This window comes from Desulfosarcina sp. BuS5, assembly GCF_028752835.1.
Classification (GTDB): Bacteria; Desulfobacterota; Desulfobacteria; order Desulfobacterales; family BuS5; genus BuS5.
Genome location: NZ_CP087952.1, coordinates 2,970,172 through 3,200,857, shown reverse-complemented (window position 1 = coordinate 3,200,857; position 230,686 = coordinate 2,970,172). Strand labels below are relative to the sequence as shown.

202 protein-coding genes and 1 tRNA gene (2 of these 203 running past the window's edge) are annotated in these 230,686 nt (G+C 40.6%); 158 read left to right on the top strand and 45 right to left on the bottom strand.

The features are described from left to right. From BuS5_RS15545 to BuS5_RS15525, 5 genes are all read left to right on the top strand, one after another. On the top strand, positions 1 to 1,212 hold the 3' portion of the coding sequence (locus BuS5_RS15545) for an acyl-CoA mutase large subunit family protein (RefSeq protein WP_027353312.1). The gene continues 444 nt to the left of window position 1, outside the view; 1,212 of the gene's 1,656 nt are visible here — the last part of the coding sequence; its start codon lies off the left edge, out of view; its stop codon occupies positions 1,210 to 1,212. A gap of 73 nt (positions 1,213 to 1,285) precedes the next feature. Continuing rightward, entirely contained in the window at positions 1,286 to 1,711 is a 426-nt protein-coding gene (locus BuS5_RS15540) for a cobalamin B12-binding domain-containing protein (RefSeq protein ID WP_027353313.1), read from the top strand. 629 nt (positions 1,712 to 2,340) lie between these two features. Then, positions 2,341 to 5,613 carry a fused isobutyryl-CoA mutase/GTPase IcmF gene (gene icmF, locus BuS5_RS15535; protein WP_027353314.1) on the top strand — a complete coding sequence of 1,091 codons (3,273 nt, stop codon included), beginning with the start codon at positions 2,341 to 2,343 and terminating at the stop codon, positions 5,611 to 5,613. A gap of 315 nt (positions 5,614 to 5,928) precedes the next feature. Beyond that, complete coding sequence (locus tag BuS5_RS15530) at positions 5,929 to 7,104, top strand: acetyl-CoA C-acetyltransferase (protein ID WP_027353315.1); 1,176 nt, start codon at positions 5,929 to 5,931, stop codon at positions 7,102 to 7,104. Positions 7,105 to 7,131: 27 nt separating this feature from the next. After that, positions 7,132 to 7,983, top strand: a complete 852-nt coding sequence (locus BuS5_RS15525) for a 3-hydroxybutyryl-CoA dehydrogenase (protein WP_027353316.1) — start codon at positions 7,132 to 7,134, stop codon at positions 7,981 to 7,983. Positions 7,984 to 8,074: 91 nt separating this feature from the next. On the opposite strand, the gene BuS5_RS15520 is transcribed toward BuS5_RS15525, so the two are convergent. From BuS5_RS15520 to BuS5_RS15510, 3 genes are all read right to left on the bottom strand, one after another. Beyond that, positions 8,075 to 9,226: an acyl-CoA dehydrogenase family protein gene (locus BuS5_RS15520; RefSeq protein WP_027353317.1), complete on the bottom strand. Its 1,152-nt coding sequence runs from the start codon at positions 9,224 to 9,226 to the stop codon at positions 8,075 to 8,077. A 194-nt stretch (positions 9,227 to 9,420) separates the two neighbouring features. After that, positions 9,421 to 10,539 (bottom strand): hypothetical protein, encoded by a 1,119-nt coding sequence (locus tag BuS5_RS15515; RefSeq protein ID WP_027353318.1) that lies wholly within the window; start codon positions 10,537 to 10,539, stop codon positions 9,421 to 9,423. After that, a complete protein-coding gene (locus tag BuS5_RS15510) occupies positions 10,536 to 12,179 on the bottom strand; it encodes a CTP synthase (protein ID WP_027353319.1) in 1,644 nt (547 codons plus the stop codon). Before BuS5_RS15510 ends, BuS5_RS15515 begins: the two co-directional genes overlap by 4 nt. A 531-nt stretch (positions 12,180 to 12,710) precedes the next feature. Between BuS5_RS15510 and BuS5_RS15505 the strand changes: the two genes are divergently transcribed. The 4 genes from BuS5_RS15505 (at position 12,711) to BuS5_RS15490 (ending at position 19,361) form a co-directional block, all read left to right on the top strand. Beyond that, complete coding sequence (locus BuS5_RS15505; RefSeq protein WP_027353320.1) at positions 12,711 to 13,472, top strand: TetR/AcrR family transcriptional regulator; 762 nt, start codon at positions 12,711 to 12,713, stop codon at positions 13,470 to 13,472. 239 nt (positions 13,473 to 13,711) lie between these two features. Then, positions 13,712 to 14,092, top strand: coding sequence for a CGGC domain-containing protein (locus tag BuS5_RS15500; RefSeq protein WP_027353321.1), 381 nt, complete (start codon positions 13,712 to 13,714; stop codon positions 14,090 to 14,092). A gap of 167 nt (positions 14,093 to 14,259) precedes the next feature. Continuing rightward, positions 14,260 to 16,002: an autotransporter assembly complex protein TamA gene (locus BuS5_RS15495; protein WP_035264663.1), complete on the top strand. Its 1,743-nt coding sequence runs from the start codon at positions 14,260 to 14,262 to the stop codon at positions 16,000 to 16,002. Continuing rightward, positions 15,999 to 19,361, top strand: coding sequence for a translocation/assembly module TamB domain-containing protein (locus tag BuS5_RS15490; RefSeq protein WP_027353323.1), 3,363 nt, complete (start codon positions 15,999 to 16,001; stop codon positions 19,359 to 19,361). Before BuS5_RS15495 ends, BuS5_RS15490 begins: the two co-directional genes overlap by 4 nt. A gap of 68 nt (positions 19,362 to 19,429) precedes the next feature. Here BuS5_RS15490 and BuS5_RS15485 read toward each other — a convergent pair whose 3' ends face one another. From BuS5_RS15485 to BuS5_RS15470, 4 genes are read right to left on the bottom strand one after another with little or no spacing between them, the layout of a single operon-like run. After that, complete coding sequence (locus BuS5_RS15485; protein ID WP_027353324.1) at positions 19,430 to 20,392, bottom strand: DUF4340 domain-containing protein; 963 nt, start codon at positions 20,390 to 20,392, stop codon at positions 19,430 to 19,432. 14 nt (positions 20,393 to 20,406) lie between these two features. Further along, on the bottom strand, positions 20,407 to 22,590 hold the full coding sequence (locus tag BuS5_RS15480) for a Gldg family protein (protein ID WP_035264666.1): 2,184 nt from the start codon (positions 22,588 to 22,590) through the stop codon (positions 20,407 to 20,409). 20 nt (positions 22,591 to 22,610) lie between these two features. Beyond that, the gene (locus tag BuS5_RS15475; RefSeq protein ID WP_027353326.1) at positions 22,611 to 23,315 is read right to left on the bottom strand and encodes an ABC transporter permease subunit; all 705 of its coding nucleotides are present in this window, start codon (positions 23,313 to 23,315) and stop codon (positions 22,611 to 22,613) included. A 1-nt stretch (position 23,316) separates the two neighbouring features. After that, positions 23,317 to 24,255: an ABC transporter ATP-binding protein gene (locus BuS5_RS15470; protein ID WP_027353327.1), complete on the bottom strand. Its 939-nt coding sequence runs from the start codon at positions 24,253 to 24,255 to the stop codon at positions 23,317 to 23,319. Positions 24,256 to 24,441: 186 nt separating this feature from the next. Here BuS5_RS15470 and BuS5_RS15465 point away from each other — a divergent pair, with 186 nt between their 5' ends. The 4 genes from BuS5_RS15465 to yedF all read left to right on the top strand — a co-directional run bounded on the left by BuS5_RS15465 (position 24,442) and on the right by yedF (position 27,929). Next, on the top strand, positions 24,442 to 25,143 hold the full coding sequence (locus BuS5_RS15465) for a Bax inhibitor-1/YccA family protein (protein ID WP_027353328.1): 702 nt from the start codon (positions 24,442 to 24,444) through the stop codon (positions 25,141 to 25,143). Positions 25,144 to 25,150: 7 nt separating this feature from the next. Further along, positions 25,151 to 26,065, top strand: a complete 915-nt coding sequence (locus tag BuS5_RS15460) for a selenium metabolism-associated LysR family transcriptional regulator (protein ID WP_035264669.1) — start codon at positions 25,151 to 25,153, stop codon at positions 26,063 to 26,065. A gap of 126 nt (positions 26,066 to 26,191) precedes the next feature. Beyond that, positions 26,192 to 27,244: a selenide, water dikinase SelD gene (selD, locus tag BuS5_RS15455; RefSeq protein ID WP_084445714.1), complete on the top strand. Its 1,053-nt coding sequence runs from the start codon at positions 26,192 to 26,194 to the stop codon at positions 27,242 to 27,244. Positions 27,245 to 27,323: 79 nt separating this feature from the next. Continuing rightward, positions 27,324 to 27,929, top strand: coding sequence for a sulfurtransferase-like selenium metabolism protein YedF (gene yedF, locus BuS5_RS15450; RefSeq protein WP_027353331.1), 606 nt, complete (start codon positions 27,324 to 27,326; stop codon positions 27,927 to 27,929). 21 nt (positions 27,930 to 27,950) lie between these two features. Here the strand turns inward: yedF and BuS5_RS15445 are convergent, their stop codons facing one another. Continuing rightward, positions 27,951 to 29,456 carry an aldo/keto reductase gene (locus BuS5_RS15445; protein WP_027353332.1) on the bottom strand — a complete coding sequence of 502 codons (1,506 nt, stop codon included), beginning with the start codon at positions 29,454 to 29,456 and terminating at the stop codon, positions 27,951 to 27,953. A 131-nt stretch (positions 29,457 to 29,587) separates the two neighbouring features. Between BuS5_RS15445 and BuS5_RS20580 the strand changes: the two genes are divergently transcribed. After that, positions 29,588 to 29,809, top strand: a complete 222-nt coding sequence (locus BuS5_RS20580; protein WP_084445711.1) for a sulfite exporter TauE/SafE family protein — start codon at positions 29,588 to 29,590, stop codon at positions 29,807 to 29,809. A gap of 275 nt (positions 29,810 to 30,084) precedes the next feature. On the opposite strand, the gene BuS5_RS15440 is transcribed toward BuS5_RS20580, so the two are convergent. From BuS5_RS15440 to thrS, 7 genes are all read right to left on the bottom strand, one after another. After that, positions 30,085 to 30,696 carry a hypothetical protein gene (locus BuS5_RS15440; RefSeq protein ID WP_274427797.1) on the bottom strand — a complete coding sequence of 204 codons (612 nt, stop codon included), beginning with the start codon at positions 30,694 to 30,696 and terminating at the stop codon, positions 30,085 to 30,087. Positions 30,697 to 31,140: 444 nt separating this feature from the next. After that, on the bottom strand, positions 31,141 to 31,500 hold the full coding sequence (locus BuS5_RS15435) for a type II toxin-antitoxin system VapC family toxin (protein WP_027354420.1): 360 nt from the start codon (positions 31,498 to 31,500) through the stop codon (positions 31,141 to 31,143). Beyond that, positions 31,484 to 31,726, bottom strand: a complete 243-nt coding sequence (locus BuS5_RS15430; RefSeq protein WP_035265768.1) for an AbrB/MazE/SpoVT family DNA-binding domain-containing protein — start codon at positions 31,724 to 31,726, stop codon at positions 31,484 to 31,486. Before BuS5_RS15430 ends, BuS5_RS15435 begins: the two co-directional genes overlap by 17 nt. A 239-nt stretch (positions 31,727 to 31,965) precedes the next feature. Then, positions 31,966 to 38,955: a type I polyketide synthase gene (locus tag BuS5_RS15425; protein ID WP_027354419.1), complete on the bottom strand. Its 6,990-nt coding sequence runs from the start codon at positions 38,953 to 38,955 to the stop codon at positions 31,966 to 31,968. 80 nt (positions 38,956 to 39,035) lie between these two features. Further along, positions 39,036 to 39,245, bottom strand: a complete 210-nt coding sequence (locus BuS5_RS15420; protein ID WP_051374930.1) for an HTH domain-containing protein — start codon at positions 39,243 to 39,245, stop codon at positions 39,036 to 39,038. After that, on the bottom strand, positions 39,208 to 40,380 hold the full coding sequence (locus BuS5_RS15415; RefSeq protein WP_051374928.1) for an ATP-binding protein: 1,173 nt from the start codon (positions 40,378 to 40,380) through the stop codon (positions 39,208 to 39,210). Before BuS5_RS15415 ends, BuS5_RS15420 begins: the two co-directional genes overlap by 38 nt. Before the next feature lie 206 nt (positions 40,381 to 40,586). Next, positions 40,587 to 42,494 carry a threonine--tRNA ligase gene (thrS, locus tag BuS5_RS15410; RefSeq protein ID WP_027354417.1) on the bottom strand — a complete coding sequence of 636 codons (1,908 nt, stop codon included), beginning with the start codon at positions 42,492 to 42,494 and terminating at the stop codon, positions 40,587 to 40,589. A 235-nt stretch (positions 42,495 to 42,729) separates the two neighbouring features. Here thrS and BuS5_RS15405 point away from each other — a divergent pair. After that, a protein-coding gene (locus tag BuS5_RS15405) for an IS3 family transposase (RefSeq protein ID WP_274427796.1) occupies positions 42,730 to 43,855 on the top strand; the annotation gives its coding sequence in 2 pieces (ribosomal slippage) (positions 42,730 to 43,002 and positions 43,004 to 43,855; 1,125 coding nt in all). Positions 43,856 to 44,332: 477 nt separating this feature from the next. Further along, positions 44,333 to 45,745, top strand: a complete 1,413-nt coding sequence (locus BuS5_RS15400) for a CDP-archaeol synthase (protein ID WP_051374925.1) — start codon at positions 44,333 to 44,335, stop codon at positions 45,743 to 45,745. Here BuS5_RS15400 and gdhA read toward each other — a convergent pair. Next, positions 45,730 to 47,079: an NADP-specific glutamate dehydrogenase gene (gene gdhA, locus BuS5_RS15395; protein WP_027354414.1), complete on the bottom strand. Its 1,350-nt coding sequence runs from the start codon at positions 47,077 to 47,079 to the stop codon at positions 45,730 to 45,732. The genes BuS5_RS15400 and gdhA overlap by 16 nt on opposite strands. A gap of 204 nt (positions 47,080 to 47,283) precedes the next feature. Continuing rightward, positions 47,284 to 50,316, bottom strand: a complete 3,033-nt coding sequence (locus BuS5_RS15390; protein ID WP_027354413.1) for a PEP/pyruvate-binding domain-containing protein — start codon at positions 50,314 to 50,316, stop codon at positions 47,284 to 47,286. A 144-nt stretch (positions 50,317 to 50,460) separates the two neighbouring features. On the opposite strand from BuS5_RS15390, the gene BuS5_RS15385 reads away from it, so the two are divergent. From BuS5_RS15385 to BuS5_RS15285, 21 genes are all read left to right on the top strand, one after another. Next, positions 50,461 to 51,069: a cytidylate kinase-like family protein gene (locus tag BuS5_RS15385; protein WP_027354412.1), complete on the top strand. Its 609-nt coding sequence runs from the start codon at positions 50,461 to 50,463 to the stop codon at positions 51,067 to 51,069. 48 nt (positions 51,070 to 51,117) lie between these two features. Beyond that, positions 51,118 to 51,753 (top strand): AmmeMemoRadiSam system protein B, encoded by a 636-nt coding sequence (gene amrB / locus BuS5_RS15380; RefSeq protein WP_051374923.1) that lies wholly within the window; start codon positions 51,118 to 51,120, stop codon positions 51,751 to 51,753. Continuing rightward, on the top strand, positions 51,692 to 52,804 hold the full coding sequence (gene amrA / locus BuS5_RS15375) for an AmmeMemoRadiSam system protein A (RefSeq protein WP_051374922.1): 1,113 nt from the start codon (positions 51,692 to 51,694) through the stop codon (positions 52,802 to 52,804). Before amrB ends, amrA begins: the two co-directional genes overlap by 62 nt. A gap of 234 nt (positions 52,805 to 53,038) precedes the next feature. Continuing rightward, the gene (locus BuS5_RS15370) at positions 53,039 to 53,917 is read left to right on the top strand and encodes a DUF4338 domain-containing protein (protein ID WP_274427795.1); all 879 of its coding nucleotides are present in this window, start codon (positions 53,039 to 53,041) and stop codon (positions 53,915 to 53,917) included. Continuing rightward, positions 53,907 to 55,358, top strand: a complete 1,452-nt coding sequence (tnpC, locus tag BuS5_RS15365) for an IS66 family transposase (RefSeq protein WP_274427794.1) — start codon at positions 53,907 to 53,909, stop codon at positions 55,356 to 55,358. Before BuS5_RS15370 ends, tnpC begins: the two co-directional genes overlap by 11 nt. 393 nt (positions 55,359 to 55,751) lie before the next feature. Further along, positions 55,752 to 56,516, top strand: a complete 765-nt coding sequence (locus BuS5_RS15360) for a hypothetical protein (protein WP_274427792.1) — start codon at positions 55,752 to 55,754, stop codon at positions 56,514 to 56,516. A gap of 533 nt (positions 56,517 to 57,049) precedes the next feature. Then, positions 57,050 to 58,525 (top strand): lysine--tRNA ligase, encoded by a 1,476-nt coding sequence (lysS, locus tag BuS5_RS15355; RefSeq protein ID WP_027354545.1) that lies wholly within the window; start codon positions 57,050 to 57,052, stop codon positions 58,523 to 58,525. A gap of 139 nt (positions 58,526 to 58,664) precedes the next feature. Further along, positions 58,665 to 59,915 carry a lipoprotein-releasing ABC transporter permease subunit gene (locus tag BuS5_RS15350; protein WP_027354546.1) on the top strand — a complete coding sequence of 417 codons (1,251 nt, stop codon included), beginning with the start codon at positions 58,665 to 58,667 and terminating at the stop codon, positions 59,913 to 59,915. Further along, on the top strand, positions 59,908 to 60,630 hold the full coding sequence (locus tag BuS5_RS15345) for an ABC transporter ATP-binding protein (protein ID WP_051375014.1): 723 nt from the start codon (positions 59,908 to 59,910) through the stop codon (positions 60,628 to 60,630). The genes BuS5_RS15350 and BuS5_RS15345 overlap by 8 nt, the downstream gene beginning before the upstream one ends. A gap of 15 nt (positions 60,631 to 60,645) precedes the next feature. After that, positions 60,646 to 63,297, top strand: a complete 2,652-nt coding sequence (gene bamA / locus BuS5_RS15340) for an outer membrane protein assembly factor BamA (RefSeq protein ID WP_035265914.1) — start codon at positions 60,646 to 60,648, stop codon at positions 63,295 to 63,297. Between the two features lie 22 nt (positions 63,298 to 63,319). After that, on the top strand, positions 63,320 to 63,865 hold the full coding sequence (locus tag BuS5_RS15335; RefSeq protein WP_035265915.1) for an OmpH family outer membrane protein: 546 nt from the start codon (positions 63,320 to 63,322) through the stop codon (positions 63,863 to 63,865). Beyond that, positions 63,866 to 64,906, top strand: a complete 1,041-nt coding sequence (lpxD, locus tag BuS5_RS15330) for a UDP-3-O-(3-hydroxymyristoyl)glucosamine N-acyltransferase (RefSeq protein WP_027354550.1) — start codon at positions 63,866 to 63,868, stop codon at positions 64,904 to 64,906. A gap of 14 nt (positions 64,907 to 64,920) precedes the next feature. Continuing rightward, positions 64,921 to 65,367 (top strand): 3-hydroxyacyl-ACP dehydratase FabZ, encoded by a 447-nt coding sequence (gene fabZ / locus BuS5_RS15325; RefSeq protein ID WP_027354551.1) that lies wholly within the window; start codon positions 64,921 to 64,923, stop codon positions 65,365 to 65,367. Beyond that, positions 65,364 to 66,134 carry an acyl-ACP--UDP-N-acetylglucosamine O-acyltransferase gene (gene lpxA, locus BuS5_RS15320; RefSeq protein ID WP_027354552.1) on the top strand — a complete coding sequence of 257 codons (771 nt, stop codon included), beginning with the start codon at positions 65,364 to 65,366 and terminating at the stop codon, positions 66,132 to 66,134. The genes fabZ and lpxA overlap by 4 nt, the downstream gene beginning before the upstream one ends. Further along, entirely contained in the window at positions 66,134 to 66,940 is an 807-nt protein-coding gene (locus BuS5_RS15315; RefSeq protein ID WP_027354553.1) for an LpxI family protein, read from the top strand. Before lpxA ends, BuS5_RS15315 begins: the two co-directional genes overlap by 1 nt. Then, on the top strand, positions 66,937 to 67,896 hold the full coding sequence (locus BuS5_RS15310) for a Gfo/Idh/MocA family protein (RefSeq protein ID WP_027354554.1): 960 nt from the start codon (positions 66,937 to 66,939) through the stop codon (positions 67,894 to 67,896). Before BuS5_RS15315 ends, BuS5_RS15310 begins: the two co-directional genes overlap by 4 nt. Positions 67,897 to 67,933: 37 nt before the next feature. Next, on the top strand, positions 67,934 to 69,034 hold the full coding sequence (lpxB, locus tag BuS5_RS15305; protein WP_198012289.1) for a lipid-A-disaccharide synthase: 1,101 nt from the start codon (positions 67,934 to 67,936) through the stop codon (positions 69,032 to 69,034). A gap of 131 nt (positions 69,035 to 69,165) precedes the next feature. Next, the gene (locus BuS5_RS15300; protein ID WP_051375016.1) at positions 69,166 to 69,846 is read left to right on the top strand and encodes a lysophospholipid acyltransferase family protein; all 681 of its coding nucleotides are present in this window, start codon (positions 69,166 to 69,168) and stop codon (positions 69,844 to 69,846) included. A gap of 11 nt (positions 69,847 to 69,857) precedes the next feature. Further along, positions 69,858 to 71,615 (top strand): ABC transporter ATP-binding protein, encoded by a 1,758-nt coding sequence (locus BuS5_RS15295; protein WP_027354556.1) that lies wholly within the window; start codon positions 69,858 to 69,860, stop codon positions 71,613 to 71,615. A gap of 42 nt (positions 71,616 to 71,657) precedes the next feature. After that, the gene (locus BuS5_RS15290; RefSeq protein WP_027354557.1) at positions 71,658 to 72,179 is read left to right on the top strand and encodes a hydantoinase B/oxoprolinase family protein; all 522 of its coding nucleotides are present in this window, start codon (positions 71,658 to 71,660) and stop codon (positions 72,177 to 72,179) included. Between the two features lie 42 nt (positions 72,180 to 72,221). After that, entirely contained in the window at positions 72,222 to 73,586 is a 1,365-nt protein-coding gene (locus BuS5_RS15285) for a CCA tRNA nucleotidyltransferase (RefSeq protein WP_027354558.1), read from the top strand. 375 nt (positions 73,587 to 73,961) lie between these two features. On the opposite strand, the gene BuS5_RS15280 is transcribed toward BuS5_RS15285, so the two are convergent. After that, entirely contained in the window at positions 73,962 to 74,909 is a 948-nt protein-coding gene (locus BuS5_RS15280; RefSeq protein WP_274427791.1) for an IS1 family transposase, read from the bottom strand. 355 nt (positions 74,910 to 75,264) lie between these two features. Here BuS5_RS15280 and rfbC point away from each other — a divergent pair, with 355 nt between their 5' ends. From rfbC to BuS5_RS15110, 35 genes are all read left to right on the top strand, one after another. Then, positions 75,265 to 75,678, top strand: coding sequence for a dTDP-4-dehydrorhamnose 3,5-epimerase (rfbC, locus tag BuS5_RS15275; protein ID WP_157487431.1), 414 nt, complete (start codon positions 75,265 to 75,267; stop codon positions 75,676 to 75,678). Continuing rightward, positions 75,678 to 76,169 (top strand): class I SAM-dependent methyltransferase, encoded by a 492-nt coding sequence (locus BuS5_RS15270; protein ID WP_198012284.1) that lies wholly within the window; start codon positions 75,678 to 75,680, stop codon positions 76,167 to 76,169. The genes rfbC and BuS5_RS15270 overlap by 1 nt, the downstream gene beginning before the upstream one ends. Before the next feature lie 26 nt (positions 76,170 to 76,195). Next, the gene (locus BuS5_RS15265) at positions 76,196 to 76,903 is read left to right on the top strand and encodes a methyltransferase C-terminal domain-containing protein (RefSeq protein WP_232223088.1); all 708 of its coding nucleotides are present in this window, start codon (positions 76,196 to 76,198) and stop codon (positions 76,901 to 76,903) included. Positions 76,904 to 76,940: 37 nt separating this feature from the next. Continuing rightward, positions 76,941 to 77,396 carry a hypothetical protein gene (locus BuS5_RS15260; RefSeq protein ID WP_027354497.1) on the top strand — a complete coding sequence of 152 codons (456 nt, stop codon included), beginning with the start codon at positions 76,941 to 76,943 and terminating at the stop codon, positions 77,394 to 77,396. Further along, a complete protein-coding gene (locus BuS5_RS15255; protein ID WP_027354498.1) occupies positions 77,389 to 77,964 on the top strand; it encodes a hypothetical protein in 576 nt (191 codons plus the stop codon). Before BuS5_RS15260 ends, BuS5_RS15255 begins: the two co-directional genes overlap by 8 nt. Then, positions 77,897 to 79,039, top strand: a complete 1,143-nt coding sequence (locus tag BuS5_RS15250; protein ID WP_198012285.1) for a DegT/DnrJ/EryC1/StrS family aminotransferase — start codon at positions 77,897 to 77,899, stop codon at positions 79,037 to 79,039. The genes BuS5_RS15255 and BuS5_RS15250 overlap by 68 nt, the downstream gene beginning before the upstream one ends. Positions 79,040 to 79,566: 527 nt before the next feature. Next, complete coding sequence (locus tag BuS5_RS20575) at positions 79,567 to 79,707, top strand: MerR family transcriptional regulator (RefSeq protein ID WP_084446145.1); 141 nt, start codon at positions 79,567 to 79,569, stop codon at positions 79,705 to 79,707. Between the two features lie 21 nt (positions 79,708 to 79,728). Beyond that, positions 79,729 to 80,856: a DegT/DnrJ/EryC1/StrS family aminotransferase gene (locus BuS5_RS15245; RefSeq protein ID WP_027354500.1), complete on the top strand. Its 1,128-nt coding sequence runs from the start codon at positions 79,729 to 79,731 to the stop codon at positions 80,854 to 80,856. 38 nt (positions 80,857 to 80,894) lie between these two features. Then, positions 80,895 to 82,058: an ATP-grasp domain-containing protein gene (locus tag BuS5_RS15240; RefSeq protein WP_084446147.1), complete on the top strand. Its 1,164-nt coding sequence runs from the start codon at positions 80,895 to 80,897 to the stop codon at positions 82,056 to 82,058. 116 nt (positions 82,059 to 82,174) lie between these two features. Then, positions 82,175 to 83,359, top strand: a complete 1,185-nt coding sequence (locus BuS5_RS15235; protein WP_051374993.1) for a Gfo/Idh/MocA family protein — start codon at positions 82,175 to 82,177, stop codon at positions 83,357 to 83,359. A gap of 29 nt (positions 83,360 to 83,388) precedes the next feature. Next, positions 83,389 to 85,770, top strand: coding sequence for a glycosyltransferase (locus BuS5_RS15230; protein ID WP_198012286.1), 2,382 nt, complete (start codon positions 83,389 to 83,391; stop codon positions 85,768 to 85,770). A gap of 80 nt (positions 85,771 to 85,850) precedes the next feature. Then, positions 85,851 to 87,671, top strand: coding sequence for a B12-binding domain-containing radical SAM protein (locus tag BuS5_RS15225; RefSeq protein ID WP_027354503.1), 1,821 nt, complete (start codon positions 85,851 to 85,853; stop codon positions 87,669 to 87,671). Positions 87,672 to 87,714: 43 nt separating this feature from the next. Next, positions 87,715 to 92,562 carry a polysaccharide pyruvyl transferase family protein gene (locus BuS5_RS15220; RefSeq protein ID WP_051374995.1) on the top strand — a complete coding sequence of 1,616 codons (4,848 nt, stop codon included), beginning with the start codon at positions 87,715 to 87,717 and terminating at the stop codon, positions 92,560 to 92,562. Between the two features lie 146 nt (positions 92,563 to 92,708). Then, positions 92,709 to 94,490, top strand: coding sequence for an AAA family ATPase (locus tag BuS5_RS15215; RefSeq protein ID WP_274427790.1), 1,782 nt, complete (start codon positions 92,709 to 92,711; stop codon positions 94,488 to 94,490). Between the two features lie 99 nt (positions 94,491 to 94,589). Next, the gene (locus tag BuS5_RS15210) at positions 94,590 to 96,371 is read left to right on the top strand and encodes an AAA family ATPase (RefSeq protein ID WP_274427789.1); all 1,782 of its coding nucleotides are present in this window, start codon (positions 94,590 to 94,592) and stop codon (positions 96,369 to 96,371) included. A gap of 206 nt (positions 96,372 to 96,577) precedes the next feature. Beyond that, the gene (locus tag BuS5_RS15205; RefSeq protein WP_051375281.1) at positions 96,578 to 101,647 is read left to right on the top strand and encodes a glycosyltransferase; all 5,070 of its coding nucleotides are present in this window, start codon (positions 96,578 to 96,580) and stop codon (positions 101,645 to 101,647) included. 163 nt (positions 101,648 to 101,810) lie between these two features. Next, a complete protein-coding gene (locus tag BuS5_RS15200) occupies positions 101,811 to 103,064 on the top strand; it encodes an ATP-binding protein (RefSeq protein ID WP_198012354.1) in 1,254 nt (417 codons plus the stop codon). Between the two features lie 451 nt (positions 103,065 to 103,515). Next, positions 103,516 to 104,022 carry an AAA family ATPase gene (locus BuS5_RS15195; RefSeq protein ID WP_274427788.1) on the top strand — a complete coding sequence of 169 codons (507 nt, stop codon included), beginning with the start codon at positions 103,516 to 103,518 and terminating at the stop codon, positions 104,020 to 104,022. A 126-nt stretch (positions 104,023 to 104,148) separates the two neighbouring features. Beyond that, the gene (locus BuS5_RS15190) at positions 104,149 to 104,346 is read left to right on the top strand and encodes a hypothetical protein (RefSeq protein ID WP_274427654.1); all 198 of its coding nucleotides are present in this window, start codon (positions 104,149 to 104,151) and stop codon (positions 104,344 to 104,346) included. 767 nt (positions 104,347 to 105,113) lie between these two features. Further along, positions 105,114 to 105,788, top strand: a complete 675-nt coding sequence (locus tag BuS5_RS15185) for a hypothetical protein (protein ID WP_027355140.1) — start codon at positions 105,114 to 105,116, stop codon at positions 105,786 to 105,788. Positions 105,789 to 105,908: 120 nt separating this feature from the next. Beyond that, positions 105,909 to 106,523 carry a hypothetical protein gene (locus tag BuS5_RS15180; protein WP_027355141.1) on the top strand — a complete coding sequence of 205 codons (615 nt, stop codon included), beginning with the start codon at positions 105,909 to 105,911 and terminating at the stop codon, positions 106,521 to 106,523. 391 nt (positions 106,524 to 106,914) lie between these two features. After that, a complete protein-coding gene (locus BuS5_RS15175; RefSeq protein ID WP_274427786.1) occupies positions 106,915 to 107,100 on the top strand; it encodes a tetratricopeptide repeat protein in 186 nt (61 codons plus the stop codon). A 146-nt stretch (positions 107,101 to 107,246) separates the two neighbouring features. Beyond that, positions 107,247 to 109,028, top strand: a complete 1,782-nt coding sequence (locus tag BuS5_RS15170; protein WP_274427785.1) for an AAA family ATPase — start codon at positions 107,247 to 107,249, stop codon at positions 109,026 to 109,028. Positions 109,029 to 109,127: 99 nt separating this feature from the next. Further along, positions 109,128 to 110,909 (top strand): AAA family ATPase, encoded by a 1,782-nt coding sequence (locus tag BuS5_RS15165; protein WP_274427783.1) that lies wholly within the window; start codon positions 109,128 to 109,130, stop codon positions 110,907 to 110,909. A 99-nt stretch (positions 110,910 to 111,008) separates the two neighbouring features. Further along, the gene (locus BuS5_RS15160; protein ID WP_274427782.1) at positions 111,009 to 112,790 is read left to right on the top strand and encodes an AAA family ATPase; all 1,782 of its coding nucleotides are present in this window, start codon (positions 111,009 to 111,011) and stop codon (positions 112,788 to 112,790) included. Positions 112,791 to 112,889: 99 nt separating this feature from the next. After that, complete coding sequence (locus tag BuS5_RS15155) at positions 112,890 to 114,671, top strand: AAA family ATPase (RefSeq protein WP_274427781.1); 1,782 nt, start codon at positions 112,890 to 112,892, stop codon at positions 114,669 to 114,671. A 99-nt stretch (positions 114,672 to 114,770) separates the two neighbouring features. Beyond that, positions 114,771 to 116,552, top strand: a complete 1,782-nt coding sequence (locus BuS5_RS15150; protein ID WP_274427780.1) for an AAA family ATPase — start codon at positions 114,771 to 114,773, stop codon at positions 116,550 to 116,552. 99 nt (positions 116,553 to 116,651) lie between these two features. After that, positions 116,652 to 118,433 carry an AAA family ATPase gene (locus BuS5_RS15145; protein WP_274427779.1) on the top strand — a complete coding sequence of 594 codons (1,782 nt, stop codon included), beginning with the start codon at positions 116,652 to 116,654 and terminating at the stop codon, positions 118,431 to 118,433. Between the two features lie 99 nt (positions 118,434 to 118,532). Next, on the top strand, positions 118,533 to 120,314 hold the full coding sequence (locus BuS5_RS15140) for an AAA family ATPase (protein ID WP_274427778.1): 1,782 nt from the start codon (positions 118,533 to 118,535) through the stop codon (positions 120,312 to 120,314). Positions 120,315 to 120,413: 99 nt separating this feature from the next. Next, a complete protein-coding gene (locus tag BuS5_RS15135) occupies positions 120,414 to 122,195 on the top strand; it encodes an AAA family ATPase (protein ID WP_274427777.1) in 1,782 nt (593 codons plus the stop codon). 99 nt (positions 122,196 to 122,294) lie between these two features. Next, positions 122,295 to 124,076, top strand: a complete 1,782-nt coding sequence (locus BuS5_RS15130; protein WP_274427776.1) for an AAA family ATPase — start codon at positions 122,295 to 122,297, stop codon at positions 124,074 to 124,076. Continuing rightward, positions 124,048 to 124,230 carry a MerR family transcriptional regulator gene (locus tag BuS5_RS15125; RefSeq protein ID WP_027355194.1) on the top strand — a complete coding sequence of 61 codons (183 nt, stop codon included), beginning with the start codon at positions 124,048 to 124,050 and terminating at the stop codon, positions 124,228 to 124,230. Before BuS5_RS15130 ends, BuS5_RS15125 begins: the two co-directional genes overlap by 29 nt. Positions 124,231 to 124,480: 250 nt before the next feature. Then, a complete protein-coding gene (locus BuS5_RS15120) occupies positions 124,481 to 124,717 on the top strand; it encodes a hypothetical protein (RefSeq protein WP_027355195.1) in 237 nt (78 codons plus the stop codon). 683 nt (positions 124,718 to 125,400) lie between these two features. Further along, entirely contained in the window at positions 125,401 to 126,957 is a 1,557-nt protein-coding gene (locus tag BuS5_RS15115) for an ATP-binding protein (RefSeq protein ID WP_274427775.1), read from the top strand. 131 nt (positions 126,958 to 127,088) lie between these two features. After that, entirely contained in the window at positions 127,089 to 129,542 is a 2,454-nt protein-coding gene (locus BuS5_RS15110) for a tetratricopeptide repeat protein (RefSeq protein ID WP_051374572.1), read from the top strand. 12 nt (positions 129,543 to 129,554) lie between these two features. Here the strand turns inward: BuS5_RS15110 and flaF are convergent, their stop codons facing one another. From flaF to BuS5_RS15090, 4 genes are all read right to left on the bottom strand, one after another. After that, complete coding sequence (flaF, locus tag BuS5_RS15105; RefSeq protein WP_051374571.1) at positions 129,555 to 130,007, bottom strand: flagellar biosynthesis regulator FlaF; 453 nt, start codon at positions 130,005 to 130,007, stop codon at positions 129,555 to 129,557. Continuing rightward, on the bottom strand, positions 129,979 to 130,389 hold the full coding sequence (locus BuS5_RS15100) for a flagellar biosynthesis repressor FlbT (RefSeq protein ID WP_027352964.1): 411 nt from the start codon (positions 130,387 to 130,389) through the stop codon (positions 129,979 to 129,981). Before BuS5_RS15100 ends, flaF begins: the two co-directional genes overlap by 29 nt. A 6-nt stretch (positions 130,390 to 130,395) precedes the next feature. After that, positions 130,396 to 131,157 (bottom strand): hypothetical protein, encoded by a 762-nt coding sequence (locus BuS5_RS15095; protein ID WP_027352963.1) that lies wholly within the window; start codon positions 131,155 to 131,157, stop codon positions 130,396 to 130,398. Between the two features lie 419 nt (positions 131,158 to 131,576). After that, complete coding sequence (locus tag BuS5_RS15090; protein WP_035264299.1) at positions 131,577 to 132,413, bottom strand: flagellin; 837 nt, start codon at positions 132,411 to 132,413, stop codon at positions 131,577 to 131,579. A 398-nt stretch (positions 132,414 to 132,811) separates the two neighbouring features. Here BuS5_RS15090 and BuS5_RS15085 point away from each other — a divergent pair, with 398 nt between their 5' ends. From BuS5_RS15085 to BuS5_RS14905, 37 genes are all read left to right on the top strand, one after another. Then, positions 132,812 to 134,002: a tetratricopeptide repeat protein gene (locus BuS5_RS15085; protein ID WP_027352961.1), complete on the top strand. Its 1,191-nt coding sequence runs from the start codon at positions 132,812 to 132,814 to the stop codon at positions 134,000 to 134,002. A gap of 83 nt (positions 134,003 to 134,085) precedes the next feature. Then, entirely contained in the window at positions 134,086 to 134,457 is a 372-nt protein-coding gene (locus BuS5_RS15080; protein ID WP_051374570.1) for a response regulator, read from the top strand. A 120-nt stretch (positions 134,458 to 134,577) separates the two neighbouring features. After that, a complete protein-coding gene (locus BuS5_RS15075; RefSeq protein WP_035264297.1) occupies positions 134,578 to 134,928 on the top strand; it encodes a hypothetical protein in 351 nt (116 codons plus the stop codon). After that, entirely contained in the window at positions 134,906 to 135,766 is an 861-nt protein-coding gene (locus tag BuS5_RS15070) for an HDOD domain-containing protein (RefSeq protein ID WP_051374569.1), read from the top strand. Before BuS5_RS15075 ends, BuS5_RS15070 begins: the two co-directional genes overlap by 23 nt. A 31-nt stretch (positions 135,767 to 135,797) precedes the next feature. Next, positions 135,798 to 137,105, top strand: a complete 1,308-nt coding sequence (locus BuS5_RS15065; RefSeq protein ID WP_027352959.1) for a GAF domain-containing sensor histidine kinase — start codon at positions 135,798 to 135,800, stop codon at positions 137,103 to 137,105. 346 nt (positions 137,106 to 137,451) lie between these two features. Beyond that, entirely contained in the window at positions 137,452 to 137,931 is a 480-nt protein-coding gene (locus BuS5_RS15060; protein ID WP_051374568.1) for a chemotaxis protein CheX, read from the top strand. A 24-nt stretch (positions 137,932 to 137,955) separates the two neighbouring features. Then, positions 137,956 to 138,699, top strand: coding sequence for a response regulator (locus tag BuS5_RS15055; protein ID WP_051374567.1), 744 nt, complete (start codon positions 137,956 to 137,958; stop codon positions 138,697 to 138,699). A gap of 788 nt (positions 138,700 to 139,487) precedes the next feature. Then, positions 139,488 to 140,591, top strand: coding sequence for a sigma-54 interaction domain-containing protein (locus BuS5_RS15050; protein WP_051374566.1), 1,104 nt, complete (start codon positions 139,488 to 139,490; stop codon positions 140,589 to 140,591). Between the two features lie 411 nt (positions 140,592 to 141,002). Continuing rightward, a complete protein-coding gene (gene flgB / locus BuS5_RS15045) occupies positions 141,003 to 141,458 on the top strand; it encodes a flagellar basal body rod protein FlgB (protein WP_274427774.1) in 456 nt (151 codons plus the stop codon). 5 nt (positions 141,459 to 141,463) lie between these two features. After that, complete coding sequence (flgC, locus tag BuS5_RS15040; protein ID WP_027352957.1) at positions 141,464 to 141,901, top strand: flagellar basal body rod protein FlgC; 438 nt, start codon at positions 141,464 to 141,466, stop codon at positions 141,899 to 141,901. A 2-nt stretch (positions 141,902 to 141,903) separates the two neighbouring features. Continuing rightward, positions 141,904 to 142,212 (top strand): flagellar hook-basal body complex protein FliE, encoded by a 309-nt coding sequence (fliE, locus tag BuS5_RS15035; protein ID WP_027352956.1) that lies wholly within the window; start codon positions 141,904 to 141,906, stop codon positions 142,210 to 142,212. 9 nt (positions 142,213 to 142,221) lie between these two features. Then, a complete protein-coding gene (gene fliF / locus BuS5_RS15030) occupies positions 142,222 to 143,868 on the top strand; it encodes a flagellar basal-body MS-ring/collar protein FliF (protein WP_051374565.1) in 1,647 nt (548 codons plus the stop codon). A 6-nt stretch (positions 143,869 to 143,874) separates the two neighbouring features. Next, the gene (gene fliG, locus BuS5_RS15025) at positions 143,875 to 144,849 is read left to right on the top strand and encodes a flagellar motor switch protein FliG (protein WP_027352955.1); all 975 of its coding nucleotides are present in this window, start codon (positions 143,875 to 143,877) and stop codon (positions 144,847 to 144,849) included. Next, positions 144,833 to 145,573 (top strand): FliH/SctL family protein, encoded by a 741-nt coding sequence (locus BuS5_RS15020; protein ID WP_027352954.1) that lies wholly within the window; start codon positions 144,833 to 144,835, stop codon positions 145,571 to 145,573. Before fliG ends, BuS5_RS15020 begins: the two co-directional genes overlap by 17 nt. Positions 145,574 to 145,578: 5 nt before the next feature. Then, positions 145,579 to 146,913 carry a flagellar protein export ATPase FliI gene (gene fliI / locus BuS5_RS15015; protein WP_027352953.1) on the top strand — a complete coding sequence of 445 codons (1,335 nt, stop codon included), beginning with the start codon at positions 145,579 to 145,581 and terminating at the stop codon, positions 146,911 to 146,913. Between the two features lie 20 nt (positions 146,914 to 146,933). Then, positions 146,934 to 147,422, top strand: a complete 489-nt coding sequence (gene fliJ / locus BuS5_RS15010; RefSeq protein ID WP_035264292.1) for a flagellar export protein FliJ — start codon at positions 146,934 to 146,936, stop codon at positions 147,420 to 147,422. Beyond that, positions 147,412 to 148,959 carry a flagellar hook-length control protein FliK gene (locus tag BuS5_RS15005; protein WP_027352952.1) on the top strand — a complete coding sequence of 516 codons (1,548 nt, stop codon included), beginning with the start codon at positions 147,412 to 147,414 and terminating at the stop codon, positions 148,957 to 148,959. The genes fliJ and BuS5_RS15005 overlap by 11 nt, the downstream gene beginning before the upstream one ends. A 19-nt stretch (positions 148,960 to 148,978) precedes the next feature. Continuing rightward, entirely contained in the window at positions 148,979 to 149,638 is a 660-nt protein-coding gene (locus tag BuS5_RS15000) for a flagellar hook assembly protein FlgD (RefSeq protein WP_051374564.1), read from the top strand. A gap of 273 nt (positions 149,639 to 149,911) precedes the next feature. Beyond that, positions 149,912 to 151,123, top strand: coding sequence for a flagellar hook protein FlgE (locus BuS5_RS14995; RefSeq protein WP_027352951.1), 1,212 nt, complete (start codon positions 149,912 to 149,914; stop codon positions 151,121 to 151,123). Positions 151,124 to 151,310: 187 nt separating this feature from the next. Then, positions 151,311 to 151,772: a flagellar basal body-associated FliL family protein gene (locus BuS5_RS14990; RefSeq protein ID WP_051374563.1), complete on the top strand. Its 462-nt coding sequence runs from the start codon at positions 151,311 to 151,313 to the stop codon at positions 151,770 to 151,772. A gap of 1 nt (position 151,773) precedes the next feature. Then, positions 151,774 to 152,769: a flagellar motor switch protein FliM gene (fliM, locus tag BuS5_RS14985; RefSeq protein ID WP_084445591.1), complete on the top strand. Its 996-nt coding sequence runs from the start codon at positions 151,774 to 151,776 to the stop codon at positions 152,767 to 152,769. Further along, positions 152,762 to 153,157 carry a flagellar motor switch protein FliN gene (gene fliN / locus BuS5_RS14980; protein WP_084445589.1) on the top strand — a complete coding sequence of 132 codons (396 nt, stop codon included), beginning with the start codon at positions 152,762 to 152,764 and terminating at the stop codon, positions 153,155 to 153,157. The genes fliM and fliN overlap by 8 nt, the downstream gene beginning before the upstream one ends. Beyond that, on the top strand, positions 153,154 to 153,534 hold the full coding sequence (locus BuS5_RS14975) for a flagellar biosynthetic protein FliO (protein WP_027352948.1): 381 nt from the start codon (positions 153,154 to 153,156) through the stop codon (positions 153,532 to 153,534). The genes fliN and BuS5_RS14975 overlap by 4 nt, the downstream gene beginning before the upstream one ends. Further along, positions 153,531 to 154,310, top strand: coding sequence for a flagellar type III secretion system pore protein FliP (fliP, locus tag BuS5_RS14970; RefSeq protein WP_027352947.1), 780 nt, complete (start codon positions 153,531 to 153,533; stop codon positions 154,308 to 154,310). Before BuS5_RS14975 ends, fliP begins: the two co-directional genes overlap by 4 nt. Positions 154,311 to 154,317: 7 nt before the next feature. Next, positions 154,318 to 154,587, top strand: a complete 270-nt coding sequence (locus BuS5_RS14965) for a flagellar biosynthetic protein FliQ (RefSeq protein WP_027352946.1) — start codon at positions 154,318 to 154,320, stop codon at positions 154,585 to 154,587. A gap of 106 nt (positions 154,588 to 154,693) precedes the next feature. Continuing rightward, entirely contained in the window at positions 154,694 to 155,470 is a 777-nt protein-coding gene (gene fliR / locus BuS5_RS14960) for a flagellar biosynthetic protein FliR (protein WP_027352945.1), read from the top strand. Positions 155,471 to 155,622: 152 nt separating this feature from the next. Continuing rightward, on the top strand, positions 155,623 to 156,693 hold the full coding sequence (flhB, locus tag BuS5_RS14955) for a flagellar biosynthesis protein FlhB (protein WP_027352944.1): 1,071 nt from the start codon (positions 155,623 to 155,625) through the stop codon (positions 156,691 to 156,693). 355 nt (positions 156,694 to 157,048) lie between these two features. Then, the gene (gene flhA, locus BuS5_RS14950; protein ID WP_232223003.1) at positions 157,049 to 159,097 is read left to right on the top strand and encodes a flagellar biosynthesis protein FlhA; all 2,049 of its coding nucleotides are present in this window, start codon (positions 157,049 to 157,051) and stop codon (positions 159,095 to 159,097) included. Positions 159,098 to 159,115: 18 nt separating this feature from the next. Further along, positions 159,116 to 160,582 carry a flagellar biosynthesis protein FlhF gene (gene flhF / locus BuS5_RS14945; RefSeq protein ID WP_027352942.1) on the top strand — a complete coding sequence of 489 codons (1,467 nt, stop codon included), beginning with the start codon at positions 159,116 to 159,118 and terminating at the stop codon, positions 160,580 to 160,582. A gap of 14 nt (positions 160,583 to 160,596) precedes the next feature. After that, complete coding sequence (locus BuS5_RS14940; RefSeq protein WP_051374560.1) at positions 160,597 to 161,505, top strand: MinD/ParA family protein; 909 nt, start codon at positions 160,597 to 160,599, stop codon at positions 161,503 to 161,505. A gap of 10 nt (positions 161,506 to 161,515) precedes the next feature. Then, complete coding sequence (locus BuS5_RS14935) at positions 161,516 to 162,277, top strand: FliA/WhiG family RNA polymerase sigma factor (protein ID WP_027352941.1); 762 nt, start codon at positions 161,516 to 161,518, stop codon at positions 162,275 to 162,277. A gap of 190 nt (positions 162,278 to 162,467) precedes the next feature. Then, a complete protein-coding gene (locus BuS5_RS14930) occupies positions 162,468 to 162,737 on the top strand; it encodes a hypothetical protein (protein WP_027352940.1) in 270 nt (89 codons plus the stop codon). 18 nt (positions 162,738 to 162,755) lie between these two features. Continuing rightward, positions 162,756 to 163,535 carry a DUF2802 domain-containing protein gene (locus BuS5_RS14925; protein ID WP_027352939.1) on the top strand — a complete coding sequence of 260 codons (780 nt, stop codon included), beginning with the start codon at positions 162,756 to 162,758 and terminating at the stop codon, positions 163,533 to 163,535. Positions 163,536 to 163,755: 220 nt separating this feature from the next. After that, positions 163,756 to 164,022 carry a BrnT family toxin gene (locus tag BuS5_RS14920; RefSeq protein ID WP_027352938.1) on the top strand — a complete coding sequence of 89 codons (267 nt, stop codon included), beginning with the start codon at positions 163,756 to 163,758 and terminating at the stop codon, positions 164,020 to 164,022. Then, complete coding sequence (locus BuS5_RS14915) at positions 164,006 to 164,260, top strand: BrnA antitoxin family protein (RefSeq protein WP_027352937.1); 255 nt, start codon at positions 164,006 to 164,008, stop codon at positions 164,258 to 164,260. The genes BuS5_RS14920 and BuS5_RS14915 overlap by 17 nt, the downstream gene beginning before the upstream one ends. Positions 164,261 to 164,608: 348 nt before the next feature. Next, positions 164,609 to 164,905 (top strand): DUF4258 domain-containing protein, encoded by a 297-nt coding sequence (locus BuS5_RS14910; protein ID WP_232223002.1) that lies wholly within the window; start codon positions 164,609 to 164,611, stop codon positions 164,903 to 164,905. Continuing rightward, the gene (locus tag BuS5_RS14905) at positions 164,905 to 165,120 is read left to right on the top strand and encodes a hypothetical protein (RefSeq protein WP_027352935.1); all 216 of its coding nucleotides are present in this window, start codon (positions 164,905 to 164,907) and stop codon (positions 165,118 to 165,120) included. Before BuS5_RS14910 ends, BuS5_RS14905 begins: the two co-directional genes overlap by 1 nt. Positions 165,121 to 165,353: 233 nt before the next feature. Here the strand turns inward: BuS5_RS14905 and BuS5_RS14900 are convergent, their stop codons facing one another. Together BuS5_RS14900 and BuS5_RS20570 are read right to left on the bottom strand one after the other, a co-directional pair. Further along, entirely contained in the window at positions 165,354 to 165,671 is a 318-nt protein-coding gene (locus tag BuS5_RS14900; protein WP_035264288.1) for a BrnA antitoxin family protein, read from the bottom strand. Continuing rightward, positions 165,658 to 165,834: a BrnT family toxin gene (locus BuS5_RS20570; RefSeq protein ID WP_443112712.1), complete on the bottom strand. Its 177-nt coding sequence runs from the start codon at positions 165,832 to 165,834 to the stop codon at positions 165,658 to 165,660. Before BuS5_RS20570 ends, BuS5_RS14900 begins: the two co-directional genes overlap by 14 nt. Positions 165,835 to 166,219: 385 nt before the next feature. Here BuS5_RS20570 and flgF point away from each other — a divergent pair, with 385 nt between their 5' ends. From flgF to BuS5_RS14795, 21 genes are all read left to right on the top strand, one after another. Then, the gene (gene flgF, locus BuS5_RS14895; RefSeq protein ID WP_027352933.1) at positions 166,220 to 166,975 is read left to right on the top strand and encodes a flagellar basal-body rod protein FlgF; all 756 of its coding nucleotides are present in this window, start codon (positions 166,220 to 166,222) and stop codon (positions 166,973 to 166,975) included. 11 nt (positions 166,976 to 166,986) lie between these two features. After that, positions 166,987 to 167,775: a flagellar basal-body rod protein FlgG gene (flgG, locus tag BuS5_RS14890; RefSeq protein WP_027352932.1), complete on the top strand. Its 789-nt coding sequence runs from the start codon at positions 166,987 to 166,989 to the stop codon at positions 167,773 to 167,775. A gap of 103 nt (positions 167,776 to 167,878) precedes the next feature. Then, the gene (gene flgA / locus BuS5_RS14885; RefSeq protein WP_198012172.1) at positions 167,879 to 168,841 is read left to right on the top strand and encodes a flagellar basal body P-ring formation chaperone FlgA; all 963 of its coding nucleotides are present in this window, start codon (positions 167,879 to 167,881) and stop codon (positions 168,839 to 168,841) included. 2 nt (positions 168,842 to 168,843) lie between these two features. Next, positions 168,844 to 169,572 (top strand): flagellar basal body L-ring protein FlgH, encoded by a 729-nt coding sequence (locus tag BuS5_RS14880; RefSeq protein WP_051374559.1) that lies wholly within the window; start codon positions 168,844 to 168,846, stop codon positions 169,570 to 169,572. A 201-nt stretch (positions 169,573 to 169,773) separates the two neighbouring features. After that, complete coding sequence (locus tag BuS5_RS14875; RefSeq protein ID WP_027352929.1) at positions 169,774 to 170,883, top strand: flagellar basal body P-ring protein FlgI; 1,110 nt, start codon at positions 169,774 to 169,776, stop codon at positions 170,881 to 170,883. Next, positions 170,883 to 171,230: a rod-binding protein gene (locus BuS5_RS14870; RefSeq protein WP_051374558.1), complete on the top strand. Its 348-nt coding sequence runs from the start codon at positions 170,883 to 170,885 to the stop codon at positions 171,228 to 171,230. The genes BuS5_RS14875 and BuS5_RS14870 overlap by 1 nt, the downstream gene beginning before the upstream one ends. Positions 171,231 to 171,326: 96 nt before the next feature. After that, positions 171,327 to 171,635: a flagellar biosynthesis anti-sigma factor FlgM gene (gene flgM / locus BuS5_RS14865; RefSeq protein WP_051374557.1), complete on the top strand. Its 309-nt coding sequence runs from the start codon at positions 171,327 to 171,329 to the stop codon at positions 171,633 to 171,635. A gap of 30 nt (positions 171,636 to 171,665) precedes the next feature. Continuing rightward, on the top strand, positions 171,666 to 172,166 hold the full coding sequence (locus BuS5_RS14860) for a flagellar protein FlgN (RefSeq protein ID WP_027352928.1): 501 nt from the start codon (positions 171,666 to 171,668) through the stop codon (positions 172,164 to 172,166). Positions 172,167 to 172,376: 210 nt separating this feature from the next. Next, a complete protein-coding gene (locus tag BuS5_RS14855; RefSeq protein WP_051374556.1) occupies positions 172,377 to 175,004 on the top strand; it encodes a chemotaxis protein CheA in 2,628 nt (875 codons plus the stop codon). A gap of 10 nt (positions 175,005 to 175,014) precedes the next feature. Further along, positions 175,015 to 175,833 (top strand): CheR family methyltransferase, encoded by an 819-nt coding sequence (locus BuS5_RS14850; protein WP_027352927.1) that lies wholly within the window; start codon positions 175,015 to 175,017, stop codon positions 175,831 to 175,833. Between the two features lie 19 nt (positions 175,834 to 175,852). After that, entirely contained in the window at positions 175,853 to 176,353 is a 501-nt protein-coding gene (locus BuS5_RS14845) for a chemotaxis protein CheD (RefSeq protein ID WP_084445583.1), read from the top strand. After that, positions 176,350 to 177,201, top strand: coding sequence for an HDOD domain-containing protein (locus tag BuS5_RS14840; RefSeq protein WP_027352925.1), 852 nt, complete (start codon positions 176,350 to 176,352; stop codon positions 177,199 to 177,201). Before BuS5_RS14845 ends, BuS5_RS14840 begins: the two co-directional genes overlap by 4 nt. Positions 177,202 to 177,230: 29 nt before the next feature. Further along, entirely contained in the window at positions 177,231 to 177,629 is a 399-nt protein-coding gene (locus BuS5_RS14835) for a response regulator (RefSeq protein ID WP_027352924.1), read from the top strand. Beyond that, the gene (locus BuS5_RS14830) at positions 177,613 to 178,083 is read left to right on the top strand and encodes a chemotaxis protein CheX (protein ID WP_027352923.1); all 471 of its coding nucleotides are present in this window, start codon (positions 177,613 to 177,615) and stop codon (positions 178,081 to 178,083) included. The genes BuS5_RS14835 and BuS5_RS14830 overlap by 17 nt, the downstream gene beginning before the upstream one ends. Positions 178,084 to 178,118: 35 nt before the next feature. Beyond that, a complete protein-coding gene (locus BuS5_RS14825; RefSeq protein WP_027352922.1) occupies positions 178,119 to 179,153 on the top strand; it encodes a protein-glutamate methylesterase/protein-glutamine glutaminase in 1,035 nt (344 codons plus the stop codon). Between the two features lie 11 nt (positions 179,154 to 179,164). Continuing rightward, positions 179,165 to 180,547 carry a flagellar hook-associated protein FlgK gene (flgK, locus tag BuS5_RS14820; RefSeq protein WP_027352921.1) on the top strand — a complete coding sequence of 461 codons (1,383 nt, stop codon included), beginning with the start codon at positions 179,165 to 179,167 and terminating at the stop codon, positions 180,545 to 180,547. Positions 180,548 to 180,628: 81 nt separating this feature from the next. Beyond that, positions 180,629 to 181,516: a flagellar hook-associated protein FlgL gene (flgL, locus tag BuS5_RS14815; protein WP_027352920.1), complete on the top strand. Its 888-nt coding sequence runs from the start codon at positions 180,629 to 180,631 to the stop codon at positions 181,514 to 181,516. 76 nt (positions 181,517 to 181,592) lie between these two features. Further along, complete coding sequence (locus tag BuS5_RS14810; RefSeq protein ID WP_027352919.1) at positions 181,593 to 182,075, top strand: hypothetical protein; 483 nt, start codon at positions 181,593 to 181,595, stop codon at positions 182,073 to 182,075. 17 nt (positions 182,076 to 182,092) lie between these two features. Next, on the top strand, positions 182,093 to 182,434 hold the full coding sequence (locus BuS5_RS14805) for a hypothetical protein (protein WP_157487305.1): 342 nt from the start codon (positions 182,093 to 182,095) through the stop codon (positions 182,432 to 182,434). A gap of 378 nt (positions 182,435 to 182,812) precedes the next feature. Next, positions 182,813 to 183,325: a chemotaxis protein CheW gene (locus BuS5_RS14800; RefSeq protein ID WP_027352917.1), complete on the top strand. Its 513-nt coding sequence runs from the start codon at positions 182,813 to 182,815 to the stop codon at positions 183,323 to 183,325. Between the two features lie 35 nt (positions 183,326 to 183,360). After that, positions 183,361 to 185,343, top strand: a complete 1,983-nt coding sequence (locus tag BuS5_RS14795) for a methyl-accepting chemotaxis protein (protein ID WP_051374555.1) — start codon at positions 183,361 to 183,363, stop codon at positions 185,341 to 185,343. 197 nt (positions 185,344 to 185,540) lie between these two features. Here BuS5_RS14795 and BuS5_RS14790 read toward each other — a convergent pair whose 3' ends face one another. The 5 genes from BuS5_RS14790 to BuS5_RS14770 all read right to left on the bottom strand — a co-directional run bounded on the left by BuS5_RS14790 (position 185,541) and on the right by BuS5_RS14770 (position 188,998). Next, positions 185,541 to 185,729 (bottom strand): type II toxin-antitoxin system HicA family toxin, encoded by a 189-nt coding sequence (locus tag BuS5_RS14790; RefSeq protein WP_027352916.1) that lies wholly within the window; start codon positions 185,727 to 185,729, stop codon positions 185,541 to 185,543. Next, positions 185,710 to 185,946 carry a type II toxin-antitoxin system HicB family antitoxin gene (locus BuS5_RS14785; RefSeq protein WP_157487304.1) on the bottom strand — a complete coding sequence of 79 codons (237 nt, stop codon included), beginning with the start codon at positions 185,944 to 185,946 and terminating at the stop codon, positions 185,710 to 185,712. Before BuS5_RS14785 ends, BuS5_RS14790 begins: the two co-directional genes overlap by 20 nt. Before the next feature lie 289 nt (positions 185,947 to 186,235). After that, the gene (locus BuS5_RS14780) at positions 186,236 to 186,994 is read right to left on the bottom strand and encodes an OmpA family protein (RefSeq protein WP_051374554.1); all 759 of its coding nucleotides are present in this window, start codon (positions 186,992 to 186,994) and stop codon (positions 186,236 to 186,238) included. Beyond that, a complete protein-coding gene (locus BuS5_RS14775) occupies positions 186,984 to 187,769 on the bottom strand; it encodes a MotA/TolQ/ExbB proton channel family protein (RefSeq protein ID WP_027352914.1) in 786 nt (261 codons plus the stop codon). Before BuS5_RS14775 ends, BuS5_RS14780 begins: the two co-directional genes overlap by 11 nt. Positions 187,770 to 187,822: 53 nt before the next feature. Continuing rightward, entirely contained in the window at positions 187,823 to 188,998 is a 1,176-nt protein-coding gene (locus tag BuS5_RS14770) for a response regulator (protein ID WP_027352913.1), read from the bottom strand. 311 nt (positions 188,999 to 189,309) lie between these two features. Here BuS5_RS14770 and BuS5_RS14765 point away from each other — a divergent pair, with 311 nt between their 5' ends. Together BuS5_RS14765 and BuS5_RS14760 are read left to right on the top strand one after the other, a co-directional pair. Beyond that, the gene (locus BuS5_RS14765) at positions 189,310 to 190,536 is read left to right on the top strand and encodes an ATP-binding protein (protein WP_027352912.1); all 1,227 of its coding nucleotides are present in this window, start codon (positions 189,310 to 189,312) and stop codon (positions 190,534 to 190,536) included. A gap of 76 nt (positions 190,537 to 190,612) precedes the next feature. Continuing rightward, positions 190,613 to 191,989, top strand: coding sequence for a sigma-54-dependent transcriptional regulator (locus BuS5_RS14760; RefSeq protein WP_027352911.1), 1,377 nt, complete (start codon positions 190,613 to 190,615; stop codon positions 191,987 to 191,989). Between the two features lie 30 nt (positions 191,990 to 192,019). Here the strand turns inward: BuS5_RS14760 and BuS5_RS14755 are convergent, their stop codons facing one another. Both BuS5_RS14755 and BuS5_RS14750 read right to left on the bottom strand, forming a co-directional pair. Beyond that, on the bottom strand, positions 192,020 to 192,436 hold the full coding sequence (locus tag BuS5_RS14755) for a Zn-ribbon domain-containing OB-fold protein (RefSeq protein ID WP_051374553.1): 417 nt from the start codon (positions 192,434 to 192,436) through the stop codon (positions 192,020 to 192,022). A 3-nt stretch (positions 192,437 to 192,439) separates the two neighbouring features. Next, entirely contained in the window at positions 192,440 to 193,702 is a 1,263-nt protein-coding gene (locus tag BuS5_RS14750) for a thiolase C-terminal domain-containing protein (RefSeq protein WP_027352910.1), read from the bottom strand. 269 nt (positions 193,703 to 193,971) lie between these two features. On the opposite strand from BuS5_RS14750, the gene BuS5_RS14745 reads away from it, so the two are divergent. Then, positions 193,972 to 194,892, top strand: a complete 921-nt coding sequence (locus BuS5_RS14745; protein ID WP_157487303.1) for a diguanylate cyclase — start codon at positions 193,972 to 193,974, stop codon at positions 194,890 to 194,892. A 58-nt stretch (positions 194,893 to 194,950) separates the two neighbouring features. After that, positions 194,951 to 196,987, top strand: coding sequence for an ATP-binding response regulator (locus BuS5_RS14740; RefSeq protein ID WP_051374552.1), 2,037 nt, complete (start codon positions 194,951 to 194,953; stop codon positions 196,985 to 196,987). 84 nt (positions 196,988 to 197,071) lie between these two features. On the opposite strand, the gene BuS5_RS14735 is transcribed toward BuS5_RS14740, so the two are convergent. From BuS5_RS14735 to BuS5_RS14715, 5 genes are read right to left on the bottom strand one after another with little or no spacing between them, the layout of a single operon-like run. After that, the gene (locus BuS5_RS14735; RefSeq protein ID WP_027352908.1) at positions 197,072 to 197,611 is read right to left on the bottom strand and encodes an epoxyqueuosine reductase QueH; all 540 of its coding nucleotides are present in this window, start codon (positions 197,609 to 197,611) and stop codon (positions 197,072 to 197,074) included. Beyond that, positions 197,608 to 198,291: a YggS family pyridoxal phosphate-dependent enzyme gene (locus BuS5_RS14730; RefSeq protein ID WP_035264282.1), complete on the bottom strand. Its 684-nt coding sequence runs from the start codon at positions 198,289 to 198,291 to the stop codon at positions 197,608 to 197,610. Before BuS5_RS14730 ends, BuS5_RS14735 begins: the two co-directional genes overlap by 4 nt. A gap of 35 nt (positions 198,292 to 198,326) precedes the next feature. Next, positions 198,327 to 198,545, bottom strand: coding sequence for a type II toxin-antitoxin system HicA family toxin (locus BuS5_RS14725; protein ID WP_027352906.1), 219 nt, complete (start codon positions 198,543 to 198,545; stop codon positions 198,327 to 198,329). Then, entirely contained in the window at positions 198,538 to 198,759 is a 222-nt protein-coding gene (locus BuS5_RS14720; RefSeq protein WP_027352905.1) for a type II toxin-antitoxin system HicB family antitoxin, read from the bottom strand. Before BuS5_RS14720 ends, BuS5_RS14725 begins: the two co-directional genes overlap by 8 nt. Before the next feature lie 2 nt (positions 198,760 to 198,761). Then, a complete protein-coding gene (locus tag BuS5_RS14715) occupies positions 198,762 to 199,418 on the bottom strand; it encodes a Maf family protein (protein ID WP_274427771.1) in 657 nt (218 codons plus the stop codon). A gap of 105 nt (positions 199,419 to 199,523) precedes the next feature. Here BuS5_RS14715 and BuS5_RS14710 point away from each other — a divergent pair, with 105 nt between their 5' ends. The 3 genes from BuS5_RS14710 (at position 199,524) to BuS5_RS14700 (ending at position 200,856) form a co-directional block, all read left to right on the top strand. Next, a complete protein-coding gene (locus BuS5_RS14710; RefSeq protein ID WP_027352904.1) occupies positions 199,524 to 199,757 on the top strand; it encodes a type II toxin-antitoxin system Phd/YefM family antitoxin in 234 nt (77 codons plus the stop codon). 113 nt (positions 199,758 to 199,870) lie between these two features. Further along, positions 199,871 to 200,197: a type II toxin-antitoxin system VapC family toxin gene (locus BuS5_RS14705; protein ID WP_232223001.1), complete on the top strand. Its 327-nt coding sequence runs from the start codon at positions 199,871 to 199,873 to the stop codon at positions 200,195 to 200,197. After that, positions 200,194 to 200,856: a hypothetical protein gene (locus BuS5_RS14700; RefSeq protein ID WP_027352903.1), complete on the top strand. Its 663-nt coding sequence runs from the start codon at positions 200,194 to 200,196 to the stop codon at positions 200,854 to 200,856. The genes BuS5_RS14705 and BuS5_RS14700 overlap by 4 nt, the downstream gene beginning before the upstream one ends. A gap of 148 nt (positions 200,857 to 201,004) precedes the next feature. On the opposite strand, the gene BuS5_RS14695 is transcribed toward BuS5_RS14700, so the two are convergent. From BuS5_RS14695 to BuS5_RS14655, 9 genes are all read right to left on the bottom strand, one after another. Continuing rightward, positions 201,005 to 201,364, bottom strand: a complete 360-nt coding sequence (locus BuS5_RS14695) for a hypothetical protein (RefSeq protein WP_027352902.1) — start codon at positions 201,362 to 201,364, stop codon at positions 201,005 to 201,007. Positions 201,365 to 201,553: 189 nt separating this feature from the next. Further along, positions 201,554 to 203,215, bottom strand: coding sequence for an N-acetylmuramoyl-L-alanine amidase (locus BuS5_RS14690; protein WP_051374551.1), 1,662 nt, complete (start codon positions 203,213 to 203,215; stop codon positions 201,554 to 201,556). Between the two features lie 60 nt (positions 203,216 to 203,275). Then, entirely contained in the window at positions 203,276 to 205,921 is a 2,646-nt protein-coding gene (gene mutS, locus BuS5_RS14685; RefSeq protein ID WP_027352901.1) for a DNA mismatch repair protein MutS, read from the bottom strand. After that, a complete protein-coding gene (locus tag BuS5_RS14680) occupies positions 205,918 to 206,640 on the bottom strand; it encodes a UPF0280 family protein (RefSeq protein WP_027352900.1) in 723 nt (240 codons plus the stop codon). Before BuS5_RS14680 ends, mutS begins: the two co-directional genes overlap by 4 nt. Before the next feature lie 290 nt (positions 206,641 to 206,930). Further along, complete coding sequence (locus BuS5_RS14675; protein ID WP_027352899.1) at positions 206,931 to 208,055, bottom strand: deoxyguanosinetriphosphate triphosphohydrolase family protein; 1,125 nt, start codon at positions 208,053 to 208,055, stop codon at positions 206,931 to 206,933. A 57-nt stretch (positions 208,056 to 208,112) separates the two neighbouring features. After that, positions 208,113 to 208,901 (bottom strand): ATP-grasp domain-containing protein, encoded by a 789-nt coding sequence (locus BuS5_RS14670; protein ID WP_027352898.1) that lies wholly within the window; start codon positions 208,899 to 208,901, stop codon positions 208,113 to 208,115. 36 nt (positions 208,902 to 208,937) lie between these two features. Then, positions 208,938 to 209,444 carry a hypothetical protein gene (locus tag BuS5_RS14665; RefSeq protein ID WP_027352897.1) on the bottom strand — a complete coding sequence of 169 codons (507 nt, stop codon included), beginning with the start codon at positions 209,442 to 209,444 and terminating at the stop codon, positions 208,938 to 208,940. A 274-nt stretch (positions 209,445 to 209,718) separates the two neighbouring features. Beyond that, positions 209,719 to 211,434, bottom strand: a complete 1,716-nt coding sequence (locus BuS5_RS14660; protein WP_027352896.1) for a tetratricopeptide repeat protein — start codon at positions 211,432 to 211,434, stop codon at positions 209,719 to 209,721. Between the two features lie 38 nt (positions 211,435 to 211,472). After that, entirely contained in the window at positions 211,473 to 212,447 is a 975-nt protein-coding gene (locus BuS5_RS14655; RefSeq protein WP_027352895.1) for a sigma-70 family RNA polymerase sigma factor, read from the bottom strand. Between the two features lie 281 nt (positions 212,448 to 212,728). On the opposite strand from BuS5_RS14655, the gene BuS5_RS14650 reads away from it, so the two are divergent. The 21 genes from BuS5_RS14650 to BuS5_RS14560 form a co-directional block, all read left to right on the top strand. Continuing rightward, positions 212,729 to 212,805 (top strand) — tRNA-Arg (locus tag BuS5_RS14650). A gap of 919 nt (positions 212,806 to 213,724) precedes the next feature. Continuing rightward, positions 213,725 to 213,907: a DUF4209 domain-containing protein gene (locus BuS5_RS20565; RefSeq protein ID WP_369707395.1), complete on the top strand. Its 183-nt coding sequence runs from the start codon at positions 213,725 to 213,727 to the stop codon at positions 213,905 to 213,907. 149 nt (positions 213,908 to 214,056) lie between these two features. Next, complete coding sequence (locus tag BuS5_RS14645; protein ID WP_035264276.1) at positions 214,057 to 214,350, top strand: type II toxin-antitoxin system RelE/ParE family toxin; 294 nt, start codon at positions 214,057 to 214,059, stop codon at positions 214,348 to 214,350. Continuing rightward, complete coding sequence (locus tag BuS5_RS14640; RefSeq protein WP_027352894.1) at positions 214,316 to 214,678, top strand: HigA family addiction module antitoxin; 363 nt, start codon at positions 214,316 to 214,318, stop codon at positions 214,676 to 214,678. Before BuS5_RS14645 ends, BuS5_RS14640 begins: the two co-directional genes overlap by 35 nt. Before the next feature lie 225 nt (positions 214,679 to 214,903). Continuing rightward, entirely contained in the window at positions 214,904 to 215,458 is a 555-nt protein-coding gene (locus BuS5_RS14635; RefSeq protein ID WP_027352893.1) for a hypothetical protein, read from the top strand. A 90-nt stretch (positions 215,459 to 215,548) separates the two neighbouring features. Beyond that, complete coding sequence (locus BuS5_RS14630) at positions 215,549 to 216,652, top strand: hypothetical protein (protein WP_027352892.1); 1,104 nt, start codon at positions 215,549 to 215,551, stop codon at positions 216,650 to 216,652. Positions 216,653 to 217,416: 764 nt separating this feature from the next. Further along, positions 217,417 to 217,797: a hypothetical protein gene (locus BuS5_RS14625; protein WP_274427770.1), complete on the top strand. Its 381-nt coding sequence runs from the start codon at positions 217,417 to 217,419 to the stop codon at positions 217,795 to 217,797. A 67-nt stretch (positions 217,798 to 217,864) separates the two neighbouring features. Beyond that, positions 217,865 to 219,019 carry an IS4 family transposase gene (locus BuS5_RS14620; RefSeq protein ID WP_036019371.1) on the top strand — a complete coding sequence of 385 codons (1,155 nt, stop codon included), beginning with the start codon at positions 217,865 to 217,867 and terminating at the stop codon, positions 219,017 to 219,019. Further along, the gene (gene ltrA / locus BuS5_RS14615) at positions 219,004 to 220,107 is read left to right on the top strand and encodes a group II intron reverse transcriptase/maturase (protein WP_338000290.1); all 1,104 of its coding nucleotides are present in this window, start codon (positions 219,004 to 219,006) and stop codon (positions 220,105 to 220,107) included. Before BuS5_RS14620 ends, ltrA begins: the two co-directional genes overlap by 16 nt. 316 nt (positions 220,108 to 220,423) lie before the next feature. After that, positions 220,424 to 220,702, top strand: a complete 279-nt coding sequence (locus tag BuS5_RS14610) for a type II toxin-antitoxin system RelE/ParE family toxin (protein WP_027355110.1) — start codon at positions 220,424 to 220,426, stop codon at positions 220,700 to 220,702. Positions 220,703 to 220,714: 12 nt separating this feature from the next. After that, positions 220,715 to 221,023 carry a HigA family addiction module antitoxin gene (locus BuS5_RS14605; protein ID WP_027355111.1) on the top strand — a complete coding sequence of 103 codons (309 nt, stop codon included), beginning with the start codon at positions 220,715 to 220,717 and terminating at the stop codon, positions 221,021 to 221,023. A gap of 71 nt (positions 221,024 to 221,094) precedes the next feature. Then, positions 221,095 to 221,331 carry a DUF6602 domain-containing protein gene (locus tag BuS5_RS20560; protein WP_027355112.1) on the top strand — a complete coding sequence of 79 codons (237 nt, stop codon included), beginning with the start codon at positions 221,095 to 221,097 and terminating at the stop codon, positions 221,329 to 221,331. A gap of 780 nt (positions 221,332 to 222,111) precedes the next feature. Then, on the top strand, positions 222,112 to 222,441 hold the full coding sequence (locus BuS5_RS14600) for a hypothetical protein (protein WP_027355114.1): 330 nt from the start codon (positions 222,112 to 222,114) through the stop codon (positions 222,439 to 222,441). A 1,300-nt stretch (positions 222,442 to 223,741) separates the two neighbouring features. Further along, positions 223,742 to 224,821 (top strand): hypothetical protein, encoded by a 1,080-nt coding sequence (locus BuS5_RS14595; protein WP_274427769.1) that lies wholly within the window; start codon positions 223,742 to 223,744, stop codon positions 224,819 to 224,821. Then, on the top strand, positions 224,811 to 225,347 hold the full coding sequence (locus tag BuS5_RS14590; protein ID WP_274427768.1) for a hypothetical protein: 537 nt from the start codon (positions 224,811 to 224,813) through the stop codon (positions 225,345 to 225,347). Before BuS5_RS14595 ends, BuS5_RS14590 begins: the two co-directional genes overlap by 11 nt. 29 nt (positions 225,348 to 225,376) lie before the next feature. Further along, complete coding sequence (locus tag BuS5_RS14585; RefSeq protein ID WP_274427767.1) at positions 225,377 to 225,817, top strand: hypothetical protein; 441 nt, start codon at positions 225,377 to 225,379, stop codon at positions 225,815 to 225,817. A 323-nt stretch (positions 225,818 to 226,140) separates the two neighbouring features. After that, positions 226,141 to 226,563 (top strand): hypothetical protein, encoded by a 423-nt coding sequence (locus BuS5_RS14580; protein WP_274427766.1) that lies wholly within the window; start codon positions 226,141 to 226,143, stop codon positions 226,561 to 226,563. 765 nt (positions 226,564 to 227,328) lie between these two features. Beyond that, positions 227,329 to 228,300, top strand: a complete 972-nt coding sequence (locus tag BuS5_RS14575) for a reverse transcriptase domain-containing protein (protein ID WP_274427765.1) — start codon at positions 227,329 to 227,331, stop codon at positions 228,298 to 228,300. Between the two features lie 91 nt (positions 228,301 to 228,391). Next, entirely contained in the window at positions 228,392 to 228,700 is a 309-nt protein-coding gene (locus tag BuS5_RS14570) for a group II intron maturase-specific domain-containing protein (protein ID WP_274427764.1), read from the top strand. Between the two features lie 297 nt (positions 228,701 to 228,997). Further along, a complete protein-coding gene (locus BuS5_RS14565; protein WP_027355121.1) occupies positions 228,998 to 230,470 on the top strand; it encodes a Fic family protein in 1,473 nt (490 codons plus the stop codon). Between the two features lie 28 nt (positions 230,471 to 230,498). Then, positions 230,499 to 230,686 carry the 5' end (the start) of a hypothetical protein gene (locus BuS5_RS14560; RefSeq protein ID WP_027355120.1) on the top strand. The gene runs 223 nt beyond the window's last position, so 188 of the gene's 411 nt are visible here — the first part of the coding sequence; the start codon lies at positions 230,499 to 230,501; its stop codon lies beyond the right edge, outside the window.

The following is a 230,686-nucleotide window of genomic DNA, read 5'->3' as shown; positions in this document are numbered from 1 at the left end:
ATTCCTTTAGATAAAATTACGACTTCGTTCACAGTCAATCCGACCTCTGCCGTTATTCTGGCCATGTACGTTGCCCTGGCTCAAAAAAGAAACATCAGTCTTGATAAAATAGGGGGAACCCTGCAAAATGATATTTTAAAAGAATATCTTGCAAGAGGGACCTATATCTATCCTCCGACTCCTTCCATGAGACTTATCGGTGATATTATTGAATATTGCCGTACTGAAGTCCCCAAAATGAACACTATCAGCATATGTGGTTATCATATGCGTGAAGCCGGATGCAGCATGGTTCAGGAAGTGGCCTACTGTTTATCGGATGCAATTGCTTATGTGGAAGAGGTCTTAAAAAGAGGTATTGATGTTGATGAATTTGCTCCGCGCCTGAGCTTTCTGATGTGCAGCGGCATGAGAATGTTTGAAGAAGTTGCCAAATTTCGGGCCATGAGAAAGCTTTGGGCCAAAATAATGAAAAACAGGTTTAATGCCAAAAACCCCAAATCAATGAAACTGCGGATGTTTACAGGGTGTTCGGCTTCTTCTTTTACAGATAAAGAACCATTGAATAATATAGCCAGGGGAGCTATTATGAGTCTTGTGGCGTCTCTTTCCGGATGTCAGGCAATTCATTGTACTGCTTATGATGAAGCTTATGCCATTCCGACCGAGCAGTCCCAGCGAATTGCCCTCAGAACCCAGCAGATCATCGGTTATGAAACAGATATTGCTGCTGTGGCTGATCCCATGGGAGGTTCTTATTTTCTTGAAGCCATGACAGATAAAATTGAAAAAGAAGTCGAAAAAGAGATGGCCAAGATCGAAGAATACGGTGGTATGGTAAAAGGTATCAGCGACGGATCCATTCCAAGAGATATAGCGCGCCAGTCCTACGAAGAAGCCAAAAAGATTGAATCAGGTGAAAGTGTACTGGTTGGTGTGAATAAATTTGTCTCTGACGAAGACGAAGCCGATATAGACATTACACTGGCGGATACGACTATTAGAGATCGTCAAGTAGTACGTTTAGAAGAGACAAAAAAGAACAGGAACAATAAGCAGGTGGAAATGCTGTTAGATGAAATCAAGCGTGTTGCCGAAACATCAGGCAATCTTATGGGGCCTATACTTTTGGCTGTGCACGAATATGCCACATTGGGAGAAATTTGCGGGGCTTTAAGAGACGTGTTCGGTGAATATCAGGAAATTTTTTAATTGAAGTAATTTTTTGAATGTTAAATTATCGCAAATTTTTAATTATAACCAATGAGCAGGAGGAGTAAAAAAATTGCAGAATAATATTGCACCTTTAAGAGTTTTATTAGGAAAACCGGGTTTGGACGGACATGATAAAGGTATTAAAATCGTTGCTTCTTTGTTGCGCGATTCTGGTGTCGAAATTATTTATACAGGTCTGAGAAGAAGCATTGACCAAATTGTCAAAGCGGCTGTTCAGGAAGATGTGGACATAATAGCTTTGAGTGTATTATCCGGTGTTCATCTTGAGTTGAGTAGAAAATTGATGGATAAACTTAAAATGGAGGGCATTGGTGATATCCCTGTTACCATAGGGGGCGTTATCCCGCGCCAGGATATCCCGAAATTACTGGAACTCGGGATAACCAAGGTTTTCCCTGTTGGTTCTTCCCTGGAAAGTATTGCTACTTTTTTTACTGAAAGGCCTTGGCTGAAAGAAGTAAAAAAAGCTTCATAAGCAACAGGCACAAAACAGATATAGATTGTCAGATAATAACCTGATTTTAAAATTTGGTACAAGATATAGTAGGGGTTCAAAATCTTGAACCCCTACTCCGACGACCGATAACGCAGTGAAATTATTTATGTGACAATCTATAGCTACACTCTGCCCGATGTTTAGGTTAACACCTAAGGCCTCGCTGAAAAATAAATTCACATAATTTGCACTTAGATTTAACCTAAAAATGCGATGTAAAAATGTAAAATTATTTTTAAGTGAGACTTAAACCTGAGCCCTTGCATGCCCGTTTATAAAAAAACGACCAAATCAACAATTAATATCCTGGGAATTCGGGAAAAATTGAATGCCGATAGCTTCATGAATATGAAAAATATTGGTGACACCATGCAAATGTCTTTTAATTTTTATAAAAAGAATGTATAGGATATATCAATATCATCAATTTAAAAAAAATATAGATATATAGATTGTCAGATAATAACCTGATTTTAAAATTTGGTACAAGATATAGTAGGGGTTCAAAATCTTGAACCCCTCCGACGACCGATAACGCAGTGAAATTATTTATGTGGCAATCTATATAACTCTTTATAAGTCATCTTTATAAGTCAAAGGAGCAACCAATGGAAGTGGAAGTTTACAAGCCTAAGAATAATATCAGAATTGTTACTGCTACGTCATTATTTGACGGCCATGATGCGTCAATCAATATTATGCGGAGGATTCTCCAGAACACCGGCGCGGAGGTTATTCATCTTGGACATAACCGTTCCGTTGAAGAGTTTGTTGATGCAGCCATTGAAGAAGATGTGCAGGGCATGGCTCTTTCCAGTTATCAGGGCGGCCATATGGAATTTTTTAAATATATGGTGGATATGTTAAAAAAAAAAGGCGCTTCCCATATCAAGATTTTTGGCGGGGGGGGGGGTGTAATAGTCCCTGATGAAATCAAGGAACTGGAAGAATATGGTGTTACCAAAATATATTCCCCGGAAGACGGCGCTAAAATGGGACTCCAGGGAATTATTAACCATATGGTTAAAGCCATGGATTATTCTACTGTTGAAGATGATAATATTGATATTTCGAATTTATCAACAGAAAATAAACCGCTGATTGCAAAACTTATAACTGCTGTCGTCCAGGCCAAGGCCTGTGGTAACGGACAGTTAGATAAGCTTAAAGTAGCGCTTTCAAAACATCCAGGTGGTCACAAAACGGCTGTAATCGGTATTACCGGCACAGGCGGTGCTGGAAAATCATCCCTGACCGATGAACTTGTGCAGCGAATCCTGCATGATTTTAAAAACATAAAGATTGCCATCATAAGCTCAGATCCGTCAAGACGCAAAACCGGGGGAGCTCTTTTGGGCGACCGTATTCGCATGAATGCCATTGAAACGCCCAGTGTTTATATGCGCAGTCTTGCCACAAGAGGCTCACGTTCAGAAGTTGCCGGAGCTTTGCCGGAAGCCATTGAAGTTGCTAAATCCGCTGGCTTTGATCTCGTTATAGCTGAAACGGCTGGAATAGGACAGGGCGATTCAAGTATTTCGGAAATGGTGGATCTTTCCATTTATGTGATGACGAGCGAATTCGGCGCTCCATCGCAACTGGAAAAAATAGACATGCTTGATTATGCCGACCTGGTTGTAGTGAACAAATTTGAAAAACGGGGTAGTGAAGATGCGTTGAGGGATGTAAGAAAACAGGTTCAGCGTAATCTGGAAGCATGGGATAAACAACTTGAAGATATGCCGGTTTTCGGAACAATCGCATCCAAGTTCAATGACGACGGCGTAACAGCCATGTATTATGCCGTTCTCGAATTTTTTGAGAAAAAAACAGGCATTAAACTGCGCTCAAAACTTCCCCGACCCGACAAAAAAATATCCTCGTCCAAAACAATCATTATTCCGTCTGAGCGATCGAGATATCTCACTGAAATTTCTGATACTGTCAGGAATTATCATAAGCAAACGGAAAAACAGTCAGATGCGGTTCGCAAGGCTTGGCACCTGCGCGAAACCATAAATGTTTTGGAAGATAGCGGCAAGGACGATGATGCTGCAAATCTGTTATCCCGGCTCAAGGAGGAGCTATCTGAGGCAAAAAAACATCTGGACAAAGAGACTGAGGAACTTCTGGATGAATGGGAAACAATTAAGGCTGCTTACAGCAAGGATGAACTGGTTTATACTGTCCGTGATCGCGAGATAAGGATTCCACTTTACACTGAATCACTTTCACACCTTAAGATTCCAAAAATCGTTCTGCCGGATTTTAAAGATCCGGGTGAAATATACAGGTGGATGAGAAGAGAGAATCTGCCCGGCTACTTTCCTTATACAGCCGGTGTCTTCCCGATGAAACGTGTCGGAGAGGATCCGACCCGCATGTTTGCCGGCGAAGGCGATCCCTTTAAAACCAATGCCAGATTCAGGCTGTTATCCGCCAATTATGAAGCCAAACGACTCTCCACTGCTTTTGATTCCGTTACCCTGTATGGTTACAATCCTGACCGCCGGCTGGATATTTACGGTAAAATAGGCAACTCCGGTGTCAGTGTTTGTACCCTGGATGATGTCAAAGTGCTTTATAGCGGATTTGATCTCTGCGCACCAAACACCTCTGTATCCATGACAATCAACGGACCTGCGCCTATAATGCTGGCCATGTTCATGAACACCGCCATTGATCTGGAGGTGGACAAGTATAAAAATGAGAAGGGGATGGATCCCTCCCAGGAGGAATATGAGAATATCCGCGCCATGGCCTTGTCGAATGTACGCGGAACTGTCCAGGCTGATATCCTCAAAGAGGATCAGGGCCAGAACACCTGCATATTTTCGATAGAATTTGCCTTAAAGATGATGGGCGATATCCAGCAATTTTTTATTGACAACAATGTCAGAAATTTTTATTCGGTTTCTATTTCCGGTTATCATATCGCCGAAGCAGGGGCAAATCCTATTTCACAGGTCGCCTTTACATTGTCCAATGGCTTTACATATCTTGAGTATTATCTGTCACGCGGCATGCCGGTTGACACTTTTGCGCCGAGTTTGTCATATTTCTTCTCAAACGGCATGGACCCGGAATATACTGTAATCGGTCGGGTTGCCCGGCGGATCTGGTCGATCGCTTTACGTGAAAAATATGGAGCATCAGCCCTTTCCCAGAAGCTGAAGTATCATGTTCAGACATCCGGCAGATCCCTGCACAGCCAGGATATACAGTTTAATGATATTCGGACTACTCTCCAGGCTCTGTGCGCGATTTACGATAACTGTAACAGCCTGCACACCAATTCCTATGATGAGGCGATCACGACTCCCAGTCGCGAATCTGTGCGGCGTGCGCTGGCTATCCAGCTTATAATTAACCGTGAATGGGGGCTTGCCAAAAACGAGAATATGAACCAGGGCAGTTTCGTAGTAGAGGAATTGACAGCTCTGGTGGAAGAGGCGATTCTCTCCGAATTTGACAGGATTACAGAACGCGGGGGTGTTCTGGGTGCCATGGAAACCGGCTACCAGCGCAGCAAAATCCAGGAAGAATCGATGTATTATGAAGGATTAAAGCATACCGGAGAGTTTCCGATTGTAGGGGTGAATATGTTCCAGGATACTGAAACCAACCTGGAAGAAGGCGCAGCAGAGCTTGAACTTGCAAGAGCCACAGATGATGAAAAGGAGTCCCAGTTGAAGCGTCTTGCAGATTTTCACAAACTGCATGAAAAAGAGGCACCCGAGGCCTTGTTAAGTTTACAGAGGGTTGCCCTGGAAGACGGTAATATTTTTGCAGAGCTTATGGATACTGTCCGTGTATGCTCCCTTGGTCAGATAACTGAAGCTTTGTATGGAGTGGGCGGACAATATCGAAGGAATATGTAGGTGTTTAAAGACCGAAAAAAACAATTTATAACCTTCCGAGGTATAATTTAAAAAAAGTTTAGATATATGGCATCCTTCATTTGTCGTTGACACTTTTGAAACAACAATGGCACACAGATAGGTTTATTTGTTAAAAAAAGTGTAAAATACTTTTGAAGTGATATGAAGGATGCCGGATATATGATAAAATACTGGGAGGCTTGGAAGCTTTATAGTCTCCCAGCCTTCCAGCCTCCCATCTTTTCAGCATCTAATCCTGCAAGTTAATAAGATTGATTTGTTATCACTCAAAATATTATGAAGGAGAAATTGTAAATGAAAGAAGCAGTCATTGTAAGTGCAGTGCGGACTCCCCTGGGGAGTTTTGGCGGCTCATTAAGCAAAATCGGCGCCACAGATCTTGGCGCTATAGTTATTAAGGAAGCAGTAAAGAGGGCCGGAATCAAAAAAGAAGACGTTGATGAAGTACTGATGGGGCAGGTACTCCCCTGCGGTTACGGCCAAAATCCTGCCAAACAGGCTGCAGTAAAGGCCGGTATGCCATGGAAAGTCGAGTGTATTACGGTTAACAAGGTTTGCGGATCTTCTTTAAAAACCGTTATGCTGGCAGCCCAGGCGATTCAGGTAGGCGATGCCGATATCCTTGTTGCCGGAGGCATGGAATCTATGAGTATGGCACCATATTATCTGGATAAAGCTAGAACAGGGTACCGTATGGGTCATGGCGCTATTAAGGATCATATGATCAATGACGGTTTGTGGGATATTGTCAATGATTTTCATATGGGTATATCGAATGAACTCTGCTCTGAAAAATATAATATCAGCAGAGAGGATCAGGACAAATTTGCTGTGGAATCTTACCGCCGCGCGCTAACTGCCATAAAGTCCGGCAGATTCAAGGATGAAATTATACCGGTTGAAATACCACAGCGCAAGGGCGATCCTGTTATTTTTGAGGATGATGAATGCCCGCAAGAGACTTCTTTGGAATTGCTGTCCAAAATGAAGGGCGCTTTTAAAAAAGGCGGAGTAGGCACGGCCGGCAATGCCTCCATAATAAGTGACGGAGCGGCTGCAGTTGTAGTTATGTCAAGAGAAAAGGCAGAAGAGCTTGGATGCGAAATCCTTGCGACAATAGGCGCACAGGCGTCATTTGCTTTGGATATGAAATATGTTCTTGTTGCACCTATCTGGGCAATTCCCAAGTGCCTTAAAAAAGAAGGGATTTCCATTGATGATGTAGATCTTTTTGAGGTAAACGAGGCATTTAGCGGATCAAGTGCGGCAATAGCACAGGAACTAAAACTTGACGGAAGCAAGGTTAATGTCAACGGCGGCGTTGTAGCGCTTGGTCATCCTATCGGTGCCAGCGGGTGCCGCGTTTTAGTTACATTGCTTCATGAAATGATAAAACAGGATAAAAAAACAGGACTGGCCTCACTCTGCCTCGGAGGGGGAGAGGCTGTGTCCATGATCGTTAAAAGATAACTTTTAATCACTTAAGGAGATATTGATATGGATATTAAGACTTACGGCGTAATCGGCGCAGGTCAGATGGGTAATGGCATCGCTCAGGTCGCATCAATGAGCGGCCTTAATGTTATTATGAATGACATTAATACTGAATTTGTAGAGCGCGGCATGGCAAATATTACCAAGATACTTGGTAAAAATGTGGACAAGGGCAAAATAACGGCGGATGAGAAGGATGCCGTACTTGGCCGGATCAAGACCAGTGTGGCCCTCAAGGATATGGAGGAGGCGGATTTTGTTGTTGAGGCTGCCACTGAAAATGAGCCGATCAAAATGCAGATTTTCAAAGATCTGGATGAGATATGTAAACCGGACACGATACTGTCGACCAACACTTCTTCAATTCCCATCGGACGTATTGCAGCCCAGACAAAAAGACCGGAAAAGGTCATTGGAATGCATTTCATGAATCCCGTGCCGGTTATGAAGCTTGTTGAAATCATAAAGGGGATTGCCACATCAGAGGAAACATTTAAAACCACATGGGACCTAAGCCTGAAATTCGGCAAGACTCCGGCTGAGGCCAATGATTATCCTGGTTTTATTGCTAACCGGATTCTGCTTCCGATGATTAATGAGGCTGTTTTCTGCCTGTATCATAGCGTGGGAACTCCTGAAGCTATTGATACAGTTATGAAATTAGGCATGAATCATCCCATGGGGCCGCTTGCCCTGGCTGATCTTATAGGTCTGGATACATGCCTTGCAATAATGGAAACACTTTACAATGGATTTAAAGATTCCAAGTATCGTCCTTGCCCCCTCCTTAGAAAATACGTTGAGGCCGGATGGCTTGGCAGAAAAACCGGGCGAGGATTTTATAATTATAGATAGTTTTAAAGGTGGTAGAGACGCAAAATCTTGCGTCTCTACTCCAACGACCGATAACGCAGTGAAATTATTTATGTGACAATCTATATATATATTATGAAATGATTTTGCCCAATATCTCGTTTGCAATAACGATTCTTTGTATCTGATTGGTTCCTTCGTAAATTGTTGTGATCCTGGCATCTCTGTAATAACGCTCTACCGGATAATCCGTCAGGTATCCATATCCGCCGTGAATCTGGATAGCCTCGCCGCATACCTCCTGTGCAATATCAGTAGCATAACATTTTGCCATGGACGCCTCAAGGGCACAGCTTTCACCCCTGTCTTTTTTAGATGCTGCGTTCAATATCAACAAACGGGCCGCTTCGACTTTCATCTTCATATCTGCGATCATGAATCTTATTGCCTGATTTTCAGCAATAAGCCGGCCAAACTGTTTTCTCTGTTTTGCGTATTTTATAGTCTCACCCAAAGCAGCCATTGCTATTCCGCACCCTATGGATCCGACTCCGATTCGGCCGTCTTCAAGGCTTGACATGGCAACCATAAATCCTTCGCCCTCTTTGCCAAGCATTCTTGATGCAGGAACCCGGCAGTTTTCTAATATGATATCAGTAGTGTCGGAACCGCGTTGGCCCATCTTGTCTTCAACCCTGCCCACTATAAATCCGGGCAGACTCTGGTCCAGTAAAAATGCCGTCATTCCTTTGCTGCCGGCAGCGGGATCTGTTTTTGTTATGGTTACATAGACCCCTGCATTTTTTCCTGTGGTAATAAACCGTTTAATGCCATTGATTATATAATCATCTCCATTTCTTTCCGCCGTAGTCCCCATTGACTGCGGATCAGAACCGGCTTCTGGTTCAGTCAGGCAAAAAGCACCGATAAATTCTCCGCGAGCCATAGGTTCAAGCCATTTTTTTTTCTGTTCTTCTGTTCCGAATTTCTGGATGCTTCCACAGCCAATTGAATCATGTACCGACATAATAACAGCACAAGAAGCATCTGCAGCGGCAATTTCCATCAGGGCCAAGGCATACGATACAGTACCTGCATCATCACCGCCATACTCTTCTTTAACAAGCATTCCCAAATAACCGAGTTCGCCCATTTTTTTTAATGCTTCAGCAGGGTAGCTATGTGTTTTGTCGTTTTCCGCAGCCTGTTCAACCAGTTCCTTTTGTGCAAATTCCCTTGTCATTTTTTGTACCATCAATTCTTCTTTGGTAAGTTCAAATGCCATCAATTATTCCTTTCTTGTATATATTTTTGTAACCGTTCACGGTTTACAGTTATCAGTTCACGGAAGGATATTCCAAAGTTTATGTTTCGCAAACTTTTAACACAAAAATGGGCAAACCTCTTCCCCTGTGGCAGACAGGTAACAGATTGAAATGATTTAAGTGGGAATTTACATAAAGCTTCCCGGCCTATCCTTCAACCTGACTCAACTACAATTTCTTTAACTTCTTCTTTTGTCACACACCTGTCGGCCTCGGCGCTTTTATCCTTAATCCTGGCAACAATCTCTTGCAGGTATTTTTTTTCATATCCGATCTTATGCAGCTTAAGATAATTCTCGACAAGATGTTTCCCGCATAGAACGTTAAGATAAAATTCCTGATCTGCAGCCAGGCCGAATTGCCCAATACCATGGGTTCCGGCAACATGGGTCATAGAGGAATTTCCGAAAAAAGGAGTGTTGTCGTTCAGTAGTTTAATCCCCGTCTTTTGGTAACATACTGAATCGACAAACTCATAATATTCCCTGAAGATATCCTCTTTTTCTGTTTCAAGATTTAAATCAAAACCCTGATCCTTTAAATTTTTACCGGTGATAAAAATATCGCCGATCCCGTTTCTTTCACCTATTCCGAGGGCCGAAACTTCTATGATTGAAGCTCCTGCCAGAATACCCATAATCGTATTGGCAGTGGCCATACCAAGATCATTATGACAATGTATCCCGATTTGAGTATTTTTCCCTGCCAGACTACTTATAATTTTTACCCGTTTGCAGACCTGATTAGGCGACATTAAACCTGATGTATCCGGAAGGGAAAGAATATTAATTTTTAAATTGTTGATTAAAAAAACAGCGCATTTTTTTAAGAGTTCCATATCTGTCTTGCCTATATCGAGAAGACTTACTTCGATACTTGGCTTTTCGACTTTCGATCGTATAAATAGAACAGTATCTTTCAATGAATTAAAAATGCTTTCGACACTTTGTCTCGAAAGCATTTCAGCAGTAAAAGAAGTATGCAGGTTAAACTCTTCGAGGCCAGTTTCCACCATCCGGCTTGCATCCTTAACAAGCGCCCGGCACAACCCGGAAATACGGATATTGTAATTCCGCCTGGAAGCCTCATGGTATATTTTTTTTATATGCCTGATTTCGGATTCATGTGCAGGAGGATAGCCGGCCTGGGATATATCTACTCCCAGGGCCTGCTGAAACTCCATAATTTTCAAACGCTCAGCATAGGAAAACATGAGCCCACGATACTGCATGCCTTCTCGAATTGTCTGGTCAAAAACTATTATTTTTCTCATTGATTATTTGATTCGACCAGTACAACCTTGATAAAATCAGTAAAAAGTGGGTGCGGTGCCATGGGGCGGGATTTGAATTCCGGGTGAAACTGGCATCCCAAAAACCAGGGGTGCTCTTTGACTTCTATAATCTCAACCAATTCTTTATCAGGGGAAGTTCCGCTTACAACAAGCCCTTTTTCTTCAAGCCTCTCCATATAAATGTTGTTGAATTCATACCTGTGACGGTGACGCTCCGAGATATCGATTTTATTATATACCAAGTGTGCCAAAGTTCCTTCTTTTATGCAGCAAGGATAAGCGCCCAACCGCATAGAGCCGCCTTTGTCGGAATTCATATCCCTTTTCTGTATGGTTTTGGTCCTGTCATCATACCATTCACTCATCAGATAAATGACAGGATCAGTTGTATTTTTATCGAATTCCGTGCTATGGGCATACTCCAGGCCTGCAACATTGCGTGAAAATTCTATCACGGCTATATGCATGCCAAGGCATATTCCGAAAAATGGCACTAATTGTTCCCGGGCGTATTTTGCGGCGCAAATTTTCCCTTTAATACCGCGAGGCCCGAATCCCCCGGGAACCAGGATTCCGTCTGCTGTTCCAAGAATCTCCCTGCAATTATCGTCGGTTATATTCTCGGAATCGATAAATTCAAGATTAACTTTGCAGTCATTTGAAATTCCTCCGTGATACAGGGCTTCGTTCAGGCTCTTGTATGATTCCGTCAGATCCGTATATTTTCCGACTATCGCAATGGTGACAAAGTGTTCGGGCTCCTTGAGCTTTCTTACAATATTTTCCCATACCTGAAGCTTTGGGGCCCTGGTCCATATATTTAGGAGCTCGACAATTTTATCATCAAGGCCCTCTTGATGAAAGAACAGCGGCACTTCATATATGCAATCAACATCCTTGGCGGTAACAACGGCATCAGTGCTCACATTACAGAAAAGAGCTATTTTATCCTTAATACTTTCTGAAAGAAATCTGTCCGTGCGGCATAAAAGAATATCAGGCTGTATGCCTATGCTTCTCAGTTCTTTGACGCTGTGCTGGGTAGGCTTGGTTTTAACCTCTCCGGCAGTTGCAATATATGGAACCAGGGTGAGATGTATATAGATAACATTCTCTTTTCTTGCATCCACCTTAAATTGCCTGATAGCCTCAAGAAACGGCAAGCTTTCTATATCACCGATGGTACCCCCGATTTCAACGATGACTACGTCCATACCCCCGGCAACCAGTCTGATGCTGTTTTTGATCTCGTCCGTTATGTGGGGAATGACCTGAACCGTCCCTCCCAGATAAGCGCCTTTTCTTTCTTTATTTATAACCGAGTAGTAAATTTTACCGGTGGTAAAATTGTTGTTTCTCCCCAACTTGGCGGTAGTAAAGCGCTCATAATGGCCAAGGTCCAGATCTGTTTCAGCTCCGTCGTCTGTTACAAAAACCTCGCCGTGCTGGAAAGGATTCATGGTGCCGGGATCAACATTTATGTAAGGATCCAGCTTTTGAATAGTTACAGTAAGTCCGCGGCTCTCAAGGAGAGCTCCTATGGCGGCTGACGCCAGTCCCTTACCGAGTGAAGAAACAACACCGCCGGTAACAAATATAAATTTAGTATTATTATTCATAAAACGACCTTATTAATTATATTTTCCAAACAGGAGTGAAATAGATATCTGTTTCCAGATAAATAATTTCACTGCGTTATCAGTAAATCTATAATTAATATGAACATTTTATCCTTCTGGCAAGGTTTTATTCTGCAAAACAAAAACCCCCAAACCTGGAAGTCCGGTTTGGGTAAATATAAAGATATGAAGCTGAAAATAGATAGCACATTTAAAGGTATAAATTTCCCAATCAAGTTACCAATGATTCACCATAACTAACTGCCCGTTTAATCATTGTCAAGATTTTTTAAAAATTAAGCGAACAGAATCAATCAAAAAATTATTTTTTTTGTTGACTATAAAGCATATATATGATCATTTGTAATCAACTTTTGTAATCTTTCAAAAGCCTCCTCTTCCCCAAAAGACAATAAAACATCCATATAAACAAATAAGCAAAAATCGTATCTCCCTTCAATTCCTTTGGGAACGCTTAAATTTAATTAAAACCCAAGCAGGGAGACAATTCAACCGCTTAAAGGTAGTAATTTGAATAATAATAATAATTTCAGGGTGCTGGATAAGAGTTTGCGGATAAAAAGAATTATTAATACCGCCACTGAACTCTTTCACAAAAATGGATACAGGTCCACCACCCTTGAACATGTAGCCAAAGAGATAGGGATAACCAAAGCTGCATTATATCATTATGTTTCCAGCAAAGAGAACCTGCTTTCAATAATTTATATTAAGGCACTTGAGAGCATTTTCAAAAATACAAATAAAATCGCTGAGATGAATCTTCCTCCGGATGAAAAGATGCGTCTTATTATAAGTAACCACGTTAAAAATATCAGCATAAAGTCACTCTCTATTCTTTCTGTTTTTTTTGCTGAGGAGAATCAGCTTTCACCGGCGGATTTTAAAGGGATTAAGGCTGAAAAAAAAAAATATAACCAAATTTTAGAAAAAATTATTGGGGAAGGTATCGACCAGGGAGTCTTCAGGGATACTGACACCAAGCTGCAAACATATGGAATACTTGGGATGTGTAACTGGATATATAAATGGTATAATCCGGAGTATACTCCTTACAAACCCGACCAAATAGCCGACCATATAATAAATCTCCTTGAAAGAGGTTATCTTGCATCCGAAACCACAGCAGGCCGAGCCCTAGAGAAAAACAAAATGGAGAAGATCATGGATAAGGACGGAGGCGGCAAAAAAAGAGCCTTCAAGGAATTAAAAGCGCAGTGCCGGTTTTTGATTGATCTCATAGACAATATGGATAGCGACAGCAATCTATAGCCAGGCTTTGGGGCCAGGCTGGACAAAACGTAAGAGCGGCAGCTAAAGAGATGAACGTTTTACCAAACAATTTAATTGATAAAATCCTTGATAAAGTGATAAAGGAAGGTTGGTGGGATGGTGTAATAGCTTTTTCAGATGTGAAGACAATCTCCACCTTTTTACGAGAGTAAAATTGTTTGTGTGGCAGTCCATGTTATTAAATAATCAAAATTCTGCAATAAATAAGGAGGTTATAAATGACAAATGTAGCCATTATCCGTTGTGAAAAAAATATGGAAAGATGTCCTTTGACAAGCTGTTTTCGATGCCTGAATGAAAAAAAGGAGGGCTTCGCAAATTACGAAGATTGTACCCTGACTGGTGTTTTTACATGTAAATGCCCGGGTGATGTAGCAGTCGATTTATCAAAAATTCTCAAGGCCAAGGGCGCTGAGGCAGTTCACTTCTGCACATGTACTTTTGCTAAAAAGACCGATGCAGGCTGGTCTGACAAAGATGGCGGGTTTTGCGAAAACATTGATAAAATCCTTGAAAATATCCACAAAGAAACAGGTATTCCATGTATTAAAGGCACTGCTCACCTTCCCAAAGATTATAAAATCAAGACTATACAATAAAGAGATGGGAATAAATCGAGCACCGCTCTGAAAACTTGTTATAACATAAAGCACCGATATCCTGCATAGCAGGAGATCGGTGTTTTACTCTGCCGGGAAGTTGAATTACCATTTTAGTACCCACCAATACTTTCTGCCACTATGCCTCCATTATTTTAATTGGCAAAGTGACAAAAACGTTTATTAATTATGCTCTTGCACTTACAATTACCCTCCTTAATATTCAACCTGCACATGCGGCGATTAATATAAACGTCTCCGTTAAAGGCGTCGAAGGTGATATCAAAAATAACGTTTTTGCTTTTTTGAGTATAGAACAACAAAAGAAGCATCCGGATATGACGGAGAGCCTGATGAAAAAGCTTCATAAAAAAGCCCCCTATGAAATCAGGCAGGCACTTCAGCCCTTTGGATATTATCGGCCTTATATTCAGGCAGAAATTCTCCTTAAAGAATCAACCTGGAATCTTTTCTACAGAATAACCCCGGGTGATCCTGTTATCATCGACAATGTTGAAGTCTCGATCACAGGAGAAGGCCGGAATCATAAGAGTTTCAAGAGATTTATAGAACATATCCCGGTTAATAAAGGAGATATATTAAACCATGAGCAATATGAAAAGGCCAAGCGTCTCCTTCAAGATACAGCAATAAGTTTTGGATTTTTTAAAGCTCAAATGCTTAAAAGTAAAATAGAGGTGCATGCAAAAAAAGGGATCTCAAATATAATCCTTAACTTTAACACGGGACCGCAATTTCGTTTCGGCAATGTGACTTTTTTTCAGAACGTTTTCAGTCATGAATTCCTTGCTCGTTTCATACATTTCAAAAAAGGTGAGCCCTATGTAGTATCCAGCATACTTGACCTTAAGAACGCCTTGAATAACAGCGACTATTTCGAGTCCGTAGAGATCACACCCCATATTGATCAGGCTGAAGATCTTGAAGTGCCCATAGATGTTAAACTTGTTCCACACAAACGAAATAAATACACGTTTGGTCTGGGTTTTGGAACAGACACCGGATTCAGAGGAAGCGTGGGGTGGGAAATAAACAGAATAAATAAAGCAGGACAACGGTTTGGCATTACATTAAAGAAATCGGAGATCAAATCAGGTGTCACCGGGGAGTATACTGTTCCTCTCAAAGACCCGCGCACTGACAGTCTGGTCTTTGCGTCCGGGCTCTTAAGGGAAGATACGAAGACAAGCTTTAGTGAGAAAATCTTTAGCAGCATGCGGTTCAATCACGTTATAAAGGACTGGAGGGAGTCGGTATACATTAACTATGAAAGGGAAGACTTTGATGTTGCCGATGATGAAGGACTGACCACCCTCCTTATATCGGGAATCAGACGGACAAAAATATGGGCGGACAATCCTGTTAACACAAAACGTGGACTCAGGTTATGTCTTGACATCCGCGGTGCCCATGATTCGATTATATCGGATTCATCCTTTCTGCAATTGCGGTCACAACTGAAATGTATACGTAGTTTGTGGACCGGCGGCAGAATTATCATGCGCGGCGAAGGAGCAACTTCTATAGTAAGTGACGTCTCGGAGCTGCCCCCATCTATCAGGTTTTTTGCAGGAGGAGATCATAGTATACGTGGTTATGCTTATAACTCACTCGGCCCGGAGGATGGAAACGGCGATATTACGGGCGGCAAGCATCTTCTTGTCGGGAGCATTGAATATGAGCAGAAAATACGGGGAAACTGGAGCGCTGCTTTATTCTATGATGCAGGGAATGCAATGAATTCGATTTCGGACACCATGGAGTCGGGAGCAGGGTTTGGTTTACGGTGGAAGTCGCCTTTGGGACCAGTGAGGATTAACCTGGCTTTCCCGGTGTCCGAACCGGATAAAGGCTGGCGTATTCATTTAGTTGTGGGGCCTGATTTATGAAACGGGTTTTCTTAATAACAGGTACATTAATTATTATTCTATTTATCACAGGAATTCTCTACCTCATACATTCCGAAGCAGGATTGCAATGGCTGATAACCAAAGCTATACATTCCGTTGACGGATTATCCATAACGTCTGCACAGGGCAGGCTTTCCGGGCCTATGAAAATAAGGGGCATAATTTATAAATCGGGTAAGTCGTCATTCGGCATAGATGAGATTGCGCTGGATTGGAAAGCTTCCAGGTTCATGCTTTTAGAGGCCCATTTCTCCAACCTGAAAGTAGAAGGAGTCACTATTATTACTGCCGGACAAACCGGACCGGCTGCACCAGCCGCATGTTTGCCGGAGGTCAGTATCCCGCTGAAAATTGTACTTGAGAAAGCGGTTATTAACAATATCTCCATTATGCAAAGCGGTAATCGGAATCCTGTTAATATTCAAACAGTTTCACTAAAAGGGCGTATGGGCCCCAAGGCCATAAGAATTAATCAACTGGATATAGAAATGCCCGAACTTACTCTTGCCGCAAAAGGATGGCTATCTCCCACCGGGGATTACCCGATGAGCATCTCCACATCATGGAAAATACGTGCCCCGGGATATGAAGAGATATCAGGGCACGGAGAAATTGCCGGCACGTTTAAAATGCTCAAGATAAAACAGGAAACAACATATCCATTTTCATCTGATATAAAGGTGAACATCAGTAACATAATAAAAAAACCCAGTTGGGAGGGAAACCTTGCTGTCCGGGAATTCAATACGTTAATCCTCAACAAGAGATGGCCTGACCTGACTCTTTCCGGCGATATCAGCGGGCATGGATTCGGCACGAATGCAAACATTTCATCTCTTTCCCTTCGTATACTTGACGGCATAGTTACAGGCAAGGGCTCTATGGGCTGGGAACCTGATATAAGCTGGGCATTTAATATAAACTCTGAAAGCCTTAATCCGGGAATTCAGTGGCCGGAATGGCAAGGAGCAATGGATGTAACCCTTCATTCCTCAGGGCAATATAAAAAGGGGGCACTCACAGTCAAACCGTCTGAAGTGACTGTAGAAGGGGATTTAAGAAACAGGCAGTTAAAAGCGCAAGCGCGATTTTCTGCGAAGAACTCACAACTGGAGTTGGCCGGCCTGGAAGTCAGCTCAGGTAAATCACATTTGTCCGCCTCAGGTAAAGTGGCCGATACATTGTCACTAAAATGGAAAGCGCAAATAGGTGATGCAGGAGACCTGATGCCTACATTAAAGGGAGTAATCGAAGGCAGCGGTTCCGTCACGGGCAGCAGATTTTATCCTTTAATCAAAGGCACTATCAACGGAAAAGCAGTCTCCTATAATAACTACAGTGCTGAAAGCATTAAGACCGTATTTGATATCGACACGAAAGATGAAAGAGAATCATTCATAGATATAAGTGCGGCCAAGCTCCTGATTGAACGACAAAAGTTCAAAACTGTTTCTCTTAAAAGCAACGGTCTGGTTTCGGCTCATTCCATTTCAATGGATGCGCTAATGGATAATCAAAGCATGGCCATCTCGATTACAGGAGGATACAGGGATGAAGTATGGGACGGACGATTTAACAGTGCCGTAATTAATGCCGGTAAATTCGGCAAGTGGTCTCTCAGGGAACCTGCTTCTTTATCCGTATCCATGGATAAGGCTTATTTTGAATTTCTATGCATGGTTAGCAATGAAACTGATATCTGTTTCCAAACTTCATGGGACAGGACTGAAGGTTTTAAGGGGAAGTTCTCTTTAACTGATCTGCCCCTTTCAACTGTAAAAACAATTCTTCCTTCACCCGTTGACGCTGAGGGTAATATCAGTGGAGGCGGCGAAATAGCAAAGACTCCGGCAGGAATAATCTCAGGAAATATTTCGCTGATTATGCCTTCAGGGAAATTACATTATGAGGCGGATGATGAGCCCGTTGATATTGCGCTTGAAAAATCGCGAATAGATATTATCATGGATGGGAAAGCTTTGGACGCAAATGCCGAAATAATATTCCCTGACAGGGGACATATAAAAGGCGGACTAAATCTTCCCCGGTTCATGCCGGGCACAACGGATACGGCTAATCAGCAAATCATCGGCCATGTTACAGCAGAGCTTAATAATCTTGACTTAATTCCTGTATTTATAAAACAAGTAAATAAAACTTCAGGACTTGTAGCGGCACGGGTCAATATTGATGGAACATTTGCAGAGACAGCCATAACAGGTGACATGACATTGCATGAAGGGACGGCCGATATTCCTGACCTGGGCTTGAAACTAAGGGATATCAATGTAAACCTGAAGGGTGATGAAAGAGGAACATATACAATCGAAGGACGGCTATCATCCGGCAGCGCTCAAGCAGCCCTGCATGGAACAATAGGACTGCATAAAGAAAAAGCCCCTTCAGTTGTTTTACGGATTCAGGGTAAAAATTTCGAGGCTGTTAAAATACCCGGCACATGGCTAATCGTATCACCTGATATTGATTTGCGGATCAAAGACAAAACGATTAACTTTGCAGGCTGTCTGAAAATTCCAAAGGCCAGACTGGAACCTCAGGATATGTCGGAAGCCGTTTTACCTTCAAAAGACGTAATAGTCCTGGATATGCCTGTGAGTGAAAAAAAGGCGGAGTGGTCCGTAAAAGGCAAACTCAGACTATCACTCGGTGATAATGTTAAATTCAGGGGTTACGGACTCAAATGCCGCATAACCGGAGGTATTAATCTGACGGAGCAGCCCGGCAAGGTTACGCAGGGTCATGGTGAGTTGCAGATAATTGATGGGGAATACAAGGCCTACGGGCAGGACCTTACAATTGAAAAAGGCCGGCTTATCTTTGCAGGGCTTATAGATAATCCCGGGCTTGACATAAGGGCCTTCAGAAAGATAAAGGATGTGACCGCCGGTCTAATTGTTCAGGGGACCCTCAAGACACCCACACTTGACGCCTACTCTGTACCCCCAATGGATGAATCCAACGCGCTCTCTTATGTTCTCTTCGGACGGCCCATGAAGCAGCTTTCGGACTCTGAGGGAAACGAGCTTTACGGAGCCGCGCTTTCCGCAGGTCTGAGCGCCGGAGGATTCATTGCACAAAAAATCGGAGCCGCTTTCGGTGTAGAGGATATTGAAATCGAAAAGGGCGAAACACCGGAACAGGCCACGCTATTTATTGGAAAATATCTGTCGCCTGGATTGTATCTAAATTACGGCATCGGCCTGTTCGAACCTGTCAGCACCATCCGCCTCCGTTATAAGCTGAAGAAAAAACTGCATGTACAGACGGAATACGGGCTGGAAAGCGGCGGCGATATACTGTATATAATTGAGAAGTAAAGAAGAATTATATCTCCTTGACTTTCCTTTGAAATTTTCTCACTGCAATCAAAAATATCACCCCAGGACTATTTTTTTTCAACTATTTCCTCAGGATCTATCATAATATTTTCAGCCTGGTACTTCGTGAGAAAGAAGGGATATTCCGTTGCGGAGGATATGCAGGGATATTCCGTTGCATCTTCACCATGCATGGGAAAAATTAAAAGTTTGTTCTCTTTTGTTCCTTTTAATATTATAGTAAAAATTGGATCTTTAAAATCATCCTTAGTTTTATTCTCTATATATTGTTTACATTTTAAACCGGACAGCTTGCCAAGAAGCTCATCTATCTTTGATTTTATGCATATTTTACCATCATCAGTCTGCCAGACTTTAGTGGTTGATTTATGCTCAACCTCCTCTTTTTGCTCGTTATTTTTTTGCTCTTTATTCTGAACATCTTTTAAGGCTAATGCAATATTTGCATTGCCTTTATCGATATTAATTGCGCTGATTTCATTTTTTTCAAATGATAATACCAGCGTATCTCTTAATTTATCTTTTGTCAGATCAAAGCTGCTTCTAAAATCCCCTTCTGCATGATAAACCGGACCATCTTTTTCAAGCTTGATAAAGGTGTGTCGGTAAGATGAGGCGGTTTTCCCGATTTCGCACAGGCGTTTTAACTTATCTTTATTCCATGCCTTAATAGTGATCTTTTTTTCATCATTCAAATCATACAGATTATAATTTTTTAACTGGGAAACAAGGGCTGTCACTTTGATATTCTTGAGACTGTCGAGCATCCTGTTAATTTTATCCTTATCGGCCGGATAACCTTCCGGGTCAATATACCAGTTACCCGATTTTTTTTTCAAAATAATATCGGAGTTTATCGCGGCTATTTCAAGTTTGGTTATCTCCGTTTTTTCTATATCCGAAATCTCCGGCAATTTGTAATTTGTCTTATCTTTTTTATGCATAAAGACATATAAAGAGAGAACTATTATTAACGCTATGAGGATTATATTTGTTTTGTATCTTTTCATTGCGAGCCCTTTGGTTATTTATTAAATATAATACTAATCTGTTTCTTCCTGGCAACCCTTCTCAACAGGATAATGATTCCGAACAAAACTACAAGCAATGGCAGACCTGCTATATTAATGGTCTTGACAAATGTTTTGACACCCTGCCCAATGTCATTCTTCAGAGGATTCAAGCGTTGCTCTTTGCTTCTAAGAAGAGAAATATCAACATGGTTATTAAGATAATCTATAACATTCATGATGAATATGCCTTCACGGCCCTTACCCGCTTCATCAAGCAGGGTATTTTTTAAAATTTCAGAAGATCCGATAATGAAAATTTTACCCGCCCTACCCTTTTCAAGGAATTCACCTTGGCGTGTAATTTCGGCCTGATCTTTCCCTTGATCTTTTTTGGACTTATATTTTTCAGCATCTTTTTTATCCATCACCCTGACGGGTACCGGTTTTCCGGCAAAATAACTGGGAAAACGCCCTTTGATCAAGTATGCCAGGGGGAAACTCTGCATATCGCCGGGCGGTGGAGGGGATGGGAGAAGCATGGGGTTCAAGCTTATCCGTTCGCTCATTTCCCAGGAGTTTTCGGATGATGATATCAGTTTTACAGCATTGAGGCCGTTTTTGTTTATTTTTTCCAGATCAATTTCTACCGGAGCGACTTTTAAAGTGATCAATTCATTTATATTCCTCATAAAATCAAGATCGTTGTTTATAAATTTGTTTTCTATAACAGGCGCAAAATAAATCGGTTTTTCACCACCGCCGAATTGAGCCGGAACTTTCTGTTTGAAACATGTTTTATCGAGTACATAGGATTTTCCCAGGCCGACTCCATAGTGGTCAAGTAGCTTTTCAAGACCGGTATCCAATTCAACAAATTGCGGATTGGCGCCGAATCTCATATTGTTCTGCCCTTCAGGCATAACCTCTTTGAAGGGATCCAGAAATAGAGCCAGATTTTTTCCTTTCATCAAAAATTGATCGATCTGAAACAATTCGTAATCTGTAAACTTTTTTTTGGGGTGGGCTATGATAAGACAGTTTATATTTTCAGGAATATTTTCATAATTCAAATTTACATCCCGGATTGAATAATTTTGTGATAATAAATTCCTAAAATTGGAAAGCTCGGATTTTACCTGCGTTCCCATGGGGCCTGACGGAGTCTCTCCGTAAATTTGCAAAGTGTCATGATCGGTCAGGTAGCCGATATCTTCATTAATACCAATCATGGTGCTAACATTCTCGTCAATGCTTTCTTCAATACTCTTCAGGTCAACTATCTGATAACGTATACCTATCATAGGTATCTGTAAAACTTGGAGAAGAGGGAGCTGAGCCGCTTTACCATTATATTCCATGACAAGACCGATGGCTCCTGTTCCGGCCTTAATGCCTGCTTTCGCAATGTCAGGCCATTGAAGTTTTAAGATTTGATAGTGCTTGACGGCATCTTCAAGCCGGGTATCGCCCATTGGGTCGAGTTTAATGAACTCAAGCTTGTCATAATTCTTTTTATTAAGTTTTTTAACCATGCCCTCGACCTGCGCATTCAATCCCGGCAGATCAGAAATCCCCATATGAGGAGCAACCTCATATAAAGAAGATGACAGAAACAGCTTTATCTTTATTTTTTCAGGCAGTAACGACAGGGCACTTATTTTATTATTCATTTTTTGAATTGTTGTTGTAAGCTTGTACTCAAGTCCGTTTGTTGATGTAATTGTCTGAATTTTTTCAATAAGATCACCATGAATTATCACAAGACCCATATATGCCTTTTTGAATTTCAATTCATCCTTTTCCACAATCTGAATCTGCACCGGGGTTATCCCGTAGTTTAACGCCATTTTCCGGTTTCCTTGAGTTTCAGAATCCAGTCCATCATCCTCAGGGCTGACATCATAAAACTGGTAGTTGAAGTTTTGATTGGCATCTATTGAATATTCTTCGAGCATATCATGCAGATACCGTTCTACATTATTATACGGGGCAGGAAGATTTTTTGTGAAAAACACCTTAATAGTCAGTGGCTCCGAGAGTGTTGAGCCGACTCTTTGGCTTATGTCGGAAAGGGAATATATCCCGTTCCGGGTCAAATCTATTCTGAAAAAAAGAGTCATGCCTGCAATATTAATAAGGAGTATGACAATCAGATATATTACAAGGTTAATATATTTTCCGGGAGTTCTATTCATGCTAATTCACCATTTCTCCGTTATTTTTTATTTTGTAGCGCTATATGTGAACAGTAAAGCCCGATAAAAGCGACACTTAAGAAATAGATAATATCCCTTGAATCCAAAATCCCTTTGGAGATATTCTTAAAATGGAAATCCGCCCCGATATTTTCGAGAAAGCAGAGGATATATTTTGGAAAAAAAAACAGCATCTTGTCAATTATCGTCAATGCAAAACAGATTGCCACACCAATAATGAAGGCTATGATCTGATTTCGTGTCAATGATGAAGCAAATAGCCCTATAGCGGAAAATGCCGCGCCAAGCAAAATGGCTCCGATATAGCCCCCTGCAACAGGCCCCCAGTCGAGGCTGCCAAGGAAAGATATCGACACCGGATATAAAATAGTAGGAAGAAGCATGGCAGCAACAAAACCAACACTTGCAAAAAATTTTCCTAATATTATATCTCCGGATGTAACCGGAAGAGTAAGCAAAACTTCATATGATCCCACACTCATCTCTTCGGCAAAAAGTCTCATTGTTATTGCAGGAATTACAAAAGAAAAAATGATTGGAAGGAGTGTAAAAAAATTTCTTAGATTGGCCTGATCGTAAATGAAAAAAGTCGTAAAAAAGAACCAGCCAGTCACCAGAAGGAAGATGGAAATCACAATATATGCTATGGGCGACACAAAATAATCTTTAAATTCTTTGATAAATATATGCCTGATTTGACTCATATCACTGCTCCATGGTTAATTCGCGGAAAATTTTTTCAAGAGTTTTTGTATCCTGATGCAATTCTAGCAGAACCCAGTCGGTCGCTTTAATTTTTTTATAAATATTTTCCATCAGATCTGAAGATGAGCGGCAGTATAGTTTTATCCGTACAATATCATAATTACCGTTATCATCAGGTTTAATCCGTACAATATTGTTATCGGCGCTGAACAAATCCTTCACGGACTCAAAATCCGGACCTTTAAGAGCTATGCTTACGGAAGATTCGCTTTGCCCAGACCCTTTTAAACTTTGGGCGCTGCCGTCAGCAACTATTTTTCCCTGATTTATTATAACAATCCTGTCTGAGGTAGCTTCGGCTTCGCTGAGTATATGGGTTGAAAAAATAATGGTTTTCTCTTTGCCTATCTGTTTGATAATTTTACGAATTTCAACAATCTGGTTAGGATCCAGCCCTGAAGTGGGTTCGTCTAGAACAAGTATTTCGGGGTTGCTCATCATCGCATGGGCAAGCCCTGTCCGCTGTTTATATCCCTTGGATAGCTCTCCGATTGATTTGTGCATTACCTCATTAAGACCGCACAAATCCGAAAGTTCGCGAATTCTGGTCAGTTTTTTGTTACTCTCGATCCCTCTTATATCCGCCACGAAGTTCAAATAATCAAATACCAGCATATTATAATAAAGGGGCGCAGATTCCGGCAGGTATCCTATAAGGCCTTTAATTTGCAGCAGGTTTTCATCTATATTATATCCATTGATCCTTATGCTGCCGGATGTCGGCTTTAAAAAACCGGTAAGAATCCGCAGGGTTGTTGTTTTACCGGCGCCATTCGGCCCCAGCAATCCAAGTACCTCACCCTTGTTGATATCCAGATCTATCCGGTCCACAGCGCGCAACTCATTATAATATTTAGTCAATTTTTTAATATGGATCATGTTCGCTTACCTTTCATTTGTGAACATTTAATTTACAGCCATAATAACTATATTTTTTTTCTTTTCAAGAAAAAAAGGAAATATAGATTTTCACGTAAAAATAATTATGCGAAAATCTATATGTTATCCCCTTGCGCCAGGTTTTTTTTGTGTTATATTTAAAAGATATAAAATAAGGAGGTAAAAATGCATACAATACCGACACAAAGAACAGAAACAGCAGTAAGAGTTAACGAGTTTATCAGGAGTGTTTACAACTGGATGGCCATCGGGCTCGGCATAACCGGATTTATAGCTTATTATGTTGCCTACAGCCCTTCAATTACAAGGCTGATCTTTGGCAATCCGATAATTTTTTACGGGATGATAATAGGTGAACTCGGGCTTGTTTTTTTTCTAAGCGCCAGGGTGAGCAAAATTCAAGCATCCACCGCTACAGCCCTGTTCGTATTCTATTCAGCCTTAAACGGAGCCACTCTCTCGTTTGTTTTCATGATCTATACAAGTTCGTCAATTACATCCACATTTTTTATTTGTGCAGCAACATTTGTCACCTGCAGTATTTACGGCATGGTTACCAAACGTGACCTCACATCTCTCGGCGGATTCATGGCCATGGGCCTGATCGGCATTATAATAGCTTCGGTTGTCAATCTATTTTTGAGAAGCTCCGGCATGAGCATAATAATAAGCTATATCGGCGTTATTGTTTTTGTCGGCCTGACTGCTTATGACACTCAAAAATTAAAGGAGATGTCTGTTTCACAGCCTGCAGGACTTGATGCCGGGGTTGTCAGGAAAGGCGCTATTATGGGCGCTCTTACACTCTATCTTGATTTCATCAACCTGTTCCTTATGCTGCTCAGAATCCTGGGAAACAGGGATTAACATAAATATGCATTGTATAGATTTTGATTTAAGGCAACTTGAGATTTTCTGCAAGGTGGTTGAGCTTGAAAGTTTTACCAAGGCGGCCAATGCTGTTGCCCTGGCACAAGCTTCGGTCAGCGAACGGATTGCCGTGCTTGAAAATTCTGTGGGAACCAGGCTGCTTGACCGGCTGGGCAGGAAAGTGGTTCCCACACCAGCCGGCAAGCTTCTTTTCAAGCATGCGGCCGCCATGCTGGAAATGAAACAGATGGTCTGCATGGAGATGGATGCTTTTCTCGGTATCAGGAAAGGTGAAGTTAACATTGGAGCAAGCACCATACCGGGTGAATATATCCTTCCCGGCATTATGGTTGAGTTTTCAGAAAAATATCCGTTAATTTCCATCAAATTAGCTATTTCAGACACCAAAGAGATTGAAAACCGTATTGTCGGCGGTGATCTTGAAATAGGTATTGTCGGCTCCAGGAATTCAGGCAGTAATTTGACATATAATAAGCTCTGGGACGATAAACTGGTTTTAGCTGTTTCTGCCAAACACCGCTGGTCCGGCAAAAACAGTATTACCATACAGGAACTTGCTGAAGAGCCGTTCATATTAAGAGAAGAGGGCTCGGGAACATTGAAAATCATAAAAGATTATTTCAATTCGGCATCGGTTGATATGGATTCCTTAAAAACAGTTGCCCGTTTCGGATCTTCCACAGCCGTTAAAGAAGGAATAAAATCCGGTCTGGGAATATCTGTTCTCTCTTTAAGAGCGATAAAAACAGAACTCGATGCAGATATTATTAAAACATTAAAAATCGAAAAGCTTTCAATGACCCGTAATTTTTACCTTATTCGTGATAAAAGAAGAAACCTGTCACCTGTATCCCAGGCCCTCCTTGATTTTTTTCTTTTAAAAGCCACAGCCAGATAAACACCCACCACACCCTAAGATTTTTCATCAGTATCACCAATAGCAAACCATTAATATATCGAAAAATCCTGTTTGACAAATCAGTCTATCAACTCTATCAAGATAGATAACCAGGGGAACTTAATGATGAACAAAGAATTTAAAAATCTTCGTCTCACTGAAACTGTTTCAGGTTCCGGCTGAGCATCAAAACTTGCTCCGGGGGACCTGGACAAAGCATTATGCGGATTGCAATTTCCAACTGATCCGAACCTTATTGTAGGACTGAAAAGCGCTGATGATGCCGGTGTTTACAGAATCACAAAAGATCTTGCCATAATCCAGACTCTCGACTTTTTTACACCCGTGGTAGATGATCCGTACATGTTCGGCCAGATAGCCGCGGCAAATGCATTAAGTGATATATATGCCATGGGTGGTGTGCCGAAAACAGCCATGAATATAGTCTGTTTCCCTTCAAAACAGATGGACATGTCCGTACTGCGCAGGATTCTTGAAGGTGGCCTGGTCAAGATGAAAGAGGCGGAGATGGTTCTTGTGGGGGGGCACAGCGTAGATGATAATGAATTAAAATACGGGCTCTCTGTAACCGGTTTTGTCCATCCTGACCGTATCCTTGTAAAGAAAAACCTGATGCCGGGTGATCGCCTGATTCTTACCAAGCCGCTGGGCACCGGCATTATTAATACCGCGATCAAGGGCGGAATTGCTTCCGTTGAAACTACAGAATCAGTCACAGCCCTGATGGCGGAGCTGAACAGGACCGCTGCGGAAGTTATAGTTAATTATCCGGTGCATGCCTGCACCGACATTACAGGTTTCGGACTAATAGGCCATCTTGCTGAAATGGTAAGTGAATCAGGATACGGGATTGAAATTATTTCTGATAAACTTCCAATAATTCCGGAGGCTATGGAATTTGCGGCCATGGGACTTGTGCCCGCGGGAACATACAGAAACCGGGAGTTCAGGGAGCCGATGACGGATATCGCACCCTCTGTGGATCGTGCCCTTCAGGATATTCTGTTTGATCCGCAGACATCAGGAGGTCTGCTTATATGCGTAGAATCACGCCAGGCGGACAGCCTGTTGTTTGAGCTTAAGGAAAAGGGGATGAGCACAGCCGCCATAATAGGTTCTGTTTCACAAAATTTAGGTTGCATAATAATAGTAAATTAAAGCTGTTAATTGATTTTGATTAAACTTGTTCCACAGCAAAACCAATAGATTTCGAGACTCTGAAAAAGGTAATGATTTTATGATAAAAGAGATAGATGCAAGGGGGTTAGCCTGTCCTGCGCCGGTTTTACAGACAAAAAAAACCGTGGAAGAAGAAGACACGGAAATAATAAAGGTGATTGTGGACAACGAGGCTGCCAGGCAGAATGTCACACGCTTCCTGGAATCAAGACATTTTGAGGTTTCCACAAAGCAGGCTGACGAAGCTTTTTATCTTACCGGCAAAATAGACAGAAATATGCCTGATTCCGCATTTTCCGAGATAAAGGAACAGGAAAAGCCGGGCACAAAAAAAATTATGGTAATGGTGTCCGGCAATCGCATGGGGCATGGAGATGATGACCTCGGCACAAAACTTATGATTTCTTTTTTAAAAACATTGAAAGAGATGGGCCCTGAATTATGGCGGCTTGTTTTTTTGAATGCCGGCGTTAAACTGACAATTTCAGATGCAGAAACCCTGTCTGTTCTCAAGGATCTGGAAAAAGATGGAATTTACATACTTGTATGCGGAACATGCCTTACCCATTTTAATATTTTGGATAAAAAAGAGGTTGGAGAAACTACAAACATGCTCGATATTGTAACGGCTATGCAGCTTGCCGATAAGGTGATTAATATGTAAAAAGCTAAAAAAAATTTTTTTCTATTTCTCCCATTGCCGGATCAATTCTTCTTGAGAAATAGATGACAGAATACTGACCGCATCATGAATGGGCGGTTCCTTAAGGGTCTCTAGGGCATCATCGACATAATCTCTCTTTCGCATGCCCAAAAGAATAGAGTCGACTCCCGGTATAGATCTCAGTATCCGCAGGGCTTTACTGGAAAGCGAGGCGGATGATTTCAAGTCCGGGTCAAGTTCATCCAACCTTTGGCAAAACGTTGCCGCAAAGGCATGTTTCGAGGTTTTAAAATGGGTTGCAGCGATTTCAAGCAATTTAAATAAGGATTGAGAAAACTCTACTACCCACTCCTGCCACTCGGCATCAGCCGGCATGATATTTTCAAGGTAATTTACACCATCATATATTTGAGGCATGATCCGGTACTCTTTTTCATAGTCCCATTGCTCCCAGCTTTGAATCTTAATTAAAGCTGAGGAAAGATATTGGGGAATTGAAAAAAGTCTGTCGATGTGAGTTAAATCACTGCCCTCCGGCCATTTGATTTTAAAATCAGTCTTGAATCGACTTCCCAGCTCCATGCTTTTTTTTTCTAACCTGGAAAAATTTTCCATTATTGTCTGGTGATGAATATCATCAAAATCGGCCAGGCGAATCATTCTATTGCCGACTATAGCATTTAAAGGACGGTTTATCAGGGTCGCTATATTTTTTTCCAACGCAACGTCAAGCAGAGTTTTAGTGCCACAAGCCTGATTCTTTTCCAGGCAAGCCCCTGGTTCAAAGAGATTAAGCGGAAACTGGATGACTTTAAAATTATGGTTGGATGTGATGGTTTCGGCAATTTCAAGCACCCTTTCAAGAGAGGTAAACTCAAAATCGTCAGCCGGATTGATGAAGGTATTTGAAGAAATTCCATAAGCTTTAATCTTGCCGGTTTTAACTTTTTCTTCCAGCCGGCAAAAGGCCTGCCCAATGCGGCGTTCATACTCCTTGCGTGCCGTTCCCAGGTCCATAAGGCGTCTATTTTTGATATAGGTTAAAAAATATTCAGGATTGTGCAGCAAATAAACATCCAGATTGTCCGTTTGCAGATTGTTCAAGGTGCGCTGCAACTGATTTTCAAGGAAATCCGGATTAATGCAATGCCAGCATCCTTCCATATATTTAACCATCTCCGGGAAGGGCTGCCCCCGGGTTTCATGCTCCCGGGCCAGGGTCAGGTTTTCACCCTGGACATATCCTCCTTTGGATATAAGTAAAAAATCTTCTCGATTAATTTCACCCTCCTGGATCATCTGCTTCAAGATGTTCCCGATGAGCCGTTCGCTCCCACCGCCTGTATAATTACTGGAAGTGTCGATCAGATTAAAACCGTTTACCAGGGCATATTCAAGGGCCTCCCCATGCTCTTTAGACTTCTCATAAATCCGATAGCCGCCAAAACCGATTTGACTCACATTAAAATCAATCTTCCCAAATGTATCTGATTTTCCAAATGTATTTAAAGACCGGTCGACTGTCATCGTAGCTCCTCTATTTTTTTAGTGGACATCAAAATTGCCCTTCCGCTGATAATATCTTCTTCCCTGTTTGCACCGGTAGGCGCATACGTCACAGCCAGGATTAACATTCAGCTGTTTACGGCCATCCCGGCCTGAGTTATATTTATGGCATCATTCAGGATGCTCTTTTCCGGAAAAGTGGAATCCGAAGTGACAACCATCAGTACTTCGCGAAAAACCATCGGGGCGGCGTCATCGGTTTTATCCTAGGCCTTTTGGGAATCGACGGCGGGGTTTTTATCGTGCCCCTTCTAATATATATCTTGAGGGTGCCAACCAAAATAGCCGCTGCTACTTCTATTTTTATTCAGTAGTGTCCGGTTAAGTTTTTGCATATAGCATTTGCTCTTTGATAATCAGATTATCAGACCATACGTTTTTTTTGTCAGTACGCAATTCGTTCTGGATGGTATTTCTAAGCTGACGAATCCTCTTTATTGATACAGGTTCATTAAACTGTTCATGGCATTATTAGGCGCATAAGGTTGTTTTGTAAACTTATTTACGGGCCCACCTAATTGTTCAAAATTTGCTGTAATATCAGTTACATCTTTTGATTTTTCATCATTTTTTGGCACCGGTAGAAGAGTTAAACCACAGTCAAACTCAGTTGACAAACTATCTGTAAGGCTTCCGGGGTTGGTAAAATTTTTCGGCGCTGCCGAGTTAAAGACAACAACTTATTTTCAACTTCCTGTTGTTCCTTTACTGTGACGTCCATTGCCATCCGAACGGATTCTCTATTCACAGATCCGCAAAAAGCCGGTAAACGAAGTGCAATTCGGTTTGCATCTTTTACTTCTCCTGTACCATGTGTTTTACCAAGTCCAAACAGGGATTCAATATTATCAGAACAAATAGGCATTCCAGTATTGCCCATGCCCAATGATTCAGCGACTATTAATTGTTTTTCCATCCAGGTAATAAAACCGATACGTACTTGAGAGCTTTGAGGGATATTTTTTAAAAGTTCTTTGCACTCTTTGTAGGTTTTCATATTCAAGCCTTGAGCTTTAAGAATTTCCTGGCTTTTTAAAAGAGGAGATGCATCACGAAGAAATCGCTTGATAAACTGTTTATATTCAGGAAGTTTACCAAGATAATTCCTAAGTTTTGAAACTACAGGGTCCTTTGAAACTCGCCCCCGTGGTGAGTGCTTAAGAACCATTTCAGCCCATTTCACCATTAGATGAATATTCATGAATCGAGCTTTTGTCGAAACCTTTGGGGGTGCAAAAAATGCAAGTACTGTTTGCTTAAATTTTTTTGAGGCTTGTCCGCAAGCAGAGATAAAACAGTCATACGAAGGATGTTTTGTATATTCTTTTGTAACCGTTCACGGTTATAGGTTCACAGTTAACGGTTGAAAAATACAGCAGGTTTCGGTGGATTCGCTTCGCTTAATCCACCCTACAAACTTACGTTGCTTTTGAACCGTAGGGTGGATTAAGGAGCGTAAGCGACGAATCCACCAAAGTAGCTGTCCCGCCTTACGTTGATGGCCTGAGATTCAATTTATAAACAGGAAATTATGCCGCTTGTAACCGTGAACGGTTACATTATTGCGTTGGATCAATGATTTTAAGGCCTTTAAAATAAACTCGGTAAAAACCACGGTCTCTTGTGATAAGCTGATTAGCACATTTTATCGCATGACCACCGATGATAAAATCGCTGATAATATGAATTCTGCCTGGTAATATTTTTCCGCAATGAGGGCATTTTTGATTTTTTTTCTATTTTCAAGATATTTTTTCCAGGCAAGGCTTGCCTCATAAAGAGCCTTATCAGGAGAATTTACAAATTTAATATCTGTTTCATCTAAAAATGTCCTGAGTTCTTCCAAAGAAAGGAACTGGGAGGAGAGTTCGGCAAACACCATTTCGGAAATAACAAGACTGCCCTGTTCAGACAATATTTCAAGTGTTTCTAAAGAAGGTGTCGCATAATCTGCATTTGGAATAAGGATATCCAGCAGTACATTAGTATCAACTGCTGATATCATCAGACTTTCCTCTCAGTTCCTCAATAATTTTATCGGGGTTTGCTCCCTGAAGATTTGAAAGATCTCCAAAATATTTGCGAAAAGATTTTTTTTTATGTTTTTTTTTACATAGAAAAACTTGATTACCGGAAATTTGGAAATCAACTTCATCTCCAGAGGAAATACTCAAGACATCACGTACAAACTTTGGGATTAAAATTTGTCCTTCAGATGAAATGATTGGCATTAGTTTTCTCCATTATATTTTATAGCCTTATAGTTTATAATAAATTACAATTTAACATATAAAACACAGTTTTTCAGTATCATATTCAAATTCCGGGGTAGAATTTTATGGTATCAATAAATATTATTATAACTTACTGTTTTTATTAATGCTCATAATTTAATTTTTAAGATTAAACAGCGTTTACCCCGAAATTTGAATAGGATACGTTTTTCAAATAATCTATGATGATAACCCTGTTATATTACAAGTTTTATACCCAACCCATCAACCTTATATATATAAAGCCCGTCAATTTTAAGAAATCCGTCTGCATGGATGGCTGGAGGCTCCTCATCTATTCCTGTTATAACAGCTTCTACTTCTATGCAGCGGTTTTCGGGAAGAATCTGGCCCCTGTAGGTCCAAGTCTGTTTGGCGGATGTGATTAGTTCGAATCGATGGGTATCGGCCAAATGATTCCAGCGTTGCAGGGCCATGAATTTCAGAAGCTGCAAAAATGATTCTATGCCAAGAGATCCGGGTATAACCGGGTCATGTAAAAAGTGGGCTTTAAAATACCATTCATCCGGGTCAACCTGTTTTGAAGAGCGGATAAATCCCAAACCATTAGGTCCGCCGTCAGGAATATAAAGGTCTATTTCGTCTATCATCTTTAAGGCCTTGGCAGGCATGGCCAGTGGCGATGAAGAATCAATTCGGTAATTATCACAAGCATCAGGCGTAAAGGGTTCCAGATCAGCAAGAACAAGGTCTTTAATAATGCCGGGCTGGGCAGGGTTATGATTATCAAAAATCTTGTTGCCAGCATCCGGAAGCCCGGTCTGCATTGCAAGCGCTTTTTCGGTAAAAAAGCCGAAGGTTGTATCACCTTCATATACAATTTCTCCGCCCTGAAACACCTGAAAATCAAACTGTTCGATGATCATGTCGCCGGCTTCTGAAACCTGGCGCAGTTTGGTTCTGACCATAAGCGTTCCTGAATGGCAGTAAAGATTTCTGTGGAGAACCGCATTGCCGTCCAGGTTCCGGAACTTAAGGTCATGCTTGCTTTTCAGGGCTGATCCCATATAGGCCGCCAGCCATCCACAGGGCTGGAGCGCGATTTCAAGCAGGAAACTGAAAGGGAGTACTGTTGACCGGTCGGCTTTGAAATACCAGGCTGTGTCAGAAATATCATATTCGGCTTCAATCCAGCCGCCCGCTTTAAGCTGCCACTGCTCCGCCTCTATCCTGGTGATACGGTCAATGAGCAGGAAGGGGGGACCCGGAAGCCGTGCAATAAATCTTTGATTGTCAAAAGGACGATATTTTTCACCAAAGGCCTCGGAAGGGTTGCCGCTTGCAAAAGCTATCAGCCTTTTTTTAGAAAAGAGTTCGGTTTTCAGCTTTAACGGCGGTAATTTTTTTTCAATTGACCAGAATTTTTCCAGATCTTGTTCAGTTATGCCGGACATTCGCAGCGACATATCCTTAAACATCACAATCATCTGACCGTCGGCATACATGTACGCGTCTGCTGTCACATAGGGTTCGGGGTTATAACCGGCCTCCTTGATTTCGACCTCATAGATCACATGCTTTGTTTGTGGGGTAACAGGGCCTCTGCATTTTAAAATACTCTCTATGCCGACCACCGGTTCGTAACATGCATCGGTTTTATCGTGTATCCAGCCCATCCGCTGGACAAAAATTCTTAAGGTGTGGGCGCAGCATTCATACATCAGTGTGCCGGGCATAACCATGTCATCCACAAAATGGCAGGTGAGAAACCAGTCATCCGGATGGATATCTGCTTCAGCCCGGATCAACCCGAGGCCGAAGCGGCCGCCGTTGGGATCGAGGGCCGGAACCCGGTTGATGAGGCTCATCCTTCCCCCGGGAAGTCTCAATGATGATGGTATCTCTTTGTTTTCAAAAAGCTTCCCAAAACAGCCGGATGGATTACCCTGGCGCAGTTCTTCAACCGCGGCATCGTCATAGGCTTCCGTTGCAGCAGGCGCCAGGGTTTTCCATAGCTGCGGCTTTGATTTTGCCTGACCCGGCGTGGGTTCCGGATCTTCATTTGTAAGGATTATACCGCCGGAATTCTTCACCTCTTCTTCCGTAAAAAAACCTGCGCAGCCATTTGTCATTGTGATAAGGAGTCGGCCATTTGTCGTACCTTTGAAATTAAAGAAAAACATATAGGTTGCGCCCTGGCGGATAAATTTTTCGATTTCAATTTCATATCTCAACAAATCGCCGGCCAGGGGCAATCCGCTGTGAAATTTTACGGTTGCATCCAGGAGCCTGTATGTTCTGGTTCCTTTTATCTCAAGATCGATACCAAGGTAAGAGCAGAGAAAAAGGTCGGCTTGGCCGGCTTCAACAGAGATACATACCGGCGCCCGGCCGCCATCAAGATACCAGGCTCCGGGGAGGACATCATGTTCCGTGATAATGCGACCCGATCCCATTGACCCTTTTTCTCCTTGAATGGAAATTATGCGGTCAACCAGCATCAGGGGTTCATCCGGCAGTCGCACCCTGGCTTTGCAGGTGTCAACTACCGCAAATTCAGGACCAAGAACTGCGGCAACCGAGCCGGTTGCAAACTCCAGGCACATTTCTCTTGAAAATGCAATCTCCCGCTCAGGAGGCTCAACTACTAAGGATGGAAGCTCTCCTGCGGCGATCATTTTTTCAAGCAGCCGGTTTTGAAAGGTAAGGGTTTCGGCATATGCTTTGGTATTAAAATCGGCAAACTCAAGAAAGGTTTGATGCGCACCGGCGGTGGCATAGACAGTTTTGAGCATTGAATCCGCCAGGCCTGCAAAGGGTGACAAGCTTTTGACGTGCTTTTCAACAGGTTCAGCCTTTGCGATGATTTTTTGAGGTCTGGTTTTAGTCTCCGGCAGATGCGGTTGAGGGGCTTTTTTTCCGATCAGCAGTTTGATCTCCCTGCCTGATTTTTCGGCTTTGACTAAAACCGGCGGGTACGAAGATTCGCCGTAAAGCAGATCAGGATTAAAGGCCACCCTTTCAGCCACCAAAGCGCCGAGCAATTTGATGATTGTGCGATGATCGGCTTCATATCTTGAGCAGGCCGAGACAGCAAGGTGCGGTCTGTCTCCCAGTATGGAAGAGATCATGCCGGTGCAGGAAGCATGGGGTCCCATTTCAAGAAAGATCCTGACTCCGTCCTGGTAGGCCTGGTTAATGGTTTTATTAAAATCAAAACCGTGCAAAGCCTGGTTCAGGATTGAGTCGGCCGCGCTCTCTGTAGTAAGTTTGTTTACCCGGCCGGAAGCGCAACTGTAAAATTTTATCTTGTTATTTGTATTAACAGAAAAAAGATGCAAAGCCCGATAAGCTTCGGCCACAGGTTCGGCTGCGTCGCAATGCACGGTTACAATACCTTTTAACGCCACAGAGTCGCATTTCAGCCGTTTGATCGCTGCTTCAACATATTTTTTTATGCCGCCGATCACGCACTGGTTCGGAGTATTTATAATCAGGAGCCTGGTTTCAGGCAAATCGGCAATAACCTCCCGAACCGGCCCGGCCGGTTTGTTAACAACGGCAACATGCCAGTCAAGATCACCCTTGCCGGGAATATCCCAGGCCTGACGGGCAGCATGGCATGGCCCGGCCAATTCGGTGGTAAATAGCCGGGTCTGCCGCATCCTTTTGAGCATTTCACCCCGGTCTGGCCAGGCATCCAGCGCAAAAAACCCGGCAGATTCGCCCAGGCTGTAGCCGATAGCAGCATCCGGCTTGACTCCAAAACTTCTGACCAGATTTGAAACAACCCCGCCGTGCACAACCTGTCCGAAGATCATATTAAGTGCATTCGATTCTATCTCCTGCAAGGCCTTTTCTTTCCAGTCCCCCGTACATTCCCCAGGCCAGGATGCCCGCCATGGTACAAAGCGCTCCGGTATGAGTTGGGTTTTAAGATGCCCGGTTTTTTGATCCATGCCGCGCAGAATCTCCGGCCATCTTGTTCCCAACTCCCGGCCCATTCCGAGATAATGATTCCCGGAACCCGGAAAAACAAAAGCTGTTTCTGCGTCCGGCCCGAGCGGTTCAGGCGCATAAGCCACCCCGCCCCGGATGCCGATTCTGGTTAAAGTCTCTGTGAGAACTGTTTTTTCAGCATCATTAATATATAATTCAAGCTCACGAATATCTTTTGCGGATATGGCCAGGCCCAGTTTTTTATGAGGATTATGTCCGCATTGCAGATACCATTGACCGGCAACTCTGCCGGCAGGAATTGTTGTAAAGGATGGCTCTTTTACAAAATTTTTCAATACTGCCAAGCCGTTGAGGAGCTCTTCCGGGCTATCCCCTTCAATCATAAAAAGACCATAATCTTCAAAACCAAGGGGTCTTTTCCGCTCTCTGTTAATCTTGATGGGGCTCTTGATATCGCTTTGGCTTAAATAATCCGGATCGGTATTATTTTCATAAGCTTCCAGGATTAGATGCGCAACATTTCCGTCATTGGTCAAGGCTCCCACGCAGGCGCGGCGCGGGCCCTCAGCCCGGTTGCGGAGCCAGTACTGCGGCTGAATGGGCATATGCCAGGCGCCATTGGCAAGGCTTGGGCAGGCCGGGGTTTTAAAATTTCTTAAGGGTGGAATTATCTCCTGAAACAGGCAGAGGCTTGCCTTGACAACAGATGCCATACCGGAGGCAGCCCCGGTATGACCGATATTCGGTTTAAGCGAACCAAGGGCGCATTGCTGTAAATCAGATCCTGTAAAAAAATTTTCAGCAGCCTCCGCTTCTATTCTATCCTCATCCGGGTCGCCGCTGCCATGGGCTTCAAAAAAAGAAATTGACGAAGGGTTAAGATCTGCATCCTTAAAAGCCCTGCGCATGGACGCCAGGTATGCGGTTTGGGAAAGAGAAGACAAATTTATGCCGCCGCCTGATGCTGCTCCGGAGCCTTTGATTACCGCGTATATCCGGTCTCCGTCGGCCATGGCCTGATCCAGCCTTTTCATAATAATAGCTGCAGCGCCTTCTCCCGGCAGCGTCCCGTCGGCCTTTTTATCAAAAGGATATATTTCTTTGGATTCGGATAATTTTCTGCTTTTCGAAAAAGTAATTATGCTCCGCACATCACCGCAAAGATCAACCGCTCCGGCCAGCGCAAGATCGATTTCATGATTTTGTAGAGCCTGCATCCCGATCCGGATGGCCTTCAGGCCGGAAGTCTCTTCCCCGGAGACTGAAAAACTCGGCCCTCCAAAACGGAATTCACGGGCTATGCGGCTGGCAACCACGCTGCCCAGGGAGCCCAGTGTCCTTGTGGCGGTTAAAGGCGGCCCGGCTTCATGCTTCAGTTCTGCAAGCCAGGCCTCTTCATCATCAAAATTCAGATCCCTCTTTTTTTTCCACTCAGAGATTGCATTGGCCAGGTTCCAGCGCACCGTAAAATCGGTAGTCTCAAAATCAAACCCTATTCCAATGATCGCTCCGGCGCGCGGATTTTCATTCTTGATGCTGATTCCCGCGTTTTTGATTGCTCCGTCCGCCACCTTCAGCATCAGGAGCTGCTGAATCAGTATATCAGGAATTTCCCTGGGAGGGATGCGGAATTCACCGATCAGAAGCGAGAGCTCTTCAGCAAAAGCGCCGTATGGCATCTTGCGGCCCAGATGTTTTTCAGCTATTTTTTCAGAACCATGCCGGCGGTTGGGGGGGCTTTTTTGAATGACGGAATCTCCACAAAAAATGGTCTCCTGAAATTCCCGCAGGGATGTTAAAGAGCCGAAGGAGACGTCCATGCCGATGATGGCTATTTCAGGTTCCGGATCATTTTTAACCTGATGAACGTTACTTTGGTGCACTTTAATCGAACTTGCAGCCGGGGATGGATGATCGGAGCGCCATTCCTCAAACAGGATGTGCCCGTTTATGCCTCCAAAGCCGAATGCGCTTACCGCGGCCCGGCGGGGAATATCCCCGGCTCTCCGGCGCCACTCTTGCGGTTCGGTCGGCACTTTAAAGGGACTATTGTTTAGCGGGCTTTGGGGCGCAGCATGTTTAAAATTACAGGAAGGCGGAATAATTCCATTTTTTAAAGCCAGGAGGGTTTTGATCATTCCGGCAGCGCCTGCGCCGGTTAAGAGGTGGCCGATATTCGATTTTACCGAACCGATGGCGCATGATGCTCCCTTAGACCAGCCGGATGCGCCCCACATCTCTCTCAGGCTCAGCAACTCCGTATTATCACCCACCGGCGTGCCTGCGCCATGGCATTCAATCAGGTCAACATCATAGGGTGTCCATCCCGCAGACTTATAAGCTGCTGTCATGGCCCTGACCTGGCCTTCTATATCAGGCGCAAGCAGATTTCCCCGGATATCGTTTGAAAGTCCTGTGCCACGAATAATACCGTAAATTTTGTCATTATCCGCCAGAGCGTCTTCAAGTCTTTTCAATACCAGCATCCCTACACCTTCACCAACCACCAGTCCGTCTGCAAACTCGTCAAAAGGAGCGCAAATTCCTGAAGGTGAGAGCGCCTTAAGCTGGCTGAATCCAATCTGGGTATAAAGGGATTCCGGGCGTGAGACTCCGCCTGCTATCATCATGTCCGCCCTGTGCATGTTCAGTTTGTCGCAGGCAAGTTTAACGGCATAAATGGATGAAGCACAGGCCGCATCAAGTGTCATGGTTCCGCCGCCCAGGCCGAAGGCCTCGGCCAGAATTGCTCCCGGCAGGGAGGTTACGTCGGCATTGACAGCCTCATGGGCGGAAATGGAATCCAGACTGTTTGTTGCAATATCGCCAAAAAGTTTATCTTCAAAGGATTTGCCGAGAATTTTTCTGGTGATTAATGATGTTGCATCCGTAGGGAGGGCAATGGCGGCCAGGATTACCCCGGTACGGTCGCGTTTGAACGTTTCCATGCCTGATAAAAGTTCCCGCCCGGCCTGCAGCACAAGATGGTAAAGCGGATCCAGATTTTTTAATAATTCCGGCTCAAGGTCGATGCTTGTCGGGTCGAATCGGAAATCGGTTATCAGGCATGCTTTTTTTGAAATTGCTTTGTCAGGAGTATATTCAGGATTGAAGATGGAATTCGGTTCAACAATCCATCTCCCGGCCGGTATTTCACAGCCTGCATAGACCCTGTCAACGATATTGTTCCAGAATATTTGCGGATTATCAGCGCCCGGGAATATTCCGGAAATCTTCACCACTGCAACAGGATTTTGATATTGCATTATAAGTTCAGCTTCACTTTACGCTCTCTGGGGTTTTTTATATGACAATTAGTATCAATTCATATGTGAAGATCTATAGTCTATCCATCCACAACTTCCCAACACCCACCCTTAGGCGGGCCGATGCGCTTTAACCGCCCGTTTTTTTGCAATTTGGCGATTTGTTTTTCAATCGCGCGAGTCGTTATTTCAAGAACATTTGCCAGTTCAGGAATGGTTATCTGAAAATTCTCGCGCATAAGTTTTATTATCTTATCCGTAGTTTTCACCGAACTTTTTTTCAAGGACATGAAAAACCCCGCTGGTATCCCGCTTAAAGACAATGGTAAAAAAGCTGTCAAACTCAAATTTCGGATCTGGGCAGCCAGCGTCCTTCAGTAGTCGCCAGATTTTATGGATACCGGTACCCATGTTTTCAACCAGATCCACTCGTTGCAGAAGGGATGCAATAATCTGATTTCTACGAACGGCTTTTTTCCCGAACTCTTTTTCGGTTAATCCTTTCGGCAAACCACCGGGGTTTGATATTTCGATGCGGTCATCAAAAATTTCCACGGTCGTGTGGCTACCGGTTTTCAGATAATCCCGGTGAGAGACCGCATTGACCAGCGCTTCCCGAATCGCATCAAGTGGGATCTCATAAATCTCTTTTCTTCTTGGACTTCCGGTCATCTCATACCTGACCCGCAGCTCCTGCCGGATAAAATGCATGGATAGAGTGATATTGGTGATTAGGTCTTCCTGGTAGTCCTTGCGGTTGACCACCTGAAAGCGATCTGATCCCTCAAAGGTACCGCAGGTAATAGTGGCTTGCTCGCAAAGCAGTTCGATGGACTTGGCGAAAAACAGAACACCCGCGTTTTTCATTTTTAATTTTTTGTCGAGGCGGTCGGCTACGCCCAGATTTTCAAGAATAGGTTCATCATCCAGCTCTTTACTGATGTGGGCAAGTCTTAAAAAGGCATTCAATCGCTCAGCATTGTAATGTTTTTGAAAATTAAATCGGGGATGATATTGTTCTTCAAAGCGAAGAACTCCTTCAGCCTGTAAGAACTCAACGAGTTGGTCTCGGCCCGTTTTTTGGGAATTTGCGCCCATGCGGATAAAAAAACCGTCACTGCACTGATACGGCTTATCTTTACCCTCAGGCACTGAAATTATGACAACATTTTGAAAGGAAGAAATATAGACGGTAATGGAAGGTTGACAATTAAACGCAATATCCTGAATCTGAGAACGAAGTGTATTTGAATTTGTGATGCCTTTTGCATTACCCTGATTATCCACGCCAAGGAAAATTCTGCCGCCTGAGGCATTAGCAAAGGCCGTCAATTCACGGGATAGGGGTTTGTTTACCCGTTCTTTAAATTCAACAAGATAGCTTTCACCCTCTTGGATAATATATTTCAGTTCTTTGGCGTTCATTAGTTCATACTCATCTGCTTCAAATCAAGAAGCCCATGGGATATTTCCTCTTCTAATTGTGTCAACTCCGTCAGCTTTTTTAGCTTGGACAAAGGCTTTTCCCGAGCCCAAAACACACTTTGAGGAAGAATAATATCTGCCGTACCGCCATTTCTGAGTGTGTTAAACATACGTTCTGTAAAGAGCAGCACTATTTTGGTGGTGCATTATAAATCAAGTTCCAGCTTACGCTTTCTGATATTATCAAGGATTTTGTCGAGAAATTCATCCTGGGGCATCCCCTGTCTTACTTTCCCATCCAGGGTTCGCACGGAAAGACCGCCGGTTTCTTTTTCCCGGTTGCCGATAGTGATTATAAGAGGAATTTTATCAAGCTGGGCATCCCGGACTTTTTTATTGAGACTTTCGGTTCTGGCATCGACTTCAGTTCGCAGCCCTTTTGCATCGAAGAAATTTTTGAGACTCTCTGCGTAGGGTGATAGATCATCATTGATGGGAAGCAGCGTAATCTGCACAGGAGCCATCCATAAAGGAAATTTGCCCGCAAAATGCTCCACCAGGATTCCGAAAAATCGTTCTATGGAGCCGTAAATCACCCTGTGAATCATGATCGGCCGGTGCTTTTCATTGTCAGCGCCGATATATGTCAGGTCAAATCGCTCCGGAAGGGACATGTCTAGCTGGATCGTGCCGCATTGCCAGGTTCGGCCCAGGGCATCTTTAATGTGGATATCGATTTTAGGCCCGTAAAAAGCCCCGTCACCTTCATTGATCTTGTATTCCAGGCCATACTTGTTCAGGGCTGATGCAAGGCCCTCTGTAGCCATCTCCCACTGGTCATCTGTCCCGATCGATTTTTCCGGGCGTGTTGAAAGTTCAAGATGAAAGCCAAGGCCAAAGGTGCTGTAAATTTTTTCCACCAGTTTCAGCACTCCCAGAATCTCACCCTCTATCTGATCAGGCGTCATGAAAATATGGGCATCATCCTGATGAAAAGCCCGCACCCGGAAAAGGCCGGAAAGAACACCGCTCAGTTCGTGCCTGTGTACCAGGCCGATCTCGCCGGCCCGGATTGGAAAATCTTTATATGAACGGGTGGCGGTCTTGTAGAGGAGCATGCCGCCGGGACAATTCATAGGTTTGATAGCGTATTCGGTCTCATCGACTATGGTGGTGTACATATTTTCGCGATAATTTTCCCAGTGCCCGCTCTTGACCCACAAACTTTTATCAAGCATGATCGGGGTTTTGGTTTCCACATAACCGGCGGCCTTATGCTCTGCGCGCCAGTAATCAAGGAGAATATTCCAGACTTCCATTCCTTTGGGGTGAAAAAAAGGCATGCCCGGAGCAGCTTCATGAAAACTGAAAAGATCCATGGTCAGGCCGAGTTTCCTGTGATTCCTTTTTTTGGCCTCGGCTATGAAATTGAGATGAGCTTTTAATTCCTTTTTATCAAAAAAAGCAGTGCCGTATATGCGCTGGAGCTGGGGTCTGGTTTGATCTGCGCGCCAGTACGCACCGGAAACCTTCATAAGTTTGAAAGCCTTGATAAAGCCGGTATGGGGAATGTGGGGTCCCCGGCATAAATCGGTAAAATCGCCTTGGGTATAAAGAGATATGGTTCCATCCTCAAGATCGTTAATCATCTCGAGTTTGTATTCCTCATCCCGGTAAAACCCAAGCGCCTCAGCTTTGGATACATTTTTGCGGACAAAGGGGATTTTGGCCTTGATAATTTTTTTCATCTCAGCCTCGATGGCGGGAAAGTCTTCTTCTGAAACCGGCTCCATATCTATATCATAATAAAAGCCGTTTTCCACAACCGGCCCGATGGTCAGACCGGCGTTTTTGTATATTCTCTGAACAGCCTCGGCCATAACGTGCGCCGTGCTGTGGCGCAGGATTTCCAGGGCTTTGGCGTCTTTTTTGGTAATAAATTCTATTTTCGAATCCTTATCAATACCTCTGCTCAAATCTAACAGCTCCGAATCAATCTCCATTGCAACGCAGTTGCGGGCAAATCCTTCGGAAATACTCCGGGCCACATCGAGCCCTGAGGGATTTTTTTCAAACTCTTTTACTGCTCCATCGGGGAATGTAATTTTTATCATTATAATATGCTCGTTATATGTTTCAAACGTTTCCAATCCGCGCGACAATATTTTTATTGATTTTTTACGCGCAATATATCTTTTTATGAAGGTACTATAGCATAAATTGGAAAACTATCCAAAGATATTTGAAATTTTATCAGGAATTCAGGGGACTATAATACTCCCCAAAAACTGGACAGTTGTTTAAGGTGTAAAATGAGTATATCCTGATCAACAAAAAGGAGGCTCATTAATGGGTAAAATTCGAAAAAATTACAGCGCATCATTCAAAGCTAAAGTAGCTCTTGAAGCGATCAAAATGGACAAAACGATTTCCCAACTATCCAGTGAATATGGAGTTCATTCAAATCAAATAAATCAATGGCGAAAGCGTCTATTAGAAGAATTGCCCGATATATTTTCAAAAAAGCGTCAAAAAAAAGAAAAAGACGCTGAAGAATTCCAGGCGGAGCTTTACCAGCAAATAGGCCAATTAAAGGTCGAGTTGGATTGGCTAAAAAAAAAATCTAAACTGCTCAATTGATATAAAGCGTCAATGCATCGACCCGAATCATTCTTTGGTACCTATAGTGCGCCAGTGTGATCTAGTGCGCCAGTGTGATCTTTTGGGGATAAACAGATCGACTTATTACTATCAATCCTGCAAAAATGAGAGCTATAATCTGGCTCTAATGCGATTAATAGACGAAGAATATACCAGATATCCGTTCTACGGTGTTGAGAAAATGACAGCAATATTAAAGCGACAAGGGCATACTGTCAATCCCAAACGCATAAGACGTTTGATGCGGCTTATGGGACTTGAAGCGATATATCCAAAACCGAATCTGAGCAAGGCATTAAAAGAGCATAAAATTTATCCATATCTGCTACGAGGCGTTTCCATTAATCAAGTTGACCAGGTATGGTCAACGGACATTACCTATATCCGTTTGAATTCAGGTTTTATCTATCTTGTAGCAGTGATAGACTGGTTCAGTCGGTATGTCCTGAGCTACGAATTTTCAACCACACTGGACAAGGGATTTTGTATAAAAGCCTTACAGGGTGCCTTAAAAGTTGCAAAACCCAAGATCTTTAACACGGATCAAGGCAGTCAGTTTACCAGCGATGCTTTTACCTGCGTTTTAAAAAAAGCCTGGGTAAAGATCAGCATGGACGGCCGGGGCCGTGCTCTGGATAACATCTTCGTAGAGCGCCTATGGCGTACCGTGAAATATGAACGTGTTTATATCCACAACTATGAAACCGTCAGGGAGGCTATCCAAGACATTGGAGAATATTTTGGCTTTTACAATACTGAACGACTCCATCAATCTTTGGATTACCAAGACCCCTGCAGAGATATATTTTGGTAAATTCGCTATTCAACGTGTGGAATAAGTTATAAACATATTAATATTGAATTTTAGGCATCCTTCAAATTTAGTTTACACTGATTTTCTATAAAAAATTAAATTTTACCGCGGAGAACGCAAAAAGCGCGGAGGGAACTGCTTGGTTTTGAATGTAATATCTCAGCGTTCTTTGCGAACTCTGCGGTAAAATATTGATTCCGGCATTAAAAAAAGTGTTAACTACTTTTGGGTATAAATGAAGGATACCGAATTTTAACAGTATGTTAATAAGATGTAGAAAAGTTATAAACATTTTATCAACAAGTTATAAACATTTTAGAGCGATGCTATTATTTATTAAATTAATCAGTTAAGTCATTTATGAACATTTTTACGACAAACAGGCACATATTTTATTTTTTTGTTTACTTGGGATACGCTAACAGAATAAAAGTGCTTAGTTCTCTTTATTATTGAATTCCTGTGGATTTATTTATTATGCCAGCTTTTAAAATATTGATTCTGCTTTTGCTGATAAACGGAGCTCCCCCTGTTATTGCCTTCTTTTTCCCCGGAATTGCCGGGCGGCCTGTGGATTGCGGGTTCAGGTTCTTGGACGGCTATCCTTTTTTGGGAAAACATAAAACCGTGGCAGGGTTTCTGGCCGGAATACTGGCCGGCTGCATATTCGGTTTTGTTATGGGCTTTCCGCTTATAATCGGTTTCCTGGTCGGGCTGCTCTCCATGACCGGGGACAGTTTTACGAGTTTTATAAAAAGGCGTTTGAATATTGACTCGGGAATTGATACTTTTCTGCTTGATCAATTTTTTGAGGGGCTTTTTCCTATCTTGCTTTTCCATCGGTTCTATTATTTTTCATGGAATAAAACCCTGGTTCTCCTGTTTTTATTTATTATTACGGCCTGGATCGGTTCCAAATTTTTTATGAAAATATTTCCGTCCAATAAAATCAAACCTGATAAAACCAAACTTGACTGCACAGTCCGTTCCAGGGCACGTTTTCGCGAATGGCGCGCATGCCACACAGCTTTGTCGCCTTTTGCGCGCATGCTGAATTTTGAAAGTGTAATATATTACCGCTGGTTTATGAAGGGCCTTTTTAAATGTGCGGGTATATATGAGCAGGGGAAAAAAAATGCTGTTCAGGTGCGCCTAAAATCCATGGAGTTACCATTTCCTGAACTGCCTGAGTCATTCGATAAATATCGGATCCTTTTTATAAGCGATTTGCATCTGGACGGTCTTGAAGGTCTATCTGAACGGTTGATAGAAAAAGTGTCGGAAATAAAAGCGGATGTATGTCTCCTGGGGGGTGACTACCGGATGGAGATGTACGGTCCTTTTGATGATGTAAACTGTAAAATCTGCGAGTTGATAAAACATATTGACGCTCCGGACGGAGTATTCGGGGTGCTGGGCAATCATGACTGTCTTGAAATAGCTCCTGAACTCGAGGATTCAGGAATTTGTATGCTGATTAATGATTCGATTGCATTGAAACGGGGCGGAGACGCGTTAAGCCTTATCGGGGTGGATGACCCGCATTACTATAAATGCCACGATCTGGAAAAGGCTTTCAGGGAAGTGCCTGCCGGGGCATTCACTGTTCTGGTGGCACATTCGCCGGAAATTATAAAAGATACCCATGGAAAAAAGATTGATCTGTGCCTGTGCGGGCATACCCACGGGGGGCAGATACGCTTGCCGTATATCGGCGCTCTTTTCACCCATTGCAATCTACCGCGAAGGTTTGCGTCCGGTTTGTGGAAGCATGAATCAATTACAGGTTATACATCAAACGGCGCCGGCGCTTCAGGAGTGCCGGTAAGGTTTAACTGCCCGCCGGAGGTCGTTCTGGTAACCTTGATGAGAAGCTATACCAGCCCCTGATCAAGCATGGCTTCAGCCACTTTTATAAATCCCGCCATATTTGCGCCGTTCATATAATTGCCGGGTGTTCCGTACTGTTCGGCGGTATCAAGGCAAGTCTTGTGAATGCTTTTCATGATAATTTTCAGTCGATCTTCAACCTCCCGGGCGGGCCAGCCGATGCGCATGCTGTTCTGGGCCATTTCAAGGCCGGAAACCGCCACCCCTCCGGCATTGGAGGCCTTGCCGGGAGCATAAAGGATTTTGTTGTCGAGCAGGATATTTATTCCTTCGGGCGTGGTCGGCATATTCGCTCCTTCACACACCAGGGTTACGCCGTTTTTAACAAGATTGCCCGCGGCCGGGCCGTCAAGTTCATTTTCGGTGGCACAGGGAAAAGCGCAGTCAGCTTTATGGTTCCAAAGGGGGTTATGGTCTTTTTCATAATCAGCAGGCGTGTAAACAGCTCCGGGAAATTTATCCGCATATTCCTTTATCCGGCCTCGTTTTAAATTTTTAAGCCTTTTAACAAAAGCGAGTTTTTTTTCATCAATTCCGCTTTCATCAAAAATATATCCGGATGAATCGGAAAGTATTAGTACTTTTCCTCCCAGGGTGATGATCTTCTCCACAGTAAACTGGGCCACATTCCCGGACCCTGAAACAAGGCAGGTTTTTCCTTCTATGGTAGTATTTTTTGTGGTCAGCATTTCCGCGGCAAAGTAAACGCATCCGTATCCTGTGGCTTCAGGACGGATCAGGCTTCCGCCCCAGTTTATGCTTTTGCCTGTAAGAATACCGGTAAATTCATTACTAAGCTTTTTGTACATTCCGAACAGGAATCCGATTTCCCTGGCACCCACACCGATATCCCCGGCCGGTATGTCCGTATTATGCCCTATGTGGCGAAACAGCTCACTCATAAAACTCTGACAAAACCGCATAACTTCGGCATCCGACTTGCCTTTTGGATCAAAGTCGGAGCCGCCCTTCCCACCTCCCATCGGCAGAGTGGTTAAGGCATTTTTAAAAATCTGTTCAAAAGCGAGAAACTTCAGAATCGACAGGCTTACCGAAGGATGGAACCGCAGCCCTCCTTTGTAGGGGCCGATGGCGCTGTTCATCTCCACCCTGAAGCCCCGGTTTACATGAATTTCGCCCCTGTCATCCATCCACGGCACCCGAAACATAACCACACGTTCCGGCTCGGTGATTCTTTCAAGTATCCGGGCATGCCGGTATTCAGGGTTCATCTCCATCACCGGCTGCACAGATTCCATCACTTCTGTAACAGCTTGATGAAATTCTCTCTCATGCGCATCCCTGGCTTTGATGATTTCTATGATGTTGTCCATTATTCCTCCATTTGGTTTATATACTACCTAAGTTGAGCGATTAGCTGTTAGCAATTAGCTGTTAGCCTTGAAAAATTAAGGTATTACATCATTAAGAAATAACACCCAATGGGTAAAAAATTGTAATCGCAAAATATCTTGTAATCATTAAGCTAACAGCTAAGGGCTCAATTCAGGTACGGATTTTAATTTTTCATAGCGCTATCACAGAATGAGACCGTCAGATAAAACAACAGCGCGTGATCCATTGCCGTCTATCTTGATTAAAAGAGGTGTTTTAAGACGCGCATGTCTTAAAAAACCGGTTTCCTTTTCAACCGGCAGCCCATTCAGCCAGTCAAGGCCCAAAAAACTGGTTTTATCCTGTAATACGGTTAGATAGCCGATCCCGAGAGATGTTATGTTATGAAAAAAATGAGTTCCCTGGGACGGATCCGCCTGCAGCTTTTCGGTTGATGTTTCGATGATTACTCCGACTCCTGAGATATCATGCCAGGTTACGGGTATCCCGAGCCATTTGTCCGCCGAACCCCATCTCCCGGGGCCTATGAGGAGATAGGGTCTGTTCAGCCGCATCAGGCTTTTGTTCATACTGCTGATCTCTGCCGATATATCACGAGTACGGGAGGGGTCGAAGCTGTCCTGCTTTACAAAAAGAATATCGTAGATATCATTAAATGTGCCGTTACCCAGCGCACTGTCGGACAAACATACAGCTTCCGATATTTCAGCGCCGGTTATTTCGACCTTTTCACTCTGACTACTAAGACTCATGGGTCTTATTTGAAGTAGGTCGAATTCAGGCTTTGCCTTCCGGTCGTTTTCAGGCGGGATGTTAACTGCAAATTCTATCTCAACCGGGCAGCCCATACCTTTTTGGCCGATTTTTAAAATTTCCGTAAGAATCTCCGACAGGGGGAACGCGTTGTATTTGAGCATTCCCGCAAATGTCAATAATCTTTGCCCCGAAGCTTGAATTGTATCCCTGATCTTGTGATCGTCCGGTAAATATGTGCTGGCAATCATTTTTAAAGGGGTTTGTTGAATAAAATCATCCTGAATATCGTTTATATCGAGTTGTAAAAGCGTGGAAGTATCGCCGGATTCGGTTCCTGATATATTTAATTTACCGAAGTCATGGGGAAAACCATCCATCCTCAGGGCAAAGAAGCGGCGCTGGGAATTTTGCAATATGTCGTCCACTGTTGAAAATTGAGGCAAAAAACGAGGATATTTAGGGCAAAAACGGAGCGCTGCGCCGCCTTCTACAACAGTTTTGCCAAGCCCGAAAGCAATATGCACGATACCCTCTTCAGGCTTCATATAAGATACGGTATAATAGTTATAGGACTGCGCCAGCCCTGAAACAGCAGGATAGAAATAGTCCCCGTACCTTGACCCGGTTACCTGCTGAATGATTACGGCCATCTTTTCCTCTTCGGTTCTATACATACCCCTCCCGGCGGCGGCCCTTGGAGTTGCCAGGTATGTTGAGGCATAAACCAGCTTGATTGCCTTTACAAGTTGATCAACCCTGACAAGGAGGTCAGGGTTGTTGTTGGGGATCATGTATGTTTTATAGATTCCAGCACAGGGCATATACTGCGCATCCTCCAAAAGGCTGGAAGACCTTACGGCCAGGGGATATTTTGCCCGGGATAAAAAAATTTTGAGATCAGAGCGAAGGTTTTTCGGAAAATTCGATTGCATGAACCGTTCCACAATGTCGGCATCTTCACCGGGAGCATCAGACGGCCGATTGTCGGGCAAAATACGGGAACCGTTTTGCTCCATAAAGGAATCAAAACCTGCTGTTGTAATAACCAGGGTTTTAGGAATGCCGATCTTGACATCCGGAAATTTTTCTGCCGGCCCGGTCTCTTTATTCAGAAGATTCGACATAAAAGCCAGCCCCCTGGCCTTGCCGCCCAGGGATCCCTTGCCTATCCTGGTAAAATCCACATCAGCATCAAAGCCATCCCCCGCAAAATCGGTTACCACACCTTTTTGACGTCTTATGCGCCTTTCCCTGCAACAGTCGACAAGGTACTTTTTTATTTCCTGGGCGCTCGAAAAAGCATCGACATTGATATATCGTAACCTTGAAGCAAGCTCTATTTCAGAACGGGCCATCAGCCATGTTGAAAAATGATTTCGCCTGGCATGATAATCGATAGATTCATCAGGAATATCAGGTATAATTTTTTCCATCTCCCTGAGGCTTGATGCCCTGGCAACCTCTTTTCCGTCAGGCATCCTGAAGATAAAATCACCAAAAGCAAGGTAATTAATAAAAAACGACCTGATATCAATATGCAGTGATTGGGAATGTTTGTTAATGAAAATAGCCGGAATCTCCATAGCTCTTTGCCTGTTGGACTCTTCCGAACTGAAAACCAGAACCGGCATTCCCGGAGAATCCTTCCTGATCATGTCCAGAAGAATGAAACCGGCCTGGTCATCAAGTATCCCGTTGCGCTGAAAACGGACATCCGACAGCACGCTCAGCAGGTATGGCTTGAACTTATGGTAAAGCTCCACAGCTTCTTCAAAATTTTCCGCAACCAGTATCCTGGGTCTGGCCCTCATCATGAGATTACGATGGGCATCATTGATGGATCCTTCCATTACGTCCTGGGTCTGCATAACCAACTCCCGGTAAAGCCGCGGAAGTATGGATGAACAGTATATGGGGGAGTCCTCCACATAAATAATGACTCTTATCCTTGCTTTCTGTGTATCATTAACAACATTCAACTGATCTTCAATGCTCTTTATGATTGATAAAAGAAGATCGGCATTCCCATACCATACAAACATCTTGTCTATATATTTATGATCAGGGTATAATTGATTGGTAAGCAGATTGCCCGCATTATGTTCAAGAAGATAGACGAAAAGATCCGGGAATTGCTGTTTGATCATTTTACCCAGGATAAAAGGATCCATATCATTGATGCGGGGCATGATAATTACAAGATGAAATTTCTTCCTGGAAAGAATATCCATAGCTTCTGCGGCGGTAGAGACCCAGGTGAGTTTTGGCGGCCTGCTGAGGTTCAAGCCGCGATATTCATGAATAATCCTTTCGGCTATACGGCCATCCTCTTCCATAATAAATGCGTCATAGGGGCTGGAAACAAGAAGGATTTCCCTGATCCGTTTTGACATCAGATCATGAAACACATTAAACGAAAGGTCCGAATCATCAAATAGATCTTTATGTAATTTGGACATGCTTACCTCATCGATGCTGAAAGTACTTATATGATAATAAAAAGTGTAGCAAAAAAGGTAATTATTGACAAATAATTAAACAAAATATAATTCCAAGATAGAGAGAATGGATTTTATAAACAGCGCTTTAAGGGGGGGGATGACATGGCGGTTATAACAATATCCAGACAGGGTGGTGCAGGCGGCGTAAGCGTGGGCAATCCTTTAGCCAAAAAACTTGGATATGCTCTAATTGACGAAGAGATTATTAATATGGTGGCGAAGGATGCCAGGGTTACATCCCATTGGGTCAGGTCTATCGAAAAAGATGCCGGAGGTCTTATACACAGAATGATCGATGGACTGATTTCAGGAAAATATATCGATCGTCTAACTGGTGATAAGAAAGGTTATATTGATGAAAAAGTATACATAGAAACCCTTTACAAAGTTATGCCTCGTATTGCAGAAGAGGATAATTGTATTATCCTGGGCAGGGGAGGACAATATATCTTAAAGAATTTTGAAAATGTCTATCATGTGCTGCTTGCCGCCGACAAACAGGATCGAATAAATTTTATGGTGGAGCATCATGATTTTTTGCCTACTAATGCAAAAAATATAGTGGAGCAATTTGATATAAGAAGGAACAGGCTTTACCGCAAAATGGGAGAGGTGGACTATGACAAGCCGGAACTTTATCATTTAGTTATTAATACTAGCAAGCTGAGTCTGGAAAGAGCGGCCGATATTATAGCCGATTTAGTAAAATAATAGGCATCGTAATTCCGGATTTCTCATAAATAATAGGAGGAACCTATTATGAGATGCCTGGTCAAAAATTTAATATTTGCGGTGCTTCTCACATTAATGCCGGTGTTTTATATATATGCCGGTGATAAGTTGACCGTGAGCTCCGCTACGCTACGCACACGGTCAACTTATCGCCGGCTGTCGAGTTCCTCGAACGTCCTTGACAGGTTCCGCTCACGCTCCACCTATCAAGGGCGTTCGAGCCGACTGCGATTCTCGACACTGAATGAAAAAAAACCGCCTTTTTCATTCAGTGCCTGCGATTCTCGCGGCTCAACAGCCGGCGATGCACAGGCCGGCGGTATCCGAAAGCCAGCCTATGCAGGAAGTTTTTATCCGGCCGATCAGGCTGAATTAAGTCGATTATTAGAGCGGCTTACTCAAGAGGCGAAAAAAAACCATATCCGTCTTCCCGCAGGCAAACCTTTTAAGGCTCTCATCCTCCCCCATGCAGGTTATATATACTCAGGATTAACCGCCGCCCATGCTTCGCAGGCCCTTTCCGGCAAAAACTTTACAAAGATCATTCTGCTGGGGCCGGATCACAGAATCGGCTTTTCAAATTGCGCAGTTGGAGATGCCGATGCATATAAAAACCCCTCTTGGCCTGATAAAACTGCATGCAGACGCGAAAAGACTTCTTAAACAACCGGAACTATTCAGGACGATTATAGCTTCGGACAGAGCTGAGCATTCTATTGAGGTTATCCTTCCGTTTTTGCAATTTTATCTGAAAAATTTTACAATCATACCGATTGTAACAGGTCCCTGTGATATCGATAAATTAACGCAGGCTGTTGAAAAGCTCCTTGATGAAAAGACCCTGGTTATTGCCAGTTCGGATTTTTCCCATTATCTCCCATATGAGGAGGCTGTTAAAAGGGATAAGGATACTATCGATAAGATATTAGCGCTTGATTATGAAAAACTGTTAAAAAAAGATAATTCCGCGTGCGGCAAAATACCGGTTACGGTCCTGATAAAAATGGCGCTGCATCATAACTGGCAGCCTGTTTTGCTGCATTATTCAAACAGCGGCGACACTGCCGGCGGCCGCTCCAGAGTAGTCGGATATGCCGCTATAGCCTTTTATGGAGAATCTCTTATGAAAAACATATCCAGTGAATTAAATGAAAAACATGGCCGGATCCTGTTAGATCTTGCCAGGCAGACCATAATGAAAAAACTCGGTATCAAGGTCGACAAAAACAGAGCCGATCAGCTTGCTGCAGCTTTAAGGGATAGTCAATTCAAAATACACAGGGGAACTTTTGTCACACTGAATATTGACGGCGGATTGAGAGGATGTATAGGCAATATTTCCGATTCGGATTCCGTGAAAGACGGAGTACGTAAAAATGCAGTCAACGCTGCATTCCACGATCCGCGTTTTCCTGCCCTGCTGAAAGACGAGCTGAAAAAAATTGAAATTGAAATAAGCATCCTTTCAGAACCAAAGCCTGTAGAATACAAAAACGGCGCTGATCTGATAAAAAAACTTAAAGTAAATGTGGATGGTGTAATTCTCCGCAAAGGGCCGGCCGGCGCAACTTTTCTGCCCCAGGTCTGGAAACAGCTGCCAAAACCGGAGGAGTTTCTGGCCCACCTGTGCATGAAGGCCGGTCTTCCTGCCGATGCCTGGAAAAATAGCGGTCTGGAGGTTCTTGTTTACCAGGTCCAGTACTTTGAAGAATGATCGAGCCGTAATATTTCTGGTAATAGCCACCGGCATTTCATCTGTGCCCTGTGTGCAATGAATTTCAGACAGCGATTAATCCGAACACCAATCTGGCCAGGTGTTTTCGGTGTAAAAAAAATTTGTAACCGTTCACGGGCAATAATCGTTTTGAGTTTAAAATTTAATATCTAACCGCAAATTTTTTTAAGAAAAATTTTGCGTTCCAGTGCCTGATGGTTTATAGTGTCAGGAATGGAATCAGTCATAACATATCGGAGGCGATCAGTCACCAGGCAAAATATAGCGACCGTCAGGCGGATTATTGAATCACATCCTGACAAAAGCAGACGCTTCATTTCTCAAGAAGTCTGCAGGGAATGGAACTGGAGACAGTCTAATGGTGTTCTTAAAGATATGATCTGCCGAAGCCTGCTGCTTCTTTTGGAATCAAAGGGTTTTATTAAACTGCCTGCCCGAAAATGTACCCCTCCCAACCCTCTTGCAAAGCGAAAAAAAACATCCTGGGTAATAGTCGATAAAACTCCTGTTCATTGTTCTGTCGAAGACCTGTTTCCTATAAAACTTGACCAGGTTCGCAGAACTTCTTTTGAGAAGATATTCAATGGTCTTGTAAGTGAGTACCATTATCTTGGTTATACTCAACCAGTTGGGGAGCATCTCAAATATATTGCATTTTCTCATAATCGCCCTATTGCGTGTTTGGCATGGGGGTCAGCGCCATGGTATATTGGAGCACGAGATCGTTTCATTGGCTGGAGCAAAAAGATTAGAGAGAACAATCTTCATCTAATCGCCAACAATCTCCGTTTTTTGATCCTGCCATGGGTTCAAGTCCCTTGTTTGGCATCATATTTATTGGCATTGAACCGTCATCGCTTGTTACAAGATTGGAAAACTTTATATCATCATCCGGTTTATCTGCTTGAAACCTTTGTTGACACAGAGCGCTACCGCGGTACCTGTTATAAAGCGGATAATTGGATCTGTGTGGGGCAGACAACCGGTCAGGGCAAGCTCAGCAAATCAAAGCAACCACTACTTTCCAAAAAGGCTGTTTATGTTTATCCCTTGACTAAAAACTTTCGCAGGGAGTTATGTCATGACGCATGATGAAGCATTGGCTTTGTATAATGCCGGGCTGAAAGTTACGGTCAAAATCCTGTGTGATTTAAGCAATACTATTGAATTTCAGGAAGAGCAGATAAAGGCTTTGGAGGTCAAGGTTGCCAAGCTTTCAAAAAACTCATCTAATTCCAGCAAACGCCCTTCTTCTGATGAGATCACAAAGCCAAAAAATCAAAAAGAAGGAAATCGTAAGATCGGAGGCCAACCCGGACATGAGAGGCATCTTCGTACTCCCTTCACCGAGGATGAGATAAACAAAACTCATCCATACATACTAACTGTTTGCCCTGTATGCGATGGGGAAGTTCATATAATTGATGCGCCTCCTCGTATTATCCAACAAATGGAACTGCCGGAGCTGCCGATAATCAAAGAAGAACATCGTTCGTATCCGGTATGGTGCGAGAAATGTCAGCAAATTCATTACATGCCTTTTCCTGCTAATATAGTCAAGGAAGGGCTCTTCAAAGAGCGCTTGACAGCCTTGGTTGCCTATATGAAAAATGTCTGTCATGCATCGTTTTCCACAATCAGAAAATTTATCCGAGACGTCCTTGGAGAAAATGTTTCCCGTGGATATCTGCGAAAAGTAATTGAAAAAGTAAGTCAGTCCCTGGAAGCGCCATACAGTGAATTGCTCAATCGTTTACCTTTCGAGGAAGCAGTAAATGTCGATGAAACCGGCCATAAGGAAAACAAAGACAAGTTTTGGACATGGGTTTTCAAGGCTGAAATGTATGTGCTGTTCAAAATCGACAAGTCCCGTGGATCAAAAATTTTAATTGATGTTTTGGGTAAAGAGTTCAACGGAGTACTGGGTTGTGATTATTTTTCGGCGTATCGCAAGTATATGAAGGATTTTAACGTTACTATACAGTTTTGTATCGCCCACTTGATTCGGGACATCCGGTTTTTAACAACTTTGCCAGATAAAGAAACAAAAGCATATGGCGAAAAACTTCTGGATGAAGTCCGAAATATGTTCAAGGTTATTCATGATCGTGACAATATAATCCCGGAAGACTTCACCAATGCTCTTGAAAAGGCTAAGGCAAGAATTATTACAGCAGCCTTGGAGGATGTTCCGAGTCGACTGAATAAAGACGGTAAAGAAGAAAAACGGGAAGCCAAAAATATGGCCAACCGATTCCGCAAGCATGGTAAAGAATATTTTGAATTTATCACAACTCCCGAAATAGGCCCTACCAACAATGTGGCAGAACAGGCAATCCGATTTATCGTAATAGATCGTTACGTAACTCACGGTACACGCAGTATCAAAGGACGAAAAAGTTGCGAACGGTTATGGACTGTAATTGCAACATGCGCATTACAAGGCCGATCAGCATTCAATTTTATATTGGAAGCAGTTAAGGCGTACTTCAAGAATGATCCCGCCCCATCCCTTATACCTGATACCTCATAGTGAATTTACGATAGGAATCCCTCGGAATCAGTCTATTAAAAAACCTGGAGTTGATTTGACATTCCGCCACTGCGTGATCGACTGGCCACTGATTTCGAATATTCCGTGTATATTTCGCAGAGGACAATCATAGGTGATGCGCTTATTCTTACACTGATCATGAAATGAGAACGAGATTTCCTAAGTAGTGATCAAATGCAAGAATTTCTTTTTTTGTCTCTTTATAATCCAACATCCTCATCAAAGATGAATCGGTAGGCGTAGTAGTATATCCCTAAAATTTTTTCATCCTTGAAGACAGCGATACTATATACCGTTTATTCATAGGCCCAACCATTTCCTGCCATTCCAATATTTAAAGGGGGCATTTATACCCGTGAACGGTTACGATTCATGAATATTCATCGAATGGTGAAATGGGCTGAAATGGTTCTTAAGCACTCACCACGGGGGCGAGTTTCAAAGGGCTCTGTAGTTTCAAAACTTAGGAATTATCTTGGTAAACTTCCTGAATATAAACAGTTTATCAAGCGATTTCTTCGTGATGCATCTCCTCTTTTAAAAAGCCGGGAAATTCTTAAAGCTCAAGGCTTGAATATGAAAACCTACAAAGAGTGCAAAGAACTTTTAAAAAATATCCCTCAAAGCTCTCAAGTACGTATCGGTTTTATTACCTGGATGGAAAAACAATTAATAGTCGCTGAATCATTGGGCATGGGCAATACTGGAATGCCTATTTGTTCTGATAATATTGAATCCCTGTTTGGACTTGGTAAAACACATGGTACAGGAGAAGTAAAAGATGCAAACCGAATTGCACTTCGTTTACCGGCTTTTTGCGGATCTGTGAATAGAGAATCCGTTCGGATGGCAATGGGCGTTACAGTAAAGGAACAACAGGAAGTTGAAAATAAGTTGTTGTCTTTAACTCGGCAGCGCCGAAAAATTTTACCAACCCCCGGAAGCCTTACAGATAGTTTGTCAACTGAGTTTGACTGTGGTTTAACTCTTCTACCGGTGCCAAAAAATGATGAAAAATCAAAAGATGTAACTGATATTACAGCAAATTTTGAACAATTAGGTGGGCCCGTAAATAAGTTTACAAAACAACCTTATGCGCCCAATAATGCCGAATATAATAACCGTGCCGCAGCTTAATAAGCATTTGTTTAACCACATTCAAATATAAATAATGGGTATTATCAACATGTTAATGCTTTGTTTATAAATGGAGCAAATTGACATACATAACTTATATTCTGAAGGGGGGGGGCCAAATCCTGAGCAAGCTAATTATGGGGATTTAGACACCCCAGTTTTGACTCTATAGAAATTATGTTGAAGCTTTTGGCGCAGGAGACCGACACGTTTAGGGCAATTGCGTTAAAAATTTAGACCCTTAAAAATCAAATAGTTACGCAATACAGATGGCTGCTTATCAGTGCTTGTTTTTGAAGTTGTATTTGTAACCTATTGATTTATTTAAAATCACAAATCATGCCAAATTTTGATGTAATAGCCCTGCGCCCCGACAACTTACCCTTGACACATATCTGCGAATAAGTTAGCAAAAGAGTTTGCCATTTATTCTGATTTGACAATATTTTGTAGCCGTTCCCGATTGACGGTTAACGGTTGATTAAAATACAAAACCAAACAAATAATATATTTTTGCAGATAAACTAATAAATATGAATAAAACCAATACGATTATAGAGCAGCGCAAGGAAAAACTGCTGGAAATTCAAAAAAAGGGTATCGACCTTTTTCCAAATGATTTTAATGTGGTACATGACATAATCGACATCAGGAAGCATATAGATGCAAACCCCGACTCAATCGATGATTCGGGACCTGTTTTTGTTACGGCAGGTCGCATGATGGCGATCAACAGCTTCGGCAAATCGGCCTTTATAAGGTTTCGGGACCGCACAGGTCAGATGCAGGCTTACGTCAGAAAAGACAAGGTTGGAGCAGAGACTTACGATCTTTTCAAAAAACTCGATATCGGTGATTTTATTGGTTTAGAAGGATGGGTCTTTAAAACAAAAACAGGCGAGTGGACCATTCTGGCTACGGCATTAAAACTGCTCAGTAAAGCCCTGAGGCCTTTGCCTGAAAAATTTCACGGTCTGAAAGATCCTGAAAAACGTTACCGCCAACGCTACATTGATCTGCTAATGAATGCCGATGTACGGGATATTTTTGTAAAAAGATCACGTATAATCGAATCTGTTCGTTCATATCTTCTGAAACGAGATTTCCTTGAAGTTGAAACGCCCATGATGCAGCCCCTTCCAGGAGGAGCCGAAGCCGAACCTTTTGTGACGCATCATAATGCTTTGGGAATAGATCTTTTTCTACGCATCGCTCCGGAGTTGTACCTGAAACGCTTGGTGGTGGCGGGATTTGAACGCGTTTTTGAAATAAACAGAAATTTTAGAAATGAAGGGGTCTCGACCAGGCATAATCCTGAATTTACAATGCTTGAATTCTACCAGGCTTATTCCACCTATGAAGACTTGATGGATTTAACTGAAGAGATGTTCTCAAATATTGCTTTGTATGTAACCGGAGCAACAAAAATCGAATACCAGGGCAATATTATTGATTTCAGTGGAAAGTGGCGCAGAATAACTCTGTTCAAGGCACTGGAAGAAATTGGTGGTATCGATCCGGATATTTTAAAAAACAGGGAGCGATTAACCGAATATGCGCATTCTAAGGGCATAACTATTTCAAAAGCGGGAAGTATAGGCAAGATTATAACAAAACTCTTTGACGTTCTGGTGGAACCTCAATTGATTCAGCCGACATTTATTACCGGTTATCCTGTTGAAATATCACCCCTTGCAAGAAAAAATGATAAAAACCGGGATATTACAGATCGCTTTGAGCTGTTTATCGCCGGATATGAAATTGCCAACGGCTTTTCGGAGCTTAATGATCCCGAAGATCAGAAGAATCGTTTTATGCAGCAGGTTGCAGAAAGGGAAGCCGGTGACCAGGAAGCTCACCATATGGATTCTGACTATATTGAAGCCCTGGAATACGGCATGCCCCCGACAGCCGGTGAAGGGATTGGGATTGACAGGCTGACCATGCTTCTCACGGATTCACCTTCAATTCGTGAAGTAATTCTTTTTCCGCACATGAAGCCGCTATAGGCTTTAAGATAAAGATTTTGGGTGCGTTATCGGTCGTCGGAGTATTATCATACGCCTTTCTCCCTCTGGCCTTCCCAAAATCATTATCTTAAAACCTATAGCAAGAAAATAACGATAATCGGTTAATAACACATAACTTATGCCCTTTGAATTTTTTATTTGCAGCCGTTATCTCAGAACCAAGCATAAACAGGCTTTCATTTCTCTCATTACCATACTTTCCATGGTCGGTATTACAATCGGAGTAATGGCGCTTGTTATAGTGATTGCCGTTATGACAGGCGCGGAATCAGATTTCAGGTCCAGGATCCTGGGAGTCGAATCACACGTTTTATTAATGCGCCATGGCCGTCCCTTTACAGATTTCAGGAAAATACTCTCTGAGTTAAAAAATATTGACGGTGTAGAAACAGCTTCACCCTATGTATATACTCAGATTATGCTGCGATCCTCATCCGGAGTATCAGGAGCAGTCGTAAGAGGGATAGATCCGGAATCGAAAAGCAGGGAGATAAAAAATTTTAGCAAACCAGCCTTGCGAAAATGTTTAACAACAGGTTCCATGGAAGATAAAGCCGGTTTCAAGCCCGGTATAATATTAGGCAAAGATCTTGCCAGAATCCTTGGGGTTATGGAGGGTAATGCTGTTTACCTTATATCACCCAAAGGTATGCTTTCACCGATAGGACACATACCGCTGATGAAGCTGTTTCGGGTCAACGGCCTTTTCAACTCCGGCATGTATGAATATGATTCCTCCCTGGCCTATATTCACCTCAGTGAAGCTCAGAAGATTATGCGCATGGGTGATGCTGTTTCAGGAATCGGTATCCGGGTCAAAGATATCTATGACGCTGGAAATATGGCCAAAAAAATTGTTCAAAATCTTAACAGCAAATATCCTGATGACTCATTCTGGGCGAGGGATTGGATGCAGATGAACCATAACCTTTTTTCGGCTCTGAAACTCGAAAAAAAAGCCATGTTTATCATTTTGTCGTTAATCGTTCTTGTTGCGGCTTTTAACATTTCAAGCACCCTGATTATGATGGTTATGGGCAAGAGAAAGGATATTGCGATTTTAAAAGCAATGGGCGCAACAGATAAAAGCATTAAAAAAATTTTTGTGCTGCATGGAATGATCATAGGCGCAATCGGGACCATGTCGGGAATTATACTGGGAACTGCCGGTTGTCTGGCGCTTAAACATTATAAATTCATCGAACTTCCGGGCGATGTATATTATTTTACAACCCTTCCTGTTCAGCTTGCCCCTTTCGATGTCCTTATGATAGCAGCAGCTTCCCTGGTAATCTCTTTTTTATCGACACTCTATCCGGCAAAACAGGCGTCAAAACAGAATCCTGTTGAGGCTATCCGTTATGGATAGCAGCTGTAACCGACACCGGAAAAAAGATGATGCTTTAATAAGCGCGCGCAATCTGTGCAAAAGTTACAACAACAGCGGATCATCTATAACTATTTTAAAAGATGTCGATTTTAACATTAGCAAGGGAGAAACAATCGCTGTAGTCGGTTCATCGGGAATAGGAAAATCGACTTTCCTGCATATAATAGGCACTCTTGATCGTCCGGACAGTGGCGCGCTTCTGTTTCAAGGAAACGATGTTTTACTCTTTAATGATACGAATCTTGCTGAATTCAGAAACAGATCCATAGGATTCGTCTTTCAGTTTCATCATCTTTTATCTGAATTCACGGCTATTGAAAATGTAATGATGCCGGCCATTATCAATGGGCTGGATAAAAAAACAGCCAACCGGTTAGCAGAAGATGTCCTATTACGGGTTGGACTTAAAGACAGGCTCTTTCACACTTCAGGTAAACTTTCAGGCGGTGAGCAGCAGAGAGTTGCGCTGGCAAGGGCTCTTGTCCTCAAACCTGAAATTCTTTTGGCTGATGAGCCGACCGGTAATCTTGACAGGCAAAACAGTCAACTGATTTACTCGATGCTGATGGAACTGAACCGGGAACTGGAAATGGCGCTGGTTATTGTGACCCATAATTCCGAGCTCGCCTCATTCATGTCCAAGGTTGTTACTATTATAGATGGACAGCTTTCGGATAGCCACATGAGACTTTAATATATAGAAATTTTTATGATAAAGCAGCTTGCTTTAATAGTCATCGTAATTATCTGCTTTTCTGCCGCCACCTCATATTCCGTGGAATCGGTTCGTGTTGCTGTTCTTCCTTTTGAAATTGAAGCCGGTGAAGAACTTTTATATTTAACCAGTGAAATTTCTAAAGTAATAAGTGCCCATCTTAAACAGGATGGCGCTATTATGATAGAACCGGATGTTAAGCCCGGAGCCATAGATTATTCCCCTGGAGATGATTTTGATCTCATAGATGAAATAAGAAAAGCAGGCATAAAATACGGAGCCGATTTTGTGGTCTGGGGAAGTTTTACAGGCTCGGATCAAAAGTTCTCCCTATCCGCAAAAATGATGGATTTATACGGTGAAACGCCTTTAAGCAGTTTTTCCGCAGGGGGAGAAGGCATAGAAAACCTGCCCGTAACAGTCGAAAAGCTTGCCGGCGATATCAGCCTGAAACTGTTTAAAAAAGAAAAAGTCGCCCAGGTACTCGTAAAAGGCAACGAGCGCATAGAAACAGATGCCGTAAAAAGAGTAATTGCCACTAAACCCGGTGATATATATCTTACCAAAAGTCTGACAAAAGACCTGAGGACTATTTATGCGATGGGATATTTTGAAGATATTCGCATAGAATCCGAAGAAAGTGCTGATGGAAAAATTATAATATTCAATTTAAAAGAAAAACCGACTGTTAAAAAAATTACTATTACCGGCAACCTGGTTTTTAAAGATGAGAAGATAAAGGAAAATTTGAGCCTGAAAATCGGTTCTATCCTGAACATTTTTCAAATCCGTAGCGACATAGCCAGAGTTGAGGTGCTTTACAAGGAAAAGCATTATTACAACGTTAAAATAACATATAAAATTCATCCTTTGAAACAAAACCAGGCCGAGCTGGAATTAATAGTAGACGAGGGCAAAAAAGTATTAATCAGAAAAATTACATTCCAGGGAAATGACATATATAAAGCAAAGCAATTAAAAAAAATAATCAAAACCAAAAAAAAAGGATTTTTTTCATTCTTAACAGGTTCAGGTAACATTGACGAGAATCAGCTGGAACAGGACGTTGCCAGGCTTCAGAGTTTTTATCATAACAATGGATATATCCAGGCCAGGGTCGGAGAGCCTCTTGTAACATTTGAAGAGGATGGTATTTATATCATATTCAAAATCAATGAAGGCTTGCGGTTTAAAGTTGGGAAAGTTGATATGGATGGAGATCTCATACTGCCAAAAGAGAAACTCATCGCGGTTTTAAAAATTACTCAAGAGACATATTATAACCGCAGTGTGATACGCGATGATATATTGGCATTAACAGATATCTATAACGACGCAGGTTATGCTTATGCAGAAATATCACCCCGAATTAGCAAAAATATGGATGAATTGATCGTCAATATCACATTTATTGTAGAAAAGGGGCAACTCGTCTATTTTGAAAGGATCAATATTACCGGCAATAATAAAACCAGGGACAAGGTAATACGCCGTGAACTGCCGGTCGTTGAGCGAGGTCTTTACAGTGGAAATCGGCTGAAACGTGGTATCCGCAACCTGAAAAGGCTGGAGTATTTTGAAGAAGTTAAAGTAAATACGGAAAAAGGAAGCGACAACGACCTGATGATCCTTGACATCAATGTCTCGGAAAAGCCGACTGGTTCCTTTACTTTTGGCGGAGGCTTCAGTACCGTAGAAAATGTTTTTGCAACCGGCTCCATTACCCAAAGAAATTTTTTAGGCAAGGGCCAGCGTCTGTCTATGGAAGCGCAGTTTGGTTCAAGGACCACCGCCTTTATCTTAAATTTTACCGAGCCGTGGCTTTTTGATATACCCTTGTCGGCCGGTATAGATCTATATAATTGGGAAAAAAACTATGATACATACGATACAGATACCCAAGGCGGCGGATTCACAATAAGTTATCCCATCTTCGATTTTACCCGGGCTTCATTTGGTTATTCTTTCAGTCTTGTAGATATCCAGGATTTAGAATATGATGCCTCGGATTCCCTGTGGGACCTTCAAGGGAAAAATACTACCAGCAGCGTAAGCATAGGCATTAAATACGATTCAAGGGACAGTACCTTTAACCCCCAGGAAGGAGCCGAGAATGGTGTCAAGATACAGTACGCTGGGCTGGGAGGAAATATCGGATTTACAAAAGTCAGCCTTGAAACAGGGTGGTATATACCGGGATTCTGGAAAGTTATATACTTTTTACATGGTAAATCCGGTTTTGTATGGAGAAATACCGGGGGAGATTTGCCGGACTATGAGCGTTTTTATCTAGGCGGAATCAATTCCCTGCGAGGTTTTGACTGGGAGGACTTAAGCCCCAAAACAACGAATTCTTTTGGTCAAGAGTCGGAAATAGGTGGTACTAAATTTGTGCAGTTCAATTTTGAGCTTCGCTTCCCTTTATTCGGCAATGCCGGAATTATCGGGCTGCTCTTTTTTGACACAGGCGATTTATATGATAACGGCGAACCTATCCGGCTGGGCAGTTTACGTAAAAGCGCCGGTTTCGGTTTCAGATGGAACTCTCCCATGGGCCCGATACGTATAGAATACGGAAAAGTAATCCACCCCAAAGAGGGTGAAAGCAGCGGAGGCTTTGAATTCTCGATGGGTTCAGCCTTCTAAATTAATTAACGGAGGATTTACTATGCAAAACAGGATAATAATTTTCGTAAGTTTTCTTTTCTTCTTTCTTGCCGTTTCTTCTGAAGCTGCCGATGTGGCCAAGATTGGTGTAGTCGATTTTCAAAAAATTATCCAAAACTCAAGCGCCGGCAAAGCAGCTCAAGCCAAGATCAATGAGAAGGGCAAAAAAATGGAGAAAACCCTTAAAACAAAAGGCGCTGAAATCGAGGAAATGAAAAAAAAATTCGATCGTGAAAGCCTTGTAATGAGTAAGGAGGTGCGCGATGAAAAAGAACGGGAATTCAGAATAAAAGTAAATGACTTCAAATCGCTTGAAAAAAAATACAAAACAGAACTTAATGAAACCAACAGCAAGCTTGTTTTGAAGATTCAGAAAGATATTGTTAAGCTTGCAAAGGATATAGGAAAAAAAGAAGGGTACCTTCTTATAGTTGAAAAAAATACTGCCGGTGTTTTATATTCACCTGATTCAATTGAAATAACAGATAAAATAATAAAAATATACAACGATCAAACCGCCAAAGAAAACATTAAAAAAAGTAAATAAATGAAAATATCTATCAAAGATATAGCCGGATTAATAGGCGGCGAAATCCAGGGTGATCCTTCAAAAATTATTTGTGGAGCAGCCCCCTTTGAAAACGCACAAACTAACGAAATAACATTTGCCGGTAATCCTAAGCTTTTAAAAAAGATTGACCAGACCCGTGCGGGGGCTGTCATTGTCCCCAAAAAATTTCAGGCATCGGAAAAAGAACTTGTTTTGGTAGATAATCCCAATGTTGCATTTACCAAAATACTATCGCTTTTTTATCCTCCTTCCAATCCCGGTTATTTTACCAAAAACAACAAAGGGATCAGTGCGGATGCACGGATAGGAGAAAATTTGAAATGCGGCCTTGACACATTGATAGGCCCTTTTGCCGTTATAGGAAAAAACGTTACTTTAGGAGACAGGGTCATCCTGCACCCAGGCGTAGTTATAGGTGATGATGTTACCATCGGCGATGATGTCAAAATTTATCCGAATGTAACTATTTATGATCGCTGCAGAATTGGCAGCAGGATCATAATCCATGCCGGCTCTATAATAGGGAGTGATGGATTCGGTTTTGCCCCTGACGGCGTAAAGTATCATAAAATTACCCATACCGGCATTGCCAGAATAGAAGATGACGTGGAAATAGGCGCCGGCAACACTATCGACCGCGGTACTTTTGGAGAAACGCTAATAAAACAGGGGGTTAAAACCGATAATATGGTTCATATCGCCCATAATGTCGTTATCGGTGAAAATTCTGTTATAGTTGCCCAGGTTGGAATATCAGGGAGCACAACCATAGGTAAAAACGCCATTCTGGCCGGACAGGCCGGTCTGGCCGGACATCTGAAAATTGGAGATAATGTAACCATCGGTCCCAAGGCCGGAATAGCAAAACCGGTGCCTGATGGTTCTATTGTATCGGGAGCGCCTGAAATGCCTCACAGGCTGTGGTTAAAGGTTCACAATATACTACCAAAATTGCCGGAACTGAAAAAGAAGCTGATTGATATTGAAAAGAGACTCAAAAAGATTGAGAAAAACTGACGGTGGAGAAAAAAATGGATGAAACATATGATATTCTGGAAATTATGAATTCACTCCCGCATAGGTATCCCTTTCTGCTCGTTGACAGAATCCTTGAACTCGAAAAAGGAAAGACAATCAAGGCATTAAAAAATGTGACCATAAATGAACCTTTTTTCCAGGGTCATTTTCCCGTGGAGCCTATCATGCCGGGCGTGCTGATATTAGAAGCCATGGCCCAGGCAGGGGGAGTACTCGGTCTCAAATCCACCTCAAAAGAAAAAGGTCAAATGCTTATGTATTTCATGGGGGTCGACAAGGTAAAATTCAGGAAACCGGTTCTCCCCGGGGATCAGTTGATATTAGATGTGGAAATTCTGCGTCAAAGAAAAACGACCTTCAGGATGAAAGGATTTGCAAGCGTAAACAATAAAATAGCGGCGGAAGCCGAGCTTTTAGCCACTTTGGGATACAAAAAATGATACATGCAACAGCAATTATCGACTCAAAAACGAAAATCGGTTTAAACGTAACAATAGGTCCATATTCCATTATAAAAGAAAATGTTATCATCGGTGCGGGAACCATTATAGGTCCCCACGTTGTTATAGATTCATACACGGAAATAGGTTCTGACTGCCGTATCTTTCAGTATGCGTCTATAGGAGCAGAGCCCCAGGCCCTGAAATTTGAAGGAGAAGAGACCTGGGTAAAGATCGGCCGCGGAACAGTTGTGCGCGAATTTGTAACTATAAACCGCGGCACAGGCTTTGGCGGCGGCATTACTGAAGTAGGAGAAGAAAATTTTATTATGGCATATGCCCATGTGGCGCATGACTGCAAAACCGGCAGAAATGTTGTTATGGCCAATGTAGCCACCCTGGCAGGCCATATAACCATAGGCGATTATGTCACAATCGGAGGTCTGGCTGCAATACACCAGTTTGTAAAAATAGGTGATTATGCCTATATCAGCGGCACGTCTGCGATAACCAAGGATATACCTCCATATGTAATAGTAGGCGGCGACAGGGCAAAGCTGTATGGCTTCAATAAAATCGGGCTGAAACGTCATGGGTTTTCTGAAGAGACATTGGGAATAATGAAAAAGGCATACCAAATGACATTCCGCCAGGGTTTTCCTTTAAAAGAAGCCATTGAGAAGGTTCTGGTTGAAGTGGAACAAATTCCTGAAGTTGTCAGGTTCATCGATTTCATCAAATCATCCGAGCGTGGTATTACCAGGTAATGAAAATAGGAATTATTGCGGGGAGCGGTCAGTTTCCAATCATCTTTTCAAAAGCTGCCAAGGCAAAAGGATATTCCGTTTATGCTGCAGCTTATCTAAAAGAGGCTGATCCGGTCCTGGAAGAGCTTGTGGACGGAATTGAGTGGCTCCACCTGGGACAGATTAAACGGCTTATAAAATTTTTTAAAAAAAACAGCGTCCGGGAAGCCGTTATTATCGGCGCTATCAGAAAAACCAGGATTTTTACAGACGTACGGCCCGACACAAAAGCTATTTCAATTATTGCCCGCATGAAACATACCCATGATGACGGAATTTTGAGCGCTTTTGCGGAAGCAATTGAAAAAGAAGGCATAAAGATTCGTCCCTCCACATTTCTTATCCCTGAACTATTAGCGGAGGCCGGTATCTGGACAAGGCGGAAACCATCCAAAACCGAAAAAAAAGATATTGAAATAGGATGGAAGATAGCAAAAGAGATCGGCAGGTTCGACATAGGGCAATGCGTTGTTGTGGCCGCCGGTTCCATTATGGCAGTGGAGGCTGTTGACGGAACTGATGCCACAATAAAAAGAGGCGGTGAATTAGGAAAGGGAGATGCTGTAGTAGTAAAGGTTTGCAAGCCTTATCAGGACACCAGGTTCGATGTCCCGGCCATTGGCGCCCAAACAATAGAAACCATGCATGCCGCCGGAGCAAAAACCCTTGTAATAGAGGCCGGCAAGGCGATTGTGTTTGACAAGCAAGAGATGGTTGATTTTGCCAACCAGTACAAGATTTCAATAATCGCCATGGAGAAAAAATGAAAAAACTGCGAATAGGTGTTGTCGGGGTGGGGTATCTCGGCAAGTTTCATACAGAAAAATATGCAAACATGGAAAACGTCGACCTTGTTGGTGTGGTTGATATTGACAAATCCAGAGCCGATAATATAGCGGCCGAATTTAATACCCTCTCATTTTTGAACCATAAAGATCTTGTGAATAAAATTGATGCCGCCAGCATTGTGGCTTCAACACCGGAGCACTATAAGGTTGCAAAGGATTTCCTTGAAAACGGCATTGATGTGATGATTGAAAAACCTATCACAACATCTATTGCGGATGCGGACAGACTTATTGATTTAGCTGAAGAAAAAGGACTTATTATACAGGTCGGTCATCTGGAACGTTTTAATCCGGCAGTAGTTGCCTTGCGCAACATTATAAAAAAACCGATGTTTATTGAATCACATCGCCTCAGTTTTTACAAGGAACGGGGTATAGATGTCAGCGTTGTGCTGGACCTCATGATTCATGATATAGATTTAATATCCAACTTTGTCAGATCGGAAATAAAGTCGATTCATGCATCCGGTGTGCCTGTTATTTCAGAGCATGTGGATATTGCGAACGCACGCCTGGAATTTAAAAATGGATGTGTTGCCAATATTACGGCCAGCAGAATTTCAATAAAAAATGAGCGAAAAATAAGGCTTTTTCAAAAAGATGCGTATATTTCGGTTGATTTTTCAAATTATAAAATTACCATTATCAGGAAAACCGGCTCTAATAAAAAAGGACTGATACCAGGTATGGAAGTTGAAAATATATCATTCCAGCAGGGGGATGCCTTGAATGATGAACTGATTTCCTTTGTTAAATCCGTCCAAAATCGAACCTCCCCGGAAGTAACCGGTGAAATGGGCCGTGATGCTTTAAAAATAGCGATATCCACTATGCAGCAGATAAAAAATGCAAATAGCAAGCTCTTAAATCTATAAATTTATGGCTCCCACATCCAACCAGAAAAAAAATATTATGATAATAGCCGGTGAGGCTTCGGGGGATCATCACGGAGCAAGGCTTGTTAACGCCATGGAAATGGAAAAGAATAATCTTGTTTTCTGTGGCATCGGCGGCAAATCCATGAAAAAAGCCGGCGTAAAAATCCTGGTGGATGCCGCAGAACTTTCGGTGGTGGGAATAACAGAGGTTTTTGCTAAATTCCCCACTATTTTTAAAGCTCTTGCTGTTGCAAAACGCCTCCTGAAAAGTTTAAATCCTGATCTTCTGATATTGATAGATTATCCTGATTTTAATCTGCGTGTTGCAGTGGCTGCAAAAAAAATGCGCATCCCCGTGCTTTATTATATCAGCCCGCAGATCTGGGCATGGAGACAGGGACGTGTAAAAAAAATCGGAAAGATAATAGACCATATGGCAGTTATCCTGCCGTTTGAGGAAATTTTTTACACGGAACATGACATACCTGTTACATTTGTAGGCCACCCACTGCTCGATTCATCAAAAACTTTTTGTAAAGTTGAAAAATCGGGGCAGCAAATAATTGGACTTCTTCCAGGATCACGGAACAGTGAGATTACAAAGCTTTTACCGGTCATGCTTGAATCTGCTGTTCTGCTGCAGGAAAACTTTGGTGATATCAAGTTTATTCTTTCAGTTGCCCCAACAGTCAATAAACAGTATGTTGAGGAAGCAACCGAAAAATTCAGCAGTATCATCAACCTGGAACTCAACGCCGGCCCTGTTGTAAAGGTGCTTGAACAAAGCCGCCTTGTTATAACAGCATCCGGAACCGTTACCCTGGAGACTGCTATTGCAGGCATTCCTATGATAATAGTATATAAAGTATCACCTGTAAGTTTCATGCTTGGCAAATTGATGATAAAGGTTGATAATATCGGCTTGGTAAACCTTATTGCCGGAAAAACCCTGGTTCCCGAACTGATACAGAATGAAGCATCTCCTCAAAATATTACCGCAACAGCCTGCCGCATGCTTAATGATCCAATCTTGATGGAAGATATCCGTAACGAACTACTTAAAATAAAAAATATACTCGGAGGTCCTGGAGCTTCCCTGGAAGTGGCTAAAATAGCTCTTAATATGCTTTCGTGAACACCAGGTTTCTTTAACCGCAGAGGACGCAGAGAAACTGCGTGAAGTTTAATGTAATATCTCAGCGTTCTCCGCGGTTAAATTCAGTCTGTAGGGTGGATTAAGCGAAGCGAATCCACCGAAACTAAAAAATGAAAACTGCCATTAAAAACTATATATCAGAAATAAAATGGAAGCTGACGGGTATTCTTGGTAGAATACTTATTGATCTACTTTGTGCAACTACAACAATTAAGTCGGATGGTTTAAAAAAAGTTGCACCGATCCTAGGTTCCGGTAAATTGATTTTTGCTTTCTGGCATTCAAGGATTCTTCTCATAAGTTATCTCTTGAAAGGATGGAATGGAGCAATCCTTGTCAGCAGATCAAAAGACGGTGAAATTATAGCGAGAATACTGCAAAACCAGGGGCATGAAACTATTCGCGGTTCTACTTCCAAGGGAGGCTTGCGAGCCCTTGCAAAACAGATTAAACTCCTGAAAGAACATACAAGACCGGGAGGGGTTATACCGGACGGCCCCAGGGGACCACGGCAAAAGGTTCAGCCTGGTGTCATCATGCTTGCCAAAAAGACAGGATACCCTATTGTTCCAATTAGTTATAGCGCCAAAAAAATCAAGATTTTCTCCAGTTGGGACAGGTTTATAGTGCCGTACCCGTTTACCAGATGCACAATAATATTCGGTGATCCTATCTATATCCCTGGAGATATAAACAAAAACAGCTATGGATTATTTATCAATAAACTTGAAAAAGAACTCTGTCGTATAACAGATGAAGCCGACGGGTCATTTAACCATTTAATAACATGAAATAATTTTTAATGAAGCAAATAGACAAAACCATAATAAAAGCCCGTAACAAACATTTGTATAAACTCGTTAAGGGGAGCTGGGTAAAGCTGCTTATCGCGATGATATGCATGCTGATCCAGGCCGGGGCCACTTCTTCTATACCATTTTTAATAAAACCGGTGGTTGACGATATCTTTATAAACAAAGACACAGCCATGCTCAAGCTGATCCCCCTGGCTGTTATCCTGGTTTACTTTATCTTGGGGTCTGCCATGTACGGCCAGCAATACTTTATGAATTATGTAGGGCAGGATATAATCAGGCGCCTGAGGAATTCTATTTACAGCAAAATTTCCGAACTGCCAATCTCCTTTTTTCATAAAGAAACAACCGGAGTGCTGATGTCACGCATAACAAATGATGTCAATATCATCAGGGCTATGGTTTCGACTGCTGTTACAGGAGCATTGAGAGATGTCTTTACTATTATAGGATTGACATCTGTTATTTTTTACAGGGACTGGGAAATGGCTACATTTGCCATCATAATAATTCCCGTAGCCTTTTTTCCGATTGTAAAAATAGGAAAAATGGTGCGGAAAATAAGCACAGGTACCCAGGAGGCCGTTGGCGAACTTAATTCTTTTTTGCACGAGACATTCACGGGAAATATCATAGTAAAAGCATTCGGCATGGAAAACTATGAAAACAGCCGTTTTAGGGAGATGACAAAAGGTCTGTTTAAACTTGAGTTAAAATCCGTCAAAGCTAAAGAGCTGGCATCCCCTGTCATGGAATTTTTAGGAGGCCTAGGGGTTGCCTGCGTTATCTGGTATGGCGGTTCACAGGTTATTGCAGGTGATTCGACGCCCGGCACTTTTTTTTCATTTATGGGCGCTGTGCTTATGCTGTACGGTCCAGTTAAAAAATTAAGTAAACTCAACAATGTTTTGCAGGCTGGTCTTGCCGGAGCAGACCGGGTTTTTGAAATCATTGAAAAAAAGACGGATATTAAGGAGATCAAAAATCCTGTCATCATCAAGCCGGGATCGCATGATGTATCATTCATAGATGTTTCTTTTAAATATGGCGATGTAACGGCTCTGGAAAATATCAATCTGACTGCCCGTGCAGGAGAAGTCATCGCCCTTGTGGGTATGAGCGGAGGAGGCAAAACATCCCTGGTAAACCTTATACCAAGGTTTTACGACGTATGGAAAGGGGCGTTGCTTATTGACGGAACCGATGTCAGAAACGCGTCGATTGCTTCTCTCCGTGAACAGATCGCCATAGTAACCCAGTCCCCGATTCTTTTTAACGATACTATCAGGAACAACATTGCTTACGGCAATCATGATGCTTCGGGAGAAGATATAGAAAAAGCGGCCAGAGCGGCTTATGCATACGATTTTATACAGCATCTGCCAAAAAAATTTGATACCTCCATCGGTGAATTGGGAAGCCGTCTTTCAGGGGGAGAAAGACAAAGAATATGTATTGCCCGCGCCCTGCTAAAAGATGCGCCCATCCTTATCCTGGACGAGGCCACCTCCTCCCTTGACACCGAATCCGAAATGCTTGTCCAAAAAGCTTTGGAAAATCTTATGAAAGGCCGCACAACCTTTGTTATTGCCCACAGACTCTCCACCATAAGTTATGCGGACAGGATAGTTGTAATTGTAAACGGCCGGATCATGGAGGAAGGCACACATAAAGAGCTGATTGCAAAACAGGGGGAATACTACAAACTATATAATATGCAGTTTAATAATGGCTCTAACCCTTGAAAACCAATCCCATACTTTTAAAAGATGAGATGATAATATTGAATGATCCCTTTCATGGGGGGGACTCATCTTCCTGATATAACTATGATTGCCCCGGTATTTTTTGAGGATGAGCCTCTCTTTAGACCCTTTACATATTATGAAACCATTGGCGGAGGCATGGGCGCCGGTAAAAATTATTGCGGTGAATCTGCTGTCCATTCCCATATGACCAATACGCTGAATACCCCTGTTGAGGCTCTTGAATATAGTTATCCTCTTCTTGTAACTGAGTATTCCATTAGAAAAAATTCCGGGGGAAGAGGACTTTTTAACGGGGGAGACGGAATAATAAGGGAACTTAAGTTGCTTTCGGATGCTGAAGTGACCGTTATATCTGAAAGAAGAATAAGGCCTCCTTATGGTTTAAGTGGCGGCGGTCCTGGAAAAAAAGGAAAAAATATTATTATTAAAGACGGTCAATTTGAAAACCGGCCGGGTAAATTTTATGAAAACCTGAAAGAGAATGATATAATCAGGATTGAAACCCCTGGAGGTGGAGGATATGGAAAGTGCGCGGCTTGAGTAGTGAGAAATGCAGCTTGAAAACAAAGGTCGCGCGTTAAGATGATCAGGCTGAATCGGAATATTTTTCCTGCTGTGGAAGGAATTTATGTTGTAGGAGGAGCCATAAGGGACGAACTTTTAGGGCGTAAGCCTGCGGATTATGATATTGCCTGTGCGGTGGATACGGAAAAAACAGCGCTGCAGATAGCTGCAAATACCAACGGCGTCCTGGTTAAAATTGGAAAGCCGGGGCAGTTTATATTCAGAGTTGTATCAGGTAAAAATATATTTGATCTTGCGGATCTTAACGGCCAAACCATTGAAGAAGACCTGGAACAGCGTGATTTCACCATCAATGCCATGGCATATTCCATATCAGGCGGCGACATTATAGATTGTACCGGCGGGCTTAAGGATCTTGAGAAAAAAAATATACGAATGGTATCAAAAGAAGCTTTTAAAAAAGATCCCTTACGGCTGCTCAGGGCATTCAGAATAGGCGCGGCCTTTAATTTTAAAATCGAGCCGGCAACCTTAAAGGAAATCGAGAATAATGCAGGCCTTATAGTAAATTCCGCAGGGGAACGGGTCAGGGTTGAATTACTCAAATTAATGGATGCTTTGAAATCATATCAGTATATTTCAGAAATGGCGGATACTGGACTTTTGCTTGTAATTTTTCCCGAACTTGGCCGGTTACGCGGATGCGAACAGAACAGATACCATATTTATGATGTTTTTGAGCATACCATGAGTTCGTTTTATCATCTCGAAATGCTCATAAATGCTGCAGATAGCCTGAATATTACAAGATCTGCACGTAACGCCCTGTTTGCTGATAAAAAAAAAATTGCTCTATTAAAACTGGCTATCCTGCTGCATGATACAGGAAAACCTGCATCCCGGACAATAGACAAGAAGGGAGATTATCATTTTTACGGTCATGCCGCTGCAGGCGCCGACATGTCGAAAAAAATCTGCGACAGATTGAAGATGTCGTCCCGCGAAAAGTGTTTTATAGATTTTATTATCCGTAATCATTTAAGGCCCCTGTCTTTATTCACCTTGCACCTGGAAACGAAACTCACCCGCAAAGCCGTAACACGGTTTTTTAGAAAATGCCGCGATTATTCACCTTATATTTTGTTGCATTCGATCGCCGACTCCCAGGCAAAAGGAGACAAAAGTGACGATGCCTTTAAAAATTTTATTACAGATTTGATGGATGATTATTTTGCCGTGTTTAAAATTTTGAAAAGAAAACCGCCCCTTATAACAGGCCATGACCTTATTAACGAGTTCGGAATAAAGCCGTCTCCTTTATTCCGTAAAGTTCTAAATTATGTGGAAGATGCAAGATTATCAAAAGAGATATCCGACAAAGCCTCTGCTTTAAGACTTGCGGAGGAATTTATAGACCGATAACGCACCCAAAATTTTTATATTCAGACCTCGGTATTTGAGTTCGACAATGTTTTTATAAATTTTACCACTAACTTATTGAATTAATTTAAACAAAACGATGGCATAAAAATTGCCGTGTCCAATTTTTATACAGCTTTACACTATAGCTTTAATTATAAATATATTCAGATTATTAGATGTCATAGCGTCTAATTAATATTGATAAAAGTACGAGGTCTGTATATTAAAGTCTATGGGTGAGATCGGGCAGGTAGTCCCTACAAAACAATGCAGGTTCGAAAAATCAGCTACTTACAAGGTATTGGGACTGTAATGAGATATCTCCAGTTTAGTGGAGAATTCGTAAGTCCCATCTGCATTGCCGGTGTATTATGGTTATACTTTTTTTATAAATTTCTCGTTTTCATTGTTAATTCGTATTCGTAAGCTCTTATGAAATTGTATGTAATTATAGTTGAATAAGTTAATCCACATTACATTACTAAAATTCAGCTTGTTCTTGCAATATCCCAGGGTTTTTCTCTGAAGATAGAAGATATGTTGCCTTAGGGTAAGGTTCAGTCTCTCAATAAATGAGGTGTTTTGGCTTTTTCCGGGGAAATCTTTTACAGTACCTTTTACAAAATATTTTTTAACTGTTACAAGCCGACGCTTTATTCGGCGCTTAACAATTTGCAGGTAAGCATAAGGAATTTCAGACATAATGTTTTCGAGTGCATTTTTGTAAGCCGCTAATTTATCTGTAGCGACCTTTAATATATTATCTTTTCCCCATTTGCCCAACTTTTTAATGCCCTTTACTAAACGGTTTGCAGTGTAAGTTGTTCTTGAACCCAACTCGAAACCGATCCAGAATTTTGTTGTTGATTCAAGAGCGATAAAAACCCATAATTGTTGACTTTTATTTTTAAGGTAAGACCATAGTTCATCCATCTGGAGAAATACAATGGTAAGTCCGATAGTAAAACAAAGAAATAGGTGAAATTGCTGGCCTTTTTGTCCAATAGCTTTTTGCCGTTGTTCAATTGTCCTTCGATCTTTTTGAAGTACATCGGCAATTGCATCAGTGCCAAGGCCGTAAGAGTTTAGCTTTGCCGTTTGCTCATATTCTTTAAAACTGCCATGCTTTCCAAAAAGATCGGAATATCCTGTTTCTGAGAATCTATGTTTGCCACCATTGCAGTAAAACATTTGTCTTGGCTCAAAATCGGATTTTGTTATGTAAACTCCATCCTTGGTGATTTTGTTCTCGGTTGATTGATAACATTTGCAGCTTTTCCTGGGACAAAAAAGTGTTAGGGCTGTATTTGCTGTATTTTGCATGGTTGCGATCCTTTGAATAGAGTTTTAACCGTGCTCTACAAAATATATTGCTTTTAAAGGGTGTTGCAAAGTAAAAAAACTTTGATAATAAAATCAATTAGTTAACCTAGAAAAACCCCATTTTTCCATTATGGCGTAACTATTTGTTTTAACTACCGATAATAGCAATCTTTGCAACATCCTTTTTTAGTCTATAGCAATCTTAATTTTTAGTAAAAATCTTTTTTATTCATGTTTTCAGAGACACTTTTTAATCACCTACATTGTTTTGTAGGGACTACCCCGTGGATTATTCGCCCGTGTATTTTGCCAGAACGAACTTGAGAGCATTCTGAATGGCGAAAGCATTGTTTAAATCAATCACTCTCTAACGCATCAAAAAGGTGCTATTCGGGGGATGCACTTCCAGCGGCCTCCCATGGCTGAGATCAAGATGGTCAGATGTATTTGTGGGTCAGTCTTTGATGTGATTATTGATCTAAGGAAAGGCTCACCTTCTTTTTTAAAATGGCATGGAGAAATATTGTCTTCTGAAAACATGAAAATGATGTATATTCCCGAAGGTTTTGCGCATAGGTTCCAAACCCTCCAGCCCAATAGTGAATTACTGTATCTCCACACGGAATTTTACAGCCCGGAGCATGAAGATGGTGTTTGCTATAATGATCCCAAAATCGGAATAAAATGGCCTTTGGAAGTTACAGAAATATCCGATAAGGATAAAAGCTATCCTTTTCTGACTCAAGATTTTGGAGGAATTCAACTCTAATGAAATGCCGATTTTGCCACCATGAATTGATCCATGTATTTATTAATCTGATCAATGCTCCAGCATCCAACTCTTTTTTGACCAAAGATCAATTGAACGAACCTGAAGTCTTTTATCCGATAGAACTCTATGTCTGTGACAAATGTTTTCTGGTGCAGACGGGCGAATACAAAAAATCCGGCGAAATATTTAACCGGGAGTATGCCTATTTTTCCTCTTTTTCCACGTCCTGGCTTGAACATGCAAAAAAATATGTAGATATGATTACAGGCAGGCTGGAGTTAAGCACGGCATCTCATGTGATGGAAATCGCCTCAAATGACGGATACTTGTTGCAATATTTTTTGGAAAAACAGATCCCTTGTCTTGGGATTGAACCGAGTGCCAACACTGCTCAGGCGGCCAGAGAAAAAGGAATTGAGACATTAGAGGAATTTTTTAGTGCTGACCTTGCGGAAAGACTCGTGCAAGAAGAAAAAAAGCTGATTTAATTATTGGAAACAATGTTCTGGCCCATGTGCCGGATATAAACGATTTTGTTGCCGGCCTCAAGATCGCTTTGAAAAATGATGGTGTTATAACCATGGAGTTTCCTCATTTGATGCGTCTTATCGAAGAGAATCAGTTTGACACCATATATCACGAGCACTTTTCATACCTTTCATTTCATACAGTATGCAGAATTTTTGCAAGGCACGGCCTGGCCATCTTTGACGTGGAGGAGCTTCCAACCCATGGTGGTTCATTGAGGATCTATGCCAGACATGATAATGACAATTCAAAACCTGTAACGCCAAATGTTGTTGAACTGTTGGAAAAAGAGGCGGCAAGAGAGATGCTTACCTTAGATTATTATCTTAATTTTCAGCAAAAGGTGGATAAGGTTAAGTATGCGCTTGTTTCATTTCTTATGGAGCAGAAAAAAGCGGGGAAGAAGGTTGCTGCTTACGGAGCGGCGGCCAAAGGGAATACTCTTTTAAATTACTGCGGTGTTAAAAAAGATTTGATTGAATTTGTAGTTGATGCTCTTCCTCATAAACAGAGCATGTTTTTGCCAGGGAGCCATATTCCCGTGGTAAAGGAAGATGAAATTAAAAAACTCAAGCCGGATTATGTGCTTATACTGCCGTGGAATATTAAAGATGAGATAATGGAGCAATTAAGTTATATCAGAGACTGGTGCGGGCGATTTGTTGTGGCTGTCCCGAATTTAAAAATGGTGTAATGCAGTTCAGGCAGAAAATAATAATAAGGGGGATGCTGTGAATAACCTTGAAGAATTTTTCACACAAAAGAGGTTGAAGCATGAGGATCAGATCAAGAAAGTTGACTGGGAGGCAAGAAGAAAAAAATGGATTGCTGCCTTGAACCAACTCTATGAAATGATAGAAACATATCTTCAACCTTCCGTTAAGAACGGTCTGGTCAAGATTGTTTATGAAGATAAGATAATTATCGAGGAAAATATAGGCACATATACTGTAAGGAAAATGAAGCTCTGGGCAGGAACTGAGCAGGTGGTTTTTGATCCAAAGGGAACAATTCTAATTGGTTCCTTTGGAAGGGTCGATATGACAGGCGATGAAGGTGCTATTATGATTGTGCTCATTGAATGGGATTCGTGGAAATTGGCTGTCAGAACTCCCAGAATGAAACATTGGCCTCTTACAGAAGATTCTTTTTCCGATGCTCTGAAACAGGTTATGCGAAATGAATAAAATAGCTTTTTCAGGCGAGAATGTAAGTATTTCTTATATATGGGAATGGTATCAGACAAGTGAGAAAGCAATGCGCAGGGAGAAAAAACGCATAATAGATGCTTTTTTTGCTGATAGCGACGTTGAGGATTTTTTTGTTGGTATGACCAGGGAAGATGTTGACAGTTACTTTGAAGAACATAAGAGAGAATTGGATTTTCTGGTATGCTTTGATATTATTTCTGCTTCAGAGGCATGTCTGCGATTGGATTATCTGAGCCGTGTATATGAGAAGCTTAAAGATCCTGTGAGTCGAAAATTCCGGGTGCTGTACAAGCAGTCAGGCTCAAGAATTCGTTTGAGTGAAGATATATTGGATGCTTGGTTAGAAGAATACCCTTCTTGCAAATCTGTGATAGGCCAATTCAGAGGATCGCTTCATTTGAGGGACTGGCTGGCACATGGAAGATATTGGGTGCCGAAAAAGATAGGGCGGAAATATACGCCTGTGGATGTGTTTGATGTCGCAGACCGGTTGTTTGAGAATTTGCCTGCTGAATTTGAGTGGTTTGCAAAAGAAAATGGATAAAATTTACTACACTAAACCCAGCATAACCGAGCTTGAAATCCGCTATGCTGCTGATGCCGCAGTAAACGGCTGGGGTGAGAAGTGCTATGATTATATCTATCGGTTTGAAAATCTATTTAAAAAACACCTGGACGTAAAATATGCAATTGCTACGTCGAGTTGTACAGGCGCATTGCACATGGGTTTGGCTGCGCTTGGCATTGATGCTGGAGATGAGGTAATACTGGCAGATACTAATTGGATCGCTTCTGCTGCGCCGATTACCTACCTCGGAGCCAAGCCTGTCTTTGTGGATGTATTGCCTGACACCTGGTGTATTGATCCCCAAAAAGCAGAGGTGGCCATTACACCCAAAACCAAAGCAATTATTGCCGTGCATCTCTATGGAAATCTTTGCGAGATGGATGCGTTACTTGATATCGGCCATCGCCATAGCATACCGATCATCGAAGACGCGGCAGAGGCAATTGGGTCCATCTATCATGGCAAACGTGCCGGCAGTATGGGCGTTTTCGGCACCTTCTCCTTTCACGGTACCAAAACTCTCACTACCGGTGAAGGAGGCATGTTCGTCACCAATGATGATGCTATCTACGAAAAAGTCCTTACCTTCAGCAACCATGGCCGGAGCAGGAGTCAGACAAAGCAGTTTTGGCCGGACATGATCGGCTTCAAATACAAGATGTCCAACATCCAGGCAGCCATCGGTTGTGGGCAAATGGAGAGGATTGATGACCTCATTGCTGGCAAGCGGCGAATTTTTGCTTACTACGCCGAACACTTTCGTAATCTACCGTTGAAGATGAATCCTGAACCGGTGGGTATGACAAACGGCTATTGGATGCCCACCATTGTTGTCGATGAGGGGATGCCTTTCAATCGCGAAAATTTGCTCACTGCTTTTAAGGCGGATAATATTGATGGCCGCGTATTTTTCTGGCCGTTGAGCATGCTGTCTATGTTTGAGGCGAAACCAGAGAATTTTGTGGGCTATGGGCTGTATGAACGAGCTATTAATTTGCCCACTTATCATGACCTGTGCGGGATGTTTTGGGACAGCAAGGTAATGTGCTGATTATTTTATTGAAAAGTGTTGTTTTTCCGCATTGCCTGGCGCCCGTTACAGCAATAATCTCAGGAAGCTTAAGGCATGCCCTGATATCGGTTTCAATCTCCCTGGCTACATATTGAGATCCTTTTTTCATTGCAAAATTCCCCTGCTTAAATCATGTTAGTTAACATAATAGCAGGGTTATTTCGCTTAAATATGCAATAGAAGTCAATAAAATATCTCCAAATATCTCGTCTCATATCGGCCACCCGACGATTTTTGCGTCAAAATTTTGACATTTTATTTCTGCCTTTGAATATTGCTATACCCTCAAAAAAGGCATCCCGGTGAAATTGACTCTGTATTTCACTGGGCCGGCAAAATGTACAAAAAACGCATTCAGAACTGAGTGGATAAGGCTAACTATTTAGAATTGCATGATCTTCTCTGCGTTCTTTACGGGCTTTGTGATAAAAACCGATCTTAATCCACAGATTACGAATAACGTAGTTACACAGTTATTTTTTATGGCACACAAGTTGCATTGTTAGATAACGATTCAGCAGGTCAGCACAAAGCTTAATATCCTTAAACCCACCTTGCGTTTCTGGGAGAAAGAATTCAATGGTATTCTTGTGCCTCTGAGAACCAACGGGGGCTGGGTTTCTACCGTGACCGAGCGGGTAGATTGAACATCGTATGAAAGATAATTTATGATTAAACCTTTTGAAAAACCCATTTATGTGACAAGGCCATTTTTGCCTCCGCTGGAGGATTATTGCGAAGGTCTCAAGGAGATATGGGAAAATCAATGGCTCACCAACAACGGGCCTGTAGTCAGGCGGTTTTCAAAGCAGCTTTCCGGTTACTTTGAAACAGATAATTTATGCCTTTTTAACAACGGTACTCTTGCCCTTCAAATAGCCTTGCAGGGGATGGAAATTTCGGGAGAAGTTATCACCACCCCATTTACATTTGTGGCGACAACCCATGCTTTGTTCTGGAACAAAATCAGACCTGTTTTTGTGGATATCGAACCTGACTATTATACACTTGACCCCGAAAAGGTTGAAGCAGCAATTACCCCATGGACAACCGCTATATTGGCGGTGCATGTATATGGACACCCCTGTAAATTAAACGCTCTTGCTGATATCGCCCGCAGACATAACCTCAAATTGATCTATGATGCTGCCCATGCGTTTGGTGTGAAGGTTAGGGGGAACTCAATTGCTCATTTTGGTGATTTGAGCATGTTCAGTTTTCATGCCACTAAAGCTTTTCATTCGATTGAAGGCGGCATGCTGACCTTCAAGGATAGCGGCCTCAAACAAAAATTTGATTATCTGAAAAACTTTGGGTTTGAGAACGAGGTTGAAGTGGTTATGCCCGGCACAAACGCAAAGATGAACGAATTCCAGGCCTTGATGGGCGAAATGGTTTTGGTTAATATTGATCAAATAATCAATAAACGGGAGAAATTGTATCAGCGTTACCATGAGATCCTTAAAGATGTGCCTGGCATCAGATTAGTTCCGCCCCTTCCCACAGATATAGAATATAATTACGCTTATATGCCGGTTGAAGTTGACGAAGATATCTATGGACTCAGCCGCAACGGGCTTTACGAGGAATTCAAGAAATATAACGTGTTCACTCGTAGATATTTCTATCCGCTCCTTTGTGACTTTCCCTGCTACCGTGCTGTTACTGTAAAGGATTCATTGTCTGTCGCCAGATTGGCAGCCTCAAGGATTCTAACGCTGCCGATTTATTATGATCTTGCCTTAGATGATGTCCAAAGGATTTGTGATATTATTATTGAGATCGGTTCAAACTAAGCAAATTTTGAAAAATTCAAACGTCTCAGTTGGAGTAAATGATGCAAAAAGTGCTATTGGTTGACACCAATCTTTCGTCAGCGCCGATCTATCGCTACCTCGTTGATTCCGGCTGTGAAGTGTTCGTAATCGGAAGCAATCCTAATGATTTTCTGGCTAAATCTGCTAACAACTACATCAACCTGGATTATTCCAATGTGGACCAAACCCGGAAAATAATAGAGGAAACGAATATTGATTATATTGTCCCGGGGTGCAATGACCTTTCATATCAAGTCTGTGCCGCGCTTAATTCAAAAGGGAACTATTATGGAATAGATACAGTTGAGACAACAGAAATAATCAATAGCAAAGATAAATTCCGAACGTTCGCAACAAAAATTGGCTTGCAAGTTCCACGGGTAATCTCCGGTGAGCATGTGGATGAAATATGGCCTGTAATAGTCAAACCTGTAGATGCTTATAGTGGCCGTGGTATGACCATTGTTCGCAAAGCTGAACAACACGAGTTGCAATCAGCCATCGATCATGCGAAAGAATTTTCACGCTCCAAGACATGCATTGTGGAGGAGTATGTTGAGGGACAGCTATACAGCCATTCAGCGTTTATCACTGACGGCAACATAGTTGCGGACTTTATTGTTGAAGAACACGGTACAGCAAACCCGTTTGTGGTTGATACCAGTCGTGTAATCTATGACTTTCCTCTCGAAATGCTGAGTCGTATCCGCGATGGTATTGCTTTGCTGGCTAAAAAGCTGAAGCTGGTTGATGGACTGGTTCACACGCAATTCATAAAGAATGGAGGATCGTTCTGGTTGATTGAGGTAACACGTCGTTGTCCTGGTGATTTGTATAGTCACCTAATTGAACTCTCAACGGGTTTTAACTATGCAGAAACATATGCGAGACCTTTCGTAAAACAAGAATTTTCTTTTGGGAAAAATACATTGAAGCAATCCTGGGTAATGAGGCACACAATTTTTCAGCCTGCTGAAGGAGTTTTTGGATCAATCCAATTCAATTTTCCCATTTTAATAGAAAAAATGGTTCCAATAAGTTTAGCGGGCGGCATGATAAAAGCCAGTCCTTTTGGCCGGATTGCACTAATATTTTTGAGGAAGAATTCAGAGGAAGAACTTTCGGAGCTATTTCAAAAGACGCTCAATAGAAGTTTGTATACGATTCAAGAAACTCATTAAGTTTATCAGGATGTTGACACTATGGTCGAAATATCCAAAATTTTTTGTCTCTAATGAATGACGACGGTCAACATCGGGCAGGCACATTTTCTGAAAACTGACAATATGAGGTGATTATGCTGGGTAAGATAGATAGATCGACGCCACTATCGCTTGGTTTTATTGGTGGTTCTCTCAATTCTGCGGTTGGATATACGCATTTCGTATCCTGTGCTATGGATAACCAGTGGACTCTGGATGCAGGTTGTTTCAGCGTCGATGCTCAACGGAATCGGGAAACTGCTCAAGCATACGGCGTTTCTCCTGATCATGTGTATGATCATTGGCAGGATATGCTCAGGGAAGAAAAGGGGCGCCTTGATGCGATTGTTATCCTTACGCCTACCCCATCGCACTACGAAATGGTTATAGCTTGCCTGAACGAGGGCTTTCCTGTGATTTGTGAGAAGGCCTTGGTAACCAATAGCGCCGAGGCTGAAAAGATTCTTAAAGTTCGAAACAGTAAGAATGGATTTCTTGCCGTGACGTACAATTACTCCGGATATCCAATGGTTCGTGAACTACGAAACATGATCCAAAAAGGTACGCTTGGTAAAATTCTGCACTTTCAGGCCGAGATGCCTCAGGAAGGATATATCAGAGTAGATGCTAATGGTAATAAGCCAGTGCCGCAATCATGGAGGCTTTCCGATGGGCAGGTGCCGACAATTCATCTTGATTTGGCAGTTCATCTGCATCAGTTAATTGATTATCTAATCGGACAAAAACCCATCGAGGTTGTATCTGCCCAGGGTAGTTATGGGTGGTTTTCTGAAGTCATTGATAATGTCACCTGTCTTTGCCGGTATTCGGAAGGCGTTCAGGGTCAGATGTGGTTCAGCAAATCGGCGCTTGGACACAGAAATGGTTTGAGATTGAGAATCTATGGTTCAAAATGTTCAGCAGAGTGGTACCAGGCGTGTCCAGAGGAATTGGTGCTGTCCTATTCGGATGGGCGCAGGGAGATTATGGATCGTGCCTCTTCGGTTGAGGTTGCCAATATGCGGCGTTATAACAGGTTCAAGGCCGGCCACCCTGCTGGTTTTATCGAAGCCTTTGCCAATCTTTACAGTGATATTGCTGATTGTCTTCGTCAATACAGGGCAACAGGCCAGTGGAAGTCTGAAGAGGTATTCGGTACCGAATTAGCTTTGGGGGGTCTCCGACTGATTGAGGCCATGACTAAATCGACGGATACGAAGGCTTGGCAGGCGGTTTGTGGCCAGATTCAAGATTCCGGTTTGGATGGAGAGGGTTTATGACGGATTCTGTCCGACAAGAGGAGGCAATAATGATTGATTCAGCTCCAAGGATGAGAAACTCTGTGCAGTTCTCGATTATTATTCCAGCGTACAACTCAGAAGACTTCATAGAAAATTGCCTCTATAGCGCATTGAATCAGAGTCTAAAAAGGGGAAACTTCGAAGTCATACTCGTAGATGATTGCTCTACAGATTCTACCTTTTTAATCGCATCTCGTTTGGCAACGAATAATAAGAATTTGTTTGTTACAAAAACGCCCAAAAACTCTGGCCCTGGAATAGCCAGAAATGTTGGTTTAAGCAAAGCTACAGGCAAGTGGGTTATATTTGTCGATAGTGATGATTATCTACATCGGGAAGCTTTGTCTAAATTACAAGTTTTCTTAGATATGAACAACAGTGCTTTTCTGGATGCTGTGGGTTTTAACTGGGAGTACGACTCAGCAAGATTTAGTTCAGAACAGTTTCAAGTGTCTGGTCGGCGTGATCATAGCTCGCTTGAATTGAGTAAAAATCAATTAATTAAAAAATACCTGTCTTTGCATATGGATGGCTCAGTTATCTATACTGCTATTCGAAGGAAACTAATTATAGAAAACAACCTACAGTTTGCTACTGGATATCACGAAGATGTAGACTATATCTTTAAGGTTTACTGGTACGCAAGAAAAGTTTGTTATCTGGATGAAGTATTATATTTTAAATGGCAGCGACCAAACTCAATAGTCAACACTGTTTCAGTTCAGCATATTGAAGGGTTCATGCGAGCTTGGAAGGAGATAGGTGCTTTTGTTGTCACCAATGATCCTGACGGATGGCAAGAATTTTTTCTATATTACAAATTAGGATTGTCTGGTGCAGTTGCAACAAGAGTTAGAGAAATTTACCGGCATAACTCCTCCAATAAGCGTGCAATTGAACTTTATGCGGCATTATATCGATGTTGGATTGATTATTTTGTTTCAATTGAAGATTTTTTTGAGTTGCCGACAAAAAAAACAAAGTATATTTTAATCGCATCGCATTTTCTTAAGACCATGCAAGATGAACGACTGACAGCAAAATTGAAGGCTATTGCTATTTCCGAATACATAAAACAAGTTGTGAACAAAAGTTGGAGCTGTATTGATTTGCATCATTCGATCTTTCTGGCGCCAGACCAAATACGAACATGTTGTAAGCGATTCTTTGTTGACGGAGAAATGCATGGTGATGTGATCCTATTAGATATGTCCAAATGTGATTCCGCTCGTGTGAGCAGTCAAAATATACTTGAAGCCAAACAAAAACTTTTTTCAAAAATTAATAGTGGTGAAAAATCTGATTGTGATGGTTGTCCCTTTCTTGAATTTAAGGAATGGGGTTCTTTAAGGAATTTGGAAATAAAATATTTATCTTTTGAGCATCATTCGATATGTAACTTGCGGTGCTCATATTGCAGTGAAACCTATTATGGCGGCAAGAAACCGAGATACGACGTCAAAGCGCTTATAGAATCTTTCCTAAATCAAAATGTACTGGATAGTTATAGTGTGGTTGTTTGGGGTGGTGGTGAGCCTGTATTAGACAAAGGTTTTGCGCCGCTTATTGAGAAGCTTGCTGATCAATTGCCAGGTGCAAATCAGAGGGTTTTAACCAATGCAGTTATATACTCCGAAACAATTGAGCATTTGCTTGCGGAAGATAAAGTAAGTATTACATCAAGTATTGATGCAGGGACTGATGAAACATATCTGCTTGTGCGGGGGCAATCTAAATTGCGAGAGGCTTTAGCCAATCTAGAAAAGTACGCGTCTGCGAACTCCGCTAAAGTAACCATCAAGTACATTTTTACCGAAGAAAATTCTTCTATCGAAGAAGTCAAGTCCTTTATTCCTTTTATGAAAAATTTTAACTTGATTGGATGTAACTACCAGATCAGCACCGACTTTAAAAAAGAAATTGTTTCTATTGATGAAGCGATCTTGATGATCGCTATGTATGGGCTTTTAACTGATGCAGGATGCCGGCTGGTATATTTTGACGATCTGCTACGGCAACGATTAGGTAAAATACACTCTCATTCTGAGAATTTAATTAAATCTAAGATCGTAGATATGGGCATTGGGCATGTCTTGGCAGACAAAGCCTCTTACAAGTCGGTGGCGATTTGGGGGGCTGGTTGGCAGGCAAAATATTTGCTTGAGAAGACGTCGTTTTTCAAGCACGTCGATGTGGAGTTTTTTGTAGATTCGACAACATCAAAGATTGGGGGGCAATTTTTAGATCATAACATCTTTGCGCCTACTGCGCTATTAGATTCAGACATCCCAATTGTAATCGCCGCAGTCCAGGGTTTTCCAATAATCTTCGATGCGTTCTTAGCACTTGGAATTGACGAGTCACGCCTTATAAAAAAGTTGATTCTTTAGATCAACACGAATAAGACTAATTAGTAGTACTAAACAGTTCCAGAACGCTAAAATATATTCTGATTATAACGAGGTAATCAATGAATCAATTGATAGCTGTGCCTAGAGTAGTGAACAAGATTGGTGATTGGTACCAACCACCATTAGGTATTGCCTATGTATCTGCCAGCTTAAAGAAGGCGGGTTTCAGCTTGTTCACATTAAACCTAAATCATATACATGGATCAATATATGACATATTGAAAAACGTAATTTATGAATACAAAATTGACATTGTTTTAACAGGTGGATTGACTGGGCAATACGGCTCAATAAGAGATATTATAGGAAATTCGAAACTAATAACACAAAGTGTAATAACCATAGTAGGTGGTGGAATCATAACAAGTGCACCAGAACATGCAATGGAAGCACTGGAATTTGCAGATTATGGAGTAATTGGTGAAGGAGAGATAATAAGTTGTGAACTGTGTCAAGCACTTGAGAATGGGAGAGATATAAAACAAGTTCCAGGGGTTGTTTACAAAGACAATAACTCTTACAAGCAAACAAAAGGAGAAGTAACGCCTATAAATGTTGAGGAAATACCATTCCCTGACTACAGCGGACTTGAAATTGGTAAATTATTAGATTCAATTCCGAATACACTGGGTATGTGTGAATACAACACTTTACCAATAATAACAAGTAGGGGATGTCCATTTAAGTGCACGTTTTGTTTTCATCCAAGTGGCCAAAAATTCAGACAGCGTTCTTTAGACAGCGTTTTTGCAGAAATAAATTATTTAGTGAAAGAATATGGGGTTAAGTTCCTTTCTATAGAAGATGAACTTTTTGGCCGCAACATGAAGCGTATTGAAGAATTTTGTAATCGAATAAAATCATATAAGATCAAATGGTTTGCAAATTTTCGCGTTCCAGACATTACTCCAGAATTAGTACATTTACTAAAAGAGTCTAATTGTGCAGTTGTTGGATTTGGAATTGAGAGTGCGGATAACGAAATATTAAAAAGTATAAAAAAGAAAATAACAATTGAACAAACGGAAAAAGCTTTAAAATTGGTATATAATGCTGGAATGGGAATACAGGGAGTTTTTATTTTTGGAGATGTAGCAGAGACAATTGAAACAGCAACAAAAACTATCAATTGGTGGAAGGAACATATTAATTATGAGATTCAACTCAGTGCAATAATTACATATCCAGGAACCGCCCTTTATAAATATGCACGTTTGGAAGGATTAATAAATGATCCAGTGCAATATATAAGAGATGCTTGTCCTCTTGTCAAACTATCAAAAAAGATGTCAGATGAAGATTATTCATGGTTGTTTGGACAAATACTATCATTACCACGTTTGACGCACAAAACTCCAAATGAAATACAAATTACTCAAATAGATTATGAAAATGCAAGTATTGACATAACTGGTAATTGCGTGTCGTGCAATAGTCCAAATAAATGGAAAAAGGTGAAACTTTTTATCTTAGAAACTTTAGCTTGTAACAATTGTGGGAAAAGACATATTGCTCCTGTTCCTGAGAATATTGTTAATAAAGTTAGAAAGAACATTAATGAACTGTTGAATAAATATGGAAAAATCGCGTTTTGGGGTATTAATTCGTATTTTTATACTTTTTCTGAAAAGCTAAACTTGGATTTAAACAGAAACATTTTTTATATAGACAAATCTGAAGTAAGGCAAGGTGTTGAAGTGTCTGGCCATGTAATACATTCGCCTGAAATATTATCTGATGAAGAGATAAAATGCGTTGTAGTTTCAGTAGTACAATATTTTGCTGGTCTAAAAAAACCAATTGAAGATGAGTATCCGCAAGTTGAAAAAGTCCTGAGTATATCAGAGCTACTGTCTGATGATTTGCTAATCAGGCTTTGAAATTGCTGCAACCCAGCGTTTGATCATCAAAGGAGATATTGTGATGAGGAATTTAGCACCAATTGGAGTATGTGCATACACAAGAATAAATCATTTAAAACAGACTATTGAAGCCTTGCAAAAAAATACTTTGGCAAAAGAAAGTGAACTTTATATATTTTCTGATGCCCCCAAGTTGGGTGATGAAGAAAAAGTTGCAAGGCTCAGAGAGTATATTCATACTATTGATGGTTTTAAAACTGTTAACATTTTTGAGCGAAAAACGAATAATTATCTAAAAAATACTCGTGATGGTTTTAAGCGATTACTTGATAAATATGGTCGCGTTATTTCTATGGAGGATGATATTGTTACTGCTTCAGGATTTTTGCAGTTTATGAATGACTCATTGGAGTTTTATGAGCATGATAAAAATATAATTGCTATCAGTGGATATAATGTACCAGTTAATTTTCCTAAAAGTTACAAGTATGAGTATTATTTAAGTGTCTATTTTAATGGTTGGGGTTGTGCAACATGGAATGACAGAGATTTTTTTAAAATTGTAGAATATAATGATGCATATAATGAGGTAATGAATGATATTTCGCTTTATAGAAAAATAAACAAAATACATCCTAAATTAATCAATGGATTAAAACAAATCCAAGATGGAAAATTAGATGCTGCGGATTATAAAATAGTGTTTCATTCGATAAAAAATAATTTATATACAATTAAACCTATTGAATCATTTGTTAATAATATCGGGCATGATGGTAGTGGTATGCATTGTGGCATAAGCAATAAATTTGGGATGAAATACTTATTAAATAAGAAGAGAGTGCGTTTTTTTGACAAGGTTAATTATGACTTTAAAATAGATCAGATATTTTATAAATATTTTCACCCAGACCCTTCGGAGGACCTTAAAATGAATTTGTCCGGTATGCTTCCAATGACTTTGAATTTTATGGTAAATGACATTTGCAATTCACGTTGCAAGATGTGCCGGGTATGGGAGCAAAAACGGGAAAAGGAGATTACCCCCGAAGAGTTGGCGACAATCCTGCGTGATCCTTTGTTTAGCAATTTGAGATATCTGGGTGTCAGCGGGGGAGAGCCAACCCTCAGAAAAGACCTGCCGGAAATATTCCGCGTAATAGCTGGTAAAGATGGCATTAAGGGAACGGGGTTGATTACAAATGCGTTGGCTGCTGAACAGGTCATTAAACAGATAACAAAATGCAATGAAGTATGTAGGGAGGCCAATTTGCCGTTTAATGTTATGGTTTCTCTTGATGGCATCGGCAAAGTACACGACGCTGTGAGAGGCAGGGAACGAGCTTTTGAAAATGCGCTTCGAGTAATACGTTATATCCGTGATAATACCAATATTCCTCTATCTATAGGGTGCACTGTTATCAAACAAAATGTTTGGCATTTGGACGAGGTGCTTGATTTCTGTAAAAGAGAAAATGTCCTTGGAAAATTCAGGATAGGTGAGTTTATTAACCGGCTTTATAATAGCGACCTGAAAGCATATATTAGAAACTTTGACGACGATGAAAGATATCAAATTGCACTATTTTTTAGCAAACTCGAACTTTTTTATGAAACATCTCCAAATGTTAAGGAAACTTATAGAAATATTCGTCAGATGATTTTTGAAGGAAAGCCCCGCGAAAGCGGCTGTCCTTATCGGTCAGAAGCTCTCGGTCTTGACAGTAAGGGTAATCTGCTATTTTGTTCGCCCAAATCTCCAATCTTGGACTCCTGCCTTGAGAAATCGGCAAAAATTATTTATGAGAAAAACATACCATTACGCGAGTCCATTATTCAAAAATATTGTAGTAATTGCATTCATGATTATCATGCTCCACCATCAAAAAAGTCACTTGAGCAATTTAAAGAAGATATGTTTCTAAGAAAAAAAATGTCAGTCCGGCAAAGTCTCATAAACTCCACTACCCTTCCCTCGTCTTCACCGATACCGCTTGATTGGTCAAAGTTCAAAAAGCCTTTGATTGTTGGCTGGTACGGCACTGAAACCGCTGGAGATAAAGCCATCATTAGTGACATAATTCAAAGACTAAAGAACGCAAACCCACAAATACAAATCACGATAGCAAGTTTGTATCCTTTTGTTACCAGAAGAACACTTTATGAGATTGGAACAGAAGATATAAGAATCGTAAAGACATACTCGATAGAATATATAGAAGCATGCAAATCTGCCGATGCCATTGTTATGGGTGGAGGGCCATTGATGGGGATGGAACCACTCGGGTTTGTTCTTACAGCCTTTTTTGAAGCCAGGAAAGCTAATATACCATGTATCATTGAGGGTTGTGGAATCGGGCCTCTTATCGCAGATGAACACATATTAGCCGTTAAAGAGCTATTAAGGTTAAGCACACAGATTAGGCTTAGGGATAATACATCCATCTCTTGGGTTGCTGAGAATACAGGCAGAATAGACGCCATTTGTACGGGTGACCCAGCAGTCGGCTTTGTTGAAGGCTGGAAAAAGGAAACTCTTCAGGATCAGACAATTCATGATGAAGAGTATTTTGCATGTTTTTTGAGAGAAATAACATTTGAGTATGCAAGCGGTATGTCTTCAACTGATTTTTTAGCGTTCAGAGAACGTTTTGAAAAAGAACTGGGAGAGATGCTTTGCAATATTAGGAAAAAGACAGGTCTCAAGCCCCTTCTGATGCCAATGCATACTTTTGTTGTTGGCCAAGACGACAGAGATTTCGCCAGAAGATTTGCTAAGACCTATTTGCAAGAAGGTAGCTACAAGATAGGAAATAAGGTCTATTCCCCTCAGGATATTCTATCGGTTATGAGCAGAAGCAAATTTAATGTATGCATGCGATTCCATTCTGTTTTGTTTGCCGAAAAATTAGACGTCCCGTTTGTGGCGATAGATTATACCGGTGGTGGAAAAATTAAAGGATTTCTGAAGGATCAGAATAAATTAGAATTCATGTTTGACCGCTTCGATATAAGCAATAAGAATTGGAGACAAAAAACAGATGCCATGCTCTTAAGGCATAAACTAAGAAATATAAATGTTGTTAATCTCTGCATGCAGGATTTTGGAGGTGCTGGCAAGGCAGCATACAGGCTGCATAAGGGTTTGCAGGCAGTCGGTGTGGATTCCACCATGCTTGTGCTGAATAAAAAAAGCGGCGATCCGAGTGTTAAAGCGTTACCCAATGATTATTCCAGGGGAATAACAAATTGTCTGGATGTTTCCGCATATAACTCTCCTGTGTGGAATCAGCAGGCCGGAAGGTGGCATAAGCTCATATCTGAATATCCCAATAGACCTGTAGGGCTTGAAATGTTTACAGACGCTGTTTCAGATGTAAGGCTCGATCGTGTCCGCGAGATACAGGAGGCAGACATAATTAACCTCCACTGGATTGCAGGGAGCATGGATTGTCCGAGCGCTCCTTTGGCGATAGGGAACAAACCGATTGTATGGACGCTTCATGATATGAATCCTTTTACAGGGGGGTGTCACTATGCGGGCGACTGTGTGAAATATAAGACTTCTTGCGGCGCATGTCCGCAGTTGGGATCTGACAATGACACAGATCTTTCATCCCATGTATGGAAGCAAAAATATGATGTTTATAAGTTCTTAAACATAAATATTGTTACACCAAGCCGGTGGCTTGGCAAATGCGCTGCTGAAAGCAAACTCTTTTCTTCGTTTCCGGTTACCATTATTCCAAATGGATTCCCTATTGATATCTTTAAGCCATATCCTAAAGCAGAGATTCGTAAAGAGTTGAATATTCCAGAATCTGCAAAAGTGATCCTGTTTGGCGCTGATTCTGTTTTAAATGAAAGAAAAGGGTTTAAATATCTGATAGAGGCTTTAAATAAAATTCCTCTGAAAATAGGAAATGATATGGTTATTCTTACATTTGGAAGTTTGCCTAATGGTATCAAAATTTCTTCAAAATATTCAGTTATGAATTTTGGTTCAATAGCGGATGAGGAACAACTTGCGTTGGCTTACAGCGCGGCAGATGTATTTGTTCTTCCCTCTCTCGAAGATAATCTTCCCAATACCGTTGTAGAGGCAATGGCCTGCGGTGTGCCTGTAGTCGGCTTTGATATAGGTGGGATACCGGATATGATAGAGCATAAAAAGACCGGTTATTTGGTAAAGCCTAAAGATATAAATGGATTAATTGAAGGAATTGACTGGGTTATATCATCAATCAGCAGTGGTATAGATTTTTTAAAGGAATGCAGAATAAAGGTTGAAAAAGAATATGCTCTGGAGGTGCAGGCGAATGCATACAGGGATTTATATGAGCGGATTTGGAATAAAATGATAGGCGCAGGAAGTCAAAAGCCAGAGGTCGGAGGCCAGAGCTCAGAAGGCAGAAGCCAGAATACAGCACGGCAGAAGGAAACAGGCACTGCCTCACCTGAAAAACTATATCAAACAGCCCAAAAGTTGATCAACAGCGGAAAAGAAAAAGAAGCAATTGGCGCTTTGGGGATATTTTTGGCGGTATATCCCAATTATGCCCTGGCGCATAATGATCTTGGGGTTTTGTATTATAATGATAGTAATAAAGAACAGGCGTTGAATCATTACCAGCAGGCGGTTCGGTTTGAGCCTGAGAATGTTACTTTTCAGAAAAATCTCGCTGATTTTTATTTTGTTGAAGCAGGGCGTGTGGAAGAAGCGATGCAAATCTATATAAAGCTTTTAGATGCCAATACAACCGATATTGAAACTTTGCTTATTTTGGGGCAGATATGTGAATCCCTTAAAAAAGTTGATGATGCAATGGTGTTTTACAACAGGGTGTTGGAAATTGATTCGTGTAATGCATATGCGATTGAAAGGCTTCGTGAAGTGCAGAAGATGTAACAACTTGATTGTTTCAGGTAAGATTGACAAAATTAATTTATACTCGTATTTCTGGAGAGGAAAGAGCATCAGACCGTTAGGGTTTGCACAAAAATAAATTCGCAATTTAATATTATTTTTGCGATAGCCGTTAAAAGGAGCAGACAATGAAATATCCATACGGTATTTCTGATTTTAGTAGTATTATCAAGGAAAAATATTTTTATTGTGACAAAACAGATAAAATACCTTTGCTTGAAAATACAAAATCTCAACTTTTTATCCGGCCAAGACGTTTTGGCAAAAGCCTTGTGCTCTCAATGCTGGAAAACTATTATGATGTGGCAAAAAAGGATGAATTTGAAGCGATCTTTGGTGATTTGAAAATCGGAAAAAATCCCACAGAATTGCGTAATTCATATTTTATTTTGAGATTTGATTTTTCGTGTGTTGATCCCACAGGAAGCGCTGAAGATGTGAAAAGGGCTCTTTTTAATCATATTAACGGTTGTATTGAAGGATTTTATGCTTTTTATAAATATAAAGGGTATGAATTACCTCAAATAAAAGTCAATTTTGATGATGCTCTATACTCTTTAAAATCTCTTGTCAGCGCTTCCCGCATGACCCCATACCCTGTATATCTTCTAATAGATGAATATGATAATTTTGCAAATACAGTTATGATGGGGGTTCAAAGTTCTGAAGGCAGGTACAAAGCGCTTGTGCATGAAGAGGGTCCGCTTAGAACTTTTTTTAAAGCAGTAAAAGCATCAACTTCAAGCTCCATGTTTGACCGTGTTTTTATAACAGGGGTTTCACCTGTTGTTATGAGCGATATTACAAGCGGGTATAATATTGCAAAGAATATTTACTTTGAGCCGGAGTTTAATGACCTGTGCGGGTTTAAGCAGAATGAAATTGAGAATGTACTCAAAGATATTGTTGATAAATGCGGTTTTGAAAAAGAAAAAGCCCGGGAAGCTGCAAGTTTAATGCAGACTTACTATAATGGTTATACTTTTTCTCATACAACAGATGAACAAATTTATAATCCAACGCTTTCTTTGTATTTTTTTGAACAGTTTGAAAAAATGTGCAGCTATCCGAGAAAAATGCTGGATTCAAACCTTGCAGTAGATGAGGCAAAGCTTGAGTATATTGCTCAGATTCCCCGTGGAAGAGATCTTTTAATGAACCTGGTGCAAAAAGATCAAGATGTTGTAATATCAGATATTGAAGATCGTTTTGGACTTAAAGATATGCTGACGGATAAATCCCGCGACAATACATTTTTAGTCTCTTTTCTTTATTATTTCGGAGTACTCACCATTGCAGGTGATACTGAAGATATGGAAGTTATTTTAAAAGTTCCCAATCTCGTTATGCAAAGTCTATATGTGGAGCGGGTTCAAAAAATGCTTTTGCCGGAGCCTGATGACAGGGATGATGGTAAAGATGCTGCAAAAAAAGTATATCAAAAAGGGGATATGGCTCCTTTGTGCAGGTTTATGGAAGAGAGATATTTCAAGGTTTTTCATAACAGGGATTACAGGTGGACAAATGAACTGACATTAAAGACAGCATTCCTGACACTGCTTTACAACGATATTATCTATATCATGGATTCTGAAAAAGAGATTGACCGCAGATATGCAGATCTGACCATGATCATCAGGCCGGATAAAAGATACGGCAACGTATTTGATGTTTTGATTGAGTTTAAGTTTGTAAAGCTTAAAAATGCAGGATTAAGTGCTGAACAGGCGAAAAAGCTGTCTAAAGATGAGCTGTATCAGGTACCTGAAATTGTAACGCAAATGGAAGATGGTAAAAAACAGGTAAAAGAGTATGGTGAAAAACTTGAACAAAGGCATGGTAACCTGCGGCTCAAAAAATTTGTAGTAGTGGCATTGGGATTTGAGAGGATATGCTTTTATAGACTTTAAAAAAAGGCAATAATATGAAAAATCTTCCAAATATTATGGCTTTGTAAAAAGTTTTTTAACAAAAAACGCCGGCAATCAGGCCGTTAAAAGGAGCAGGCAATGAAATATCCATACGGTATATCTGATTTTAAAAAAATTAATACTAAAAATTATTTTTACTGTGACAGAACAGATAAAATACCTCTGCTTGAAAATTCGGATTTTCAACTCTTTATTCGTCCCAGGCGTTTTGGTAAAAGCCTTGTTCTCTCCATGCTGGAAAATTACTATGATGTGGCAAAAAAAGACGAATTTGAAGAGCTCTTTGGTGGATTGAAGATCGGAAAAAATCCAACTGATCTACGTAATTCATATTTTATTTTAAAGCTCGATTTTTCATGTGTTGATCCCACCGGCAGCGCTGAAGATGTTAAAAAGGCTCTTTTTAATCATATTAATGCATGTATTATCGAATTTTATAAAGTTTATAATTATAAAGGATTTGAATTGCCTGCGATTGAGATCGATCGGGAAGATGCCCTTTTTTCAATGAAATCTCTTATTACTTCAGCCCGCATGACCCCATATCCTGTATATCTTCTAATAGATGAGTATGATAATTTTGCCAATACAGTAATGATGGGGGTTCAAAGCTCTGAAGGCAGGTACAAAGCGCTTGTGCATGAAGAGGGTCCTCTTAGAACTTTTTTTAAAGCAGTAAAAGCCTCAACCTCAAGCTCTATGTTTGACCGTGTGTTTATTACAGGGGTTTCACCTGTTGTTATGAGCGATATTACAAGCGGGTATAATATTGCTGAAAATATTTATTTTGAACCTGAGTTTAACGATTTCTGCGGTTTTAAGCAGAATGAAATTGAGGATGTACTCAAAAATATTGTTGATAAATGTGGTTTTGGAAAAGAAAAAATCAAAGAAGCTGTAAGTTTAATGCGGACATATTACAATGGTTATACTTTTTCCCATATAGCAAATGAACAAATTTATAACCCAACTCTTTGTTTATATTTTTTTAAACAGTTTGAAAAAAGATGCAGTTATCCAAGAGAGATGTTAGATGACAATCTTGCAGTAGATGAAGCAAAGCTTAAATATATTGCTCAAATTCCAAAAGGAAGTGATCTTTTAATGAGCCTGATGGAAAAAGATCAGCAGGTTGTAGCAGAAAAAATCAGTAAACGATTCGGTATAGAAGAGATGCTGACGGATAAATCCAGAGATAATACATTCCTGGTCTCTTTTCTTTACTATTTCGGGGTATTGACCATTGCGGGTGATACTGAAGAACTAAAAGTAATTTTAAAAGTACCCAATCTCGTTATGCAGAGTCTATATGTGGAGCGGGTTCAAAAAATGTTTTTGCCGGAGCCTGATGACAGGGATGATGGCAGAGATGCTGCAGAACTGGTGTACCAGAAAGGAGATATGGCTCCTTTGTGTAGATTCATGGAGGAGAGATATTTCAAGGTTTTTCATAACAGGGATTACAGGTGGGCAAATGAGCTGACTGTAAAAACAGCATTCCTGACACTGCTTTACAACGATATTATCTATATCATGGATTCTGAAAAAGAGATTGACCGACGCTATGCTGATCTAACCATGATCATCAGGCCGGATAAAAGATACGGCAACGTATTTGATGTTTTGATTGAGTTTAAGTTTGTAAAGCTTAAAAATGCAGGATTAAGCGCTGAACAGGCGAAAAAGCTGTCTAAAGATGAGCTGTATCAGGTACCTGAAATTGTAACGCAAATGGAAGATGGTAAAAAACAGGTAAAAGAGTATGGTGAAAAACTTGAACAAAGGCATGGTAACCTGCGGCTGCAAAAATTTGTAGTAGTGGCATTGGGATTTGAGAGGATATGTTTTCATAGACTTTAAAAAAAATTATCTTTTTGCTATTGAATTTACCGACCGAAATGTGGGGGAGTGGGTTGTTGAGGAAAGAACGTAGGGACAGAGATCAAAAGTTGGATGTCAGATGACAGAGAAAAGAGAGCAGAGATGATTAGATTATTCGATAATTGGGAAAAATTAGAAGAATTAATGAATCGTCATTTTTTTTAAAAAATAAAAAGGTATAGATAATGGTATTTTCTGATATAGGAAATAATGATAATTCGGTTGGTTCTGTAAAATCACTTCAGGCTTTGTACTGTGAGATTAAAAAGTTGATCAACAGCAAAAGAGAAAAAGAGGCAATCGGTGCGCTAAAAATGTTTTTGGCATTATATCCTGATTATGCGTTAGCACATAATGACCTTGGTTTTTTGTATTATAAAACCGGCGATAAAGATAAATCGTTGGAGCATTATCAAAAAGCAGCAAAGCTCCAGCCTGAAAATATTACATTCCAGAAAAACCTGGCGGATTTTTATTATGTTGAACTGGGTCAGGTAAAAGAGGCAATGCAGATTTACAATAAAATTATAGCTGCCAATCCAAAGGATGTCGAGACTTTGCTGATAATGGGTCATATTTGTATAACTCTGCAATTATTTGATGATGCCATGGATTTTTATAAGATTGTACTTAAGTTTGATCCTTCTAACAAAGATGCCAAACAAAATTTTGATAAACTGAAATATTATAAATTAAAACCAGAAGAAAAAGAGCTGGCTGTAAAAGAAAAAAATCTGGAAAAAGATGATTATATTGTCTCTGCCATTGTATCTACTTATAATTCCGAGCGGTTTATTCGCGGTTGCCTGGAAGATCTGGAAGCCCAGACAATTGCTGACAGATTAGAAATTATCGTTGTTAACAGCGGTTCAGAGCAGAATGAAGAAGCGATTGTCAAAGAATTTCAGGAAAAGTACTCCAATATCAAATATATAAGAACCGATCAGCGTGAAACGGTTTATGCAGCGTGGAATAGAGGTATAAAAGCATCATCCGGAAAATATATTACAAATGCAAATACGGATGACAGGCATCGAACGGATGCTTTGGAAGTTATGTATAAAATGCTTGAAACACTTCCGGAGATTGCTCTTGTTTATGCAGATGTTGTAATCACCGAAACAGAAAATGAGACATTTCAAAACTGCACTCCGGCTGGTTATTTTCACTGGAGGAATTGGAAAAGGGAGGATTTGTTAAATAAAGAATGTTTTATAGGGCCTCAGCCTATGTGGCGAAGGGATGTTCATGATGAATACGGTTATTTTGATGATTCATTTGTTACTTCGGGAGATTATGAATTTTGGTTGAGAATTTCTCAAACCAGGAATTTTTTACATGTTCCGGTTCGCCTGGGACTTTATCTGCGATCACCCGGAAGTATTGAACATTCAAACAGGGAAAAGCAAAGAGAAGAAAATAATAAAATTTTTAATTTGTACAAAGATGTTCATTCTTCAGATAAAAATATTTCTGAAACAGCAACCCGGCTTGAACCGGATAATATTACTTCTTTAAAAAATCTGGCAGACTTTTATTATGTTGAGCAAGGGCGGGTAGAGGATGCGCTGAAAATATATGTGGATATTCTTGCAAAAGAACCAAAAAATCTGGAAATTCTGCTGATTATCGGTCATACCTGTGTATCTTTGCAAAAATTTGATGATGCAAAGGTATTTTACAACAGGGTTCTTGAGATTGAGCCGCAAAACAAAGATGCCAGGCAGAATCTTGATAAGATACTAAGCAGAGAGTTGTCAGAAATCAGGGGGCAGGGTGCTGAAAGTAATATTATAAGTGATAATAGCCTATCTGGATCTCCTGAAGAGATTTACCAAAGTATTCAGCCATTAATTAAAGAAGAACAATTTGATGAGGCGATTGAAAAACTTGAAGAATTGCTTGAATCTTATCCTGACTTTCCTCTGGCTCATAATGATTTGGGGGTTTTATATTATAAGCAGGGCAATAAGGAAAAAGCGCTTGATCATTATGAAAAAGCTGCGGAGCTTGAGTCGGAAAATATGACTTTTCAAAAAAATCTGGCTGATTTCTATTGCGCGGAATCGGGGCGTTTGGAAGATGCTTTGCAGATTTATAATAAAATACTAAAATCTGACCCGCTGGATACGGAGGTTTTGTTTGCTATCGGTTATATTTGTGAGTCCTTGCAGCAATTTGAAGATGCAAAAATATTTTACAGCAAGATACTTGAAGTTGAACCATGGAATGAAAATGCGCGTAAAAATTTGGACAAATTGCTTGCTGAAGAAATGGCCGGAGAAATATCAGAAAAGATTGAGCAAAAGTTGTGTAATACAATTGCCGGAAGCGGAGAAAAGGCTGAACCGGCTTCTGAAGTAAATCAGGATATCAAACCGTTAATTGCTGAAAACGGATCTGAAAATAACGCTCTTGCTGCCACAATAATTATTAATTGTTCAAGTAAAAAAAAGGAATTAAACAACTGCCTGCAAAGTATTAAAAATAATACTTTTTTAAATTATAATATTATTTTTATAAATACAGGCGCTGCAAAAGGCGCTTTAAAATTGATGAAACGTCTTGCATCTGAAGATAAAGACAAAAAATACAGTTTAATTAAAAAGAAAAAAAATTCGAGTCTGGCTGATGCTTATAATGATGGCTTGAAAATAGCTGCGGGAAAGTATCTGGTTTTAATGCATGATGATGTGGTTGTACCGGAAAACTGGCTTTCAGATATGATAGAATGTATGAATATTGATTCTGGGATTGGCCTTGTCGGGCCGATTAGCAATAATGCAGACAGGTTGCAAAAAAGTTTGAAGCCTGGCTATCAATCATTTGATGAATTTTTTGATTATTCAAAAGATTTCAGGGAGGTCAACCGGCACCGCAGGGTTTTAGCAAGAAAGTTGTCCGGGTTTTGTGTAATGCTGAAACAGGAAGTTGTAGAAAAAACAGGCCTGTTTGATGGAAAGTTTAATACAGAAACAGTCATGATGCAGGATTATTGTTTGAGGGCAATTATTTCAGGTTATCAAAATGTAATAGCGGGAGATGTGTATGCGCATCATAATGATGATTGCAGATTGATAGATTCCGCTTTTGACAACAAAGACATCCTGAATGCTGAGCAAAAGATTTTTTTTGAAAAATGGAGCGGCCTGGATGCAAAAGGCGTCATGGGTAAAGGCTTGATAGCTTTTAATTCTATGGAAAGGGCTGATGAGTTCAGTCATAAAGGCGATGTCGAAAAAGCGGTTGATGCATTATTAGATGGAATCGGCAGCTCTCATAATGATAGAAGCTTATATGTCGCTGCGGCTAAAATTCTGGCGGCTGCCAAACAATTCCAGGATGCCCTTGATACGCTTGATGAAATTCCGCAGATTAAGGGTGTGGTCAATACGCAAACCTCTGTCATGGAAGAGGCGGGAATTTTGGAGCTTAGGGGCTTTTGTATGGCGGGTCTGGGCAGAGATGATGAAGCTCAAGAGTATGCTGAAAAGGCTCTTTTACTATATCAGGATTTTGCGCCTGCTTTAAATCTAAAAGGGATGCTGGCTTATAAACAGGGGAATAGTCTTGAAGCTGAAAAATTCTTTGAAAGGGCTATTGCTGCAGATCCATCTTACGGCGAACCATACACTCACCTTGGAACTATGAAGTGGGGAGCCGGAGACGAGGAAGAAGCGCTGGAATTGTATGAAAGGGGTTTTATCCTTGCTCCGGCGGTTTTTGATGTTGCTGCATTATATCATGCAGCTATGACTGCGAAGGAAAAATTTTCAAGGTGTGAAAAATTTTCAAGGGATGCCGCAGCATTATTTCCGAATAATAAAAAAATAGAATACATGCTGATAGATCTGTTGATTAAGCAGGATAAATATGATGAGGCCATGGAGAATGTTGAAGCTGCGATTGTCAAGTTTGGAATCGATGATGGAATTCTTGCAGCAGCAGGACGTGTCAGGGATGTTCTGGGGCCGATGGAAATAGATAAAAGCATTAAAAAAGATAAAACCGTTTCTTTATGCATGATAGTAAAAAATGAAGAAAAATATCTGGCAAAATGTTTGCAAAGTGTAAAACCCGTTGTCGATGAGATGATTGTGATAGATACAGGCTCTACGGATAGAACCAATGATTTGGCCAGGGTTTTTGGAGCCAAAATATATGACTATAAATGGGGCAACGATTTTTCTGATGCAAGAAATTATTCAATTTCCATGGCTTCCGGTGCATGGATTTTTACACTGGATGCGGATGAGGTTCTCTCTTCTATTGATTACAAGGCTTTCAGGAATATAATTGACGGAAATACTGACAAACTCGCTGCTTATCTAATTACAACAAGAAATTATACAAATAAAACGAATATAATAGGATGGATGATCAACAGCGGTGAATACCCTGATGAAGAAGCAGGCGCGGGCTGGATCCCGACACGCAAGGCAAGGTTGTTCCATAATGACAGCCGGTTAAGGTTTGATTACCCGGTGCATGAGATGCTTGATCCTTCTTTGCTAAGGGAAGAAGCAAGCGTTTATATATGCGATATACCTGTTCATCACTACGGAAAGCTTGATGAAAACAATTGTGCTGAAAAAGGTGAAAAATATTATTTTATGGGTGTTTCAAAACTTGAAGAAATGGGCGACAGCGAAATCGCCCTGCGTGAGCTTGCGGTCCAGGCCGGCGTTCTTGAAAGAAATGAAGAAGCCATAGATTTATGGCAAAGATTTCTTGCGCTTGATCTTAGGCCGGATAACAAATTTATCGGGGATGCCTACGTCAATATGGCTTCTGCATACGGAAAAATCGGGAAATATGAAGATGCATCCATGTCTGCAAAAAAAGCGATGGAACTTTTCCCTAATATGAAGGAAGCGCCTTATGCATATGCGTATGCTGAATTATTTCGTGGCAATCCTGAAGAAACCATCTCTATTATTGAAAATTTACTGATACAGGTTTCTGAATATCCCCCGGCCCGTTTTTTGCTGGTTATGGCACATATCTGCAGCGGCATGAAAAAAAAGGGTATGGATGGACTTGCGCTTTTAAAAAAGACTTTAAATATTTCAGCAGTGGCCGTGGCCTGTCATGAATTTGCCAAAGGGCTATTCGGCGCGCATAAAATTGAGTATGCATTGTTACTTTTGGAGTCTGTCATGGAGAGTAATATTACAAGTAAGGATATCCTTTCTCTTTTTTCAGAATGCCTGGAAAAAAGGAAAAAGACTTTTGCCTCTGAAAAGGCTGCGTAACTTATGGCTGATTTTCCGGACATCCTTCATTGATGCTGCAAAGATTTACCTGCTGTGATTAAAAACACCAATGAATTTTTTATAACTATTTCATATACATCAGAGTACAAGTAGCTGTCCTGTTTTCTTGCATGTCGTAAAATGGTAGGGACTAATTTACGACATGCAAGAAAATGGTATTTACAGGTTGGGGTTAATACTTTATAAAACAGGAATGAAGAGAATTTATTCCGAGATAATAGAAGAGCATCTCCACAGCAACCGGCAGATGATTTTTATCGCCGGTCCAAGGCAGGTGGGTAAAACCACTGTCGCGCGTCTGGTCCAGGGAGAGCGGGGGTGTTATGTAAATTGGGATAATCTGGCTGATCGTAAAATTCTCCTTAAAGGGCCGGATGCAATGGCAACTCGTTGCGGTCTTTCTTTACTAAGGGAGGAAAGTGTCCTCATAGTTTTTGATGAAATCCATAAATATGCAAAGTGGAAGTCCTTTTTAAAGGGTTTTTTTGATATTTATGGTGATCAATGCAAGATTCTTGTTACCGGCAGTGCTCGGCTTGATGTTTATAAAAAGGGTGGAGACAGCCTGTTAGGACGATATTTTCTGTATCGGATGCATCCCCAGTCGGTGGCTGAAATTTTTGAACCGGTTTTATTGGAAACGGAGATCCGAAAGCCAGGTTCAATTCCCCAGGATAAGCTTGATACTCTTTTGCAATATAGTGGTTTTCCTGAACCGTATCTTGCTAATAACAGAAGATTTTATAACCGCTGGCAACGGATGCGACTGGATTTGCTCTTTCGTGAAGAGCTGCGTGATTTAACAAGGATACAGGAGGTGGGTCAGGTTCAGGTATTGGCGAAAATATTACAATACCAGGCTAGCCAGTCTGTCAACTATAGTAACCTTGCAAATGAAATTAATGTTAGTGTCGATACTGTGTGCCGATGGATTGCCACTCTTGAATCTCTTTATTACTGTTTTTCTGTTCGTCCATGGTTTCGTAATATTCCAAAATCTCTTCGCAAACAGCCAAAAATTTTTTTGTGGGATTGGAGTGGTATCAAAAATGATGGCGCCAGGCATGAAAATTTTGTGGCCAGCCATCTTTTAAAGGCTGTGCATTGGTGGACTGACATTGGTCTTGGAGAATATCATCTTTATTATTTACGAGATAAGGAAAAACGAGAAGTTGATTTCCTGGTAACCCGTGATGATATTCCATGGTTTCTCGTAGAGGTTAAAACGTCCGGCAAACAAAGTCTTAATAAAAATCTTTTTTATTTCCAGAAAAAAACAGGTGCCCAACATGCCTTCCAGGTGGCCTTTGATCTTGAATTTATAGAGCAAGATTGTTTTTCTGTAAAAAAACCTGTTATTGTTCCAGCAACAACATTTCTCTCCCAGCTTGTTTGAAAAAGATATGGGTTGCAGTTCATCTGCGCTTTCTGCATACTCTGCGGTGAAAATACCGGTTTTAAAAGGAGAGAATCGGATGTTATTCTTTTTTTGAGAACCGTGGTAAACTTCTGGAAAACTTGGTTTTTACCCACCTTAGAGCTCAAACAGACGAAATATACTTTTTCAAAAACGGATGGGAGTGCGATTTTGTGGCTTTTATAGCGGGAAAATAACCATTGATTATTCAAGTGACCGAACATCTGAATTCAGATAATCCGAATTGTGAAATTAAGGGAACTCCCAGGAAATAATCTACGCATCCTGCTTGCCCTTTTGCCCGTTTTCTTTGTTGTGATAACAGGCACATAGTTCGACTATGCACCTGTCATCACGCCTTGAAAACGAACAAAAGTTCTGCGCAATATACGTAGATTATTTCTTTTCAGTTCCCTAAAAAGGCAATAATATGAAAAATCTTCCAATAGGAATACAAACATTTCGTAAATTAATAGATGGCAATTATCTGTATGTAGATAAGACGGAGCATGTTTATAAATTGCTTCACCAGGGGAGTGTATATTTCCTTGCCAGGCCAAGAAGATTCGGCAAAAGCCTTTTGATTTCCACTTTAAATGAAATATTTGAAGGTGAAAAAGAACTGTTTAAGGGGCTGTGGATATACAAGTCAGACTATAAGTGGGAAAAACATCCGGTAGTGAGGATAGATTTCAGTAAAAAAAAAGCAGAAAGCAGGGATGACCTGAAGGGCTTTATACTCTATCAATTAAAAAACATAGCCGAAAAATACGGAATTTCGCTTACGCGGGATCAATATGATGAAGCATTTGATGAACTTTTGACCAAATTAAGCCAGATCAATAAAGTCGTTATCCTTATACCATTAAGTCGTATTGATATTATAAAAAATGTTTCCTGCTGCAAACAAGATAAAAGCGTACTATCCAACACATAATCAGTTGGTAGTAGAGTTTATTTGAATATTGCATAACGCTAATCAAATATATAGCGTATTTTTAGGATGATTTTTTGAATAGCGTTGCACTTAATTCAACATACTATATGTTTTGGAGGTAAAAAAATGAGAGGAGGAAAACGTGCAGGGGCTGGTCGAAAAAAGAAACCAGACCATTTGAAACGAGAGCTTGTGACAATTAGATTACCACAGTGGATGATTTCACAGCTCAAGAGGAATGGTCAAATTGGTTATTTAATTGAGAGTCAATTGGCGAAAAAAGATTTTTTGAATTTGCCGGATGATTACGAAATTGATAGTTAAGATCGGACAAATTAAAGGAAGTAACAGGCAAGATTTATCAGCAATGGTGATCAATGTGAGGTTGTAAAAATAATATATTTTGGTGAATGCCCTATTCAACGTGCGGCATAAGTTATAAACATATTAATATTGAATTTTAACAGTATGTTAATGAGATACAAAAAAGTTATAAACATTTTATCAATAAGTTATGAACATTTTAGAATGGTATTATTATTTATTAAATCAATTAGTTAAGTTGTTTATGAACATTTTTATGATAAACAGAAACATATTTTTTTTATTTACTATTATTTTTTTAATTTTCAGGATTATTTATAGCTCAAAAGCGCACCTTAAAAAACCTTGTTTTTTGTCTTGACAATGGGGAGTACCTTAATAAAGCAAACATTCAAACATTCAAACATTCAATCAGAGGTTCCTGGTTTCCCAGGACATATAAAGCATTTTGTAATTTATTTGATGTTGAGCCGGATAAATCTGCTGTTAATGTAATGTGTATTCGAAAATAAAAAGCGCGTGATAAAGGCAAAGAATTTTTTAAAAACTTATAGTTAGGCGGAGCATGGAGGTTGGAGCTGCGCAGTCATTAGATTTTTATCTCTGATTTTCGTGTTATTTTGGCAAGAGAATCAGAAAACCTTTTTGGTTCTGGCTTGTCCAGGTTAGAGAATAGTCATTGGTCAATTGCTGCGTGTCATTAGTTATTGGTTTCGTCTGGAGCCTTGAACCATGAACCTCTGAACCCATGAACGGTTATTATCTTAATGCTTCAACTCTATACCATCTTTCATTTAAATATTGCTTATTCCTCCATTGAGGAAGAGCAGCGGCCGGAAGTCATCCGTCGTTGCTACCGGCCTTTGTTGCGTCTGGCACAGAAATATGATCTGCCGTTTTACGAGCAGTTGTTGGGTTTTAGACCTGATATTGCTCTTGTAAATGAACAGGCCTATTCCGCCGGTCTGGTGCAGCATTATATTGATGCTGGTTATCGGGCTATTATCATGGAGCGGGATAATCCTTACCGATTACACCCGGAGTGGAACCTGGAATGGCGCTACCTTCCCCAGATCGCATGTGGGCAGCATGGAGAGGAAATATCTCTTATCTGGAACAAAGCCATTGCCTTTCAGAAGTTTCAGCGTTATGCGCACGGGGAAATGGAGCTCGCTGAGTATCTGGAATATCTTTGCGGGCATCTGTCTGATGAATCACGGGCTTTTTTTTATGGCAACGATGTGGAAATTTTTGATTTTCGGCCCGGCCGTTATTATACAGAAGCATCACTGCATGAAGATGGAGAATGGAATCGTATTGACCGGCTTTTTGAGGCATTATTGAGTGATGGCCGTTTTAGCTTCATACGACCGAGCCAGGCGCTCGATCTTCTGAAATTCCCTGAAGCCGGGTACAGGTTGCACCTGGAATCGCCGGAATAACCCATTCCGGTAAAGAAGCAGGAAAAATATAATATCACCCGCTGGGCGGTTACCGGCCGCGATGACTTGGGTATTAATACAGCCTGTTGGCGCATCTTTGAATCTCTTAAGGAAAATCCAGTGCCAAACGATGATGACTGGCGGGAATTGTGCTATCTATGGAGCAGCGATTTCAGGACGCATATCACTGAAAAACGGTGGAAGGTTTATTCCGACAGGATTAACAAGATGATCAGGATAAATAAAGAGCATGAATCATGTGAATCCTCTTTATCTAATCAAGAAAAGCCCAGCCGAATGCGGTTAATTCAAACCGGAACTCAGAAAAATGATTCGATGTCTGAAATGCCGCCCAACGTGCATGTTGAACAGGACAAATCATATCTGACCGTTGAAACAGATACAATAAAGATACGGCTGAACAGCAGGCGCGGGTTTGCGATAGACGCCCTCTGGTTTAAAAATATTTCCGAAGACTGGCTGTGCGGAACATTTCATCACGGTTATTATGATGACATCAACTGGGGTGCGGATTATTACACCGGGCATCTCGTGCTGGAATCGTCTGAGCATCGCCGGATCACCGATCTTGAGCCTGCAGAACAGATTGCAGTCGCTTATGAACAAGCCACAGAATCGGTCAGGATTCAAATCGAAATTTTATTGGACTGCGGGAAGCTATATAACCAGCATGCCCTGTCGGGCACAACAAAGAATGAAACAGTTGCATTTTAGTGATAAAGGTCATAACTATTCAATTTTTTTTATCACCATATAAAGGCATCTTTCATTAATGCCCAAAAGTAGTTAACACTTTTTTTTAATGTCAGAATCAGTATTTTACCGCAGAGTTCGCTGAGAACGCTGAGATATTACATTAAAAATCAAGTAGTTTTCTCTGCGTTTTTTGCGTTCTCGGCGGTAAAATTTAATTTTTTATACAAAATAAATGTAAACTGAGAATGAAGGATGCCCATATAAATTCATTGAAAAGCTGATTACCGCAATCTTATTATTAACCAAGGAACTGATTTTATTTATACAACATTGATAACCTACTAATAATATTAATAATTTTAAGATTACCTTAAAATCAATGGTACCCCTACGCTTTTTTTAGGGGAGTGTGTTTCATATAAAAAAGCTTTTAGAAGCCAATCCAACCGATATTGAAACTTTGCTTATTCTGGGGCAGATATGTGAGTCACTTAAAAAGGTTGATGATGCAATGGTGTTTTACAACAAGGTGCTGGAAATTGATCAGGGCAATGCATATGCGATTGAAAGGCTTCGTGAAGTGCAGAAGATGTAACAACTTGATTGTTTCAGGTAAGATTGACAAAATTAATTCATACTCGTATTCCTGGAGAGGAAAGAGCATCAGACCGTTAGGGTTTGCACAAAAATAAATTCGTAATTTAATATTATTGTTGCGATAGCCGTTAAAAGGAGCAGACAATGAAATATCCATACGGTATTTCTGATTTTAGTAGTATTATTTTGGAAAAATATTTTTATTGCGATAAAACAAATAAAATACCTTTGCTTGAAAATATAAAATCTCAACTTTTTATCCGGCCAAGACGTTTTGGCAAAAGCCTTGTGCTTTCAATGCTGGAAAACTATTATGATGTGGCAAAAAAGGATGAATTTGAAGCGATCTTTGGTGATTTAAAAATCGGGAAAAACCCCACAGAATTGCGTAATTCATATTTTATTTTGAGATTTGATTTTTCGTGTGTTGATCCCACAGGAAGCGCTGAAGATGTGAAAAGGGCTCTTTTTAATCATATTAATGTACGAATTGATGGATTTTATAAATTTTATAATTATAAAGGGTTTGAAATTCCAAATATTGAAATTAATCGGGAAGACGCCCTTTATTCGATCGATTCTCTTATTGCTTCAATCCGCATGACTCCATACCCGATTTATCTGCTTATAGATGAGTATGATAATTTTGCAAATACAGTTATGATGGGGGTTCAAAGCTCTGAAGGCAGATATAAAGCGCTTGTGCATGAAGAGGGTCCTCTTAGAACTTTTTTTAAAGCAGTAAAAGCATCAACTTCAGGTTCTATGTTTGACCGTGTGTTTATTACAGGGGTTTCGCCTGTTGTTATGAGCGATATTACAAGCGGGTATAATATTGCAAAGAATATTTACTTTGAGCCGGAGTTTAATGATCTGTGCGGGTTTAAGCAGAATGAAATTGAGAATGTACTCAAAGATATTGTTGATAAATGCGGTTTTGAAAAAGAAAAAGCCCGGGAAGCTGCAAGTTTAATGCAGACATATTATAATGGTTATACTTTTTCTCATACAACAGATGAACAAATTTATAATCCAACGCTTTCTTTGTATTTTTTTGAACAGTTTGAAAAAATGTGCAGCTATCCGAGAAAAATGCTGGATTCAAACCTTGCAGTAGATGAGGCAAAGCTTGAGTATATTGCTCAGATTCCCCGTGGAAAAGATCTTTTAATGAACTTGGTGCAAAAAGATCAAGATGTTGTAATATCAGATATTGAAGATCGTTTTGGACTTAAAGATATGCTGACGGATAAATCCCGCGACAATACATTTTTAGTCTCTTTTCTTTATTATTTCGGAGTACTCACCATTGCAGGTGATACAGAAGATCTAAAGGTAATCTTAAAAGTTCCCAATCTCGTTATGCAAAGTCTATATGTGGAGCGGGTTCAAAAAATGCTTTTGCCGGAGCCTGATGACAGGGATGATGGAAAACTTGCCGCAGAAAAGATCTATCAAAAAGGGGATATGGCTCCTTTGTGTAGATTCATGGAGGAGAGATATTTCAAGGTTTTTCATAACAGGGATTACAGATGGGCAAATGAGCTGACACTAAAAACAGCATTCCTGACACTGCTTTACAACGATATTATCTATATCATGGATTCTGAAAAAGAGATTGACCGCAGATATGCAGATCTGACCATGATCATCAGGCCGGATAAAAGATACGGCAACGTATTTGATGTTTTGATTGAGTTTAAGTTTGTAAAGCTTAAAAATGCAGGATTAAGCGCTGAACAGGCGAAAAAGCTGTCTAAAGATGAGCTGTATCAGGTACCTGAAATTGTAATGCAAATGGAAGATGGTAAAAAACAGGTAAAAGAGTATGGTGAAAAACTTGAACAAAGGCATGGTAACCTGCGGCTCAAAAAATTTGTAGTGGTGGCATTGGGATTTGAGAGGATATGTTTTTATAGACTTTAAAAAAAGGCAATAATATGAAAAATCTTCCAAATATTATGGCTTTCTAAAAAGTTTTTTAACAAAAAACGCCGGCAATCAGGCCGTTAAAAGGAGCAGACAATGAAATATCCATACGGTATTTCTGATTTTAGTAGTATTATTTTGGAAAAATATTTTTATTGCGATAAAACAGATAAAATACCTCTGCTTGAAAATACAAAATCCCAACTCTTTATCCGTCCCAGACGTTTTGGCAAAAGCCTTGTGCTTTCAATGCTGGAAAACTATTATGATGTGGCAAAAAAGGATGAATTTGAAGCGATTTTTGGTGATTTAAAAATCGGGAAAAATCCCACAGAATTGCGTAATTCATATTTTATTTTGAGATTTGATTTTTCGTGTGTTGATCCCACAGGAAGCGCTGAAGATGTGAAAAGGGCTCTTTTTAATCATATTAACGGTTGTATTGAAGAATTTTATGCTTTTTATAAATATAAAGGGTATGAATTACCTCAAATAAAAGTCAATTTTGACGATGCTCTATACTCTTTAAAATCTCTTGTCAGCGCTTCCCGCATGACCCCATATCCTGTATATCTTCTAATAGATGAGTATGATAATTTTGCCAATACAGTAATGATGGGAGTTCAGAGCTCTGAAGGCAGGTACAAAGCGCTTGTGCATGAAGAGGGTCCTCTTAGAACTTTTTTTAAAGCAGTAAAAGCATCAACTTCAAGTTCCATGTTTGACCGTGTTTTTATAACAGGGGTTTCACCTGTTGTTATGAGCGATATTACAAGCGGGTATAATATTGCAAAGAATATTTACTTTGAGCCGGAGTTTAATGACCTGTGCGGGTTTAAGCAGAATGAAATTGAGAATGTACTCAAAGATATTGTTGATAAATGCGGTTTTGAAAAAGAAAAAGCCTGGGAAGCTGCAAGTTTAATGCAGACTTACTATAATGGTTATACTTTTTCTCATACAACAGATGAACAAATTTATAATCCAACGCTTTCTTTGTATTTTTTTGAACAGTTTGAAAAAATGTGCAGCTATCCGAGAAAAATGCTGGACTCAAACCTTGCAGTAGATGAGGCAAAGCTTGAGTATATTGCTCAGATTCCCCGTGGAAGAGATCTTTTAATGAACCTGGTGCAAAAAGATCAAGATGTTGTAATATCAGATATTGAAGATCGTTTTGGACTTAAAGATATGCTGACGGATAAATCCCGCGACAATACATTTTTAGTCTCTTTTCTTTATTATTTCGGAGTACTCACCATTGCAGGTGATACAGAAGATCTAAAGGTAATCTTAAAAGTTCCCAATCTCGTTATGCAAAGTCTATATGTGGAGCGGGTTCAAAAAATGCTTTTGCCGGAGCCTGATGACAGGGATGATGGAAAACTTGCCGCAGAAAAGATCTATCAAAAAGGGGATATGGCTCCTTTGTGTAGATTCATGGAGGAGAGATATTTCAAGGTTTTTCATAACAGGGATTACAGATGGGCAAATGAGCTGACACTAAAAACAGCATTCCTGACACTGCTTTACAACGATATTATCTATATCATGGATTCTGAAAAAGAGATTGACCGCAGATATGCAGATCTGACCATGATCATCAGGCCGGATAAAAGATACGGCAACGTATTTGATGTTTTGATTGAGTTTAAGTTTGTAAAGCTTAAAAATGCAGGATTAAGCGCTGAACAGGCGAAAAAGCTGTCTAAAGATGAGCTGTATCAGGTACCTGAAATTGTAATGCAAATGGAAGATGGTAAAAAACAGGTAAAAGAGTATGGTGAAAAACTTGAACAAAGGCATGGTAACCTGCGGCTCAAAAAATTTGTAGTGGTGGCATTGGGATTTGAGAGGATATGTTTTTATAGACTTTAAAAAAAGGCAATAATATGAAAAATCTTCCAAATATTATGGCTTTCTAAAAAGTTTTTTAACAAAAAACGCCGGCAATCAGGCCGTTAAAAGGAGCAGACAATGAAATATCCATACGGTATTTCTGATTTTAGTAGTATTATTTTGGAAAAATATTTTTATTGCGATAAAACAGATAAAATACCTCTGCTTGAAAATACAAAATCCCAACTCTTTATCCGTCCCAGACGTTTTGGCAAAAGCCTTGTGCTTTCAATGCTGGAAAACTATTATGATGTGGCAAAAAAGGATGAATTTGAAGCGATCTTTGGTGATTTAAAAATCGGGAAAAACCCCACAGAATTGCGTAATTCATATTTTATTTTGAGATTTGATTTTTCGTGTGTTGATCCCACAGGAAGCGCTGAAGATGTGAAAAGGGCTCTTTTTAATCATATTAATGTACGAATTGATGGATTTTATAAATTTTATAATTACAAAGGGTTTGAAATTCCAAATATTGAAATTAATCGGGAAGACGCCCTTTATTCGATCGATTCTCTTATTGCTTCAATCCGCATGACTCCATACCCGATTTATCTGCTTATAGATGAGTATGATAATTTTGCAAATACAGTTATGATGGGGGTTCAAAGCTCTGAAGGCAGATATAAAGCGCTTGTGCATGAAGAGGGTCCTCTTAGAACTTTTTTTAAAGCAGTAAAAGCCTCAACCTCAAGCTCTATGTTTGACCGTGTGTTTATTACAGGGGTTTCACCTGTTGTTATGAGCGATATTACAAGCGGGTATAATATTGCTGAGAATATCTATTTTGAACCTGAGTTTAATGATCTGTGCGGGTTTAAGCATAATGAAATTGAATATGTACTCAAAAAGATTGTTGATAAATGCGGTTTTGAAAAAGAAAAAGCCCGGGAAGCTGCAAGTTTAATGAAGACTTATTATAATGGTTATACCTTTTCCCATACAGCAGATGAACAAATTTATAACCCAACTCTTTGTTTATATTTTTTTAAACAGTTTGAAAAAAGATGCAGCTATCCGAGAAAAATGCTGGATTCAAACCTTGCAGTAGATGAGGCAAAGCTTGAGTATATTGCTCAGATTCCCCGTGGAAGAGATCTTTTAATGAACCTGGTGCAAAAAGATCAAGATGTTGTAATATCAGATATTGAAGATCGTTTTGGACTTAAAGATATGCTGACGGATAAATCCCGCGACAATACATTTTTAGTCTCTTTTCTTTATTATTTCGGAGTACTCACCATTGCAGGTGATACTGAAGATATGGAAGTTATTTTAAAAGTTCCCAATCTCGTTATGCAAAGTCTATATGTGGAGCGGGTTCAAAAAATGCTTTTGCCGGAGCCTGATGACAGGGATGATGGTAAAGATGCTGCAAAAAAAGTATATCAAAAAGGGGATATGGCTCCTTTGTGCAGGTTTATGGAAGAGAGATATTTCAAGGTTTTTCATAACAGGGATTACAGGTGGACAAATGAACTGACACTAAAGACAGCATTCCTGACACTGCTTTACAACGATATTATCTATATCATGGATTCTGAAAAAGAGATTGACCGACGCTATGCTGATCTAACCATGATCATCAGGCCGGATAAAAGATACGGCAACGTATTTGATGTTTTGATTGAGTTTAAGTTTGTAAAGCTTAAAAATGCAGGATTAAGCGCTGAACAGGCGAAAAAGCTGTCTAAAGATGAGCTGTATCAGGTACCTGAAATTGTAATGCAAATGGAAGATGGTAAAAAACAGGTAAAAGAGTATGGTGAAAAACTTGAACAAAGGCATGGTAACCTGCGGCTGCAAAAATTTGTAGTAGTGGCATTGGGATTTGAGAGGATATGCTTTTATAGACTTTAAAAAAAGGCAATAATATGAAAAATCTTCCAAATATTATGGCTTTCTAAAAAGTTTTTTAACAAAAAACGCCGGCAATCAGGCCGTTAAAAGGAGCAGGCAATGAAATATCCATACGGTATATCTGATTTTAAAAAGATTAATACTAAAAATTATTTTTACTGTGATAGAACAGATAAAATACCTCTGCTTGAAAATTCGGATTTTCAACTCTTTATTCGTCCCAGGCGTTTTGGTAAAAGCCTTGTGCTCTCCATGCTGGAAAACTATTATGATGTGGCAAAAAAGGATGAATTTGAAGCGATTTTTGGTGATTTAAAAATCGGGAAAAATCCCACAGAATTCCGTAATTCATATTTTATTTTGAGATTTGATTTTTCGTGTGTTGATCCCACAGGAAGCGCTGAAGATGTGAAAAGGGCTCTTTTTAATCATATTAACGGTTGTATTGAAGAATTTTATGCTTTTTATAAATATAAAGGGTATGAATTACCTCAAATAAAAGTCAATTTTGATGATGCTCTATACTCTTTAAAATCTCTTGTCAGCGCTTCCCGCATGACCCCATATCCTGTATATCTTCTAATAGATGAGTATGATAATTTTGCAAATACAGTAATGATGGGGGTTCAAAGCTCTGAAGGCAGGTACAAAGCTCTTGTGCATGAAGAGGGTCCTCTTAGAACTTTTTTTAAAGCAGTAAAATCCTCAACTTCAAGCTCCATGTTTGACCGTGTGTTTATTACAGGGGTTTCACCTGTTGTTATGAGCGATATTACAAGCGGGTATAATATTGCTGAAAATATTTATTTTGAACCTGAGTTTAATGATCTGTGCGGGTTTAAGCATAATGAAATTGAGGATGTACTCAAAAATATTGTTGATAAATGCGGTTTTGAAAAAGAAAAAGCCCGGGAAGCTGCAAGTTTAATGAAGACTTATTATAATGGTTATACCTTTTCCCATACAGCAGATGAACAAATTTATAACCCAACTCTTTGTTTATATTTTTTTAAACAGTTTGAAAAAAGATGCAGCTACCCGAGAAAAATACTGGACTCAAACCTTGCAGTAGATGAGGCAAAGCTTGAGTATATTGCTCAGATTCCCCGTGGAAGAGATCTTTTAATGAACCTGGTGCAAAAAGATCAAGATGTTGTAATATCAGATATTGAAGATCGTTTTGGACTTAAAGATATGCTGACGGATAAATCCCGCGACAATACATTTTTAGTCTCTTTTCTTTATTATTTCGGAGTACTCACCATTGCAGGTGATACAGAAGATCTAAAGGTAATCTTAAAAGTTCCCAATCTCGTTATGCAAAGTCTATATGTGGAGCGGGTTCAAAAAATGCTTTTGCCGGAGCCTGATGACAGGGATGATGGAAAACTTGCCGCAGAAAAGATCTATCAAAAAGGGGATATGGCTCCTTTGTGCAGGTTTATGGAAGAGAGATATTTCAAGGTTTTTCATAACAGGGATTACAGATGGGCAAATGAGCTGACACTAAAAACAGCATTCCTGACACTGCTTTACAACGATATTATCTATATCATGGATTCTGAAAAAGAGATTGACCGCAGATATGCAGATCTGACCATGATCATCAGGCCGGATAAAAGATACGGCAACGTATTTGATGTTTTGATTGAGTTTAAGTTTGTAAAGCTTAAAAATGCAGGATTAAGCGCTGAACAGGCGAAAAAGCTGTCTAAAGATGAGCTGTATCAGGTACCTGAAATTGTAATGCAAATGGAAGATGGTAAAAAACAGGTAAAAGAGTATGGTGAAAAACTTGAACAAAGGCATGGTAACCTGCGGCTCAAAAAATTTGTAGTGGTGGCATTGGGATTTGAGAGGATATGTTTTTATAGACTTTAAAAAAAGGCAATAATATGAAAAATCTTCCAAATATTATGGCTTTCTAAAAAGTTTTTTAACAAAAAACGCCGGCAATCAGGCCGTTAAAAGGAGCAGACAATGAAATATCCATACGGTATTTCTGATTTTAGTAGTATTATTTTGGAAAAATATTTTTATTGCGATAAAACAGATAAAATACCTCTGCTTGAAAATACAAAATCCCAACTCTTTATCCGTCCCAGACGTTTTGGCAAAAGCCTTGTGCTTTCAATGCTGGAAAACTATTATGATGTGGCAAAAAAGGATGAATTTGAAGCGATCTTTGGTGATTTAAAAATCGGGAAAAACCCCACAGAATTGCGTAATTCATATTTTATTTTGAGATTTGATTTTTCGTGTGTTGATCCCACAGGAAGCGCTGAAGATGTGAAAAGGGCTCTTTTTAATCATATTAACGGTTGTATTGAAGGATTTTATGCTTTTTATAAATATAAAGGGTATGAATTACCTCAAATAAAAGTCAATTTTGATGATGCTCTATACTCTTTAAAATCTCTTGTCAGCGCTTCCCGCATGACCCCATATCCTGTATATCTTTTAATAGATGAGTATGATAATTTTGCCAATACAGTAATGATGGGGGTTCAAAGCTCTGAAGGCAGGTACAAAGCTCTTGTGCATGAAGAGGGTCCTCTTAGAACTTTTTTTAAAGCAGTAAAATCCTCAACTTCAAGTTCCATGTTTGACCGTGTTTTTATAACAGGGGTTTCACCTGTTGTTATGAGCGATATTACAAGCGGGTATAATATTGCTGAAAATATTTATTTTGAACCTGAGTTTAATGATCTGTGCGGGTTTAAGCATAATGAAATTGAGGATGTACTCAAAAATATTGTTGATAAATGCGGTTTTGAAAAAGAAAAAGCCCGGGAAGCTGCAAGTTTAATGAAGACTTATTATAATGGTTATACCTTTTCCCATACAGCAGATGAACAAATTTATAACCCAACTCTTTGTTTATATTTTTTTAAACAGTTTGAAAAAAGATGCAGCTACCCGAGAAAAATACTGGACTCAAACCTTGCAGTAGATGAGGCAAAGCTTGAGTATATTGCTCAGATTCCCCGTGGAAGAGATCTTTTAATGAACCTGGTGCAAAAAGATCAAGATGTTGTAATATCAGATATTGAAGATCGTTTTGGACTTAAAGATATGCTGACGGATAAATCCCGCGACAATACATTTTTAGTCTCTTTTCTTTATTATTTCGGAGTACTCACCATTGCAGGTGATACAGAAGATCTAAAGGTAATCTTAAAAGTTCCCAATCTCGTTATGCAAAGTCTATATGTGGAGCGGGTTCAAAAAATGCTTTTGCCGGAGCCTGATGACAGGGATGATGGAAAACTTGCCGCAGAAAAGATCTATCAAAAAGGGGATATGGCTCCTTTGTGTAGATTCATGGAGGAGAGATATTTCAAGGTTTTTCATAACAGGGATTACAGATGGGCAAATGAGCTGACACTAAAAACAGCATTCCTGACACTGCTTTACAACGATATTATCTATATCATGGATTCTGAAAAAGAGATTGACCGCAGATATGCAGATCTGACCATGATCATCAGGCCGGATAAAAGATACGGCAACGTATTTGATGTTTTGATTGAGTTTAAGTTTGTAAAGCTTAAAAATGCAGGATTAAGCGCTGAACAGGCGAAAAAGCTGTCTAAAGATGAGCTGTATCAGGTACCTGAAATTGTAATGCAAATGGAAGATGGTAAAAAACAGGTAAAAGAGTATGGTGAAAAACTTGAACAAAGGCATGGTAACCTGCGGCTGCAAAAATTTGTAGTAGTGGCATTGGGATTTGAGAGGATATGCTTTTATAGACTTTAAAAAAAGGCAATAATATGAAAAATCTTCCAAATATTATGGCTTTCTAAAAAGTTTTTTAACAAAAAACGCTGGCAATCAGGCCGTTAAAAGGAGCAGACAATGAAATATCCATACGGTATATCTGATTTTAAAAAGATTAATACTAAAAATTATTTTTACTGTGACAGAACAGATAAAATACCTCTGCTTGAAAATTCGGATTTTCAACTCTTTATTCGTCCCAGGCGTTTTGGTAAAAGCCTTGTGCTCTCCATGCTGGAAAATTACTATGATGTGGCAAAAAAAGACGAATTTGAAGAGCTCTTTGGTGGATTGAAGATCGGAAAAAATCCAACTGATCTACGTAATTCATATTTTATTTTAAAGCTCGATTTTTCATGTGTTGATCCCACCGGCAGCGCTGAAGATGTTAAAAAGGCTCTTTTTAATCATATTAATGCATGTATTATCGAATTTTATAAAGTTTATAATTATAAAGGATTTGAATTGCCTGCGATTGAGATCGATCGGGAAGATGCCCTTTTTTCAATGAAATCTCTTATTACTTCAGCCCGCATGACCCCATATCCTGTATATCTTCTAATAGATGAGTATGATAATTTTGCAAATACAGTTATGATGGGGGTTCAAAGCTCTGAAGGCAGATATAAAGCGCTTGTGCATGAAGAGGGTCCTCTTAGAACTTTTTTTAAAGCAGTAAAAGCATCAACTTCAGGTTCTATGTTTGACCGTGTGTTTATTACAGGGGTTTCACCTGTTGTTATGAGCGATATTACAAGCGGGTATAATATTGCAAAGAATATTTACTTTGAGCCGGAGTTTAATGACCTGTGCGGGTTTAAGCAGAATGAAATTGAGAATGTACTCAAAGATATTGTTGATAAATGCGGTTTTGAAAAAGAAAAAGCCCGGGAAGCTGCAAGTTTAATGCAGACTTACTATAATGGTTATACTTTTTCTCATACAACAGATGAACAAATTTATAATCCAACGCTTTCTTTGTATTTTTTTGAACAGTTTGAAAAAATGTGCAGCTATCCGAGAAAAATGCTGGATTCAAACCTTGCAGTAGATGAGGCAAAGCTTGAGTATATTGCTCAGATTCCCCGTGGAAGAGATCTTTTAATGAACCTGGTGCAAAAAGATCAAGATGTTGTAATATCAGATATTGAAGATCGTTTTGGACTTAAAGATATGCTGACGGATAAATCCCGCGACAATACATTTTTAGTCTCTTTTCTTTATTATTTCGGAGTACTCACCATTGCAGGTGATACTGAAGATATGGAAGTTATTTTAAAAGTTCCCAATCTCGTTATGCAAAGTCTATATGTGGAGCGGGTTCAAAAAATGCTTTTGCCGGAGCCTGATGACAGGGATGATGGTAAAGATGCTGCAAAAAAAGTATATCAAAAAGGGGATATGGCTCCTTTGTGCAGGTTTATGGAAGAGAGATATTTCAAGGTTTTTCATAACAGGGATTACAGGTGGACAAATGAACTGACACTAAAGACAGCATTCCTGACACTGCTTTACAACGATATTATCTATATCATGGATTCTGAAAAAGAGATTGACCGACGCTATGCTGATCTAACCATGATCATCAGGCCGGATAAAAGATACGGCAACGTATTTGATGTTTTGATTGAGTTTAAGTTTGTAAAGCTTAAAAATGCAGGATTAAGCGCTGAACAGGCGAAAAAGCTGTCTAAAGATGAGCTGTATCAGGTACCTGAAATTGTAATGCAAATGGAAGATGGTAAAAAACAGGTAAAAGAGTATGGTGAAAAACTTGAACAAAGGCATGGTAACCTGCGGCTGCAAAAATTTGTAGTAGTGGCATTGGGATTTGAGAGGATATGCTTTTATAGACTTTAAAAAAAGGCAATAATATGAAAAATCTTCCAAATATTATGGCTTTCTAAAAAGTTTTTTAACAAAAAACGCTGGCAATCAGGCCGTTAAAAGGAGCAGACAATGAAATATCCATACGGTATTTTTGATTTTAGTAGTATTATTTTGGAAAAATATTTTTATTGCGATAAAACAGATAAAATACCTCTGCTTGAAAATACAAAATCCCAACTCTTTATCCGTCCCAGACGTTTTGGCAAAAGCCTTGTGCTTTCAATGCTGGAAAACTATTATGATGTGGCAAAAAAGGATGAATTTGAAGCGATTTTTGGTGATTTAAAAATCGGGAAAAATCCCACAGAATTGCGTAATTCATATTTTATTTTGAGATTTGATTTTTCGTGTGTTGATCCCACAGGAAGCGCTGAAGATGTGAAAAGGGCTCTTTTTAATCATATTAATGCATGTATTATCGAATTTTATAAAGTTTATAATTATAAAGGATTTGAATTGCCTGCGATTGAGATCGATCGGGAAGATGCCCTTTTTTCAATGAAATCTCTTATTACTTCAGCCCGCATGACCCCATATCCTGTATATCTTCTAATAGATGAGTATGATAATTTTGCAAATACAGTTATGATGGGGGTTCAAAGTTCTGAAGGCAGGTACAAAGCGCTTGTGCATGAAGAGGGTCCGCTTAGAACTTTTTTTAAAGCAGTAAAAGCATCAACTTCAAGCTCCATGTTTGACCGTGTTTTTATAACAGGGGTTTCACCTGTTGTTATGAGCGATATTACAAGCGGGTATAATATTGCAAAGAATATTTACTTTGAGCCGGAGTTTAATGACCTGTGCGGGTTTAAGCAGAATGAAATTGAGAATGTACTCAAAGATATTGTTGATAAATGCGGTTTTGAAAAAGAAAAAGCCCGGGAAGCTGCAAGTTTAATGCAGACTTACTATAATGGTTATACTTTTTCTCATACAACAGATGAACAAATTTATAATCCAACGCTTTCTTTGTATTTTTTTGAACAGTTTGAAAAAATGTGCAGCTATCCGAGAAAAATGCTGGATTCAAACCTTGCAGTAGATGAGGCAAAGCTTGAGTATATTGCTCAGATTCCCCGTGGAAGAGATCTTTTAATGAACCTGGTGCAAAAAGATCAAGATGTTGTAATATCAGATATTGAAGATCGTTTTGGACTTAAAGATATGCTGACGGATAAATCCCGCGACAATACATTTTTAGTCTCTTTTCTTTATTATTTCGGAGTACTCACCATTGCAGGTGATACTGAAGATATGGAAGTTATTTTAAAAGTTCCCAATCTCGTTATGCAAAGTCTATATGTGGAGCGGGTTCAAAAAATGCTTTTGCCGGAGCCTGATGACAGGGATGATGGTAAAGATGCTGCAAAAAAAGTATATCAAAAAGGGGATATGGCTCCTTTGTGCAGGTTTATGGAAGAGAGATATTTCAAGGTTTTTCATAACAGGGATTACAGGTGGACAAATGAACTGACATTAAAGACAGCATTCCTGACACTGCTTTACAACGATATTATCTATATCATGGATTCTGAAAAAGAGATTGACCGCAGATATGCAGATCTGACCATGATCATCAGGCCGGATAAAAGATACGGCAACGTATTTGATGTTTTGATTGAGTTTAAGTTTGTAAAGCTTAAAAATGCAGGATTAAGTGCTGAACAGGCGAAAAAGCTGTCTAAAGATGAGCTGTATCAGGTACCTGAAATTGTAACGCAAATGGAAGATGGTAAAAAACAGGTAAAAGAGTATGGTGAAAAACTTGAACAAAGGCATGGTAACCTGCGGCTCAAAAAATTTGTAGTAGTGGCATTGGGATTTGAGAGGATATGCTTTTATAGACTTTAAAAAAAGGCAATAATATGAAAAATCTTCCAAATATTATGGCTTTGTAAAAAGTTTTTTAACAAAAAACGCCGGCAATCAGGCCGTTAAAAGGAGCAGACAATGAAATATCCATACGGTATTTCTGATTTTAGTAGTATTATTTTGGAAAAATATTTTTATTGCGATAAAACAGATAAAATACCTCTGCTTGAAAATACAAAATCCCAACTCTTTATCCGTCCCAGACGTTTTGGCAAAAGCCTTGTGCTTTCAATGCTGGAAAACTATTATGATGTGGCAAAAAAGGATGAATTTGAAGCGATCTTTGGTGATTTAAAAATCGGGAAAAACCCCACAGAATTGCGTAATTCATATTTTATTTTGAGATTTGATTTTTCGTGTGTTGATCCCACAGGAAGCGCTGAAGATGTGAAAAGGGCTCTTTTTAATCATATTAACGGTTGTATTGAAGGATTTTATGCTTTTTATAAATATAAAGGGTATGAATTACCTCAAATAAAAGTCAATTTTGATGATGCTCTATACTCTTTAAAATCTCTTGTCAGCGCTTCCCGCATGACCCCATATCCTGTATATCTTTTAATAGATGAGTATGATAATTTTGCCAATACAGTAATGATGGGGGTTCAAAGCTCTGAAGGCAGGTACAAAGCTCTTGTGCATGAAGAGGGTCCTCTTAGAACTTTTTTTAAAGCAGTAAAATCCTCAACTTCAAGTTCCATGTTTGACCGTGTTTTTATAACAGGGGTTTCACCTGTTGTTATGAGCGATATTACAAGCGGGTATAATATTGCTGAAAATATTTATTTTGAACCTGAGTTTAATGATCTGTGCGGGTTTAAGCATAATGAAATTGAGGATGTACTCAAAAATATTGTTGATAAATGCGGTTTTGAAAAAGAAAAAGCCCGGGAAGCTGCAAGTTTAATGAAGACTTATTATAATGGTTATACCTTTTCCCATACAGCAGATGAACAAATTTATAACCCAACTCTTTGTTTATATTTTTTTAAACAGTTTGAAAAAAGATGCAGTTATCCAAGAGAGATGTTAGATGACAATCTTGCAGTAGATGAAGCAAAGCTTAAATATATTGCTCAAATTCCAAAAGGAAGTGATCTTTTAATGAGCCTGATGGAAAAAGATCAGCAGGTTGTAGCAGAAAAAATCAGTAAACGATTCGGTATAGAAGAGATGCTGACGGATAAATCCAGAGATAATACATTCCTGGTTTCTTTTCTTTATTATTTCGGAGTACTCACCATTGCAGGTGATACTGAAGATATGGAAGTTATTTTAAAAGTTCCCAATCTCGTTATGCAAAGTCTATATGTGGAGCGGGTTCAAAAAATGCTTTTGCCGGAGCCTGATGACAGGGATGATGGTAAAGATGCTGCAAAAAAAGTATATCAAAAAGGGGATATGACTCTTTTGTGCAGGTTTATGGAAGAGAGATATTTCAAGGTTTTTCATAACAGGGATTACAGATGGGCAAATGAGCTGACACTAAAAACAGCATTCCTGACACTGCTTTACAACGATATTATCTATATCATGGATTCTGAAAAAGAGATTGACCGCAGATATGCAGATCTGACCATGATCATCAGGCCGGATAAAAGATATGGCAACGTATTTGATGTTTTGATTGAGTTTAAGTTTGTAAAGCTTAAAAATGCAGGATTAAGCGCTGAACAGGCGAAAAAGCTGTCTAAAGATGAGCTGTATCAGGTACCTGAAATTGTAATGCAAATGGAAGATGGTAAAAAACAGGTAAAAGAGTATGGTGAAAAACTTGAACAAAGGCATGGTAACCTGCGGCTGCAAAAATTTGTAGTAGTGGCATTGGGATTTGAGAGGATATGCTTTTATAGACTTTAAAAAAAGGCAATAATATGAAAAATCTTCCAAATATTATGGCTTTCTAAAAAGTTTTTTAACAAAAAACGCTGGCAATCAGGCCGTTAAAAGGAGCAGACAATGAAATATCCATACGGTATATCTGATTTTAAAAAGATTAATACTAAAAATTATTTTTACTGTGACAGAACAGATAAAATACCTCTGCTTGAAAATTCGGATTTTCAACTCTTTATTCGTCCCAGGCGTTTTGGTAAAAGCCTTGTGCTCTCCATGCTGGAAAATTACTATGATGTGGCAAAAAAAGACGAATTTGAAGAGCTCTTTGGTGGATTGAAGATCGGAAAAAATCCAACTGATCTACGTAATTCATATTTTATTTTAAAGCTCGATTTTTCATGTGTTGATCCCACCGGCAGCGCTGAAGATGTTAAAAAGGCTCTTTTTAATCATATTAATGCATGTATTATCGAATTTTATAAAGTTTATAATTATAAAGGATTTGAATTGCCTGCGATTGAGATCGATCGGGAAGATGCCCTTTTTTCAATGAAATCTCTTATTACTTCAGCCCGCATGACCCCATATCCTGTATATCTTCTAATAGATGAGTATGATAATTTTGCAAATACAGTTATGATGGGGGTTCAAAGCTCTGAAGGCAGATATAAAGCGCTTGTGCATGAAGAGGGTCCTCTTAGAACTTTTTTTAAAGCAGTAAAAGCATCAACTTCAGGTTCTATGTTTGACCGTGTGTTTATTACAGGGGTTTCACCTGTTGTTATGAGCGATATTACAAGCGGGTATAATATTGCAAAGAATATTTACTTTGAGCCGGAGTTTAATGACCTGTGCGGGTTTAAGCAGAATGAAATTGAGAATGTACTCAAAGATATTGTTGATAAATGCGGTTTTGAAAAAGAAAAAGCCCGGGAAGCTGCAAGTTTAATGCAGACTTACTATAATGGTTATACTTTTTCTCATACAACAGATGAACAAATTTATAATCCAACGCTTTCTTTGTATTTTTTTGAACAGTTTGAAAAAATGTGCAGCTATCCGAGAAAAATGCTGGATTCAAACCTTGCAGTAGATGAGGCAAAGCTTGAGTATATTGCTCAGATTCCCCGTGGAAGAGATCTTTTAATGAACCTGGTGCAAAAAGATCAAGATGTTGTAATATCAGATATTGAAGATCGTTTTGGACTTAAAGATATGCTGACGGATAAATCCAGAGATAATACATTCCTGGTCTCTTTTCTTTACTATTTCGGAGTATTGACCATTGCGGGTGATACTGAAGAACTAAAAGTAATTTTAAAAGTACCCAATCTCGTTATGCAGAGTCTATATGTGGAGCGGGTTCAAAAAATGTTTTTGCCGGAGCCTGATGACAGGGATGATGGCAGAGATGCTGCAGAACTGGTGTACCAGAAAGGAGATATGGCTCCTTTGTGTAGATTCATGGAGGAGAGATATTTCAAGGTTTTTCATAACAGGGATTACAGGTGGGCAAATGAATTGACACTAAAGACAGCATTTTTGACACTGCTTTACAACGACATTATCTATATCATGGATTCTGAAAAAGAGATTGACCGACGCTATGCTGATCTAACCATGATCATCAGGCCGGATAAAAGATACGGCAAAGTATTTGATGTTTTGATTGAGTTTAAGTTTGTAAAGCTAAAAGATTCAGGATTAAGCGCTGAACAGGCGAAAAAGCTGTCTAAAGATGAGCTGTATCAGGTACCTGAAATTGTAACGCAAATGGAAGATGGTAAAAAACAGGTAAAAGAGTATGGTGAAAAACTTGAACAAAGGCATGGTAACCTGCGGCTGCAAAAATTTGTAGTAGTGGCATTGGGATTTGAGAGGATATGCTTTTATAGACTTTAAAAGAACCGACGGTGGGCAGAGGCACTACATTGTTGAGAATATTGCTGTCATTGAAGAGATTAAAGAATTGAAAATAAAAGGGATGAGTCTGTCTGAGATTAAGGGCTCGCACAAAGATGTTAAAACACGGCTTCCTTTGCCTGGCATCCTGTAGAACTTTTTTCAATTTCACTATTACCTTGGGGTCATTCTTTCCTGGCGTCAACATCCTGACCTTTTTGTCTGCTTCTAAATATTACTTTACTATCGGTTTAATATAACAGAGTGACTTTAATCCACAGATTACGCAGATTACACAGAACGTATTTGCAGGCTTATTTTTTTGTGGCATATAAATTGCTTAATTTTATGAAGTTAAAATTGGAGATGCTGATTTTACAAATTGGGTAAAAGACCTCTTTCTTTTGCTCAGAAACGACGAAAAAGGACGTAAAAAAAATAAAACCAAGTCGCTTGCAATCTATTTTGCAAGAAATCTTAGCGGCATAACGTGCAGTAAACTGGGTGATTTTTTTGGTGGCGTATCAGGCGCTGCCATTACAGTGGGATATAATAAAATCTCCGGAGAAATGACAGAAAATAAAAGATTGAAAAGAAAAGTGGACAAGATTAAGAATCGAATATTTGGCATCTTTCATTAATGCCCAAAAGTAGTTAACACTTTTTTTTAATGTCAGAATCAGTATTTTACCGCAGAGTTCGCTGAAAACGCTGAGATATTACATTAAAAATCAAGTAGTTTTCTCTGCGTTTTTTGCGTTTTCGGCGGTAAAATTTAATTTTTTATACAAAATAAATGTAAACTGAGAATGAAGGATGCCGAAAAAACCTGTTATTGTTCCAGCAACAACATTTCTCTCTCAGCTTGTTTGAAAAAGATATGGGTTGCAGTTCATCTGCGCTTTCTGCATACTCTGCGGTGAAAATATCGCTTTTAACAGGAGAGAATCGGATGTTATTCTTTTTTTGAGAACCGTGGTAAATTTCTGGAAAACTTGGTTTTTACCCACCTTAGAGCTCAAACAGACGAGATATGCTTTTCCAAAAACGGATGGGAGCGCGATTTTGTGGCTTTTATAGCGGGAAAATAACCATTGATTATTCAAGTGACCGAACATCTGAATTCAGATAATCCGAATTGTGAAATTAAAGGAACTCCCAGGAAATAATCTACGCATCCTGCTTGCCCTTTTGCCCGTTTTCTTTGTTGTGATAACAGGCACATAGTTCGAGTATGCACCTGTCATCACGCCTTGAAAACGAACAAAAGTTCTGCGTAATATACGTAGATTATTTCTTTTCAGTTCCCTAAAAAGGCAATAATATGAAAAATTTTCCAATAGGAATACAAACATTTCGTAAATTAATAGATGGCAATTATCTGTATGTAGATAAGACGGAGCATGTTTATAAATTGCTTCACCAGGGGAGTGTATATTTTCTTGCCAGGCCAAGAAGATTCGGCAAAAGCCTTTTGATTTCCACTTTAAATGAAATATTTGAAGGTGAAAAAGAACTGTTTAAGGGGCTGTGGATATACAAGTCAGACTATAAGTGGGAAAAACATCCGGTAGTGAGGATAGATTTCAGTAAAAAAAAAGCAGAAAGCAGGGATGACCTGAAGGGCTTTATACTCTATCAATTAAAAAACATAGCCGAAAAATACGGAATTTCGCTTACGCGGGATCAATATGATGAAGCATTTGATGAACTTTTGACCAAATTAAGCCAGATCAATAAAGTCGTTATCCTTATTGATGAATACGACAAGCCGATCATTGACAATATAGAAAATAAAAAGCTGGCAGTTGAGATCAGGGAGGTATTAAAGGGGTTTTATAACATTATAAAAGCCTGTGATGAACATATCAGGTTTGTGTTTCTTACAGGTGTGAGCAAATTTTCAAAGGCGGGTGTTTTTAGCGGGTTAAATAATTTAGAAGACATTTCTATGGATACCGGATATTCATCATTTCTTGGAATAACCATGCAGGAAATGAAAACTTTTTTTAAAGATCATATAGATCAGTTTGCAAAGACCGAAAATATCACTAAGGCCGTGTTGATTGAAAAAATAACGTATTGGTATAATGGTTTCTGTTTTAGCAAAGGCTGTACAAAGGTTTTTAATCCATTCTCAGCGCTTCTTTTGTTTAAAAAATTTGATTTTAGCAACTACTGGTTTGAGAGTGCTACTCCAAGTTTTTTAATTAAACTAATCAAAGAAAAAGACTTTGATATAACCGGATTAGATGGAGTCAATATAAGTGAATCATCATTCAGCTCATGCGAAATAGAAAACCTGAAAACCATACCAATACTTTTTCAAACCGGTTATCTGACGATTGCAGGATATAATAAAGAAAGAATGGAATACACCCTGGCATATCCTAATTTTGAAGTAAAAAATTCAATGACAGAATGCCTGGGTGAGGCATATTCCTTTGTGGAAAAAGAATTTGTGCATGGTTATGCATGGAAAATGATTGATGCATTAAGATACCATGACTTTGAGCTGTTTTTTGACACCTTGCGCATTTTTTTTGCCAACATCCCCTACGATCTTCAAATAAACAAAGAAAAATATTACCAGACAATCTTTTACCTGGTATTTTCTCTTATAGGTCTGAAAGTAGAAGCAGAAATAAAAACAAACAAGGGCAGGATAGATGCCGTAATCATTGATAATGACATCTACATTTTTGAATTTAAATTCAATGGGGATAAGGATAAAGCTTTAAACCAGATTAAGGAAAAAAAGTATTTCGAGAAGTATCAGGGAACAAACAAAAAAATCTATCTCTTCGGTGTTGAATTTATGGACCGAAATGTTGGGGAGTGGATAGTTGCAAAACATAGCAAAACTCAAATTTTAAACTGAAAATTAAAATTTATATTATATGTAAGGAACGGGGACGAAATAATTGTTTCAATTGGTTTTTAATCCAAAATTTAATCATGTTAATCTATGAATCCTGCAAATCCTGATCCGGACAATAAAGTGCGTAACTTATGGCAAATCATTCAATAAATATTTCCTGTGAGTTATCCGATGGGTTAAGATATCATAAAGCCGGGGACTTTAAGGCTGCTGAAAAAATCTATAAAAGAATACTTATGGATTATCCGTTTAATTCGGACTGCCTGCATCTTCTCGGGGTGATCGCAAACCAGACAAAAAATTATGCCGCTGCAATAGATTTAATCGGCCGGGCAGTCGGCATTAATCCCGGCAAGCCTGTTTACTATAATAATCTTGGCAACGCATATAGAGATAGCGGCAGTTTTGATAATGCTGTATTGTGTTACAAAAAGGCGTTGAAAATCAAACCGGATTTTTGTGAAATTCATGTTAATTTGGGCAATACATTTATAAAAAAAAGGCAGGTTGATGATGCGGTCTGCTGTTATAGAAAAGCATTGGAGATAAATCCTGAATCTGCTGATGCATACTATAATATGGGTAACGCTTGCAGGGAGATCGGAAAAATTAAGGATGCTGTATTCTGTTACAGGAAAGTTTTGCAGATAAACCCTGGGTTCGCTGATGCATATTATAATTTAGGTAATACGTTCAGGGAGACCGGGAAAATTGATGATGCTATATCCTGTTATGAAAAAACTCTGGAAAAAAAGCCTGATTTTGCAGAAGCGTATAATAATCTTGGTAATCTTTATCAAGAGCAGAATAAATTTGAAGCTGCAGAATTATCTTATCAAAATGCTTTAAAAATAAAGCCGGGTTATTACCAGGCCTGGAATAACCTGGGAAATACCTTAAGAAGCAGGCATCTTCCCGATAGATCAATTTTTTGTTATCAAAAGGCCTTGGAGCTTAACGGTGATTATGCGGAAGCATTTTTAAATATGGGCATAGCTTTTTATGATATGGAAAAATTTCAGGAAGCGGCCGCCTGTTATGATAATGTGTTGAAGCTTGATCAGACTTGCCCGGAGGCATTTAATTTTAAGGGAATTGCATTAAAAAGCCTTGGCCGGCATGATGAAGCTATTCCATGTTTTCAAAAAGCAATTGAATTAAGGCCTGGCTATGCGCAAGCATGCAGTTATCTGGTTCATCAGTTGCAGCAAACCTGTGACTGGAAGGGGTTTAAGTTTTTTTCCTCAATGCTGGATGATTTTACAAATCAGGCTATAATGCTGGGTGAAAAAATTCATGAGCCTTCTTTTATAAATATTACAAGAAACGATAATTTGCAGCAAAATTTTGTTGTGGCCAAAAAATGGTGTAAAAATACAGCCAAACATCCGGAGTCTGCCGGAGCTTTTTTATTCGATGATCGCAAACATTTTAAAAAGAAAATTATAATAGGATATCTTTCAAATGATTTTCGTGATCATGCCACGTCTCATCTTATGCTAAGTATGTTCGGACTGCACGATAGGAATAGATTTAAGGTATATTGCTACTCATTCGGAACAGACGATAAAAGCCGATTCCGGGAGAGGATTAAAAGGGAGAGCGACAGGTTTGTTGATATCCGCAGCTTTAGTGATATAGAGGCCGCGCAGCAGATATTTAAAGATGGGGTCGATATTCTTATTGATCTTAACGGGCATACCAGGGGAGGGCGTTTAGGAATATGCTCGTTCAGACCGGCACCTATTCAAGCCTCGTATCTTGGTTTTCCCGGAACAACAGGCGCCGATTTTATTGACTATATTATAACCGATAGAATCGTAACCCCTGAAGAGCATGCTCCATTTTATAGTGAAAAATTTCTTTTTTTGCCTCATTCTTATCAGGTTAATGATAATACGCAGTTGATAGCTGAAGAGAGTCTGACAAGAAAAGATTTCGGCCTGCCTGAAAAAGGCTTTATTTTCAGCTCTTTTAACCAGACCTATAAGATAGAACCTCTAATCTTTAATACATGGATGAACATTCTTGCCGGAGTACCTGGGAGCGTGCTGTGGCTCTTTACGGGCGGTAAAGCTTCCGAAAAAAATTTAAGGGAAGAAGCTAAAGTAAGGAGAATAAACCCAAATCGTTTGATATTTGCGGAAAAAATGCCAAAGGATAAGCATCTGGAGCGCCTTGGACTTGCAGATCTGGCATTGGATACGCGAATTGTAAATGGTCACACAACTACCAGCGATGCTTTGTGGGCTGGTGTTCCGGTAGTAGCTCTGATAGGTAGGCATTTTGCTTCCAGGGTATCCGCAAGCCTTTTAACTGCTGTCGGTTTGCCGGAGTTGATAGCTGATAATCTGAATGATTATGAAGCGTTGGCTGTGCAACTTGCAGAAAACCCTGAGAGGCTTGAAGCAATCAGGGATAAACTGGCTAAAAACCGTAATATCATGCCGCTTTTCGATACCCCTCGTTTTGTAAGGAATTTGGAAAAGGGATATGCTGCAATGTGGGATCTTTTTTTATCCGGCAAAAATCCGCAGCATATATCGGATGTAGGGGTTCAAAATCTTGAACCCTTACAATATTGAACCCCTACATCCCTACAACGCGGCACGAGCCGTCATAATGGTCGGTTCCGGCAATTGGGCAGTCAAGTCCTGTGCGGAATTGTTAAGTCCGGCTGCTATGTTCTGATTTATTTTTATTATTATTGTAAGTTTATCTTTGACAGGATAAGCAATGAGTTCAAAAATTCTCTTATCTATAAATGTGCTTAGTCTTAGTAAATTTTGTTTTAAATTAACAGGAAGCGGATTTTCCTGTTTAGATAGCTCAGCCTGAAAGATACTCCAGAGCCTCTGATTAAAATTAAGCGCTTCATCAAGTTTAATCCCAGTTATAGAATCAGGATAACCACGGCTGTCTGTTTTCCAGTTGTTTTGACAATTTTTCAGCTTTTGCGCGGCTTTATTCAGAACCCTGGCTTCGGTTTCACGTCCGGAGATTGTTGTTTTTTCGATTATCTTATATGCATTCAGGGGGTTGTTGCTCATAGTTTAACACCTCGGTTTCATAATTAACAAGTTGTTTGGCAGACTTAAGCGCCTGATAATAGTCACAGCCTAATATATTTTCGCTTATATTATCTATAAATTTTAAAACTTCAGGAACGGTTTGGATAATATTATTTACAAGCTCCCAATACATTTTATGATATTCAACCAGGTTATCATCATCAATGTACATTAGCTGAATCGTAAAATATATTTTTTGACCAAGTGTATTAGCATTATTTTCTTTTAAAATATCTTTTTGGCGCAGAATCGGAACTTTATTTTCTATAATAAGGTTGCATGCCTGACTGTTGCCGTTGGTTATTACGGCTTCGCCGATAATAATCCGCTCATTCGGTTTCAGGGTTATTTTAAGAGCCATGGTTTATCATAATAAATCTTTTAAAGTTGAATGATCCGTACCCAGGCTTCTACCTGTTTGATCTGCAAGCTCATTCCTTAATCCAACACTTAGCTGCCCAGGGTCTACTTTATGAATATTTAAAGGCTTTATCAGCTTGTCGTTTATTTTATGGTATATATCGGAAAGATTTAGAGTATCTGTTTCATTTTTCAAGTCGGTTCGGTTTTGCTGCAAGTCTGCCTTTACGATTTCAAGTTTTTCCAGGGAAGCTGAAATTTCACTGTCTGTGTTGGTTGGCGTAAGTTCCGGAATGTCCGGTATGTTTTTTTCTGAAAATTTTTCCTGAAAAGTATTTTGCCATGTTATTGTTTCAGGGATAAAATCCTCCCGAGGCGGAATAGTTAATTTATCTATTATTTTTCTTATAGAGCTGTAATTTCGCAGAATGGCTATACGTTCCTGACTATCTTGCGGAAAAGGTGGATAATTTTTTACAATTTTTCCCAATTGATTTTTCATATTATCAACATGTTTTTCTGCTGTTTTCATAGCGTTGTCTGAGGAACGAATGCTTTTTGCTACTCCTTTTAAATCAGATTTTAACAGGTTTAAGCGGTTGAGAATCAAGTCACGTCCTACAAAACCATCTGGTTTTTGTTCAGTCTTTCCAGGTACAATTGTATTTTCAGAATTAGATTTTTGAGATTGCGTTATTCTGTTTTGATCTGAAATAGAGACGGAGGCAACATCCTTATTATAAATAAAATTTGATTTTGTAATCTGCATTTTTCACCTCCTTGTATTGATTTTCATATAAAAAATTATTCAATTTTAAAATTTAGCACAGGGCCGGTAGGGGTTCAACATCTTGAACCCTCTTACGACCAATCATTCAGTAAAATTATTTATATGAAAATCTTTGGATAAATTACGGCGGAAAATATATTATTCCCGCCGCAATTTTCCTTCTCTATCCATATATCAGACCTCGGTATTTGAATTCGACAATGTTTTTATAAACTTTATTTCTAACTTATTGGATTAATTTAAACAACATGATGGCATAAAAATTGCCGTGTCCAATTTTTATGCAGCTTTACACTATAGTTTTAATTATAAATATATTCAGATTATTAGATGTCATAGCGTCTAATTAATATTGCTAAAAGTACGAGGTCTATATATAAAAAAGTCTGCCTGGTTTTTTAAAACAGCCTTAATACGGATTGCGCTGCCTGTGAAGCCATACTCAGGGATGAAGTGCCAAGAGCCTGGCGTGTCTGGAGCATAAGCATATTGGCCCCTTCTTCGTTAAGATCCGCATTTACAAGATTTGCTGCGCCTTCGTCAAGGGTATTTATCATCTTTGTTGTAAAATCCTGCCTGGCAGTAACAATACCCAGGTTGGTCGCCAGTTTCTTGGATTCCGTTCTAAGTGTGTCCCTGGCATTATCAAGACTTGAGATGGCTGCAGTTATAGCAGTGGAGCAATTAGCCGAGGAACCAGCCCAGCTACCTGAGTTACTAGTAATCGAAAGGCCGCCGGAGCAGGCTTCAAATCCGGTTATTGTTAAACTTGCGTCATTTGTTGTCGGGGCAAACTGGACTGTTATTGTATCATCTGACCCGTCCAGGAGGTTGATTCCTTTATACCCTGAATTATCCGACATTTGGGTAATCTGACTAAGAACTTCTTCATACTGACATGCATATGTATTGGCTTCAGTTGTTGTTGATGCAGACAGAGCTGACTGCGCAAGTGCCTTGGCGTTGGAAATCAGCTCTGTTATCCCTTCGATGCCGTTATTTGCCGCCTTAACTGTTTGAATAGCTTCAGACATGGCATCTTTACGAGAAGCCAGATCCGTAGCTCGCAGAGTATGTTCCTGCGCTGTAAAAAAGTTAATCGGATCATCCAGGGAAGTGTTGACTTTTTTCCCTGATGAAAGCCTGGTCTGTGTTCTTTCCATCAATGTTGCTGTAGATTGCAGGCTGAACAAATTGTTTCGCATCCCTGATGTTAATGTAATTCCGCTTGACATGATAAGTCTCCTTTTCTAGGATTTTTTTGATGATTTTTGGCATTCTTGCCGTTTTTCATTGTCAATTAATGCTACTATTTAAGTTTATTTTTCCCTCCTTTCTTTTGTTTTTGCTTCGTTAAAAATGATATCGGATATATAGAAAAAAACTTTAATAATTTTTTTTAATTTTTCTACCATTCTGTTGGCCGGGTGTATTGGGATGGGAAAGGGCACAAGATTTTGTGCCCCTACGATGACCATTCCTGTTGTTTTGCCTGTAGGGGCACAAAATTTTGTGCCCTTTCAATTTTGGTTAAAGTAATTTTTTATTATGCCGATATAATAATAAGCTCTTTTTTATAATGGGAAGCATATGGGCAGACCATCATATCTGTCCTTAAAGAAAGAGGTACTACATGAATTTATTGGAAACAGATTTTAGCCAAAATATATTTGCAGCTCTTACAAGTCAGCCTGCACAGCTTGAAAATTTGTCAAACAACGCTCTTTCCAATGGAATTGATCTATATGGCAAAGAAGATTATAAGGGCGCGGTTAAGGAATTTAAAAGATCGATTGGTCTTGCACCAAATTCGGAATATTCTTCAGCAGCTTCTAATTATATGGCCAACGCCTACCTTAAATTAGATGACATGGATAATGCTGTTAAAACATATAAAGCAGCAATAAAGTTGAATCCGCTGGATGATGCTTCACATATCAAGCTTGGAAATCTTTATTATTCTGAAGAACAATATGAAGAAGCGGAACAGGAATATGAGGAAGCTGTAAAAATTAATCCTGATGCTGTTAATTATTATTCCCTGGGGCAGTCGCACCTTGCCACCGGCCGGCTTGGGGATGCTGAAAATATTTTTAATAAAGTCAAAAACCTGGCTCCGGAAAATGCAAATGGAGCATATGGGCTTGGTCTTGTACGCAGCAAACAGGAGCGATTCGATGACGCTGTAGCATTCTTTGAGGAAGCTATTCGAAAAAAGAAGGATTTTTATGATGCTTATGCCGAAATAGGTTATGCTTATTCGGATATGGGTTTAATGGATGATGCCCAGAAGATGGTCGATTTTTTGGAGAATAAAGACCCGGGGCTGGCGGATACGCTTAGCCGTTATATGTATAAGGTTGATCCTCCACGAATTGAGTTCCCTTTTTCCAGCAGTACTTTTGGCTATACAATGCCCAAAAATACTTCTGTTTCAGCTTTGGATTCTTACCTCGAAGCTCCAGGCGCTTCAAAATCTTTTACCATGGAATTTGTGTTCAGCAAGGAAATGGATAAAGCTTCTGTGGAAAATAAATTTAACTGGTCAATAAACAGATCAACTCAGAATGGTCCCGGGCAGGCATATAATTTCGGGATGCCGATTAATTCGACAGAAGTTAATATTTCGTTGTTACCAAATAATATATTTTACGATGAAGAATCCTTAACCGCAGTTGTGAGTTTTACAATTAAACAGAATGAAGCCGGCGATGGAACCATAGATCCGTCACACATTGAATTCAAGTTTAGCGGGAATGATAGTTTCGGCCTTAAAATGGATCCAAAAGGAGATCAGTTTACAGGGTTTTCCGGGGTGGTGTAGGGGTTCAAAATTTTGAACACTATCTATCGGGGGGGCAAAATTTTAAACCCCTGCCGCACGATAAGTTTTCAAAGGAAAATAAAATGGCGCGAAAATTGAATAAAATAATGGTAGTAGATGATGAAGTATTGATATGCGATCTGCTGGAGGAGTTTTTAACGATACAGGGTTATAAAGTTACTACGGCCTCCGGCGGAGAAGATGCCATCTTGAAATTCAAGACTTTAAGACCTCAAATGGTATTGCTTGATATCAGGATGCCGGGAATGGACGGTATTGATGTACTTCAAAGCATAAAAGGTATGGACAGGTCTACCGGAGTAATTATGCTGTCTGCCTTTGGCGATGTGGAGACCATCCAAAAAGCAATGCAGGGGGGCGCCTATAAATATATCCAGAAACCGGTTGAATTCGGCGCTCTTTTACAAGCGCTGCAGGGATGGCAGGAATTATAGGCTGTCACATAAATAATTTCACTGTGTTATCGGTAGGAGATATACGATTAGTATTATTTCCTCGCTATAGCCTTGTGAAATGAATTATGTGACGGTCTATAGTAGAGTCATGAGGCGCTGATGAAAAAACTTGAATTGGATGATTTAAAGCCTGATATGGTACTTGCAAAACCTGTTCATAATTTTCAGGGGTTGCTGCTCCTTTCCGAAGGCACAACACTCTATGGCAATAACATCCGTATATTAAAGTCATGGGGGGTGACAAACGTATGGATAGAGGCTGAGACTGAAGAAGTAGATAAAAAGTATGTTAAGGTAGAGATTGAGCTGCAGGAAATAATTAAAAGAGACTTAATGGATAAATTTATCGGGGTATTGGAAGACAAGGTAATGGTCGAGATAATGAGAGCCGCGGAAAAGGTTTTGAATAAAAGGCTCCAGACCGGATATGAAGAAAATGGAACAGGCTAAATTAAACAGAATTATTCGAAAAATAGAAGATCTGCCGACCTTGCCTAGAACTGTTTTGAGAATAACCGAGCTTGTGAATAACCCCAGAACTTCAGCGCAGGATCTCGCCGGCGTTGTTGTCGATGACCAGGTTCTTACTGCCAGACTGTTGAGACTTGTCAATTCATCATTTTACGGATTCCCCAGGAAGGTTTCCACTGTAACCGGCGCGATAGTTTTGTTAGGTTTTGACGCTATCAGGAATTTGCTGCTGACAACCTCCATTTTAGAGCTCTTTTCTAATAAAAAAAGGAAGACCGGTTTTAATCGGGAGAAGTTATGGGACCATTCCATAGGCTGCGCCGTGGGAGCTAAAATAATAGGGTCTTATCTTAAATATGAGAGGATTGAAGAGCTTTTTGTATCAGGCATTTTACATGATATCGGCAAAATAGTAGAGATGCTTTTTTTACCCGAAGATTTTGCGCAGATTGTTTCTATTGTTGAAAAAGATAATATTCTTTTATTCTCGGCCGAAGAACGTGTTTTGGGATATACGCACGCCGATATAGGTAGACTGCTTGCGCAAAGATGGAGTCTCCCTGCAAAAATTGAAGCTGTTATTGCAAATCATCATCAACCTGACGCTGCGGATGGTTTTATGCTGGAGGCTGCTATCATTCATCTGGCAGACATACTCTGCCGGGCACTTGATATCGGCTCAGGAGGGGATAACAGGATCCCGCCTTTAAATAAAAACGCCTGGGAAGTTTTAGAGCTGAACATAAGTGTGATTGAACCTATTATGCATGAGATTGAAACCGAGTTTGATAGTATCAATCTGTCTATTACCGCGTAGGGGGGAGGCTGGGAATATATAGCAGGATTTTATGTCGGAAATTGTTAAAAAAGAACTGGAAGAGTGCCGGAAGCAGGTGGCTTTTCTTGAAAAGGGTCATCAAGATATATTGGAACTGATCGACAGAATGGAACGGTTGATCCGATTTCAGGATAAAATTGATATTACCTTTAATATTAATCAGATATGGACTCTTTTTTTAAATGATATTAAAAACCTGATAGATGTTGATGCATGTGCGTTATTCCTGGTTGATGAAGAGACCCATGATTTTATTTTAGAGGAAGCGGCGCCTGAAGATAGGGGAGCCGCTTGCCGTAAAGAAGTAGATAGTCAGATAGAATGCGGAATGTTTGCATGGGTGATACAGCGCAGAAAACCCGCCGTTATACCGCCTCAAGTATTCAAAGAAGTAAAGACTGTTATAATGCTGCCGCTTTCCACTATTAAAAGGACACTGGGTGTCGTTCTGATATTAACGGATATAAATGAAAATTTTATAACCCGGGAAAACATTAAACTTTTAACTTTGCTTTCGAGGCAGTGTTCTCTTGTGATGGAGAATACAATTTTATATGAAAATTTAAAAAAGGAACAACAGTCTCGCATGAAAGCACAGGCACAGATATTTCAAGCTGAAAAGCTGGCATCAATCGGACGTTTAACTTCCGGCGCTTCCCATGAAATATTAAATCCATTGAACATAATTACAGGGCATATACAGTTGATAAAGATGGATACGTCTTTGAGCCGGCACGCTATAAATTATCTTGATATAATGCAGAAGCAGTCCAACCGGATAGCCGAAATTATAAAGAGCCTGTCTATTTTTTTTCATAATTTTAAATCCGAAGCAGCTTATTTTAATATAAATGATCTCCTGGAAAGCTCTATCCTCCTGGCAGGTTGTGACTTTAAGTTTGATCATATCAATATTATAAAGAATTTTACAGAGAATCTTCCCTGGGTGATGGGTAATCAAGAGGATCTTGCGCAGGTTGTCTTAAATCTTCTTTCTAACGCAAGGGATGCCATGCCTGATGGCGGAACAATTTATCTGTCCACAAGGCTTTCTTCCGAAAACGGTAATCCTGAAAGTGAATCCGATTTAATCGAGGTCAAGATTGAAGATAACGGATGCGGAATACGTGAAGAGGACATTAATAGGATCTTTGATCCATTCTTTACTACCAAGGAGCCTGTTTATGGAACAGGGTTAGGCCTGTCAATCAGTTATGGAATCGTAAATTATCATGGAGGAACAATAAAAGTGAAGAGCGTCTTGAGTAAAGGATCTATTTTTTCAATTTTTTTGCCTGCCGACGGGAAAAAAAACTAAAGTTTTTTTATTATAAGCCAATAAAAAGAATAACCGGAGTTTATTTTCCAGCAAATTTTAATTTACGTTTAGGGAACTGGAAGGAAATAATCTACGCATATCGTGCAGATTTTTTGTTCGTCTTCAAGGCGTGGTAACAGTTGCATAGTGAACTATACAACTGTTACCGCAACGTAGAAGGCGGACAAAAGGGCAAGCAGGATGCATAGATTATTTTCTGTAAGTTCCCTTAGCAATTGTTTACGAAGATATATAATAATATCTTTATAGACAAGAGATCTGTGCAGATTGAGTAAAAAATCGCTTAATTTAGGTTTTACTCTGAAGCTCTATAGAGGATAATGATATGGATGAATTAAATGCTCTTGATTTAAAAAATTATCTTGTTAATTCCATTACTGATGTATTTGATACTATGCTTTCCATGGAGGTGGAGCTTGATGGGGCCTGTTCCGGAGAGATAAACAGTGATAGGATAGTTGGTACAGTATGTTTTGCGGGCAAAGTAATGGGGTGCATAAACCTGCACGTGGGTAATACGTTTGCGGAAAATATCACGGCTGCAATGCTTGGCATGGAACCGGACGAGATTGAATCTGATGAAGAGATTCATGATGTTATCGGTGAATTGAGCAATATGGTAGGGGGTGATCTCAAGTCACGTCTGTGCGATGCAGGTTTTGATTGCCAACTCTCTATACCGTCAACTACCGCAGGTTCTGACTTCAAGATTGAATCAAAGGGCTGGATCAAACAGGAACGTATTAATTTTATCAGCGGAGAGGACAAGGCTTTGGCTGAAGTTTTTATTAAGATAGCTGGTTAGCATAGAGTTAAGGTGGGGGAAAAAATGACTGTAAAAATTCTTACTGTTGATGATAGTAAAACCATACGTATGATCGTAAAGAAGGCTTTCAAGCCTTTTGACTGCAAACTTTCTGAGGCGGAAAACGGGGTAGAGGGTTTAGCTGCCGCTGCCAAAGAAAAACCGGACTTGATTGTTCTTGATATTACCATGCCGGTGATGAATGGAATCGAGATGCTTGAAAAATTAAAGGGCGAGCCCGACCTTCAAGATATACCGGTAATAATGCTTACCGCAGAATCCGGCAAAGATAATGTTATGCAGATTGTTAAAATGGGCGTCAAGGATTATATGGTAAAGCCTTTTAAAGGAGAGCAATTGATCGAGAGGGCAGAAAAGGTGGTGCAGCTTGAAGCTAAAAAAGCCGAAGAGATTGCAGCCGATGCATCCAGGCAATATTTTTCCCTTGAAGACGATGTCCAGGTTATGACTATGCCTGCAAAGGTTAACAGGCAGGTTAATACCCAGGTGGAGGGTTTTCTTAAGACAAAATTGCAAGATATAGTAAAGTCCGGAATCAGCAAACTGATTCTTGATTTAAGTAAGGCTGCAGAGACGAATATGTCTTTAATTAAAGTGATAGTGCAGGTTTTGCAGGCATGTAAAAAAGTTAACCTCAATACCCAAATAGTCGGCACCGAAGCTTTGAGCGAAGGACTTAAAGGATTTGCAGAAACAAGCGAGATCAAAATAGCATTTTCTCTTGATGAAGCCAAGGCTGCTTTCTAGCCTGTTTAAGGCACCCTTCAAAAATTTGTTTTACACTTTTATTTATGCGTGGTTCTATACTCCAACGTGGGAACGAGAAACAATTTCTGCAGGGGCACAATATCTTGTGCCCCTATTTTACGTTTTGATTGGGCGGGTACGGGTATTTATATGTTTGCAAGTTGCAAGTTTGTAAAAAGCATATTGATTTTCTTCTGAAAAAATTAAGCAGTTCCTCTGCGCTTTCTGCGTTCTCTGCGGTGAAAATATCGGTTCTAACCTGGGAAAAAGTGTTAACTATTTTTGGCTTTTAATGAAGGATGCCCAGATTAATGTATAACAATAAATACGAGAAAATAAATTCTCTTGTTTACTTTTGTTGCAAGTTGCAAAAAAATGGGCGTATTACGGTTTTGGTCGCCTTTTTGAATTACTCTTCATTTTTTATCTCTAATGACAGGCCATCTTCTTTTCTCCAGGAGAAAGATTTGCCTACCACAAAATATACTGTCTAATCATCATAAAAAAAATTAAATATACTTTATGTAGTAATTATATCAAATGCTGAGAATTTATGCCTGTGAAACCTTGTTTAGATAATTTGTCGTTTTCAAATGTTTGGTATAGACTTTGCATGATGCCTTTACAAGATGACGGAGCAGAAATCAGGTAAAAACCGTTAGCGATCAGTTTAATCTTCCGATTACCAATCTTTCAGTATAATATTTTTATAAAATCAAAACGGTTTTGATTTTTAAAACATCAAAAAATATATGCGCGGGTACTTATAACTAAAAGGAGTGTTCGAATTGTTAAATTTAGCCTATAATAATAGTACAGTCGTAAATCCGGGTCTATATAAAAAAAACTTTGTTGAAGAAACTCCCAAAAAAGAGGAACCTCATAGTTATATGGGGATAATCGGCAGGAGTGACAAAATGGAGCAGGTATTCCGGTTAATAGACAAAATATCCGACAGTGATAGTACTATTCTTATCAGTGGCAAGAGCGGGACCGGAAAAGAGTTGGCAGCTCGAGCTATCCATCAGAGTTCACATAGAAGAAACAAGCCTTTTGTTCCAATAAATTGCGGAGCTATTCCTGAAAATTTACTGGAGAGTGAACTTTTCGGTCATGTTAGAGGCGCTTTTACAGGCGCTACTACACAGAAATCAGGGAAATTTGAACAGGCCAACGGTGGCACAATATTTCTCGATGAAATCGGGGATATGAGTCCTGACCTTCAGGTAAAGGTGCTCAGAGTCCTGGAAGAAAGGGAGTTTGAGCGGGTCGGCGGCGTAAAAAGTATAAAAGTGGATGTGCGAATCGTGGCTGCTACCCATAGGAATCTGGCAGATGAAGTAAAGAAGGGTAATTTCAGGGAAGATCTTTTTTATCGTCTGTATGTTATTCCCGTAACCCTGCCGTCATTGAATGAACGTAGTTCCGATATACCTTTACTAGTTGATTATTATATTAAAAAATTTAATCAACATAATAACGGCAATATTGAAGGCATTACAGATGATGCCATGGACTTGATGGTGAAATATTCCTGGCCGGGTAATGTAAGGGAACTCAAAAATATCATTGAGAGGATAGTAGTAATAAAGGGAGAAGGCAGGATTATACCATCTGATTTGCCTGATAATATGAAAACAAAAGAAGATAAAGTCATTCGGACAAGTATAGAGATTTCCAAAGAAGGTATATGCCTTAATTCCGCGGTCAATGAATTTGAAAAAGCTCTAATATTCCAGTCGCTGGAAAAGACCAAATGGGTAAAAAACAAGGCTGCTAAACTATTGCATCTTAAACGGACTACTCTTGTGGAAAAGATTAAGCGGCATCATTTAAAACCTCAGCAATTTCATCAATGCTCAATATTTGAATCCCAACCGTCAAGTAATTGACTTAACCCAATAGTACCTTTTGGCTGATATGGAATCCGCCCCTACTGAAAATCAATAGGTAAAAATTACCCTCAGGTTAAGTATTTTAAGTGCGAAAAATAGTTATTCCAGAAAAATAATATATTATATCTATTGTTAATTCAACTTGTTAATATCTATCTAAAACTCCGATATAAGGATTTAAGCAAAGATAATAGTATGAAATACTAATTATATCAATAGGTTAATTGAGTAAACTTAATAGCCACACAGTCATACAAACACCTTTATTTATGCAATTACGCGCCTGTACGCGTTTTAAAACCCCTCGTAACGTAGGCGTTGAAAGCTACCTCTTTATTTAAAAATCCTTATGTCGAAGTTTTAGTATCTATAGTCGCTTCGACGTATGTAAATGGTATGATATCTGCAGTGAACATTTGTGAATCAATGGAGGTACGGAAAACTATGGAGATGAATGGTAATGGATTATTTGACGGGATGTTATCAGTTCTTGGTAAAGCCCTGGATTTGAGATCAATCAAACATAATACGATAGTCTCCAATATAACCAATGGGGATACTCCGGGATATAAGGCTTTTGATCTTGTTTTTGAAAATGAGATTAAAAAAATAACAGGCGCAAAGGCTGAAGTCAGTATACGCAAGACACAGCCCGGGCATCTTCCCGCTGGAAGGGGGGCTTTTGAGAATATAGAATATAGAACCGAAAAGGCACCACGAAACAATTTCAGGGCCGACGGCAACACTGTCGATATAGATAAAGAGATGTCAAAGCTGTCTGAGAATAGTCTGATGTACAATGCTACGGCCCAAATTTTGTCCTGGAAGTTTCAATTATTGAAAAACGTAATTACAGGAGGTTGAGTGAGATGAATATTTTTAACGCTTTGCGCATAAGCTCTTCAGGACTGACTGCGCAAAGATTACGTATGAATTTGATTGCATGCAATTTAGCCAATGTCAATACTACCAGAACACCCCGGGGCGGACCATATAAAAGGCAGGAAGCTGTTTTTGCCGCTTGTTCGGAACCACGGTCTTTCAAGAATATGCTTGATACGGAAATCACAGGCTGCGGATCAGGCGTTGAGGTCGTTGATGTTATCAATGACCCTCGACCTTCGCAAACCAGATACGATCCTGGGCATCCTGATGCTGATGAAAAGGGATATGTTAAACTGCCTAATGTCAATTTAATCGAAGAGATGGTTAATATGATTTCCGCCACCAGAAGTTATGAGGCAAATGTAACGGCTGTTAATGCCAGCAAAAAAATGGCCTTAAAGGCTTTGGAAATAGGACGTTAATTATGAATGAATTTGCTGTAAAAAATAATGTTGAATTATCTGTTCCTTCGCATTTAGATAAAATAATTTCTTCCGAATCTGTAAAGGATAAAGGCTCGTTTGGAAAAATACTGACAGAGTCGATCGGGGAAGTAAACCGGCTGCAAAAAGAAGCTGATAAGGCAGCTCATAATCTTGTTACCGGTAAAGAAACCGATATCCACGGCACTATGATTGCTCTTGAAAAAGCGGATGTCTCTTTTCGGTTAATGATGAAGGTTCGCAACAAGATAGTCGCGGCCTATGAAGAAATAAAACGGATGCAGGTTTAAAGGGCATAGATGTCTGCTTCTCCCGATTTTTTTAATCAGTTGAAAAGCATATTGGCAAATCTTTCTCCAGTCAAAAGAGTTATATTTTTGACGGTTGTGGCTGCTGTTATTACCGGATTTATTTTTATAATAAGCTGGACAACAAATCCTGAGTTCGGAATTCTTTATAAGAATCTGTCTCCGGAAGATGCCGGGGTAATTCTTTCAAAATTAAAAGAAAACAAGGTGGATTACAAGATTTCTTCTAATGGCACATCAATTTCAATACCAAATGACCTGATTTATGAAAAAAGGATGGAGCTGGCTTCCCAGGGGCTGCCCCAAGGCGGAAGCGTCGGATTTGAAATTTTTGACAATACTAGTCTTGGTGTTACCGAATTTGTGCAGAATGTAAATTACCAGAGAGCGCTCCAGGGAGAGTTGTCAAGAACCATCAGTAAATTTGATGAAGTAGAAAGCGCCAGGGTTCATATTGTTATGCCGTCAAGGTCTCTCTTTATCGACCGGGATGAACTTGCGACAGCTTCAGTAGTTTTAAGTATGCGTCGCAGCAGAATGTTGAGCCGGGATCAGGTTCATGGGATTGTTTATCTTGTATCATCAAGTGTTTCCGGTTTGGCCCCTGAAAATGTTACTGTGATAGATAGTAATGGAAATATGCTTTCAGGCGATAGAGGTGAATCGGTCACAGGTAAAATAAGCCATGATCAACTGGAATTTAAAGAGGGTCTTGAAAAGAGTCTTGAAAAGCGGGTCAAGACGATGCTTGACACAGGGCTTGGAAACAACAAATCAGTTGTCAGAATTTCATGTTCGCTTAATTTTAAAAAACAAGAGAAGACTGAAGAAAAATATTATCCGGAAAACAAGGTTGTTAGAAGTGAACAGCTTTTAAGTGCAATATCGAGTGGAACGGATGATGTACAATCCGGAATTCCCGGCGTTTCATCAAATATAGCTCCTGTTAAGAATGATGCTTCTGTATCCAAGGCAAACAAAAATTTTGAAAAAAAGGATCAAACGGTAAATTATGAGATTGGAAAAATAATAAACCATATTATAGAACCGGTGGGCGCTATTACCAGGCTGTCAATTGCCGTGATGGTAGACGGAAAATATGAATATAAAATAGGCAAGCAAGAAAAAAGCGCTGGTAATGTTAAGGAAGACAAGGCCGGCAAGGAAAATAAGGATAATGGCGAGTGGATATACATACCAAGAACCAAAGAAGAGATGGAAAAACTGGAAGGTATCGTTAAAAGAGCAGTAAACTTTGATGCAAAAAGAGGGGATGAAATAGAGATAGTTAATATTCCTTTTGAAACTTCACGATTGACCCTGTCTGGTTCAGATGTGGAACCTGAAGGCTGGTTATCGATATTAAAACAGAATAAAATCTTGCTGAAGTATGTTTTTTCCGTATTTACATTGCTGTTGGCGTTTATTTTTATTGTGCGGCCATTGATCAGGTGGCTGACTTCTCCTGGAGGTGATGTTGAATTGTTAAGGGAGCTTCCTATGACGGTCGGCGAACTTGAAAAAGGTTTCAAACAGCAGAACAAGAGGCTGCCGTTCAGTGAAAAGGCATTGGAGATGATAAACACTGATACTGAAAATTCAGCCAAACTGATGCGGAACTGGTTGCAAGAGGAATAAGCATCTATGAATACTAACAACTTGTCAGGTTCGGTAAAGGTGGCTGTTCTTGTTAAATCATTCGGCAAAGATGCCTGCAGTAAACTGATAAACACTTTGAGTGACGCGGAAAAAGAAAAAATAAATACTCTTGTGAATGAAATGGGCGACATACAACCGGAACTTGCTGAAAAGGTCGCTCAAGAGTTTACCAGAATGAAGGAAGAAGAAAATGCAGGCAAAAACGAAAAACAACACAGAAAAAATGAAGAATATGGAAAGGAAAATGAGGCTATACGCGCTTCCGAAAATAACCTTAACGCCATAAAATCAATGAACCCCGATCAGTTGGTGCGTATGGTCAAGGATGAACATCCACAGACTATTGCCATTATTATAGCTCATATAGACCAGAATAAGGCCAGCGAGGTAATAATGAATCTTCCGGATGAAATTAAATCGGATGTGGCGTACAGAATTGCGAAGCTTAAAAAGATAGTGCCCGGAATGCTTGCGGAGATAAATGCGGTCTTTGAAGATTCTTTGAAAGGCGGCAAGAGTGATGCCATGAAGGAAGCAGATGGCATAGGGCTGCTGGCAGGGTTATTAAACCAGATAGACGGTACTATCGGAGGAATGATTTTAGAGGAATTGGAAGAGACGGATCATGAGATGGTGGAACAGATTAAACAGATGATGTTTGTTTTCGACGATCTGGTTCTGGTCGATGACAAAGGTATGCAGGGTGTCTTGAGAAGTGTTGAAACCCAGGACCTCGCATTGGCATTAAAAGCGGCTTCAGAAGATGTGAAAGAAAAAGTCTTTAAAAATATGTCGGACAGGGCAAGGGAAATTTTAAAAGAAGAAATAGACTCTTTAGGAGCAGTAAGGATGAAGGATGTATCAGACGCTCAACAAAATATTACAAATATCATTCAGGACAAAGAAAGCAAGGGAGAAGTGGTAATAGCTGGACGCGGGGGGGATGAATTCATTGGATAATTTGCTGAAAACCGGAAATTCGAATGAAAAAGAGTTGTTAAAGGAGCATTCTTTTCCTGATATTATGCTTGAGCAAACTGCGGCAGTCATAGATTCCGGAGTTAATGATGATGGATTCAGGCGTATCGTTTTTGCTGAAGGGAAGAATTTTTTATCAGGATCTCCGTTGAATCAATCCTTTACTGAAGTATCTGATGATTCAAAAAAAAATGAGATCATCAATATTAAAAAAGAGGCATATTCTGAAGGTTTGGAAAAAGGAAAAAAAATCGGAAAAGAATCAGAAAAAAAGATTGTGTTATCAATTGTTGATGAATTACGGGAAGCTGTTGTTGAATTAGAAGAATTTAAGAAAGGTATCTGCGAAAACGCTGAAAAATCAGCCGTAAAACTTGCATTCTTAATAGCAGGAAAAATTTTGTGCACTGAGATTGAGAAAAATAATAATTCTGTCATTAAAATTATTAAAGAGGCTTTGAAAAAGATCATGGATGATGAAAATGTCAGAATAAAAATCAATCCTTCTGACCTATCTTATATTCAGAGCGCCGGATCTTCACAACTTGATGATATACTTGCAAAAAGTAGCGTTAGTTTTGAAGCTGATTCTAAAATTTCCAGGGGCGGGTGTCTTGTGGAGACCGATTCGGGTGAGATCGATGCCAGAATAGAGAAACAGTTGCTGGTTATCGAAGAGACATTTTCAGAGGAGCTTTTCAAATAAATAAAATGAATCCTGCTATCGATTTTAATAAATACTATACCATGCTTGACGCCTTACGTTCTATAAGTGCAACCGGCAAGGTTGTAGAAGTAACCGGTCTTGTTACCGAAGCCCGCGGTCCGGCATCCATGATCGGGAGTATTTGTGAAATTTATACAAAAGAAAATGAGAAAAAAATAAGAGCGGAAGTCCTGGGCTTTAGAGGGAACAGGATCCTGCTTATGCCCCTGGACGATGTCAGGGGTGTCGGCCCTGGAAGCAGGGTTGTGGCTAAGGAACAGAAGTCTTTGATAGCCGTCGGGAATGACTTGTTGGGCAGAGTAATTGACGGCCTTGGAAACCCCCTGGATAATAAAGGGATGATAAGGACTGACGATAAATATCCAGTATATGCAGAACCTTTGAATCCCCTTGACAGAAGTCGAATAAAAAAACCCCTGGATATAGGTATAAGGGCCGTTAATGGACTTTTAACAATAGGATGCGGACAGAGACTCGGTATATTTGCAGGCTCGGGGGTTGGTAAAAGTGTTCTGCTGGGTATGATCGCCCGCAATACCAGTGCAGATATAAATGTGATCGCCCTTATAGGAGAAAGAGGTAGAGAAGTAAACGAATTCATAGATAAGGAATTGGGAGAAGAGGGTCTAAAAAAATCAGTTGTGGTTGTTGCAACGTCAGATCGCTTCCCCTTAATCAGAATAAGAGGAGCTTTTATTGCCACTGCCATAGCTGAATATTTCCGTGATCAAGGCCAACATGTAAATCTGATGATGGATTCCGTAACAAGATTCGCCATGGCGCAACGAGAGATAGGCCTTGCTCTTGGTGAACCTCCCACGACTAAAGGATATACCCCGTCTGTCTTTACAATGCTGCCGAAACTACTGGAACGAGCCGGAACATCTCCAGGCCGGGGTACTATAACGGGGCTTTATACGGTCCTTGTGGAGGGTGACGACATGAACGACCCCATAGCCGATTCGGTCCGATCCATACTAGACGGGCATATTGTTTTATCAAGAGATCTTGCGATGCATAATCATTATCCTCCGGTTGATATCTTAAAGAGTATAAGCCGTGTAATGATTGATATAACGGATTCTGAACATCAGAAATGTTCAGACAAGTTAAAGTCGGTTTTGTCAACATATAAAAAAGCTGAAGATTTAATCAATATCGGCGCATATGTTTCCGGCAGCAATCAGGATATTGATTATGCCATTGATATGATAGAAAAAATTAATGCCTTCCTGGTCCAGGGAATTGGAGAGAGGTTCGATTATGAAGATAGCATCAGGGAACTGAAGAATCTTCTATTGTTTGACGGTTCACAGTAAACTTATAAGCGTTACTAAATATGTATCACTTTACTCTTGAAGCACTTTTGAGCCATAGAAAATCTATAGAAGAATCCTTTCATAAGGAGTTGGCGGATTCGCAAAGGTTGCTGAAGGAAGAGATGAATAAAAAGATGAATTTTGAACAAGAGCGGGAGAAAGTTATGACCGAACTGGAGCGAAAGACAAGCAGGGGGATTACTGCCGGCGATAATTTTATATACCATAATTTTATTCAACGCCTTGCGGCCGATATTGACAAACAGGACAAGAGACTCCTTGGAGTGGAAAGGGAGGTTGAGAGCAAACGTATAGTTCTCCTGGAGGCTGTAAAGAATAGGAAAGCATTGGAAAAATTAAAAGAAAAGGGACTGGAAGCATATGCCCGTAAATTAGGCAAAAAAGAACAGCGTTTTATCAATGAGGTGGCTGTTAATAATTTTTTCAGGAGCGTTACTGACCAAAAAAAAACAATAATTTCGGAAAGGAAACTTAATCATGCAAACTGATATCTTGATTTTTCAGGATATTAACAACGGTTTCCCGGAAGTTGTTGAGAATGGGAAAAGTATAAAATCCCTTGAAAAAACAGGTAATCTGGCAGAGGAAAAGGGGGCTTTTTTGTCCGCGTTTGCAGGTTTGCTAAACGAGCAAATCAATACTGTGTCGGAAGGTCGGACTTCTTTAAAACAGCATGATGGAAATTTTAAATCCCTGGATGAAGAAGATATCCAAGATGAAGAGAACGATTCCGAAATTAATAAAAAAAAGACCTGTGAAGGATGCTTTATTTTTTCCGTTTCCGGTTTTAGTAATTTGGAAACACCGGTAACTGATAAGTCTGGAATAATAGATTTTTCTGAAAATAAAACGGAGTTTGCCGATAAAATCGAGTCAGTTAAATTTTTTGAATCGGTGGATATAAATGGCTCAAAAACCGGAGTGTTGATTGCGCAGCCCGATGTTGAAGATACTGATCTTGCAATAAAAAATAATGGGGTTCAAGCTGATAGAATTAAGCTTGATAAAATCGGGACAGATGCAAGTGAAAAAGCAAATATTAAAACTATTAACAATCCCCTCGAATTCTTACACTTGAAGAATGGATATGAGATAAGCCCCGGGGAAGAAGTTTTGTCTGAAACCTCCAGGCAGTCTCAAGCTGAAGCAGGAATTGATGTTGCTAAAAAAGATATAGCGGATCAGGATCAGAGTATCAAAAAACATGATCAAATTTCTCTTCAAAAAAAAGAGACTCCATTTACGGGATTAGATGAAAGATTTGATGATAAGTCCGGCAGTCGGGAGGGTTTTAATAAAAAGGCGTTTTTGGGTAAACTTGAATCAAAAGCAGCTCCGGCTCAGAACGGATTCAATAAAGCGCCGTTGCAGGCACAGGAGGGCGCTGGTGTGAATTATGCGTCCGATGTAGTCCCTAAAATTGCTGAACCGGTTTTTACGCAAATGCAGGATCTCAAGAATAAAGATTCAAATATCAGCAAGATTCAAGTCGTAGGTGAAAATAAAGAAATCGGTCATATCTTCTTGAAAAGTCATTTTCCGGAACAACCCGCCGGCGCGGTAAAAGGTGATGAACCTGCCCAAAAACCTGCGGCCACGGAAGTTTTGTCACAGGTAATCGACAAGGCGGTATTAACCTTGCGAAAAGGTCAAAATGAGATGAGGATCAGTCTTAAGCCGGATTCTCTTGGCCATTTAAACTTGAAAATAGTAACCGATAATCACCATGTTATGGTTAAAATCATGGCGGATACTCCCTATGTAAAAGAGCTCATCGAGAATAATCTCCATCATCTTAAAGGAGAACTTAGCAATCATGGTTTTGAAATAGATAGATTTGATGTGCTTGTGGCGGAAGATTCGTACCGGAACGGCGGCAGAGAAGGTAATAATGAATTTTTTGAAATGAAAAACAGAAAATATGCCGACAGGGATTTAGATGATAAAGTTGTGGATGAACCGGAAGCGCCTGCTGCAATTATGAAAAAAGAGCGCGGGACCAGTCTTGTCGGTGTTTTTGCATGAAGCAGGAGGTGATGATCAAATGACAATTACGGGATTAGAGAGTGTCGGCGGCGCTGTGAGCGGTTTGTCGACTCCCAGGCCAAATGAAATGGGTAAGGATGCGTTTCTGGAACTGCTTGTAACTCAACTGCAGTATCAGGATCCCTTGAATCCAATGGACAGCACCGCTTTTACAGCTCAACTGGCTCAATTCAGCTCGCTGGAGCAACTTAACAATGTTAATAAAAATTTAGAACATGCCCGGCTTTATCAGGCATCAATCAATAATTCGCAGGCGGTCTCCTTTATTGGTAAGGATATAAGGGCGATAGGAGATACTATTAGCGTAAACAACGGAATCACGGATAGTTTATTTTTTAAACTAACTGAGCAAGCGGACGATGCCGTTGTCAATATATACGATGTAAATGATAATCTTGTTAAAATTATTGAAACAGGCGCGCTTGATCCAGGTGAGCAGACTATGGAATGGGACGGAACCGATAATCAAGGAAATGCAGTTACTGACGGTGAATATCGGTTTGAGATTATGGCCTATGATGGAAGCGGGGAACGTGTCGATGCAGCAACCTATACTGCGGGCAGAGTAAAAGGAGTCACATTCAAGGACAACAAGGCGGAATTGCTCGTTGGGAACAGGCCAATAGCCTTGGGTGATATAATAGAGGTTAAGGATTAGATCAGAACCGGTGTTTTTACCGCACAAGGACGCAGAAAGCGCAGAGGAAATTGCTTGAATTTTAATGTAATATCTCAGCGTTTTTGCAGTTAAATCCAGTTAAACTTTTTTACAAGGGAGCCGGTTTCAAAATGTTCAATTTTGTTCGAGGTCAAGGAAGGCTAAAACTTTAACCACAGGAATACATTGAGTATTTCGAGGATTAAAATTTTAGACTGACGTAGAGATCGGGCAAAAGTGGGCGTTTTGAAATTGGCTCAAGGGAGAAATAATATGATTGGTTCTTTATATGCAGGCATATCCGGCCTGAAAGTAAACACAAAAGCCATGTCGGTTATTGGCGATAATATTGCAAATGTTAATACAACCGGATTCAAAACTTCCAAGGTATCTTTTGCCAATATTTTCAGCGCTTCTCTTGGTTCTACGGAGAATCAGATAGGCAGGGGCGTTACCCTGGCAGGAGTAAATCCTGTGTGGGATTCAGGTTCACTGGAAAATACAACCAGTGTTACCGATCTGGCTGTAAACGGGAAGGGGCTTTTTATTGTAAATAATGACGACGGTTCGCAACTTTATACCAGAGCAGGCAAGTTTGATTTTGATAAAGATGGTAATCTTACCACACAGGATGGGCTTACGGTTCAAGGATACGCTATTGATGCTAATGGAGATTTTGCTCCAGAACTGAGTGATATAGCCCTTCCGTCAGCGAATAGTATCCCTTTGGCTACTGATGAATTTTTAATGGGCATAAATCTTGATTCAACCGCTGAAGTCGGTGATGAATATACTAATTCATTAACAGTTTATGATTCTTTGGGAAATGCTATTCCACTAACCCTGACATTTAAGAACACTGCAACGGGGAAATGGACGGCTACTCCTTCAATTCCTGCTTCTGCAGGCAGTGTCACTTCAGCCGCCATACAGGTAACCTTTGATGGGAATGGTAATTTAACGGCTCCAGCAACTGATTCTGTAATACAATTAACATTAACCAATGGCGCAACCTCGACCCAGGATATTACCTGGGATCTTTATGAAAATGGATCCACCAACGGTAGTCTCACCGGGTATTCAGGAGCATCCGCCGCCAGTTCCCAGACCCAGGACGGATATGCCTCAGGTAGTTTGCAAGGAGTTTCGGTTGATGAAGACGGAGTTTTTACAGGTCTTTACTCAAATGGAACAATGACCCCTTTTGCTCAAATAGCTTTAGCTGATTTTGCCAGCTATTCCGGCTTGGCAAAGATGGGTAGCAATCTTTATTCCACATCTGTCAATTCCGGTCAGGCCACGATAGGGATGCCGGGAAGCGGCAGTCTTGGCAGCGTAAGCCCCAGTTCACTCGAAATGTCGAATGTAGATCTCTCTGACGAGTTTGTACAGATGATAACGACCCAGAGAGCCTTTCAGGCGAATTCCAAGGTAATTACAACCAGCGATGAAATTCTTGCAGAGCTTATCAATATTAAACGATAGAAGAGCGGTTGACAATTGACAGCTGACAACTTTATTCCAACAGTAGGGGCACGATGCATCGTGCCCTTATCCTATCTCTTAAAACCTAAGTATCCCCCTCTTTTTTTTGTTTCCTGTGGCACCGTTTTTGCATTTAATTATTATCAATTCAAACCGGCTGAAGATTGAAGTCTGGAGGAGATAGAGAATGTCCAATAAGTTATTAATTGTTATTGCTGCTGTTTTTCTGCTGATGATGGGTATGATGGGCGCAGGTTTTTTCATTTTATGGAGCAAGATGGCTTCAGCGCCGCAAACTGTGGCAGCCGAGCAGCAAAACGTTGCTGAAGAGGTTCCGGAGAATACCATTGGCCCTTTGTTTTCCCTCAGTACCTTTATAGTAAATCTTGCTGATCAAGGAGGCAAACGCTATCTGAGAATCACAATGGACCTGGAACTGACTGGTGAAGAAATTAAGGAAAAACTGGAAAAACGCTTGCCCCAGATAAGGGATAAGGTTCTAATGATAATTCCATCCAAGACATTTGAAGAACTCAACAGCTCTCAAGGCAAAGCCGCGCTTAGAGATGAGCTGGTAATCAAACTTAACGGCCTGTTGACAAGCGATTATGTTAAAAACATCTACTTTACCGAATTCGTAATACAATAGAATGTCTGATCAGGTATTATCACAGGAAGAAATAGATGCTCTCCTATCCTCAATGGATAGTGGAGAAGTGGATTTAGAGCCTGACGAGCAGCAGGAAGTCGAGATAGTCGTTGAGCCTTATGACCTTATGTCAAAAAGCACAATGCTGCATGATCAATTCCATGCTCTTGTGGAAATTTATGACAGATTTACATTTTTACTTCAAACATCACTCGCTTCAACCCTGTATAAGCCTTTTGAGATTGGATTTGTTTCAACTGAAATGGTAAGATATGAGGAGTTTATCTCTGCATTTTCAAGTCCTGTCAGTTTATGCACATTTAAATTAGAGCCTCTTATAGGCTCCGGGCTGCTTGTGGTTGAGCCGAATCTCGCCTTTTCTTTAATAGAGTGCATGTTCAGCGGTGATGGGACTCCTCTTCCCCAGGTAAGAGATTTTACTCCTATTGAAAGAAGAATGATGGCAAAATTTGCCGGCATTGTATTAAAAAGTTTTGAAGAAGCTTGGAATATAGCCTATCCCATTAAAATGGTTCCGGATTCAATGGAAACAAAGCCTGATTTTGTTCATATGGCCGCAAATGAAGATTTAATGATAATAGTGCTTTTTTCTGTGAAATGGAATGATGTTTCGGGTAACATCCATATATGCATTCCCTATTTAATGCTGGAGCCGATAAAAGATAAGCTCTCCTCTACATATATGATGGGAAAAAATATGGAAAATGTATGGAGAGACCAGTTTCTTGAATTGCTTCAGGAAACAAAAGTAAATTTAATAGGAGAGCTTGGAAGAAATAAATATACTGTTCGCGATTTGTTGAATTTTGAATTAAACGATGTAATCGGACTAGATACAGGACCTGATGATACAATTACAGTAAAAGTAGAAGGCGTAAAAAAATATAAGGGTTTCCCTGGAGTAATAAAAGGGAATCGCGCTGTTCAAATATCAACAATGATTCGAAAAAATACAGGTAAATCTATTTATGAATGATTCTGAACAAAAAATGGTCGATTCCGGGAATAGTGGTTCTTTAGTTATGGATAAGATAATGCGGAAAAGTAATATGGATAATCCTGCTGAATCAGCTTACGTTTCCGAGTTGTCAGATGATAACGGCAAGAATAATCTGGAAGTTATACTCGACATACCCTTGGATATAACAATTGAACTTGGCCGTACGAGAATGGTTATAAATGATTTGCTTAAACTTGCGCAAGGGGCAGTTATTGAGCTTTCGAAGCCGGCTGGTGAGACATTGGAAGTACTTGCCAATCAAAGGTTGGTTGCCAAGGGTGAAGTAGTGGTAGTAAATGATAAATATGGAATTCGACTTACAGAAATAGTCAGTCCCATGGAACGTTTAGAGAGCTTAAAATGAGTAATAGCCCTGACATGGTAACAACAGCGCTCAATCTGTTTTTTGCACTTATTATTGTTTTGGTCAGCCTGCTCCTGCTCTTTTATTTGTTCAAAAAAGGGATAAAAAAATATTATAACAATTCTGACAATAAACTTATAAAGGTTCTGGATAGCACTTTCATAGGAGTAAAAAAAAATATCTCACTTGTTGAGGTGCCTGGCGCTGTACTGGTTCTGGGTATTACTAATGATAATATTTCTTTTCTGACCAGAATTGATAGAGAAGATATTACGAAAGAGCTGCATGAAACAGGAAGTATGAAACAAGGATCATTTTTTTCTGAAAAACTCGGCAATATTATTTTAAAAGGGAAGAGATACCCCCTAAGCAAATGAATAGTATTCTAAAAAAATATCTTTTTATCTGGTTGTTTGTATCCATAACTACAGGGATGCTGCCTGATAATACCTGGGGCAATACAGCAAGTGGATCTGCTCCTTTGATAAGCATAGATTTGAAAAATGCGGATATAGACAATCCTGATGAAGCGGCAGTTGTTCTTAAAGTATTTTTGCTGTTAACTGTCCTCTCCCTGGTTCCTGCAATTTTAATCATGCTGACATCTTTTACCAGGATTGTAATTGTCCTTTCTCTCCTGCGCCAGGCAATAGGCACTCAGCAGATGCCTCCCAATCAAATAATTATAGGACTTTCACTTTTCCTTACCTTTTTTGTTATGACACCTGTATGGCAGAATATTAACCGGAATGCTTTAACACCGTATATGGAAAAAAAAATAAGTGGAAAAAAGGCATTGGAAACAGCCATACAGCCTGTAAGAGGGTTTATGTTCAAGCAGACCAGGGAAAAAGATCTGGCAATGCTGGTTAAAATAGCGGATTTAAAAAGGCCGAAAAATATAAATGATATTCCTACAAGTATTCTTGTTCCTTCTTTCATCATAAGTGAGTTGAAAAGCGCTTTTATAATCGGATTCCTTCTCTATGTTCCATTTCTTATAGTTGATATGGTCGTTGCATCTGTTCTTTTATCAATGGGAATGATGATGCTGCCTCCGATTATGGTTTCCCTGCCCTTCAAGTTGATGCTGTTTGTGCTGGCAGATGGATGGAATTTGATTGTCGGATCATTAGTTAAAAGTTTTTCATGAGGAATTCATGACGCAAGAATTTATAACAGGATTTTTTTTTGAAGCTTTAAAAATAGCTTTTATGCTGGCAGGGCCGGTGTTACTTTTCGGACTGGTTGCCGGAATCCTGGTGAGTATGTTTCAGGCAGTAACTTCAATCAATGAAATGACCCTGGTCTTTATTCCTAAAATGCTTGCTGTAGGTTTGGCGCTGCTGATCTTTTTCCCCTGGATGCTCCAGATAATTATCACCTTTACCCAGAATGTTATTATCAATATTCCAAATTATATACGATGATCTATGTTAAGAGGCCTTCAGCCTTTAGCCTGAATACCTTCAACCTAAAAACAAAAGGGGCTTGATTTTATCTCAAAATGGCCGAGATTAAAACAAACCTCAACCAATGAATATTATCAACATTCCGCTATCTCAAATTCAGTTCTTTTTGCTCATTTTTTTGCGGATAACATCAATCATGATGGTCGTGCCTGTTTTCGAGAACAGAAATATCCCGGTTATTTTTAAGGTCGGGCTTTCTTTTGCTGTAAGTATCATTCTTTTCCCTTTAATTAAATTCGATTCCTTCCCGGTCTTTACAGGATTATTGCCATTCGCTTTAGGTGTTGCGGGTGAAATAATGCTGGGAGTTATTATCGGACTTTCAGTCAAACTTCTATTTTCAGGTATTCAACTTGCGGGTCAGATAGCCGGAATACAGATGGGCCTGGGTATATCCCGTGTTCTGGATCCGAACATGGGTACCCAGGTTTCAAATATAGGTCAAATATTCAATCTTGTTGCGCTTTTAATGTTTTTATCCATCAATGCGCATCATTTTTTTTTACGTGCCATTGCCGATAGTTTTAACATGGTTCCTCCGTTGAGTTTCCAGTTCGGCAATTCATTAATTGAATACCTTATAATCCTTACCGGCAACATGTTCATCATAGCAGTAAAGGCCGGCGCTCCCATCATGGTGGCCTTGCTGTTAACAAGTGTTGCATTCGGTCTGGTGGCAAGAACAGTTCCCCAAATGAATATCATGATCGTTGCCATGCCCCTGAAAATTGCCGTGGGACTCTTGTTTCTAGGCATAACCCTTCCGTATTTAACATCTTATTTTATTCAAATTTTTAATAATATGGGAAGGGATATTTATATTTTATTAAATGCGATGTAGTGTCCGTCCATAAATGGCTAATTTGCCCGATATCTGCGTTGCGCTAAAATTTTAATCCTCGAAATACTTAATGTATGCCTGCGGTTAAAATTTTAGCACGCCTTGATCTCGAACAAATTATCCTATTTATGGACGGACACTAAGGAATTTATATGGCCGGAGAGAGTGATCAGGAGAAAACCGAACAACCGACCGGGAAAAAACTTGCCAAGGCCAGGCAGGAAGGGCAGGTGGCGGTCAGCAAAGAGGTGCCGTCTGTTTTAATACTTCTTTTTTCTTTATGTGTATTTTTCTTTGCAGGTTCCTGGATGTTTGATCGACTGATAAATTTTATGAAGGGTTTGTTGCAAAATATCGGCGTAGTATCCATTGGGGTGATGTCTCTTAGATTATTATTATTTAGTGTTTTCAAGGAAATAATAATAATTCTGGCTCCTCTTATGGGGGCAGTTGTTTTAGCCGGTGTCATAGGGCATGTAGCCCAATTCGGTTTTTTATTTACCGGGAAACCGCTCACTCCCAAATTTTCTAAAATGGATCCTGTAAAGGGGATGAAAAAGCTCTTTTCCCTGAAATCTTATGTTGAGCTTGTAAAGATGCTTATCAAAACAGGTGTAGTGGGTGGAGTTGCCTTTATAATGCTCAGGGGCGAGGCTGACAAGTTCCCGTTGCTTATAAGGATGGAAGTTTGGGAAATACTGATTTTTATCGGTCAGGTATCTTTTAAGATCTGTTTTTATACCTGTATAGCTTTGATAATTCTGGCGGCGCTCGATTTTGCCTTTCAAAAGTGGCAACATGTCAAAGGCCTGAAGATGACAAAACAGGAAGTTAAGGATGAGGCCAAACAGAGCGAAGGTGATCCAAAAATCAAGTCCAGGATCAGAAGCGCCCAGATGGAAATGGCCCGGCGCAGAATGATGGAAGCGGTTCATGAAGCAGATGTTATTATTACCAACCCTACCAGGCTTGCGATAGCGTTGCAATTCGATGCCAAAAAAATGACAGCACCCAAGGTGACCGCCAAAGGCTCCGGGTTTGTTGCAGAACGTATCAGGGCAATAGCCATGGAGCATAGTATTCCTATTGTAGAGGAAAAGCCATTGGCCCAGACACTTTACAAAACTGTTGAGATTGATGACTTGATTCCTGTCAGTCTATATCAGGCGGTTGCTGAGGTTCTTGCTTATGTTTACAGGCTTAAGGGAATTTCCAAAAAATAATCTACCCATCCTGCTTGCCCTTTTGCTCGTCTTCTACGTTGCGATAACAGGCACATAGCTCACTATGCACCTGCCATCACGCCTTGAAGACGAACAAAAGTTCTGCACGATATGAGTAGATTATTTTTTAGAAGTTTCCTAAGGGGATTACATCTAATCAGGCATGAAAGATGCATGTGCTTTAATATAGATTTAAACATAAATATTTTCACTGCTTGTCCTTATGAAATTAATTATCTGAAAATTTATAGCAACCGAGTAAAATTCAAAAAAACATCCAACATTTAATATTCAAAATTAAACCATTATGGAACTTACGAATCAAATAGGATATTCTTGGAAAAATAATTTGTTAATGAGGCACAGTGACATAGTCTTGCCATTGTCGGTTGTGGGGATTCTGTCTGTTATGATTATGCCCATGCCCACCTTCATGCTTGATCTGCTGCTGGCATTCAATATTACAATTGCCATCACTATACTACTGGTCGGTCTTTATATAATAAAGCCGTTAGATCTCTCTGCCTTTCCTTCAATACTTCTTATTATAACTCTTTTCAGACTTTCCCTGAATGTGGCCTCAACACGTATTATCCTGCTGCACGGCAACGAAGGCGTAACAGCAGCCGGAAAAGTTATCAATGCATTTGGAAGCTTTGTTGTTGGTGGCAATTATCTGGTGGGGGTTATAGTCTTTATTATACTGGTTGTGATTAATTTTATGGTTATTACCAAAGGCGCCGGAAGAATTGCGGAAGTCGCCGCCCGTTTTACCCTGGATGCCATGCCCGGAAAGCAGATGAGCATAGATGCCGATTTGAATGCCGGTCTTATCGATGAACAGGAAGCGCGTGAAAAACGGGCTAAAATATCCAGGGAAGCCGAATATTACGGTGCCATGGATGGTGCCAATAAATTTGTGCGTGGAGACGCGATAGCCGGAATAATAATTACCCTGGTCAATATAGCAGGCGGACTCACCATAGGTGTATTTCAAAATAGCATGAGCTTTGCCAAAGCAGCCGAGAATTATACCCTGCTTACAGTCGGAGACGGGCTGGTCAGCCAGATTCCGGCCCTGATTATTTCGACCGCAGCCGGTATTATAGTAACCAGAGCCGGATCCGAATCCAACCTGGGTAAGGAAGTAGCATATCAGATTTTCGATCAGCCGCGCGCGATTGCAATCACATCGGGTGTGCTTTTCGGACTCGGTCTTGTCCCGGGTCTTCCGGCCGGCCCGTTTTTCTCCCTGGCCGTTTTTGCCGGGATAATAGCCTATGTTGTCTCTCAAAAAAAAGAAGATGCAGTAAAGGAGGATGAAGGCAAAGAAGTTCTTGAAGACGTGGATGAGCTGCCTGACAATGTGGTCCCTCTTCCACCTGTGGATATACTCGGCCTTGAAGTGGGTTACGGCCTCATACCCCTCGTGGATGTTGAACGGAACGGTGAAATTCTCGACAGGATTAAGTCGATCAGGAGGCAGATTGTAGAAGAGCTTGGTATTGTCGTTCCTTCAATTCATATCCAGGATAATATGCAGCTTAAACCGGGCGATTACAGGATTAAGCTTAAAGGCAACGAGATAGCCGGGGGCGGGCTGATGATGAATTACTATCTGGCAATGAATCCCGGAGGTATAGAAGAAAAGATCAAAGGAATAGATACAAAAGAGCCCACTTTCGGTCTTCCGGCATACTGGATTAGAGAAGAAGAAAAAGAGCATGCTGTTTCACTGGGATATACCGTAGTCGATCCCGCCACGGTTTTGACTACACATCTTGCCGATATCATAAGACGCAATGCGCATGAACTGATAGGAAGACAGGAAGTTCAGCAGTTGTTGGATAGAATCAAAGAATCCCATCCCAAGGTAGTTGAAGAGCTGGTACCTAATTTAATGACCCTGGGAGGTGTTTTGAAGGTTCTGCAGAATTTGCTTGCAGAGAGAGTTCCTGTCCGTGATTTTCTCACAATTCTGGAGACATTGGCTGACTGGGCACCGGTGGTTAAAGATATTGGTTTGCTGACGGAATATGTGCGCGAATCCCTGGCCAGAACGATTACCAAATTTTATCAGGGTGAGGAAGGTGATATTTCGGTAATAACACTCGATCCGATGCTTGAGAAGGAAATAGCCGATGCCGTCCAGCAAACTGAACATGGGGGTTTTATATCCATGGATCCGGCAATCGTGCAGAATATTATGCATTCACTCTCAGAAACCCTTGAAGCTTTTACAGACTCAAATTATCAGCCTGTTGTTTTATGTTCGGCTCAGATTCGGACTCATTTTAAAAAACTGATAGATCGGTTTATCCCTGACCTGGCAGTTCTTTCATTCAACGATATTTTAAGCAATGTGCAAATAAAATCCTTAGGAACAGTAGGATTGAGAAAGTAGGAATAGTAGGATTGAGAAATGCAGATTAAAAGATTTGAAGCTCAGAATATGACTGAAGCCTTAAGGATGGTTAAACGGGAATTTGGAGCTGATGCCGTTATTCTTTCTGCAAAAACTTTAAAGCAGGGCAGAAGAATATTTGGTAGTACGAAAAAGGCTCTGGTAGAGATCACTGCAGCAACAGACAGAAAGGATAATCTTACTGACAAGACTTTATTCAATGAGGGTAATTATAGAAAAAAAACAACAATAGATTACCGGGATCGGCAGGATATTACTGATATTCAATCCTCGTTGAAAAAAAAAAGTATCTCGGAGTTGATTCAGGATCCTTTCAGGGTGTTGAAAAAAAGAACTTCGCATAAAGAGATAAAAGTTGACACGCGCCGGGAGCGTGACAGGCAATTAACTGTCTTGACTGGAAAATTTATTGCGCAAGGAATGGATGAGGATTTGGCGCTTGAATTGGCGGGTGAGATAAATGAAAGCTTGCCTTTAAATAAAATTGCGTCGGATGTTGATCTTAAAGAATATTTGTCAGATTTTTTTGACAGGAAGAATTTTCTTTCAAAGCCGATGGCTCTTGCTGAAGGGGAAAAAAAAATAGTTGCCCTGGTAGGTCCGACCGGTGTGGGTAAAACCACAACTATTGCAAAACTGGCTGCTGTTTATGCCGTAAAAATGAATAAACGGGTGGCGCTTATTACCCTTGATAATTACAGGATTGGCACTATTGAACAGCTTGGTATTTATGCAAGGATTATCGGCATTCCAATGGAGAGCGTGTCATGCGGGGATGAACTTATGAATGCGCTGAACAGCTTTAATGATTATGATCTTATCTTGATAGATACTCCCGGAATCGGTCGAAGTGAGAAGGATAAATTAAAGGAATTGAAAAATAGTTTTAAAAACATTGATTTCGCCGCTATCTATCTTGCATTGAGTTCCTCAACTCAAACTTCTGATCTTATTGATATAGTTGAGAGTTTTGATGCGATTTCGATCCACGCATCTATATTTACAAAACTGGATGAAAGCGTTTTTCATGGCAACATTTTAAATCTCCTCTTTTTTAAGAAAATACCTGTTGCATATTTTACAACCGGGCAGCAGGTTCCGGAGCATATATGCGCGGCATCAACAGACCTGTTGGCGGATTTTATACTAAACAAGGAAAAGTGCGGGATTTGTTTAACGGATCAGGAAGAGGGTAATGCCGGCCGGCAGGCTGCTGAAGTTCTTCCTGTTCAGGATTATGATGGATATTATGTTGCCAACAAGAATTCGGACATTTTTCATCGTCCGGAATGTAAATCTGTTGGAAAGATTAAACATAATAATATTATTTTTTTTAAAAGCTTGAAAGAAGCTGAAAGTAAAAACTTCTATCCTTGCAGAATGTGTATCCCGGAAATAGCGGAAAATTATAATGCGCTGTACGAATCTATGGATAAGAATATAACCGGCGGCAGCCTGAAATAGGAGATATCTCAATAATGCATACAACTGACCGGAATAAGAAGGTCATAAGCCTTTCTAAAAGGATATCTAAACAACAGAATCCGGAGGCTGCCCTAAATAACAAAAAATATAAGCCGGAAACACGCGTAATAGCAATTACCAGCGGTAAAGGCGGAGTTGGAAAGACAAATATAGTAGCAAACCTGGGATATGCCTTAAGCTGCCTTGGTAAAAAAATACTTCTTTTTGATGCTGACTTGGGGCTTGGCAACATAGATGTATTTTTGGGGATTGCCCCCAGGTACAATCTGTCCCACGTTATTATGGGAGAGAAGAGTATCCCGGAGATTATTGTTGATGGTCCTGGTAATATGAAAATACTGCCCGCTTCGTCAGGTATTAATGAGCTTACAAACTTATCAGAAGGGCAGCAACAAAAAATTTTATCTGAACTTAACCTGATTATCGATCCAGTCGATATACTTCTCATCGATACTGCTGCCGGAATTTCATCAAATGTAATATACTTTAACGTCTCAGCCCATGAAATAATGGTTGTTGTTTCGCCTGAACCGGCATCAATTACCGATGCATATGCATTAATGAAAGTTCTTTCTATTAAGTATTCAGAAAATTACTTTAAATTATTAATAAATTCGGCTTCTTCGATTAATGAAGCTGAGGGTGTTTTCAGGCAGCTGCAGCTTGTTACAAATAGATTTCTGAACATATCAATAGAGTATATGGGACATGTAATATACGACAAAAAAGTAGTCCAAAGTGTAAAGAAGCAAAAAATAGTTTGTGAAAAATATCCCGGCGCTATGGCGAGTGAGTGCTTTGTTGAATTGGCTAAAAGAATCTGCGAATCGCCGACTCCCAGTCTGCCGGATGGCAGCAACAGTTTTTTTGGGAAGAACCTGTTCATGAGAAAGTATGATTAGGGAATAATAAATGGAACCTGCCGGCCTCATAGCGGAAACAAATGAACATGATGACAGTCTGTTTAGAAAACAATTAATAAATAAGTACCTGCCCTATGTCAAACGTATCGTTTACAGGATTGCAATCAACCTCCCTTCAAATATTATCGAAATTGACGATCTTGTTAATGCAGGTGTTATCGGGCTTATTCAGGCAGTCGACAGGTACGATCCGGAACGGAAAAACAAGTTTATAACCTATGCAGTATATCGCATAAAAGGGGCTGTGTTAAGTGAACTCAGGTCCAGGGATTTTCTGTCCAGGGATAATAGAAAAAAAATTCGTGAGCTGGAAATGACCTGTTTAAAGCTTGAACAGCAATTAGGTAGAGAAGCCAATGATATAGAAGTGGCTGCAGATATGGGCCTGAGTATTGAGCAGTTTTACAAAATTAAACAAAATGCCGGTATCTCTTTCATTAGTTTTGAAGATCTTGGGATATCTTCAATCAAAGAAAAAGAAAAATTGGTAAATTCTTTTATGCAGGAGTCAGAGACTGATGCCTTCAGCATGATCAGGTTAAAAGAAATAAAAGATGCAATATCATGTATCCTTGCAGTGGTTCCTGTAAAAGAAAAGCTTGTGATTTCTCTTTATTATCAGGATGAATTAACAATGAAAGAAATTGGCAAGGTCCTGGATATTACGGAATCCAGGGTTTCCCAGATACATGCCAAGGCAATAATTCATTTGCGGGAGAGATTGAGAAACATGGGTATCCTGGATAAATAGTGCCCGAACGAAAACTAGAAAATTTTTTCAAGTTCAAGGAAGGAGAAAATTTTAACCGCAGGAATACATTAAATATTTTGAGGATTAAACCTAATTTAAGATTTGGTCTCCTGACACAGAAATTGGGAAAATTAGCAGTTTCCGTTCAGGCACTAAATAGATAAATGAAAAAGGTGTGGTGAGTGGCGGGATGGATTTGCAGAACATATATTCGCCGGTTTCTTCCGCAGGCCGGGTTAAGGTGATAAAACAGCAGCAGAGCAATTCACAGGGAAGACGTTTTGCAAAAGAGTTTCGTAAAAAGCGGGAAGATAAAAAAAAGGAGTATACATTGATCATGTCGGAAGATATCAATGCCTCAGCAAAGGTTCAGGATAAAAGTCATAAGAACAAAGATCATGATGAAAATGAGGGTAAGAGCAGTAGCTGTAATGGAGGAGTAATAGATATTAAAATATAATCCTTTAAAGAGGATCTTATGGAATATTTTACCATGGAATTATGCGAAATTCTACTTGATTTGACGGCGTTGTCTGTTTGCGTTTTTATAGTTCTGTTTATAGTTATAAGCACCTTTAAAAAAAGACACAAAATATCCGGAATTGAGCAGAAGGTACAGACCGGTAATTTTAATGAATCGGTCATGGCGCAACTTATTAAACAACAGTTGAATAAGTCATTGATAGATATTGTTGATGCTATTAATGATGAAAAACTCTCAAACAATAAAGCTGTCCCGGAGAAAGCTGTTCAGGAGAAATTTGTCCAGGAGAAATTTGTCCTGGAAGAAATTTCCAAGGAGCCGGAACCTGTCGATTCAGATGAATATGATCAAGAATCTGTCGATTCAGGCGAATATGATCAAAATGAATATGATCAAATAGAATCAGGCAATTCAGAAATGATCGATAAGCCATTGATAGATGCTGTTTATGCTATTAATGATGAAAAACTCCCAGATAATAAATTTGTCCCGGAGAAAGTTGTCCCAGAGAAAGTTGTCCAGGAGAAATTTGTCCAGGAGAAATTTGTCCTGGAAGAAATTTCCAAGGAGCCGGAACCTGTCGATTCAGATAAATATGATCAAGTAGAATTAAACAATTCAGAAATGGTTGACAAGTATGATGAGGCTGCCGCTCTGGCGAAATCGGGCATGAATGTCTGTGATATTGCAGATAGAGTCAAACTGTCCATGGGTGAGATTCAGCTCATAGTAAATTTGAACAGCCTGCGCAATGAATCATCGCGGGCGGCATAATTTGCCTATGCCGCGAAGGGGACGTAGGTGCAGAACGTGTTTGACTGATGAAATTAGTAGATTATGAAACAATCATTACATATTAGAGACAAGGCATGCCTTGTCTCTACCCTCGCAATACATCATCCATGTGGGTCTGCCATATTTTGATGCAATCGCCCTGTATGTTCGCCAGAAAAAATTTGACATGTGCATACATATGTACATATTATAGGATGCTATGTTTGAATGGGATGAATCGAAGGCCAAAGAAAATAGATCCAGGCACGGAATATCATTTGTAGATACATTCGCAGTCTTCGAAGATCCAAATGCCGTGACGCTTGAGGATTCTCGGCAAGGTGAGCAACGCTATGTGACCATTGGAATGGATGCCTTCGGCCGTATACTGGTAGTGGTTTACACGTGGCGGGAGGACAACATCAGGATCATTTCCGCACGCAAGGCCGTGCGTTACGAGGTGAGACAATATGAAGGCGAAATATGACTTTAGTAAAGGTAAGCGGGGTGCCGTACTTCCTTCCCCCGGGAAGAAAGCTCGGATCACCATCCGACTTGATCGTGACATTATCGAGTGGTTCCGGTCCAAGGTGGAGGAACAAGGCGGGGGTAACTACCAGACGATGCTCAATGATGCTCTCCGAACATACATGGAGCGTCAGGAGAAACCCATCGAAGAAGTCCTTCGCCGTGTCGTCCGAGAGGAGCTACAGGCTGCCCGATAATGGAAATGGCAAACCAGGCGCTTGCGAGGGACCGGGCAACGCCGTGCCGTTTTTGGAAGGGAGTATTTGGCCGATAGTTTTTATCTTTAACATATAGATTGTCACATAAATAATTTCACTGCGTTATAGGTCGTCGGAGTATTACAATACGCCCTCCTCCCTCTGGCTTTGTGCCAAATTTTAAAATCAGGTAATTATCTGACAATCTATAGTTTTTCAGTTATAGCTGGTCAGCCCCTCAGCTTTACGTTTTCTGCCATAAGACTACTATGGGAAAGAGAATATTATTGCCAAATAGTCCCTGATTATTGTATTACATAAAATATGAATGAGACATTCGAGAGAGTTTTGAGACTGATTAGACGTAAGGAAGTTATGATATCCGACCATGGTTATGATGAGCTTGCGGAAGACAACATTTTCGTCAGGGATATCATGGCAGGAGTTTCGGATGCATTAGTTGTAGAAGATTATCGTGACTATCCGAAAGGTCCATGTGTATTGGTATTACTGAAAGATCGTTTTGACAACCCGATACACGTAGTTTGGGGAATTCCAAAGGGCGCTTCTTCACCAGCCGTTTTGGTTACTGCTTACAGGCCTGATACCGATCGGTGGACAACAGATTTTTTGAGGAGGATATAATGAAAAAAAGACGACGTACAAAGCTCGTGTACGAAGGACAGTATGTTGCCGAGGTTGATCTCGAATTGATTGATATGAATAAAGGATGGTCCCCTTATTTATCTCTTGATGATGCATACAAGCTGGATGATATTCGCAATGCACTGCGGCTGGGTGATGTTAAGAGTGCAGCGCAACTTGCTCGCATTTTTACTCTCACTCCTATCGCAGTATAGTGATTTACGCGAAGGGGACGTAGGTGCAGAACGTGTTTGATTGATGAAATTATAGATTGTCAGATAATTACCTGATTTTAAAATTTGGCACAAGGTCAAAGGGAGGAAGGCGTATTGTAATACCCCAACGACCGATAACGCAGTGAAATTATTTATGTGACAATCTATAGTAGATTATGAAACAATCATTACATATTAGAGACAAGGCATGCCTTGTCTCTACTGAAAGCAAACTATCGGTGTGAAGCCACATACTCTCGTAATACATCATCCATGCGGGTCTGCCAGCCTTTGCCGCTTGCCTTGAAGAATTCCACCACATCTGGGCTATACCGCACAGAGAGTAATATTTTTGGTTTTTCGACCTTTGGTCGACCCCCGCGTACTTCATCTTTAAAAGACTTTGGCAAATCAGAATTTTCAAAGGTTTTTGCTTCACGGAAATTTTTTTCCGTCCATTCGAAATCATCAGAATCAGCCTTGATCTGGGCATTGATCTCCGCATCCTCTTTAGGGGTAGGGATAATTGTTCCAGGTTTAAGTTTTGGCATATTTTCTCACCTCTCTACTATTTGCCTTGCGCAAACTGATTACACGCATCGCACCACCACGCAGCGTAAATGTCATGTGATAAAGCCTATTGTTTATGTAACCGAGCGCGTTAAATCTTAACTCCATTTTTATTGTTGTAGCTACAGAAATACAATAAAGCAAGGGTTCAATGAACAGATTGCACGGAAGGAGGCTGGGACGTCCCTGCTTTTCCAAAGGTCATATTTTTCAATTCCTGCGTCAAAACCCTGACCTTTTTGCCTACCTTAAAAAATATTCCATTCTCATTTTAGTATAACAGGTTGATTCTATAATATATTTACAGGTTTATCTTCCGTGGCACATAAGTTGCTTCGTTAAGGTATAAATAGATGAGCGTCACATTGTTCAGTCAATACCAAAAGAATTAAACCGGATTATCCAGAAACATTATATAATATTGGGAATGCGACATTTTTTAAATTCAGTTTACACTTTAATTTATAGTTTTCCGCTTGTAACGAATAAGCCAAGAGTAGAAAGTAAATACAATCCAGGAGTAATAAATATGAGTGGCGCAATATACATATCGGCGGCAGGAGCTTTGAATCAGCAGAAAAAGCTGGAAATTTTAGCAAATAACATAGCCAATGTTAATACTACCGGTTTCAAGGAAGACCGAACTACATTCAGTATATACGACATGGAATCTTCGGAAACGGATAAAAGTACCACTTTAAGCGCCGGTAAGTCCGAACATTTTATTCCCTTGCTTTCAGGAACACAACCCGTTTTTTCCCAGGGCGGGATGCGGCAGACTGGAAACACCCTGGACATGGCCATTGAAGGTGACGGATTCTTCAGTATTCAAACCCCCGATGGAATTCGCTATACCAGGAACGGAAGCTTTAACCTGGATAAGGATGGCGTTCTGGTAACAAAGGACGGTTTCCCGGTTTTGGGTGATGGAGGAGAAATAAAAATCGACGATGATGACAAGATTTTTACAGTAGATGATGAAGGCAATATATCTGCGGATGAAAAGCAAATCGGCAGATTAAATATTGTAGATTTTCCCCGGCCATATGCTCTTTCAAAGGTCGGGGATACGTTTTTTGCAATTAATGAAAAAAACATCAAAGAGATCACTGCGGAGCGTTTTCAGATCAAACAGGGCTATATCGAACTTTCCAATGTGGATGTTATTAAATCGATGACGGAGATGATCGAGGCCTTTCGAGGCTATGAATCGTACCAGAAGGTTATAAAATCAATTGACAATGTTAATGGGAAAGCGATTAACGAAATCGGAAGAATAGGATAGGGGGATAGATAATGCTACGCAGTTTATGGACAGCGGCAACAGGAATGCAGGCGCAGGCTTTGAATATCGATGTTATTTCAAATAATCTGGCGAATGTTAATACCACAGGTTTTAAAAGAAGCAGGGCCGATTTTCAGGATTTATTGTATGAAACTATTCGAAAGGCCGGTTCCGCATCTTCGGAAAGCACGGAAGTTCCGACCGGAATACAGTTAGGGCATGGCACCAGGCCCGCGGCAGTTCAGAAAATATTTATCCAGGGCGATTACCAGCATACCGGAAATGAACTGGATATCGCCATAGAAGGGGATGGTTTTTTTCAGATTTTGCAGCCCAGTGGAGAAGTTGCTTATACCAGGGCCGGTTCGTTTAAAATGGACAGCGAAGGCCGCATTGTGACATCCGACGGTTTTCTGATGGAACCTGAAATTGCAGTACCTTCAGACACCAGGGCCATATCTATAGGAACGGATGGAACCGTTTCTGTTTTGCAGGGAGGTTCGGGAGATTCGGTTGAGATAGGAACAATAGAACTCGCCAGGTTTATAAATCCGGCCGGCTTGAACAGTATCGGCCGAAATCTTTATCTTACCACGGATGCTTCCGGAGATGTGGTTACCGGAACCGCAGGAGAGAATGGTTTCGGCACAATCAGCCAGGGCTATCTTGAGATGTCCAATGTGAGCGTGGTGGATGAGATGGTGAATATGATCACGGCTCAAAGGGCCTATGAAATAAACAGCAAATCGATCCAGACGGCGGACGACATGCTGCAGATGGCAAACAGCCTTAAGCGATAGAGGGGCCGCTTTGCTTGAGGGGCGCTTCGCTTGAGGAGCGGCCTGCGGTCTTGAGGAGTGCTGTGCTTAAGGATGGAATAGAGTTATAGGTGGTGATATGATTATGAAGGTAAGATTATTCATTATTTTTATCCTGGTTGCAGTAATATCCGAGGCCTCGGCTCTGCCTGTTGTGACTGTTAAGGTACAAGAGAAGACGGAAGTTGGACGGGAGCATATTCGGCTGGGAGATATCGCTCATATCAGCGGCGGGGATCAAAAGTTTGTGCGGCGATTAGGCGATCTGATTATCGGCAAGGCTCCTTTGCCCGGTAAAACACGCAGTTTGGATGAAAGATATATCAGGCTCCGTTTAAAGCAGGCCAATATCGATATCGGGCAGATCAGACTGGTTGTCCCTGGAAAAGCGGTTATCACAAGAAGTTATAGAACTATATCCAGGAAAAAGATAGCCGATATAGTATCTGAATATATCAGGAAGAAATCGTTAAGCAGGGGAGACGGAACGACTGTTAAAAATATTATCGTTCAAAAGGATCTTGTGGTGCCGAAAGGAAAAATTGCATACAGGATTATTAACGGAAAAGAAGCTGGTTCTTCCGGACGCACGGCCGTGTATGTTGATTTTACTGTGGACGGACATTTTCATAAAAAGATCAGAGCCCTTGTAGATATCGAAAGACTTGCGAATGTAGTTGTCACCAGTAGACCTTTGGGGCGTCATAAAATAATTACAAAGGAAGACATTTACGTCAAAAGAACTGATATTTCAAAATTGCAGGTAAATATAATAAATGATCCGAAAAAGGTTGTTGGCCGAAGAACCAGAAGATCGATAGACCCTGCAACGGTTTTAAGGACTGATCTTGTTGAACTCCCGCCTATAGTAAAAAGAGGCGATATTGTGACGATTGTCGCTGAGGCAGGTGGCATGCGAATTACTGCGCTGGGCAAAATTAAAAAAAAAGGACATAAAGGCGAGAGACTGAAAGTGATAAATCTTAATTCAAAAAAAGAGATCTATGCGCGTGTTGTAGATTCAAGCACAGTAAGGGTAATGTTTTAAATATGATTCCTGGTTTTAAAATCTGTTTATTGACTGCTTTGATGCTGGCCATAGCATTTACACCCATAGCTTGTACTACTACGAATGTTAGTAAAAGGACTGAAACTATAATCAAGCCTGTTAAAAATGATGAAACTTATACCGCATGCAATACAACCAATATAAAAAAGAATGGTTCTTTATGGCAGGATAACGGACCTTTGAGCGAGCTTTTTATTGATACCAAGGCGCGCAGGGTAGGGGATATCGTTACTATAAAGATAGTCGAATCCTCCAGCGCAACAAATAAGGCTTCAACCAAAACAGGCCGAAAGTCATCTCTTTCAGGTGGTGTGGACAATTTTTTTAATATGGAAAAACGATATCCAGGCACCCATCCTTTTTTTAACCCTTTTGCCAAAGTTCAAGGCGGACTGCAGAGTGATTTTGACGGATCAGGCACTACCCAAAGAAGCGGAGACTTAACTGCCTTTATTACCACAAGAGTTGTTGAAGTATTACCGAATGGGAATCTGAAAATTGAAGGCACCCGGGAGGTCAAAGTTAACAATGAAAAACAGTTGATACGATTATCAGGTATAATAAGGCCGAGGGATATTTCTCCGGGAAATGTAATTCTTTCAACCTATGTTGCGGATGCCAGGATAGAATACAGCGGCAGTGGAATTATTCATGACCGCCAGAGGCCCGGTTGGATGGCAAGAATTCTTGATATAGTATGGCCGTTTTGATGATTTTATGAAAAAAAATTGACATCTTTCATTAATGCCCAAAAGTAGTTAACATTTTTTTTAATGTCAGAATCAGTATTTTACCGCAGAGTTCGCAGAAAACGCTGAGTTATTACATTAAAAACCAAGTAGTTTCCTCTGCGCTTTCTGCGTTCTCGGCGGTAAAATTTAATTTTTATACAAAATAAATGTAAATTAAAAATGAAGAATGCCAAAAAATTGATATTTATATTAGTGCTAATAGCAACGTTTGTAACAAACTTTGCTTATGCCGCCAGGATTAAGGATATCGCCGACATTAAGGGGGTGCGCCGGAATCAGCTTGTTGGATACGGGCTTATAGTCGGTCTTAATGGCACAGGTGACGGCAAGGATGCTGAATTTACATTGCAATCCCTGACCAGCATGCTGGAAAAAATGGGCGTTACAGTTAAAACAGATGATATCGAGAAAGCTGTCGATAATGTTGCTGCAGTAATGGTCACTTCCGAACTCCCTCCATTTGCAAAGTCAGGGAGCCGAATCGATGTACTGGTCAGCTCTATTGGCGATGCTGAAAACCTGCAGGGTGGAACTCTCCTTTTTACTCCTTTAAAAGGCGCTGACGGTCAGGTCTATGCTGTTGCCCAGGGACCGGTCAGTACAGGCGGTTTTTCCGCCGGAGGGAAAGGCGGAGGGGTGCAGAAGAATTTTCCTACTGTGGGCAGGATTGCCGGCGGAGCAGTAATTGAAAGAGAGATAAAGACTGCTTTTTCCGAAAAAAAACGGTTGACCCTGTTGCTGCATACTCCCGATTTTACCACAGCTTTACGTATGACTGAGGCCATCAATAAACTTGGATATGCCCAAATGGCACAGGCTGAGGATTCGAGCACAATTAATATTGATATCCCTGAAAATTATACAGGAAATATTGTAAAACTGATTACAATGGTTGAAGGCCTTGAAGTTACACCGGATGCAGTTGCTAAAGTTATTATAAACGAAAGGACCGGGACCGTTGTAATGGGAAGTAATGTTCGAATTTCAACGGTCGCTGTAGCGCATGGAAACCTCAGCATTGAAATAAAAGAATCTCCCAAGGTTTCGCAACCTTTACCGTTTGCCCAGGGAGAAACTGTTGTGACACCGGATACGGAGATGTCGGTTAAGGAAGGGAACAACAGGCTTATATTGATGGAGCCCGGTGTCAGCATAGGTGAAGTTGTCAGGGCTTTAAATGCTTTGGGAGTATCACCGCGGGATCTTATCGCCATATTTCAGGCAATGAAAGCGGCCGGGGCGCTGCAAGCAGAACTGGAGATTATATAATGCCCGATTTTTCAGTGCAAAGAATACCATTTCAGGCAATTAACATGAAGAATAGACTATGCCGGGCGGAAGAAGCCATTAAAAAGGAAAAAAAAGCCGGCGGCAATAGTGATGCCGCCCTCAACAGGACGTGCGTCGAAATGGAGTCTCTCTTTATTTGTCAACTCTTTAAGGAAATGCGCGCAACCATACCAAAATCAGGTTTTATCAGCGGGGGGCGGGCGGAAGAGGTATACCGATCCATGCTCGATTCGGAGCTCGCCAAAGAATTGGCTAAACGAAATGGTCTTGGACTGGCGCCTATGCTTCGATCTCAACTGCAAAAAGAAATTATAAAAAAACCATAGAGATCTATATAAAAAACTAAAGTTTTATTCAATGATTGCCGATCTAATAAATATAGAGAGAGTGTTGAGAAAGACGATGAAGGAGGTGTGGAAAAAATGGAGATAACAGGGAAAGGTTCTTCAGTAAATTTGAGGGCTTATATGAGTAATCTGAAGGATAAACAAAAGATGGAACCTGTATCGGGAAAACCGGTTTCCCACAAAACCGTAGGCGACAAGGTGGCGCTGTCACCAAGGGCCAAAGAGATTGTCGAAGCGAAAAAAAATATAGACTCTATACCTGATATCAGGGAGGAAAAGGTGGCTGCCATAAAAAAGGAGCTCGAAAAGGGGACTTATAAAATAGATGGCAAGAAAGTAGCTTTCAACATGATTAAGGAGTCAATTATTAATGAATGGCTATAGATTTAGTAACGAACAACCGGCGATTATTTGATGAAGATATTAATTAAAAGATTAACAAGTTTACTTGATGAGGAGACCGAACTCCTTGAAGCGCTCCTTTCCATTCTGCGGGATGAAAATAATGCTTTAATTTGTGCGAAGTTGAATAAGCTTAATGAAACCTGCAAAGAGAAAGAGAATCTTATTTTAAAGATAAGGATACTCGAGGAACAACGGATTCATGTTTTGCAGGAGTTTTCCGAATTATCAGGCCATTCTCCAGGGATCATAACCCTGGCGGGGTTATCCGGATTGGCCGAAGGGGATGATTCCACCCGTTTGACAGGCTGCCGATTTAATCTTTTATCTTTGTCAGAGAGTATCAGGGATTTGAATAAAAGCAACAGGTCCCTTCTGAACTATTCTATCGGACTTGTCAGGACATCATTATCCTTTTTGGATAATTTTATATCTCCAAATCGCTTATATTACAACAACGGTCGACTTCAGGCAATTGATAAAAGCGGCAGGGTTTTTTCCGGTCATCACTGACAACTTTGGTTTTTTAAATAACCTAAGTTGAGCGATTAGCTGTTAGTAATTAGCTGTTAGCCTTGAAAAATCAAGGTATTACATCAGTAAAAAATAACATCCAACGGGTGAAAATGCGTAATCGCAAAACATCTTGTAATTATTAAGCTAAGAGCTAACAGCTAAAGGCTAACCGCTTAGTTTAGGCATAATCAAAACAGGACTTCAGATATGAATATGGAAGCTGACAACATTTTACAATCTATAATCAAAATAGCAGATGATCTCGATAATGTGGATATTAAAGATAAGGACGCCTGGATCTTAATATCCCATGAATTAAAAAAAACAGTGCAAAATTTGCCGGAAGGGCTGCCATCTGTCAAAGATCTGCTGAGCCTTTGTGTAAAAGGAATAGAATCAGTCTCAGGAAATATGGTCTCAAATTCATTGTCTGTTGTTGATTCTGTTTTTGAAGCCCTGGAAGCAGTAGAAAAATATTTTAAAAATAAAGAGGATGGAGAACAGCCGTATATTTATAAGGCGGTTAAGGAGCTGAAAAAAAATTTAAACATGAAAGAAGGATTTTATATGTCGAATGATGATGCCTTGTCCCTGGATGACGTTGCCGCGCTTCTTGTCCAAACAGAACCTGATGACCAGGTTGAACTGAAAAACTTGGGAGAAGCTTTGAAAAAGTTTTCATACGATGAGTCCTGTTCTGCACTTGCAAAGGAAACTATAGCAATGGCAGCTCAAAAAATCGAGGGGCTTCCTGATGCAGAGCCTTCGGCCCGGGATTCTATTATTGCCGCAATTGGAGAATTGATAGAAAAAGCCATGAATGAAAATGAGGATGAGGGTCTGGAAATGTCTGATCCTGAGATGCCTGGTCCTGAGATGCCGGATACTGGGGATGATTCCGCCCCTGCTTTTAAAATTATAGATGAAGCTGAAGAGGATGAAGAGGAACCGGTTCAGGAAATAGAAGAAAAATTTGATTACATGCCAGAAGATGCAGATCCGGAACTGATCGTTGAATTTATAACTGAAGGCCTTGATCTTATAACAAACGCGGAAGAGGCCCTGCTGACCCTCGAAAATGACCCGGATGATGAGGATTCGGTCGGAATGGTTTTCAGGGCTTTTCATACCATCAAGGGCACTGCGGCATTTATGGATCTTACCCTGATTTCTGAAATGGGGCATCATGCCGAAAACCTTTTGAGCCGTGTGCGGGACGGTGAAATACGCTATACCGGTGGATATGCGGATCTTGCGCTCCGTTCGCTGGATATGCTTAAAGACCTGATCAATGGAGTCGAAGAAGCCTTAGGCGGCACGCCTTTTAAAAAAGCGCCGGGTTATGATGAACTTATGCGTATTCTTGAAAATCCCGAAAAGGCGGGTATTTCCGAAAAAGAGGATGATGAAGATCAGCCGCGCATAGGTGATATCCTGGTAGCACAGGGAAAAGTCTCAAGAGAAGATGTCGAATCAGCAGACAAACCTAAGTTGGGTGATATCCTGGTAGCGCAGGGTGTGATAACAAGAGAAAAGGTCGAGCAGGCCGAGAAAACCAAAGCTGATAAACCGTTAGGGGCTGCGCTTGTTAAAACAGGGGCGGCATCAGTAAAAGATGTCGGCAAGGCGCTTCGCACTCAGCGGGTAAAAATAAAATCTGCCGTGGATACAAGTATCAGGGTCAGCACCGACCGGCTGGACCGGCTTATTGATATGGTGGGAGAACTTGTTATTGCACATTCCATGGTGGCTCAGGACGAGATAGTCTGCGGTTCTGAGGATTATGACTTTTTAAAGAAAGTTGCTCATACCAGCAAAATTGTGCGTGAGCTTCAGGATATGAGCATGTCCCTGCGGATGATTCCCTTAAAATCAACATTTCAGAAAATGGTGCGGCTTGTAAGGGATCTGGCTCATAAAACCGGCAAAAAGGTTACTTTACTGACCGAAGGAGAGGAGACCGAAATTGACCGGAACATGGCCGATGCCATTAAGGATCCCCTGGTGCATATGATCAGGAATGCTGTGGATCACGGGATTGAAACACCGGATGTGAGACTGGACATAGACAAACCTGAGACCGGCACGGTTAATCTTTCAGCCTATCATTCAGCCGGCAGTGTTGTGGTTGAGATAAGAGATGACGGCAAAGGTATCGACAAGGAAGTGATTCTTGAAAAGGCCTGGAAAAAGGGGCTTGTAAGCGATGGTTCCGCTATGAGCGACAGAGAGATTTTCAATCTTATTTTTGAGCCTGGGTTTTCAACAGCCAGGGAAGTAACCGACGTATCAGGCCGGGGCGTGGGCATGGATGTTGTAAAAAAGAACATAGAAGCCATCCGGGGCCAGGCGGAAATTCAGTCCGAACCCGGCAAAGGTTCCGTATTCCAAATGAAACTTCCCCTTACACTGGCGATTATTGACGGGATGGTTGCCAAGGTCGGTTCTGAAACATATGTAATACCAATGGTATCGATTATAACATCAATCAAACCTGAACCGAAAGATCTTTCCACAGTTATCAACAAGGGGGAGATGCTCGTTTTTCACGGCAGTCTGGTTCCATTATTTCGTTTAACCAGCCTGTTCGATATCCAGGGCGGCGAAGAAGATTTGAAAAACTCCATTATCGTTGTGATTGAGGATGACGGCAATCGTGCCGGTCTCGTTATAGATGAACTGGTTGTAAGACAGCAGGTTGTTGTAAAGACTCTGGGTGAAACCATGAAAAATGTAGTCGGCATTTCAGGCGGTGCAATTATGCCTAACGGACGTGTGGGCTTGATCCTGGATATTGGCGGTCTTGTAAGGCTGGCCAATTTTAACCAGGCTTAGAGGATTTTTTATGTCATTAGATTCAGTTGAGTTAACGGCAAGCCAATTTAAAAAAATTTGCGCCATTGTTTACCGGTTCAGCGGCATCAGGTTGAGCAACGGTAAGGAAGCTCTTGTAAAATCACGTTTGATGAAGCGTCTCAGGGCCTTGAATATTGAAACTATAGAAGCTTATATCAAATATTTGAAAAGCAAAAAAGGCACAATCGAACTTGGTTATATGATCGATGCCATGACTACCAACAAGACAAATTTTTTCCGTGAATCGGCGCATTTCAAATTTTTGACAGACAAGATCCTGCCGCATCTCAACGATAGGAAGCTGCGCTTCTGGAGCGCTGCCTGTTCCACCGGAGAGGAACCCTATTCCCTTGCAATGCTTTTAAATGACAAGATTCGGGGTATTGAAAAAAAGGATGTAAAAATTCTGGCCACGGATATTTCGGCAACTTGCCTTGAAAAAGCGCGCCGGTCTGTTTATGAAAAAAGTAACATGAGCGGCATTCCGGATCAATATTTAAGGAAATATTTTAATAAAGCAGGTAATAATTCCTCCGCGATATTTCAGCTTAAGGATGAAATTGTGAGGATGGTTCAGGTGTCATGCCTGAATCTTATGAAGGCGTGGCCCATGAAGAGCAGCTTTAATGTAATTTTCTGCAGAAATGTCATGATATATTTTGATAAAAAAACCCAGGAAAAACTGGTGAACCGCTTCTGGGATTATATAGAGCCGGGTGGATATCTTTTTGTCGGACATTCAGAAGGACTTTCCAGTATTTCCCATAAATTCAGCTATATTCAACCGGCAGTCTATTTGAAGAAGTGATGGTAACGGTTAAAAATTTATGGGTAAAAATAATGGAACGGAGCTTATGAGACATATAGTCGTTGTTGCTGATATGAAATTGGGCGCAAAAGGTGACCTTGTGGTAACCCATGCTCTGGGTAGTTGTCTGGGATTGATGGTTTACGATCCCGTGGCAAAGGTGGGGGGGTTGCTGCACGCCATGCTTCCGTTGTCTAAAATTAACAGACAGAAGGCCAAGGAAAATCCTTTTATGTTTGTGGATACAGGCGTACCGGTTCTTTTTAAACAGGTTTATGCAGCGGGCGGGCAAAAACAAAGGCTGGTTGTCAAGGCCGCCGGCTGCGGCAACCCGCTGGGCAAAAATGAGATGTTCAAGATCGGCCAGAGGAATTACACCTTGTTAAAAAAACTTTTATGGAAAAACGGGGTACTCCTGGAGTCGGAGGCAATCGGGGGCACAGACAGCCGCACAGTCTATTTTGATATTGCATCCGGCACTGTAAAAATCAGCAGCTGCGGAAAGGAGTCTCTATTGTGAAACAGAACAGGGTAACCGAAATAATGGATAAGGTCGAGTCGTTTCCCGGTATACCCGGAACTGCTGTAAAACTTATGTCCCTGCTTGATGATCCTGATTCCAGCGCCGCGCAAATTGAGGATGTCTTAAGATACGATGCGGGGCTCACTGCCAATATTCTGAAACTGTCCAATTCGGCATACTTCGGCATGATGACACATATAGGCTCAGTCAAACAGGCGGTAGTTGTGCTGGGCATTAAGAGAATAAAACAACTGGTTTTGACATCATGCATCGGCGCTATTCTGGATAAACAGGTTGCCGGTTATGATCTGCAGCCTGGTGAACTCTGGCGGCATTCAATTGCAGTATCCGTTGCGGCGGAGGGTCTGATCGCAGAACTTGAAATGCCTAATGGGGACGATATATTTACCGCATCGCTGCTCCATGATGTGGGGAAGCTGGTAATGGGTGGATTCGTCCAAAAGGATCTGGAAAAAATTTGGAATGCGGCATCGAAGGGAGTCCCTTTTGAGGCCGCGGAAGAGATGATCCTGGGAACGAACCATGCTGCTATCGGAGCAGCCATATTAAAGAGATGGTCATTTCCGGAAAAGATTGTAGATGCCGTAAGATGGCACCATAATCCTGAAGATGCTCATGAACATAGCGTAATAATTGATATTGTTCATGTCGCCAATATATTGAGCCTGATGATTGGCATAGGGTTAGGTTTCGAAGGGTTGAATTACCAACTTATGCCTTCTGTTACGGAAAGACTGGGCCTGAGCACCTCAAACCTGGAAACTGTTGCCAGCCGCACTTTACAGGTTGTCAATGAATTGTCGGGTTTGCTTGAGGACGGGTAGAATACTATATTATTTAAGAGGTTATTAGCATGGCATTTAATGTACTCGTAGTAGACGACAGCGGTGTTATGAGAGCTATGATTATTAAAACAATGAAGATGAGCGGGATTGAACTCGGCGAGGTTCATCAGGCGGCAAACGGTGCAGAGGGCCTGGACGCTTTAAAGGATAACTGGATAGATTTTGTTGTAGTCGATATTAACATGCCGGTTATGAACGGGGAAGAGATGATAGACCGGATGCTTGCAGATCCGGACATCAAGAGCACTCCCAAAATAGTTATATCCACCGAAGGCAGCGAGGAACGGATTGAACGTTTACGTAAAAAGGGCGCTGAATTTATCCATAAACCTTTTTCACCTGAAACCATCCGGGATATTATCCTGGCCATAACAGGAACAGGAGCAGAAAATGAGCAAGGAATTTGAAGCGATATTGTCAGATGTAGCCATGAACACCCTGGAACAGCTCGCCTTTATCTTTGCGGCTTCAGCCGATGATGAAGAATTAATCAGCGAAGCTCCCTGTATTGCGGCCAAAGTTGCATTTGAAGGGCCGTTTAAAGGAAGACTTTTTATGAAGACTTCAAGCCGGGTTGTTGACGAGATAACGGTTAACATGCTTGGAATTGATGAAGATGAAAAGGTTTCTTCGGATCAGCGTTTCGATGCTTTTAGGGAAACCATCAACGTGATCTGCGGTAATATTTTGCCTGAAATTGCAGACAAAAAAGCTGTTTTTAATATAGATGCGCCCGAAGTTTTTACTGAGTCAGGTGATATTGAAACAACCTTGAAAGACCAGGGCGCTCCCGCGGCAGTTGCAAAGCTGGATATTGATGATGAAGCCTGTGATCTTTATCTTTTTATGGATGAACCGTAGGGGCAGGTCTTGTGTCTGCCCGAAAGTAAAAAAATATGATTAAGGTGCTTGTAGTAGATGATTCGGCTGTTGTTCGAAAAATGATGTCCTGCCAGTTGCCTAAATTTAAGGATATTGAGGTGGTGGGTACTGCCGTCGATCCTTATGCGGCGCGGGATAAAATAGTCAAATTAAAGCCGGATGTAGTTACACTCGATATGGAAATGCCCAGAATGGACGGCCTCTCCTTTCTTGCGAAATTAATGAAGCACTATCCCCTGCCGGTAGTTGTGTTAAGCTCCCTGACTCCTGAAAATAGCGAGATAGCTCTGAAAGCCCTTGAACTCGGAGCCATGGATGTGATTTGTAAACCTGGTGGAGCTTACTCCATCAAGGATGTGTACAAAAAAGTGGCCAGAGCTATAAGGGGAGCAGCAGCGGCGCAGGTGAAAAAGAATCCGGTGGCGGATGCAACACCTGTTGTTAAGTTAAAGCATTCGAAACTTCTGACCAGCACAACCAATAAAATTATCGCAATCGGCGCTTCCACCGGTGGGACCAAAGCCATTGAAGTTGTATTAAAGTCCCTTCCGGCAACAGCGCCCGGAACCGTGATTGTACAGCATATGCCGGCAAATTTTACTAAATCTTTTGCACAGCGTCTCAATGAAATCTGCCAGGTTGAAGTGCGGGAGGCAAAAGATAATGATCATGTTGTGCCTGGGGTGGCGCTGATTGCGCCCGGAAATTTTCATATGCTCCTTGTACGGAGCGGAGGCACTTACCTGGTAAAGTTAAAAAACGGCCCCAGGGTTCATTACCAGCGGCCGGCAGTTGATGTGTTATTCAGGTCGGTGGCCAAAAATGCCGGAAAAAATGCAGTCGGTGTTATCCTCACCGGCATGGGAGCAGACGGAGCCAGGGGACTTTTTGAAATGAAAAACAGCGGCGCGCATACTTTTGTGCAGAACGAAGAGACATCTGTTGTGTTCGGGATGCCTAAAGAAGCGATCAGGATCGGAGCCGCCGATAAGGTGCTCCCTTTATCCGGCATTAGCCAGGCAGTTATCAATTATTTGCAAAAAAGTTAGAGGTATTTGTTATGTCTAACATTTATGGATTATTAAGTGTGGGAAGGGTGGCTCTGGCAACCCAGCAGAAGGCTATCGATGTGACCGGCAATAATATTGCCAATGTCAATACTCCGGGATATTCGCGGCAGAGACTGAATATGGAGTCTACCGATCCCATCAGATACGGCGCGGGCCAGATGAGCAGGGGAGTCCGGGCCAATAGAAAAATAGATAGGATGTATGATCAGTTTTTAGGATCTCAAATCAACAACGAAAACCAGAGCCTGGGAAAATGGGAAGCGCAAAACAATTCTCTTGAAAAAGTCGAGATGATTTTCGACGAAGCATCAGGCAATGGCCTGAACCAGGCTATGGGTGATTTCTGGAATGCGTGGCAGGAACTTGCCAATAATCCATCAGGTCATGTGGAACGGGTGGAGTTGCTGGCCAAGAGTCAAACAATGGCCGGGATGTTCAACGAGACAGCATCTGATCTTGAACAGGTCGGAAAAGATATGGATACAAATATCAAGGGAACGGTGGATGAAATCAATCTGCTTTCAGAAGAAATAGCCGATTTAAACGCAAAAATCCAGAAAGCGGAAGTGGGCGGGCACAGCGCCAATGAGTTCAGGGATCAAAGGGATTCTGTTTTGAAAGAGCTTTCCGGATTTATAGATATTAACGCTTTTGAAGATAACCAGGGGCACATGACGGTATTGACCGGCGGAGGCCATCCTCTTGTGGAAGGTGTCTCTGCTTATGAGCTGACCACCGAAATTAATGCCGGGCATTATAATGTTGAATGGGTCAATAGAGATGGAAACAAGACCGATATTACCGCAAACATCTCCGGTGGCAAACTGAAAGGATGGATCAAAACAAGAGATGTTGCGGTTCCTGATTATCTGGGCAGGATGAACGATTTGTCGGTATCAATTAGCGATAACGTTAATGATCTCCATACGGATGGTTATGATTTGAATGATAATTTAGGAGGCGATTTTTTTTCAGGCACCTCAGCTTTAAATATGGCTGTTGATTCCGCTCTGCTTGCAGATACCGACCTTATTGCAGCCGGAAGCCTTTCCGGCGATCCCGGTGACAACGGCAATGCCCTTGCCATAGCGGAACTGCAGAATTCCATTTTATCAGACATAAACAGTTCAACTTTTGACGATTACTATAATTCGATAGTCAGCGATGTCGGCAGCAGCGTTAAAAATGCGGGCATGAATTATAATCACCAGGCATCGGTAACAGATCAGCTCGATAATTACCGAGAAACAGTATCAGGGGTTTCCATAGACGAAGAGATGGTCAATCTTGTAAAATTTCAACATGCTTATGATGCTGCTGCCAAGTTGATCAGCACTGTGGATGAGATGCTGGCTACACTTATGAATATTTAGGAGCGGCCTGCGGTCTTTAGGAGCGCTTCGCTTTAGGAGCGGCCTTTGGCCTTGAGGGTCGCTTCGCTTGAGGGGTGAATTATGAGAGTTAGTAGTAATGCTGTTTATAATACGATTATTGGTAATCTTTCAAGAAATTCAGAAAGGTTGTTAAAAGCCCAGGTTAAGGTTGCCACCGAGAAGAGAGTCAATAAACCTTCGGATGATCCTGTCGGTATGGGGAAGGTGCTGGATTACAGGAAGAGACTTGCTTCTATAGATCAGTACCAGGGCAATATTGCAAAGGGAAAAGCAAGAATTCAGATGACGGAGACAACCCTTGACATGGTTTCCAATCTTTTAACTGATGCCAAGAATATAGCCATGGATCAGTCGACCGGATCGGTGGAAAGTTCAGACCGGGCGATAGCGGCCGAGCAGATAGCCTCTATTCGTGAACAGGTGCTGCAGCTTGCCAATACCAGGCTGGGAGGTGAATATATTTTTGCCGGGCATGAAACCAGTAAACCGGCTTTTCTTGGTAGTGGCAATTATGACGGTGATCTTGGTGAAAAAAAAATAATCATAGATGAGAATACGGAAGTAAAAATAAATTTAACTGGTGAGGATATTTTCCCGACCACTGCTGGTTCAAATGTTTTTGATGTGATGAAAGATCTTCAGGACGCCCTGGAGGCGCCTGTATATGTACAATCAACTGTTGCAGCTCAGGCTAATCTACTTGCAGATGCCCGGGATCAGGTTAATCTTGGCCGGGCCGGCTCTGCTTCAACATTCAAGCGTCTGGAAGGTTGTGATGGCATGCTGGATAGCTTTAAACTCAGAATTGAGGATATGCTTTCAAAAACGGAAGATGCCGACTTAGCCACGGCTATTGTGGAACTTCAGTTTGAGGAGCGTGCTTATGAGGCTTCCCTGGCTGCATCCGCTCGGGTTATGCAGCCGAGTCTTTTGAATTTTTTGAAATAAACGGGGCGCTTTGCTTAAGGAGCGCTTCGCTTTAGGAGCGGCCTTCGGTCTTGAGGGGCGCTTCGCTTGAGGGTTTATGAAGGTTATATTCTTTTTTACGGGGTTTTTTGTTTTGGCGGTTTTGGGTAATGCTTTCTGCATGAGCGCTGGTGATATGATCAGGTTGAAGAAAAATGGTATCAGCGATGAGACCGTTCAAGTAATCATAAAAGAGAAGGCGCTGGAGACATGCCTTTTTAGTGTCGATGAGATTGTAGAGCTGAGAAATGCCGGTATAAGTGATGAGACTGTTCGAATGCTGGTTTCAGAAGGCTCCTTTATCAGGAACACGGAGCCGGTGATATATGGGAAGGATATAAGATCAATAAAATTTACTACCGCAGGTGATATTATTGATCTTAAAAAAGCCGGAGTAAGCGAAGAGACACTCCGCGCGATTATTATATACGGATCGCGTAATGGAAGTAAAGATGAGCGTGAGAAAGCATGGGATATGCTAAAGAGCATGGGAATCATTGTCGATCTGCGGAATGAAGGAAAACGAAATTTAACCCCCTGATTAATATGAGGAAATCGATGATGGAAATGATTGTAACAGATAATTTTATGGAACAAAAATCCGCGGCAGGCTTTTTTGCCGGCAGGTTTTACAGCGTTGAGGTTGACCTGGATGGGATAGAGTATCCCTATCAGTTCAAGCTGTGGAATGGCTATCCAGGAGTAAAATTTGTTCTTGTAAAAGAGAATTCAGAGATTGTCGGGAGACTCCATGCCGGTGATGTATTTAATATGAAGTATCACAGCATAGACTCCAATTCACCTTCCGAGTTTATTGATACTGAAATTACAGATATTACAAGAAAAGATGAGGGCAGGTTCAAGGGCCATTATTTGGTGGAGTTGTCGCTCCTGAATTAACCGGTTTTTTTTATACATTATCCGGCATCCTTCATTTGTGCCAGGTTACCCAGCCGCATTTTCTCAACCCTTCTTATCTTTTTTTTCTAAAGTTTCGAATCAGCAGGCCGATATAGTTTTTGAAAGGTTTTTAGGGAACTGGAAGGAAATAATCTACGCATATCGTGCAGATTTTTTTGTTCGTCTTCAAGGCGTGGTAACAGTTGCATAGTGAACTATACAACTGTTACCGCAACGTAGAAGACGGACAAAAGGGCAAGCAGGATGCGTAGATTATTTCCTGTAAGTTCCCTTATTACGGCCAACATTTTTAAATACCCCAAAAATTCAAATGTAAAGGAGTTGAGTGTGGAAGAATCAAAGATGGAGGAGCCAAAAATGGATGAAACGACAGAAGTAATTGATCAGGCAGTGCAGGTCATGTCTGACAGGGAGGGTAAATATCTTACCTTCACACTATCGGCTGAAGAGTACGGAGTCGGTATTTTAAAGATTAAAGAGATAATCGGAATGCTGCCCATTACTAGTGTTCCCCAGACTCCTGGGTTTGTAAAAGGAGTTATTAATCTAAGAGGCAAGGTAATCCCGGTGGTGGATCTCAGGCTGCGGTTCGGCATGGAGGCAATGGAGTATACTGAACGTACCTGTATCATAGTAGTTGAAATAGAAGGCACGGTCAATACCATACTTATGGGAGTTGTGGTCGATTCTGTTTCTGAAGTTTTGAATATTAAAAATGAAGAGATCGAGGACCCTCCCTCCTTTGGAACAAAACTCAACATTGATTATATCCTCGGTATGGCCAAGATGGAAGGCGGAGTCAAGATTTTGCTCGATATAAACAAGGTCCTTGGGGAAGAAGAGATAGCTGCGCTTGAAATGGCGGCATAAAAAATATACTAAAAATATACTACAGGAGAAAAGTCATGTTTAAAAATCTTACAGTAGGAAAAAAACTCGCCGCCGGATTCGGAATTGTCCTTATAATACTCGCAATGATTTGGCTGACTAGTTTTTTCGGTGCAACCAGCATAGTGAAAAATGCCGTCAGTATGATAAATGGAGGAAACATCGTAAACGGGATGTTCGAGAAAGAGGTGAATCAGCTTAAGTGGCTGGCGAAGCTTACGGCGTATATGAATGATCCGGATGCAAAAGAATTGAAGATCCAGACAAATGATCATAAATGCGGGCTTGGCAAATGGCTTTTTGGTGAGGAACGTAAACGTGCTGAAGAGTTGGTGCCGGACATAGCTCCGCTGCTTAAAGCAATGGAAGAGCCGCATCGACTGCTTCATCATTCTGCTGTTGATATAGCAAAGACGATGAAGAAACTTGATACAAGCAGATGGTTGACTTTTTTTTATCGAGTTGAAAGGGCACACCGTGTTTGGGCTGATACTGTCACCGCTGAAATTTTTAATCTGGATGGCAGCTCTGAAGACAGGAAAAAGCTTTCCGTTGAGTCTGACTATCGAAAGTGCGACCTTGGCAAATGGCTTTATGAAGGCGAGGCGGATGCCTTTGTGAAAGATTATCCTGCTTTTGCATCCCTGGTTGAGAAGGTAAAAGAGCCTCACAGGCTTATTCATGAGGCGGTCGGGAAGATTAATGTTTGCCTGGCGAATGATGATTATGACGGTCCGGTTGCGATAGTAAAAAATGAGATTAAGCCGAACTTTCAAAAAACAGCCGGAGTTTTAAAAGAGATGCGCGATCTCACCAGGAATTTTGCCAGGGGTCATAAAGAGGCTGCTGAAATTTTAATAACGGTTATAGATAGAAATGTCGAAAAGGTTCAGAAGCTGATGCACCAGGTTTCAGAGACCGTGGAAAAGAATATGGTAACCCAGGAGGCTTTGCTGCAGGGGGCAGGAAGGGTAAAGACTTTAGTGACAATAATAGGCATTATTGGGCTGATAGCCGGCCTGGTCATTGCTTTTTTTATTGCCAAAGGCCTGCTCTCTTCCATTGGCATGATCGCGAATAACATGAATGAAGGGGCCGGGCAGGTCGCCTCCTCAGCCAGGCAGGTTTCCGCTTCCAGCCAGTCTTTTGCGGAAGGAGCATCCGAGCAGGCCGCTTCAATCGAGGAAACCTCATCCTCCCTGGAAGAGATCTCTTCCATGACCAGGCAGAATGCGGATAATGCCGGTCAGGCTGATAATCTTATGAAAGAAGCTGGTCAGGCCGTGGCGCAGGCAAATGATTCCATGACAAAACTTACCAGCTCTATGAAGGAAATTTCAAGCGCTAATGAAGAGACCCAGAAGATAATCAAGACCATCGATGAAATCGCCTTTCAGACCAACCTGCTGGCCCTTAACGCGGCTGTGGAAGCCGCCCGTGCCGGAGAAGCCGGAGCAGGATTTGCGGTGGTTGCCGAGGAGGTGAGGAATCTGGCGTTAAGATCTGCGGAAGCCGCAAAGAATACGGCGGAGATGATAGAAGGAACTGTTGCCAAAACCCAGGAAGGATCAGGCTTGGCTGAGGAAACCAGCGAAGCCTTTGTCCGGGTTGTGGAAGCATCATCCAAGGTAGGCGAACTTGTCGGTGAAATATCGGCCGCATCAAATGAACAGTCCCAGGGGCTGGAGCAGATAAATACTGCTGTTACCGAAATGGACAAGGTAACCCAGCAGAACGCCGCCACTGCGGAGGAGTCCGCATCCACTTCTGAAGAGATGAGCGCCCAAGCCGAGCAGATGAAAGTTATGGTTGGAGAACTGCTTGCCATGGTCGGTGAAAATTCAACACCCTCAAAGAGGAGAGATGCAGCGCTGAAAAGAAATTCTGTTGCTGTAAAAAAATCTGCAGCAAAAGCAGCGCCAGTGCCTGTAAAAGAACTAAAAAGACCTGAACCTGAAGAGGTAATACCTTTTGACAAAGATGATTTCAGCGATTTTTAAAGGACACAGATACACGCAGATGAGTTTAAACTGCACTATTCCGATTTTTTTTTGAATACTGCGGCTTGATTGGCATTATAATTGCTTATTATTAAGTAAAAGGAATGAAGTTTTAATTCTCCTTTCCTTCATTCCAAACCTCCGACCCTGTCAGGATGCCCTCTCCTGACAGGGTTTTCTTTTGGAGTGAAGAAAAATCAAAACCTGGGCTTTAACCCAGCCTGCTTACAAAGCTCATTTGCTGTTATTCTGTCAAACTGTCTGTGTCTTTTTACAGGAATAGCTTTGGAACCATTATAGTAAATAGAATGGTTGCTTCCTTCTCTTGGCAAATAATACTTATTTTTTTCAAAATAGCTAATAAGATCACGCCGTTTGATTGACATATTCAACCTCAACCGGCACCTGCTCAATTAAAGCATTTCCAATCGGAATTTTTTTCCCAAGATCATTATAAGCAAGAACCATTTCACAAAGTACGTCTTTAAGCATAGTGCGACATTCTTCGAGATTTTTACCTTCGGTTATGACTTCCGGCCAATCGATCAGTTGTCCCATATAACCGGCATCAATTTTTGTATATTTGGCGGTATAATTAACCATAATTGCCTCCCCCCCCCCCATTGTTTTAATTGCTTTAGGCGCTATTTTAACTATAAAAATTTATGGTGTCAAATCAGATTTGATAAAGGTTGATTCGCAGATTGCAAAGCAATCTTTGCGATTTGTAAATTATATGTGGTGGGAAATGGTAGTATGCTAACCCGGTTCAGGGGATCGGGTTAATATGCAAAAAGTTCTTGCAAATAATTCACTGCCTTGATTTGAGTATTTTTTAAAATTATACAAAGATAAGGCATGCCTTGTCTCTACCGAAGGATGCCGATTTTTGTTAAATTTGGGATTTCTTCAGTTTAAGGGTTATTTCAACCCGCCGGTTTCTTTTCCTGCCTTCAGGAATGTCATTGCTCTCCCGTGGGCGGTACTCTCCGAAACCCATTGTTGAAATACGTTCAGGTTGGACATGTGCCTGGTTGAGGAGGATTTCGGCGACCGAGGCCGCGCGGGCCATGGAAAGGGCGAGATTGGATTTATAAGGTCCGCTTTTGATAGGGACATTATCGGTATGTCCTGCAATTATTATATCGCCTTCTGTTTTTTTAAGAACAGATGCGATTTTTTGCAGCATTTTCACTATTTCCGGCCGGACATAAGCCTTGCCGGAATTAAAGGTGCTTTCTCCCATCATTCTGATGGTTACGCTGTTTTCTCCTGTCTCTACTTTTATAAGATCTTTTATATCCTGGATATCGGTATGATAACCTTTTTTCAGCTCTTCGCCTATTTCTTCTTTCAACTGTGTGGCAATAACCTCCTCTCTTTGAAAAGGGGAAAGGATCGTCTGGTCAAAATCCCTGGCGATTATTTTCATACCCATAGGATTGTCCATCACCCTCTCTTTGCGCTGAATGCCAAATGCCTTTGCCATGGAACCTGCAACTTCTTTATAAACAGCTTTGTCTGTTTCTGAAAATGATAGCAGGAGCACAAAAAAACAGAGCAGCAGGCTCATAAGATCGCCGAATGTTACAACCCAGTCGGGCGCGCCTTCTTCAACAGGTTTTTCCGGTACATTAGGATCACTGCCCACTGGAATCACCATCCTTATCAGTTAAAGTTTGTTCACGTTTTTTGGGAGAAAGGAATATCCTTAAAGATTCTTCCAGCACCATAGGGGCTATGCCGCGTGTAATCGCCACGGCGCCTTCAACAATAATGTTTTTATAGACCTGTTCTTCATCGCATCTGAATTTTAATTTTTCAGCTATGGGGATACAAACAAGGTTTGCGATAACTGCTCCATAAAGAGTTGTAAGAAGAGCAACCGCCATTGAGGGGCCGATGCTGGAAGGATCCGACATATTTGACAGCATCTGAACGAGCCCTATCAGGGTTCCAATCATGCCAAAGGCCGGCGCTGTTGCTCCGATGCCCTTAAAAAAATTCTGTCCCAGGGTATGACGCTGCACAGTCAAGCGGATATCCTTGTTAAGCATGTCTGATATTAAGCCTTCATCATATCCGTCGGAAAGGTATGCAAGGGCCTTGGCTGCGAAATTATCCTCCGGTTTTTCTTTTTCCAGGGCTATTAATCCTTCTTTTTTTGCTATTCTGGTATAGGAGACCATATCTGAAATTATTTTATCGGGCGAATCAACTTTTATTAAAAAAGCTTTCATGGCAACTTTAATCGAACCAATAACTTCAGCCATTGTGAATTTCATAAAAGCAGTTGCAATACTTCCCCCCACAACGATCAGCAGTCCCGGCACATTAATAAAAATACCGGCGCTGCCGCCCAGAATGATTGCTGAAAGGACTAAACCAGCTCCTCCCAGGAGACCTATAACTGTTGCAATATCCATATAAATCCTTAATAAATTTTATACGCTGCTTATATCATCCTCAAGCGAAGCACTCATACAGGCCGCAGGCCGCTCTTGAGAATAAAAACATTCTGTTCAAAATGCTTCAAAGCACGATATGTCTGGAGTTTTTCAATGTTATAAAGAGTAAGTTCCGTATTTGCCGGCATTATGATGGCCCCGGTTTTCATGCGCACATCCCGGGTAAGCACCATCCCTTTTTTTAAATCATCCAGGCTGATTTCCAGGTAATCCTTTCTGTTTTCCTCCTGAATATTCTCCATATTGATTTCAAGAAGATAATTTACTATCTCCGGATCAAGCTGATAACTGCTCAGCCTGTGAAGCATGCCGGGAATATCTCCAAGACTGATAGCTCCCCTGTTTACAATATTATCATATATGGATGCGGCAGATACAATCTGAGCATGAAGAGGAAGTTCATCTCCCTGGAGACCATCAGGAAAACCTTTCCCATTATACTGTTCGTGATGGGCTCTTACAATCTTTGCCGCAGGATGCAGGAATTCAATTTCTTGCAGAATGAGCTCTCCCCGCTCCGGATGTGAAAGGTACTGATTTTTTTCTTCGCCTTTTAATTCGGTTCTTTTGCTTGAAAAAATTTTATTTGGAAGACCAATCATACCTATATCGTGGAGCAGGGCGGCGGCCTCAATTACCCGATATTCCTCCATCGGTATTTTAGTATATTTTGTTGCAAGTATTAAAGAAAGTCCTGCGACTCTTCGACAGTGTCCGCCCAGATCTTTGCTAAACACCTCAATAAGGCTTGTAAATGTTCGCAAGGTTTGGTAGTAATTTTTTTCAAGCTCCTCATCTTTACAGATAGCTTCTTTTTCAAAATTTACGATTCGGGAGCCTATATCTATGCGTGACCGTAGTTCATCGTAGCAGACAGGCTTGACAAGATAATCATCTGCGCCTGCTTCTGTAGCCTGAATAATTGCCTCATGATTATTCCCGTGGCTTATAATGATGAAGTAAATATATTGATTAAAATCTTTTGAGCGAATCATTCTGCCAAAGTCGAGGCTGTCCATTTCCGGCATCTCTAAGTCGCATATGATAATGTCTATTGTTGTGGATTCAAGCATTGAGCATGCTTGCAACCAATTATCGCTTGAAGATACATTGTGCCCCCAGTTTTTTATATTGAGCTTATGCTGACGCAGAGTTGCCGGGTTGTCATCGATAACCAGTATATTCATTTTTATTCAAAGGGGTTTGGAATTTTTTTAAAACAGATTTGGTTGTTTTATTTTTAACGAGGTAATGCATATTTTGAGCCAATATATATTTAAGGAGTGATCAAAAGCCCTTGATTTTGATATTTCCATTAAAAAAATAATGTTCATTATGAATGATTTTATATGAAATTAGCTCAACCAAAGATCAAAATTGCGAATTAATTTAAAAAAAATTATATATTCCGAGCAGGAATATTGACGGTTTGTCAAAAATATGGCAGGTGTTATAAAAATGTGTTTTAGCTGTTAAGTGATGGCTGATTAAATAACTTATGGAAACAAACATAGATTTGAACCGTGAGATTGCCGCACGTAAATGCGCGGAAGAGGCGCTTCTTAAAAGTCAAGAAGAACTCCGAGAGGCAAGTAAAATGGAGTCTCTTGGGACTCTGGTGGCGGGGATGGCGCATGAGATTAATAATCCGATTAATCTTATTATATTTAACATGCCCCTCTTTGAGAAAATATGGATAGATTTTCTGCCTGTTTTGAAGGAGGTTGCAGATAAAGAACCTTACCGTAAATATGGTGGTTTGCAATATGCTTTTCTCAAGGATCATTTAATTCAGCTTATTTCCGATGTTAACATGGCGGCCAAGAGGGTAGCCAACATTGTCAATGATCTGAAGAAATTTGCCAGACAGTCCTATATTTTCGATAAAAAGCCTATCCAGATTAATACTGCCGTTATTAATGCCATAAAATTTGCCCAAACTAGTATAAACGATTTTCGTATTGATATAGAACAGAACCTATCCCCTGCTCTTCCTTTAATAGAAGGAGATTCGGGGCATATTGAACAGGTCGTCCTGAATATACTTTTAAACGCAGTACAGGCTATAAGCTATAAGAATATACCCGGCCTTATCAAGATTTCAACCGGGGTTCAGCACAAGGACGGACGGGTTTATATCAAGATATCTGATAACGGTATAGGCGTATCTCCATCCATTTCCAATAAAATTTTTGATCCTTTTGTCACAGACAAGCAAATGAAAGGAGGCACCGGCCTCGGACTTTCTATATCCCACAGTTTTGTGAAGGCCCATGGCGGTGAGATAACCTTTCAGAGCGAGCAGGGAGAAGGAACTATTTTTACAATCTGCTTGCCGACAAAAATAAAAGAAAAAGCCGCCAGAATTCTCATTGTAGATGACGATGAAATGATTCGGAATATGTTAAGAGATGCCCTTACCAATCAACGTTCTTATTTCGTGGATGATGCTCATAATGGCCTGGAAGCCTGTATAAAACTTGGAACATACCGGCCTGATCTGCTTATACTCGATATTTTTATGCCGGAAATGGACGGGCTTGGAGTTTGCCGTGCCATAAAAAAGGATCCTGCGCTTGCTGATCTCAAGGTAATGATTACAACAGGAAACCGGGATCATCCTAAACTCGATCAGGTCTTTAGATTAGGCTTTGCCAATATTCATTGCAAACCTTTTAAAATACAAAAATTCCTTCAAGAGGTGGATTATCTGGTTAATTCCTGAACCGGATAAACATGAAAAATTATAATATAACGCATTGAAATTATTTATCTAAACACCTATAGATAGGCCGTAATATATGGAGTCAATACCTGATAATAACCCGCAACTACTGGTTGTCGATGACGACCCAGGCCTTCTTTTAAGCATCAAAGCCTCCATTGTCAGTCTGGGGATGCCTGAACCGGCGCTTCTCTCCGATTCCAGGCTTGTTATTGATCTGCTGGGTAAGCACCGTTTCCCTGTTGTGCTGCTCGATTTGATGATGCCGCATCTTTCCGGGATGGATCTTCTACAGCAAATAAAAAAAGAGTTTCCGGAAACTGCGTGCGTAATAGTTACCGCCGTAGATGATGTTGCTTCCACTGTCGAGGCCATGAGAAAGGGGGCTTATGATTATCTTGTCAAGCCGCTTAACACAGAACAGCTTGCAATAGTAATTAATCGTGCCATGGAAAGATACAATCTAAGATTCGGTTTGTCACTCTATGAGAGAAAACAGCTCTTTTCGGATCTGGATAATCCAAAGGCATTTAAAGAGATTATTGCTGAAGATGAGGCTATGGCCCTTGTCTTCCGCCAGGTAGAGGCTGTTGCCGCCACGGATTACAGCGTTGTGATTACAGGTGAATCCGGAACAGGCAAGGAGATGGTGGCGCGTGTAATTCATAAATTGAGCAATCGTAAGCAGGCCCCTTTTCTGGCCGTCAATATGGCGGCCTTTAGTAAAGCACTTTTTGAAGATGAATTCTTCGGCCATGCTAAAGGCGCTTATACAGATGCTATGGTTGAAAAAAAAGGATTTTTTGAACAGGCTGACTGCGGAACACTTTTTCTGGATGAAATTGCCGAACTCGATCTCTCTCTCCAGGGAAAACTCCTCAGGGTAATTGAGGAACAGGAGTTATACCGTTTGGGAAGCACTGAAGTAAGAAATGTGGATGTACGTATATTATCAGCCACCAACAGGGATATAGATAAAGAAATCAAAAAGGGTAATTTTCGTGCAGATCTCTTCTACCGACTTAACATGTACAATATAAAAATTCCTCATTTAAAGGATAGAAAAAACGATATTATTCCTTTAGCTCAACACTTTCTCAAGATTTATGCGGAAAAAAATAATAAGAAGATCGATTCAATTGCCAAAGATTTGGCGGAAGCTCTGATTGAATACCAGTTTCCAGGAAATGTAAGGGAACTCGAAAACATTATAGCGGGAGCGGTGCTGCTTGAAAAAAGTGATTCATTGACTCTATCTTCAGCCGGAAGCCTGGCATCTGATATGAAACCTTTTAAACGGGTTAATGATAAAGTGCTTACTCTTGCCGAACTGGAAAAAGAACATATAGGGCATATATTGAATATTACCGGCGGCAACCGTACAAAGGCTGCCAGGCTTCTTGGAATAAATACTACAACAGTATACAGGAAGATAGAGAAATACGGGTTGTAGGGGCGGATTCCATATCCGCCCTATCATTCCCTAAACCGGTTCAAATGCCAGATATGTAAGCTTTTCTCCTTTTTTTTTCCTGTGAAGGTACTTGACCGCAAGGGGCATTCCCACTTTAATGGTTTCCGGCCTGGCCGGGTCAATCCCCTCAATCCGGGCGTCGACTTTAGTCCCCTCGTCCAGCTCGACCACGCCGACACAATAAGGATGTTTTCTGTCAAATCCTTCTTCGATCATAAAAGGAGGCCCGATTGAAATACATGTAAAGGCAGCCAGTTTACCGGTGCCTTTCATTTCTACCCACTCCATATCCGTGCCGTAGCAGTCGATGCAGATTGGCCTCGGGGGAGTAAATAGAGAACCGCATTTTTTACATTTTGATCCCATAAGTTTTTTTTTATTAAGATATTTGTTATATTCTATATCGCTGAAGATTTTTTTTTCCATTATCTATCTCCTTTCCAGGATAGTGAATGTGCAGGTGCCTCCGGTGCCTCCCAGGTTATGAGCCGCTCCGATCCGTAGATTTTTTTTCTTGACCTGTCTTTCTCCAGCCTCATTTCTTAATTGCTTCCAAACTTCGACGAGTTGAGATGTACCTGTAGCGCCAACCGGATGCCCCTTGCTCTTCAGGCCGCCGGAAGTGTTGATCGGTATGGGGCCGTCCAATCTTGTCAGGCCATCCCTTACGGCTTTGTAGCCTTCCCCTTTTTTGAAGAAGCCGAGGTCTTCAGTATGAATAATTTCTGCGATGGAGAAACAGTCGTGCACTTCGGAAAATTGAATATCTTCAGGTTTAAGCCCGGACATGCCGTAAGCCTCTTTTGCGGCATTTTGGGTAGCTTCGAATGATGTCAGCGACTTCGCGGAATGAAAACCCCTTCCACTTCCCTGGCCGATACCGATTACTTTAAGTGGCTTGTCTGTAAAGTTTCCTGCAATCTCTTCGGCGGCAAGGATCATACAACTTGCGCCGTCGCTTATAGGGCAGCAGTCATAAAGGTGCATCGGCCAAGCAACTGGAGGATTTGCAGAAAGATCGGACAGGAACTCTATCTCATCCTTCCATTGAGGCGCGGGCCTTCCTTTTGCTTTGGCGCGTTCAATTTTTGCATTCATCATATCCCGGATTGTAAATGGTATCTGGGCCTTGGGATTAAAAGGCGCATTGTTGTGGCTTTTAATAGTTACATTCATAAGATCTCTATGGGAGGCGCCATATTTTGCAAAATAGGCTGTTGCTATAACGCCGAAAACACCAGGGAAAGTAAAACCGACCCTCCCTTCATATGGAACTGTCGCCAGGGCCAGACCTTCGGCAACCTCTTCAGTAGAAACTTTTGACATATCTTCAACTCCGCCTACCAGCACAATATCATAGAACCCTGAAGCTATTGCAAAAACGCCTTCTCTGAATGCAAGCGCGCTTGACGCGCATGCTCCTTCGGTTCGGGTGGCAGGTTTCGGAGATAGGCCGATCAGATCCGATATCATCGGCGCCCAGTGTGCTTGATGCACGAAAAAATCATTGGAGAAATTTCCAAGATACAACGCTTCTATTTCATTGGGATCGAAACCTTTGTCCACCGATGCAATTGTTTCATTAAAGGCTTCGGTAAAAAGATCTTTTGAGTCTTTGTTTTTGTACATGCCGAATTTTGTCATTCCGGCCCCTATTACGGCCACACCCCGGCCGAGTTTTCTTTTTTTCATGTTTTACCTCATTTTTAAATAAATTAGCCATTGCGAGTTTTTATCATCATGAAATTTTTAACAATAAAACGGGAATGAATCAATCCAATTATTGTATTTTTTAGGTGATTTAAAGGCGGCATATAAATTGCAGTAAGCTTTTTAAAGTTTTTTAAAGTTTTTAAAGTTTTTTTTCTAAAATGCCGATAGATAAAATAATGCCAGTGTTTACTGATTTATACTTTAAACAAGCCGCAGCGAAATTTTATCGATAGATAGCAGAGGTAATTTTGTATCAAAATTTTTCTATTCTTATAGCCGAAGATAATCCTGTTTCCGGAAAAATGCTCGAAAAGATTCTTGTTCAGGAAGGCCATAAAGTAATAATTGCTGAAAACGGCCGCGTTGCCATGGAAAAATTCAATAATAAATTTTGCCCGATCATTATTACAGACTGGATGATGCCTGAAATGAACGGCCAGGAACTATGCAGGGCAATTAGAGCGGTGGATCGTCAGAGTTATGTTTATATTATTCTTGTTACCGCCAACAATGAGAAACAAAAGGTTGTGACTGGTCTTGAGGCCGGGGCCGATGATTATATAAGCAAGCCGTATAATCCTGCTGAACTAATCGCGCGGCTGAACACAGGTATACGCTTTCTGAGGCTGGAGGAATCTTTAAAAAAGGCCAATGAAGAGATAAGGAAATTGTCCATAAAAGATTCACTGACCGGAAGCTATAACCGCGCATTCATTTCCCAACACCTTCCTAAAGAATTAAAGAGAGCCATCAGATATAATAAACCTCTGTCTCTTATTTTTTGTGATATTGATCATTTTAAAAGAATCAATGATACTTTCGGCCACAACGTCGGCGATCAGGTTCTTAAAGAATTGGTCCGTATAATTTCGAATGCGATCCGGATGAATATGGATTGGATCGGGAGATATGGAGGTGAAGAGTTTATAGTCGTACTTCCTGAAACAGATATTCACGGGGCTTACTTTATTGCAGAGAGGCTCCGCAAAAAAGTAGAAGCTATGGTGGTTAAAACGATGGAAGAGACTATATCCATTACAGCTTCTTTCGGGGTTTCTGAATTTAACCACGAAACAGGTTATGAAGTGTGTGGATATGAAGAGTTGATCAACGTGGCGGATCAATACATGTATCAGGCCAAGAACGAAGGCAGAAACATGGTCAAATGACCGGGTTTATAAATTATATTTCGTCCTCGTTCCTTAAGAATGAAGATTGGTGGTATGGATGATGATGGAAGCAAGTTCAAAAACAGTATGCAGTGAAAAAGAAATGAAAAAAATTTTGGTTGTGGATAATCATCCAGTAATGTTGCAGTTTATGACAAAACTGCTTGAAGGTATGGGGCATGATGTTATCACTGCCGAAGACGGACTTGCTGCGCTCGATGTTTTAGAGTCTTGTCTGCCGGACATAATTTTTATTGATCTTATAATGCCTAGAATCGGCGGGAAAAAGTTATGTCGCATTATTCGCAATATGCCTGAGATGAAATCTGTGTTTATCGTAATTCTTTCAGCGGTTGCGGCTGAGGATGATCTTGATTTTATCAGTCTTGGAGCAAATGCCTGTATTGCCAAAGGTCCTGTGCAGATAATGAGGAATCATATAAGCGATTTGTTAAATTCGCCGGATTTTGGGGCGTCCAGGGGTTTATTAAATAAGACTTTAGGGTATGAAAATATGACTATGCGCCAAATTTCAAAAGAACTGCTCCAGTCCGGAAGACATTATAAGAGAATTCTGCGGTACCTGTCAGAGGGGGTTATAGAGCTATCAGTAGATGAAAGGATTATTTTTGTTAATCCGGTTGCAATTTCGTTAGCATGTATTCCGGAAGAGAAGCTGCTGAGTTTAAATTTTATAGAACTGTTTCAAAAAGAACACCAGGATAAAATAATAGGAATCCTCAGAGAGAGCAAATCCGATAGAAAGAGCAAATCCGATTTGCATGAAGACCCGGACTATTTTATAGTCCCGTTAAACGGCAATCAGGTTGAGATAAATATCCTCCCTGTAGAGGATTATGAAAATAATACAACAATAGTCATCCTGAACGACGTAACCGAGCATAAAAAAATAGAAGAACAACTGAGGTATTCCCAGAAAATGGAAGCTGTGGGAACCCTTTCAGGTGGCATTGCCCATGATTTTAATAACCTTCTCATGGGAATACAGGGGAATGTTTCCCTTGCGCTTCTGAATTTAAACCCGGAAGACAGCAACTACCTGAAACTTAAAAATATTGAAGAATACATCAGTAACGGCGCCAAGCTGACCCGGCAGCTTCTGGAATATTCAAGGGGCGGAAAATATGAGGTCAAGACGACAAATCTCAACAGACTCATAAAAAAGCAGGTTGATCTGTTCAGCCCTACCAGGAAGGAAATTACGGTTATTGGAAATTATGATCCGGAGCTTTGGCCGGTAGAGGTCGATCAGGGACAGATAGAGCAGGTAGTGCTGAATCTTTATATAAATTCCTCACATGCCATGCCGGGATGCGGAAAACTCTATATAAAGACAGGAAATGTCGTAGTGAAAGATAATCATAACTTTCCTTTTAAGGTCGATCCCGGAAGATATGCCTGTGTGACGGTTAAAGATACCGGAGTGGGAATGGATGCTGAGACCCTGGAGAGGATCTTTGATCCTTTTTTTACCACTAGAGAGGTCGGCAGTGGATCCGGCCTCGGGCTTGCCTCTGCTTATGGAATAGTTAAAAATCACAACGGCTTTATCGATGTTAAGAGTGCTCCTGGTGAAGGCTCTGCGTTTCAGATATACCTGCCTGTATCGAAGAACAAGGTTAAAGAAGAAAGTGTGGTTTCCGAAGATATTGTCAAGGCTGACGAAACTGTTCTTCTTGTTGATGACGAAAATATGATTATCGAAGTAGGCCGGGAGATCCTGGAATATTTGGGATATTCGGTTATAACTGCCGGCAGCGGGAGAGAGGTTATTGAGATAATGAATCACTCACATAGTGAGGATAGTGAGGACAGCAATGAGAATGAGGTGGCAGCCGGCAGCGTCAAGCCCGACCTGGTTATCCTCGATATGGTGATGCCGGATATGAATGGCGGCGCTGTATTCGATGCGCTCAGGAATATATCCCCTGGAATAAAAGTAATCCTCTCCAGCGGATACAGTGCAAACGGCAAGGTTGATAAAATTATGAACCGGGGATGCAACGGATTTATTCAGAAGCCATTTGGTTTGAAACAGCTTTCTCAAAAAATAAGGGAAGTTCTCGATGATTAATATAGACTTTCAGATAATTAATTTCACAAGGATAGAGGGAGGAAGGCGTATTGTAATACTCCGACGACTGATAATGCAGTGAAATTATTTATGTGAAAGTCTATAAAACCTTTCTTTTTCACTGTATATACATCCGCAGTACTGCTGCCTGTATAATCCGAGACACTTCGATTCTTCGATTCCTTCTTTCCATCCCTTACGGAAATCAAGATATAAGAATGGAACTCCGAGTGATTTTCCTATCGATTGCCCGATTGATTGTATCATCTTGTGTTTTTGAAATTTACTATAGAGCAAGGTTGAAGAGAAATAATCAAACTTGCCTCGTTTCGCAATCAGCGCCGCAGATCTCAGGCGGTCATGGTAACAGTAAGAACATCTGTCTGCTTCCCGGAAGACCACATTTCTGATGAATTCTTCAAGATTATACTCTTTTTGATAGATTACCCGCAGATTAATCGAGTCTGCATAATCTGCAAGAGTCTCCCTCCTTTTGACACATTCGGAATAAGGATGGATGTTATGGTTATAGAAAAAACCGAAAACCTCCAGGCCCTCCCTCCTGAGGATTTTAACCGGATATATTGAACAGGGCGCGCAGCATATATGAAGCAGTATCTTCAAACTCTTTTCCCGAAAATTGCAGTTCCAATCCTTACAAGGGTTGCCCCTTCTTCTATTGCAGCTTCAAAATCTCCGGTCATCCCCATGGAAAGTTCTTCCATGAAAATACCGGGTATATCCTCCTTTTTTATCGCTTCCCGCAGTTTTCGTAAGGATGCAAAAAAGGGGCGCGCCTTTTCAGGATTACTGAAATAAGGAGGCATGGTCATAAGACCTTTGACGGATATATTCTTTAAGCGGCTTATCTCCTTCAGTAGATCCATTATTTTTTCCGGTTCGACTCCGGATTTGGATAATTCACCGCTGATATTTACCTGTATCAGAATATTCTGAATTTTATTGATTTTTTCAGCCCGCTTATTTATTTCCAGCGCAAGTTTAATTGAATCCACAGTATGGATAAAATCAAACATCCTGACGGCATATTTGGATTTGTTCGATTGAAGGTGGCCTATAAAATGCCACGATACATTACAGGATGACAGGTGATCTGTTTTTTCACGAGCCTCCTGGATAAAATTTTCTCCAAGAATATCAGCTCCGGCTTCAATAGCCTCTCTGATTTTATTTTCAGGTATTCTTTTGCTGACCGCTACAAGGCGGATATCCGCCGGATCGCGACCGCATGAGACTGCCGCGTCTGTTATTTTTTTTTTAATGCTGTTCAATCTTGTTTTCAAAATATTTTCTCGCTTTATCACAGGGTTCGGTTTTTTTATTCAAAATTTGCTCGATTAATACCAGATTGACGGATTATAGACTTCAATGTTCCCATACGAATTTCCTTATGATCTGGAACTACTACGGTGATTGTACTCCCGATGATTTGCTTCTGCATTACAACATGACTTCCTTTTCTTCTAACTTTCTGAAATCCGTGTTTCCGGAGTATCCGACAAACTTCCTTACCCGGTAGAACATTAAGTTTACCCAACTGCTATCTCCACGTGAGTGACATAGACCTCATCGTGTAAGCGAGATTTAATTTCTTCCGGTGAGGCCATTTCAAAAAATAATTCCAATGCTTCTTTTAGATTCATCCTTGCCTTTCCAACAGTTTCGCCTTGGCTTGCAACATCAACTTCCGGACAAAGAGCAACATACCCATCCCCTTCCTTTTCAATAATGGCAGTTAGTTTTCTGAACATTTTTATACCTCATTTAGACTGTTATACAAACAATTATAGCGAGCCTGCTGAGCCTTTAGTGCTTCAATAACATCGTACACAGGCAGGCCGACAACATTTGTGTAGGAACCTTTGATAAGTTTAACAAAGCGGGAGGCGAGCCCCTGAATTGCATATGCGCCGGCTTTGTCAAAAGGTTCTTGTGTGCCGATATACCAATCTATTTCGTTTTTGGTCAGGTTTTTGAAAATAACCTCTGTTGTTACGCTATCTGTAAAACTATACCCGTTTTTTTTACAGCATATGGAATATCCGGTAATGACATGATGGAAACGGCCGCTTAACTGCGTTAACATGCGAAAAGCATCCCGGCCGGATTTCGGTTTTCCGAGAATATTATCCCCGGCCTTAACAATGGTATCGGCTCCAATGACCCATTGTTCAGGATATTTTTCTGATACATCGGATGCTTTACTTTCTGCAAGAAATTTTACGTATTTTTCAGGTGATGAGACAGATATCGAGCTCTCATCAAAAGAACTCGGAATTACAGTAAAAGTCAGGCCGGCCTTTATTAAAAGTTCCCTGCGGCGGGGAGATTTTGATGCAAGAATTAATGATGATTCTTTTTCGGAATTTTGCATAATCTTTTTAATATCAGATGATACGTTTATGAACAAGAATAATACCCGGGTTGAGAGATTTTTTCCAAAAATATAACATTATATCTTGACAATCTGTCTTTTTGGATGCACATTTTGATGTACAGTTGAGGAGATCATTCTATGAAAACAGTTACATTCACAGATTTCAGAAAAAAAGTATCTATTTTTATAACCGAGGTGGAACATGGGGAAACCCTTGTACTTTTACGACGTGGGAAGCCTGTTGCAGAGGTAGTTCCATTCTTCGACCGGTCCGGACGGGCACCATCCTGGAAAAAATCTGGTATTCATTTGCAAATAGATGGGAGCGAGCTGTCATCAGCTATTTTAGAAGAGCGTGAGTCTGAAATATGAAACTTCTGGTTGATTCTTCCGCCTTTGCCAAAAGATATGTGCTTGAACATGGCAGCGATATTGTCGATCAACTTCTGAAGAATGCTTCATAGTTGGCTCTCTGCGTTATTTTGGTGCCTGAAATCATTTCCGGGCTGAACCGAAGATTGCGGGAACAAATTTTGTCGCCACATTATTATCGAAAAGCGAAAAAACAATTAATGGATGATGTTCATGATGCAACAGTGCTTCAGGTAACTCCATCTGTAATTTCTTGTTCAGTAAAACTCCTTGAGACAAATCTCCTGCGCGCAATGGATTCCCTGCATGTTGCCTGCGCATTAGAATGGCAGGCAGAACTTTTTGTCACTGCCGATAGGAGACAGTTAATGGCTGCAAAGAATGCCGGCTTGATTACTGAATACATAGGCCGATATAAAGGCGGATGGAGTAGCAAATGACAAGTTTCTGGATAATCGGCGGCGGTAAATTCGGTATAAAATCGGCTGAAGCTGCAGTAAAAAAATATCCCGGCGCGGATATAACAATTATTGATAAAAATATCGAGGTATGCCGCCGGGTTTCAAACCTTTCATTCAATACTGTATGCATGGAAGGAATAAAGTATATGGCCGACCATTTAAAGCGAGATGGTTTTCCCGACTGGATCATTCCTGTAATCCCGGTTCATGTGGCTTATGAATGGATCCGGATTCAACTTTCCGGAGAATATTCTGTTATGCCTGTGGACATCCCCGAAGAACTGGCGGCGACTCTTCCTAATCCTTTAAGAGGAAAGGGCGGCGCTTTATATATCAGTTTTGCGGATTTTATATGCCCGGATAATTGTCCGGAACCGGCGAAAATATGCACTTATACCGGCAAACCACGTCTGGGAATACTGCATGAAAAGCTGGCGTCTATCAGTTATAATAATTTTTGTTCAGTTGTGGTTCAAAGCCGGCAATTATCTCCGGGAGTCGGTGGTTATATGCCTGAAGATCTTTATGAAGCTCTGGAAAAAATAAAACATGCTGATACACCCTGCCTGTTGAGCACGGCCTGCCGCTGTCATGGGGTTATGCATGCATTCACCATCAAGAGGGGAATGTCTATATAGATTTTAAAGTCTATGGATTGTCAGATAATAAATTTCACAAGGCCAGAGGGAGGAAGGCGTATTGTAATACTCCAACGACCGATAACGCAGTGAAATAATTTATGTGACAATCTATATAAACATTTCTTACCTGGAATAGCGCCGTTCCTCATACTCGTGAAAGAAAATTTTGCAATACAAATATTTTTCTTCTGCGAAAAAATACAGGACTTTCTGCTATTGATATTGCTTTTAAATTATCATATCCGGAAACAAACCAGGGTTCTTTGCAAGATGGAACTTTCCATATCCAATTCGGCGTTTCAATTCCCATTTCATCACATAAATACTCTGTTGTTGAAGCTAATAGTGAATCGACATTTTCATTACTTAATGAGAAAGGCTTCTTTATTAGACTATGATCACGTGTACGACGTAAATCATCGACAAATTCCATAAATGGAATTCGCCAGTTTTCCCCACTTTTCAATATAGCTATCTTAGCTTCCTGAATTGTCCTGTATTTCATCGAATACTTCCTCTAAAAAAAATTGAGTCGCCGGTTTGATAATTCGACGTGGATAATATTTATCTATTATTTTAAAATTTCATTTTTTAGCATATTTTACCTCAGTAAATGCCGGTTAGAAATTTGGGCATCCTTCAAATTTGGTTTAGGAAATGCACACCAACCCGGGGCAACGCCCCTGGGTTCTTTTCACGACAAGTTCGGATTTTTTCTAAGAAACGCGGTGGGATTTGTTTCGTGTATATATTTTTTGATTCCGTCGACTATGGCATCGCATAGATTCTCCTGATATTTTGCACTTTTTAATCTTTTGCACTCCCTCGGGCTGCTGATAAAAGATGTTTCAATTAAAATCGCAGGCATCTGTGCGCCCAGAAGCACGTAAAAGGGCGCTTGTTTCACCCCTTTATTTTTGATTTTGCTGTATTTTCTTTTCATATTTTTATAAATCGTTTTCTGTACATAGGTTGCAAGCCGGCTCGATTCATTAATCTTGGCGTTTTGCATGAGATCGCTTAATATTGTTTCCAGGTCGCTTATATTTTTTACGGAAGTTGCATTTTCACGCGCTGCTACTAAAATTGCATCTTCATCTGTCGCCAGATTAAGAAAATAAGTCTCTATCCCGTATGCCTTCCTGTCTCTTGCGGCATTGGCATGAATGGAGATAAAAAGATCTGCATTCCTGGTGTTTGCAATGGCTGTACGCTCTTCAAGTGTCAAATACCTGTCATCTTTCCGTGTCATAATTACTTCACAGTGCAGTTTGGCCCTTATCTTTTTACCCAGTTTTTTTGCAATCTGAAGAGCAATATTTTTTTCATGGACTCCCTTCAGATAACCAGGCGCTCCGTAATCACGGCCACCATGGCCGGGATCGATTACTATGCGTCTGACACCAAGTGCCAGTTGTTTTGCCAGGGTGCCGGGAGAAACCCCGGTATTTTTTTTCACAAGCACGGGAAATGGTTTTGGATAGGTTTTGTTGATATCCCGGCCCCATACATCGATAACGATCCTGAAAGGATTTTTAAGGCTGAAAATTTTGTAAGTTTTAAAAGACTTGATATCTATAGCAACCCTGACGGAATCGTGGCTATGCTGCGCCGCCCTGGCATTTTTTAATAGATTGTCATTAATAGGTATGGTTTGAGCAATACCTTGTTTCAACCTGCTGTTATCCAAATCCAGGTAAAGACGTTGAGGTTTTTTAATGGAAGGATCTTTTTTAAGGAGCCGGTGAATATAAGCTGTCTCCTTGTCGGCATCAACAACGATACGTGTATAGCTGCGGTTTGACCAGAACCGGAGACCGGTTATAGTTGCCCTTGAAAAATTTGATGAAAGACCGGATTTTTTTTTAACTCTTATTTTTTTTTTAACTTTGACTGTTGAAGAATACGGCTTTTTTTTTTTGTGTGTTTTCTTTACTGATGATTTTTTTTTAGCGCTCTTGCCTGTAAGGGTGATTATGGCGGATCGGGCCCTGGTTCTGTACCTGCTCTTTGGAAAACGTTTAATGATACGTTTAAAAATATCGATTGCTTCTTTTTTGTCGGATTTTTTGTACGAATATTTGTAGAGTTTGGCGTAGAGGCGCCCGCTCATATATAGTCCGGCAGGAGCCCATGGGCCTGAAGGATTATGTCTGTAAACAGCGTTAAATTTGTTTATGCATGCCAGCCAGTTTTCCCTGTATTTCATTTTTTTAGGACTGTGTCTGAGTTTTTTGTAAGAGGCCTCGGCTTTATAATATTTGTCTCTTGCCGTTAAAGCTGATGAGAGACTCGGTATGATAAATGATAAAATACAAAAACAGAGAAATGAATGTAGAATTTTTTTATTGCGCATAGCTTGTTTTGCCCCGTTCTATTTAGTGCCTGAACATTAGGGCACTATTAAAACATCCGGTTAAGCAGCCGGTATTTTTTTGGCCTTGTCCTGCAGTTCGTTTAATAAATTCAACGCTTCCAGGGGAGTTGTGCCTGATATATCAAGGTTCTGCAGTTTTTTGATTATTTTTCTCTCTCTTTCTTGGTCTTCTCTTTTTTTGAAAAGGCTTAGCTGCCTGCGTATTTTTGGCTTGACCGGGCTGATCTTCTGCGAATCAGGGCTGCTGTTGCCGTTTTCAATATCGAAAAGTATCTCTTTGGCGCGTTGAATAACTTTTTCCGGTATTCCGGCCAGACGTGCAACTTGGATACCATAACTTCGGTTGGTTCCGCCTTCAACCAGTTTTCTCAGAAAAATTATTTCATCATTCCATTCTTTTACAGCTATGTTGTAATTTTTTATTTTAGCTTTTGTATGTTCAAGGTCTGTTAATTCATGGTAATGGGTTGCAAACAGGGTTTTAACGCCTTTATCTTTTATCTCGTGCAAGAATTCTGCCACAGCCCTGGCAATACTCAGACCATCAAAAGTGCTTGTTCCCCTTCCAATCTCATCCATAATTATAAGACTGTGGGATGTCGCATTATTGAGAATATTGGCGGTCTCCTGCATCTCGACCATAAATGTACTCTGGCCTGCGGACAGATTATCCAGTGCCCCGATCCTGGTAAAGATTTTATCTGTTATGCATATGGAGGCTTTTCCGGCAGGAACAAATGATCCCATTTGCGCCATAAGAACAATAATAGCGGTCTGTCGAAGAATTGTTGATTTCCCTGCCATGTTCGGTCCGGTTATTATCAGTACCTGACTGTCATTATTATTTATGCTTATACTGTTTGGCACAAAACGTTCACCTGTAATCATTTTTTCGACCACAGGATGCCGGCCTTCTTCAATAATGATATCCCCGGTTGTATTTATTTCCGGCCTTGTATATTCATTCTCTTCAGCAATTAAGGCAAGGGTTAAAATAGTATCTAGTTTAGCTATGAATTGGGCCCCCGCATGAATTTTATTATTATATTTTATGATCTCTTTTCTGATTTCAGTAAATATTTTATATTCAAGAGAGGCTCTTTTTTCCTGGGCCCCCATAACCTTAAATTCAAATTTTTTCAGCTCATCTGTAATATATCTTTCCGCATTGACCAGGGTCTGTTTCCTTACATAATGAGCCGGAACAGATTCAGAACGGGATTTGGGCACTTCCAGGAAATATCCGAATACCTTATTATATTTTACTTTAAGAGAATTTATCCCGGTTGCGGCTTTTTCTTTGACTTCGAGCTGCGCAAGCCACCCCTTTCCGTCACGGCTTATGGATATAAGTTCATCCAGTTCAGCATTGAAACCTGATTTTATTATACCGCCTTCATTGATAACCGGAGGGGCATCTTCCCGGATCGATTTTTCGAGCAGGTCGGTCAGCTCATCAAACTGAAAATTTTGATCAGGTTGAAACGCATCGGAATTAAATTCGGAAAGATAAGATCCGATTTCAGGGAGACTTGTTAGTGAGCGCTTCAGGGCTGTCAGGTCTCTGGCATTGGCCCGGCCCATAGCTATCTTACTGCCGAGACGTTCCAGATCATAAACCGATTTAAAGCATTCTCTTATTTGGCGGGCAATATTTTTTTTTGCAATTGCTTCTTCAATTGCATCATGTCTTAACCGAATTCGATCTATATCGAGCAGCGGACACCTTATCCAGTTTTTGAACATTCTTGCGCCCATGGCGGTATTGGTACGGTCGAGTATCCCCAGAAGCGCCCCTTTTTTTGTTCCTGTTCTAAGATTTTTAAGTAGTTCAAGGTTTTGACAGGTCAGATCATCAATTAAAAGAAAATTATCCAGCCGGTATGTTTTTATTCCGGAAAGATGGACGGTTTTCTGTTTCTGGGTTTCGCAGACATAATGGATTATAGCTCCGGCGGCGGAGACGCCTGCTTTTAAGTTTGCACACCCGAAGCCCTCCAGGGAGATGGTTTTGAACTGGGCATTCAGCCGGTCACGGCAATTTCGGTATTCAAAAGCGTTTTTGTCTAAAAATGTAATTGCTTTTTTATGTAAAGCATCCGTTATGGATGAGAAAAAAGTCTCTTTTTGTAAATATTCCGGCAGGATGGCTTCACTTGGAGCCACGCGCCGTATTTCCTCTATAATGGCTGGAAAATTATCAGTTTCAGAAATCCGAAAAGTTCCGGTGGAAATGTCAAGATAAGAAATACCAGTGTTATTGCCGATTTGGGAAATAGAGAGAATATAATTGTTTGTTTTTTCGTCCAGCAGTTCATCTTCCATGATCATGCCTGGTGTTACCACCCTTACGACATCTCTCTTGACCAGTCTTTTTGAAGATTCGTTTTTCAGATCCGCCGGATTTTCTATTTGATCACATATGGCAACTTTATATCCATTATTTATCAAGCGTGCTAGATAGGCCTGGGCAGCCTTGTAAGGCACTCCACACATGGGAACAGGGGATTCGGCATTTTTGTTTCTTGAAGTGAGTGTAATCTCAAGGATCCGGGAGGCTTTTTCCGCATCCTCAAAGAACATTTCATAAAAATCGCCCATTCTATAAAAAAGAATGGCATCCGCATATTTTTCCTTAATGGAAAGATACTGCTGCATCATCGGTGTTGCTTCAGGGTAATTCATATCCTTACAATTTCCAGGTCGCCCCAGATGCCTATTTTATCATTCACAATAATAATAAGTCCCTGGACACCTTTAATGGTTTTGCCGAACTCGATTCCTTTTTCTATATCATTTATGGAACCTATCCGGTTGCCTATTGAAGTGGCGGCGGCATCTGCAAGAGAACATGAATCTGAAAAAACGGATACTGCATCCGCCTGACCGAAACTTAGGGAATGGCCGATAGTGCCGGAAGATGTACAGACCGATACCGGTTTACCTGTTTTTTTGATATGTAGTCCTATGCGCATACTTAAAGGCGAAGCTCCGGCAAATATACCGACTGTGACCGGCTTGTTGGTTTTTATAAAAATATCGCCTCCGTTTTCAACTATAATCTCTTCGGAGCAGGACAAAAGATCAAGACCGACATTTTTCGCAATGGCTCCGGCAACAGCCGCCATGGGGCCGACTCCGGCATTTGCCCCGGCATTTGCCATATCTCTTATAATAGCAGGGGAGGGCTCGTTTATTTGCAAGGGGTACAGGGAGTTAAGGAATTCAGGGTGTTGTTTGATAAAAACTTCAATATACCCTCTGTGCCTCAATATCGATTTTTTTGCAACATCTTCAAGTTGTGACAACGCATGTATTGACAGGTCGGTTTCATTCACATTTGCCTTGAACGAGATCAGCCTGTCAGTCTGAACAAGGTTTCTGTATGTGCGATTTCGGTACATTTTATATGAAAGTTCTCTAACAAATGTTTGGCATCCTTCAGGTTTAGTTTACATTTACTTTGTATAAAAAACTGGATTTCACCGCAGAGAACGCTGAGATATTACATTAAAAATTAAGCAGTTCCTCTGCGCTTTCTGCGTACTCTGCGGTGAAAATACCGGTTCTAATATGAGGAAAAGGGTTAACTACTTTTAAGCCTCATTGAAAGACGCCAAATGTTTTTATTTTTTTCTCTGTGATCTCTGCGGTGAATTTTTCATGTTTTGTTGTGCCCGACAAGGCATGCTGATTAATCAGAGCAGTGTCTGAGAAAATATTTATCAGTCATACCGGCAATAAAATCTCTTACTATCTCGGCATAGTTATGACTATCAATATAACCATCGGACATATCTTCTAAAAAACCTGTAAAGATTACCGAGGTTCTGTTTTCGTTTTCAAGATCCTCAATATATCTTTCAAAAAGAATTTTAAAACTTTCTTTTATAAAACCTTTCTTTTTTTTTATTTCGGGATTTAAATAAATATACTCCATATTAAATGTTTTTAGTCTTTTCAAGGCATTTGATATTTTTGTGCTGAACGATAGATGAGCTTTTTTAAAGCTGTTCATTATTATATCTGATACAAGATTATATACAATAGTTCCGTTGGTATCCCCGAGAATCTCAACGCTTTCCCGGGGGAGGTCGGATCTTTTAATAATAGAGAGGCGTATGGCGTCTTCAATATCACGGCCGATATAGCTGATGGTGTCGGCCATCCTTACAACGCATCCTTCCATGGTCATGGGCACAAGTTGTGTCGCGGGGTTATTTTTTTTTTCATCTATCTCCGCTTCCAAAGTTTTAAAGGTCTTATTAACGCTGGGTTCAAGTGATTGGTTGTGAATTTCTCCATCATGACAAAGAATGCCATCAAGGGTTTGCAGGCATAGATTCCACCCCTTTCCTTTACGTTCGACTTTATCGAGAAACTGGATACTCTGAACACTGTGAAGAAAGTGCCCGATATGATATGATTTGCAGATTTTTGATAAAAAATTTTCACCGTCATGTCCAAAAGGAGTATGGCCGATATCATGCCCCAGGGCAATTGCCTCTATAAGATCTTCGTTTAATTCAAGATATCTGCCTATGGTCCTGGAGATCTTGGAAACAAGCTGAACATGAAGCATTCTATGTGTAATATGGTCATTCTCTATAAGATAGAAAACCTGTGTCTTGTCGATATAGCGTGTATAGGCAAGTGAATGGAGTATACGGTCAACATCTACCGAAAAATTCTGACGATATCCTGTATCAATAAACGGTTCGTTTAGCCTGCGAACCCCTGATCCGCTCAATGCCGCTGCTTTAGAAAGTTTTTCGGTTTCTCGCTGATCCAGGGATTCTTTAATTTTATAAAGAGTCATGGGTATCCTTCATTTTTCCTCTGCGCTTTCTGCGTCCTCTGCGGTGAAAGCAGGTCCTTATATAGCGCCCTCCTCAATCAATTGCTCCATCAGCTCAATATAGTCAATCCCGAATTGCCGAAAACCTTCCTTGCCGTATTTCATGTTTGCTTCAAGCACATAGTATTTATCATTGTGTTGAATAATATCAATACCCACGTCATTCCATTGACATTTTTTTGCCGTATACAGGGCAAGCTCTAAAGGCTTTGCGGGAACAGGCTTTAAACTTACAGATCCCCCGGCCGCAATATTGCTGCGGAATTCACCTGGAGAGGCTATACGCCAGTATGCATGTACTATCTTGTTGCCGATTATGACAATCCTTATATCACGGTCTGACGGCAGATATTCCTGAATATAGACCACATGCTTTTTATCGCAATATTCAGCAAGGTCATTTTTGTTTTTAATAAGGTATACACCTTTGCCCATGGCGGATCCTCTTGGAACCTTGCCGATAAAAGGAAATTTAAAATAATCGGTTATAGTTAGTTTCTGGCGTTTTCCGTAGAAAATTCTTGTTTTGGGATGAGGGATGCCAAGCAGGTTTAAAAGTGAAGTCTGTTTGATTTTATCCTGGGCAAACAGATAAGTCTGATGGCTTGGGAAAAAATTTTTCCCCATGGCATTAAACAGGTCGGCATAAAACATACTTGGATAGTATATTTTGTCTGCGCTCATGATAAGCTCAGCATCAGGGGTGCTATAATCTGAAAAATTAGGCCTTACACCTATCGTAATTATATTTTTACATTTTCTAAGACGTGCTTCCAGCGCAACCTTTTTCGATTTTTTACTCTTCAATTTTTTACTCTTAATCTTTTACTCTTAATCTTTTGCTCAGGGGGTAAGCGCAAAGATAGATTGTGCAATGGGGATATCGACCCAGTATTTATCAATATTTATATGTACAACAGCATCATCATCTGAAAGTTCAAACCCTGTGGGTATATTATAAACTTTGATTTTCCGTATTCCATCAAACGCCGCCACATAAATGATGGACCCTTTGGAATGGAGCAGCTCTACATACCGCACATTTTTTTTTGCTGCATCAAGAACGATTTTTTCTATTATTTTTTCTTTTCCATTTTTAAGAATAATTACCGACATGTCCGACCCGGGATTTTTTTTTAATAAAGCGGTATTATATTCTAAAATGGGAATACGCCCGGTTAGCAGCGCTATGATATCGGTTATCTTAACAGGTATTGAAATAATTTTGTTCAGGCTGGCATTAAAGGATTTTTTATAAATTTTTTTGTTATGATGGAACAAAAAGTATAGTTTTTTGCCATCGCCTGCAATACTTAAGTCCGGTTGGCCGGCAGCGTTGAGAATTTCCATACGTATTTTATCAGGAAGCGATCCTGCCCAGGCAATACGCGTGATTTGACGGATCCCTTTATTATAAAATTTGATTGTGCCTGTGCCTTTGAATGTTTTGAGCCCATAATTTTTTTTTTTAGATCAGCAAGAATGCTTTCCGCAGCGTACCCTTTTTTTGGCGGTATGGATTGAGCCTTTAACTGAACTGCCGGTTTTGGAGTTGTTCCGATGATGGTGCTGCAGGAAGATACAAAGAAAAAAATAATAATTATAAGATGCCCATGCTTAACAATTATTCCGCCACCTCCAGTTTTTTGATTTTTTTTAAAAGCGTTTTTGTATCCTTTTTTTTCAGCTTAAGAGAGTTTCTGTAGATTTCAAGAGCTTTTTTCTTTTTGTTTGTTTTCAGGTAAGCATCCCCCAGATGTTCCATTATAACAGGATCATCCGGAACAATATTAACTGCCTTTTCAAGGGTCGTTGCAGCTTGCCTGAAGAGGCCTTTCTGATAATAGACCCAACCTAAACTGTCGATAATATAACCGTCATCGGGTTTATGCTTCATCGCTTCCAGGATCAATCTCTCGGCTTCATCCAGATTCTCTCCTGAATCAGCATATGTATATCCGATATAATTCAAAGCGTCTGCATGTTCAGGGTCTACTCTTATTACCGATTGCATAGACTCGATAGATTTTTTTCTTTTGCCCCACTTGTCATAAACAACACCTAACCGGAAAAGGAGTCTTGTATTTTCAGGATCGATTCCAATTCCCTTTTTAAAAGCATCAATTGCTTTTTCATACTCTTCATCCTCTTCATAAAATGTTCCCAGATATAAAAAAAGTTTCGGATTATCCGGAATGTTTTTTATTAATTTTTTTAATGCCGCTATTGCTTCATCTATCTTACCCTGTTGCTGGTAAAGAAAAAAAACATGGGTGGCGGAATTTTCATAAAATTTTGAATCCGGGGTTACCCGCTTAAAATGTGCTATGGCCGTATCATGATCCTTTAGTCCGTCAAAGGTCATACCTGCCAGGTAGTGTAAGTTCGAACTGTCAGGAGCGCCCTTTAGCATACCCTCAAGAATTATACCGGCATCATCAAATCGTTTTGGAACTAAATATTGCTGAATTATATTTCTTATTACATTGTCGTCCAGCAAGCTTCTTTCTCCGAACTGCCTGAAAAGGTTTTCAGCCTTTTTCTGCTTTCCCTTTTTTGCATAATACAAGCCTAATCCCAGGCCTGCTTTAATATTGTCCGGGTCCTCTTCAAGTATCTCTTTATATAATTTTTCTACATTCCCCCATTTTTTGTTGTTTGTGTAGAGTTTAATAAGTTCAAACCGTGCTTCTTCAAGCGCCGGTTCTATTTCCAGGGCTTTCCTGTAAGCTTTTTCGGCTTTTAGATATTGTTTTTCAGCATATATCTTTCCCAGAAAGAAATACCCCGCATACGATTTCGGAAAATTTTTCACCAAACTTTTATAAACCTTCAATGCTTTGATTTTGTCATTCTCGTTCATATATAGACTCCCGAGAATCAGGTAGATTTCCTTTTGTTTTGGGTCAAGCTTGATAACCTTTTCATATGCATTTTTTGCATTGTCTAAATTTTGCCTACCATGATTGATTCTCCCGAGTATAATCAAAAAATCTATATTGTCGGGGTGCTTTTTCAGTATTTGTTCCGTAACCTGTAAGGCTTTCTGATTCTCCTCCTGATGCAAATAGAGGATAGTCAGCTCTTTGTGCAGGTATATTGATCCAGGATCCCTTTCTATGGCTTTTTGGATATACTTAATAGCTTCGGAATAATTTCCCCCTTTTTTTTGAATCTGCGCTTCAGTAAAATAGTAGTATTTGCCATCAGATTTGAAAAAAGAGGCTGATTGTTTGTCAGGCTGCCTTGTTTCTTGAGTCACCTTTGTCTTTATTCCGCAGCTGTAAAAGAGAAAGATCAGAAATATAATTGTGCTCAGCTTCTTAATATTTGGTTTCATTCTTCATGATCCTGTGTAGTGTAGCTTCTAAATGGGCTCTAATCAGTGTTTTCCGAGTAAATGTCAAAATCGTGTATTTCTTTTTTTAAAAAATCCTTCATCTTTTTAATAATGTTTTTTTCTATCTGCCTGACGCGTTCCCGTGATATGTTGTAACGATCGCCTATTGTTTGTAATGTTACAGGGTCGTCTGAAAAAATACGCAGATTAAATATATCAAGTTCCCGCTCTGTTAGATCTTTTTTCAATTCAGCAATTTTGTCATTAAGAAGAACGTTAACCTCTTTTTTTGCAAACTGATCTTCAATTGATGCTGTGTCAATATTTATTATTTCACTCCGTTCTGTGTCTGAATCATCATTAATAGTGGCATCCAGTGATAGATCCCATCCATCAAGTCTCTGATCCATATCTATTATTTCTCTTTCGGAAACTTCCAGCTTTTGTGCAAGAAGTTTTGGCTTTGGGTCAAAACCATCGTCGATTAATTTTTGTTTTTCTTTTTTAAGTTTAAAAAACAACTTACGCTGGCCCTGGGTTGTTCCTATCTTGACAAGCCGCCAATTATCCATGATAAATTTTAATATATAAGCCTTTATCCAGAATGATGCATAATACGAAAACTTGACATTCTTGTATGGATCAAATTTTTTCACTGCTCTCATTAGACCTACATTACCTTCCTGGATAAGGTCTAAAAGATTTTGCATCCAGTTTCTCTGGAACTCCATGGCTATTTTTACCACAAGCCTTAGATTTGAAGTGATCAGAATATAAGCCGCCTCACTATCGTTCTCTGTTTGAATCTTTTTTCCGAGTTTTTTCTCTTCCTCCCGGGTAAGAAGCTTGTACCTGTTTATTTCTTTTAGATATCTCTGCAAAGGGTCATATGGTACAAGCGCTTTTTCAGAAGATTTTTTTTTCACAATGAGATTGTTGTTGGTTTTTTTATCTTTCTTACTCTTTGTGATCTTTAACCCTTTTTTTTTTTTATTTTTTTTTTTTATATCCATATGAAAAGATTCTTCATCCTGGTTTGAAAAAATGTTTCAGTCAAAACAATTTAAAAAACCAAACTGTTATCATACCGCACTTTTTTGATGCAATCGCCATGTAAAAAATGTTTTTATTGGTGGACTTTATCCTTAACAAATGCTATTTATTCTATTTTAATTATAGGGAAGTTACAATATAATTTTAAAGGGCTGGGGGTAAGGAGGTACTAATAATATATCTCCGACCGATAACGCAGTGAAATTATTTATGTGACAATCTATAGATTATCTCTGTATGCGCGCCTGTAGCTCAGCTGGATAGAGCAACGGACTTCTAATCCGTAGGTCGCAGGTTCGAGTCCTGCCAGGCGTACCATTAAAAACCAAGGCTTTTGGGAAATTTTTCCGGGAGCCTTTTTTGCTTGTCCGGTATTAGTCCGGTAATCTTGTAAAATTATACTTGCGCAATAGAGTATCGGATCAACCCTCTCCAGAACATCAAACCGTCCTTATCTTTAACGCATTTCAACATCTTAATCAGTGAGTGTCAAGCAACAATTAGTCTTCAGCGCTTTTTCTATAGACTTTAAGATAATGCCAAAAACTGATCGTTGATCAATTTTTGTCCCTTAAAAGACTATAAACGCGTAATTTCAACCCCGTCCCCCTTTTCATGATGATAGTACAGGATTAATGGAACATGACAGAGAGACTATATCCGGTACGTCTATTTTTAGAAATTATGTATTTTTTTACATATATATGAAATAATTTATACAGAATTTATCACATATTTTACCCAATTAAATTAATTAAAATATAATAAAATTTTATTAACTCATTGATATTTAAATGTTTTATTTTATACTTTATTGTGGCATATTTTTTTGCAAATGTGAATAGTAAAATTTTTACGAATTACTGCTTGAACGAAAACTTCAAAATATAGTTTTTAAATTTTGTTTAAAGCTTTCCAAGCGGAATCTGTGTTTATTTTGTATCATCTTTACTTTAATATCGTAATAAGCGTAAAAAATTGTTAACAAATGTAATATGTGTACTAAATATATATTTTATACCTAAGTTGAGCGATTTCCAACATCAATGAGAGATAATTTTTCCATAAAAGTCTTAATTATCAAAAAGTTATCAATTTATTAAGTTCATTTTTTTATTCACCCAACGGGTGATGTAATTTTTTTCCCATATAGTGCAATTATTTTTAAATTACTTCCTGGCAACTCACTGAAAATTAAGCTAAATTTTATATTTTAGGCTTGCACTTTTTTTCTTTTGTGTTTGATCTTCAGGGTCTTTTGGTGGAAAGAATGGGGGCAAATTTGCGAAATAGAATGGCCCATGGACTAATGGATTATGCATCTTTCTTTTCAATTCATGTTTCTTATCTTTGGGCGATTACCCTCAGATTGTGCTGTTGGCACATTATCGTCAGTAAAGTTAGAGAAGGTGCTTCTTAATATGATTGAACTCATGATAATCCATTCGTTATTTTTTTGTCTAACAAGGCAAATGCAGCCGATCGCTAATCGCGCCGGCTGATTTGCAGCGTTATGCATATTTTGTAAATAACTTGACACCTATAATGGACACCGTTATAATATGACCCATGATAAAAACTTTTAAGTCAGCGGGTACAGAAGATATTTTTGATGGCGTGGCATCACAATTAGCTCGAAGATGCTGCCCTCAATCTACCTGGCCGGTTGCTCGCCGGAAGTTGGATCAAATCAACAGAGTTAGAGCTGTTAATGAACTTAAAGTGCCTCCTGGTAATCGTTTGGAACGGTTGAAAGGTGACCGGCAGAATCAATATAGTATTCGTATTAATCAACAATATAGAATTTGTTTTACATGGGAGGGAGGTCATGCCTACGAGATCGAAATCACAGATTACCACTGATGTTGGGAGGCGGCTGCCTCGAAATCGGCCCCCGACACACCCTGGGGAGATGCTTTTTGAGGAATTTGTCAAGCCGCTTGGCCTTACACAAGCAGAACTTGCTCGTTGCCTAGGTGTTTCCTACCCTCGTCTTAACGAAATTATTAAAGGTAGACGTTCTGTAACTCCGGATACGGCACTGCGGCTTTCCCGTGTTTTGGGTATGTCCGCTGATTTCTGGCTGGGTTTGCAACAGGATTGGGATCTTTGGCATGCAATGAACAGTCCCGGTGCAAAACAGATTAATCGACTGAAACCAATTCTTATCGATCAACATTCTTTTGCATAACCATTTTCTGCACTTGACAGGTGTTCCGCTACCGCTCCACACCTGCAAGTGAGAAACGCGTTAGACTTTAAAAGGGTGTTGCAAAGATTGCTATTATCGGTAGTTAAAACAAATAGTTACGCCATAATGGAAAAATGGGGTTTTTCTGGGTTAACTAATTGATTTTATTATCAAAGTTTTTTTACTTTACAACACCCTTTTTAAAAATGAATTTAAGGAGCCGTAATGTTCTTTAAGCAAAAGAAGTTTAATCAAATACCAGATAAATTATTCTCAACGGCATCAGTATGCTCTTTAGATTTGATCAACTTTTTAAAACCAAAAAATGACAAATTGATCGTATTTGAAATTATAGTTTACATAGTCTCTCGAATTGATTTAGCAATGGTAAGAAACCAGCTTCAGGATCCGCTTAGAACTGAATTACTGAAATCTATTTGGCTGAAAGTAAATGCTGATTATTCTGACCTTGCTGAAGATATCGAAATTCATGAGGCCATTAATGACAGGATGTATCAATACGGGGAAATTTATCGATCATCGGCTGGAACAGACATTTTGAAAAGACTTCATGCGGTCTTGTTGCAATTGATTTACCATGCGGGAAAAAACAAATGTTTATTCATATGGAGGAAAGGACATAATACTTTTATTCTTGCTGGTCTTACAGAAAAAATTGCCTTGCAGAATCTCTTGAGCGAGTTAGAAATAAAAAAAATAATCCCTTTTGAAGCTGATTGTAATAAAATATTCAGAGAAATGTCCACAAAGCGAGAATGAAGACAATGAGGAAAAAAGTCTAACCAGGCAATCCAGCCGATCGCTACGCTCCGGCTGATTTTTTCGTTGGGCATAAAAGAAGGAATCAAAATGGCAATCACTGAACATATTGAAAAAGTTAAAGAAGGTCTTCGAGAGGGTAAGTTTACCTCTGAGGCAGCTGTTTCACAAGGGATTCTATTGCCAGCGTTACACGAACTTGGATGGCCGGTTTTTGATACATCTGTCATTATCCCTGAGTTTTCTGTTGGAGGCCGCCGTGTTGATTACGCACTATGCCATCCAGAAAATCAACCATCTGTATTTATCGAAGTCAAAAAGGTGGGATTATCCGGGGGAGCTGATAGACAATTATTCGAATACGCATTTCATCTTGGTGTGCCTATGGCAATTCTGACAGATGGTCAAGAATGGAGTTTTTACCTTCCTGGTGAGCAAGGCCGCTACGATGAACGCAGAGTTTATAAACTTGATCTTCTGGAACGAGATATTTCAGAAGCAAAAAATAGGCTTGAAAGATACTTGAGTTATAGCAATGTCTGTTTAGGAACAGCATTAAAGGCAGCGCGATCTGATTATCAGAATGTGGCAAGAGTTAGAATTATAGAAACTAACTTTCCTAAAACATGGGAAGCATTGCTAAAAGATCAGGATTCTTTGTTGCTAGATTTGTTGGCCGAAAAGGTTGAAGATCTCTGCGGATATAAACCAGACCTTGATGTATGCAGCCATTTTTTGGAAAAGCAGGCACAGAATAACGAACATCTAAAAAAATATAGGCCAGAAAGAATACCGTCAGTAAGAAAAACAAGAACATCTACCTTGGGGTCGGATAACATCCGCACCCCTGCAGTTGATAATTTTACTTTAGTGTTTAAGGGAAAAGAATTTTCGGCACGTTCAGCACGAGAGGTTATGACAAAACTTTTCCAATTGCTGTCTCAGGAAGATAGTGGCTTTTTTGAGAGATTCGCATCACGAAAGCACGGCAAGAAAAGGCGGTATCTTGCACGAGATAAACTTGATCTATATCCCGGTCGTGTGGATTTAGCGGAACAGCATTCTGTTGAAGTTGTGTCAGGATGGTGGCTTGGAACAAACTATAGCCGTAAAAACATACAAGATATAATCAATCTTGCAATCGAAGTCGCTGGGTCGCAACTTAGAGACACCATCAAAGCAAATGTCCTGTAATGATTTGCCCAACCAGTCACTGCTCGTGCCAAGATAAATCCGAATCGTTGGGATAAGACACAAGGTCTTTGAAACTCGATATTGTTACCAAGTGGGTGCTCGGGAAACGGTTTGTTTCCTTCATCTCTGCAGGGCTTGCTCTGGCATTGATGTTAAGATAGTCCCACCTGACTAAAGACTAACCAGCAGGTCAGTAGCGAAGTCCACAGGTAAACCCGGTAACGGGAGTCTGGAGCTGGACGGAGCAAGATTGCAGGCTCTGTATTGAGCCCCGAAAAATGTATGGTTGTGGTCATTGTGATAATCCTGCTTGCAGGAAAAAGCCGACGCTTTGGAGACAGCGGAAGGCAGCAGTCCTGAATATGCTAAGGCAAGTATTCAGGACACCACCGGGGTCTTAGACCAGGGCATGTACTCAAAGGGGTAGCTCGGGAACTTGGGAGACCCGGATGTTTCCTTGGGTAAAAAGAACGGTAACAGGAAATCCAGCGCAAGCGAAATCCCGGCGTTGCATAGGAATGTCCCGCCTTGCAACGAGTCTGCCATTGGCAGAAACACAAACATTAAAAGACGGGCGATACAAGGTATCAGGGGAGGATAGCGAAGAGCGAACGAACCTGAGATAAACATTCGGAAGTCTTAGCAGATCATAGTACCGATGATTAAGAATTGAACTATCTTGATCGGAAAGGTGGGGAAGTGATGCCCAAGCGACCCACTGCAGGGAAGGTGAAGCAGGGTATAACGTTTTTTTGGCAGGAATTATGGGAGATACACAGATGTCACAAACCATATCAACAAAAAGCCGAGAAATTGCAAGAACGGTCGCTTGCAATTCCAGACCGATAGAATGGGGACAACCACCGGTGTTAACAGGTGGGTCATCCCTTATCAAAATCGAGCTACTTGCTCAAAATAATCATGAACTGGTATTTACATCAGTAGTCCATCGGATAGACTTTGATTTACTGAAACAATCCTTTCGTAAAATTCGGAAAAGCGAATCTGCAGGAGTGGACAAGGTTACGGCAAAGGAGTATGCCGAAAATCTTGATCAAAACCTCTATAATCTCAGTAGTGTCCGGTTAGGTTTTTGCATGTTATATGGGATAAAAAAATTAGAAAAATGTTCATTTTTTACTTGACAAACCAAATAAAAATTTTTTATCGTTTTGTTATAAAATATAATTATAACAAGGAGTTAAGACAAAAATGGACATATTCAATATCCCAAAAAAGAATTTTAATCCCCAATCTCATGCTCGATTTCTCAAACCTTTGCAAAAGATTTTTCCTGACACGCCACAGCTTAAATCCCGAGGTCACAGGCCATTGAAAATGACTTTTGAAGATCAGCTTCACGCACTGATATTTTTCCATCTACAAGAACATGAATCAGCTCGTGATCTTATTCAACACCTTAAAGAAGACGATTTTGCCAAAGAATGTGTCGCTCCAGATGGAGGGATCAGTCGTAGCAGTTTTTCCGAAATTATCAATTCTCGAGGGCTTGAACAGCTTGAATATGTTTTTCAAGCTCTTTGCAGCCAGGCACAAAATGCTTTACCATCAAATTATTCAGATCTCGGTGAACTCGTTTCCATTGATGGATCTTTAATTGATGCAGTTCTGTCCATGTACTGGGCTGATTACAGAAAAGGCGCTAAAAAAGCAAAAGGCCATTTCGGCTTTGATGTCAATCGCAAGATTCCTATAAAAATTCATCTGACAAATGGAAATGGCGCTGAACGCCCCTTTGTCAGGTCTATCCTTACAAAAGGCCAAACAGGAATCATGGATCGGGGGTATCAATCACATAAGGATTTTGATCTTCTTCAGGATGAAAAAAAACATTTTGTTTGCCGCATCAAAGCGAAAACAACAAGAACTATTATCAAAGAGCAGCCTGTTGATCCCGACAGCTATATTTTTTATGATGCTGTGGTTCTTCTTGGCACTCCTGGGGTAAACCAGACCAGAAAGCCGGTTCGACTGGTTGGTTATAAAATTGCCGGTGTCAAATATTTTGTGGCAACTGATCGTTATGATCTTACAGCCGAGCAGGTTGCAACCGTTTATAAGCTTAGATGGGATATCGAAACTTTTTTCAAATGGTGGAAGAAACATTTAAAAGTGTACCACTTGATTGCTCACAGTAGATATGGCCTGATGGTTCAAATCCTTGCGGGGTTAATAACCTACCTGCTTATGGCCATATACTGCCATGAACAGTTTAATGAACCTGTATCAATAAAGAGGATTCGTCAGCTTAGAAATACCATCCAGAACGAATTACGTACTGACGAAAAAAACGTATGGTCTAATAATCTGATTATCAAAGAGCAAATGCTATATGCAAAAACTTAACCGGACACTACTGCTATAATCTGTATGAACGACTGCGGAGAGGACAGTACGTTGCGTCTCCTGTAAAGCGTATCTGGATAGACAAGGAAGGAGGGGAAAAGCGTCCAATTGGCATACCTGTACTTGAGGATAAAATTGTCCAGAAAGCAGCAGCAGCCATATTGAATGTCATATTTGACAGGAATTTTTACAATTTTTCCCATGCATTCAGAAAAGGTCGGAGCCAACACATGGCAATCAAAGATTTACGTGAGCAATGCTTGAAGCAGAATATCAGCTGGATAGTAAGCGCAGATATTACAGGACTATTTGACAATATTAATCACGAGTTACTTAAAGACATGATACGTCGGAGAGTAAGTGACGGCGGAATGATTCGCCTGATAGGGAAGTGGTTGAATGCAGGCGTAATGGAGGAAGGCAACCTGACGTACTCTGAAACGGGCACTCCACAGGGAGGAGTAATTTCCCCTGTGCTCAGTAATATCTTTCTTCATTATGTTTTAGATGACTGGTACGTGAAAGAAGTGATCCCCCGGATGAAAGGGAGATGCTCCATCATACGCTGGGCGGATGATTTCATCCTCGGGTTCGAGTATGAAAAAGACGCATTGCGTGTCATGGATGTATTACCCAGGCGGTTCGAACAGTTCGAGCTGTCACTTCACCCGGAAAAGACAAAACTGATTCGATTTTCCAAACGCATTAGCGGAAAGGGAAACGGGACGTTTGATTTTTTAGGGTTTACATTTTACTGGTCAAAATCATTAAAAGGGTACATGGTAATAAAGAAAAAGACGGCAAGAAAGCGTTCAAGCCGTTTTATGAAGAGAATATGGATATGGTGCAAGGATAACCGTCATAAGCCAATGGCCGAGCAGTATGAGATTCTTTGCAGTAAACTGCGAGGTTTTTACCAGTACTTTGGTGTAAAAAGTAACTACAAAGCGCTGGAAGTTGTGTTTGAATATACTGAGAAAGCATGGCGTCGATGGTTAAGCCGAAGAAGTCACAAGGGCGAAGTAATGTTCGAGGACTTGCGCACAACATACCCACTGCCATTACCCAGAATAGTCCATAATATTTGATGCCGTAAGGGCTGCAAAGTTATACGCCAAACGGGGTGTCGCCTGTTTGGTTGATAATCCGGTAAAAAGGATTTGAACCGAGGAACCGTATGAGGGAAATCTTCACGTACGGGTCTGTAGGGGGGGCGTCGGGTAACCGATGCTCCTACCTGGAACCCGACCGCCAACCGCGGCGCTTTTTTTTAAACGCTCTCTTCCGCATAAATGTTGTCGTTTGCGGAAGGTCTTGCCCCGCATGTTGGCGGCCGGTGAGTTCATCGTTGGGCTGCACTAATCACGCTTGACGTTAATCACGATATGCGTTATTATATGACACATGATCAGATCATTTAAGTGTAAAAATACTGAAGCGCTAACTAAAGGTGATCATGTCAAGCAATTCGTAAATATTGCCAAAATTGCGCGACGCAAACTTAGACAGCTTGAAATCGCTGGACGGCTTGATGATTTAAGGGTACCACCTGGTAATCATCTTGAGGCGCTCAAGGGCAATCGTTCTGATCAACATAGCATTCGTATAAACGATCAATGGCGAGTTTGCTTTCGTTGGACGGATGCAGGTCCAGAAGATGTCGAAATTGTCGATTACCATTGAGGAGTATCTACTATGAAAAAATTAGATCCCATAACTCCAGGCGAAATTTTATTAGAAGAATTTCTGAAGCCTATGGGGCTGAGTCAGTACCGATTAGCTAAGGAAATTGGCGTTCCAGCCCAACGTATCAGCGAAATTGTCGGTGGAAAGCGATCGATAACTGCTGATACCGATTTGCGGTTGTGTCGTTTCTTAGGCCTATCTAATGGCTACTGGTTACGTGCCCAAGTTGCCCATGATACAGAAGTTGCCGCAAGAACCCTCAGCCCGTTGCTAAAAAAAATAAAACCTTATTCTGAGTATGTGGCCCAACAATGCTAATGCAGCCGACGCAAAAATGCTGCGCGGCTGATTAGCGGCGTTAACCCCCATAAAAGTTAAGGAGCTATAGATTGGATAACTGTTACGGTCAACATGGTTGGAAAGAGTTTCACAGAAACAGAAAAGACATCCTATCTGAGTTCGATAAAATTCTTGAGCAAACGCAGAATCGTCCAATTCAAGTAGCACATGGCCAAGGTGTAGAAGCATATCTCCGTAAATGGCTAACAGAGTTTTTACCAAAGAAATACGGAGTAACATCCGGTTATATAATTCCGAACAAGCAATGGGGTCAGCCCTTGACATAGGACATTTTCGCCTATAGGGATAGGGAGTAGCCTCACGGCTACCCCCTCCCACACCACCGGACATACGGATCGCGTATCCGGCGATTCGGCTGGCTACAACAGACCTAATAAAGATTGGTCTGCCTGGTCTTAGGGAACGCAACGCTACCGGCATGTCAACGAATGTTGCAATATGCAGGTAAGAAAACGCTCTTTCTCAACCATAACCATTTACCCAAGCCATTCGGCCGGGCACCGTTCAGGCCTTCACCGGGGTGAGACCTCCCCACGCTGTGGAGCTCGTTTCCACCGGCTACTATGCCATCTGCTGACTTCTGCTGCGTGATGGTCGCCCCTTACGGTTTGATCAGTCCATATGGACAACGCGGCAGATCTCCCGGGGTGAACACGTATCTTTCCGCACATGAGCGCCGAGTATACGTCTTTGGCTTAAGATGGATAGAGGACTTTGCCTTGTGTTGCAGGCTCGTCCCACCAAAACCGCCTCAACTCGGTTCTTGTACATCGCCCCGTGTGTTTGCGATACCCTACCGTGGCAGGGCGGCCTCCTTTCCAGGCACCATCGCTGGATACCCGGTTGCCATATCGCTATACCCTTCGCCTCCATCGGGCTGGGTTTGGAACTTGATGAGCTTAAAATTAAAGGGCATGCTCATCGCACCCTTTAGAATACGTGCCGTGCCCGGCACACGACCAAGCCGCTGCAGTGGACTCACAAACCGCCTGCGGCGGTTGCTCGCCACTGAGCTTGGACGTTATACTTCAAAATAAGGATTGATTATGGGGAAAAAACTGATACCTGATGAAATACGAGAAAAAATTTCTGTAATCGTAGAAAAATTCAATCAACAGGAACTTAAAACAATAGACGTTCGTTACATTGCAAGATTTCAAGGAAGATTTCTTTATCTTGACAGGATAGCATATGGTAAAAAAGAGCCTGTAATCCGTATGGAGTATTTTAAAGAAATCGACGAATGGGAGTTTGCAATATTTAAATGGAGTACTGAAATATATGACCCTGATGAATGCTTTTTCCCTGGAAGTGAACTAGTTGATGGAACTGTTGAAGGTGCAATGAGAGCTGGTATGAAAGCATATCCAGTATAACATGTCAGTGCAGTTGACAGCCAGGGACTCGCGACTTTAAGTTTTATCGGCATTATGTGTATTTGTTGCTTTTTTGAAAGGAATTTATGCCCTGGCTGCCACTGACTTCTGCGATAAGTGGACCGTGAGCTCCGCTGCGCTACGCACACGGTCCACTTATCGCGGCTGTCGAGTTCCTCCAACGTCCTTGATAGGTTCCCGCTCACGCTCCACCTATCAAGGACGTTGGAGCCGACTGCGATTCTCAGCACTGGCTGAAAAAAAAATGCCTTTTTCAGCCAGTGCCTGCGATTCTCGCGGCTCAACAGCCGCGTTCTACAGTTTGCGACATTATGAGCTATCGCACTGTCTATGATCAATATTTGTCGCATTAACCTAAAATATACTAAAGCGGCTATCTCAAACAGAGCAGTAACCTCAGGCATAGCTGAATTACGAAAAGCCTACTTTGTTGAGAAAAAAACGAGCGAAAAACACGATTTTCATAATGACTCTTTACGTCTCTTTACATTTTGATATGCGCAAGACATTTGCAGGCATAGAGCAAAAGAAAATTGTGAAAGCTGGGCAGTTGCTTGTTACCGACGCCTGGCACATAAGAGCAATAATGAAAAGTCCGGTTTTTATCAGGTTGGGTTGAGCGTAATTAGTTATATCGGGCTTTGTATCAGGGAATCTGAATCAACCTTCGACCGCTGCCCTATTTTTAGCTCCAAGACGGTTGAAGATATCACTCGTGAGTCATACAGAACGGTCTTTTCATGGAAACCGTGTTTAGCTTGACGCTCTTTTGGGGAACATGTATTCTTTTGTAACTGATTGACATATTGAAAATTTTCCTTGTTTCTGGCACTCAAAATAAGTTAGATATGCGTATGGGTATGAACATGAGCATGATCTAAGCTCAGTCGGTACTTTCTGAGAACGATGTCCAAATATCGGGCATTAAAATTTGACACGTAGCAGCCATTTTTAGACGCCATAGTTTTGTACTTCAATCCAACTTGCAAATATCAAACAATTACCAAAACATGGTTTCAGTGAGCAAAACTCAACAAATCCTGTAGCACAGACCTCGGAACGTACAAAGTGAATAGAAATGCGTAAAGCCTTATTATTCAGGTAGTTAGACTATTCTCCAGTAATTTATTGGACAAGCATAATGTTGGACATTCATATGTTTAACCTATTTTATTTTAACTATTTCTTTTATTTAATGTAAATTTATTTTATAAAAAATATTTTTTTGTGATACCTTATTAAAAATTCACATTGCGTACACCACATTAAGGTATCAATTATGCAAAAACAACTATTTCCAGATATACCAAAGAAAAAAAACGATAACACCAAAATGATTGGCGCAAATTTGTCGTTGGTTTTTAACAGAAGAAATAAGCACATGATTACCCTTAAAAACCGCGATATCATTGTTAAAAAGGTTGATATTTCTGACAAGCCAGCAAAAAAAATATTTGTTGTTGATGCCGTTGAATTGGGTGCGAATAAATCTTTATTGGCTGGTGCCCTTAATATTAGCAGACAAACGATACACAATTACATTGAGAGCAAAAAAAAATTTGGGACAGAAGGCTTATTGGGTGGATATAATCCCAAAATGGGCAAAAATCTTGAACAACATCGCAAGAGCACGCAGCACAAACGCATACAGGGCACCAAGGCTGTCATTCTCGCTAAAGAGAGAAAAGCTAAACGATTAGAAAATCAAAAAAAACAGCAGGAGCTTGATTTTGAATTCGGCGAACAACTTGTTTCAAAAGACGAACAACCATTTAAGAGCCTTCATGATTGGAAATTCACTCGTTTTGCAGGGATATTCCCTTATCTAATTGTTTTAATTAGTACAAATCAATGGCTTAAGCTGATAATGGGTTATTTTGGTTCTGCCTATAAAATATTTTTAGTTTTTTTGTTGATGGTCGCCAATAATATCAAATCCATAGAACAACTGAAAAATATTAACCAGAAAGAAGCGGGGCTTATTTTGGGCCTCAATAAATTGCCTCCAAAAAGAGATGTTTGGCAATGGTTCTATGCAGCTTGTAATTTACGATTTTCCACATCTCTTTGTAAATTATTTTTTAAGCAACAGCTTTTAGGCGGATTGGTCAGTACCTGTATATGGTTTGCAGATGGGCATCTGCTTCCATACACAGGCAGACGAAAAATTCATCTTGCCTTTAATACACAGCGCAAAATGATGATGCCGGGACAAACAAATATAGTTACATGCGATGAAAGTGGTCGTATTGTTGATTTTCAGATTCAAGAAGGAAAAGGCGATCTTAAAACTCATATTGTCGAACTGAAAAAAAAAATGGGCCAAGGAACTTACAGAGCCTCCCATCATGGTCTTTGACAGAGAAGGGTATGGCGCTCCATTTTTTAACTCTCTTATTGAAGATAAAATTCCCTTTGTTACTTGGGAAAAACACGTTGATTCAAAAAAACTCAAGGAGTTAGATGATGATTGTTTTAACGAATCCTTTGAGATGAACAACAAAAAATACCGCATTTTCGAGGGTGAAAAGACCTTCACCCTGGAGGAAAATGGTAAAACTAAAACCTTTGAACTCAGGAAAATTTATCTTTGGAATCAGACCAGCAACCGTCGGACATGCTGTCTTGCATGGGATGACGGCAGACCTATAACTACTCTTCAATGCGCACAAGCTATATTGAACCGCTGGGGTGCCTCTGAAAATACATTTAAACACCTCCATGACAGGCACCCTTTTCATTATCACCCCGGCTTTAAAACATTAGATAGCGATAAACAGCTTATAGCAAATCCTGCTATCAAATCCATTGAGAAAGAAATTAAGACCGTACGTAAAAAGCTTGATAAAAAGCATAAAAAAATTCAAGGACTAAGGAAGTTTTAAACAAAGATGGCTCAAGGCGCGAAAACAGCTTGAAAGCCTGTTTAGAATCAGGAATAAGCCAGTTAGAGGCAGAGCTCACAAAGCTCCTCAATGAGAAAAAACAACTGCCTGAAAAGGTGGATGTTTCTACTCTTGAGGATTATAATTCCTTTAAGAAGATTGATAATGAAGGAAAAAATCTTTTTGATTTTGTTACAGCTTCATTATGGAATGCGCGTAAGGATATGACTGACTGGTTATTGTGTCATTACCCGAATGAAAATGAATATGTGGACTTGTTTTATGCCATCACTCAGTCTCATGGATGGATCAAATCTGAAGCAGACAGAGTGGTTGTCCGATTGGAGCCTCTTCAACAACCAAGCCGCCGAAAAGCGCAGGAACAATTTTGTAAAAGATTGAATGCATTAAGCGCCTATATTCCGATTGGAAAAATATTACAGATTGAAGTTGGTTCGTCACCTATTTAAAAGGAAAGTGTCCAAAAAATTATGCTTAAAATGCTATTTTTTTCCGAGGTCTGTAGCAAAAGTTTCCGTTCTGGCCATAAATAGCAATCGCGGATTATGTAGTAGTCTCAACATATTACGTATGCACATATTGGCTGATAGACAGTAACGAAGTTATGGATATGCAGTGTAGAACCAGGCGCTTGAGATGGACAGGGCAGGTCATGCCGCTTTTCGAAAGACAGTATTTGACCGGTAGTTTTTACCTTTATCATGGTTTTTGGGTTATCGCTGCCCTGCCACTCAGCTTTACGTATATGCAACAATAAAATGGAGAACTGGTCATGGGAAATGAAGTTTTAGATTTTGCAAACCAGATAGGTGCTACTGATTTAAAAACTGTTTTCGATTATTCAGAATTTCATGGATTGTTCAAACGGCGCAACTATTTCCTTATAGACAAAAATAAATTTCTAATCATTAAAATAAGTCGTAGCAATCGACCATTTTGGGGATTTGGTAAAAAGTTTTTTGATCTTTTCAATACATTAACAGAAAAAAGAGGCAATTATTTTTTCGTTGCACTATTGTCAGAAAAATCTGGTTGGGTTCTTTCTAAAAGAGAAATTTTAAATCAAATATCTGATGGCTCATTAAGCTATTCCGAAAATCAAGAACAATACAAGATCAATCCTTATAATCTCAAGGATCATAATGGATTTACATCAATCGGAAGTTTTTTGAAAAAAATCGGTATTTCAAAATAATTACGGCATATAACAAATCACTGCTCGTGCCAAGATAAATCCGAATCGTTGGGATAAGACACAAGGTCTTTGAAACTCGATATTGTTACCAAGTGGGTGCTCGGGAAACGGTTTGTTTCCTTCATCTCTGCAGGGCTTGCTCTGGCATTGATGTTAAGATAGTCCCACCTGACTAAAGACTAACCAGCAGGTCAGTAGCGAAGTCCACAGGTAAACCCGGTAACGGGAGTCTGGAGCTGGACGGAGCAAGATTGCAGGCTCTGTATTGAGCCCCGAAAAATGTATGGTTGTGGTCATTGTGATAATCCTGCTTGCAGGAAAAAGCCGACGCTTTGGAGACAGCGGAAGGCAGCAGTCCTGAATATGCTAAGGCAAGTATTCAGGACACCACCGGGGTCTTAGACCAGGGCATGTACTCAAAGGGGTAGCTCGGGAACTTGGGAGACCCGGATGTTTCCTTGGGTAAAAAGAACGGTAACAGGAAATCCAGCGCAAGCGAAATCCCGGCGTTGCATAGGAATGTCCCGCCTTGCAACGAGTCTGCCATTGGCAGAAACACAAACATTAAAAGACGGGCGATACAAGGTATCAGGGGAGGATAGCGAAGAGCGAACGAACCTGAGATAAACATTCGGAAGTCTTAGCAGATCATAGTACCGATGATTAAGAATTGAACTATCTTGATCGGAAAGGTGGGGAAGTGATGCCCAAGCGACCCACTGCAGGGAAGGTGAAGCAGGGTATAACGTTTTTTTGGCAGGAATTATGGGAGATACACAGAGGTCACAAACCATATCAACAAAAAGCCGAGAAATTGCAAGAACGGTCGCTTGCAATTCCAGACCGATAGAATGGGGACAACCACCGGTGTTAACAGGTGGGTCATCCCTTATCAAAATCGAGCTGCTTGCTCAAAATAATCATGAACTGGTATTTACATCAGTAGTCCATCGGATAGACTTTGATTTACTGAAACAATCCTTTCGTAAAATTCGGAAAAGCGAATCTGCAGGAGTGGACAAGGTTACGGCAAAGGAGTATGCCGAAAATCTTGATCAAAACCTCTATAATCTGTATGAACGACTGCGGAGAGGACAGTACGTTGCGTCTCCTGTAAAGCGTATCTGGATAGACAAGGAAGGAGGGGAAAAGCGTCCAATTGGCATACCTGTACTTGAGGATAAAATTGTCCAGAAAGCAGCAGCAGCCATATTGAATGTCATATTTGACAGGAATTTTTACAATTTTTCCCATGCATTCAGAAAAGGTCGGAGCCAACACATGGCAATCAAAGATTTACGTGAGCAATGCTTGAAGCAGAATATCAGCTGGATAGTAAGCGCAGATATTACAGGACTATTTGACAATATTAATCACGAGTTACTTAAAGACATGATACGTCGGAGAGTAAGTGACGGCGGAATGATTCGCCTGATAGGGAAGTGGTTGAATGCAGGCGTAATGGAGGAAGGCAACCTGACGTACTCTGAAACGGGCACTCCACAGGGAGGAGTAATTTCCCCTGTGCTCAGTAATATCTTTCTTCATTATGTTTTAGATGACTGGTACGTGAAAGAAGTGATCCCCCGGATGAAAGGGAGATGCTCCATCATACGCTGGGCGGATGATTTCATCCTCGGGTTCGAGTATGAAAAGACGCATTGCGTGTCATGGATGTATTACCCAGGCGGTTCGAACAGTTCGAGCTGTCACTTCACCCGGAAAAGACAAAACTGATTCGATTTTCCAAACGCATTAGCGGAAAGGGAAACGGGACGTTTGATTTTTAGGGTTTACATTTTACCGGTCAAAATCATTAAAAGGGTACATGGTAATAAAGAAAAAGACGGCAAGAAAGCGTTCAAGCCGTTTTATGAAGAGAATATGGATATGGTGCAAGGATAACCGTCATAAGCCAATGGCCGAGCAGTATGAGATTCTTTGCAGTAAACTGCGAGGTTTTTACCAGTACTTTGGAGTAATAAGTAACTACAAAGTGCTGGAAGTTGTGTTTGAATATACTGAGAAAGCATGGCGTCGATGGTTAAGCCGAAGAAGTCACAAGGGCGAAGTAATGTTCGAGGACTTGCGCACAACATACCCACTGCCATTACCCAGAATAGTCCATAATATTTGATGCCGTAAGGGCTGCAAAGTTATACGCCAAACGGGGTGTCGCCTGTTTGGTTGATAATCCGGTAAAAAGGATTTGAACCGAGGAACCGTATGAGGGAAATCTTCACGTACGGGTCTGTAGGGGGGGCGTCGGGTAACCGATGCTCCTACCTGGAACCCGACCGCCAACCGCGGCGCTTTTTTTAAACGCTCTCTTCCGCATAAATGTTGTCGTTTGCGTAAGGTCTTGCCCCGCATGTTGGCGGCCGGTGAGTTCATCGTTATACAATCGTGATTGTTTATTAAAATTGGAGTAAAAATGGTAGAACAAAAAATACACAGGCTGTGGGAAAATATAAAACTTAATCAAAAATGGCTTGAATGTGATACTTCTACGATTGATGATATATCTCCCTCATGGTTTGCCAGAAGAGAAATTCTTCAAAAAAATTCAAAAGAATATCAGGAGTTTATTACCGAACTCAAACGTGAACATGCCATTGAGACCGGGATTGTAGAACGAATGTACGATCTTGAAAAAGGTATAACTGAAACATTCATAAAAAAAGGTTTCGTTGAATCATATATTAGTCATAATGACACAAACGTTCCGGTTCCAAAATTAATTTCTCATTTATCCGACCACCTTGATGCCGTTGATTTTGTCTTTGATGTGGTTAAAGAAAATAGAGATTTAACAATTGGCTTTATAAAAGAACTTCACTCACTTGTAACTCGCAACCAGGAATATGCAGAAGGAAGAGACCAATTTGGTAGTAAAACTAAAGTAAATTTAAGAAAAGGTGCTTTCAAAATTCTTGAAAACAATCCAACTCGTGGAGATGGAACTAAAATTTTGTACTGTCCCCCTGAACATGTTCAGGTTGAAATGGAGAATCTGATTTCTATTTACAATGATGCCGAGAATAAAAATATCCATTATTTAATTTGTGCCACTTGGTTTCACCATGCATTTACTACAATTCATCCATTTCAGGATGGCAATGGGCGTATTGCAAGACTACTTGCAAGTTTAATTTTGATTAAACATGGCCTGTTTCCTTTTACTGTTCTAAGAGAAGAGGCTAAAGCTAAATATATTGATGCTTTGGAAAAGGCTGATGAACAAGAATTTCAACCTCTGATAGACTATTTTTCCGAAGTTCAAAAAAGACATATTGAAAAGGCTCTAAATATAAAAGAGGTTTATAGCTCATCATTTGATGAAGTAATAGATATATTTTCAGGCAAAATTGACAATTGGCAGAAGAGAAAGGTTGTTGAAAGAGAGGCTCAGCTTAATAGAGCCAGAAACCATGTTTTCAACTTTTGCCTCAAACACTTGAATTTGATTTCTGATCAACTTAGTGCCAGGCTCAATGGAAATGCTACCATTACAATTGAGCAATGTTCCCCAAATGAGGATAAGAGACAAGATTATTACTACGGTCAAATAATTAAATATGCTAAAAAACACGAGTACTATTTTAACAGGAATTTTCCAAAGGGGTGGCTGACTTTTCGAATTGAATTGGCTGACAATAAAAAATATCAACTTTGTATTACTATCCACCACTATGGCTATGAAGATAGTACATTAGCTATTGGGGCATTTCTTGAATTTTTAGTACCTTATGAGAGTCATGATCGAATAGACGAAGCCCTTCCCTTAGAAATCAAACCGCATGTTATTTCGCTAACTGGAGAGATAACAACGAAAGAAAAAAACATAGCAGCTTTTATAAGAAATGCAGTTACATTAACTATGGCTCAAATTGCAAGTGAACTATAGCGAGCTGCGGAAAAGAAGGATGTCATAAATGTATAACAAGGCAAATGCAGCGGACGCAAAAAGACGCGCCGCTGATTTGCAACGTAAACCTTCTCTCAGGCTTAATTTTGAGTTTTATTTTTCACTGTCTGTTTTGCTAACAGCCGTTGTCGGCATTTGCCGGTTATCGCTTTTGCCGGCGCTTCTTATTGTTTTTTTGAATGTCAGCTTCGGCAA

Bases quoted from the DNA above. Each gene is read 5' to 3' on its own strand.
- icmF (WP_027353314.1), top strand. From the start codon at position 2,341: ATGGAAGTGGAAGTTTACAAGCCTAAGAATAATATCAGAATTGTTACT.
- BuS5_RS15530 (WP_027353315.1), top strand. From the start codon at position 5,929: ATGAAAGAAGCAGTCATTGTAAGTGCAGTGCGGACTCCCCTGGGGAGT.
- BuS5_RS15525 (WP_027353316.1), top strand. From the start codon at position 7,132: ATGGATATTAAGACTTACGGCGTAATCGGCGCAGGTCAGATGGGTAAT.
- BuS5_RS15520 (WP_027353317.1), bottom strand. From the start codon at position 9,226: ATGGCATTTGAACTTACCAAAGAAGAATTGATGGTACAAAAAATGACA.
- BuS5_RS15515 (WP_027353318.1), bottom strand. From the start codon at position 10,539: ATGAGAAAAATAATAGTTTTTGACCAGACAATTCGAGAAGGCATGCAG.
- BuS5_RS15510 (WP_027353319.1), bottom strand. From the start codon at position 12,179: ATGAATAATAATACTAAATTTATATTTGTTACCGGCGGTGTTGTTTCT.
- BuS5_RS15500 (WP_027353321.1), top strand. From the start codon at position 13,712: ATGACAAATGTAGCCATTATCCGTTGTGAAAAAAATATGGAAAGATGT.
- BuS5_RS15490 (WP_027353323.1), top strand. From the start codon at position 15,999: ATGAAACGGGTTTTCTTAATAACAGGTACATTAATTATTATTCTATTT.
- BuS5_RS15485 (WP_027353324.1), bottom strand. From the start codon at position 20,392: ATGAAAAGATACAAAACAAATATAATCCTCATAGCGTTAATAATAGTT.
- BuS5_RS15480 (WP_035264666.1), bottom strand. From the start codon at position 22,590: ATGAATAGAACTCCCGGAAAATATATTAACCTTGTAATATATCTGATT.
- BuS5_RS15475 (WP_027353326.1), bottom strand. From the start codon at position 23,315: ATGAGTCAAATCAGGCATATATTTATCAAAGAATTTAAAGATTATTTT.
- BuS5_RS15470 (WP_027353327.1), bottom strand. From the start codon at position 24,255: ATGATCCATATTAAAAAATTGACTAAATATTATAATGAGTTGCGCGCT.
- BuS5_RS15465 (WP_027353328.1), top strand. From the start codon at position 24,442: ATGCATACAATACCGACACAAAGAACAGAAACAGCAGTAAGAGTTAAC.
- BuS5_RS15460 (WP_035264669.1), top strand. From the start codon at position 25,151: ATGCATTGTATAGATTTTGATTTAAGGCAACTTGAGATTTTCTGCAAG.
- yedF (WP_027353331.1), top strand. From the start codon at position 27,324: ATGATAAAAGAGATAGATGCAAGGGGGTTAGCCTGTCCTGCGCCGGTT.
- BuS5_RS15445 (WP_027353332.1), bottom strand. From the start codon at position 29,456: ATGACAGTCGACCGGTCTTTAAATACATTTGGAAAATCAGATACATTT.
- BuS5_RS15440 (WP_274427797.1), bottom strand. From the start codon at position 30,696: ATGAATATTCATCTAATGGTGAAATGGGCTGAAATGGTTCTTAAGCAC.
- BuS5_RS15435 (WP_027354420.1), bottom strand. From the start codon at position 31,500: ATGATATCAGCAGTTGATACTAATGTACTGCTGGATATCCTTATTCCA.
- BuS5_RS15430 (WP_035265768.1), bottom strand. From the start codon at position 31,726: ATGCCAATCATTTCATCTGAAGGACAAATTTTAATCCCAAAGTTTGTA.
- BuS5_RS15425 (WP_027354419.1), bottom strand. From the start codon at position 38,955: ATGCAATATCAAAATCCTGTTGCAGTGGTGAAGATTTCCGGAATATTC.
- BuS5_RS15420 (WP_051374930.1), bottom strand. From the start codon at position 39,245: ATGTCCTTGAAAAAAAGTTCGGTGAAAACTACGGATAAGATAATAAAA.
- BuS5_RS15415 (WP_051374928.1), bottom strand. From the start codon at position 40,380: ATGAACGCCAAAGAACTGAAATATATTATCCAAGAGGGTGAAAGCTAT.
- thrS (WP_027354417.1), bottom strand. From the start codon at position 42,494: ATGATAAAAATTACATTCCCCGATGGAGCAGTAAAAGAGTTTGAAAAA.
- BuS5_RS15400 (WP_051374925.1), top strand. From the start codon at position 44,333: ATGCCAGCTTTTAAAATATTGATTCTGCTTTTGCTGATAAACGGAGCT.
- gdhA (WP_027354414.1), bottom strand. From the start codon at position 47,079: ATGGACAACATCATAGAAATCATCAAAGCCAGGGATGCGCATGAGAGA.
- BuS5_RS15390 (WP_027354413.1), bottom strand. From the start codon at position 50,316: ATGTCCAAATTACATAAAGATCTATTTGATGATTCGGACCTTTCGTTT.
- BuS5_RS15385 (WP_027354412.1), top strand. From the start codon at position 50,461: ATGGCGGTTATAACAATATCCAGACAGGGTGGTGCAGGCGGCGTAAGC.
- amrB (WP_051374923.1), top strand. From the start codon at position 51,118: ATGAGATGCCTGGTCAAAAATTTAATATTTGCGGTGCTTCTCACATTA.
- amrA (WP_051374922.1), top strand. From the start codon at position 51,692: ATGCATATAAAAACCCCTCTTGGCCTGATAAAACTGCATGCAGACGCG.
- BuS5_RS15370 (WP_274427795.1), top strand. From the start codon at position 53,039: ATGGAATCAGTCATAACATATCGGAGGCGATCAGTCACCAGGCAAAAT.
- tnpC (WP_274427794.1), top strand. From the start codon at position 53,907: ATGACGCATGATGAAGCATTGGCTTTGTATAATGCCGGGCTGAAAGTT.
- BuS5_RS15360 (WP_274427792.1), top strand. From the start codon at position 55,752: ATGAATATTCATCGAATGGTGAAATGGGCTGAAATGGTTCTTAAGCAC.
- lysS (WP_027354545.1), top strand. From the start codon at position 57,050: ATGAATAAAACCAATACGATTATAGAGCAGCGCAAGGAAAAACTGCTG.
- BuS5_RS15350 (WP_027354546.1), top strand. From the start codon at position 58,665: ATGCCCTTTGAATTTTTTATTTGCAGCCGTTATCTCAGAACCAAGCAT.
- BuS5_RS15345 (WP_051375014.1), top strand. From the start codon at position 59,908: ATGGATAGCAGCTGTAACCGACACCGGAAAAAAGATGATGCTTTAATA.
- bamA (WP_035265914.1), top strand. From the start codon at position 60,646: ATGATAAAGCAGCTTGCTTTAATAGTCATCGTAATTATCTGCTTTTCT.
- BuS5_RS15335 (WP_035265915.1), top strand. From the start codon at position 63,320: ATGCAAAACAGGATAATAATTTTCGTAAGTTTTCTTTTCTTCTTTCTT.
- lpxD (WP_027354550.1), top strand. From the start codon at position 63,866: ATGAAAATATCTATCAAAGATATAGCCGGATTAATAGGCGGCGAAATC.
- fabZ (WP_027354551.1), top strand. From the start codon at position 64,921: ATGGATGAAACATATGATATTCTGGAAATTATGAATTCACTCCCGCAT.
- lpxA (WP_027354552.1), top strand. From the start codon at position 65,364: ATGATACATGCAACAGCAATTATCGACTCAAAAACGAAAATCGGTTTA.
- BuS5_RS15315 (WP_027354553.1), top strand. From the start codon at position 66,134: ATGAAAATAGGAATTATTGCGGGGAGCGGTCAGTTTCCAATCATCTTT.
- BuS5_RS15310 (WP_027354554.1), top strand. From the start codon at position 66,937: ATGAAAAAACTGCGAATAGGTGTTGTCGGGGTGGGGTATCTCGGCAAG.
- lpxB (WP_198012289.1), top strand. From the start codon at position 67,934: ATGATAATAGCCGGTGAGGCTTCGGGGGATCATCACGGAGCAAGGCTT.
- BuS5_RS15300 (WP_051375016.1), top strand. From the start codon at position 69,166: ATGAAAACTGCCATTAAAAACTATATATCAGAAATAAAATGGAAGCTG.
- BuS5_RS15295 (WP_027354556.1), top strand. From the start codon at position 69,858: ATGAAGCAAATAGACAAAACCATAATAAAAGCCCGTAACAAACATTTG.
- BuS5_RS15290 (WP_027354557.1), top strand. From the start codon at position 71,658: ATGATCCCTTTCATGGGGGGGACTCATCTTCCTGATATAACTATGATT.
- BuS5_RS15285 (WP_027354558.1), top strand. From the start codon at position 72,222: ATGATCAGGCTGAATCGGAATATTTTTCCTGCTGTGGAAGGAATTTAT.
- BuS5_RS15280 (WP_274427791.1), bottom strand. From the start codon at position 74,909: ATGCAAAATACAGCAAATACAGCCCTAACACTTTTTTGTCCCAGGAAA.
- BuS5_RS15270 (WP_198012284.1), top strand. From the start codon at position 75,678: ATGAAATGCCGATTTTGCCACCATGAATTGATCCATGTATTTATTAAT.
- BuS5_RS15255 (WP_027354498.1), top strand. From the start codon at position 77,389: ATGAATAAAATAGCTTTTTCAGGCGAGAATGTAAGTATTTCTTATATA.
- BuS5_RS15250 (WP_198012285.1), top strand. From the start codon at position 77,897: ATGTCGCAGACCGGTTGTTTGAGAATTTGCCTGCTGAATTTGAGTGGT.
- BuS5_RS15245 (WP_027354500.1), top strand. From the start codon at position 79,729: ATGATTAAACCTTTTGAAAAACCCATTTATGTGACAAGGCCATTTTTG.
- BuS5_RS15240 (WP_084446147.1), top strand. From the start codon at position 80,895: ATGATGCAAAAAGTGCTATTGGTTGACACCAATCTTTCGTCAGCGCCG.
- BuS5_RS15235 (WP_051374993.1), top strand. From the start codon at position 82,175: ATGCTGGGTAAGATAGATAGATCGACGCCACTATCGCTTGGTTTTATT.
- BuS5_RS15230 (WP_198012286.1), top strand. From the start codon at position 83,389: ATGATTGATTCAGCTCCAAGGATGAGAAACTCTGTGCAGTTCTCGATT.
- BuS5_RS15225 (WP_027354503.1), top strand. From the start codon at position 85,851: ATGAATCAATTGATAGCTGTGCCTAGAGTAGTGAACAAGATTGGTGAT.
- BuS5_RS15220 (WP_051374995.1), top strand. From the start codon at position 87,715: ATGAGGAATTTAGCACCAATTGGAGTATGTGCATACACAAGAATAAAT.
- BuS5_RS15215 (WP_274427790.1), top strand. From the start codon at position 92,709: ATGAAATATCCATACGGTATTTCTGATTTTAGTAGTATTATCAAGGAA.
- BuS5_RS15210 (WP_274427789.1), top strand. From the start codon at position 94,590: ATGAAATATCCATACGGTATATCTGATTTTAAAAAAATTAATACTAAA.
- BuS5_RS15205 (WP_051375281.1), top strand. From the start codon at position 96,578: ATGGTATTTTCTGATATAGGAAATAATGATAATTCGGTTGGTTCTGTA.
- BuS5_RS15200 (WP_198012354.1), top strand. From the start codon at position 101,811: ATGCAAGAAAATGGTATTTACAGGTTGGGGTTAATACTTTATAAAACA.
- BuS5_RS15195 (WP_274427788.1), top strand. From the start codon at position 103,516: ATGAAAAATCTTCCAATAGGAATACAAACATTTCGTAAATTAATAGAT.
- BuS5_RS15190 (WP_274427654.1), top strand. From the start codon at position 104,149: ATGAGAGGAGGAAAACGTGCAGGGGCTGGTCGAAAAAAGAAACCAGAC.
- BuS5_RS15185 (WP_027355140.1), top strand. From the start codon at position 105,114: ATGCTTCAACTCTATACCATCTTTCATTTAAATATTGCTTATTCCTCC.
- BuS5_RS15170 (WP_274427785.1), top strand. From the start codon at position 107,247: ATGAAATATCCATACGGTATTTCTGATTTTAGTAGTATTATTTTGGAA.
- BuS5_RS15165 (WP_274427783.1), top strand. From the start codon at position 109,128: ATGAAATATCCATACGGTATTTCTGATTTTAGTAGTATTATTTTGGAA.
- BuS5_RS15160 (WP_274427782.1), top strand. From the start codon at position 111,009: ATGAAATATCCATACGGTATTTCTGATTTTAGTAGTATTATTTTGGAA.
- BuS5_RS15155 (WP_274427781.1), top strand. From the start codon at position 112,890: ATGAAATATCCATACGGTATATCTGATTTTAAAAAGATTAATACTAAA.
- BuS5_RS15150 (WP_274427780.1), top strand. From the start codon at position 114,771: ATGAAATATCCATACGGTATTTCTGATTTTAGTAGTATTATTTTGGAA.
- BuS5_RS15145 (WP_274427779.1), top strand. From the start codon at position 116,652: ATGAAATATCCATACGGTATATCTGATTTTAAAAAGATTAATACTAAA.
- BuS5_RS15140 (WP_274427778.1), top strand. From the start codon at position 118,533: ATGAAATATCCATACGGTATTTTTGATTTTAGTAGTATTATTTTGGAA.
- BuS5_RS15135 (WP_274427777.1), top strand. From the start codon at position 120,414: ATGAAATATCCATACGGTATTTCTGATTTTAGTAGTATTATTTTGGAA.
- BuS5_RS15130 (WP_274427776.1), top strand. From the start codon at position 122,295: ATGAAATATCCATACGGTATATCTGATTTTAAAAAGATTAATACTAAA.
- BuS5_RS15115 (WP_274427775.1), top strand. From the start codon at position 125,401: ATGAAAAATTTTCCAATAGGAATACAAACATTTCGTAAATTAATAGAT.
- BuS5_RS15110 (WP_051374572.1), top strand. From the start codon at position 127,089: ATGGCAAATCATTCAATAAATATTTCCTGTGAGTTATCCGATGGGTTA.
- flaF (WP_051374571.1), bottom strand. From the start codon at position 130,007: ATGAGCAACAACCCCCTGAATGCATATAAGATAATCGAAAAAACAACA.
- BuS5_RS15100 (WP_027352964.1), bottom strand. From the start codon at position 130,389: ATGGCTCTTAAAATAACCCTGAAACCGAATGAGCGGATTATTATCGGC.
- BuS5_RS15095 (WP_027352963.1), bottom strand. From the start codon at position 131,157: ATGCAGATTACAAAATCAAATTTTATTTATAATAAGGATGTTGCCTCC.
- BuS5_RS15090 (WP_035264299.1), bottom strand. From the start codon at position 132,413: ATGTCAAGCGGAATTACATTAACATCAGGGATGCGAAACAATTTGTTC.
- BuS5_RS15085 (WP_027352961.1), top strand. From the start codon at position 132,812: ATGAATTTATTGGAAACAGATTTTAGCCAAAATATATTTGCAGCTCTT.
- BuS5_RS15080 (WP_051374570.1), top strand. From the start codon at position 134,086: ATGGCGCGAAAATTGAATAAAATAATGGTAGTAGATGATGAAGTATTG.
- BuS5_RS15075 (WP_035264297.1), top strand. From the start codon at position 134,578: ATGAAAAAACTTGAATTGGATGATTTAAAGCCTGATATGGTACTTGCA.
- BuS5_RS15070 (WP_051374569.1), top strand. From the start codon at position 134,906: ATGAAGAAAATGGAACAGGCTAAATTAAACAGAATTATTCGAAAAATA.
- BuS5_RS15065 (WP_027352959.1), top strand. From the start codon at position 135,798: ATGTCGGAAATTGTTAAAAAAGAACTGGAAGAGTGCCGGAAGCAGGTG.
- BuS5_RS15060 (WP_051374568.1), top strand. From the start codon at position 137,452: ATGGATGAATTAAATGCTCTTGATTTAAAAAATTATCTTGTTAATTCC.
- BuS5_RS15055 (WP_051374567.1), top strand. From the start codon at position 137,956: ATGACTGTAAAAATTCTTACTGTTGATGATAGTAAAACCATACGTATG.
- flgC (WP_027352957.1), top strand. From the start codon at position 141,464: ATGAATATTTTTAACGCTTTGCGCATAAGCTCTTCAGGACTGACTGCG.
- fliE (WP_027352956.1), top strand. From the start codon at position 141,904: ATGAATGAATTTGCTGTAAAAAATAATGTTGAATTATCTGTTCCTTCG.
- fliF (WP_051374565.1), top strand. From the start codon at position 142,222: ATGTCTGCTTCTCCCGATTTTTTTAATCAGTTGAAAAGCATATTGGCA.
- fliG (WP_027352955.1), top strand. From the start codon at position 143,875: ATGAATACTAACAACTTGTCAGGTTCGGTAAAGGTGGCTGTTCTTGTT.
- BuS5_RS15020 (WP_027352954.1), top strand. From the start codon at position 144,833: ATGAATTCATTGGATAATTTGCTGAAAACCGGAAATTCGAATGAAAAA.
- fliI (WP_027352953.1), top strand. From the start codon at position 145,579: ATGAATCCTGCTATCGATTTTAATAAATACTATACCATGCTTGACGCC.
- fliJ (WP_035264292.1), top strand. From the start codon at position 146,934: ATGTATCACTTTACTCTTGAAGCACTTTTGAGCCATAGAAAATCTATA.
- BuS5_RS15005 (WP_027352952.1), top strand. From the start codon at position 147,412: ATGCAAACTGATATCTTGATTTTTCAGGATATTAACAACGGTTTCCCG.
- BuS5_RS15000 (WP_051374564.1), top strand. From the start codon at position 148,979: ATGACAATTACGGGATTAGAGAGTGTCGGCGGCGCTGTGAGCGGTTTG.
- BuS5_RS14995 (WP_027352951.1), top strand. From the start codon at position 149,912: ATGATTGGTTCTTTATATGCAGGCATATCCGGCCTGAAAGTAAACACA.
- BuS5_RS14990 (WP_051374563.1), top strand. From the start codon at position 151,311: ATGTCCAATAAGTTATTAATTGTTATTGCTGCTGTTTTTCTGCTGATG.
- fliM (WP_084445591.1), top strand. From the start codon at position 151,774: ATGTCTGATCAGGTATTATCACAGGAAGAAATAGATGCTCTCCTATCC.
- fliN (WP_084445589.1), top strand. From the start codon at position 152,762: ATGAATGATTCTGAACAAAAAATGGTCGATTCCGGGAATAGTGGTTCT.
- BuS5_RS14975 (WP_027352948.1), top strand. From the start codon at position 153,154: ATGAGTAATAGCCCTGACATGGTAACAACAGCGCTCAATCTGTTTTTT.
- fliP (WP_027352947.1), top strand. From the start codon at position 153,531: ATGAATAGTATTCTAAAAAAATATCTTTTTATCTGGTTGTTTGTATCC.
- BuS5_RS14965 (WP_027352946.1), top strand. From the start codon at position 154,318: ATGACGCAAGAATTTATAACAGGATTTTTTTTTGAAGCTTTAAAAATA.
- fliR (WP_027352945.1), top strand. From the start codon at position 154,694: ATGAATATTATCAACATTCCGCTATCTCAAATTCAGTTCTTTTTGCTC.
- flhB (WP_027352944.1), top strand. From the start codon at position 155,623: ATGGCCGGAGAGAGTGATCAGGAGAAAACCGAACAACCGACCGGGAAA.
- flhA (WP_232223003.1), top strand. From the start codon at position 157,049: ATGAGGCACAGTGACATAGTCTTGCCATTGTCGGTTGTGGGGATTCTG.
- flhF (WP_027352942.1), top strand. From the start codon at position 159,116: ATGCAGATTAAAAGATTTGAAGCTCAGAATATGACTGAAGCCTTAAGG.
- BuS5_RS14940 (WP_051374560.1), top strand. From the start codon at position 160,597: ATGCATACAACTGACCGGAATAAGAAGGTCATAAGCCTTTCTAAAAGG.
- BuS5_RS14935 (WP_027352941.1), top strand. From the start codon at position 161,516: ATGGAACCTGCCGGCCTCATAGCGGAAACAAATGAACATGATGACAGT.
- BuS5_RS14930 (WP_027352940.1), top strand. From the start codon at position 162,468: ATGGATTTGCAGAACATATATTCGCCGGTTTCTTCCGCAGGCCGGGTT.
- BuS5_RS14925 (WP_027352939.1), top strand. From the start codon at position 162,756: ATGGAATATTTTACCATGGAATTATGCGAAATTCTACTTGATTTGACG.
- BuS5_RS14920 (WP_027352938.1), top strand. From the start codon at position 163,756: ATGTTTGAATGGGATGAATCGAAGGCCAAAGAAAATAGATCCAGGCAC.
- BuS5_RS14915 (WP_027352937.1), top strand. From the start codon at position 164,006: ATGAAGGCGAAATATGACTTTAGTAAAGGTAAGCGGGGTGCCGTACTT.
- BuS5_RS14905 (WP_027352935.1), top strand. From the start codon at position 164,905: ATGAAAAAAAGACGACGTACAAAGCTCGTGTACGAAGGACAGTATGTT.
- BuS5_RS14900 (WP_035264288.1), bottom strand. From the start codon at position 165,671: ATGCCAAAACTTAAACCTGGAACAATTATCCCTACCCCTAAAGAGGAT.
- flgF (WP_027352933.1), top strand. From the start codon at position 166,220: ATGAGTGGCGCAATATACATATCGGCGGCAGGAGCTTTGAATCAGCAG.
- flgG (WP_027352932.1), top strand. From the start codon at position 166,987: ATGCTACGCAGTTTATGGACAGCGGCAACAGGAATGCAGGCGCAGGCT.
- flgA (WP_198012172.1), top strand. From the start codon at position 167,879: ATGAAGGTAAGATTATTCATTATTTTTATCCTGGTTGCAGTAATATCC.
- BuS5_RS14880 (WP_051374559.1), top strand. From the start codon at position 168,844: ATGATTCCTGGTTTTAAAATCTGTTTATTGACTGCTTTGATGCTGGCC.
- BuS5_RS14875 (WP_027352929.1), top strand. From the start codon at position 169,774: ATGAAGAATGCCAAAAAATTGATATTTATATTAGTGCTAATAGCAACG.
- BuS5_RS14870 (WP_051374558.1), top strand. From the start codon at position 170,883: ATGCCCGATTTTTCAGTGCAAAGAATACCATTTCAGGCAATTAACATG.
- flgM (WP_051374557.1), top strand. From the start codon at position 171,327: ATGGAGATAACAGGGAAAGGTTCTTCAGTAAATTTGAGGGCTTATATG.
- BuS5_RS14860 (WP_027352928.1), top strand. From the start codon at position 171,666: ATGAAGATATTAATTAAAAGATTAACAAGTTTACTTGATGAGGAGACC.
- BuS5_RS14855 (WP_051374556.1), top strand. From the start codon at position 172,377: ATGAATATGGAAGCTGACAACATTTTACAATCTATAATCAAAATAGCA.
- BuS5_RS14850 (WP_027352927.1), top strand. From the start codon at position 175,015: ATGTCATTAGATTCAGTTGAGTTAACGGCAAGCCAATTTAAAAAAATT.
- BuS5_RS14845 (WP_084445583.1), top strand. From the start codon at position 175,853: ATGGGTAAAAATAATGGAACGGAGCTTATGAGACATATAGTCGTTGTT.
- BuS5_RS14835 (WP_027352924.1), top strand. From the start codon at position 177,231: ATGGCATTTAATGTACTCGTAGTAGACGACAGCGGTGTTATGAGAGCT.
- BuS5_RS14830 (WP_027352923.1), top strand. From the start codon at position 177,613: ATGAGCAAGGAATTTGAAGCGATATTGTCAGATGTAGCCATGAACACC.
- BuS5_RS14825 (WP_027352922.1), top strand. From the start codon at position 178,119: ATGATTAAGGTGCTTGTAGTAGATGATTCGGCTGTTGTTCGAAAAATG.
- flgK (WP_027352921.1), top strand. From the start codon at position 179,165: ATGTCTAACATTTATGGATTATTAAGTGTGGGAAGGGTGGCTCTGGCA.
- flgL (WP_027352920.1), top strand. From the start codon at position 180,629: ATGAGAGTTAGTAGTAATGCTGTTTATAATACGATTATTGGTAATCTT.
- BuS5_RS14810 (WP_027352919.1), top strand. From the start codon at position 181,593: ATGAAGGTTATATTCTTTTTTACGGGGTTTTTTGTTTTGGCGGTTTTG.
- BuS5_RS14805 (WP_157487305.1), top strand. From the start codon at position 182,093: ATGATGGAAATGATTGTAACAGATAATTTTATGGAACAAAAATCCGCG.
- BuS5_RS14800 (WP_027352917.1), top strand. From the start codon at position 182,813: ATGGATGAAACGACAGAAGTAATTGATCAGGCAGTGCAGGTCATGTCT.
- BuS5_RS14795 (WP_051374555.1), top strand. From the start codon at position 183,361: ATGTTTAAAAATCTTACAGTAGGAAAAAAACTCGCCGCCGGATTCGGA.
- BuS5_RS14790 (WP_027352916.1), bottom strand. From the start codon at position 185,729: ATGTCAATCAAACGGCGTGATCTTATTAGCTATTTTGAAAAAAATAAG.
- BuS5_RS14785 (WP_157487304.1), bottom strand. From the start codon at position 185,946: ATGGTTAATTATACCGCCAAATATACAAAAATTGATGCCGGTTATATG.
- BuS5_RS14775 (WP_027352914.1), bottom strand. From the start codon at position 187,769: ATGGATATTGCAACAGTTATAGGTCTCCTGGGAGGAGCTGGTTTAGTC.
- BuS5_RS14770 (WP_027352913.1), bottom strand. From the start codon at position 188,998: ATGAATATACTGGTTATCGATGACAACCCGGCAACTCTGCGTCAGCAT.
- BuS5_RS14765 (WP_027352912.1), top strand. From the start codon at position 189,310: ATGGAAACAAACATAGATTTGAACCGTGAGATTGCCGCACGTAAATGC.
- BuS5_RS14760 (WP_027352911.1), top strand. From the start codon at position 190,613: ATGGAGTCAATACCTGATAATAACCCGCAACTACTGGTTGTCGATGAC.
- BuS5_RS14755 (WP_051374553.1), bottom strand. From the start codon at position 192,436: ATGGAAAAAAAAATCTTCAGCGATATAGAATATAACAAATATCTTAAT.
- BuS5_RS14750 (WP_027352910.1), bottom strand. From the start codon at position 193,702: ATGAAAAAAAGAAAACTCGGCCGGGGTGTGGCCGTAATAGGGGCCGGA.
- BuS5_RS14740 (WP_051374552.1), top strand. From the start codon at position 194,951: ATGATGATGGAAGCAAGTTCAAAAACAGTATGCAGTGAAAAAGAAATG.
- BuS5_RS14720 (WP_027352905.1), bottom strand. From the start codon at position 198,759: ATGTTCAGAAAACTAACTGCCATTATTGAAAAGGAAGGGGATGGGTAT.
- BuS5_RS14710 (WP_027352904.1), top strand. From the start codon at position 199,524: ATGAAAACAGTTACATTCACAGATTTCAGAAAAAAAGTATCTATTTTT.
- BuS5_RS14700 (WP_027352903.1), top strand. From the start codon at position 200,194: ATGACAAGTTTCTGGATAATCGGCGGCGGTAAATTCGGTATAAAATCG.
- BuS5_RS14695 (WP_027352902.1), bottom strand. From the start codon at position 201,364: ATGAAATACAGGACAATTCAGGAAGCTAAGATAGCTATATTGAAAAGT.
- BuS5_RS14690 (WP_051374551.1), bottom strand. From the start codon at position 203,215: ATGCGCAATAAAAAAATTCTACATTCATTTCTCTGTTTTTGTATTTTA.
- mutS (WP_027352901.1), bottom strand. From the start codon at position 205,921: ATGAATTACCCTGAAGCAACACCGATGATGCAGCAGTATCTTTCCATT.
- BuS5_RS14680 (WP_027352900.1), bottom strand. From the start codon at position 206,640: ATGTACCGAAATCGCACATACAGAAACCTTGTTCAGACTGACAGGCTG.
- BuS5_RS14675 (WP_027352899.1), bottom strand. From the start codon at position 208,055: ATGACTCTTTATAAAATTAAAGAATCCCTGGATCAGCGAGAAACCGAA.
- BuS5_RS14665 (WP_027352897.1), bottom strand. From the start codon at position 209,444: ATGGAAATTCTCAACGCTGCCGGCCAACCGGACTTAAGTATTGCAGGC.
- BuS5_RS14660 (WP_027352896.1), bottom strand. From the start codon at position 211,434: ATGAAACCAAATATTAAGAAGCTGAGCACAATTATATTTCTGATCTTT.
- BuS5_RS14655 (WP_027352895.1), bottom strand. From the start codon at position 212,447: ATGGATATAAAAAAAAAAAATAAAAAAAAAAAAGGGTTAAAGATCACA.
- BuS5_RS14645 (WP_035264276.1), top strand. From the start codon at position 214,057: ATGATAAAAACTTTTAAGTCAGCGGGTACAGAAGATATTTTTGATGGC.
- BuS5_RS14640 (WP_027352894.1), top strand. From the start codon at position 214,316: ATGCCTACGAGATCGAAATCACAGATTACCACTGATGTTGGGAGGCGG.
- BuS5_RS14635 (WP_027352893.1), top strand. From the start codon at position 214,904: ATGTTCTTTAAGCAAAAGAAGTTTAATCAAATACCAGATAAATTATTC.
- BuS5_RS14630 (WP_027352892.1), top strand. From the start codon at position 215,549: ATGGCAATCACTGAACATATTGAAAAAGTTAAAGAAGGTCTTCGAGAG.
- BuS5_RS14625 (WP_274427770.1), top strand. From the start codon at position 217,417: ATGGGAGATACACAGATGTCACAAACCATATCAACAAAAAGCCGAGAA.
- BuS5_RS14620 (WP_036019371.1), top strand. From the start codon at position 217,865: ATGGACATATTCAATATCCCAAAAAAGAATTTTAATCCCCAATCTCAT.
- BuS5_RS14610 (WP_027355110.1), top strand. From the start codon at position 220,424: ATGATCAGATCATTTAAGTGTAAAAATACTGAAGCGCTAACTAAAGGT.
- BuS5_RS14605 (WP_027355111.1), top strand. From the start codon at position 220,715: ATGAAAAAATTAGATCCCATAACTCCAGGCGAAATTTTATTAGAAGAA.
- BuS5_RS14600 (WP_027355114.1), top strand. From the start codon at position 222,112: ATGGGGAAAAAACTGATACCTGATGAAATACGAGAAAAAATTTCTGTA.
- BuS5_RS14595 (WP_274427769.1), top strand. From the start codon at position 223,742: ATGCAAAAACAACTATTTCCAGATATACCAAAGAAAAAAAACGATAAC.
- BuS5_RS14590 (WP_274427768.1), top strand. From the start codon at position 224,811: ATGGTCTTTGACAGAGAAGGGTATGGCGCTCCATTTTTTAACTCTCTT.
- BuS5_RS14580 (WP_274427766.1), top strand. From the start codon at position 226,141: ATGGGAAATGAAGTTTTAGATTTTGCAAACCAGATAGGTGCTACTGAT.
- BuS5_RS14575 (WP_274427765.1), top strand. From the start codon at position 227,329: ATGGGAGATACACAGAGGTCACAAACCATATCAACAAAAAGCCGAGAA.
- BuS5_RS14570 (WP_274427764.1), top strand. From the start codon at position 228,392: ATGGTAATAAAGAAAAAGACGGCAAGAAAGCGTTCAAGCCGTTTTATG.
- BuS5_RS14565 (WP_027355121.1), top strand. From the start codon at position 228,998: ATGGTAGAACAAAAAATACACAGGCTGTGGGAAAATATAAAACTTAAT.